This is a genomic window from [Bacteroides] pectinophilus (assembly GCA_025146925.1).
Taxonomy (GTDB): domain Bacteria; phylum Bacillota; class Clostridia; order Lachnospirales; family Lachnospiraceae; genus Bacteroides_F; species Bacteroides_F pectinophilus.
In genome coordinates, this window is the sequence record CP102260.1 from 1,226,101 (window position 1) to 1,456,786 (window position 230,686).

Here is a 230,686-nt window from a genome sequence, read left to right on the forward strand (position 1 = left end):
AACCGGACCTTAATAATCTGATAAAGTTCATCGGACCTCCGCTTGAAGTATCATTTAAGGAATATTACGGACTTAATGATGCTGATACTAAGGAAGCCGTAAAAAGATACAGAGAGCGCTATAAAGATGTAGGGATATTTGAAAACAGTATATATGACGGTGTTACGGATATGCTTGACGCACTTAAGAAACAGGGAGCGGAACTTGCACTTGCAACATCCAAGCCTGACATATTTGCCGAGAGAATTGTCGATGAATACGGAATGCGTCCTTATCTTGATGTGGTTGCCGGAGGTAAGATAAATGGGAGCTGCGTCAAAGCGGATGTTATCAGGGAAGCATTTGAAAAGCTTGGAATAGGCGAAGATGACAAAAAGAAAGTTATCATGGTCGGAGACCGTGAGCATGATATAATCGGCGCCAATGAATGCGGCATAGAATCTGTAGGAGTGTACTTTGGATATGCTGCGCCCGGAGAGCTTGAGGCCGCAGGCGCAACATATATAGTATCATCAATGGGGGAGCTTAAACAGCTTCTTTTGGAATTATCTTCTGAAGCACAGGAAGAAGAAGGGCAGCGATAATAAAGCCTGCAACACCCTGTACAATGTTTGCTGGAACACTTGCAAGTGCGCCTGCACCGTATATGAATGACTCAAATATGAGATATCCTGCTGCTACGATTACTGTAGAGAATATTCCGCATACTGCACATCTTACTGAGCAGAATAATGAAGCCGGGAGCTTTGAATATACAACGGCAACAACTGCTGCAATAACAGCTTTTATGATGAATGTTGCAGGAACATATAAGAAGTATCCTCCGAGAAGGTCTGACATGGCAGAACCAATGCCGGCAGCAAGAGCACCATACACAGGGCCTAATATGATTCCGCTTAATACTACGATTGCATCACCGGGATGAATGTATCCGCCGGTACCGGGAGTAGGAATCTTGATTATTGCTGTTGCTACATAAGTAAGGGCTGCAAACAGCGCAGTGAATGTTAATGTCTTTACGTCTAACTTTTTAGAACTGTTCATTGAAATACCTTCTTTCGTCTTGAATATTGATGTCTGGGTCTTACGTTTTTCTGACCTATGCATCATGATAATGTTATTATGGATATAATAAAATATCCAATTACCGAAAAAATAATAATACCAGTTTGCACAGGATGTGCAGAAACGGAGACATAATGATTGTCAGAAAACCACATTACTATGACGAATTCAGATGTACGGCATCAAAATGCAGCGATAACTGCTGCCGCGGCGGATGGCTTATAGAACTTGATAAGAAAACTGAGGATTATTACAGAAGCCTTGGCGGCAGTATAGGCAGAAGAATAACAGATTCGCTTATTACGGATGAGGACGGAGATACATGCTTCAGACTTGCAGACGGACAGTGTCCGCATCTTGATGCCGAGGGACTGTGCAGCATATGCGTCAGTCTTGGAGAAGAGCACATGGGAGTTGTGTGCAGGGAATTTCCGCGATACAGTCTTACATATGTACAGAATGGAACAGAGGTAACGGAGCATGGCGTGGGACTTGCCTGCGAGGCAGCAGAAGCACTTATACTTTTTGATGAAGGTAAGCTTTGTATAACAGATACCGGGACAGAAGAAACTGAAGAAGCCGGCGAACAAAATAATTGCGAAGAAGCAGATACATGTGAAAAAATAGGAGATTCAGAGGAAACCGATGCGGGAATGCTTTTGGCTGCAAGAGCTGACATTATTAACATCCTTGAGGACAGGACAAGACCGGTGAAGTCAAGAATTTCGGATGTGCTTGAGTATGCAGTCAGCCTTCAGGAGAAGATTAACGAAGAGCCTGAGGAATATGAGCTTGAGACAAGTGGGGATGCGGCTGACAATTGTATACTGCTTTTTGATATATATGACGGACTTGAACAGCTTAATTCTTCATGGGAGGAATGGTCATCGCTTGTAAGGCAGACAATATTTGAAGAAGACGGCTTCATGAAGCTGACGGATGAACTGTGCTCAATTATACCTGATTATGAGCTCCTTATGGAGAATCTTATGAAATATTTTATCTTCAGATATTATATGAAAGCCGTATGGGACTGCAACCAGCTTGATAAAGTTAAGTTTGCGGCGGCCTGCTGCCTTATAATCAGGCAGATGCTTGCGGCGCTTGCCGGGAAGCAGAACGGCGGTGTTACAAGGGAAGATATAATAAAGCTTGTGAGAGTATTTTCAAGGCAGGTCGAATATTCAGAGGATAATGTTGAGGCTGTCTGCGAAGAGTTCCTTTTTGGGGATGAGCTTAGTGCGGGCAATCTCAGAAATATGTTTTAAATACACTTTAAATCACTTTAAATTGAAAAAGTACTTGTTTTTTTTACAGATTTTTGTACAATAGAAGTGTTGTGTTTTTTTATTGATTGAATTTTTTGGAGGTTTACATGATCGCAGCCAGCAATATTACATTGCGCCTGGGCAAAAAGGCGCTCTTTGAGGATGTAAACATTAAGTTTACAGAAGGTAACTGCTATGGTCTTATTGGAGCAAACGGTGCCGGTAAGTCTACATTTCTTAAGATTCTTACAGGCCAGATTGAGCCGACCAAGGGAGATGTAATTATCACACCTGGACAGAGACTTTCTTTCCTCGAACAGGACCACTTTAAGTATGACGAATACCCGGTGCTTGACACTGTAATCATGGGTAATAAGCGTCTTTATGAGATAATGAAGGAAAAGGATGCAATCTATGCCAAGGAGGATTTCACTGAGGAAGACGGAATCAAGGCAAGTGAACTTGAGGCAGAGTTTGCAACAATGAACGGATGGGAAGCTGAGTCAGATGCAGCTACAATGCTTAACGGACTCGGAATTGATACAGAGTATCATTATACGCTCATGAAGGATCTTAACGGAAGTCTTAAGGTTAAGGTGCTTCTTGCACAGGCACTTTTTGGTAATCCTGACATACTTCTTCTTGATGAGCCTACTAACCACCTTGATCTTGATGCAATTGAGTGGCTTGAGGAATTCCTTATCAACTTCAATAATACCGTTATCGTTGTGTCACATGACAGATATTTCCTTAATAAGGTATGTACACATATTGCAGATATCGACTATGGTAAGATTCAGCTCTATGCAGGTAACTATGACTTCTGGTATGAGTCAAGCCAGCTGCTTATCCGTCAGATGAAGGAAGCTAACAAGAAGAAGGAAGAGAAGATAAAGGAGCTTCAGGACTTTATCCAGAGATTCTCAGCCAATGCTTCAAAGTCAAAGCAGGCTACATCAAGAAAGCGTGCTCTTGAGAAGATTGAGCTTGATGATATCCGTCCTTCAAGCCGCAAATATCCGTATATTGACTTCAGACCTAACAGAGAGATTGGTAATGACGTGCTCGTTGTTGACGGCATTTCTAAGACAATAGACGGGGTAAAGGTACTTGATAACATATCATTTATCGTAGGACATGATGATAAGATTGCGTTCGTTGGCTCCAACGAGGCTGCAACGACAACTCTTTTCAGAATACTTGTAGGTGAGATTGAGCCGGATGAGGGTTCATTCAAGTGGGGTGTTACAACTTCACAGGCATACTTCCCTAAGGACAGCGGTGCTGAATTCAACAGTGACAGTACTATTGTTGAGTGGCTTACACAGTATTCACCTGATCCGGATACAACATATGTAAGAGGCTTCCTTGGAAGAATGCTTTTTGCGGGTGATGACGGAATGAAGAAGGTAAAGGTTCTCTCCGGTGGTGAGAAGGTTCGCTGCCTGCTTTCAAAGATGATGATATCAGGTGCGAACATTCTTATATTTGATGACCCTACGAACCATCTTGATATGGAGTCAATTACAGCACTTAACAACGGACTCATTAAGTTCCCTGGAGTAACACTGTTTACATCACACGATCATCAGTTTATCCAGACAACAGCCAACAGAATTATGGAGATTATGCCTAACGGACAGCTTATCGACAAGATGACAACTTATGACGAATATCTTGCAAGTGATGAGATGGCTAAGAAGAGACAGGGTGTAGTCGATAATGTTGCTGAAGAGGATGAAGATTAATTAAATAAATATAAACGATTATAATACAAAAGCTTCCGAACGACTCTTAAGAGAAAGTACGGAAGCTTTTTTGTGTTATAAAAAATACGTGGCAGATACAGGGCTGAAGCCTGTTATATTATTGTTGTATCAGGCAAGCTCGTTGGGAAGTGTCCAATTGTCAAGAGCACTTTTGTACTGATCGCGTTCAGTACGATATGCCGCAATGAGTTCATAATCATAATCTCCATCGGAGGCTTCAAGTGTATTGATAATATTGTCATAGCACGATACCAGATGTGTAAGGGCAAGGTCACCGCCTGTGTGTATGTCAAGAATGCTGTCAGTCTCGGAATATGCATTTATAAACCATACTACAGCCTCATTATAATCCGCTGCGGCTTCGTAATAAAGACCTATCTCATAGCACATCTCGGAGCATGCCGATGTAACCATGTCTTTGAGGGCATACTTGAAAAAGAAATCAGGCTCATGCATAAGCCTGTAGGCATGCGCAAGCACACATGCATATTCCTTGCGGGCATCCTCCGATTCTGTGCATTCATAAAGCTGCAGGAACACGGGGAGGGCATCTTTAAAATCGTTCTCATCGCCGCCCTTAATAAGCTCCCGCGCATACATATTGCATATTCTTGGAGAGAGCATTCCGTCACGCTTATAAGCTTTGAGAAATATTGAAAAATCACGCTTGCTGTGCATGGACTGCGGCATGTGGAGAATCTCGATATCACTGTCATATACAACAGGCGATGTGCGCACCGTCTCATGTATCGGGTCAATCCATGTAAATGTGCGCAGGCGCCTGAAGAGCTTTGGACGATATTCTGTCTTTGAGTTGAGTACTGTATCAAATCCGGTAACAGTGTGGTACTTCATCTGGACAATCTCAACCTCGGGAAGGAGAGCAGCCTTAAGCTGTTCAAAACGCATACGGTTAATATCATCAAGAACTTCATCGGCATCAGGCGCATATATGTAGTCCATCGTAGCAAGCGAGAATGAAAAGTTCCTTGCCGCGGCAAAATCATCAGTCCATTCATAATCATAGACTTTATCCGTATAAAGTCCGGCAATATCCTTGGTTGAATCGGTCGAACCGGTATCGACTATGATAATCTCGTCCATAAGGCCGTTAAGGCTGTCAAGGCATCTTGCAAGAACAGCTTCTTCATTCTTGACAATCATACAAAGGCTTACAGTTGGCATGATAAATCAGCTCCATTCGTTAATATTGTAATCAGAAATATAATCAGAAGAAAATGTGGTCTGCAATCACAGTGCCTCCGGTCTCGCCCGGACGTACAACATGGAAAAATACGGCATTGATTGTTACACCGTTATTAAGTACATCAAGGGCTGCCTGTGTGCATGCTGCATTGGCACCTCTTGCGAGGACAATTGCAAAACGGCCGCTTCGTACCGGCGTGAACTGGTATGGCTGATAGAGAACCTCAGACATAGTGCCTGGCCACCTTGGGTTGTTCATGCGGTTGATGACAACACTTGCAACAGCGGTCTTACCTTCATATGGCTGATTGGCTGCCTCACATTCAACAATTGCGGCAAGCATTGCAAGGTCATTGTCTGTATAGTTAATCGTTGTTCCTGAGGTCTGCTGCTGTATAAGAGTCATTCCGTCTGGAATTGCAACCGTATCAACGGTTGTATTGGAATTACCGCCGTTATTACGGTTATTCTTTGCGGCTTCTTCGGCGGCTTTTCTGGCGGCCTCCTCAGCAGCCTTACGCGCGGCTTCTTCAGCAGCCTTGCGTTCGGCCTCCTGACGGGCTATAATCTCAGCTTCAATCTGCTTCTCGTATTCAAGAGCAAGAGCTTCAGCTTCTGCAATCTCGTCTGTTGAAGAATCAATCTTTGTCTGTGTATCGCTCACAAGCTGCTGGATGCTGTCCTGCTGTTTCTTTGCATTATCCTCAAGAGCAAGAAGCTTCTCTCTGTCTTCCTTAAGCTTCTCGCGTGATTCAACGAGAGTTGTATAATTATTGTGATATTCCTCAAGCATATGGCGGTCATAATCGCTTATCCTGGATATGTATTCGGCACGTGTGAGAAAATCTTCCATGTCACCTGATTCAAGAAGAAGTGCAATGGCAGTGGAAGATGAGCCGTTCTCATACATATATTTAATACGCAGCTTCATGGCATCATACTGCTCTTCTTCAAACTTAAGTGCAGTCTCAATATCCTTTTCAAGCTGTGTAATCTCTTTTTCTTTTTCGTCAATCTGAGATTGAATGTCGGTAAGTGAAGTGGATGCCGAATCAAGCTTGTCATTGAGGCCTGCCAGATCAGAGTTGAGTTCACTCTGGTTCTTACGCAGTTCATCAAGACGCTCATTGGTCTGGTCAAGCTTCTCCTGAGTGGATACGGCATAAGACATTACCGGGCTCTGCATTATGCCGGTAACAATCAGTGCTATACATAAAACGGATGCGAGCACGGGCTTAATTTTAATTTTTAATAAATAATTCATGACATCACCCTGTGTATCGTGTATAATAGTGTGCTATAATCATATGGCAATTATAACAGTTTTCAATATGAAAGTAAAATAAAAGATTAAGAGGCAGATATGACATTTAAGAAAATAGACGAAAATACAATCAGATGTGTCCTGACAGAAAGTGATATGGAAGAAAATGATATAGGACTTGCTGACTTTTTCTCAAGTAACAGAGATAAGATACATGATTTTCTCGAGAATATAATGGAACGTGCAAGGGAAGAGATTGGATATGAGAATGACGGCAACATGCTTTCAATGCAGCTTATGCCGCTTCCCAATAACGGACTTGCCATTACCATTACAGGCAGCAGGAACAGAGAATTTGATGACGTGCTCGGCAATATGCAGAATATGCTGAAGGAGCTTGCGAGCCCTGCAAGGCAGGCTGACGGCAGCGTGGATAACACAGAAGCACAGATACAGGATGATGATACGGGAGCTGTACGCGAGGTTGTACCGCCTACATGCCGTATATTCGGTTTTGACAGTCTTGACAGTGTTGTATGTTACTGTAATGCCGTAAGAGGATACGCAAAGAATATGAAGACTTCATTATATAAGAGCAATGACGGCACATATTATCTTGAGATATCCAAGGGCAGGGGGGCAAAGCAGAAGTTTCTCAGTGCATGTCTTGAGGCGAATGAATATGCGCGTGAGGTTGAATGCGGAGCACTGTTTGTTAATAATATGAGAGAACATTATGACTGCATAATGGCGAAGAAGGTAATCGAGAATACTAAATATCTGTAACATTGCAATATTGATATTTGCTTTTTTTTGGTATATCATTAAATAAATGTGTATTATAAATGCTTAAGCAGGAGGTAGATACAGTGATTGCAGAAAGAATGGTAGGACTTGTTAATAATAATTCAGTAATCCGTGAGATGTTTGAGGAAGGGAAGAGACTTGCGGGAATATACGGAGCAGAGAATGTATTTGATTTCAGCCTTGGCAATCCAAGTGTTCCGGCACCTGAAGAACTTAACCGGGCAGTTAAGGATATACTTGATGAAGAGCCTTCAATATTCGTACATGGTTATATGAGTAATGCAGGGTATGAAGATGTACGTGCAACAATAGCAGATTCCATTAACAGAAGATTCGGAACATCATTTAACCAGAGCAACATTATAATGACAGTAGGTGCTGCCGGTGGAATGAATGTTATATTTAAGACAATTCTTAATCCGGGAGACGAAGTACTTACATTTTCACCATATTTTGTAGAATACAACAGCTATGTATCTAATTATGACGGTAAGCTCGTTGCAATAGATCCTGACACAGAGACATTTCAGGCTAATATAGAAGATCTTGAAAGAAAGATAACACCTAAGACTAAGGCACTTATCATTAACAATCCGAATAATCCTACAGGTGTTGTATATTCAGAGGAGACAATCAAAAAAGTAGCTGCAATTCTTGATGCTAAGCAGAAGGAATATGGAACAGAGATATTCATTGTATCGGATGAGCCATACAGAGAACTCGCATATGACGGAGTCGAAGTACCTTACATTACAAAGTACTACAATAATACAATAGTAGGATATTCATTCAGCAAATCACTTTCACTTCCGGGTGAGAGAATCGGATATCTTGTAATCCCTGATGAAGTAGATGATGCAGAGCAGATGAAGACTGCTGCGGCAATCGCAACACGTGTGCTTGGCTTTGTCAATGCACCTTCCCTTATGCAGAGAGCGGTAGCAAGATGTATTGATGCCAAGTGTGACGTTGACAGTTATAACAGAAACCGTGAGGCACTCTATAACGGACTTGTTAAGCTCGGATTTGAGTGCATTAAGCCACAGGGTGCATTCTATCTGTTTGTAAAGTCGCCGGTTCCTGATGAAAAGGAATTCTGTAATGTTGCCAAGAAACATAATGTCCTGCTTGTTCCGGGAAGCTCCTTCAAATGTGCGGGATATGTAAGGATAGCATATTGCGTATCATATGACACAATAATCAACTCACTTCCAAGATTCGCTGAGATAGCACAGGAGATGGGACTTAGCAGATAATAGCCAAGCAGCTTGCAGAAATGGAGATTAAGATTAATGAGAGAATGGGAAAAAAACATAAGGCGTGTTGAACCGTATGTACCGGGTGAACAGCCTAAGATTGCTAACGTAATAAAGCTTAATACTAACGAGAACCCTTATCCGCCATCACCGGCAGCGGTTAAGGCAGCCAATGAATTTGACCTTGATACATTAAGACTGTATCCTGATCCATGTGTAACTGACCTTGTGGGAGCAATAGCAGATTATTATAAGGTAGGAAGCAATCAGGTATTTGTCGGAGTTGGTTCTGATGATGTTATTTCAATGGCATTTCTTACATTTTTTAATTCAGACAAGCCGGTCCTGTTTCCTGATATATCTTATTCCTTCTACAGCGTATGGGCGGATGTTTACCGTATTCCTTACAAGGCAGTGCCTGTTGATGAGAATTTTATCATTGTATCATCGGATTATTATGAGCCTAACGGCGGTGTAATATTCCCTAACCCTAATGCACCGACTGCACTGTATAAGGAACTGTCAGAGGTAGAGGATATAATAGCACATAACAGGGATGTTATTGTGATGGTTGATGAGGCATATATTGATTTTGGCGGCAAGTCTGCACTTGAGCTTATTGACAGATATGATAACCTGCTTGTTATACAGACATTTTCAAAGTCACGTTCAATGGCAGGCATGAGAATAGGCTATGCAATCGGTAATCCTGAACTTATTAAGGCTATGAATGATGTTAAGTTTTCAATTAATTCATACACAATAAACAGACCGTCAATTGTGTATGGAGCTGCGGCTGTCAATGATAAGCAGTATTTTGAAGAATGTACGGCTAAGATTATTGCAACAAGAGAGCGTTCAAAGGAGCGTCTGAAGAAGCTGGGCTTTGAATTCCCTGATTCCAAGGCTAACTTTATATTTGCAAAGCATAAGGAAGCAAAGGGAGCATATATATTTGAGGAGCTTAAGAAACGCAATATATATGTAAGGTATTTTAACAAGCCGCGGATTGATGATTATCTCAGAATCTCAATAGGAACGGATGAACAGATGGATGCATTGTTTGCTGCACTTGAAGATATTCTGTAAATTTGTTGACTACATAGACATAAACTAGTATATTTAATATATGTGGCTTTAATACGCATTAATTGTGTGATATTAAAAGATTAATTTTATTAAGGGAGATTAATACAATGGCTAAAGTTGGAATTGTAATGGGCAGTGACTCAGATATGCCAATCATGGCTAAGGCTGCTGATGTTCTTGAAGAGCTTGGAATTGATTATGAGATGACAATTATATCAGCACACAGAGAGCCGGATGTTTTCTTTAACTATGCTAAGACAGCAGAAGAGAAAGGATTTAAGGTAATAATAGCAGGAGCAGGAATGGCAGCACATCTGCCGGGCATGTGTGCAGCTATTTTCCCAATGCCTGTAATTGGTATCCCAATGCATACAACAAGCCTTGGTGGAAGGGATTCACTTTATTCAATAGTACAGATGCCATCAGGAATTCCGGTTGCAACGGTTGCTATAAATGGTGGCGCTAATGCAGGACTTCTTGCAGCAAAGATTCTTGCAACATCAGATGATAAGCTGTTGGAGAAGCTTAAGGCTTACTCACAGAAACTTAAGGAGAGCGTTCAGGCTAAGGATGCCAGACTTCAGGAAGTAGGCTATAAGGCATATATGAATAAATAATATCAATATATCATAAAGCAAAACAACAAACAGCGAAATAACAGTGCGGAACAACCGCGGAATGGAGAAGAAGATGGATTACAAGAAGGCAGGCGTTGATATTGAGGCCGGATATAAGTCAGTAGAGCTCATGAAGGAGCATGTTAAGAAGACAATGAGACCAGAGGTGCTTACTAATCTTGGAGGATTCTCAGGAGCATTTTCCATGGAGAAGTTCAAGGATATGGAGAAGCCTACACTTGTATCTGGAACAGATGGCGTAGGTACAAAGCTTAAGGTTGCATTTCTAATGGACAAGCATGATACAGTAGGTATCGACTGTGTTGCAATGTGTGTTAATGATATTGCATGTGCAGGCGGTGAACCGCTTTTCTTCCTTGATTACATAGCTTGCGGCAAGAATGAGCCGGAGAAGATTGCCAATATCGTTAAGGGTGTAGCAGAAGGATGTATCCAGTCTGATGCGGCGCTTATCGGTGGTGAGACAGCAGAGATGCCGGGATTCTATCCTGCTGATGAATATGACCTTGCAGGATTTGCGGTAGGTGTTGTTGATGAGAAGAATCTTATTACAGGGGCAGATATTAAGCCGGGAGATACACTTGTAGGTATCGCATCATCAGGCGTTCACAGTAATGGTTTCTCTCTTGTAAGAAGTGTATTTACAATGACAGAGGAATCACTTAACACATATTATGACAGCCTTGGTAAGACTCTTGGCGAGGCGCTTCTTGCTCCAACGAAGATATATGTTAAGACTCTTCGTGAGATTAAGGATGCGGGCGTAAGAGTTAAGGGATGCAGCCATATTACAGGCGGCGGTTTCTACGAGAATGTTCCTAGAATGCTTCATGACGGCGTACGCGCTGTTATTAAGAAGGACAGCTATGAGGTACCTGCTATATTCAGAATGCTTGCTACAGATGGCGATATCGAAGAAAAGATTATGTACAATACATTCAACATGGGTATCGGTATGGTACTTGCAGTTGATTCAAAGGATGTTGACACAGTGCTTGCAGCAGTTGAAAAGGCTGGCGAGAAGGGCTATGTTATCGGTCAGGTAGAAGCCGGCGAGAAGGGTGTAACTCTGATTTAATAATTGAATAGTGTGATAAATCTATGATTTTCACATGCAGGATTTGTGCCTGCGCACTAACTTGAGATGCGCAACTGGCTGCGCAGGAATGGGGATTAGTATGAGAATAGCAGTTATGGTGTCAGGAGGCGGAACTAACCTTCAGGCAATTATAGATGCAATTAATGCAGGAACTATCACCAATACGGAGATTGCTGTTGTAATAAGCAATAATGCCAATGCATATGCGCTTACAAGAGCACGTGAGAATGGTATAGAGGCTGTGTGTGTATCACCTAAGGACTATGAGAACCGCGATACATTCAACAGGGAGCTTCTTAATAAGGTTAATGCTTATAATGTGGATCTGGTTGTTCTTGCAGGATTCCTTGTAAAGATTCCTGAGGAGATGGTTCATCAGTACAATCACAGAATAATAAATATTCATCCGTCACTTATACCATCTTTTTGTGGTGTCGGATTTTACGGACTTAAGGTTCACGAGGCCGCACTGGAAAAGGGAGTTAAGGTTACGGGTGCAACAGTTCATTTTGTAGATGAAGGAATGGATACCGGACGAATAATTCTTCAGAAGGCTGTAGACGTATTGGAGAATGATACTCCACAGACTCTGCAGAGAAGAGTAATGGAACAGGCTGAGTGGAAGATACTTCCTCAGGCAATTGATATGATTGCCAATGGAAGAATACACTGATAAAGGAGAGTATAATGAAGGTACTTATTATTGGCAGCGGCGGACGTGAGCATGCAATAGCATGGAAGGTTGCTCAGAGCAGCCGTGTTGATAAGATATATTGTGCACCCGGCAATGCAGGAATAGCTGAGATTGCAGAGTGCGTTAATATTAAGGCAATGGAATTTGACAAGCTTGTAAAGTTTGCAAAAGATAATGCCATTGACCTGACAGTAGTCGGAATGGATGATCCGCTTGTTGGCGGAATTGTAGATGCATTTGAGGCAGAAGGGTTAAGAGTATTCGGACCTCGTAGGAATGCGGCAATACTTGAGGGTTCTAAGGCATTTTCAAAGGATCTTATGAAGAAGTATAACATCCCTACTGCTGCATATGAGACATTTACATCAGCAGAAGAGGCTAAGAAGTATCTCGAGACATCAGAGTATCCTATAGTTCTTAAGGCTGACGGACTTGCGCTCGGTAAGGGTGTTCTTATCTGCCAGACTAAGGAAGAAGCTATGGAAGGTGTTAATGAGCTTATGCTTGATAAGAAGTTTGGCTCAGCCGGTAATACCATCGTTATAGAGGAGTTTATGACAGGACGTGAGGTATCAGTCCTCTCATTTGTTGACGGCAGCACAATTAAGATTATGTCGTCCGCACAGGATCATAAGCGTGCCAAGGATGGAGACCAGGGGCTTAATACAGGCGGTATGGGTAACTTCTCTCCAAGTCCTTTCTATACTAAGGAAGTGGATGATTTCTGTAAGGCACATATCTATCAGGCAACTGTAGATGCCATGAAGGCAGAGGGAAGACCTTTCAAGGGTGTAATCTTCTTCGGTCTTATGCTTACTCCGAAGGGACCAAGAGTACTTGAATACAATGCAAGATTTGGTGACCCTGAGGCACAGGTTGTTCTTCCAAGAATGGAGAACGATATTATTGACGTGTTTGAGGCATGTATTGACGGAACACTAGATAAGATAGACCTTAAGTTCTCAGACAAAGCTGCTGTCTGCGTAGTACTTGCATCTGACGGATATCCTGTATCATATGAGAAAGGATTTGAGATTACCGGAATGGAGAACTTCAAAGGTAAGGATGGATATTATCTTTTCCATGCAGGCTCAGCTTTCAATGCTGAGGGCAAGGTCGTTACCAACGGAGGGCGTGTGCTCGGTGTAACAGCTCTGGGAGATACACTTAAGGAAGCACGTGCTAATGCTTACAAGGCAGTTGAATGGGTTGATTTTAAGAACAAATATATGAGACATGATATCGGCAAGGCTATAGACGAAGCATAGAGTCAGGGCTGATATGTATAATATGGACAGTGGCATGTATTGTTGTGCTGCTGTCCATTTGCATGTAATGGAGAAGATATGAGCAGCATAATTATGAATTTTTCAAATGTATATAGCGGACAGGATTTTATCCATGATGATAACAGCATATATATGGATATGTCTGATATTACGGGAACAGACTGTTATTGCGATGATGATGCGGCAGCTGAGATAAAGGGACGCATTGGGAATATGCCCGTAAAGGCAGTTCACTATATTGATTCAGGCAATTATCATTATGTCAGCAGTATATGGCTGGATAAGATAACAGAGCCGTTTATACTGGTGGTTTTTGACAATCACCCTGATATGCAGCCTCCGGCATTCGGAGATATATTATCATGCGGCGGATGGATAAAGAATGTACTTGATAATAACGGATATCTGGAAAAGGTTCTTATTATAGGCGTTAACAGAAAGCTTACGGATGAACTGGAGGATGAGCTTAAGATGTATACAGAGAGCGGAAAAGCCGCTTTCATAACAAGACAGGAAATTGCTGATATGCTTGACTGCAGTGCTGACGGCTGTGAGGAACTATATACAGATATGTATGCGGATGCAGCAGATAAGTATGTGGGGGAAGGACACAAGGTATATATATCACTTGATAAGGATGTGCTTGATGAGAGAATTGTAAGTACTAACTGGGATCAGGGAGATATGAGGCTGAATGAAGTTTCTTCTTATATTAATGCAATACTTAAGAACAATGAACTGGCAGGCATGGATGTGTGTGGGGAACCATCACTGGGGCAGGCACATGATGATGCTGTGATAAGAAGTAACGGGGTTAACAGATATTTTTCAAATATAATGAAAAATTTTTTGTTATAGGTGTTGACAAATGAATATCACAGTGATATCTTAATTGTATTGAAAATGTTAGCACTCCACAACAATGAGTGCTAACAAATAAAAAAGGAGTGGCTGCAATGGATGAACTGGATGAACGCAAGCTGAAGATATTACATGCAATAATTCAGAATTACCTTGAGACTGGTGAGCCCGTCGGTTCGAGAACAATTTCAAAGTATGCGGATCTTAATCTCAGTTCAGCAACTATTCGTAATGAGATGGCTGATCTTGAGGAACTCGGATATATTATCCAGCCGCATACATCAGCCGGAAGAATACCGACAGATAAGGGCTACAGATTGTATGTAGACAATATGCTTAAGGAGAAGGAAGAGGAGCTTGCCGGAAGAGAACAGGAAGTCGAGAAGATGAAAGATTTCCTTTCAGAGAAGGTGGACAGAGTTGAAGAGCTTTTGCAGAATGTGGCAAAGACACTTGCGGTTGATACCAATTATGCAACGATGGTTTCAACACCGCAGTATCATCATAACAAGCTCAAGTTTGTCCAGCTTTCACAGTTAGAACCGTATAAGATTCTTGCTGTAATAGTTATGGACGGCAACCTTATAAGGAATAAGGTAATTGACATCAAGAATGAGATTTCACCTGAGAATCTGCTGAAGCTTAATGTGCTTCTGAACAGCACTCTGAACGGGCTGACGCTCGAGGAAATCAATCTTGGAATAATAAGCCGTATGCAGAATCAGGCAGGCGAGCAGATTGAACTTGTCAAGTGCGTGATAGATGCAATAGCCGAGACAATCGGTAATGCTGATGATCTTCAGATATATACAAGCGGTGCAACGAATATTTTCAAGTACCCTGAACTGAGTGATTCAAGCAAGGCAAGTGAACTGATATGCACATTGGAAGAGAAAGAGAGATTGACAGATCTTATCACTGATTCACTTAGGAATGAAGATAATCAGGGAATACAGGTGTATATCGGAAGTGAGACGCCGGTGCAGACTATGAAGGACTGCAGCGTTGTTACAGCTAATTATGAATTGAGGGATGGCGTTAAGGGTACAATCGGTATCATAGGTCCTAAGAGAATGGATTATGAGAAGGTTGTTGAGACGCTTCAGACAATCAGGACACAGCTCGATACAGTGTTCAAGAAAACATAGAAAGGTTGGAATAAAAGTGGACGAAGAGAAGAAGAATTCAGGTAATGTTGATATCGGGGAAGAGATTGAAGATATCAAGAGCGCACCTGAAGATGTTAATGAAGCTTCTGATGAGGCAGCAGGTACAACGGATGGTGCTGATAAGGAAGATGATAAGTCTTCTGATAAGTCTGCCAAGAAGGATCCTAAGGACGAGGCTATTAAGGAACTTAAGGATAAGTTCACAAGACAGATGGCTGAGTTCGACAACTTCAGAAAGCGTACGGAAAAAGAAAAGTCAGCTATGTATGAGGTTGGCGCCAAGAGCGTTATAGAGAAGATTCTTCCTATAGTAGATAATTTTGAGAGAGGTCTTGGAAGTGTTACTGAAGAAGATAAAGGAAGTGCATTCGTAGAAGGAATGAACATGGTATACAGACAGCTTACCAAGGCACTTGAAGATATGGATGTCAAGCCGATTGAGGCTTTGGGCAAGGAATTCAATCCTGAATATCACAATGCGGTTATGCATGTTGATGACGAGGAGGCCGGCGATAATATAATCGTTGAAGAGTTCCAAAAGGGTTACACCTACCGCGACAGTGTTGTAAGACACAGCATGGTTAAGGTAGCTAATTAATATAGAATTTAAGAATAAGATTTTAATATGGAGGATAATACAATGGGTAAGATTATTGGTATTGACTTAGGTACAACAAATTCATGTGTAGCAGTAATGGAAGGCGGTAAGCCGGTAGTAATCGCTAATACAGAGGGTATCAGAACTACACCTTCAGTTGTGGCATTTACAAAGAACGGTGAGAGACTTGTAGGTGATCCTGCCAAGCGTCAGGCAGTAACTAATGCAGAGAAGACAATTTCTTCTATTAAGAGACATATGGGTACTGACTACAAGGTAACAATTGATGATAAGAAGTATACTCCACAGGAGATTTCAGCAATGATTCTTCAGAAGCTGAAGGCAGATGCTGAGAGCTACCTTGGTGAGAAGGTAACAGAGGCTGTTATCACAGTTCCTGCTTACTTCAATGATGCACAGAGACAGGCAACTAAGGATGCAGGTAAGATTGCAGGTCTTGATGTTAAGAGAATTATCAACGAGCCTACAGCAGCAGCACTTGCTTATGGTCTTGATAATGAGAGTGAGCAGAAGATTATGGTATATGACCTTGGTGGTGGTACATTCGATGTATCTATCATTGAGATTGGTGATGGTGTAATCGAGGTTCTCGCAACTAATGGTGATACACACCTTGGTGGTGATGATTTTGATAATGTAATTATCAACTATCTTGTTGATGAGTTCAAGAAGACAGAGGGAGTTGATCTTTCAGGTGATAAGATGGCTATGCAGAGACTTAAGGTTGAAGCAGAGAAGGCTAAGAAGGAGCTGTCAAGTGCTACAACAACTAATATTAACCTTCCATTCATCACAGCTACAGCAGAAGGCCCTAAGCATCTTGATATAACACTTACAAGAGCTAAGTTTGATGAACTTACACATGACCTTGTAGAGAGAACAGCAATTCCTGTTCAGAACGCACTTAAGGATGCAGGTCTTACAACAGCAGATATCACAAAGGTACTCCTTGTCGGTGGTTCAACACGTATTCCGGCAGTACAGGATAAGGTTCGCCAGCTTACAGGTAAGGAGCCTAATAAGAGCCTTAACCCTGATGAGTGTGTTGCAATCGGTGCATCTATCCAGGGTGGTAAGCTTGCAGGTGATGCCGGTGCAGGCGAGATTCTTCTTCTCGATGTTACACCACTTTCACTTTCAATCGAGACAATGGGCGGTATTGCAACAAGACTTATTGAGAGAAATACAACAATTCCTACAAAGAAGAGCCAGGTATTCTCAACAGCAGCAGATAACCAGAGCGCAGTTGATATCGTGGTAGTACAGGGCGAGAGACAGTTTGCTAAGGATAATAAGAAGCTTGGTGAATTCAGACTTGACGGTATTGCACCGGCTCCACGTGGAATCCCACAGATTGAGGTTACATTTGATATTGATGCCAACGGTATTGTTAATGTATCAGCTAAGGATCTTGGAACAGGCAAGGAGCAGCATATCACAATAACATCAGGATCTAACATGTCTGATGAGGATATCGATAAGGCTGTTAAGGAAGCTGCTGAGTTCGAGGCACAGGATAAGAAGCGTAAGGAAGGCATTGATGCACGTAATGAGGCTGATTCACTTGCATTCCAGACACAGAAGGCTCTTGATGAAGCAGGCGATAAGATTGATGCTAACGATAAGACAACTGTAGAGGCTGATCTTAAGGCTCTTAAGGATATAATTGACAGAACAACACCTGAGAATATGTCAGATTCAGACATAGATGAGATTAAGGCTGCCAAGGAGAAGCTGATGACAAGTGCACAGTCACTCTTCACAAAGATGTATGAGCAGGCAGCACAGGCTCAGCAGGCAGCAGGTGCAGCTCCTGGAGCAGATGCCGGTGCAGCAGATAATACAGGTGCGGCAGATGATAATGTTGTAGATGGTGATTTCAAGGAAGTATAATCATCCTGAACATGATTCGAGAATAACAGTAGGCCACAAGGCTTACTGTTATTCATGTTTAAATATATCAGATTGGAGACAGCACAACGATGGCGGACAAGAGAGATTATTATGAGGTGCTTGGTGTCCCTAGAGATGCCGATGAAGCAGCTCTCAAGAAGGCATACAGACAGCTCGCTAAGAAGTACCATCCTGACATAAATCCGGGGGATAAGGAAGCAGAGGCAAAGTTTAAAGAGGCATCAGAAGCATATGCAGTATTGAGCGACCCTGAGAAGAGAAGACAGTATGACCAGTTTGGTCATGCTGCATTCGATGGCGGTGCAGGTGGTGCCGGCGGCTTTGACTTTAACAACATGGGAGATATGGGAGATATCTTTGGAGACATCTTCGGAGACCTCTTTGGCGGCGGCTCACGCAGACGTGCAAGCAATGGCCCTATGCAGGGAGCTAATGTGCGTACAAGCGTCAGAATTACATTTGAGGAAGCATTCAGGGGCGTTGATAAGGAACTTGACCTCAATCTCAAGGAAGAGTGTGAGACCTGCCACGGAACAGGTGCAAAGCCGGGAACAGAAGCCACAACATGTCCTAAGTGTGGCGGTAAGGGTCAGGTAGTATATACACAGCAGTCATTGTTCGGCATGGTTCGTAATGTTACAACATGTCCTGACTGTAACGGAACAGGTAAGATAATAAAGGATAAGTGTCCTGACTGTTATGGTTCAGGCTATATAACAAAGCGTAAGAAGATTCAGGTATCAATACCTGCAGGTATTGATTCAGGCCAGAGTGTAAGAATAAGAGGCAAGGGTGAACCGGGAATCAATGGCGGACCTCGCGGAGATCTTCTTGTTGAAGTAATAGTTGCACAGCATCCTAAGTTCCAGCGTCAGGACATGAATGTATTCTCAACAGAGAGTATAAGCTTCCCTACGGCTGTTCTTGGCGGTGAAGTAAGAATACCTACTGTTGCAGGCGATGTAATGGTTGATGTTAAGCCGGGAACGCAGTCAGGAACCAAGATTCGTCTCAAAGGCAAGGGTATGCCGTCACTGCGCAGCCAGAGCCTGATGGGCGACCATTATGTAACGCTTGTTGTTGATGTACCTACTAAGCTTAATGAGGAACAGAAGGCTGCACTCTGCGCTTATGATCAGACTATGACAGGTAAGGAGCGTCCTAAGGATAAGAAACACAAGGGATTTTTTAAGTAAGCGATTTTAAGTAAGTTTTTTTGAATATTGTAAAATTGCCGTAATAAGGTTATACTATCCATATTGGCATTATTTGTGAATGCCGAAATGTGGAAAGGAACTTTATTATGGCATTTTTATTTAATAATATTAATAGTGAGCTTATGAGCAGATACGAGTTTGTACGCAGTGAACGTCTTGATGACCTCAATTCAGACGGAGTGTTATTGAGACATAAGAAGAGCGGTGCAAGGCTCGTACTTTTATCTAATGACGATGAAAACAAAGTATTTTCAATCGGGTTCCGTACACCGCCTTATAATGATACGGGACTTCAGCATATTATTGAGCATACCGTACTTTGCGGTTCAAGAAAGTATCCGGTGAAGGATCCGTTTGTTGAGTTATGCAAAGGCTCACTCAATACATTTCTTAATGCAATGACATATCCGGATAAGACAGTATATCCGGTTGCAAGCTGCAATATGGCTGATTTTAAGAATATCATGGATGTGTATATGGATGCTGTGTTCTATCCGAATATCTATAAGCGTGAAGAGATATTCATGCAGGAGGGCTGGCATTACGAGCTTGACAATGCGGAGGATGAGCTTAAGTATAATGGTGTTGTATACAACGAGATGAAGGGAGCATATTCATCACCGGATGAACTTCTCTCAAGATACACGTTCCAGTCGCTGTTTCCTGACACAACATACAGCTGCGAGTCAGGCGGAGACCCTGAGAAGATACCTGAGCTGACAAGAGAGGAATACCTTGAGTATCACAGGAACTTCTATCATCCTGCCAACAGCTATATATATCTGTATGGCGATATGGATATGGAAGAGAGACTCAGATATCTTGATGAGCAGTACCTTTCAGCATTTGACAAGGCAGATGTTCCGGGAATAGAAGATGAATCTGCCATAGGAATACAGAAGACATTCGAAAGACCCGCTTATGTTGAGCATGATTATGCTGTCACAGAGGACGAGCCGCTTGAAGATAATGCGTATCTTTCATATAACACAGTAGTCGGGACTTCACTTGATGCCAAGCTTTATCTCGCAATGCAGGTGCTTGATTATGCTCTTGTAATGGCACCTGGAGCCGGATTAAAGCAGGCGCTTCTCGATAATGGTATAGGAACTGATGTATACAGTTCTTATGAGAACTCAATCCTCCAGCCAGTATATTCGGTTATTGCAAGAGGAGCTTCGGCTGAACAGAAGGAAGAATTTGTAAGAATTATAAAGGATGTTCTTAAGCACATGGCAGAAGAAGGAATAGACAGGGATACTCTTCTTGCCGGAATTAATGTATACGAATTCAGATACCGTGAGGCTGATTTCGGACAGTTCCCTAAGGGACTTATGTACGGATTGCAGCTTATGGATAGCTGGCTTTATGATGATAATGAGCCATTTATGCATATTAATGCAGGAACAACCTTTGACGAGCTTAAGCGTGAAGTTAATTCGGGAAGCGGATATTTTGAGAATATCATCAGGGAATATCTGCTTGATAATAACCATGCATCGCTGCTTGTGCTTAATCCTAAGGCTAATCTTACACAGAGTCGGGAGAAGCAGGTCAGTGACAGGCTTGCTGCATATAAGGCATCACTTACGGATGAACAGATTGAGGACATTGTTAATAGTACGGCTGCACTTAAGAAATATCAGGAAGAGCCAAGCTCACAGGAAGAACTTAAGACGATACCTATGCTTTCAATATCAGATATTAAGAAGGAAGCAGCACCGCTGCATATTGATGAGAATGAGAGCAATGGTGTAAAGGTAATAAGGCACAATATATTTACCAACAGAATTTCATATATACTTCTGTCATTTGACTGCCGTAATGTCCGTCAGGAAGACATTCCTTATATAGGAATACTCTCAGGAGTGCTTGGTCTCATGGATACAGAGAATTACGGCTATGCAGACCTGAGTACGCAGATTAACCTTAAGACGGGCGGCATATATACAAGTGCGGCAGTATATTCGGATAAGAAGGATTTTGACATTGTCAATGTACGCTTTGAGACGAAGGCAAAAGTCCTCTATGAGAATGCAGCAGATGCATTCTCGCTTGTTAATGAAATGCTGTTCACGACAAAGTTTGGTGATTATAAGCGCCTTAAAGAGATTCTTGATATGGGCAAATCACGCATGGAATCAATGATGGCGGGAGCAGGACACAGTATCGCCATGCTGTGTGCGTCAAAGCAGTTTTCCAAAGCGGCATGGTATTCTGACAGTCTCCGCGGCTACAGCTATTATACAGAAGTGTGCAGAATACTTAAGAATTTTGACGAAGAGAAGGAAAAGGTTGCAGAAAAGCTTGAACAGCTTGTCAGGAAGATATTTATAAAAGAGAATCTGATTGTAAGCTTTACCGCTGATGATAAGGGATATGGAATGGCTCATGAGCCGCTTGACGCATTTACGAAGGGACTTTCGGATGTTCCATCAGTGCCTGAGGCAAGGGATTATAAGCCTGAGAAGGAAAGCCTTGGACTTACAAGCTCATCACAGGTGCAGTACGTTGCAAGATGCGGTAACTTCAGGACAGGCGGGTTTGATTACACAGGAGCACTCAGGGTTCTTAAGGTTATATTCTCATATGACTATTTGTGGACAAATGTGCGTGTTAAGGGTGGAGCATACGGCTGCATGAGTGGTTTTGGATTTGGAGGTGACAGTTATCTGCTGTCATACCGTGATCCTAATCTGGAAAAGACTAATGAGATATATGAGAAGGCTCCGGAGTTTGTAAGGAACTTTACGGTGAGTGAGCGTGATATGACTAAGTTTATAATAGGAACAATCGGTGAGATAGATACACCGATGACACCTGTAACTGTCGGAGCACGTTCATTCGGTGCATACCTTACGCATATGACGGTTGAGGATTACCAGAAGGAGAGAGATGAGATTATAAATGCAGATGAGCAGAGTATAAGAGCGCTTGCGGACCTTCTCCAGTGTGTTCTCGATCAGAACTATTTCTGTGTTGTAGGTAATGCAGGAAAGATACAGAATGCTTCAGCAATGTTTGACAGGATTGAAGCACTTACAAAATAACGAATCAGGGAAATTAACATGCGACAGGATTTAAAAGGTTTTTACCGTGCGGTCGCGACACTTGTGATTCCGCTTGCATTGCAGAATCTTATCAATGTCGGAGTGTCGGCGGCTGACGTATTCATGCTTGGCATGGTTGGAGAGAAGGCGCTTGCCGCCAGCTCTCTTGCCGGTCAGGTACAGTATATAATGACACTGATATTCTTCGGATTATCTTCAGGTGCATCGGTTCTTATAGCCCAGTACTGGGGCAAAGGTAATCTTGATGCCATTAAGAAGGTACTCGGAATATCGGTTAAGATAGGTCTTGTGGTATCAGTGCTTTTTACGGTAGTTACATATGCGTTTCCATGGCAGCTTATGCACCTGCTCACCAATGATGAGGAGGTCATGGCACTTGGAGTTAAGTATATGAGGATTGTGTGCTGGTCATATGTGATATCATCAATGACCATGGTATATCTCAATACTATGAGAAGTATTGAGCGGGTAGTGATATCAATGGGGACATATCTTGTATCACTCATAGTGAATATCGTATTTAATGCGATATTTATATTCGGACTGTGCGGACTGCCGGCGATGGGAATAGTCGGAGCTGCATGTGCAACATTACTTGCAAGAGTTGTTGAATTCGTAATAGTGGTAGTGTATGACAGAAAGTTCAACCCGGTATTCAGATTCAGTTTTTCTTTCTTTAAGAAGGATGAACTTCTCTTTAAGGACTATGTTAAGTTCTCTGTGCCGGTAGTATGTAATGAGCTTATGTGGGGTTCCGGGTGTGCAGTGATAACTGCAATAATCGGACATCTCGGGAGCAGTATGACGGCAGCCAATTCCGCTGCGCAGGTTGCAAGACAGCTTGCGGTAGTGCTCGCACTTGGAATTGCCAATGCAACGGCAATTATGATTGGAAAAGTAATAGGCGAAGGAAAGATGGAGCTTGCAAGAGAATACGGAACGAGATTTGTACGTCTTAGCCTTATTGTGGGAGCAATAGGTTCAATGGTTATTCTTATTGTAAGGCCGGTGCTTCTGGCAGTTATGTCACTTACACCTGAGGCATCAGAGTATCTGTCACTTATGATGTTTGTAATGACATATTTTGTGTTTTTCCAGTCATACAATACGGTGCTTGTTGTCGGTATATTCAGAGCAGGCGGTGACACAAAGTTTGGACTGCTTATAGATGTCGGTTTCATGTGGGGCTTTTCTATAACAGCAGGTGCCATTGCGGCATTTGTGCTGAAGGTGCCACCGATGCTCGTATATATACTTCTCTTAAGTGATGAAGTACTCAAGGTGCCATTCTCAACTTTAAGATATAAGCAGAGAAGATGGCTTAATAACGTAACAAGATAGATTAATAATTATAATATCTAATACAGAATCTGGCCGTTAATTGAGATTACCATGACACGCAGCGCTATATCCTTACCGCTTGCCTCGATTGCTCGTTTAACGGCATATTCTATGCCTCCGCAGCATGGAACTTCCATACGCGCAACAGTTATGCTGTTAATCTCATTGGATGAAAATATGGCAGCGAGCTTCTCACTGTAATCAACCATGTCGAGCTTAGGACAGCCGATAAGTGTTATGCGGTTTGCCATGAATGAATTGTGGAAGTTGGCATGTGCATAAGCAGTACAGTCAGCGGCGATTAACAGGTCAGCGTTGCTGAAGTAAGGCGCACTGATTGGAGCAAGCTTAATCTGGACAGGCCAGTTGCCAATCTTGGAACCGCCGCTGTGGCCGCCGGCAGCTTCGACAGCCTTGGCATCATAGCATGCAGCTTCTCTTTCAGTAAATGATATTGCATCGGCAGGACATGCAGGGAGGCAGTCTCCAAGACCGTCACAGTAGTCATCGCGCAGGAGCTTTGCTTTGCCGTTCACCATTCCTATTGCGCCTTCATGGCATGCATTGGCACATGCACCGCAGCCTGTGCACTTTTCTTCATCAATAGTTATAATCTTTCTTATCATAAAATTCTCCTTATTTCAATAATTTTTATCAACAGCATTGAGTATAATAGATTAATAATATAAAATATGTTGTTGCAACAACATAATAAGACTGTTTGCTGGAGGAAGGATAAATTTATGAGCATTAAGAAATTCAGCATTAAGAATTATGATATGAAGAAATATTACGGGCTTCTTGAAAAGACGGTACTTTTTCAAGGCTGTGACGATGAATCAATAGAGAATATGCTGGACTGCCTGAGTGCAGAGATACGCACGTATGATAAAGATGAAGTTGTATTCCATACGGGTGATGTAAATGTTCCGCTTGGTGTTGTTCTCTCCGGCAAAGTCCACATAGGGCAGAGCGATGTGTTCGGTAATTATAATATAATGTCAGATGCAAAGCCGGGAGAGTTTTTTGCAGAGAGCTTTGCGTGTGCAAGGAATATTCCCATGATACCTGAGGTCGTAGCGGATGAGAAGAGTGAGATATTATTCTTAGGAATCGAAAAGGTTCTTTCAACATGCCATGGTGCATGTCAGTTTCATACGAAGCTTGTGAGCAATCTGGTGACGGCGATTGCATCCAAGAATATAAGACTTATGCAGAAGATAACGGACACGGCTCCCAAATCAATCAGGGAGCGTGTCCTGTCATATCTGTCATATCAGTCAGAAATTAACGAATCTGATGAATTCGATATTGCATATAACCGGCAGCAGATGGCGGACTATCTTGGCGTAGACAGAAGCGCTCTGTCTGCTGAACTCGGCAGGATGAGGGATGATGGAATAATTGCTTTCAGGAAGAATCATTTTAGATTACTTACGTCCTGTTGAGCCGAATCCGCCTTCACCACGCTCAGTATCACCAAGTTCATCAGTCTCTTCAAATTGAGCTGTGAGGAACGGAGTGATTACGAGCTGTGCAATTCTTTCGCAGCTTTCAATAGTAACGGCCTCTGATGAGTGGTTATGAAGTGCTACCATAATCTCGCCACGGTAATCGGCATCGATAACACCAACCTTGTTGGCAGGAGCGATGCCTTTTTTGCATGCAAGACCGCTTCTTGCATATACGAGACCGGCAAAGCCTACCGGAATCTCTACCGAAAGACCTGTATGTATAAACTGTGTCTGGCCCGGCTCAATAGTTACGGACGAATCCATGCATGCGTACAGATCGGCACCTGCTGCAAATGGTGTTCCGTAAGTAGGTATAACTGCGTCCGGGTGTAATTTCTTTATTCTAACCTGCTGTGTCATAAATATAATCTCCGTTCTGCCGCATCAGACGGCTGTAAGTGTTCTTAAATTATTCTGGATTATTCTGATAGGTTATTGTTCAAGTGGCTCAAGAGTGTCCTTGGAAGGATCCCACAGAACAACACGGCCTTCTTTGAGTGAAGGCTGTACAAGGATTGTGCGCTGGTTAGAAGAGCCCTTGAAACGAAGCGTAAGATCCTTTAACTCTTCAACAAACTTTCCGTCTACAAGAACGTCAAGATATGAGAGGAGTTCCATAGTCTCCGGCCATTCTTTGCACATGTGTCCGAGAATGTCTTTCTCAAAATCATAACCGGTAAAGCACCAGATATCTTTGCCGGGATAAGTGCTGCGTACCTTACGTACAAGAGGAAGAAGCCCCTGCTGGTTGATATGCTCAAACGGTTCACCGCCAAGCAGCGTAAGACCTGATATATATGAAGGCTTCAGGTAATCAATAATCTTGTCAATAACTTCTTCAGTAAAAGGGCTGCCGTAGTTAAAATCCCAGGCAACCTCATTAAAACAATTCTTGCAGTGATGCGTGCATCCGCTTACAAAAACGGATACACGGACACCAAGACCATTGGCAACATCACAATATTTTATATCTGCGTAATTCATAATAATATAATACTCCAATCAGTTACTTTACAGATGCAGTACTCTTGAATTAATCTCTTTAGTCTTTCCGACATTCCAGAAGTTCTCACCAAGATAACCGCAGGTACGTCTTGTTACATTCATCTTGGAATGATCCTTGTTGTGGCACTGAGGACATTCCCACTCAAGGTCTTCATTAATAATAATCTCTCCGTCAAAGCCACATACATGACAATAATCGGACTTAGTGTTGAACTCGGCATACTGGATATTGTCATAGATGAACTTAACAAGCTCACGGAGTGCCGGAATATTATTCTTCATATTAGGAATCTCAACATATGAGATAGCACCGCCGCTTGATATGGTCTGGAACTGGCTCTCAAATGAGAACTTCTCAAATGCATCAATCTTCTCGCGCACATCAACATGATAGGAGTTGGTATAATAGCCCTTGTCAGTTACATCCTTAATAACGCCGAAGCGCTTGCGGTCAATCTCGGCAAAACGGTAGCAGAGACTCTCAGCAGGAGTGCCATAAAGACCGAAGCCAAGACCTGTTGTCTTTTTCCATGTCTCAGTGGCTTCTCTCATGCGGTTCATAACCTTAAGCGCAAATTCAGTACCCTTAGGATCAGTGTGGCTTACACCGGTCATGAGCCTGGTGAGCTCATACAGGCCTATATATCCGAGTGAGAGAGTGGAGTAGCCATTGTGAAGGAGCTTGTCAATCTTCTCACCTTTCTTAAGACGGGCAATTGCACCGTACTGCCAGTGAATAGGACTTACATCAGAAAGAGTTCCTTCAAGCGCACGGTGTCTGCACATAAGAGCTTCAAAGCAGAGTGCAAGACGTTCTTCCATAAGCTCCCAGAACTTCTCCTCATCACCTCTTGCAATCAGCCCCATCTGAGGAAGGTTAATCGACACAACGCCCTGATTAAAACGGCCTTCCCACTTGTAATTGCCATTCTCGTCCTTCCATGGGCTTAAGAAACTGCGGCAGCCCATGCAGCTGAATACGTTGCCTTCGTAGTTCTCGCGCATCTTCTTGGCAGAGATGTAATCAGGATACATTCTCTTTGCAGAACAACGTACGGCAAGCTCAGTAAGGTAATCATACCTGCCTCCGTTAAGACAGTTATGCTCATCAAGAACATATATAAGCTTTGGAAAGGCAGGTGTTATGTAGACACCATTCTCATTCTTAATACCTTCAAGACGCTGACGGAGTATCTCTTCGATAATCATTGCATTCTCTTCAATGTATGGGTCATCCTTATCCAGATTAAGGAAGAGAGTAACAAATGGAGACTGTCCGTTAGTTGTCATCAGTGTATTAATCTGATACTGGATTGTCTGTACGCCTGACTTAAGCTCATCGTAGAGCCTGTCAGCAATAAACTGCTGGATAATCTCAGGTGACATTATATCGGAATACTTTTCTTTGTAGTGCTTTTCATACTTAAGCCTGCTTTTACGCAGATACTTGCCAAGGTGGCGTATATCAACAGACTGTCCGCCATACTGGCTTGAAGCAACAGCGGCAATAATCTGTGTGACAACAGTACAGGCTACCTGAAAACTCTTAGGAGTCTCAATAAGCTTGCCGTTCATAACTGTTCCGTTGTCAAGCATATCACCGATATTGACAAGGCAGCAGTTGAATATAGACTGTACGAAATAGTCCGAATCATGAAAATGTAATACGCCTTCGTCATGTGCTTTTGATATATTCTCAGGGAGAAGAATACGTCTTGTAAGGTCTCTTGAGACCTCTCCGGCAATAAGGTCACGCTGTGTAGAAGCAATAGTGGCGTTCTTGTTGGAATTCTCCTCCATTACATCTTTGTTGCTGTTCTGGATAAGGCTCATGATAGATTCATCAGTTGTGTTAGCCTTACGGACAAGAGCACGTGTATAACGGTAGATGATATATGTCTTGGCAAGAATGAACTTGCGCTCAGCCATGAGCTTCTGCTCAATAATATCCTGAATATCTTCAACTTTAAGTGCGTCTACGTTGCGGTTCTCGATTGATGCAACGATATTTTCAATCTGACCCTCAGTAATCTTTTCTTTTTCGTCAACTTCATCGTTAGCTCTCTGGATTGCAACGATAATCTTATTGCGGTCGTATTCGACCTGCCGTCCATTCCTCTTGATAACCTTCATTGGACTGATTCTCCCTCTTACTTTACATTATTATATGATGTATCCGGCTGCCACCGGTGTGACAGCCGAGTTATATTATAGCACCAGAAACCTTATGTGTCTACCAAATATAGAAAGAATATTGTATACAAAAACAATATATTGTGCTTTGGCTTAAATACGTTCAAAGCAAGCAACCATGGGCGGTTGGAATGCTTTGATAAAAAAGTAACAATGAAAGTGTATATACATCGGAATTGCAGGAATATCTGACTGTGATTTGTAATGAGATAAAAAATCAGTAAAATACGCAAATTAAAAAAGTATATAGTAGAAAAATAACGAAAATGTGTTATTATAAATATACATTAAATGAATCAGGTCAGGAAGAGAGGTACGCAAGTATGGTCAAAGTATATTTCGACAAATTATATCGGTATCCGAGAAAGGCGGAACATGCATTTGTGGCAATCCCACTGAAAAAAGGTGAGCTTAAGGATATAGAAGGTGTATCAATTCTGCAGAACAAAGAGCCGGTTCCGATGCAGGGAAAGGTCACATCAAGATATGATGATGGTTCAGTCAGATATATGTTCTTAAGATTCATGGCAGATCTTCCTGCCAATAAGGGATGCGAATTAGAGTGTGAGTTCAATTCAGACAGATTCTCAGACTATAATGTTATGAATGTAAGCAGGACTGACAGCGGATTCATTGTAAATGCAGGTGAGTTATTATACGAGGTTAAGAATAACTCAGGTCATATTTTTGAAAATATTGAATGTGCAGGAATGAAGTATACTGCAAAGCAATTTGTCGGACCGGTGCTTAAGGACGGTAATGGGACAACATATGAAGCAAGAGTCGGAGAATGGAGAGTTGTGGAGCAGGGACCGCTTGTATCGATACTTGCAGCCAATGGAACTAATATAACGGATAACGATGATACACATGTCGACTTTGAACTCAGGATTACTGCATATGCAGGCAAACCATGGGTTGAAGTCTCTTACAGAATCATTAATACAACTTACGAACCATTAAGGCTTGCGTCGCTTGTTTTCTATATAAAAGCTGACGTATCAAAGCAGATGGATGCGTCACTTGAACAGATGAATTTTGATACCGATACAGATTCAACAGGCTGCGGAGACGGAGCGATAGACAATTCAGAGACAAAGGGACCGGTATATCACACAAGAGGCATACATGACCTTGCAATGCTTGAAGAGAGAACACCTGTAAGTAATATAAGGACATGTGCCGGAAGTTCTAATTATAAGACGGATTTTTATATTGGAACGGGAGGAGAACAGGTTAATAAGACAGTTACGGCACATTTCCTCCAGAAAGAGGCTAATGAGCATTTTGCAGAAGTAATATATGGAACATTCTTTGCAGACAGAACAGACAGTAATGGCGGTATATGTGCAACGATATTCCAGGCACAGCAGAATTATCCTAAGGCTGTCAAGGCTGACGCTAATGGAATAGCTGTAATGCTTGTGCCTGAGGAACTTGAAGATGTTGTCATGCAGTCCGGTATGGCAAGAGAGCAGAAGTTCCTGCTTCATCTGCATAGACCAGATGAGACACTTGCATCTTTGGACAACAGAAGCCTTATATACCAGATGCCTGACAGACCTCATATAGATCCTGAGGTATTCAAGAGAGCGCAGGTTTTCCCGGATATATTCTCAGATGTAGTTAATGAGAATTTTGAGATTGGAATGGCTGCGAGGGCAGATGCACATTCAAGATCATACGGAATGCTTAACTGGGGCGATTCACCTGATCCCGGCTATACGCAGCAGGGAAGAGGCAACGGAGAACAGGTATGGTCTAATAATGAATATGATTATCCGCATTCATGTGCGATGCAGTATGCCAGAACCGGTATAAGAAGATTCCTTGATTATAATTTTGTATCTGCAAGCCACTGGATGGATGTTGATGTATGCCACTACAGCAAAGATCCTCTGAGAATAGGTGGACAGTGGGAACACACGGCGGGACATGTCAGGAACGGAATTATGGTATGTTCACATGAATGGGTAGAAGGTCTCCTCGACTATTATCATTTTTCAGGTGATGAGAGAGGACTTGAGACAGCGATAGGAATTGGCAATAATGTCCTCAAGCTTCTTGATACGCCAATGTATGCTGTTCCGGGCGAAGCTAATGCACGAGAGACAGGATGGGCACTCAGGACACTCATGGCATTATATATAGAGACATCTGATGATAAATGGCTTGGCAAATGCCGCTGGATAGTTGACAGCTTCCATACATGGGAAGAGGAGTACGGCGGATGGCTTGCACCATATACTGATAATACTGCAATAAGAGTAGGATTTATGATTGGTGTCGCAGCAGGAAGCGTAATACGTTACTACAGAGTGTTCCCGGATGAGAAGGTAAAGCAGATGCTTATCGGGGCAATTGATGATGTGATAGAGAACTGTAAGCTTCCGAACGGACTCTTTGAGTACAAGGAACTTCCAAGCCTTGCACGTAATGGCAACAATCCACTGCTTCTTGAGCTGATGTCAATAGGATACGAGCTTACGGGCAATCTTGAATATCTTGCGCACGGAATGAGAACATTCAGATATATAATGCAGTCTAATGTTCCGGGAACCAATGGTAAGAAACAGGTAATAGGTGATGCAGTCATAGGATCGGGCGGAAGTCCTAAGTCATTCGGACAGAGCTTTATTCCTCTTACGACATATTATAATGCAACATCAAGACATTATCAGGAACTTGTGGATGCCGGATATGTGAAGATAAGAAGCGAATATGACAGATTTTTCATGTGATTCTGCGTTTTGTAGAGCATATTCTACGCTTTGTGGGTTGATTCTCCCTGATATAGTGTGTAGTATACAGTCATAAGATGCATGCAGCTTTAATCAAAATGACAATATCACAGTAACAGGGAGAATTAACAATGGATCAGGAAAAGATAGGAAGATTTATAGCAGAAACAAGAAATCAGGCAGGCATGACACAAAAAGAGCTTGCAGGTAAGATTGGTATAAGTGACAAAACCATATCTAAGTGGGAATGTGGCAAGAGCATGCCTGATATTACATATCTTGAGACATTGTGTGATTCTCTCGCAATAAGCATGAATGAACTGATATCCGGAGAGAGGCTTTCGGATACAGCTTATTCACCTAAAGCGGAGGAAAATATCATGAGTCTTATGAAAGAGAATCAGAAAGCTAAGAAGGGTGCAACTATTAATATAATAATCGGTGCGGTGCTTGCAATACTCGCATGTGTGCTTATGTTTGCAGTTAATCAGGATAGTGGGGGAACGGTTCTCTCGGTATTCACAGACGCTACATCAGTTATAATTCTGGCACTGATAAATGCAGCAGCAGTACTTCTGTCACGTGCAAAGACATTCCATGATGTGCTTGAAGTCCTTGCAAAAGTGTCAGTCCCGTCCGGTGCGCTCGTAACACTGTGCGCAATAGTTATAGTTATTGCACTTACAGGATGTGAAGACGCACAGGTTGTCGGAGTTAATATTGCCGTTGCACTTCTGGCACTTATATATTCGATTGTTGAATATCTGGTTGTTACAGTTATAAAGGGATGTCATACGGATAAAGAATGACATGCACATAAGGTTGACATTATGTTACAGGGCGTTTATATTAAAAAGCGGTCGCAAGGCGTATATTAATATAAGCGCCCCAATTTTATGTTTACGCGGGCATATAGCACATATGGCACGGAATACGATGCGCCAGACTTCAAAATGCGTAAATACCAGCATAAGGGAATGGAGACAATTATGAAAAAAACATTTAGAAAGTTATTATGCACAGCCATGGCTGCAATAATGTGTATGTCGGTCATGTCAGGATGCGGACAGAAAAACGCTCAGAGTAATGAGAACTCAGAGCAGCAGGGACAGCCGGATGCAGTACAGCAGACAGAAGCTTATACAAAGCAGGATATAACTGTTGCTGCACTTAAGGGACCTACAGCAATCGGAATGGCACAGATTATGAAGAATGCCAAAGAGGGAAAGGCAGAGAATAATTACACATTCAGAATAGCAGGGACGGCGGATGAGTTCACTGCAGACCTCATTAAAGGCGATGTGCAGATTGCAGCACTTCCTTGTAACGCCGCAGCAACTCTTGCCAATAAGACTAACGGCAAGATTCAGGTAATGGGTATAAATACCCTCGGTGTCCTCTATATTCTTGATACAGGCAACAGCGTCCAGAATATATGGGATCTTAAGGGCAGGAAGATATATGCAACCGGCAAGGGAACAACTCCTGAATATACATTGAGATATCTTCTTAAGTCAGCAGACATTGACCCTGACGTGGATGTAACTATTGAGTTCAAGTCAGAGCCTTCGGAGGTCGCAGCAATTATGGCATCAGGGGACAACGAGGTTATAGCGATGCTTCCACAGCCATACGTGACAACGGTTGTAACACAGAACACGAATACCAATGTAAGAATAGCCCTTGATGTAACAGAAGAGTGGGAGAAGCTTGCCGGTAAGGACAGTACGGTAGTCACGGGTGTTGTTGCCGTTAATGCTGAATTTGCAAAAAATAATCCGCAGGCAGTTGCAAAGTTCATGGAGGAATACAGGAAGTCAACTGATTATGTAAATTCCAATATTGACGGTGCCGCACAGATTATGGAAGATGAGGGGATCTTCAAGGCAGCAATAGCCAAAAAAGCAATACCTTACTGCAATATTACATTTATCACGGGCAAAGAGATGAAAACAAAGATAACAGGCTATCTCAGTGTGCTTAATTCACAGAATCCGGCATCAATAGGCGGGGCAATGCCTAATGATAATTTTTACTATATTACGGATTAGCATAATATTAATGCCGCTATGTAAAAAAATAGTTGATAAATTTGTATCTTTATATTAAAATATTAAAAGATGTGTACTTTTTGAAATTATTCAGAGAGAATATTCAAGAGACAATTCGCGCAATATGAATGGAGGAATTAGTTTTTATGGTAGTTGCAGGCGATTTTAAGAACGGCATTACAATTGAGTATGAGAACAATATCTGGCAGGTAATCGAATTCCAGCATGTTAAGCCTGGTAAGGGTTCACCTTTCGTAAGAACAAAGTTAAAGAACATCAAGAGTGGCGGTGTTATCGAGAAGTCATTCAGACCAACAGAGAAGTTCCCACAGGCTCATATCGAGAGAAAGGATTACCAGTACCTTTACGCTGATGGAGACCTTTACAACTTCATGGATGTTGAGACATATGATCAGATTGCTCTTTCTAAGGACAACGTAGGCGATTCACTTAAGTTCGTTAAAGAGAACGAGATGGTTAAGCTTGTATCACACGCAGGTGAAGTATTTGCAATCGAGCCACCTCTGTTCGTAGAGCTTGTTATAACAGAGTCAGAGCCGGGCGTTAAGGGTGATACAGCAACAGGTGCAACAAAGCCGGCTGTAGTTGAGACAGGTGCAACAGTTATGGTACCTCTCTTCGTTAACCAGGGCGATACAATCAAGATCGACACAAGAACTGGCGAGTACCTCTCAAGAGTTTAATTTTCAGACAGTTCTATAAGAGTTAAAATACAAGGCTGTACGCTGGAAGCCGCTTGAATGGCGGATGGAGCGTGCAGTCTTGTTTTTATGTGTGTTTGCAAAAAAAGTGGATTAATATGTGTGCGGTAACATACACATAACATACAAATCAATAGTACAATTTTTCAAGTTCGTCAACAGTGATATATTACATGGTATGTGGGAAAATCAAACAATCAGGGGAAAGAAGAACATAGAACTTGCAAAGTATCAAGGAATATGAGAGATTTAAGCCGGATTGTGCGATAGCCCAGATTTGACAGCGTCTTATTAATGGAAAAGATATCAAAAAACATGATAGAACATTTGCAAAGTACACGAATCAGCATCTGCGAAATATAATTATCCGAAAGAGGCAAGGAAATAATAATATCGTGAATTTGTATAAGACAGTCCGAGAGGCTGCCTTATTTTTTGTATTGGGGCTGACCTGGTAAAAAGTAAGTCCATTGAAATTTATCCAAAAAAGATATATGCTAATAAAGAGCGATTCAAAATACAGGGAGCCGGAGTGATGGCACTGACAGCTATTTGTCCTTACGCACAAACTTGAGATGCCATGATAAAAGGGCAGAAGTGGAGGTTAATATGGATAATAAGAAAAATGAATCAATGGAAGAAAGAGCTAAAAAGGAAGAGCTTGTGGTTATGCTTCATTCAATACGCAAGGTTGCGGAGGCACACAACGAATCACATACAATAAGCCATATAGACAGGCTGCTTAGTGAGATGAATGACAGGTGATGAGGTGTAGGATAAGATGAGATATCATAATTTAGGCGGATATTTTAAACATCTGTTAGTTCTTGCGCTGCTTTGCGCACTTCTTGCTGGATGCTCCAATGCACAACAGCAGACGGAGATCGATAATGCGTCATATTCAGGTGCGGCAGAGGCATCACAGACGGACGCAGGTGATGCACAACAGCAGGCGGCGGGAGATACGCTGTATGGCATACCAGTATATACAGGCAGACCTTATGTAGAACTTAATGGTAATATACCGGAATTTACTGACGCTGAGAAAAATACAAATGTATTTGAGACATATAGTGAACTTGACCCACTGGGAAGATGTCAGACTGCTTATGCTAATGTATGTCAGGAGATTATGCCTGCTGAAAAACGTGGACCGATAGGCAATGTAAAGCCTACAGGATGGCACACTGTCAACTATCATGAGCTGATTGACGGCAACTATCTTTACAACAGGTGCCATTTGATTGCATATGAGCTTGCAGGCGAGAATGCCAATGAAAAGAATCTGATAACAGGAACAAGATATCTTAATATAACAGGAATGCTTCCGTTTGAAAATAAGGTTGCTGCATTTGTAAAATCGACCGGATATCATGTACTTTACAGAGTGACACCGGTGTTTTATGGCAGCAATCTGGTTGCATCAGGCGTGCAGATGGAGGCGTGGTCGGTTGAAGATAACGGTCAGGGAATATGCTTTAACATATATGCGTACAACGTCCAGCCGGGGATATATATTGATTATGCGACAGGTGACAGCCATGTTGCAGATAACGGACAGGCGGCGGGCACACATACAAAAGCCGCTAACAAAGAACAGCATGAGTATATACTCAATACCAAAAATATGAAGTTCCACTCACCGGACTGCTCAAGTGTCTCAAAGATGTCTGATAAGAATAAGCAGACATTTACAGGAACAAGAGAGCAGGTTATAGAGATGGGGTACGAGGCCTGCGGCGTGTGCAAGCCATAAAACGGAAGCTGATAATAGAAAAATGCAGTATTATGTAATCAGATTTAACTCAAAAGGATTATCGGTATGACTAAGGAAGAATGGTACGGGCAGCTGTTTGAAAGACTTGGCAATTCAAGATTCCGCAGCAGTTTTCATTTGAAACAAAAAGATATAGATTATATTAATTCAAAGGGAATGGATACGATACGCGAGCATGCCAGGGACTTTATTGCAAAGCGGGAAGCTCCGGCAGTAATTCCAAACGATGGGAAGCAGACACCTATGAAGGGGCATCCTGTATTTGTCGCACAGCATGCAACGGCAACATGCTGCCGGGGCTGCATATGCAAATGGCATAAGATTCAGCCGGGGAGGGAGCTTAACGAAGCACAGCAGGAATATCTGGTTGATGTGATTATGACATGGATCCGTAATGAACTTGACAGGTATGGTTTAATTTAATAAAAGATATGAGAAGATAGAGAATGACGATGAATACAGATATTAAACAATACAACGATTGCTCCGGATGGCTTGACGGGCTTACGGAAGATATGCCTGATGAATTCCACAAGCTCGCGCAGGTATTTGAGCTGAATGTATTTGAGCCGGTTAATATTGAAGGCGAGAAAGATATTCATGCACCATATCTTATGAATGATGCGGTCGAGAGCTATTTTGCATTTGAAAAATCAGTTATAACCGGAGAATATAAGGAGCTTGAAGGCGAGCAGCTTGCAAGCATAGAGAGGCTTGATGGCGGATATATGCTAATAGTTAATCAGGGCGGAGAGAATGCATTTACAATAAGATTTACAAGGCTTCGTCTAAAAACCTTCTATTTTAATTACGGCTGCATGGGACATTTCTGGGTTAAAGGATATGAGTACTTAAGACAGCTCGAGTATCAGTTTGCAGATATAAGGGACAAATACAGATATCTTGGAGACGGTGCATGTACAAAGCAGGAGCTTATATTTGCAAAGCTTGCTGATTTTCCGCCTGTCAAGAAATACCGATCTGTTCCTGAACCATATTATGTGCCATATCCGGACTGCGTATATTCTGAAGCTGTAGCATACCTTATAGATATTGCAGACAGCACAGGTGATTCAGTTATGTCAGGAATGCTGAAAACATATCAGAAGAAACCGACATCGTTAAAAAGCAATATGATTTCTGCAATGTTTCATATGAAGTCTCATGGCAGGTTCATTAACCGCATTATAAGTGACATGAGAAATGCTGCGTCATGTTACGGCAGCAGGGTGTTTGGAAGAGAAGAGGAAGCTGTGCGCAACAGAGTGCACCGGATGGCAGAATCAGCGATGAATGCATTTGTAAACGAAGGCTTTGAGTGCCTTCTGTATAGAGAAGAACCTTTTATGTATTCTAAGGATTCTATGACATATAAGGAGCATGTTCTTGTCTTTAAAAATGGAATTATAAACAGAAAGTGCGATATATATACATACGAATGACATGCCTGATATACGGATTATACATAAATTATACTAAATTATAAGGGCATTTTCCTTGCAAATATCAATGTTTCATAGTATTCTAATGGTGTTTGTTACTAATGTGGATACACTGAAGTGAAGGATTTTTATGTATAAAAATATAAAGCTTGCTAATAGAATTATATATTATGTATTTCTTTTCGTATTTGTATTTTATATAGTATCGGGATTAATATTCAGCAGGGTAGATACCAATGCACTGCTGAATAATGGCGAAAGAACACCAATACTGCCGGAAAAAACAATTTTTGCAGACGATAATACGGTAGAATATTACATAAAGCTTGAAGCTGTTCGCAGTGATAATATGTCGTTAATATTTGTTACCAGACATCAGGAGGTAGAAGTATATTCAGGCAATGACCTGATATATTATCTTAAGGCACATAAGTCGGTCTATGGGACAACCACGGGGACAAACTATACGATGGTTGCCATACCTGAGAATACAACGGATGTCAAGGTAAGACTTACTAATGTTTATGCCGGAACTAAGGTACGGGAAACAACATTCGAGTATGGAGATGAGACCGATATGGTAAAAGGCATAGTATGTAGCTCGCTTCCATCGGCTGTTCTGAGTGCTTTTATTATACTGGTTGGTGCGGGAATGATTCTGTTATGGCTTGTATGCCGCAGGAAGATTGCAAAGACACAGTCATTGCTTTACTTTGGTACATTTGCAATGGTAATAGGTTTGTGGACTCTTAATGAGACAGATCTGGCGGCGTTATTTGTAAATGACAGAAAGATAGCTTCACTTGCCGGATATATACTGCTTATGATGATTCCTGTACCATTTGTCCAGGCGGAAAAGAACTTCTTTGAGATTAAGAAGTCCGGCATAAGTAATATAATGTGTCTTATATTTATGGTTATGGATATAGTACTGCTTAGCTGTCATGTGAGCGGAATTATGGAATTAAAAAACAGTGTTTTGTTTATACACATGATGCTTATTATGTCATTTTTCTATTTCTGCGGTGTTGTTGTAAGAAGGATAATGTTAAAAGGATTTGACAGAAAAGTCAAATCTAACATTATAGCAGTTATAGCATTGGGCGTATCTATGGTTGTAGATCTTTTTGCATACTACAGAGGCATGCAGCAGACAGATGTACTTGGTAATCTTGGAATACTTATCTTTATAGTCCTTCTCGGATATGAGAGTATCTCGGAAGTGTTTGAACAGATAAAGGAAGGCCAGAAGGCTGAGTTCTACAGGGAGATGGCAATAACCGACAGCATGACAGGCCTGTATAACAGGGCTGCGTTTGAAGAGTGGGAAAAGAGCACCACTGACTATGAAGGATATGCTATTGTTACATTTGACCTTAACAATCTTAAAATCTGTAATGACACAATCGGGCATGCAGCCGGTGATATGTACATAAAGGCAGCAGCGGCTATTATTAAAGATATATTTGGCAGGCATGGCGCATGTTACCGTATCGGCGGTGATGAGTTCTGTACGGTTATCAGTCAGCGGGAGAAGAAGTTTGATATCGGAAGGCACATAAAGCAGCTCAGGGAAAGAGAAAAGAATGAGAATAATGAAAATGCAATCAGTAACCTTGAGATTCATATAGCATGCGGATATGCGCAGTATGACAGCAGTGTTGACCGTGATTTTGAGGCCACAAGGAGCAGGGCGGACAAGAGAATGTACGAGAGCAAGCAGCAGCTTAAGAGTAATTAAAAAAGAGATTTAAAAGAGCCGGCAGTAGTTTCTGCCGGCTTTTCAAATATTCCAAGTTGTGGGGGCGCATAGGTAAATACGACAAATCCGGCAAACATTACTGCAACGGTAATTGTAAGGAGAACTGTGACGAGCGGTATGCATTTACCATTATAGGTGCATTTGCCAGTAAGCCTGTATATTACCGCAAACGCGGCAATTACACTGACGGTGAATGTTGCAATATCAAGAAACATATAATTTCTTCCCAGAATACCCGAATAGGTGTAGAATATAACAGGGATGAGAAATGTACCTGTAATAATTCCGCACATGAGAGAGCATCTTATACATGGATAGCTGTCTTTAAGCTTATGCGTCATGAATAATGAATATAACAGCAGGGGGAAGAATACGAGCTTCATATGCTCCCATGTTGATTCGCTGACAGGAAAGAACAGTCCGAGAAGACGATTGCAGCCTGACCATTCATACGCAAAATGTGCGAGAGTTCCGGTGATGAGCACGAATATTAGGCCTGCTATTGTATAACGCTTTAGGGAGGGATCTGATATTGACTGCATGATATATTTCTCCTTTTATATTTTTGCCCGACATTCTTTTATACTAATATATTCAACAATCTAAGGAGATATTCATGGCAGACAGAATAAAGATTTTCTTAAAAAATGAAACAGTTCTTATAATATCGTTGGTGCTTGCGGTTTTATCGTCATTTGCAGTCAGGCCTGATTCGGAATATGCAGAATATATAGACTTCCGTACACTTGCGCTTCTGTTGTCGCTGATGCTTGTTGTTGCCGGTGCCGCAAAGCTTGGAATATTCAGATGGATTGCAGTCAGGCTTGTAAATACAGCATCTGATATGAGGCAGCTTGCACTTATACTTGTCATGCTGTGTTTTGTGTTCAGTATGTTTATAACAAATGATGTCTCGCTCATAACATTTGTTCCGCTTGCAATAGAGGTTCTCACGATGGCGCATATGGAACAGTATATGATTAAGGTTATAGTGCTGCAGACGGTTGCAGCTAATCTGGGCAGTATGCTTACACCGATTGGCAATCCCCAGAATCTGTATCTGTACGGACTCAGCGGTATGGGTATGCAGGATTTCTGCCTGCTTATGCTTCCGTATACTCTGACAGCTCTGGTCATGCTTGTAGTGTCGGTATTCATTTTTATCAGAAAAGACAGAATGGCTGCAGATGGAATGCGCGGTACTCAGGAAGTCTGCACGGATACGGCCGATGCTGATAAGAATGTTGTATTATTGCATGTAAGATATGTGATGTATGCATTGCTTTTTGCATTGTGTCTCTTAACTGTTGCAAGAGTTATTTCTTATCAGGCGCTTCTTGTCATTATATTGGCAGCCGTGGCAATAATTGATAGAAATGTGCTTGGAAAGGCGGATTACAGCCTGCTGCTTACATTTGTTTTCCTGTTTGTTTTCATAGGTAATATAGGGAGAATAAAGGCGGTATCAGCATTTTTGGCAGAAATTATAACGGGACACGAGATTATTACGGGGATTATGGCAAGCCAGGTTATGAGTAATGTGCCTGCGGCGATTCTGTTGTCAGGCTTTGGAAGTAACATAAGAGGACTTATTGTGGGAGTGAATCTTGGAGGCCTGGGGACGATTATTGCATCAATGGCAAGCCTTATCTCATACAGATTTTATGCCGGCTGCAAAGCAGGTTCAGTTTCAAGGTATATGGTATTTTTTACATTAGTCAATGTGATATTTCTTGCGGTGCTCTATTGTGTGTCATTATTATAATGTGTTAAACTGATTATATATTCTGCGCAGATTTTGGCGTAGGGAATGGAGATTTATGAACAGGGAAGAATTACATTTTCGCTCAGCGGATAATATTAATATGATACATGCGGTGATATGGACACCGGATGAGGACAGGTTTGACAGACCTGTGGGAATTATTCAGATTTCACATGGGATGGTGGAATATATCGGCCGCTATGAACATGTGGCGCAGTATTTTACCGACAGAGGATTTGTTGTTGCGGGTAATGACCATCTGGGACACGGACAATCTGTCACTGACAGCGCAGAATGGGGATATATAACTAAGGAGGATGGAAGCAGATGCATAGTTCATGACCTGCACCATCTTACAAAGCTTGTTAAGGAGCGTTATTCTGAATATGGAAGACTGCCGTATTTTCTTATGGGACACAGTATGGGTTCATTCATGGCAAGAAGATATATGATGATGTTTGGCAGTGAGCTTGACGGTGCTGTCATACTCGGAACAGGTAATCAGCCTAAGGCAGCAATTATGACGGCACTTATATTATCTAAGGCGGCATCGGCAATGTTTGGCGGACATTACAGAAGCAGATTTATGAACAGGCTTATGTTTGGAAGGTACAACAGCCGCATTGTTGATGTGCAGACGCCTAATGACTGGATATGCTCACAGAGAGATGTAGTTGATAAGTATAATGCCACTCCTGAGTGCAGTTTTATATTTACTGCTGACGGAATACAGGCACTTATGAGAACTCTTAATTATATTGAAGATAAGGATAATATAAGGCATATTCCGAAGGACCTTCCGATATTCATTGCATCAGGCAGGGATGACCCGGTTGGAGACTATGGCAGGGCGGTAAGACAGGTGTATGACACATTTAAACATGAAGGTATCAGTGATGTAACGCTTAAGCTGTATGACGGATGCAGACATGAACTCCATAACGAGGTGGTTAAGGATGAACTGTTTGATGCAATCTACGGCTGGATGTGTGACAGAATGAACAGGTAACGGAACAGGCAGACAACAATGAAGTTTTTAAATGAACATATAAAGAATAACACATTTAAGCAGGTATACCTTATATATGGCGAAGAGACATATCTTGTATATCAGTATCGTGACAGGCTGAAGCAGGCTATTATCGGTGATGATACAATGAATTACAGCTGTTACGAAGGAGCTAAGATTGATATTAAGGAACTGCTTACAACTGCGGATACGCTGCCGTTTTTTGCGGATAGAAGGCTTATAGTAGTGCAGGACAGCGGATTTTTCAAGAGCTCTACGGAAGGGCTGGCTGAATATATCCGCAGCATGCCGGAATATCTGCATATGATATTTATTGAGAGTGAGGTTGACAAGCGTAACAGAGTATACAAGGCGGTGAGTGAAAAAGGCTATGTATCAGAGATGAAGTATCAGCCTGACTCAGTGCTGATACGCTGGGTGGAAGGCCTTGTAAAGGCTGAAGGCAGGACCATAACGCGTCCGGCGGTGCAGCATCTGCTTGATAAGACCGGTGTTCAGATGAGCAATATAAGAACAGAGGTTGAGAAGCTTATATGCTACACTCTTGATAAGCCTGAGATTACAGAAGCTGATATTGATGAGATATGCACTACGCAGATACAGAATAAGATATTTGATATGATAACTGCAATATCGATGAAACGCCAGAAGGAGGCACTTGATCTGTATTATGACCTGCTGATGCTGAGGGAACCTCCTATGAGAATTCTGTATCTTATAACAAGGCAGTTCAACATGATGCTCCAGGTCAAGGAGCTTGTGCTTCAGCGCTATGATCAGGCGGCGATTGCGAAGCAGCTCGGGATAGCGGGATTTCTTGTTAATAAGTATGTCAATCAGTCAAAGCATTTTGCGGCGGAGCAGATAAGGGAAGCACTTGAATACTTTGCGGAATCGGAGACTGCTGTTAAGACAGGAAGACTTGATGACAAGATGGCAGTTGAACTTATTATCGTAAAGTACAGTAAAAAGTAATGTGCCTGCGGAAGGGAGATTATTATGAAAAAAGGGATTATATGTCTGATTGCGGGAATTGTTATCGGAATAGCACTTGCGGTCGGAGCAATGTTATTTATAAGGAATATTAATGGCAGGAAAACAGATAAAGGTACGATGGGGACGATGACCCGTGGAACCGGGGATGCAGTCGAATGTACAGATGCAGAAGTGTACGCGGCATGGAGAACTCAGAATGCAGGAGACCGCCATGCAACGGTGCCGGATAATAAGGCGGAGACGCAGGGCACATTAGCAAGTGAGTCTGCACAGTCAACACAGCAGATACTTAAGCAACAGCAGAACGGCTCGAAGAACGCGTCAGGCAGGCTTCATGTATCCGGAACGGTTCTTTCGGATGAGTCAGGCAATACAGTGCAGCTTCGCGGTGTAAGTACGCATGGACTTGCATGGTTCCCGGAATACGTTAACAAAGAGGCATTCAGGACACTGAGAGATGACTGGAATGCCAATGTTGTAAGACTTGCACTTTATACGGAAGAATACGGCGGATATTGCAGCGGCGGTGACAGGACGAAGCTTAAGCAGACGGTAGCAGACGGAGTTGAGTATGCAACGGAGCTTGGAATGTATGTAATAATCGACTGGCATATATTAAGCGACAACAATCCTAACAGTCACAAGGCAGATGCCATTGAATTCTTCAGTGAGATGTCGGCAAGATATTCAGGATACACTAATGTAATATATGAGATATGTAATGAACCGCATTATGTGAATTGGAATAATGACATAAAGCCTTATGCGCAGGCTGTTATCGGTGCGATAAGAGCCAATGATAAGAATGCGGTAATAATTGTAGGAACCAATACATGGTCGCAGGATGTCGATGATGTCATAGGTAACAGAATTGATGATGATAATGTAATGTATGCATTACATTTTTATGCGGCAACACATAAGGATTACATAAGAGATAAGCTTAAGAAGGCAATTGATAACGGAATACCTGTATTTGTAAGTGAATCAAGCATATGCGATGCAAGTGGTAATGGCGGAATAGATTATGATTCTGCCAATACATGGCTGCGACTTATGAATGATAACAATGTAAGCTTTGTTGCATGGAGCCTGTGCAATAAAAATGAGACATCGGCGCTGATACGTCCGGATTGCAGTAAGAAGAGCGGATGGACGGCAGATGAACTGTCTGATGCGGGCAGATGGTATCGTGAGGCTGTCAGAGGCGGACACTGACAGCCTGCCAACGCAATCATACAAAAAATAATACAAAATAAAAATACCTCAATGCGAGTGGGTGTGAGCATTGAGGTATTTCTTATAGATTAATCAAGCGATTAATTAAGCCATTGCGTTAACAGCCTTAGTTAAACGAGAAACTTTTCTGGCTGCTGTATTCTTGTGGTAGATACCCTTAGAAGCAGCCTTGGAAATAACGCCGATAGCCTCTGTTAAAGCAGCCTGAGCAGCAGCCTTATCACCAGCAGCGATAGCGCTCTCTACGTTCTTTACATAAGTCTTAACCTTAGACTTAATAGCCTTGTTACGAGCTGTTCTTACCTCAGTAGTGAGGACTCTCTTCTTTGCAGATTTGATGTTAGCCAATGTTGTACACCTCCAAACCTATTAATTATCGAAATGATGTGTTATACATTAAACCCGGACACGGACGTTCTAATGTCAAACATACTATGATATTTTATTATAATGCTGCGTATATGTCAATAATAAAATTAAAATAAAGTGCAAATAATACTAAATATATTCTGAATCAGTATATACAGGAATTATGTTTATTGAAATGTGAAATAAAGGAGACTGCCATGTTGGAGGAGTATAAAAGCAGAACGGATCTTGCGCTTGAAGCAAATGAGCAGATTAAGGATGAAGGTAAGCAAAGTGGGATTATTGTACATGAGAATTATGATGAACTTTCAGGGCTTAAGATTACATGCATAGATATTACTGACAGCAATGGTGAAAAAGCACTCGGAAGAAAGATGGGAAGATATGTTACCGCCGAAAATATGGAGCTTGCAACAGCTGATTCAGATCAGCAGAATTACATGGCTGACAGGCTTGCAGGTATAATGTCAGGACTGATAAAATCGTCGGTAAATACGTCGGCAGCTCCGCATGACAGAATTAAGATACTTGTTGTAGGTCTCGGCAATAAAGAGGTAACTCCGGACAGCCTCGGACCGCTTGTAACTGAATATGTGTCAGTGCTTGATTATGGAGATGATGAGCCGGCAGGAGACGCACATATAAGAATGACTGCAATCGCTCCCGGTGTTATGGCACAGACAGGCATGGAGACGGCAGTGATAGTCCGCGGCATTGTTGCTTCGTCAAGACCAGATGTGGTTATTGCCATAGATGCACTTGCAGCAAGAAGCAGTGCAAGGCTTAACACTACAGTACAGCTATCGGACAGGGGGATTAATCCGGGGTCGGGAGTAGGTAACCACAGAATGGGACTTACCAGAGAAAGCGTAGGCGTACCTGTGATAGCGGTTGGAATACCGACAGTGATAGAGGCGGCTACTATAGTGCATGACGCAATTGTTAATTTTACAAAGGCATTTTCAGGGTCAGACATAATGGGCACGATGAATGATGTCATGGATTCAATGACAGAGAAGGAAAGACGCGCACTGATGCTTGAACTGATTGCACCTTCTATGAGTACAATGTATGTGACACCGAGAGATGTTGATGCAGCAGTCCAGCGCACGGCATATATAGTTGCAAGGGCGCTGGATCGCCTGCCGGATATAATGACCACTGTATAGTCATACATTCTGTCATGGAATCATATTATTAAATATAATGCATTCAGGCGGGATAGGGCATGACATGAAAAAGTATGGCAGATACAGGTTTTGGGTGTTTATTGTGATTACACTGGTAATTATATATGCAGTATGTAATGGCGTAATATCAGACTCAGGAACGGTGTTTGCCGGTTACAGTGTGAGGGTAATGGGGATGGAAGTCATGCCTCTGTATGGATATGTGAGCAGCATGGATTCGGAAGATACCGGTGCGGCATCAAAGATTGCGGATAATATAAATCCAATTAACGGATATGCAAGAGACCGGTATATAAAGAAAAGTGAGTTGTCCGGACAGCTTACAGAGCAGGAAACCGAAAGCCGGAACACGGATTTTTCACAATCTTTGGCAACGCAGGAATCTTCGGAATCAGCAGCTGATATGACAACAGCAGCCTCCGTCGAGGCAGCAGCTGTGCCTGAGAAAACATCGGTGTCAGATATAGCTGCAGCAGCCTCCGCCAATGTAATAACCGGAACACTTTATCCGAAGACAAGTCTTAGCAATTATAATTATGTATTAAGTAATTTTTATACAGTCACGGGAATAACAGAACTGGGAAGTGACAAACTGCGCCCGGCCGAATTCTTACAGAAAGACATGAAGATGTCGCAGGATTCGTCCAAGCCGCAGATACTTATATTCCACACACATTCGCAGGAAGCATTTGCTGATTCGGCAGAAGGAGATGAAGCGGACACAATAGTCGGGGTGGGGGATTATCTTACACGCCTGCTCAGTGAAAAATACGGCTATAACGTGATTCATGACAAGAGCGTATACGACCTGGTTAACGGTAAGCTCGACCGCAGTAAGGCATACACATATGCTGAACAGTCTGTGGCTTCGATTCTTGAAAAGAATCCGTCAATAGAGGTTGTTATAGATCTGCATCGTGATGGTGTGCCTGACACCACGAGGCTTGTGACAGAGGTAAATGGGAAAAAGACAGCGAAGATAATGTTCTTTAACGGTCTCAGTTACAGCCGAGTTAACGGTGACATATCATATCTTCCCAATCCATACAGGGATGACAACCTTGCACTAAGCCTTCAGATGCAGCTTATGGGCAATGCATATTATCCGGGGTATCTGCGCAGAATATATGTGAATGCATACCGTTATTGCCTTCATATGCGCGGCAAATCGATGCTGATAGAAGCAGGAGCACAGACCAACACCGTAGAGGAAGTGAAGAATGCAATGGAGCCGCTTGCAGACATACTTGACAAGACACTTTGCGGCGAGAAATGCTGGTAGAATCGGCAGTTTATTATCTGTAATTCCGGAAAAATAAAAAGCTGCCACATTGCCGGTGGCAGCCTTTCGGGCTTATGCCCATACATTTACTACTTGCATGTGAAGCTTGCACATATTGTCTGTCCCGCATTATTGGCAGAAGCACCCTGAATGTCGATTCTGTCAGCGGAGCATACAAAATCTTCATTGTAAATGCAGTTAGATGCCTCACAATGTACATAAAGTGACTCCTTTGGACCGCTTACTGAGTTCCTGCAGTCACATCCGCTGTCAAAGCTTCCGCAGCATGTGCAGTCCTTTTCCTCAGCCTTCGTTCCCATAACCTCAATCTCAGTACGGCAGCAGCAACGGTCTTCGTTGTATCCGCAGTTTGTTACGTTACATCCCAATGATGTCATAATTCTTACCTCCGTCAGTCTTATACGCGTTTTTGCGCAGTCGTAAACATGCATCATATGATAAATATTATCAGTTGATACAAGTATAGTATCTGCGGAGTAAGGTTAAAATATTCACTTCAGAATCTTAAATTCCTTATAGTACTTAAAAACAGCCTTGGCAAGAATCTTATCCCTTGCGATATACTTATTATCCCAGTAGCGGGAGTCAAGTGAACTGTTACGGTTATCGCCCATGGCAAAGTAATGGCCTTCGGGAACGATATAGCGCTGGTAATCAGATACGGCAGCCATAGGCTCCCTTATATATGGTTCATCAAGAATCTGGCCATTCACATATACATGAACAACGCCGTCACCATCAGGCATAATCTCAATCATGTCACCCGGAAGTCCGATTATTCGCTTAACATAAGTCTCTGTCTCATCGTCAGGAAATTTGAATATGATTATATCGCCACGCTGTGGGGCAGAGAACTTATAAGACAGACGGAAGCCGATAAGTCTGTCTTGCTCCATTATTGTATCACGCATCGAGCCGGTAGGAACTTCAGCGTTGACAATAATAAATGTGTTGCACAGAAATGCAATGACAGCAGCAAGAACAAGAATCTTAATATAGCTTAAGACTTCGCTCCAGAAGTGACCGCCGGATTTGCCGGTATCACCTGATGCATAAGCAGAAGGATCAGGGTCAAGCTCACTGGAGCGCATACGTTCACTCACGCGTCCATGCTTAAGCTCACGTTTTGGCTCATGCGCTGCTTCATTCGATGCTGCATGCGTTCTTCTGCTTATTGTATTATGCATGGCTTCGGTGTCTGCCGGATATTTATTAGAAGGTGTTGCCATTATCAATTCCTCATTTCAAAATCAAAAATAAATAGGTTGGAGTATTACTAACTCCAACCTATTCAGTATAAATTATTATTATGCAAATGACAAGAAATTATTTGGCAAGCATAGACAGAATCTCGTTGCTTCTTGTCACAAACTTAGTCATCTGCTCAGGAGCCAGCGGACCGTGACTTAACATTGCAAGGTCATAGAGTTGCTCACAGAACATATCAACATTGTCGGATTCCTTATGCTCGAAGATGTACTTAACAAGTGTATTATTGGCGTTAAGGATAAGAGTCTGACCCATCGTACCGAACATAGCCATATTATTGCCACCGCCCATGTTATACATTCTCATCATATCCTGCATACGGCGGCTTTCCTCTGAAAGTGTGACAACAGAAGAGATATTGGCATCTTTGAGCTTCTCAACCTTAACTTCAAGCTTGTCATCACCGAGAGCCTTGCGGAATATGCCTGTAAGAGTGTCAGTCTCTTCCTTGAGTTCATCTTCGGTAGTTTCTTCCTTGAAGCTGTCAGCAATATCAGCATCGACACGGGCGAACTTAAGACCTTCGTTCTTGTTCTCAAGAGTAGTAATGAATGCCTGGTCAATTGACTGGTTAAGTATTACAACATCTATTCCTTCCTCGCGGAACATGTTGATATACTGGCTCTGCTCAGTCTCATTGCTTGCATAGAAAATAGTATTCTCGTGCTTTTCTTTATTCTCCTCAAGGCATTCCTTAAGTGTAAGATATTTGCCGTCAATATTCTTGAATATGATATAGTCATTCATCTTCTCGGCGAACTTCTCATCTCTTAAACAGCCGAACTTGATAAACGGATTAATGTCATCCCAGTACTTCTCGTAGTTTTCCTTATCTGTCTTATACATTCCTGAGAGCTTGTCACTTACCTTCTTGGTAATGTAATCAGAAATCTTCTTGACAAAACCATCATTCTGAAGAGCACTCCTTGATACATTAAGAGGCAGGTCAGGGCAGTCAATTACGCCCTTAAGAAGCAGAAGGAATTCAGGGATAACTTCCTTGATGTTATCGGCAACGAATACCTGATTGTTATAAAGCTTTACAGTTCCCTCAATTGTCTCATATTCTGTATTGAGCTTAGGGAAGTAAAGGATACCCTTAAGGTTGAATGGATAATCCATGTTAAGGTGAATCCAGAACAGAGGCTCCTTGTAATCATGGAATACCTTTCTGTAGAATTCCTTATATTCTTCCTCTGTGCATTCATTAGGATGCTTATTCCAGAGTGGGGTAGTATCGTTAAGGGCAACAGGTCTCTTAAGAATCTTAGCTTTCTTCCTGGCAGGAACAGTCTCTACAGTCTCTGTAGTTCCGTCATCCTTCTCAACTTCCTCTGTCTTGGCTTCTTCAACAATGTGCTCGATAACAGTATCTGTATCCTTAACATCATCCTCGTCAATTGTCTCGTACTGAGGCTCGCCGTCTTCTTTCTCAAGGAAAATAGGTATCGGCATGAATGAGCAGTACTTCTCAATTACTTCACGCGCACGATACTCATTGGCAAATTCATAAGAATCTTCATTAAGATAAAGAGTCATCTCGGAACCGACAGTAGTCTTGCTGCCTTCCTTCATGTCATACTCAGTACCGCCGTCACATTCCCAGTGAACAGGCTTAGCACCGTCTGTATATGAGAGAGTATCAATCGTAACCTTGTCAGCAACCATGAATGCTGAGTAGAAACCGAGACCAAAATGTCCGATTATCTGGTCATCGTTAGCCTTGTCCTTGTACTTCTCAAGAAATGCTTCGGCACCTGAGAATGCTATCTGGTTGATGTACTGATTAACTTCATCGGCAGTCATGCCAAGACCGTTATCTATAATCTTGATTGTCTTGTCTGTTGAGTTAACCTTAACTACTACCTTGTAATCAGCATCATCAGGCTCATTGTACTCACCAATCATAGCAAGCTTCTTAAGCTTGGTGATTGCATCACAGCCGTTAGAAATTAATTCTCTGTAAAAAATATCATGGTCAGAATAAAGCCACTTTTTGATTATTGGGAATATATTCTGACTGTTAATAGAAAGACTTCCATGTTCGTTAGCCATTGTAAAACACACTCCTTAAAAATTATGATGTGATTATAATAATCCCCTTATAAGTGAATGTCAAGAAAAAATCAGCACTCATTATAAAAGAGTGCTAACAAAAGAATAAACTTTATATAAACTTGCAAAGATATTATTCACAGAATTGGAAAAACAGCCTGCGTACATAATTCTCAAATGCTTCGTCAAGAGTCTTATCCATGCTAAATGTCCTTAATGATGAACCTGTTGTTATGCTCAGACTGCCATCTTCGTAACGTATATTTATGAATAGTCCGTTAATGTCTTCAGGTACAAAAGGAGCAGCACTTTCTGAAAGAATATTCTCAACCATGGAACTGTTAAGCTGGAGAACAAGCTTCATATAAAGAGGTGTGCGGCTGCCTTTTATGATGCCAAAGCACAAAGGACGCAGAAGAGACCATGGGGAATATTCACAGGATGCAAGTTCGTCGGGAATAGTCTCACCATAGAAATCCTTATGCAGTCTGCCGTCTACCTGAAATGTATTGTGGGTGGTTATGGTGACTTCAGATACAAGCCATGAATCAAGAGTTTCTTTCATGAAAAGGTGTGACATGAAAGATTTGATTTCCTTAACAGATAATATAATCATATGATGCATTCTCCTAATTAATATGTTATTATTATAACGTAAATTTGTAATTCGTACAATGTTTTGGAGGGCATATGTCAGAGAATTATGGAATAACCAGGTTTTACACATGCCTTGCCCGCATGCAGAGGGAGTACGATAAGTACGCAAGGCAGGACGGCATGAATGCTGTCACAAGAGAAGAGTTCCTTGGATGGAAAGAGAAGACTAAGGCGATGCTTATAAGGCTTCTCGGACTCGACAGGATGGAGATGTGCAATATCAAGCCGATAGTTGCAGAGAAGGTGAGGCTTGACGGAGGCATTACAAGGGAGAAGGTGATAATCCAGACAGAAGAAGATGTCTGGATGCCTATGTACATTCTTATACCTGATGAATGTGCAGGCAACAGCAATGCCAAGTGTTACATAGCAATGTGTGGACATCAGGGCGGTGGCAAGTACAGCGTTGCCGGCTGTGCAGATATCCCGCAGGTAAAGGAAGCTATCGACAGATTCAATTATGATTACGGACTTGCACTGGCAAAGCAGGGGTGTGTTGCCATATGTCCTGACTGCCGTGGTTTCGGCGAGAGACGCGATATGGCAAAGCAGGGGGATGAATATTTTCTTGAGGGAACATGTTATAACCTTGCACATATGGCAGAACCGCTTGGAATGACAGTTGCAGGCATGAACACATGGGACGGATTCAGGCTCATAGACTATATCGAGGAGCGAGGCGAGTGGGACACGGATGATATAGCATGCGTTGGCTTCTCAGGGGGCGGAATGCAGGCTATGTGGCTTGGAGCACTTGATGAACGTGTGAAGAAGGTAATCATAAGCGGATATATGTATGGATTCAGGGATGCACACCTTTATCTTAACAACAACTGCAGCTGCAATTATGTTCCACACCTCTGGGAACACGTAGATATGGGAGATATTGCGGCGATGATTGCTCCGCGCAGGTTGATTATCCAGTCGGGGCTGGATGACCATCTTAACGGGCCGGGAGGAATTGATAATGTTAATAAGCAGGTAGATATAATCAAAAAAGCATACAGCCTGTTTGATGCCGGTGATAACATACGGCATGATGTCTTTCCGGGAGGCCATATGTGGCATAATGAGCATCTGTCTGAGTACATATCAATGTAAATTATAATACAAGGCGATTATTCTAACTCCAGCAATAAGAACAGGGAGCTTCTGCAATATGATATGCAGAGTCTCCCTGTTTTGCATAATATTGGTAAGATTTTATCAGTCATGCACGGTATTACTCCCGGGCAGTTTACACGATAAGGCAGACGAGACCTGAATTCTCGTTCATTACCTTTTCAAGAGTATCACTTATCTTTCCCATACTTTCGGCCGTTATGTTGCGGGTCTTTTCGGTAATTCCGTCATCCACAATCTGCTCAACTGTTTTGCCGAATATATTGGTATCCCATATTCCGTCGGGATTGCCGGCAGAATTGGCTTTTATATAATCTATAAGGTCATCAGCCTGCTGTTTTGAACCAACGATAGGAGCAATCTCAACCTGAATGCTTGTTTTAAGCAGGTTGATTGCCGGTGCAGAGGCTTTGATTTTGACACCGTATTTACTCCCATTTTTAATAACAACCGGCTCTTCAAGTGTAATCTCAGAACGCACAGGAGCAACAACACCAAAACCGGAGATTGCTACATCAGCCATGGCAGAGCCTACATTATCAAATTCACGGCGCCGCCTGCTTAAATCGCTGATTGTGCTGATCAGCTCATATTCATTATGTATAGATGTGCCTGTAAGTTCACTTACTGTATTGAAATATACATCAGGGCGCATTACGGCATCAAGTCTTATGCTTCCGTCGGAAGTATTTATATTGCTAATGCTGAGTTTTTCAATATAATCATCTGAAATGGAATACGGTGAATCTTTAAAATCCTTTATCCTTGAATAGCGTCCAAGCATGTCTTTGAGTGAAGCTATACAGGAGAGCTTCACAGGATGATTGTCGGAAAGCATTTCGAGCCATGAAGGTGCGTAGAGCCTGAACTCAGTTACCGGGAATTCATAAAGAACATTCTCAAGTATGCGTGTGACATCATCTTCTTTCAGCTGGTCACAATTAACAGGAAGAACAGTGACGCTGTATTTGGAAGAAAGTTCTTTGGCAAGGGCGGCTGTGGAATTATCATATGGATGTGAACTGTTAAGAAGGACAACAAATGGTTTGCCAATCCTGCGAAGCTCATTTATCGTGCGTTCTTCGGCAGGAACATAGCTTGAACGCGCAAGCTCTCCAAATGATCCGTCAGTGGTGACAACAATGCCTATTGTGGAGTGTTCCTGTATTACTTTGTCAGTCCCGATCTCAGCAGCTTTGGTAAAAGGAATCTCATTAGGAAACCAGGGAGTCTTTACCATACGCTCCTTTCCGTCCTCAATGTGCCCTGATGCACCTTCCACCATGAAACCGACACAGTCGATAAGGCGTACTTTCAGACTGATGTTGTCTGATACGGTGATGGCAGCAGCTTCATTAGGAATGAATTTTGGTTCGGTAGTCATAATTGTCTTACCGGCAGCGCTTTGAGGAAGCTCATCGGTAGCTCGTGTTCGTGCATTTGCATCAGTCATTGCCGGAAGAACGCAGATATCCATGAATCGTTTGATGAAAGTAGATTTGCCTGTTCGTACCGGTCCTACGATTCCAAGATAGATTTCACCGCCGGTTCGTGCGCTGATGTCACTGTATAGGTTGAATTCGTTCATGTTTGACCTCATTTCCACATATATTTTCATGCATGGGCAGTTCGTATGAACAGTTTAAATGAATACTTCATGTGAGCTGTTCATATGTGCATGTATTTCTATCGAAATAATATGCCTTGCTGATGAAAAAAATGCATGTTATTATAAACCGTATGTAAAATATATTCAGAATAATATTCAGAAGAAATATATGCAGAAGAGAGGACATGATGGAGAGTTTAAGAGAATATCTCAAAGGGCACAGGCTTATAACCGACGGCGCAATGGGAACGTATTATTCGGAGATTACCAACAATCCAGAGGCATTTGCTGAGTTTGCCAACATTGAGAGACCGGATATAATTGAGAGAATACATAATGAATATATAGATGCGGGTGCTAAGCTTATCAGAACCAATACATTTGCAGCGAACACCCAGATGCTTGGAATTGGCAGGGATGAACTTAAAAAGCTCATTGAAGATGCGTGCAGAATCGCCCAGAGATGTGCAGACGGCAGAGCTTATGTGGCAGGAGATATAGGACCAATCAAGGAAAATGCTGAATCAGAGGGAAGTGCCGTTGAAGAATACAAGATGATCTGCGATATATTCCTGGATATGAAAGTGGATGCAATCAGATTTGAGACTTTTGCTGATTTTGATGATATAAAAGAGGTGGCAGAGTATGTAAGAAGCAAATCTGACATGTTTATAATGGCGGATTTCTGCCTTAATAAGAATGGCTTTACGGCAGGCGGAATAAGTGCGGCAAGGATAATGCAGCAGGCAGGGCAGATGGACTGCATTGATTCATGCGGGTTTAACTGCGGCATTGGCTCGGGGCATATGAATAACATAATGCAGAAGCTTACATTTGCAAAGGATAAATACATGTCATGTCTTCCTAATGCAGGTTATCCGGAACAGATGAATAACCGCATGGTGTTTATGAATAATGCATCGTACTTTTGCGATAACATGCAGAAGATATCTGCATATGGAATGAATATCATTGGCGGATGCTGTGGAACAAAGCCGGCATACATCAGAGAACTTTGCAGACGTATCGGTGATGCGGTGCCTGCAGGAAGGACAGAAACTTCTGACGGGAATGAACCGGTGAATGGCAATAATCCGGCGGAAGCTGCTGATATAAGAGTGAATGAGAAAAGACCGAATGAATTCATGCAGCTGTTTAAAAGCGGTCACAAGGTTGTTGCTGTTGAGCTTGACCCTCCGTATGATGCAAAGTATGACAGGCTTATAGAACAGGCTCAGTACCTTAAGAGCATAGGAGTGGATATTCTCACATTTGCAGATTCCCCTATGGGAAGAAGCCGCGTTGACTCCGTGCTTATGAGCCTTAAGGTGACACAGGAGACAGGAATGATGGTAATGCCTCATGTATGCTGCAGGGATAAGAATGTGATTGCAATGCGTTCTACACTGCTTGGTGCCTACATAAACGGCATAAGGCAGCTTCTGCTTGTGACCGGAGATCCGGTACCGAGTGTATCAAGAGTGTCAACAACAGGTGTGTTTGATTATAATTCGATAAGACTTATGAATTTTGTAAAGGAGATGAATCAGGAACATTTTGCAGATGAACCGCTCTATTATGGTGGAGCGCTGAATGTGACGCTTGGCAGAATTGACAGGATTATGGAGCGTATGCAGAAGAAGATAGATAATGGAGCATCATACTTTATGACACAGCCGGTGTTCTCAAAGGAAGGGATTGAGAGACTTGCAATAATAAAAGAGAAGATGGATACAAAGATTCTCTGTGGAATAATGCCGCTTGTAAGTTACCGCAATGCTAACTTTATAAAGAATGAATTCATAGGAATTGATGTTCCTGATGAGATTGTGGCAAGATATTCACCGGATATGTCCAAGGAGGAAGGTGAAGCTGTCGGGGCACAGATAGCCAATGAACTTATTGGGCAGATGTATGATTATGTTGACGGATTCTATTTTATGCTTCCGTTCAACAGAGTTTCACTTATGGATAAGATTAATATTAACAACAGATGATTTTGCTACACTTTGTAGGAATTTTGTTAACCTGTCACAAAGTTTGAATAAAATTTTATGGCAGTTTTCCAGATTGACATTACGCATAACACAGCGTATAGTAGGGCATACAACGGCAGTCGCTATTGTATGCCTTCTTTTTCGGAAGGTTCTTTTAACTAACTGGCATTTCAGCCACATTTCCCGGGAAGAATAACAATTGACTTCAGTGCACGGAAGTTATGAATAATTGATGAAAGGGTTAATGAATGGAGTATAATGAATTTGTAGAAGAAATACGCTGCAATGTTGAAGCAAATCTCAACTGTGACGGAGAAGTCAGAATGCTTAAGATTATGCGTAATAACGGATGTGAACTTGACGGACTTACAATTGTAAGAAAGGGGTGTCCGGGTTCACCGACAATATACCTGAATGGGTATTATAATCAGTTTGAGGCGGGACGCAGCATTGTATCAATAACACGTGAAGTCCTGAACACATACGAATCGGGCAGGGAAAAGCTTGAGAGCATGGCAGGAATATTCAATGACTTTGAAGAGATAAAAAAGAGAGTGGCATATAAACTTGTGAATTACGAGAAAAACAAGGAACTACTGCAGGATGTACCGCATAAGAGGTTTATGAATCTTGCGGTTGTGTTCTACTGTCTTATAGAGCGTGAGAGTAATTATAATGCAACCGCACTTATTCATAATTCGCATCTGGGGCTGTGGGGAGTGAGTGAGAGTGAGATATACAGTCTTGCAAGAAAGAATACGCCTAATCTTCTTCCGTACAGAATTACAAGGATAGACGATGTTGTCGACATACCAAAAGACAGCTGCAGGGAAGATGATATGATGTACATACTCACGAATGACAGCGGAATTAATGGCGCAGCAAGTCTGCTGTATGATGGCGTGATTGATGAATTTGCAGAAAGATTTGCCGCGGATGTCATAGTAATTCCAAGCAGCGTGCATGAGGTACTTCTGGTTCCGCTTAAGGAAGAATATGATGTATCGGAATTGAATATGCTTGTAAAAGAGGTTAATAATACGATTGTTGATGAGGAAGAGACACTTGCGGATAATGTATATATATACAGAAGAAAGAATCGGATATTCACGCTGACATTGGATTGACTTAAAAACAGCCATTTGATATAATAACTTAATGCATAGCTGTCATAAGAATTATAATATAGGATGATTTGGCTGACAGCACTGCATTTTTGTCCGTGTAGCTCAGTGGATAGAGCACCGGCCTCCGGAGCCGGGTGTCGTGCGTTCGACTCGCATCACGGACATTTTGTTATTTGTGGGGATAGATTGTAAAAGTTAGGGAATAGAGAATATGGGAAGGAGTTTGCATTGCAGCGTTTCAGAGATTTTTTTGCAAAATTGCATATGGCAGACATATCAGCGTATATTTTGCTGATAGCAGCAGCAGCGGCAGTTGTTGTAGCGCTCCTGCCTGCTGTAAGTCCATATTCTTCAACGTCAGGCGCTGTTGTGTCAAAGCAGTATTCTCAGACTGCACTTCTTAAGCAGACAGGAAGTGAGGCAGCATCACATGATATGTCTGACAGAATTGACAATTCCAAGACTGACGGAAGAACAGATCCGTCAAAGACAGAAGCATTGAAGGCAGATTCATCAAAGCAGTTTGTACGCAATGGCAGCGAGACAGTTAATATTCTGATAGAGAACTACTGTGATGCGCTTAAGGAAGGCAATGAAGAGATGCTTGCCAAGTACACGGACAGCACGGCAGATATTGATGGTACATATAAGAGCATTTTTGCCAGATATGTGGAAGATGTTACTGATATCAACTGCTATACTATGAATGGTATGCTTAATAATACTTATATAGTATTTGTTACTTATAATGTCAGATATTATGGATATTCAACGATAATACCGGCAACTATGTACTGCTATGTATGTACGGATGCAAGCGGTAACCTGTATGTGTCCAATAAGGAGCCGGGGGATGATGTGTCTTCATATAATGAGATGATGTATAAGAGTACACAGATTACTGATATCGTTGCAAAGGTTGCAGAGGAACACGACAGGAAGCTTGATGAGGATAAGGAGCTGGCTGCATTTGTTGCAGGCTTTTCCCAGGAGTAGATGATGGAAGAGAGAATTAACAAATATCTGAGCGAAGCGGGATACTGTTCAAGAAGAGAAGCAGACAGGCTTGTTGAAGCCGGAAGAGTTACAATAGATGGTGTGGCTGCCGTATGCGGAAGCAAGGTTGCAGACGGGCAGAAAGTCTGTGTTGACGGTAAAGAAGTTTCAGGCAGGTCAAGGCATATTCTGCTTGCGTTTAACAAGCCGGCAGGAATTGTCTGCACAACAACGGACAAGCAGGGCAGTAATAATATAGTTGATTTTATTGGATATCCCGAAAGAATATACCCGGTTGGACGGCTTGATAAGGACTCAGAAGGTCTTATACTTATGACTAATGACGGTGCGATGATGGACAGAATACTGCGTTCCACCAATGGGCATGAGAAGGAATATATTGTCCGTGTCAATAAGCCGGTTACGGATGAATTTGTAAAGGGCATGTCTGATGGCGTGTATCTTAAGGAGCTTGACAGAACAACCAAGGTCTGTGTCGTTGAGAAGGTGACCAAGTTCTGCTTCAGAATAGTACTTACTCAGGGGCTTAACAGACAGATCCGCAGAATGTGCGAGAATTTTGGATACAAAGTCATGAAACTGAAGAGAATAAGAATAATGAATATTATGCTTGGAGACCTTAAGCAGGGCTGTTACAGGGATGTCACGGATGAAGAGTATGCCGAGCTTGTAAGACAGCTTGATAACAGGAATTGATTTTATCATTTTGAATGAGTTGAATGGAGAATACTATGAACAGGGACATTGACAGAATAAAAGAACTTGTTGATATTCTTAATAAAGCAGGCAGGGCATATTATGCGCAGGGACAGGAGATTATGTCAAACTACGAATATGATGCGCTGTATGATGAACTTGCTGAACTTGAGAAGAAGACCGGATGTGTTCTTGCATCAAGTCCTACAGTCAATGTCGGTTATGAAGTATTAAGTGAACTTCCCAAAGAACGTCATGAGAAGCCGATGTTAAGCCTTGGCAAGACTAAGAGCGTTGATGAGCTGGTATCATGGCTTGGAAGCCAGAAAGGTCTGCTGTCATGGAAGATGGACGGATTGACAATAGTCCTGACATACAATAACGGAGAGATGACTAAGGCAGTAACCAGAGGGAATGGTGAAGTAGGCGAAGTTATTACCGGTAATGCTAAGGTATTTGCCAATGTTCCTGTGACAATTCCGTACAAGGGAGAGCTTATACTCCGTGGTGAAGCGGTTATAAGATATTCGGATTTTGAGAAGATTAATGAGCTTATTCCGGAAGAGGGAGCTAAGTATAAGAATCCGCGTAATCTCTGCAGTGGATCTGTAAGACAGCTTAACAGCAGAATCACAAAGGAACGTAATGTTAATTTCTTTGCATTTACTTTAGTTAAGGCGGACGGCGTTGATTTTAAGAATTCACGCAGAGAACAGCTTGAGTGGCTTGCTTCACAGGGCTTTCAGACTGTCGAATACAAAGAGGTCACTGCAGATAATCTGAGAAGTACCGTATCATGGTTTGAGAATGCAATAAAGGATAATGATTTTCCATCGGATGGTCTTGTTATACTGTATGATGATATTGCATATGGAGACTCGCTTGGAATGACAGCAAAGTTCCCACGTAATTCCCTTGCATTCAAGTGGACGGACGAGACTGCGCAGACGAAGCTGCTTGAGATAGAGTGGAGTGCATCAAGGACGGGGCTTATTAATCCTGTTGCAGTATTTGAACCGGTCGAGCTTGAAGGAACAAGCGTAAGCCGTGCAAGTGTCCATAATATAAGTATTATGGAAGAGCTTGAGCTTGGAGTGGGCGATACAATAGAAGTATACAAAGCCAATATGATAATACCGCAGATCGCAAAGAATCTGACAAGAAGCGGAGTTAAGGATATACCGCAGATATGCCCGGTATGTGGCATGAAGACGGAGATCAGAAGCCTTAATGATGCTAAGTCACTGTATTGCACTAATCCGGACTGCCAGGCTAAACATGTTAAGAGCTTTGTGCATTTTGTAGCACGCGATGCGATGAATATAGACGGACTTTCGGAGGCAACTCTCGAGAAGTTTATACAGCATGGCATGCTTCATGAATTTGCGGATCTGTATCATCTTGATGATTATCGTGATACGATAATAGATATGGACGGATTGGGTGTTAAGTCTTATGATAATATGATGGCAGCGATAGACAGATCGAGACATACAACCCTTCCTAAGCTTATATACAGCCTTGGAATAGCCAATGTAGGCCTTTCCAATGCTAAGATGATTGTAAAGAATACAGGCACACTGGACAGAATACTGTCAGCAACAAGGGAAGAGCTGTGTGCCATAGACGGAGTCGGAGAGGTCATAGCAGATTCATTTGTATCATATTTTGCAGATGACAAGCACAGACAGGGACTCAACAGACTTGTTGCGGAACTTGATATTGAGGCAGAGGAGATGGCATCCGGCGAGAATGCTGTACTTGCCGATATGGTATTTGTCATAACAGGTTCACTTAACCATTATTCAAACAGGAACGAACTGAAGGAGCTTATTGAAAAGCTGGGTGGCAAGGTTACAGGTTCGGTTACGGGCAAGACAAGCTATCTTATTAATAATGACAGTACGTCGTCATCATCAAAGAATAAGACTGCTGCCAAGCTTGGAGTTCCTGTTATAACGGAAGATGAATTTATTAAGATGATTGAAGAATAATTATTGGAAAGGTAGTGTTAATAATGCCGGTAAAGATACAGAACGATCTGCCAGCTAAGGCAAGACTTGAACATGAAAATATATTTGTAATGGATGAGACAAGAGCGCAGACACAGAATATACGACCTCTGCAGATTCTTGTCCTTAATCTTATGCCGATTAAGGAGGAGACAGAGCTGCAGCTTCTTCGCTCTATGTCTAACACACCGCTTCAGATTGATGTTACATTCCTTCAGATGAAGTCACATGTGTCAAAGAATACATCAGAATCACATCTGCATAAGTTCTACAATGTAATTGATGATGTCCGCAATAATAATTATGATGGACTTATAATTACGGGTGCCCCTGTTGAACAGCTTGAGTTCAGTGAGGTCAATTACTGGGATGAACTTACGGAAGTCATGGACTGGTCAGATACACACTGTACATCAACACTGCACATATGTTGGGGAGCTCAGGCCGGACTTTATCACAGATACGGCATCCCAAAGCACCTTCTTGATGCCAAACTCTCAGGCATATATCAGTGCCATGTGCTTGACAGGAAGCATCCGCTTGTAAGAGGCTTTGACGATTATTTTATGGCACCTCATTCAAGATATACAACGGTTGACCGCGAAGAAGTTAAGAACTGTAAAGAGCTTGAGATACTTGCTGACTCTAAGGAGGCCGGAGTGTACATAGTAATGTCCCGCAACGGAAAGCATGTCTTTGTAATGGGACATCCTGAATATGATCGCATGACGCTTGATCAGGAGTATAAGCGTGACCTTGCCAAAGGTATCAATCCTGCAATCCCGGTCAACTATTATCCGGACAATGACCCATCACAGCGTCCTATCCTGTCTTGGAGAAGCCATGCTAACATACTTTACAGCAACTGGCTCAATTATTTTGTATATCAGACAACACCGTATGACCTTAACGGGACGCCGATAAAGTAATGGAAGAAGTATAAAAAACTTTTTGGAATCATAAAAATAGGGACAGCAGGACGAAGAGGTGCTCCTCAAAGTTTTGCTATCCCTATTTTATGCCATGGCTTTGCAGTAGTGACCATATTTATCGGATGTTATACGAATGGCCTGCTCATTCCTATCCCAATAGAGCTGGATTATGTCATTATCGTTCATACTATACCTCCTTTCACCTATATACACAACTTCCAGACAAAAATCTGACACTCATTAAAAAATGTTTTTCTCTCCCATAATACCATATTGCCACCATTCCCGCACACAGAAATAGGACTACCACTCATTTCTGAATGATAGTCCTGCTTCTGATTCATTAAGAGTGCTATCCCTCTTTTAAAGAATGTGCGAAATGTAATGATTACATATTTTCTATGGATTGACAGAACGCCTAAAAATAACCCATGTGCTTATGAAGTAACAAATCAATAAAATTGCCAAAATCCCCATTGTTGCCCCTATTTGTAACATCAATGCACCAAACCCGATATAGGCTGAAATTTCTGCTGATATGGTTTGGATAAAGTAAGCTATTACAACAGCAGCTACAATGATTGCTGTGATAATTGGAAGCCCAAACCAAACACTTAATTGTTGCAAGATAAGTTTTCCGATATGCTTTTCTTCCACCCCCAATTTTCGGAGTACAGAGAAACGATACTTATATTGTCCTGCGTCTAAAAGCTGTTGCAGGGAAAGTACCGTAAGACATATAACCATCAGTACGACAGCACCATAAATCATTGCAGTCTGTAAAATGAAGTTATTTGCTATGGAACTATTGATTTGCAGTGTGCTAAAACGCACGCCATAAATAGCCCCGGTTTCTGCCTGCTCGGGATATTTCTCTGTAAAAAGTTTTTCCAGTTTCCTTGCATTTTCATAGGAGATATTTTCCGTTGTTGTAATATATCGGTTTTTTATCACTGGCAACAGCTTTTCACAAATACTGTCTGGAAGTACATACAATACATTTGTATAGGAATTGTACGCTGTTTCTCCAATCGGATCCTCATAATAGGACTGCTCGGAAAGAGTCAATTCTCCTGCGTCTGTCATAATGCTGGTGTGTTCTTTCAAAAAGCTATTCCGTTCTTCCTCGGTGGCGATTGCTTTCCATTGTGTTGTAAATTCATTTTCCTCCAGAGAAATCTGTTCGTAACCCAGCATTTCCCGTATAGTGTTATAATCACTCAAAGAAACTGCTACAATCGGAAAATCATATTTCTGTCTGTTGTGAAAATCATCTTTCTCTGACAGATATAGATTGAACGTGCAATCATAAACTGTATCTATTTTGTGTTCTGTCAGAAACTCAGTAATAATTTCATAACTGTCTTGCGGCAGATTTTCTTCTTCATATACGTCATTATATCTTGAATATACCTGAACATCATACATAGAGCGCATATCCAAATAACCTGAAGCCCAGCCCGTCAAAATAGGGGCGGCAATAAACATGAAGATTGCAAGGACAAGGGTTATACAAATCAGTGTCATTGTTTTGCTGGTTGTATTTAGTTTTGATATAATTTGCCCGAAAAAGAACAGGTTTTCTCCCTTGTATCTATGTTCCGGCGATTTTACTTTCCATGCTACAATCAAACCACTGGTAAGATAAATGAAGGCACAAATGAAGAAAAGTAAGTCAATCACAACAAAAAGCAGATATTGATTGAGCGTTCCACCACCTAAAGACAGATAATATTTATTTGTTAATGCTGCAACGCTGGCTGCTGTAAAAGCATTCAATACAGAACATATCAGCAAATCAGCAATGAAACATTCTCTTTTTTTCTTTATAATTATGCAAAATATCGACCACAGCAAAGTAAGCAGCGGGAAAAGAATATTTCCCCAAAACATAAGCTGCACCGGAAACGCAAAGCGGGTGTCATAATAAAACCAGACCTTTTGTATTCCTGTAATCAATCCCCATACGGTAAATACTTCAAAGAGGACTACTACAACAGAAATGAAGCGGCTCTTTTTTAGCTCTGGTTCGTTCTCTTTCTCCGCGGAAAGCATATCAATAATTTTTGTTTTCTGAATGGTACGGGTATTGAAAATTCCTACCACAAAAAAACTTACCACAAAAAATATCACTGTCAGCAAAACGGTGTCCGGGAACAATGTCCATGAGATTTCATAAGGCTTTCCATAAGCAGTAAGGAGCATTGCGGTAATGAATTGAGAACAAAATACACCGCAAAAAATACCAATCAAAATGGAAAACATACCCATAATCAGTGTTTCTGCAAAGAAAATCCTGCCAATAGTTTTTTGTTCCATTCCCATAATGGACTGGACAGCAAATTCCTTTTGCTTCCGTCTTAGCATATAATGATTGACGAACCGTATCAAAAATAACAACAGCAATGTTATCATACAGATTGCAATTTTCATTCCGTCACTTAACAGCGTAAAATCATACTCGCTGCCTATATCCGGGCTATAATAACTACTGGAAATAGACAAGAACGCATAAAACAAGGTAACACAGATTGTCATTGTGACAATGTAGACCAGATAGTCTTTTACAGACCGTTTTGCATTTCTGAAAACAAGTTTAGCATACATGGCTCTGTCCCCCTCCGATCATGGTAAGGACATTCAGAATTTTATCAAAAAAAGCACTTCTGCTGTCGTTGCCCTTGCGCAGTTCCATAAAGATTTCTCCGTCTTTCAAAAAAAGAATACGGCTGGCATAGCTGGCGGTAAAAGCGTCATGAGTTACCATAAGAATTGTCGCCCTAAGCTGTTCATTGATACTTTGAATGGTAGACAGCAGCATTTGTGAGGAATGGCTGTCTAATGCTCCTGTTGGCTCATCTGCCAATAAGAGTTTCGGATTGTTGATAATTGCTCTTGCACAGGCACAACGCTGTTTTTGACCGCCCGATACCTGATAAGGATATTTGCTTAGAATATCGCTGATATTCAGCTTTCCGGCTATATCCAAAATGCGGGGTTCTACGCTCCCGGCAGGGACTTTGTTGATTGCTAATGCCAGTGCAATGTTTTCTGAAATTGTCAATGTATCCAGCAAATTGAAATCTTGAAATACAAAACCTAAATTCTCTCTGCGAAAGCGGGCAAGGGATTTTGGTTTGATTTCCGTTATGTCTGTTCCCTCTAAAAAAATATGCCCTGCACTTACGGTATCAATCGTAGAAATACAGTTGAGCAGCGTTGTCTTTCCAGAACCGGACGCACCCATAATTCCGAGAAATTCCCCAGCTTCCACAGAAAAGCTAATGTCTTTAATGGCTTTGGTAATATTCCCTTCATTGCCATAATATTTCTGGATATGTTCCAGTTTCAAAATCGTATTCATCTGATAAACCTCCTTAACTGTTCCATATCTTTATTGTAAATGGAGTATCTCATTTTTTGTATCAAGTTTTCTTACACAGTTCTTACAAAAATGTAAGAAGTGCAGAACCTATCAGCCCTGCACTCCGATAATAAAATCATTCATTTGAAAGATAAGTGAAATCGTTGTTCCTCTGTTTTCGGAATAAGCAGTAAGCCCTATTCCCAGTTTATCACATAGACGCTTGCAAAGATATAAGCCAATTCCAGTAGAATTTTTCCCGGTTCGCCCATTCTGACCTGTAAATCCTTTTTCAAAAATACGGGGTAAATCACTTTTAGGAATACCTATCCCATTATCGCTGATAGATAGCACAATCTTGTCATTCGTTTTTGTTGCCCCAAAGTGCAAAATAGGCTGCTCTGCATGGTATTTGATTGCATTACCGATAATCTGATTTAAGATGAACCGCACCCATTTTTCATCGGTGTAAACTTTTGTTTCTATATCGTCTATCTGAATTGATATATTGCTTTGACGCAAAAGATACTTATTATCTGCGATTGCACTATGCACAACATCGCATAAATTGACTTCACGGACAGAATAGTCTTTTTCAGTGTGTTCACTTATGGCATAGTAAAGCGCCTGTTCTGTATATTGATTGATATTCTCTAACTCTGCCAATACCTCTCTGGAAAAGGGAGAACGGTTATTCTCACACAGCAGCTTCATGGCTGTAATTGGTGTTTTTACTTCGTGTATCCATTGTTCAATGTATTCTTTATATTCCCTGCGTTCCCTCTGTACTTCGCCAATCCGTTCCAACATAGATTTTTCAGCCATTTTCATAATCTGGTAAAAAACCTGTTCATCAGCCCTTTCCGGCACTTTCATGATTTCTGGAAGTAAATATCGTTCGTCTAATTGCTCCGCCATACCAAGCAACTTATTCAGATACTTTTTTCGTGAGAAATAAAATGCCAGCAAAGATAAAACAAGGACAATCGACCAGACTGCAAGAATAAACAGGACTGTTTGGATAGGATTATCGCTTGCAATCAGGAACAAAGCAAGGGCAAGCATACCCAGCAAATTGATTAAAATAACGGGGAGTTGATTTTTCAAATATTGTTTTCCACTCATAATGTATATCCTTGCCTGTGTTTTGTTTTAATGAAATCTACAAGTCCGATTGCTGCCAGTTTGTCGCGAATACGGGTAATATTGACACTTAGGGCGTTATCATCAACATAAAGCTGATTGTCCCAAAGAAAATCCACAATATCATTTCTGGAACAGATTTTTCCGGCGTTCTTAAAAAGGTAGTAGAGGATTTTCAATTCATTCTTTGTCAATTCTGCTTTCTGTCCTTTGTACTCTATCATGCTACTCTCCAAATGCAGGGTAGCTTCTTTCCACATATAAATTTCTGTTTGAGGGGAACGGTAGGCTTTCTTTAACAATGCAGCAATTTTAGCAAGAAGAATAGCGGGATTATAAGGCTTTGTGATAAACGCATCTCCACCCAGCATAATGCTGTTCAGTTCGTCCATATCTGTATTGCTGCTTGTTACAAATACAATCGGAATATCTGAAAAGGTGCGAATTTGAGAGCATATTTCAAAACCGTTATTACCCGGAAGTTTTATATCCAGAATAACCAGATGTGGCGCAGCTTCTTTTAACTGCTCTATTGTTCGGGAAAAATCCGTAACTGCAAATACTTCATATCCATTCCCAGACAAAAGAGTTTTAAGCTGTGTTTGTATCGTAAAATCATCTTCAATGATTAGTATTTTTTCCTTCATAGAGATACCTCCCTGATACTTTATTATACTGTATCAGAGAGGTTTTCTCAAGGCACGATTCTAAATAACACCTAAGTCCAACATATGCTCCCTGCAAAAGTACAACCTCTGAGCATATGCAATCCTTCTTCGATTTGCTTTTCTTCGGGGGAGTTTATCCCAACGGAAAAGAGAGAAGCCTGTAAAGGGGGAGTTAGAGGAATAATTATATAAATTTCAGTTTTGATTTGACTTAATTCATAACATTTATTAACTGTTATATCTTATCCTCGTGAAGTCCGCAACCCCTTGAAAATGCTAAATTTGTAGCGAGTGAGTTTGCCCTTACGCTTTCCCTTGTGTTATATCCTTTTCCCTCATGTTACGAATGCTCACAAGGGCAAAATTAAGGGAAAGAAAATCCAGTAACAAATTATAACATGAAATGAAAATGGCAGGAAGAACGGATTGAAATGCTTTCAAAACTTTTAGAAAATTAAGGAAAGGACAGATAAGATATGAGATTGATTTATGCAAGATATAATCCGCAATGTAATAGCATAGATGTAACCACGTTTGAAAATGTAGTGCTTAGAATTGATTGCAATAAGGCAGAGGAAGGATTGAGAACTACTCCCGGCTCCCAGTGTTCGTTGAATGCTTTGGCTATTGATAATCCATTAGAATATGCAAGATTATACTTGGATGGAGAAATGCAAGTATGGGTTGATGCAGAGGATCGTTTAGATACGTGGTGATTTTGCTAATATAATATCATGATAGAGGTCTAGTACTAAAAATTCCAGAAAAATATATAGAACGTACGGTTATTCCATAATAAGAGGCAGGAATCTTAAGTTTCTAGATGTTTGAATTTTGCCTTAAGGTAAATAGAGAGGACACATTGATTTTTCAGTGTATCCCCTCTATTTAAAATTATTTTTAAATAGTTCTTGCACAAAAACAAATAGCATGCTAAAATCTATTTAAAGAAAGTTTTAAATAGGTAAAAGATATGGGAGAAACTAACATTTTTAAAGTATTGGCAGATAGCCAGCGAAGAGACATTCTTATTATGTTGAGAAATGAACGATTAAATGCCGGAGAGATTGCTGAAAAATTACAGATTACACCGGCTGCTCTTTCTTATCATTTAAAATTACTTAAAAACGCAGACTTGATATCTGAATATAAAGAGAAAAACTTTGTTTATTATGAAATCAACACTACGGTTTTCGATGAATTAATTATATGGGTTAACCAGTTTGGAGGAAAAAAAGTATGAAAAAAATAATGTGGATAGTAGCAATGATACCAGTTGTAGTTACAAGTGTTGTACTACAGTTTATGCCTGATATTATACCTATGCATCATGACTTGGAGGGAAACACTGACAGATGGGGAAGTAAAACAGAAAGCTTTATTTTTCCGGTAATTATTTTGTTTATTACACTGTTTTGGCACTTGCTAATCTATGTGTTTGAGAAAAAATCAAAAAATGCAAATACAGAAAAGGAACAGATGGAAGCAAAATCTTCTGCAAAGGTATTATGTGTTGTAGGAATTTCGCAAGCAATCATGTTCGGGATTATGCATTATTTTATTCTTTATTCTTCTTGGATACAGGCAAATGCAGGTGGTGAACATGCGGTTATTGACATTGCAAAAGTTTCATGTATTTTGTGTGGTATTATATTTATTGTATTAGGAAATTTTATGACAAAGGCAAAACGAAATGCAGTAGTGGGAGTTCGAACCGTTTGGAGTATGCACAATGATAATACATGGAGAAAGAGTAACCGCTTTGGTGCAATATGTATTATTATTACGGGGTTATTGACTATCATTACAACCGTATTTACAAGTGGGATGACTGGCACAATCTTTATGTTGATTTATTTATTATTAGCAACAATTGTAACTGTGGTATACTCAAAAAAGATATATGATAAGGAAATAAAAAAATAATTTGTATCTTTATGCGAGAGGGTGAAATTCCAGTCTTTTACGGAGAGATAACAAACGAAGGGAGGCAATTGCCTCCCTTCGTTTGTTATCTACTCCTTCCACGGTTTGGTGGAGAATATGGTCTTGTTAACTCTCGCTCCTTTATGTCCTGTTTCTTAGATATAAGCCTATCGTGTAGAGACTGTGGCTTTTCTCCATACCGTTGTTTCCAATTCTTAAGGCTGTCCTGATAATCCCCATAAGCTGTCTCTGACTTATGAAATGCTTTGTAGAAGGCTTCCGCATTCTGATACCCGTATTCCTTTACGATATGGGATAATCGGGCTTTCATTCGGGAAATACGTTCCTCCAATCCGGCTATCTCTGTTGAAAGTTCGGAACGCCTTTTTGCTTTGAAGATACCTTTGCTGTCGGACAGTTCAATTTCAAGGTCACTTCGCTGTTTCTCGAGTGCAAAAATTGCTTTATTCTGTTCTTGCAGCTTTTGATAAATTTCGCATAAGTGCTTGTAAGAAACTGCTTCCGGTGATGGCTGTGGTCTTGGCGGTATGGCAGGCTTTGGTGTATCTGTCTGCTGTCTGCTTTCTTCTGGTACAGCTTTCTGCTCTTTGAAATCTGTGTTCTCCGGTCTTGCTTCAAGCTCTTTGGAAATTACTTTATCTGCAAGCTCCAGAGTTTTGAGAAATACTTTGGAGATTAACAGTTCTAATACTGCAATGGCAGTACCGATAATGGAAGATAACAGATTCGGTCTGTTTCCGTAAAGCCATACGGATTCCACAATCTTGTCCGTTATCCGTTCCTTTTTTATCTGCATGATTTCTGACTTGGAAACACCCGTTACAATCGCTCTGTCAACAGTCTGATTCCACAAGGTGCGTTTACTGTTGTCTGCCTCAATCTCGGTGGCTTTCGGATTGTTCTTACCAATCTTTTTGGTGGCAAGATACATACCGCCACGCTCAAAAACTTCTAACCGCTGGCTTTTATCCCACACATACTGATTGATAAGATTGGTATAATCCTGCTTGACGGTATCAAGGAAATTTTCAGCCTTGAAGTGTTTATCCTTAATGGAGAAAATCTGTCTTTCGTATACCTCACCTTTGTGAATCACCTTACACCTTTTACGGATATTTCCTTCTTCATCAAGTATCTCTTTCTTGGTGCGTACATGATTTCCCTTTTCGTCATAGAACATATTGCGGGTGGCAACCTTTTCTATGGGCTGTTCCAAGAGTGTACGCTCCGAAAAAATGAGATGGATGTGATAGTTGGTTTTCCGCTTATTGTGATGCAGGGCTGCGATACAGTCCGTTCCGTAAGTCTGTCTGAAATGGTCTGTAAATATCTGCAACAGTCTGTCTGGAGGATACTCCGTAAAAGATTCCGGCAGGGCTATGATCAATTCCCTTGCCTCAATACATTTCCTCTCCGTACCGTTTTTTTTAAATTCTGCCTGATTATATTTTGCAAGGTCAGTCCAAAAATTACGGTCTGTGGTTTCATATACCGCATACAGATTTTCCTGCTTCTTTGGGCTTGAAATATAATAAATTCTTCCCCGGACATTGTGGAGCTTCGTCATCTGAATAAATGAATTTCTTGGCATGTGCTTCCTCCTTTCCGTATCTGCCAAGTACGAAGCTGCAAGAAATGAGGATGGGAAACTTTCTAATGTGAAAGTGAGTAGGCTACATAGGTAGCCTGTCTACGAACATATCCGCCTGTCGGCGAAAAGCTCCCAGCAGGGCGAAATACACAGAGTACAAATCGTAAGATTTGTGCGAGGGGTGTATTTCGCTCTCAAACGCCGAGGGCTTGTATAAAAAAGTTTCTTCCCCACTTCTTAAATTTCCGGTTGTATCTTAGAGGAAGCACATGGTATAATCTATTTGCGTGTAGGTATATCATGGCTTCGGTCAGATACATACCTTAGGGATGGTCTTAGGACTGTCCCTATTTAATTTGTCACATTTCTTGTGACAGCTCTGACATTTCCTTTGTCCCTTAAGTCCCTGCCTTCATTGGCGGTCATGAACTTTTCAAGCATATCCGTTTTGATAAGGACTTTCCGTCCTACCTTCAATACCGGAAGCTTTTTCCATTCTACCAGTTTCCGCAGGGTATTTCTGCCGATACCCGTATAGTCGGCAGCTTCCTCAATGGACAGTGCAATCTTCACTTCTGTCATTAAAACACCTCCTCTTGAATTGCATAATGCAATTTTGTAACTATGCCTACTATATAACTTTTATATCTTCTTGTCAAGCGTTACGAAATTTTAAAAGTAATTATTAACTTGCATATTGCAATTCTACTTTTACTGTGTTATACTTTAGCCATACCGAAAAAGGAGGCGTATCAGAATGAAAGATAAAGAATTACGCAAGTTAATCGGTAGCAGGGCAAAACAACGCAGACTGGAATTAGGTGTCAACCAGCCTTATATAGCAGAAAAGATGGGAGTTACCGCTTCCACCATACAGCGGTATGAGGCAGGAACGATTGACAACACCAAGAAGCTTGTTCTGGATGGTCTGTCGGAAGCACTTCATGTATCAGTGGAGTGGCTGAAGGGCGAGACGGAAGAAATGACAAGTGATGTTACGGATAAAAGGGAATTACAGATTCGTGATACCATGACTTCCATTCTCTCCAAACTGCCTTATGATATGAAGGCAGACGAAGCGGATTTTTCCAAAGATTTACTGCTGCTGATGTTGAAGGAATACGAATTATTCGTTGATTCCTTTCAATATGCCTGTAAGAATTTTAAAGGGAATACGGAAGATGCCACAATTGCAAAAGTAATGGGGTTTGAATCCAATCAGGAATATAATGAGATTATGTTCCTTAGGGAAATCACCCATACGGTAAATGCACTGAACGACATGGGCGACATTGTAAGGCTCTATTCCAAGAATCCCGAAACGGCAGCCGTAAGGCTTGCAAATCTTCTTTCAGAGAAAGACTCCGAACCGGTATAGATAGACAACCGGAGTTATGATATACTTACACGCAGAAAGCATTTCATCAGTTCCGATTGTCGGTATCGAAAGGAGTAACGATTATGGCAAAAGGTTCTGTAAGAAAGAAAGGCAAGAAATGGTACTACCGCTTTTATGTGGAAGATACAAGCGGTAATCTGGTGCAGAAGGAATTTGCAGGTACGGAAAGCAAAAGTGAGACGGAAAAGCTGTTAAGGCAGGCTATGGAGGATTATGAAGCCAAGCGGTTTATTGCAAAGGCTGGCAACATCACGCTCGGAGAACTGCTTGACCTGTGGGCTGAGGAAGAATTAAAGACAGGTACATTAAGTAATGGAACAGTTGGCAATTATCTTCAGGCAGTGGGAAGAATCAAACAGCATCCTATCAGTAAAAGGAAGCTGAAAACGGTGACTTCAGTACACCTGCAGGAGTTTATGGATTTGCTGTCATTTGGTGGTACTGTCGGAGATTTTATTTCCAAAGGCTATTCCATTGATTATGTAAGGTCGTTTTCAGCAGTATTGCAACAGTCATTCCGGTTTGCGGTATTTCCGAAACAGTTTATTACCTTCAATCCCATGCAGTATGTGGTGATGAGGCACAAAAAGGAAGAAACGGATTTGTTTGCGGATGAAACAGCCACAGACAGGGACAAGGTTAAACCGCTTTCCTTTGAAATGTACCGGAAACTGATTGAACAGCTTGGAAAACGAAGCAAGGATGCGATTCTTCCGGTTCAGATAGCATACTTTACAGGTCTCAGACTTGGAGAGGTAGCAGGTCTGACATGGCAGGATATCAACCTTGAAGAACAGTATCTCACTGTACGCAGGAGCATCCGCTACAATGGGGCTACCCATAAGCACGAAATCGGTCCGACAAAGTGGAAAAAGATCAGGGTTGTTGACTTTGGCGATACCCTCGCAGATATTTTGAGGAATGCAAAAAAGGAACAGCACAAAAACCGTTTTCAGTATGGGGAACTCTACCAGCGGAATTTTTACAGAGAAGTAATGGAAAAGAATCGGGTGCATTACGAGTATTATCATTTGGGAATGACAGAGAATGTGCCGGAAGATTACACCGAAATCTTCTTTGTATGCTTAAGGGAGGATGGCTGTCTGGAACTTCCGGCAACCATAGAAACAGCCTGCCGGACAGCAGGAAGAAAAGTACCGGAGCTTGAAGGTTTCCATTTCCACACACTGAGGCATACCTACACGACAAACCTCTTATCCAACGGGGCTCAGCCTAAGGATGTGCAGGAACTGTTAGGACACTCAGACGTGAGTACCACCATGAATGTCTATGCCCATGCTACAAGGGAAGCAAAGCGGACTTCCGCAAGACTTCTTGATAAAGTGGCAGGCAACGATTAAACAACTGAATAATGAATTTTCCCTTGTAATTATCCCATAAGGGCAAAAACAAGGGAAAAGGATACATATATAGAATTTTCAATGGCGGGAAGCCTTGAAAATAGGGGAAAGTTAAGAGAGTTAATAGATAAATTCCAGTTTATCGAGGTGACGGCATGAAACGCACTATGACCGCAAGCAGAGTTTCCGAGCGGTACTGGTAACCTACTCGCATTATCTTTCCATATATTTTAAAAACTGCAAGGATAAGGGTTGAAAACAAGCCCGGAAATCCCCTGCGGCGGCTTTTCGGAGGGCGGCCTTAATGTTTTCCACATTTCCATGACGCAGTTTTCTTTACCCAGCGATCAGGCGGTATGCGGTCAAGGGTACATAGCACACGGCCACGATCAGCCGCCATGCCAGGACGGAGCCGCCGATCACACCGCCCAGAATGAAGTTGAGGGCAAACAGGGCGATCCCTCCACCCAGGGAGCCGCCGCCCGGTATGATCCAGAGGCACATCCGATGGAGGCCGAAGGGCAGGCCGCAGAGTATCCAGAGCCATACATAGTCCAGCTTGCCGCCCTTCATGCAGGCGGATTTGAAAATGCAGTATAAGCATCAATATCTTTTGTCCTAAAAGATGTAAATTCCTGTTCCTGAGTAGAAGATATAAGCATCATTGCCTGGATAATAGTATCTCTATCTGTTCCATTTTTACGCTGCGTCTTTGACATGATTTTATCCATAAATGGATGATTAGCAAGAGAGTAAACTACATTACTAAACTCATTGGACTCTCAGTACAATCAGATAATCTATATATCTGAAGCTCTGAATTAAGAAGTTCGCTCTGTGTATCCTCGTCAAGTTTGTTGAATTTTAGACCTGATAAATATAAAAATAACAGGCTGAATAATGAGGCGTCACCTCAAAGTGTTGCTGTCCCTATTTTCTATACAATTAATAAATTTACATCTCCATTGAATTCCCATACACTCCATCACATATTTCTTCAACCCTATCTTTAATAGAATAATGTATTATAAAGTCAGGAGATATCTTTAGCAGGACTGCGAACGGAAGTTCCGACTTTTGTACTCAGAAGATAGGTGATAATATATAGAAAAACATCAGGAGGACTAATCAATGGTAAAGCATGTAATATTGTGGAAGCTTGATGAGAAGCTTACGGACAGTGAGAAGGATCAGGTTAAGGCAGGAATTAAAGAAGGACTTGAAGGGCTTGCAGGCCAGATACCGGGACTTGTAGACATAACAGTAAGAACAGAAGGTCTGCCCAGCTCTAATGTGGATGTGATGCTTGATTCAACATTTGTGGATGCAGAAAGCCTTAAGGGATACGCAACACATCCGAAGCACGTAGCGGTTGCGGACGGCAAAGTGAGACCGTACACGGTATTAAGGTCCTGTATGGATTACGAAATCTGATAATTCAGTGCTGTATCTGACTAATTCACGCACGTGATTAGGAATAACGTACTATCTGTGATATAATTTCTAAAAGTTTTATCTGCAACTGACAGAATATTGATTAAGTTGCAGGTTATACAGGCGCTAATTATTGCATAGCAGAGTGGGGATTATATGCAGAGCATGATACGAAAGCTTAGGCTTGAACGTAATATGAGCCAGAAGCAGCTCGCGAAGGTTGTAGGAACATCACAGCAGACTATAAGCAGGATAGAGAATGATGTAATGAGTTCTCCTGTTGACCTGCTTGTTAATATAGCGGATTTATTTGATGTTTCGGTTGATTATCTGCTTGGACGCAGAGTAAGGATACATAAAAGATAATCAGGATAATGGGACAAAGGATTACAGGATAACAGCAGGCATGCGTTGCAAGTGGACTTATACAATCATAAGCCATCATGCAAGGCATGCCTGCTGTAATTTTGTCAGTTAATGAAAATCCTCATCTCCGCCAAAAGGACGGTCATCATCATCAAAATCATCAGGTGTAAGTGCGGGACCATCATCATGATGCCCGGTATTATCTACGATATTCTCTCTGCTGACAACACGCTTTGACTCACGCTGTGTCTCAATAAGATCTGAGAGCAGAGCTTTGACTTCACGTGGCTTCTTAATATTAACAATATCAAAGTCGCCGAGGGTCTTGTCACCGGAACAGCAGTGAATGGTGCCGATTCCGAACATCTTCTGGAATAGATTGCGCTTAAGCGATATATCCATAATTCTGTAAAGACGAACCTCATCTTCGGTTGTTGAGAAAAATCCCTGCTTGATATAGAGAACTTCATTAGTTGCCGAATATGATGTAAATGTAAACGGAAGCCCAAAGAAAGTGATTCGCTTCCTGTCATGCCAGATTGGCTCAGTTGTATTTTTCATTGATATAACCATCCTTTTAAAATATTTGATACATCACCTTTATTATCCTTTTTTGAATATAATGTGTCAAGTGAAACTGCGATAAAATATAAACAGCAGTCCACAGTATATAAGAGCCGCAGCACAGGCACCGGCAATAAGGCAGAAAATGTACGGAACAGCCATTGATAGGGCAAGAATGCATGCAATGACGGAACCGCATAATGCAACTGCCAGTGACAGGACAGGAACAACGATTGCTCTCACAGGGCTGAAGCTGAAGTGGTATAATCTTAGAAGAAATATTACATATGCACCCGTAAGAAAGCACTGGCTTACAAGAAGTCCCCACATATATCCGGTTATTTTATATGACGGTATCAGAAAAATGATAAATGCAATCCGCATGAGTGTGGATATAATGCCGCACACGAATGTATATCCGGTTTTTCCGAGACCATTGAGTATTCCTGTGAGAGTTGTATTTATATAAAGAAACGGACAGAGCCATGCAAGGACTCTCATAAAATCAGCAACAAGATTATTGTGGAATATAAGCGCCCCAAATGGTGCACCATAAGTTATAAAACCGCCAATGCAGAAGATTCCCATCGCGAGCGCCATTTCAATTGATGTAGAGATTGTCCGGGAGATCATCCCGCTGTTGTCAGAAGACTGTGCTTTTGACACGGACGGGAGCAGCATCACTGCCGCTGACTGGGTTATTGTGGCAGGAAATGCTATGAATGACATTGCCATTCCGGTGAGCACTCCATATGCACTTAATGCATCAAAACTGCTCATTCCTGATACTGTAAGCTGTGCGGGAATTAATATTGCTTCTCCGCTTTGGAGAAGAGTCAGAAGAATCCTGTTACATGAAATGGGAAGAGCCATTCCTGTAATATCACGGATATGCGGTTTGATATTCCTGAATACAGGGCGGAAATGCTGTCCGACGGTGGCACACAGCAGGCAGAAAAGACCGGATGTAATCTCACCAGCGACAATTCCGGCAACTGCGATAACGGGCGTGACAGGAAGTGAATTCTTATTAAGAAAGAATGTAATTGCAAGAACACTGCCAACGCGTGCAAACTGTTCAAATAACTGCGAGACTGCAGGAACTTTTGCATCTCCGGTACCGTAATAATATCCGCATATGCACTGATGCAGACAGGCAAAAGGTATTGATACTGATATTACAAGAACGAGTGATCCGGCGTTCTCATTAAGCAGAAGACGTTTTGCTATAAAGGCTGCGTTGTGGTATATTATGTATGAAGTGACAAAAGCAAGCGACAGAGACATGATAAGACCGGCAGTAAGTATTCCGGCCTTATCTTTTTCTTTTGCACAGAAACGTGATATTGCATTCTCGATTCCCATAGAGCAGACGGCCATTGCAATACCGGTTATTGGAAATACAAGCTGGTAGAGCCCTATTCCTTCTGCACCAATGACGCCTGACAGGAATATTTTATAATAGAACCCCATCAGCTTACTTATTAGCCCGGCGATAGTAAGTATGAGAGTTCCCTTTACAACAGAATTTTTAAAAATGTGATTTAGAGGCATGGCAGGCGGTCTCCGCAGCAGAATTTGATTATTTGTAATCTATATGAAAATGACTAATAAAATATGCTTGACACATTGTGGCGCTCATAGTAGAGTGAGCACATGATTGTCATTCCAAGAAGGAGGAGTAATGGCAGATAGCAGAGTAGTTTATCTTGACAATGCAGCAACGACACCGGTAAGACCTGAGGTTGTTGAGGAGATGATACCGTATTTTACGGAGAATTATGGCAATCCGTCAGGAATATACAGGACAGCAGCAAAGGCAAAACAGGCAGTAGCACAGGCAAGGCAGACGATAGCATCAACAATCAATGCAAAGCCTGAGTGTATCTATTTTACAGCTGGCGGTTCGGAATCGGATAACTGGGCACTTAAGGGGATAGCTGAGAGCCTGGCATCCGTGGGAAAGCATATAATTACTACAAAGATTGAGCATCATGCGATACTTAATACATGCAGTTATCTTGAAAAACAGGGCTTTGATATAACATATCTTGATGTTAACGAGAATGGGCTTGTCAATCCTGATGTAATAGAAAGAACGATAAGACCTGATACGATTCTCATATCGGTTATGCTTGCTAATAATGAGATTGGTACAATCCAGCCGGTAGAGCAGATAGGAAAGATAGCAAGGGAAGCGGGTGTTCTGTTCCATACTGATGCGGTACAGGCATATACGCAGATCCCAATAGATGTTCAGGCCATGAATATAGATCTTATGAGTACGAGCGGACATAAGATTAATGGACCAAAGGGAATCGGATTCCTTTATATAAGAGAAGGTGTTAAGATTCATTCGTTTATTCATGGCGGAGCGCAGGAACGCAAGAGGAGAGCCGGAACTGAGAATGTTCCCGGTATAATCGGAATGGCAAAGGCTGCACAGATGGCAGCGGATGATATGGAAGAGCGTACAGCACGTGAGCGTAAGCTGCGCGATTACATGATAGAACGCATATTAAAAGAGATACCTTATACAAGGCTTAACGGAGATGCGGTTAAGAGGCTTCCGGGTAATGCCAACTTCAGCTTTCAATTCGTTGAGGGTGAGTCACTGCTTATAATGCTTGATATGGATGGAATATGTGCATCAGGAGGTTCTGCATGTGCATCAGGGTCGCTCGACCCGTCACATGTACTGCTTGCGTTAGGCCTGCCTGATGACATAGCAAGAGGCTCATTAAGACTGACTCTCGGAGCGCAGACAACGCGTGAGGATATAGATTATGCAATTGAGAGAATAAAGGCGAATGTCGGGCGCATCAGAAGTATGTCACCGGAATACGAATGCTTTACAAGTCACAGATAATAAAGGAGATAACAGTGAAAGAAAGAGTAGTGGTAGGTATGTCAGGAGGAGTTGATTCCTCTGTGGCTGCCTGCCTTCTGAAGGAACAGGGATATGATGTAATAGGTGTAACGATGCAGATCTGGCAGGACGAGGATTCGTGCTCCATGGAAGAAAACGGCGGCTGCTGCGGATGGAGTGCGGTTGAAGACGCAAGGCGTGTGGCACAGCAACTTGATATTCCGTATTACGTTATGAATTTTAAAAATGAATTCCGGGAAAATGTTATTGAATATTTTGTCAATGAATATAAAAACGGAAGAACGCCGAATCCATGTATAGCATGTAACAGATATGTGAAGTGGGAGTCACTGTTAAAGAGAAGCATGGAGATTGGTGCAGACTACATTGCAACGGGACATTATGCGAGGATTGAGCAGCTTTCCAACGGCAGATATGTTGTGCGTAATTCGGTAACGGCTGCAAAAGACCAGACATATGCGCTCTACAATCTTACGCAGGAGCAGCTTAGGCACACACTTATGCCTATAGGTGAGTATGACAAAGAACATATAAGACAGATAGCTGCACAGCGTGGACTTATGGTTGCCAACAAGCCTGACAGCCAGGATATATGCTTTGTCCCGGATGGAGATTATGCCGGATTTATCATGAATTCGGATTATGCGCAATCATGCAGCAAAGCGTGCGTACCGGGGAATTTTGTTAACCTTGCCGGAGAAGTCATAGGACGTCATAAGGGATATCTGCATTATACAATAGGACAGCGTAAGGGACTTGGCCTTGCAATGGGTCACCCTGTGTTTGTTGTTGATATAAGACCGGAGACAAATGAAGTTGTAATAGGAGATAATTCGGACTGCTTTTCGGACAGACTGGTGGCTGACAGACTTAATTTTATGGCTGTTGACAGACTGACAGAGCCGAAGCATCTTATGGCAAGAATCAGATACAGCCACAAGGGTGGAGAATGTACGGTAAGAATGATCGATGATGACAGGATAGAGTGTGTGTTTGACGAACCACAGCGGGCAGTTACCAAAGGACAGGCAGTTGTGCTGTACGAGGACGGACATGTATTCGGCGGTGGTACAATAATTGGCTGATACATGCGGATTACAAAAAGTAAATTGACAATATATGTATACAAAGCTTAAAATAACAGTGCTATTGATAATGATAATCAATAGCACTGTTTTACGTTGACCAGCCGGATAAAATTTTTAAGATAAAAAATATTGAAAGGTCGTAATGCATATGACGCTTGATAAACTTGAAGTAGGAATGGATGCCATAATAAAGTCAGTTGACTGCGATGAGGTATCACTGAGAAAACACATCCTTGACATGGGGCTTACACCGGGAACGGAAGTAACGCTTGTGAAGGTGGCTCCTATGGGAGACCCTCTGGAACTGAGGGTGCGCGGGTATGAGCTTACGCTGCGCAAAGACGATGCTGCGAGAATAGAACTTACCGATATACATGATGCACACGAATACAGACGTAACAACGAACGAAGAACGCAGGTTAACCATCCCGGAGTAGGAGAAGATGATGGAAAAAAGTATACAACATTGAAACGGGGAGAGGAGATACCGGAAGGAACAGTCATAAGATTTGCCCTTGCGGGTAACCAGAACTGCGGAAAGACAACACTTTTTAACCAGCTGACAGGCTCTAACCAGCATGTAGGCAATTTCCCGGGTGTGACGGTTGACCGCAAAGACGGAGCAATTAAAAATCATCCGGATACTATGGTTACAGACCTTCCGGGAATATATTCTCTTTCACCGTATACAAGTGAGGAGATTGTAACAAGAGAATTTATTCTGCGTGAACATCCTGATGCAATTATAAATATTCTTGATGCAACTAATATTGAACGCAACCTGTACCTTACAATGCAGCTTATAGAACTTGACATACCTATGGTACTTGCACTTAACATGATGGATGAGGTTACGGCTAACGGAGGAACGATACATGTAAATGAACTCGAGGCGCAGCTTGGAATTCCTGTAGTACCTATATCTGCAGCTAAGAATGAAGGAATAAGTGAACTTGTAGAGCATGCAATTCATGTAGCAAGATACAGGGAGCATCCGGGAAGGCTTGATTTTTGTGATGAGAACGGCAGAGATAATGGTGCTGTACATAGATGTATACACGCAACAATACATCTTATCGAAGACCATGCCAAAAGAGCGGGAATACCGGTAAGATTTGCGGCAACTAAGCTTATGGAGGGAGACAGCCTGATTCTCGGCCAGCTTGGACTTGATGAGAATGAGAAGGAAATGCTTGAGCATATTATAGTGCAGATGGAAGATGAGAGTGGCAGCGACAGGATGGCTGCACTTGCTGACATGCGGTTCAGGTTTATTGAAAATCTGTGCGATGAGACTGTTGTAAAGCCTAATGAGAGTAAAGAACATATAAGAAGTGAGAAGATTGACAGAATACTCACAGGCAGATATACGGCAATTCCTTCATTTATAGCAATTATGGGTCTTGTGTTCTGGCTTACATTCGGAGTGATAGGTGCATGGCTTTCAGATATTATGGAGCTGGGAATAGACTGGTTTACCAATGTGTGTGATGCAGGACTTACGAGCTACGGAATTAATCCTGTTGTACATTCTCTTGTGATTGACGGTGTATTTGCCGGAGTTGGAAGTGTACTGAGCTTCCTGCCTGTTATAGTGGTATTGTTCTTTTTCCTGTCAATACTTGAAGACAGTGGTTATATGGCAAGAGTGGCATTCGTTATGGATAAGCTTCTTCGTAAGATTGGCCTTTCGGGAAGAAGCTTTGTACCAATGCTTATCGGATTTGGATGTTCGGTGCCTGCAATTATGTCTACGAGGACACTTCCGTCAGACAGAGACCGCAAGATGACAATTATGCTTACACCATTTATGAGCTGTTCGGCAAAGCTGCCAATCTATGCACTCTTTACGGCTGCATTCTTCCCTGATAACGGGGCTGTTGTAATGCTTCTTCTGTATATTACCGGAATTGTTACGGGAATACTGTTTGCGCTTATCCTTAAAGCTACGGCATTCAGAGGTGAACCTGTACCATTCGTCATGGAGCTGCCTAATTACAGAATGCCAAGCCCTAAGAGCGTAGTACAGCTTATCGGAGAAAAAGCAAAGGATTTTGTCACGAAAGCATTTACGGTAATATTTGTTGCGGCTGTAATTATATGGTTTTTACAGAGCTTTGATACAAGACTTAATGTCGTTGCAGATTCAAAAGACAGTCTGCTTGCGCTTATAGGAAGCTTTATATCACCTATATTCAGGCCTCTCGGAATAGATGACTGGAGAATATCAACGGCACTTATAACCGGATTTACAGCCAAGGAAAGTGTTGTAAGTACACTCACGGTTCTTCTCGGTGGTTCTACAGAAGCACTTACGACAATATTTACCAGATTTACAGCAGTTGTATTTCTTGTATTCTCACTTCTGTACACACCTTGTGTTGCCGCAATAGCAGCTGTTAAGCGTGAGATGAATGGAAAAGGAGCCGTAATTATAGTATTCCTGCAGTGCGCTATTGCGTGGCTGGTTGCTGCGGCAGTACATCTTGCAGGAACACTGATCGGACTTGTCTGAATGGATTTTTGTATGACGGATATATATATAATATATGGACGGAGAGTTATAAATGGATATTTTGAGTATTATTATCCTTGTACTTCTTGCAATATGGTTTGTTGCTGCTGTAATATATATGATAAAGAATAAAGGCGGATGTTCATGCGGTGGCAGCAGCTGCGGAAGCAGTACGGATTGCAGGAATGGCTGTGGCGGCTGTAATGGGTGTAAGAGATGTAATCCGTCGGAAAGAGGCTGAGATATGTGGTTTGATGAATCGGTTTTCTATCAGATATATCCGCTGGGATTCTGTGATGTGCTTGTCAGTAATGACGGTCAGCATGCAAGCCCTGTCGGGGAGCATGCAAGAATAAAAAAGGTTGTTGACTGGATACCGCACATAAAGAAGCTTGGAGCTGATGCGATATACTTTTCCCCTGTGTTTGAAAGTGATTACCACGGATATGATACGAGAGACTACACTAAGATTGATAACAGGCTTGGAAGCAATGAGGATTTTGCCAATGTGGTAAGAACACTTCATGAGAATGGAATAAAGGTTGTTATTGACGGAGTGTTCAACCATGTCGGAAGAGGCTTCTTTGCGTTTCAGGATGTGCTTGCCAACAGAGAGAATTCCGGATATAAGGACTGGTTTTTTGTTAACTTTGGCGGTAATAATGATTATAATGACAGACTCTGGTATGAAGGATGGGAAGGCTATTATAATCTTGTGAAGCTTAATCTTCGCAACAATGACGTTGTTGAATATCTGCTGTCATGCGTTAAGCAGTGGATTGAAGAATTTGACATAGACGGAATAAGGCTTGATGTCGCATATTGTCTTGATCATGGCTTTATGAGAAGATTAAGAGCACATGTTGACAGCCTTAAGCCGGAGTTCTTCCTTCTCGGTGAGATGCTTCATGGCGATTATAATACGATAGTTAATGACGGAATGCTTAACAGCGCAACTAATTATGAGTGTTACAAGGGGCTTTACTCAAGCTTCAACTCAATGAATATGTTCGAGATATGCCACAGCCTCCAGAGGCAGTTTGGCAGTGAGCAGTGGTGCCTGTACAGAGGTAAGCATCTGTTTACATTTGTAGATAACCACGATGTCAACAGGATTGCAAGCACACTCGGAGATGCCAATCATATCCCGCTTATATATGCACTGGCAATGGGAATGCCGGGTATACCATGTGTGTATTACGGAAGTGAATGGGGCGCAGAAGGCGTTAAGTCCAACGGAAGCGATAATGATATCAGGAAGTCATATGACGGTCCTGTTGAGAATGAATTGTTTGATAAGATAAGTGCCATGGCACATGCGCATCACACAAGCAGGGCACTCTGCTATGGTGATTTTAATCAGGTTGTGCTTACAAACAGACAGTGTATATTCGCAAGAGACTGTGGTGATGAGAAGGTACTTGTGGCTGTTAATGCAGATTCACAGCCTTTTTATGCTAATTTTAACGCGGGAACAGACAAGGCAGCTGACCTTATCAGCGGTCAGGAATGTTGTATTGCAGGAGGCTTTGAACTTCCTCCGTATTCTGCTTATTATTGGAGAGTTAATTAATTATTGCACTATCAGATAGATGTGTGTATAATGGATAAAGTTATAAACAAAAAGGAGAAGTGACATGAAGGCATACAAGGACTTAAGTAAAGACGAGTTACTGAAGCTTAAAGACGAACTTACACAGCAGTATGAGGATAAGAAGGCTCTCGGATTGAGACTTAACATGGCAAGAGGAAAGCCGGCAGCAGCACAGCTTAATTTGACAATGGACATGCTTGACACTGTTAACAGTGCATCAGACATGCTTGCATCAGACGGAACAGATTCAAGAAACTATGGCTGTCTGGACGGACTTCCGGAAACCAAGAAGCTCATGGCCGATATGATGGGTACTAATCCGGAGAATGTAATCGTATTTGGTAATGCAAGCCTTACAATTATGTATGACAGTGTGTCACGTTCATATACACATGGTGTATGCGGTAATACACCATGGTGTAAGCTTGATAAGGTAAAGTGGCTGTGTCCTGTTCCGGGATATGACAGGCATTTTGCAATCACAGAGCATTTTGGAATTGAGATGATTAACATCCCAATGACACAGGACGGACCGGATATGGATCTTGTTGAGAAGTATGTCAACAATGATGAGAGTGTTAAGGGCATATGGTGTGTTCCGAAGTATTCTAACCCACAGGGTGTTGTTTACTCAGATGAGACGGTTAAGAGATTTGCCAATCTTAAGCCGGCAGCTAAGGATTTCAGAATATATTGGGATAATGCATATGTTATCCATCACCTTTATGATGACAATCAGGCAGAGCTTCTTGATATTGTAGGCGAGTGCGCCAAGGCCGGCAACCCTGATATGGTATATGAGTTCGCCTCAACATCCAAGGTAAGCTTCCCTGGAAGCGGTATTGCAGCAATGGCAACAAGTGCAGCCAATATTGCTGATGTTAAGAAGACAATGACAATACAGACAATCGGACATGATAAGATTAACCAGCTTCGTCATGTACGTTACTTTAAGGATATCAACGGACTTAAGGCTAAGATGAAAGCTCATGCTGAGATTATGAGACCTAAGTTTGAGGCTACTCTTAAGGTGCTTGAGGATGAACTTTCAGGACTTGAGGTAGGAACATGGGTTAAGCCTTATGGCGGATACTTTATATCATTTGATGCAATGGAAGGCTGTGCTAAGAGAATAGTTTCGCTGTGCAAGGAGGCAGGTCTCGTAATGACAGGTGCAGGTGCGACATTCCCTTATGGCAGGGATCCTAAGGACAGCAATATAAGAATTGCACCATCATTCCCTACACCTGATGAGATGGAGCAGGCTGCAGACCTGTTTGCACTTTGTGTAAAGCTTGCAAGTGTAGAGAAGCTTCTTGAGACAAAGTAATAATAAGTTATTTGAGACACAATGGCGTGTCGGTATTGTACCGGCACGCCATATTTTAAAATAGATGTCAATCGACAGAAAGAGTGGAGAGTAATGGCTAAGATAGGATTTATAGGAATGGGTAATATGGGATATGCGATGCTCAAGGGTGCGCTTAAGATATTTTCACCTGAAGATATAGTATTTACATGTCCGTCGGAATCGAGACGTGAGAGCATTAAGGCTGAAACAGGTGTTGATTATGCACAGAGTAATGCTGAGTGTGCTAACAGAGCAAAGTATATAGTGCTTGCAGTAAAGCCGCAGGTATACGATGTGGTTCTTAAGAATATCCATGATATTGTAACACAGGAGCATGTAATTATCTCACTTGCACCTAATAAGACTATAGAAGATGTAACAAAATCGCTTGGTACAGATAAGAGGGTGGTACGTGCGATGCCTAATACTCCTGCACTTGTCGGTGAGGGAATGACAGGCATAAGCTATGATGATAATGCATTTACATTTGAAGAGAAGGACATGATTAATGAGTTCTTCAATTCCTTCGGACGTGTAGTAAAGGTTAATGAGTCGCTTATGAGTGCTGTAGTATGCGCAAGCGGAAGCTCGCCTGCATATGTGTATATGTTTATTGAGGCACTTGCCGATGGCGTTGTGCAGTATGGAATACCGCGGAGCCAGGCGTATGAGCTTGTTGCGCAGACGGTTCTGGGGTCTGCAAAGATGGTGCTTGAGACAGGAGAACATCCGGGAATGCTTAAGGACAAGGTATGTTCACCGGGAGGAACGACAATCAGGGCTGTTGCTGCGCTTGAGGCTAATGGCTTCCGTAATGCACTTATCAAAGCATCTGATGAATGTTATAAGAAATGTACAGGAGAAAAGTAATGGATAATCCGGTAAGAACAGGAAGGAAACTGGTCTGCAAAGGCTCAAGAATATCATTTTACAAAGATACGATGAAGATTCCCAATGGCAATACGGCAGAGTGGGATTTTATCAAGCATAACGGCGCAGCAGCGGTTATACCGGTGAAGGAAGACGGAAAGATAGTTATGGTACGTCAGTATCGTAATTCGCTTGACAGAGAGACTTTGGAGATTCCGGCAGGAGGACTTAACTCACCGGATGAACCTACTCTTGATGCTGCTACAAGAGAGCTTACGGAGGAGACAGGTTATACATCGGCACATACACTTAAGAAGCTCATCTCGATTGCAACCGCAATAGCATTCTGTGACGAGGTTATTGATATATATGTTGCTGATAGTCTCAGCCGTGGTGAGCAGAATCTTGATGAGGATGAGTATATCAATGTTGAGGAGTATACACTTGATGAGCTTACGGACATGATATACATGGGTGAGATAATTGACTCCAAGACAGTAGCCGGAATACTGGCTTATAAGGATTCACTCAGACAGACATCTGCATAAATGAATTGCGCATGGCATATAATTTCAAGACAGAAAGGGGAGTGCCGATGCGTAAGAATTTATCAAAAAAATTAACTGCATATATTACAAAAAACAGGTATCTGCTGGTGCTCTTTATGGGGGTGCTTGCAGGTACTTTTTTTGCCAATTGTTACGGACAGGATAATATTGATGTGTGGGGGCTGTATAATAAGGATTATCTCGAGATGATGAGCATGGTGTCTCTCAATTACAGACAGCTGTGGTGGTATGTGGCGGCTAACAGAATAAAGCTTGTGGGCATACTTGCACTTTGTATGATGACAACAGTACGTGGAATACTAATGCTGGCTGTTACGTGCTTCGGTGGAGCTGAACTGGGAGTGATGGTAAGCATGTCAGTAATGCAGTATGGAATGGCGGGGGTGCTTCTGGTTGCAGCATCACTTCTTCCACAGTGGATATTCTATACGGCAGTAATGATGATGGCAATTAACGTCACACATGTCGCCAACAATAAAAAAGCACCGGCAGCTGCGGCAGCTCTTGTGCTTATTCTTGCAGGAATATGCACAGAGGTGCTGGTTAATCCGGTGCTTGTAAAAAATGTTATATATATGATTTATTAAAGCATATCAGCCATCTCAAGGAGGAGACGCTCCGACTCATCCCATCCGAGACATGGATCTGTGATTGACTTACCATATACACCTTCACCAATCTTCTGGCTGCCCGGCTCAATGTAACTTTCAATCATTACACCCTTGACAAGACCTGCAATGTCTGAAGAATGACGACGGCTGTGAAGAACTTCCTTAACAATTCTTATCTGCTCAGCGTACTTCTTGGCTGAATTGCTGTGGTTAGCATCAACGATAACAGCACGGTTGACAAGGTCACGCTTTGAATACAGATTGAATAATAACTGAAGGTCTTCGTAGTGATAGTTAGGTATGCACTGACCATGCTTGTTGACTGCACCACGGAGTATTGCATGTGCAAGAGGGTTGCCTGATGTGTTGACTTCCCATCCGCGGTAGATGAATGACTGCTCCTGCTGTGCTGCAATTATGGAATTGAGCATGACGGAGAGGTCACCGCTTGTCGGATTCTTCATTCCGGCAGGAACATCCATACCACTTACGGTGAAGCGGTGCTGCTGGTCTTCAACAGAACGGGCACCGACTGCAACATATGAAAGAATATCCGAAAGGTATCTGTAATTCTCAGGATAAAGCATCTCGTCAGCAGTGCTCAGACCTGTATTGGCAAGAACATCCATATGCATCTTGCGGATTGATATAAGACCCGCAAGCATATCAGGAGCCTTCTCCGGGTCAGGCTGATGAAGCATGCCTTTGTATCCTTCTCCTGTTGTACGTGGCTTGTTGGTATATACACGTGGAACAATAATTATCTTGTCTTTTATCTTTTCCTGAACCTTCGCAAGACGTGATGTGTAATCGAGAACAGCTTCCTCGTTGTCAGCCGAACATGGACCGATGATTGCAAGGAACTTGTCACTGTCACCAGTAAATACGTCTTTTATCATGGCATCGCGTTCTGCTTTAATCTTAGCACATGTATCCGATACGGGATACTGCTCACGAATCTCTGCAGGAATAGGGAGTTTCTTTACAAATTCAAAACTCATTGTGTACCTCCGGGTAAATATATAATAAGTATGTTATATTGCAACATCTTATTAATTATATTATGTGGGATAATAAGAATCAAGGTAAATATTCAAAACATTCACGGATTATGTTATTATAAAATTAATGGGAAACTTATATGAAACAGATTGCAGAACGGCAGGGAGGCAGATTGCAGATGAGTACAGATACAAATACAGTTCTTAAAAACGTAGATGCGCAGGCGGCACTTGTGACAGATGAATACAATATAAGATATATAAGCGGATTCACGGGAGGAGAGGCAACACTTTATATATCACCGGAACACAGGATACTTATAACTGATTCAAGATATACGGAAGCTGCGTCAAAGGAAAGTGACTTTGAGGTTATAGAGTGGAACAGACAGAGGCGGACTGAGGATATACTTGCAGAATATATACTTTCGGATTCTGTAAGATGCATCGCGTATGAAGATAAGTCAATGCTGTGCGGTGATTTTGCAAAGCTGGCAGAAAAGCTTGATATGATAGAGCGGTGGGTGCCCGCCGGCAGTGCATTCAATAATCTCAGAATGATTAAGAAGCCATGGGAGCTTGAATGCCTGCGTAAGGCAGAGAGCATAGGAGATGCAGCATTTGCTAATCTTCTTAAGATTATTAAAGAGGGAATGACAGAGCTGGATGTTGTTGCAGAACTTGAATACCAGATGAGAAAATGCGGCGGACAGGGTACAAGCTTTGATACAATAGCAGCATCGGGACTTAATTCATCAATGCCGCATGCTGTTCCGTCAGAAAAGAAGCTTCAGAACGGTGACTTTGTTACGATGGATTTTGGATGCAGATATAACGGTTACTGCTCTGATATGACAAGAACAATTGTTATCGGTAAGGCGGATGAGAAGCAGAAGGAGTTATATAACCTTGTACTCAGGGCTAACCTTGAGGCAGAGGCTGCGCTTCATGCGGGATTACGAGGCTGTGACGTTGATAAGGTGGCAAGAGACATTATAGATTCAAGCATCTACAAAGGCTGCTTCGGACATGGCCTTGGACACAGCGTAGGATTATTTATCCATGAGAATCCGAGATTATCTCCGGGTGATTCTACAGTGCTTCAGCCTGGTATGATAGAAACGGTAGAGCCGGGAATATATGTACCGGGGGTTGGTGGTGTGAGAATAGAGGATATGGTTATCGTGACGGAGAACGGTTTTGAAAATCTGGCACATTCACCGAAGGAGCTTATTGAGATATAGATAAGTATAATTCTGATGAGTATGGAGGTGTGTTGCATTATGAGAATGTATGATCTTATAGTTAAGAAAAGGGATGGCGGTGAGCTTACCAGAGAGGAGATTGATTATATAATCGAAGGCTATACGGATGGAGACATACCTGATTATCAGATGTCTGCGTGGCTTATGGCAGTGTTCTACAAGGGTATGAATGCAAGAGAGACGGCAGATATGACTATGGCTATGGTGAGAAGCGGTGATATGCTTGATTTGTCGGCGATTAATGGAATTAAGGCAGACAAGCACAGTACAGGCGGGGTCGGTGACAAGGTTACGCTTGTGCTTGCACCTATGGTAGCAGCTGCAGGTGTTCCTGTTGCCAAGATGTCAGGAAGAGGCCTCGGACACACCGGAGGTACAATTGACAAGCTTGAGAGCATACCTGGATTTAACACATCGCTTACAGAGGATACATTTGTTAAGCAGGTTAATTCGATTAAGATTGCACTTACGGGACAGACGGGCAATCTTACACCGGCAGACAAGAAGATATATGCACTCCGCGATGCTACAGGGATTGTTGACAGCATACCGCTGATTGCAAGCAGCATAATGAGCAAAAAGATTGCTGCCGGGGCGCAGGTTATAGTACTTGATGTTACCTGCGGAAGCGGTGCATTTATGCATAATATTGAGGATGCCAGAAAGCTTGCAAGGCTTATGGTCGATATAGGTGACAATGTCGGACGCAGAACAATTGCCGTGATTACGGATATGGATGAACCGCTTGGCAATACAGTCGGCAATGCAATGGAAGTTATTGAGGCAGTTGAGACACTTAAAGGCAGGGGGAGCAGAGATGTACTTGATGTGTGTCTTGAGCTTGGTGCATGGATGATTGCCGGAATTGAAGCTGATATGGCAGATACGGGGAAAGCTGCTGACAGACAGATGCTTGAACAGCTTCATGACAAGGCTTATGAACGTCTTGAAACCACAATTAAGGATGGCAGTGCACTTGATAAGTTCCGGGAATGGATTACTGCACAGAATGGCAATTCTGCCGTTATTGACGACTATTCGCTGTTTCCGTCATCAAAGTATATATATGATGTAAAGGCGGACAGAACCGGATATATCAGATATACAAGAGCTGACGAAGCAGGGATGGCTTCAATGGTACTCGGTGGCGGAAGAGCCAAAAAAGATGATGCGGTCAATCCGGCGGTAGGTGTTGAGATATGTGCCAAGACAGGAGATTATGTCCATCAGGGTGATGTTATTGCAAGAATACATTCAGATGATGAGAAGATGACTGCAGAATCGGAGAAAAGGCTTAAGAATGCATTTGTTATTGAGGATAATGAGGTTGAGAGGAACATGCTTATTAAGGAGATAGTGTTTTAAGCTGATATAAAAAGCATTAATATAATATAAACAATATAAATACATCTGACATAGTGCGAATATGGGCTTACTGAGGTAGTGCTTATGTACTAATAATCAATTGATTATAAGTGCATAGGCACTATTTTTTAACAATATATAATAATAGTGTTAAAAATGTGTGAATAAAATGTGAAAAATGCACAAAACAATGTACCGAAAGTTAGTGCAATTTTGCGCTTATGTTAATTCAGAAGATATGTTACTATCAGAATTGCGAAAACAAAACGAAAGGAAGGTATTTTATATCATGGAAATTCGCAAATCAAAAAAGCTGATGGCCTATCTGCTTGCATTTTTAATGGTAGCATCAGCAATGAGTCCGTTATTTGTAAAAGAGACGTTTGCAGCCTCTGCTAAGACGTTATCAATTACAGAAGCGGCGGGGTGGTTGGAAACTGCATATGCAGAATGGACTCCTGTGGATGGGGCCGCAGGTTACATGGCATATGTAAAAAAGGCATCAGAATCAGATGCGGCATTTGTTCAGCTCGACAGTGAGCTTATAAGACAGTATGCAGGTTACTGGCGTGCAGATGCACCGGGACTTGCAGCAGGAAGCTATGTCATGAACATTGTTGCGGTGATGAAGGATGGTTCCAGGATAAGCTGCAAGACAGGAACACTCGATGTCAAAGCACATGACAGAAGTGGTTTTGCATTCTCATCAAAGTCTCAGTATGGTACCGGCTCAGGTGCATACAATGATGACGGAACACTTAAGAGCAATGCACAGGTCGTATATGTCACAGCTGATACAGCCAAGACATGTAAGGCTGTTGTTGGGGGTAAAGAGATTACAGGATTCCAGTCAATTCTTGATGCAAAGCAGAAGGATACAACGGGAACACCTATAGATTTTCGTATTATCGGACGTGTGTCACTTAATGATCTTGATCATATATCAAGTTCGTCAGAAGGTATCCAGATTAAGGGAAAGAGTGCTTACGCACAGATGAACATTACTGTTGAAGGTATTGGAGAAGATGCAGCAGTTCATGGATTTGGATTCCTTGTACGTAATGCCGGTAATGTTGAATTCAGAAATTTTGCACTTATGGCATTTATGGATGATGGTATCTCACTTGATACTAAGAACTGTAATATCTGGGTTCATAACATGGACATTTTCTATGGCTCAACAGGCGGAGATGCTGACCAGGCAAAAGGTGATGGATCTGTAGATGTCAAGGGTGCATCAACAAATGTTACAATTTCTTATGTACATTTCTGGGATTCAGGCAAATGCTCACTCTGCGGAATGAGCGACAGTGCAGAATTCCTTGTAACATATCATCATAACTGGTTTGACCATTCTGATTCACGTCATGCAAGAATCAGAGTTGCATCAGTACATCTTTATAATAATTATTATGACGGCAATGCCAAGTATGGTGTTGGTACAACAAAGGGAAGTTCAGCTTTTGTGGAAGCTAACTACTTCAGAAACTGCAAGAATCCTATGATGAGTTCACTTCAGGGTTCAGATGCACGCGCTGACAAAGGTACATTCTCAGGTGAGAATGGCGGAATGATTAAAGCATACGGCAATGTTGTAGAGGGTGCATCAAACCTTGTATATGCTAACTCAGATGCAGGAACCATGTCTGCTGATTCAAAGAGCTTTGACGCATATCTTGCATCATCAAGAGATGAGCAGGTTCCTTCTTCATATACAACAGTAGCAGGAGGCACAAAGTATAACAATTTTGATACATCTTCATCATATGACATTGGTGTTAAGGCATCAGCTGTAGATAAAGCAGAAGATGTACCGGCAGTTGTTACTAAGTATGCGGGAAGAATGAATGGCGGAGACTTTAAATGGACATTCAGTGCAAGCGATGATACTAATTACAGCGTTGACACAGCACTTAAGTCAGCAGTTGTAAGTTACAAGTCATCAGTACGTGCAATTGGCGGATACAATGGCAAGGCAGAGATTCCTGCAGAGACAACAACGCAGGCACCAACAGTGAAGCCAACGGAGAAGGCAACAGAAAAGGCAACAGAGAAGGCAACACAGGCACCAACAGTGAAGCCTACTGAGAAGGCAACAGAGAAGGCAACTGAAAAGGAGACACAGGCACCGACAGTAAAGCCTACAGAAAAAGAAACACAGTCTTTGGCACCATCAGTAACAGAGACAAAAATACATAACTTTACAAAGAATGGTAAGACAAGTTCTTACTTCAAAATTACCGGAAATCTTTCAAAAAGCAAGGGAAAGGTAACGTATAACGGCCTCAAGCTTACAAAGTGCCTTAAGATTGAATCTTCAACAAAGATTACATTTAAGACTGATTCAGATTCAAAGCTTACGCTCGTGTTCAATGCATCAAACAGTTCTGCTATTAAGGTTGATGGCAGGGAGTATGCGCTTGATAATGGCATTTTAAATATAGAAATAAAAGCAGGAGAGCATTCAATTACAAAAGCAGACCCGGCAAATCTTTTCTATATAGAGGTGTCGTCAAAGAAATCTTCTTCAGAAGAGACTACAACAGAGCAGGCATCTGAGAGTACTACACAGGCACCGACAGAAAAGCCTTCAGATAGCAGACCGGAGACACCGGTTGAGAGCGATATCTATGTTTCTCCATCAGGTAAGGCATCTGCAGCAGGAAGCAAGAATGACCCAATGGATTTTGTTACGGCTATAAATAAAATCTCAGCAGGTAAGACAATCTACATGGCAGAAGGTACATATAAGTATACACAGACAATCCTTATTAATGAGAATAACAGTGGTAAGGAAGGTGCTTATAAGACAGTTAAGGCCCTCGGCGGCAAGAAGGTTACTATCGATTTTGACGGAATGGCAGAAGCAGGAGCTAACAGAGGAATTGTGCTTGACGGCTCATACTGGCATTTTTACGGAATTGATATCTGTAATGCAGGCGATAACGGAATGCTTCTTTCAGGTGACCACAATATTCTTGAACTTTGCCAGTTCTATGCAAATCATGATTCAGGTCTTCAGATAAGCAGATACAACACAAGCTATAATACTATTGACAAATGGCCTTCATATAACCAGATTCTCAATTGTACCGCCTTCAATAATAAAGATGAAGCAACAGCAGAGAATGCTGATGGATTCGCAGCTAAGCTTACATGCGGAGAAGGTAATGTATTTGACGGATGCATTTCATACTGCAACAGCGATGACGGATGGGATCTGTACGCCAAGCCGGCAACAGGTTCAATAGGAGTTATAACAATCAGAAACTGCGTTGCATTCGGTAATGGCAAATTAACAGATGGAACAGGCTCTGCTAATGGAGATATGAACGGATTCAAGCTTGGAGGCAGCAACGGAGCATGCCCTACACCACATATCGTAGAGAACTGCCTTGCATTCAACAATGGTGCAACAGGCTTTACTGATAACGGCAATGGCGGAGCAATAAGCATGAAGAACTGTACAGCAGTTAATAATGGCGTATTCAATTCAGCCAAAGCTAACTTTATGTGCTACAGGACTTCATCAGGTGCAAAATATACGAACCTTGTTTCGTATATGTCTGACAGCAGGACAGGCGCAACTGACCAGTTCCTTGGAACAGTAACTAACTCAATTTATAATTATAAGGGAGTTGGAACATACTGGGTAAACAGCTGGAAGGCTACCGGAGGCAAGACAAAGTATACCGGAAGTGAAGCAAATGATCATAAGATTACATCAAGTGATTTTGTAAGTACAACAATTCCGGGTTACAATGCATCTAAGGGTTCATATGCAACGGACTATCATACTACATTAAGAAATGCTGACGGAAGCATTAACATGAATGGTCTTTTCCAGCTCAGAAGTTCAAGCGATATCGCCAGAACAGGAGCAGGAGCAGGACTGTAATCAGATAATAAAAAACAGCCACACCTTGAGTTACCTCAAGGTATGGCTGCTTTTTTATGCATTATGCTAAAAGACTCTCAACGTAAGCTTTCATCTTATCGCACTTGCAGTTAGCAAAGAAGAGTTCTTTAAACTTCTCACCTGCAACAGCACCCTTTACAAGATCCTGATCAAGATTCTTGAGAATGTCGATAAGGCTGTCCTTGAATGCAACCTTTCTTACTTCGTTAAGAATCTTGGCATTACGCTGCTCAGGAACAACTCTTTCCTTAGGATATCCGCCACCCGGTTCACCCTCGAAAAGCTTCTCGAAGATATATGTAAGGTTAAGCTCTGCGCCCCATCCAAAGCCCTTGGCAAATGGAAGAGAGATTGCGTTACCGTTGTTAATCTGCATAAACATATATGCATCTGAAGGGTCAACTACATGTCCGCAGATAACGCCTGGAAATGAGTTAAGAGCAAGCATTGCGCCCTCGCCGGTTCCGCATCCTGTAACAACAAAATCAGCGGCACCGCTGTTAAGAAGGATAGCAGCAAGGATACCATTCTGTACATATGTAAGCTGTGCAGCATCGTCTGCAGCGTACATACCGTAGTTGTCTACTTCAAATCCCTTAGTATCAGCAACCTTCTTAAGAGTTGTGTAGATAAGGTCATTCTTTGCAGCCTGACTGTTCTCGTTAATTAATGCGATTCTCATTATTAATTATTCCTCTTTTCATGTTTCATATTTATATGCATCAAATGCCTGCATACATATTTAAAGTTTAAGCTATGAGTGTGGGTTTGTCAAGAAAGCGGACGGTTTATAATATCAGATAATATTACTTTACCCATACATTGAGAATGTGCTATTATAATACAGATTATATCAGCTATATTAGCCATACAGGCGGAAATGAGGAAGAAAGATAATAATGGAGCAGCAGCTTTTTATTGAAGCATTAGAGAATCTTAAAATATTTGCAAAATCTAACGGAGATAAAGTAACAAAAGCAGATGTACTTGACTGTATCGGTCATGATGCAGAACTTGATGATGCCAAATGGCAGATGGTTGCAGGGTATCTTAAAACCAATGGGATTGAACTGACGGATGTCAAACTGACAGATCATACATTTGAAAGACAGATTGAGGAGGCTGATAAGAGGCAGGCGGAGAAGGAACTCAACAAAGAGGAACAGAAGGATGAAGATTCTGATTCCGGCGAATCTGATAAGAAAGATTCAGAAAATGATGCAAAGACAGATGCGCAGGAAAAGCAGCTTCTCGATATGTATCTTGAGGATCTTAAGTCGATAGCACCGCTAAGCCGTACAACGCAGGCAGTTATCCTGCAGGATGTCTGTGATAAGGACGTGGAATCCAGGGGTGTCATAATTAATAATTATTTCCTTCAGGTTGTTGAGTGGGTCAAGGCTTATGCGGGAAAAGGTGTAGCAATGATGGATCTTATCCAGGAGGCTAATGTTATAGTCATGGATGAGCTTGGAAGACGCGACTGGATGAAACGGCTTGATGCATTTGATGTGATGGATTCTGATGATATTAATGCATGGACAGATCTTAGTGAGAGACTGGACGCATACCTTATAGACCGTGTTAAGGAAGGCATTGGGAAGCTTATTGAGGAGCAGACTGATGAGAAGATGGCAGGCAATAAGATACTGGCTAAGGTTAATGCAGTCAATGATGCAGCGGAGGCAGCACATAAGGAGTACGGACGCAAGGTTACGGTTGAAGAACTTGCGCAGTTTATGCACGTCCCGGCAGAGGATGTGTCAGAGGCTTTAAGGCTTTCCGCTAACAGAATTGAAAATGTTGTTGTGCCTGATTAAAAAAATTAAAAAAGGGATTGCAAAAAGTAAGTTAATCATTTACACTAATAGCAGTGATGCACGACTGGCGGAAGCAGACATCGGACAGATGTTCTGTGTAGGGCAACCTACAGGGAGTGTATTTTATACGGATTAGCCGACCGCCTGGGCAGCATTAATTAAAAGATGCGCTCAGGCGGTCTTTTTGTGCAGATATAATCAATGCGGACATCGCAAAACAAGGAGGCAAATTTCCTCTCCTCGCATGGAGCTCGGATTTTGCTTCGCAAAACAAGGAGGAAAATATGAGTTTATCACTTGAGCAGGAATTAAAAGGTAATGCGTATCCGGGACGCGGAATCGTAATCGGAAGAAGTGCTGACAACGCTAAGGCCGTTACGGCATATTTTATCATGGGCAGAAGCCAGAACAGCAGAAACCGTGTATTTGTTGAGGATGGCGAGGGTATCCGCACACAGGCATTTGACCCATCCAAGCTTGAAGATCCAAGTCTTATAATCTACGCGCCTGTAAGAGTTCTTGGTAACAGAACGATTGTTACTAATGGTGACCAGACAGATACTATCTATGATGGAATGGATAAGGAGCTTACATTTGAGCAGTCTTTAAGATGCCGTGAGTTTGAGCCGGATGGTCCTAACTATACACCAAGAATCTCAGGTGTAATGCACATTGAGGGTGGTGCATTTGACTATTCAATGTCAATCCTTAAGAGCAACAACGGCAATCCTGAGTGCTGCAACAGATATACATTCTCGTATGACAGACCTGTTGCCGGAGAAGGACATTTTATCCATACATATATGCATGACGGTAATCCGCTTCCAAGCTTCGCAGGAGAACCAAAGCTCGTTGAGATACCTGACGATATTGATGAATTTACAGATCTTGTATGGACAAGCCTTAACGAGGATAACAAGGTTTCACTGTTTGTAAGATTCATTGATATTGCAACAGGAAAGTATGAGACAAGAATTGTTAATAAGAATAAGTAAGTGCAATTAAGCAAAAGGAGAATCACCATGAAGGAATTAGAATTAAAATACGGCTGCAACCCTAATCAGAAGCCATCAAGAATATTTATGGAGGACGGAGAACTTCCTATAACAGTGCTTAACGGAAAGCCGGGATATATTAATTTTCTCGATGCTTTCAACGGCTGGCAGCTTGTGCGTGAGCTTAAGGCTGCAACTAATCTTCCTGCGGCTACATCATTTAAGCATGTATCACCTGCAGGTGCTGCCGTAGGTCTTCCGCTTACAGATGTTGAACGTAAGATATACTGGGTGGATGATGTGGATTATGAGCTTTCACCGCTTGCAAGTGCTTATGCAAGAGCAAGAGGCGCAGACAGAATGTCATCATTCGGTGATTTTATATCACTTTCCGATGTGTGTGATGTGAGCACTGCAAAGCTTATCAAGAGAGAGGTTTCTGACGGAGTTATTGCGCCGGGTTATGAGCCTGAGGCACTTGAGATTCTTAAGGCTAAGAAGAAAGGCAATTATAATGTAATCCAGATCGACCCTTCATATAAGCCGGCTCCGATTGAGCGTAAGCAGGTGTTTGGTGTCACATTTGAGCAGGGACGTAATGAGGTTGTTATTGACGAGAAGTTCCTTGGTGATATTGTAACAGATAATAAGGAGCTTCCTGAGTCAGCTAAGACTGATCTTATAATTGCTCTTATAACGCTTAAGTATACACAGTCTAATTCAGTATGTTATGCTAAGGGCGGACAGGCAATCGGTATCGGTGCAGGCCAGCAGTCAAGAATTCATTGTACACGTCTTGCGGGCAGCAAGGCTGATAACTGGTTCCTGCGTCAGGCTCCACAGGTTCTCAACCTTAAGTTTAAGAAGGGAATCGGACGCCCTGACAGAGACAATACAATTGATCTCTATATCAGTGATGATTACATGGATGTTCTTGCAGACGGCAAGTGGGAGAATATCTTTGAGGAGAAGCCTCCTGTATTTACAAGAGAGGAAAGACGTGCATGGCTCGATAAGAATACGGATGTAGCACTTGGTTCAGATGCATTCTTCCCATTCGGTGACAATATTGAGAGAGCATTCAAGAGCGGTGTTAAGTATGTTGCGCAGCCGGGCGGATCAGTGCGCGATGATAATGTTATTGAGGCATGTAACAACCATAATATGGTAATGTGCTTCTCAGGAATGAGACTGTTCCATCACTAATTGCCAATTCAAAAGTATACATATTATGCAGATTGCATGGAGCATATGCGCAAAATCCGGGAAACTGATGTATGTTGTCAGCTTCCCGGATTTTATATTTTTTATATGGACAAATTTTTCTCACAAATCAGCAGTATATTCATATACAAATGATGATACAGTGAGGGCTTGCGTATGCATTTGAAAAAAATATGGGCAGTGATATATGCAGTGATGCTTGCAGCGTTTTCCACATTTGTACTGCTGGATGCATTTGTGATTCCAAAGGACCGGATAAAGGCAGATGAACCGATACAGTCTCAGGAAATTACGGATGAGAGCATTGAAGCAAAGGCTGAGGCAGTAATAACTGAGAACAGCTATAAGGATGATAAGATATCAATAACGATAAGTGAATTAAGAGAATATGATACCAGCATTTATGTTGCTGATATACAGCTTGCGGATGCCTCATATCTGAGGGCAGGACTGGCAGATGGTACGTTCGGCCGCAATGTTACGGAGGTGACATCGCAGATAGCGCAGGACAGTAATGCCATACTTGCAATTAACGGTGATTTTTACGGTTTCAGGAACAAAGGTTATGTAATGCGTAACGGTTATCTGTACAGAGAAACTGCACAGCAGGGCAGGCAGGGGAACAGCCGTCAGGAAGACCTTGTGATATACGAGGATGGTCATATGGATGTTATAGAGGAAAACGAGGTTGCCGCACAGACACTTAAGGATAGCGGTGCATCCCAGATATTTTCATTTGGACCCGGACTTATAAAAAACGGAAACATAACTGTTGATGAAAACAGTGAGGTTGAACAGTCAATGCAGAGTAATCCAAGAACAGCAATAGGAATGATAACGCCGCTTCACTATATAATGGCTGTATCTGACGGAAGGACTGAGGCAAGTGAGGGACTTACGCTGTATCAGCTTGCACAGATTATGAAGGGGCAGGACTGTGTGACAGCGTATAATCTCGATGGTGGAGGTTCATCAACGATGTGGTTTAACGGTGAGGTTGTTAATAAGCCGACATCATATGGCAGTAAAATAAGTGAAAGGGCGGTGAGCGATATTGTATACATTGGAAGATAGCAAAAAAATTATGATGCCTGCCGCAATATATGCAGGTGTAACCCTGTTTTGCGCGGTGTTTTCAATTATATATAATATATTTGCACATGGTGTGCATTCGCCGTATATGACATGGCTTTTTGTGTGGCCGCTTGTATTGGGAGTGGCTGTGGAGATTGTGGCAGGCATTATAAGGCAAAAAACGGATGCCGGCAGGGTTGCGGATATTGCGGAATGCATATATAATTCAGGTGTCGCGGCGCTTACTGTAAGCAGCATGCTGCGTGGTATAATGGATATTGCGGGAACAGGTTCTGTGTATCAGGTGTGGATGCTGTATGCAGGAACTGTGATGGCGGCAGCCGGGGCGGTTATATTTGCTGTGGCAGTACTTGCCGGAAAAAGCAATGGCAGCCGTAAATATAATTAGAGATAAACAGAATTGATATGGAGATAAATTATGAACTGTAATCTTTGTCCGAGAAAGTGTAATGCTGATAGGAATCAGAAAAATGGGTATTGCGGTGCGCCTGAGAGACTGCGTGTTGCAAGAGCAGCACTGCATATGTGGGAGGAACCATGCATATCGGGAAATAACGGTTCCGGAGCAGTGTTTTTTTCGGGTTGTACGTTAAGGTGTGTTTTCTGTCAGAATCACGATATTGCAGCGGGGCTTAACGGAAAAGAGATAAGCACAGAGAGGCTTAGGGATATTTTTCTTGAGCTTCAGGATAAAAAAGCCAACAATATAAACCTTGTTACGCCATCACACTATGTTCCCCGGATAGCTGCAGCACTTGACATGGCAAAGCAACAGGGGCTGAAGATACCCATTGTATATAATACTTCTTCATATGAGAATGTTGATACGCTTAAGATGATGGACGGACTTACAGATGTATATCTTCCTGATATGAAATATACGGACAGCAGATTATCTATGAGGTATTCATACGCCAGAGATTATTTTGATGTTGCGGCAAAAGCACTTGAAGAGATGTACCGTCAGGTTGAAAATCCTGTATTTGCGGATAAAGATACAGCAAAGCAGCTTGGAATAGAAGAAGATATGATGATAAAAGGAATCATAGTGCGGCATCTCTGCCTGCCGGGACAGATTGAGGATTCAAAGCGTGTGCTGGATTATGTCTATGAGAATTATGGCGATGCAGTATATATAAGCATTATGAATCAATATACGCCGCTTGACAATGTAAAAGATATACCTGAACTTAACAGGCGTGTTACGGATGAAGAATATTCGGAGCTCATCGATTATGCCCAGAATCTGGGTATAGTCAATGGCTTCATACAGGAAGGCACAACCGCACTTGAAAGCTTCATTCCTGACTTCGGTTCATATGAAGGAGTCTGAATACAAAAACAGGATACGGATAATAAATCCTTTAGAATATGCCGAGATGTTCAAGAAGTATCTTGACACCTATAAGTATAAGAATAACACCGCCGGTAATCTCAGCTTTTTTCTTATAACGTGTACCAAAGAAGTTACCGATAACAACACCTGCAATTGAGAGAATGAATGTTGTGCATCCTATGATTGTTATGGCCTTTACGATAGGTACTTCAAGAAATGCAAATGTTATGCCGACAGCAAGGGCATCAATGCTTGTAGCAACAGCGAGCATAAGCATTTCTTTGTGGTCAAGCGGGAGGTCTTTCACGGTTACGGTATCTTCGTCTTTGTCATGAACTGCCTCGAAGACCATCTTACCGCCAATGAAAGCAAGAAGTATGAAAGCAATCCAGTGATCAATGGATGTTATATACTTCTGGAAGTTAATACCGAGAGCCCATCCGATTAATGGCATAAGAGCCTGAAAGCCGCCAAAGTACAGACCGATTATAAATGCCTGCTTTTTATTAACTTTCTCCATTCCAAGTCCCTTGCAGACAGATACTGCAAAAGCATCCATTGAAAGGCCTACGCCAATTATTAATAATTCAATAAACATGTGACATTCTCCTTTTGTAGTTAGTTGCGTCATCTGCCGGCAGCTTGTATGCATAATAATATGCATAATAAAAAAGAGACTCATATGCATTAATTCAATCCGTGCAAGCAGATTGAATTAATGCACATGAGTCTCATTCATTAAGGTTTGCCAGGCCGGTGACCAGTATGTTGACAAACCACACAGAAGCAATTAAATGTAATTAATCAGCCTGATACAAACCGGCATATCTGTGCGAATTACTCCCTCATACACAAAGTAATTGAATAACTGATGTAGACTATAACAAAACAATATGAAGTTAGTCAATACGAACTTTATTTGTGCTATGCAAAAAATTAAAAATGTGGTAAAATACTCATAATTAGGCGGTTTTCGTCTTTATGACAAGGAGTACTGAATTGGAAGCTGTATATGGAAATCCATTACAATTAGGGGTTACAAAGGTAAAAGACGGATATAATTTTGCTGTGCGTTCATTCACAGACGAATTGACACTTGAGATATATCCTGTTACAGCATCGGGAGATAAAAACGATAGTCCGCTTTTTACGGTAGACATGGATGAAGCCTACAGGTTCGGAGATGTTTTTGCCGTAGAGATTACAGGCGGTGACATAGACGGATGCAGCTACAGATATGTGCATAACGGCACAATGGTGCGTGATGACTATGCAGCTAACCTGTCAGGATGTTCTGAATTCGGGCATAACATCCGTGATATAAAATATATTACAAAGATACAGAGTGACATATACGACTGGGAGAATGACAGATTTCCGCGTATACCATATGACGAGTGCATATTTTACAAGCTTCATGTAAGAGGTTTTACAAAGAGCAGGACAAGCGGTGTTGAACTGTCCAAACGGGGGACATTTGCAGGTATTACCGATAAGATACCTTACCTCAGATCACTTGGGATAACAACTATAGAACTGATGCCGGCGTATGAATTTGATGAGGCAGGAAGATTCGCTTCCGATAAAGAAAAGCACTACAGTTCAAGTAAGCCTGAAAAGAGCGGCTGCGTTAATTACTGGGGTTATCTTGGAGGATTCCACTTTGCACCTAAGGCAGCATACTGTGCAGCATCATGCAGCGAAGGAAACTATAACGGGAGCTATACGGATGAATTCAGGGATATGGTCAAAGCTCTTCATGCTAATGGAATTGAAGTTGTTATGGAGATGTATTTTACGCATGAAGAATCATATCTGATTGAAGACTGCCTCAGATACTGGGTTATGAATTATCATGTTGACGGATTCCATATTTACTGCGATGAGTGCAGGCTTTCAGCGGCTGCGGATGATCCGGTGCTTGGCTCAACCAAGATAATAACTGTCTACTGGAATAACGGCAGACCGGGAATACACAATCAGGATGAATGCCGGATTAAGCGCACAAAACATATGGCAAATTATAATACCGGATTTGATGAGGCTGCCAAGAGGCTTCTCAAAGGCGATGAGAACCAGCTGCAGACATTTGCAAGGCTTCTCAGGGCCAATCCGGCGGATGCAGCTGACATTAATTATGTTACCAATCATAACGGATTCACAATGATGGATCTGGTGAGCTATGACAGAAAGCATAATGAGGCCAACGGCGAAGGCAACAGGGACGGTGAGAACTTCAATTACAGCTGGAACTGCGGCATAGAGGGTCCATCAAGAAAGAAGAAGATTAACGAGCTCAGGACAAGGCAGATAAAGAATGCATTTGCAATGCTTTTTACCGCACAGGGGACACCTCTGATACTTGCAGGTGATGAATTCGGTAATTCGCAGTCAGGCAATAACAACCCATACTGTATAGATAACGAGACAACATGGCTTGAATGGAAGGAATCTGTGCAGGCACGCTCAATAGCTGATTTTGTAAGAATTCTTATAGATTTCAGGAAGAGCCACAAGATTATGCATATGGATTCCGAACTGACGGCTGCAGACGGATTATCATGCGGATATCCGGATATATCATACCATGGTGATAATGCGTGGTATTCAAGAATGGAAAGCTATGACAGGCATATAGGAGTTATGTACTGCTCAAGATATGTAAAGAATGAACCGGCTGATGAAGTTATATATGTTGCATATAATCTGCATTGGGAACCGCATCATCTGGCACTTCCGGATCTTCCGGAGCCGAATGAATGGAAGATAATCCTCAGTACTGATGCTGATAACACAGCTAAGCTTGCGGGAAGACAGATTATTACACCGCCAAGATCGGTAACAATACTTACCGGAAGTCTTATAAGAACATCAACCATAAAAAGGAGAAAGCGCAGATCGTGAAAGACACACTGAACAGATATGCCAGAGGAGAGTTCATGTATGATAGCCCGGAGGTTACAATTGTATCGGATGACCTTGAGGCACAGATATGTGTTGGAAGCATACAGAACAGGGAATTGAAGATAGCCGGAAGCCACGATTATGTAAAGGGTATTGTGTATTCCGATAATCCGAGAGTTGTCCTTGAAAAGGACAGCTTCTTTGGCGTGGATTCAGTGCTGCACTATACGGTCAATGCGTCTGGACTTGAGGCCGGAGAACTGCTGGAAGGACACTTTGATATCGTAAGCAATGCGGGAGAGTGCTCCGCATCATTTGCATTCAGGATTACAAGTGTGACAATAGACTCTTCCATAGGACCTATTCATGATCTGTTCCATTTTGCTAATCTTGTGCAGGCATCACCGGATGAAGCATGTCATGTATTTGCAAGACCGGATTTTGAAAAAATATTTATCAAAGATGATATGGCAACTGCTGCAATATACAGGGCACTTCACAAGGGCAGCAATGTGAGGATGAGTATAGAGGAATTCCTTATTGCAATACGCAAGAAGCAGCCTGTGAGGCTTAAGGCAGTTGATGAGAATGGCGCTGAATGCAGTGATGATGTAATACATTACGGTCAGATAGATGCTGATTATAAGGATACTATAATCCTCCATAAGAATACATGGGGATATGTTGATGCGCCTGTTATATGTGATGCGCCTTTTGTGACTGCAGATCACCAGAATGTAACATCAGAAGATTTTGCAGGTAACACGTTTGAATTAGGATATATAATTAGAAAAGACCGGCTTCATGCGGGACGTAATTATGCAAAGATAACCGTAGGAACGGGAGAGAATGCAGTAGTCAGAAGAATAGAAGTTATAAGGAATAACGAAGCGGAAACTGATGGCGCTAATCAGGCTGCACAACAGAGCACAAGGTCACAGGATCACATAATAAAGCTTGAGACAGCAGTTGGAATAACACAGCTCTATATAGATTTCAGAACGCACAGGATAGATGTAAGAGAATGGGCAGAACAGTCAACAAAGCTCCTTGAAAGAGCAATGTCGCAATTTGCACACGATCCGTTGTACAAGCTGATGCAGGCGCAGATATACTGTGTAGAGGAGCGGGATGAAGATGCAGAGTGGCTGCTCGAAGCAGTGAGAGAAGATGTCCTTGCGGACACTTCTTCAATAGAATACTGTTATTTCCTGTATGTCAATTCAGTGCACAGGAGGAATGAGTCTTATACATCCGAGGTGCATGATATCCTTAAGAAAAAATATGACTATAATTCAGCAGACTGGCGTATTCTGTGGATGCTGTTCTATCTTGACAAGGATTATGAGCGTAATCAGAGCATAAAGCTTGCAAGAATCAAGGAGTTGTATCATGCGGGGTGTCACAGCCCGATAATGTATCTTGAGGCGTGTACTATAATAAACAGCCAGCCGGTATTCTTAAGAATTTTTGATGAATTTGAACGTCAGGTAATTAATTTTGGCTGCAAATACAACATTATAACAGAAAAGACAGCAAAGCACATATGTGATATAGGTCAGTCTGAGCGAAGTGTTTCAAAGACATATTTAAGAATACTCCAGGGACTGTATGACAGGTATGGAAGCGATGATATTCTTACGGTCCTGTGTGAACATCTTATCCGTAACCAGATGCGGGGAAGCAGATATTTTGGTATATATGAGACATGTATATTGCGCGAGCTGAGAATAACAAGATTGTATGAGTCCTATATGGACAGTATAGATTCCGGCTATGACAGGCTGTTGCCAAAAGTTGTACTCATGTACTTCAGCTACAATAACCAGCTTAATGATACGCAAAAAGCATTCCTGTATGCCAATATAATTAATTATCTGCCGGATACAGACCCTGTTAAGCTTACATATGCACCTCAGATGGAACAGTTTGCAGCTGAGCAGCTGCGGCTTGGACAGATAAGCAATAATCTTGTAATACTTTACAAATATATATGGAACGATGCACTTATTAATGAGGAGACAGCAGTACCTGTTGCGAGACTTCTTTTTGCATATAAGCTTACATGCAGTGACAGCAGTGTAAAGAATGCCATCGTACTGCATAAGGAACTTAATGAAGAAGTGGTTGTACCTTTTATTGATAATGTGGCGTGCGTAAGCATATATACCGAAAAGTGCTGTATTGCATTTGAATATGAGGACGGAAGCAGAAAATGTAAAAGTGTCGATTATGAGCTTGAACGGCTTATGAATATACCTGATTCTGTAGAAAGCGTATATTCCTTAATCCCTGATGATATATTCCTGTCAGTGTATTATTATGAGCAGAACCGTAAGTATCACAGAACAGGCATAGATGCTCCGGGACTTCGTGAAAAGCTCCTTGACAGCAGCAAGGTTACGGAGGCATTTGAAAAAGAAATCCTTGATGCACTTATTGAGTATTATCATGACAGATATACGGGGGACGAATTTGCAGATAAGGCGGCTGTGTTGGCAGGAAGAAAGCTGACTGAGCAGCAATCGGCATATTTTATCGAGATGTGTGTTGCTAATGCATTATACATTCAGGCATATGATACGGCACTGGCTTATGGAACGCGCAAAGTAAGTCCTAAGAGATTATACAGGCTGTGCAGACATATGCTTGAATACGGACTCGAAGCCGGAAGCCCGTTCCTTACACAGATATGCTGGCAGTCCTTTAAAGAAAAAAAGTATGACGCTCCAATGCTTACATATCTACAGAATACATATAACGGAACGTGTTCACAGATGCTTTCCTTATGGGATGCGTGCCGTGGATTCGACACGGAGTGCTATGAATTAGAGGAACGCATAACTGCACAGATGATTTTTGTCCGGAGTACATCTCCGAGACTTAAGGAAGTGTTTGCCGAGTATTACGAACAGGGAGCCAGAGAAAGAGTCATAGAGGCATATATAGGATATGAAGCATATGGCTGTTTTATGCAGAACCGTGAAGCAGATGAGAAGATATTCAGGATAATTGAAAGCAGGCTTGAGTATGACGATAATGTAAACGATCTTGCAAGGCTTGCACTGCTTAAGCATTATTCGCGGCTTGAACTTCCTGATGACGGGCAGAAGGAACGTATAATGAAACTTCTGGGATATTTCTGTACAAGAGATATTATGTTTCCGTTCTTTCTTGATTTTGCCGATAAGGTACTGCTTCCGTATAAGCTTGCAGATAAGACGATTGTGGAATACAGATGCAATCCTGACAGCAGGGTCACAATACATTATAAGCAGAATAACCGCGATGACAGTGAGGACGGAACAGATTATACAAGTGAGATAATGCAGGATGCATTTATGGGAATATTTGTTAAGACATTTACAATATTCCAGGGCGGCTCCATAAAGTACTATATAACACAGGAACTTAACGGAGAAAAGACCGATACCGGGCCACAGCTGCTTACATGCAGACAGGCAGATGTAGGCTATTCCCATAGCAGGTATGAATATCTGAATGATATGCTTAAGGCGGATGAAGCACATGATACGGCCTCTGTTGAGAGAATAATGCATGAATACTGCGTTGAGGATTATATAACAAAGGAGCTTTTTAAGCCTAAGTATTAATATTAACAGTTTTATGGTAACGGGAGAAGCATATGGATGGCTTAATACTTGGAATAGATATATGTAATGAATATTCACATCTGAGTTTCTACGACAAATCTAAGAATGTCCCTGAGTCAGTGCCGTTTGCGGGAGAGATGGCTCTTGCTAATCCTGATGTGCTAGACAGGATGACAGAACAGCCTGACAGGCTGGCCGGACATGTGGCGGAGATTATGCAGACAGCATACAGATATTGTGCATGTAATGAGACTGAGCGTGTGTGTGTTACGATTCCGCATTTTGAGAGGCATATAGTTGATGCTGTCAGGGATGCATTTATCAGTGCGGGAGTACCGGACACATCGCTGATGTTCATAAGCCATGAGGAATGTCTTGCATACTATGCATTTGGAATGCACAGGGATCTCTGGATAAACGGAGTCATACTGATTGACTATTCATATGACGGAATTACAGGATACAGGATGGATCGTGTAGCCATAGGTTCTAAGCAGGTAATTGCAGAATCGGATTATATGAAAGATGAGAACCGCGTTCTGACGGATGAATTCGCACAGAGCAAAGGAGCAGCTGATCTTGATATGTTAAGTGACATTCTTACGCAGGATGCCGACAAACTTATCGGGAAAAAGGCGGCGTCATCTGTATATCTGACAGGAAGGGGATTTGATACGACCAGGCTTCCGGATGCATTTTTAAAATGCATATGTAACAGGCACAGGGTATTTGCCGGGCAGAACCTGTATGTAAAGGGGGCGTGCATATGCGCATTTACGGAGGCGAATGCTCTTCAAAGGGATGTTATCGTGGCATGCCGCAACAGGCTTCCGTCTACGATAGATATGGACATTATCGAGCGCGGTAAAAAGAAGATATTCAGAATTGCATCGGCGGGTACGAACTGGTATCATGCAGGACGCAGTGTTGATTTTATAGCTGATGACTGCAGCAGCATTACACTTCATATACAGCCGGCTGGCGGACAGAAACCGTATGATGAGATTGTGGATTTCTCTGATTTTCCTTATCGTGCCGGTAAGACTACAAGAATTAATGTAAGGTTTGAATTTGAAGGTGATGACAGGTGCTCGGTTACAGTTACTGATAAAGGCTTTGGATGCTTTGTTCAGGCTTCGGGGAAAAGTGTTGTCAGGAGCATAGATTTGTGATTGCGGAGGACGTGTTATGAGCGGTCTTATATTATGCAGGACAAAAGAGGCAGTTAATCCATACTATATAAGCGGTATGGATATAAAAATATATTCGCTTGAGGAATTGTGTTACTATATTTATAATAATGTATACCTTATTGGTACAGATTTTATATGCCCGAAGCTCATCGAATTCATCCGCAGTGAGACTAAGGAGCCGAAGCTCGCGGACAGACTTGAGTATCTTGGAGAGAAAAAAGCCGGTCTCGCAGAGATGGTGCTTACTGTATTAAGGTATGTGGATTACTATACAGATGATGAGATTGAGAAGCTGAGAGGAATTCTTACAACGCTCAATACACAGAATGTTTATGAGAGACTCAAGACAAGAGCTGACCGTCTTATGCTTAATGAGTGTTATTATGCTGCAATACGCAGCTATTCGCAGATTATTAACGGAAAAAAAGATCCGTCGCTTTCTGTGGTATTTTACTCCGATGTATGCTATAACATGGGGGTTGCATATGCAAGGATGTTTTTGTTCAGGCAGGCACAGAATTGTTTTAATGAAGCATATTCACTCAGCAGACATGAGGATTGCAAAAAGGCGGCAATGGCAGCTGGAAGACTTGCATTCAACAGTGAAAGTTCCAACAGGGTTGAATTCCTTGATGAGCAGACGGATGAGGAATATGTTATCAGAAGAGAGATAGAGGCACTCATGGACAATGCGATGTACAGTGACGGGTACAGGCATATTGATGATATTTATAAGAACAAAGACGAAAAAAGTATCGGAGAACAGATTGAACGCTGGAAAGAGCAGTATGTAAGATATACGGGATGAGCAGCAGACCTGTAACTGTGTTCCGGGAATGGAGATTATATGGGAATTCTGGATTTTTTCAGACATATGATAGATGATGACGATGAGGAATACGAGCTTGAGGATGAATTAGATGATGAGCTCGAAGAAGAATATTACGATGACTCCGATGACGGGATAATTGACGGCGGAGATGATGAAGAGGACTATGAATACATAGAGAGATACAGCACCAAAGATACGGATGATTCTGACAGTGAATATTACAAAAGGCTTGAGAAGAATGCACCGGGACGTGTCGATATATCATCATTTGACGATAGTGACATACATTCATATATAAAGAGCCAGTGTGATATAATAAAGGATGCAGCTAATGAGATAGATATGGCGGACGAGGAATATGATACGGTCACATCATATTTTTCGGATATACAGCTTATAGATGCGGCACCTGATGATGTCAGGGATGATATAGAAAAGACCGCCGAACAGATTGCAGAGCTTACGGTTGACAGAAGAATATACAGGACTGGCGAGAACAGAATATCGCAGCATACATTTTTCAGAATGGAAAGACTTGAACCGCATATGCCGGATGCACTTATAGAATTTCAGAACAATGAAGCTTATTGTGAGACAGTACGTAAAGATATGCGAATGCTTGAAGGCGAGATGATGTCGCTGAGAGCAGATGCCAGAGACCTTATCAGAAAACAGAAAAGTGTTCTTTCGATGGCTAAGATGTCTGCCATAGGATTATTTTTTGTATTCTGTATATTTATTATAGCGAGTGTTGCGATGGGCGAGATTGCAGGTATCCTTTTTACAATAGTAATATCGCTGTCGGCGTTTATAGCAATAGGCCTTTTGTGGATGCTTCAGAATACGAAAAGGCAGTTCGCAATAACCCAGAAAAAGATTAACCGGGCGGAAGTACTGCTTAACAAGGTTAAGATAAAATATGTAAATATAGCATCAACAGTTGATTATCAATGCGAAAAATACGGCGTAAAGAATTCATATGAACTGAGCTCACAGTATGAATTATATCTTGATGTAAGAAAAGAGCAGCAGCGTATTGCAAGGATGACAGAACAGCTCAGCGATTCAGAGATACATCTTGAAGGCATTCTTAAGTCACTGAGTCTCTATGACCCGCACATATGGCTTGCACAGGTCAAGGCACTTATAGACCCTAAGGAGATGGTTGAAGTAAGGCATGGATTGTCGACAAGAAGGCAGAAGCTGCGTGCCAGAATAAAATATAACCAGAACAGGATAGATGAAGCCAGGGCTGATATTGCAGGAGCAGCGGCGGCTCATCCTGAATATAGTGATGAAGTGCAGATAATATTAGATCAGTATGCGCACAGATGATGGCGCGGATGGGAGGATGTATGGATTTACAACAGATATGTCAGATGCGTTACGGCAGGGAACTTAGAAATTGTTCTAATGAAGAGATATATTATGCTCTCCTGGATATGGTGCGAAGTCTTGCAGAGGGACGTAAAAAGAATGGCAATACGGACAGCAAGAGAAAACTGTATTATATATCAGCCGAATTTCTTATTGGCAAGCTGCTGTCGAATAATCTTATCAATCTCGGAATATATGATGAAATAAAACAGATGCTTGCAGCTAATGGCAAGGATATTAATGAGATTGAAGATGCAGAGCCGGAACCTTCACTTGGTAATGGAGGACTTGGACGGCTTGCTGCATGTTTCCTTGACTCGATTGCAACACTGGGACTTAATGGTGACGGAATAGGACTTAATTATCATCTTGGACTGTTCAGGCAGGAATTCAACAACAATTTCCAGAAAGAACTTCCGGACCCATGGATAGAATCACAGAGCTGGCTTAACGGGACGGGTACTTCATACGAGGTGCAGTTTGGCGGCGGCATAACTGTGCGCTCAAGGCTTTATGATATAGATGTTACCGGATATAACAACAGAACCAATACGCTTCATCTGTTTGACCTTGAGTCTGTATCAGAGGCAATAGTACACAACGAAAGTATTGATTTTGACAAGAACGATATTAAGCGCAATCTTACGCTGTTCCTTTATCCTGATGACAGCGATGAAGCAGGCAGGCTGCTCAGAATATATCAGCAGTATTTTATGGTAAGCAATGCGGCACAGCTGATTCTTGATGAGTGTACGGCACGGGGATGCAATCTGCATGATCTTCCGGAATATGCGGTTATACAGATTAATGATACACATCCGTCGATGATTATTCCGGAACTTATAAGAATACTCACGCAGCGCGGTATAAGCTTTGATGAGGCTGTGGGTATTGTGTCACATACATGCGCATATACCAATCACACAATTCTTGCAGAAGCATTGGAGACATGGCCGGCCGCATATCTTGAGAAGGCTGTTCCGCAGCTTGTGCCTATTATAAGAGAGCTTGACAGAAGAGTGCGGGAACGCTTCACAGATGAGAGCGTTTATATAATAGATTCAGATGAGCGTGTTCATATGGCACATATGGATATTCACTATGGATTCAGTGTTAACGGAGTTGCGTATCTGCATACCGAGATTCTTAAGAATAAAGAACTGAATAATTTTTATAAGATATATCCTGATAAGTTCAATAACAAGACCAACGGAATTACATTCAGAAGATGGCTGATACACTGTAATGAGCCGCTGACAGATATGATTACACAGCTTATAGGAGACGGCTTCAGACAGGATGCAATGCAGCTTGAAAAGCTTGCAGGGTATGCCGGTGATGAGAAGGTGCTTAACCGCCTGCTTGAGGTTAAGATGGCTAATAAGCGGCGCCTAAAAAAATACATTCTTGATACGCAGGGAATAGATATTGATGAGAATTCAATCTTTGATATTCAGGTAAAGCGTCTGCACGAATATAAGAGACAGCAGATGAATGCACTTTATGTAATATTCAAATATCTTGATATTAAAAGAGGCAATATTCCGTCAACTCCGGTAACTGTTATATTTGGCGCAAAGGCGGCACCTGCGTATACGATAGCGAAGGATATAATACATCTTATACTCTGCCTTCAGCAGCTTATTAATAACGACCCTGATGTGAGTCCGTACCTTAAGGTTGTAATGATAGAGAATTATAATGTTACAAAGGCTGAATATATTATTCCGGCGTGCGATGTCTCGGAGCAGATATCGCTTGCATCAAAGGAGGCATCAGGTACAGGTAATATGAAGTTTATGCTTAACGGTGCCGTAACGCTCGGAACCATGGATGGAGCCAACGTAGAGATAGCACAGCTTGTAGGTGAAGATAATATATATGTATTTGGTGAGAGCAGCGAACAGGTAATTGCACATTATGAGAAGAACGATTATAATTCATGTGACATATACATTAATGATGAAGTAATCAGATATCTTGTTGATTTTATCATAAGTCCGCAGATGTTAAGAATAGGCAGCAAATACAGTCTGTTAAGACTCCATGCAGAGCTTATACAGAAAGACTGGTTCATGACGCTTCTTGACCTGAATGATTATATTTTCAAGAAAGAGGAAGTGTTCAGGGATTATGAGAACAGAACTGAGTGGGCATCGAAGATGCTTATTAATATCAGCAAGGCCGGATATTTTTCATCTGACAGAACAATATCAGAGTATAATAAAGATATCTGGCATCTTCAGTAAGTTTTAATAAAATACAAAGAGGAAAATACAGTGGAAATAGTATCAAGAGTATATGATATACTAGGCGATGACGGAAGATTTATACGCAACAAGGTTTTTTGCGAAGAGCAGGGATTTGTTAATGAATTCGATGAGACGGATACTTTGGTTAAGGCCGCATGGCACCTCGTCCTGTATTGCAATAACAGTCCTGCTGCAACAGCAAGGTTAATCTGCATGAACCGCAAAGAGGGACGTTACCGCATAGGAAGAGTTGCAGTGTTGATGGAATACCGCAAGATGCATCTTGGCAGCAGGCTTATGCAGGAACTTGAAGATATTGCAAAGGCTAACGGAGCACGTATAATGGAGGTGTCCGCACAGTGCCGGGCACAGAAGTTCTATGAGAGCTGCGGTTACAATGCACACGGACAGACTTATGATGACGAGGGCTGTCCACACATCAGAATGGAAAAAAATGTATAAATATATCCTGAATTCACATTTTACGGATATTGAAACAGAAAGGATTGCACATGGCCGGATCAACATATGGCAATATATTCAGAATTACTACATGGGGGGAGTCACACGGAAAAGGAGTAGGAGTTGTAGTTGACGGATGCCCTGCCGGACTTGAACTTTGCGAAGCAGATATACAGAAGTTCCTTAACAGAAGAAAACCGGGGCAGTCTAAGTACACAACACCGAGAAAGGAAGATGATGCTGTTGAGATTCTCTCGGGAGTGTTTGAAGGGAAGACAACAGGTACTCCTATATCAATGGTTGTATTTAACAAGACACAGCGTTCGGCAGATTATTCAGAGATAGCTTCATATTACAGACCCGGGCATGCAGATTATACATTCGACATGAAGTATGGTTTCCGTGATTACAGAGGCGGAGGACGCTCATCCGGAAGAGAGACAATAGGAAGAGTTGCAGCAGGTGCGGTTGCAATCAGGATTCTTTCACAGCTTGGAATCAGAATCAATGCATATTCCAAATCCATAGGACCTGTTACAATTGATTATGACAGATTCAGCATGGATGATGCGGCAGGCAATCCGTTCTATATGCCTGACAGTAAAGCGGCACAGGAGGTTGCTGTGTTTGCGGAAAAGAAGATGGAAGAACACGACTCCGTAGGTGGAGTGATTGAATGTGTCATAAGCGGAGTTATGCCGGGAATAGGTGAGACGGTATTTGACAAACTTGATGCCAGTCTTTCCAAGGCTGTGATGTCGATAGGGGCTGTCAAAGGATTCGAGATTGGAGACGGATTTGGTGCGGCAGCTGCATTTGGAAGTACTAATAATGACGGATTCGCGTTCAAAAACGGCAGAATCATTAAGACAACCAATCATGCGGGAGGAACGCTTGGAGGAATGAGTGACGGGACAGATATTGTGTTCCGGGCAGCAGTTAAGCCGACACCTTCAATAGCTGCAATACAGCATACGGTCAACAAATCGGGAGAGAATATAGATGTATCCATAAAAGGACGTCATGATCCAATGATAGTCCCAAGAGCTGTTGTTGTGGTTGAGGCGATGGCAGCACTGACGCTTGTTGACCTGATATTTACAAATATGTCAGCAAGGATGGACAGAATACAGAAATTCTACGAAGAAGAAAGGTTTAATAATGAGTGAGTACAGATTACTTAAGACAGATGGTGCGGCAAAGCGTGGCGAGTTCCATACTGTCCATGGCGTGATACAGACACCGGTTTTTATGAATGTCGGAACGGCGGCTGCCATAAAAGGTGCTGTTGCAACAACGGATTTGCAGGAGATAGGAACGCAGGTAGAGCTGTCCAATACTTATCATCTTCATGTACGTCCGGGTGATGAGATAGTTAAGAAAATGGGCGGGCTTCATAAGTTTATGAACTGGGATAAGCCTATACTTACAGATTCCGGCGGATTTCAGGTGTTTTCACTTGCAGGTCTCCGTAAGATAAAGGAAGAGGGAGTTACATTCAACTCCCATATTGACGGACGGAAGATATTCATGGGTCCGGAAGAAAGCATGCAGATACAGTCCAATCTTGGTTCGACTATTGCCATGGCTTTTGATGAGTGTGCACCGAGCAAGTCGTCAAGGCAGTATATGCAGGATTCTGTTGACAGGACAACAAGATGGCTCAAACGCTGTGTCAAGGAGATGGACAGGCTTAATTCACTTCCTGATACCATTAACAAAGAGCAGATTCTCTTCGGAATTAACCAGGGGGCAACATATGCGGATATAAGAATAGAGCATGCCAAGAGAATAGCAGATCTTGACCTTGCAGGATATGCAATCGGAGGACTTGCTGTAGGTGAGACGCATGAGGAGATGTATGATATAATTGAACACGTAGTGCCATATCTTCCACAGAATAAGCCGACATATCTTATGGGTGTCGGTACACCGGCCAATATCCTTGAAGCTGTTGAGAGAGGTGTTGATTTCTTTGACTGTGTATATCCGTCACGTAACGGAAGACACGGACATGTGTATACAAAGTTTGGAAAGATTAATCTTTTCAATGCAAAGTATGAGTGTGACGCTGAGCCGATAGAGGAAGGATGCCGGTGTCCGGCATGCCGCAATTACAGCAGGTCTTATATAAGACATCTGCTTAAGGCTAAGGAGATGCTTGGAATGCGTCTGTGCGTTCTTCATAATCTTTATTTTTACAATCACCTTATGGAGGATATCCGTGGTGCGATAGATGAGGGAAGATATTCGGAATTTAAGAAAGAGAGAATTGAACTTCTTAAAACTTACGATAATTTAAACGGTAACTAAAAAAACAATAAAATAGGGCTAAAGCCTTGCACATTTATTGGTTTTTTGTTATATTTCTTGAAGAAAATATTCAATTAAAAGTCAGATGACGGAAAGAGGTAACAATTATGATTACACTTAATGCAGGTGCAGGAAGTACAGTTGGTATGATTCTTGTATATGTTGTATTCCTGGGTGCTTTGATGTATTTTATGGCAATTCGTCCACAGAAGAAGCAGCAGAAGAAGATGGACGAGCTTATCGCATCTCTTGAGATTGGCGATTATGTCCTTACAACAAGCGGCTTCTATGGCTCAATCATTGATATTACAGATGATACAGTAATTGTTGAGTTTGGTAATAATAAGAACTGCAGAATTCCTATGCAGAAGTCAGCTATCACACAGGTTGAGAAGCAGAATCAGTAATAGAGGAATCAGCTATGAAAAACAGAGACCGTGAGCGCATATGGGTAAGTAAAATTCTAAGAGTTGTAGGATGGGTTCTGGTAGCCCTGCTTATTCTTATCGTATTCCGTGCCTGGCGTGCAGGAGTTTTTACATCTCTTGATAAGATGGAGGCTTATATCGGCAGGTTCGGAATCTGGTCTCCGTTTGTCTTTATTATCTACCAGATAATGCAGATAGTTGTGATACCATTCATACCCGGCGGAGTAACAACAACGGCAGGCGTTGTGATGTTCGGACCTGTTGAAGGACTTATTCTTAATTATATAGGAATATGTCTTGGTTCAATCGCTGCATTTGCACTTGCCAAAAGGTACGGCAGGCATCTTGTGCTCAGATTCGTCGATAAGAAAAAGTATGACAGGTATGAAGAAAGACTTTCCCAGGGAAAGCAGTTCGAGATATTTTTTGCAATATGTATATTTCTTCCGTTTGCTCCGGATGATCTGCTTTGCTTTCTGGCAGGACTTACGGAGATGTCATATAAGAAATTCATAACGATAATATTACTTGGCAAACTGCCGGTGATTATTGGTTACAGTATAAGCCTTAACATGATTAGCAACTGGCTTACAGCGATAATCAGATAGGCGGAATCATACAGGAATGGGAGGATAATTATTGCAGTCGATTTTACTTATAATAGCTTTAATAATTTTATTATGTATAGTGGCAAACCGCTTTTCTAATAAGTTTGGTATGCCGGTTCTTTTGCTGTTCATGCTGCTTGGTATAGCTTTTGGCGTGGATGGCTTTTTTGGTTTTGAATTTGATAATTATGAGCTTACGGGCAGGGTCTGTTCGATAGCTCTTGCGTTTATAATGTTTTATGGCGGATTTGGAACAAAATGGTCGGCAGCAAAGCCGGTTGCAGTAAAATCAGTCATTCTCTCTACTGTGGGAGTTGTCCTTACAGCACTTCTTACGGCTGTGTTCTGCGTATATGCGCTTGGCTTCGGAAAGGTGGAAGGATTTATTGTCGGTGCGGTACTGAGTTCGACTGATGCTGCATCAGTATTTTCGATACTCAGGTCAAAGAAGCTTTCATTAAAGGATGGAACGGCATCGATGCTTGAGATTGAAAGCGGTAGTAATGACCCTATATCATATATGCTCACAGTTATTGGAATAAGCATGATGAATGGAATGGAGGGCTCTGTTGCGGGACTTGTGCTTTGCCAGATTGTAATTGGAGTTGCGGTGGGTGTTATCGTTGCTCTTGCAGCGCAGTTTATTATGCGTAAGACAGACATTCTTACAGAGGGAATGGATACGATATTCGTTATTGCAGTTGTGCTTGTATCATATGCGCTGCCAAGCATGTTTAATGGCAATGGCTATCTCAGTGTTTATCTTACCGGTATAATACTCGGCAATTCAAGAATTGCCAACAAGAATAATCTGGTTCATTTTTTTGACGGACTTACGAATCTTGCACAGATTACAATATTCTTTCTGCTTGGTCTTCTCGCAACGCCGCATATGATGCCTGAGATTATTCTGACATCTGTATTCATAGCATTATTCCTTACATTTATTGCAAGACCTGTGACTATTATGGCACTTCTGGCTCCTTTTGGTGCATCGTTTGGACAGATTGGGCTGGTGTCATGGGCAGGATTACGCGGAGCTTCATCAATAGTGTTTGCAATAGATGTTATGTCATCAGGCATGCTTCTTGGACATGATATATTTCATATAGTTTTTATGGTAGCACTGCTGTCGGTTGCAATACAGGGAACGCTGCTTCCGCTTGTATCAAAGAAATTCAATATGATTGATGAGGATGCTGATGTTCTCAAGACATTCAATGATTATCAGGAAGAGGAAGCTATGACTCTGATGAGAATGTATATTCCAAAGGGGCATAACTGGGAGAACAGGCTTATAAGTGATGTAACAATGCCAACAGGGTCACTTGCACTTATGATTAAGCGGGGAACAGATACGGTTATTCCCAAAGGGAGCACCAGAATATTAGCTGATGACAGTGTGATACTGAGTGTTCCGGCATATCATGGGGGGAATGACATACGGCTTGAAGAGATACATATTGACCGCAGACATGAATGGAATAATAAGAGCATAAGCGAACTTAATCTGCCGGAAAATGTGCTTATTGCAATGATAAAGAGGCAGGATCAGAGCATAATACCGAGTGGGCATACAGTTATTCACGAGAATGATACGGTAGTTATATATAGGTAAAAGTACTCATTGAATAAAAAGGTAAAAGAGAGTATCATATATCTTAGAATTATTAAGGGGGGACTGTTGTATGACAGAGAAGAGAAAGACTAAGAGGTTTCCTGTAAGCCTCAGCCTTAGAGTATCTACATTGTTTAAGCAGGATAATGTCAGAATTTCTGATATGAATTCGCCTATTTCTGTGAACAACGTATCAAAGGGTGGGATAGGCTTTGTATCAGATAGTGTACTCCCGGTTGGATATTATTTTAATGCGGCACTACATCTTGGTAATAAGGATGATACATTATACTGTGTTATTAAGATTATAAGAAGTATCCGTAAGGAGGACGGAAGCTATTCATATGGTGCAGAGTTCGTCGGAATGGCACCCGTACTTAATTATATATTTGATGAGATCTGATGGCCGGATACAGCAGCCGGACGTATATGACAGAATGTCACACATGCGATGACTTAGTAGAGATTCATTGCGTGTGTGACATTTTTGTTGGCGTATCTGCTGAGAATGGGCATATCAGATGTTAACTTAGATATTAGTTTAGCGGCGCTCAAGGCATACAATTGTCTCAATTCCCGATGTCCATGGGAACATATCAACAGGCTGGATAGCCGCTACACGGTATGCACGGCGCGCAAGCACTGCAAGGTCCCGTGCAAGTGTTTCGGGACAGCATGAGATGTAGATGACTTTTGAAGGCATAAGCTTCAGTATAGAGTTAAGAAATACCTTATCGCTTCCGGCACGTGGCGGATCCATAAATATAACATCGCAGGTCTCGTTATTATCTGCCATCCGTCTCATAAAGCGACCGGCGTCATCGGCGTAGATATCGATATTGCTGATATTATTGGCTTTGGCATTACGGCGTGCATCTTTTACTGCATCGGTATTGGTCTCAACGCTGATAACCTTCCGGACGTGTCCGGCAACGGTCATGCCTATAGTTCCGATTCCACTGTAAGCATCAATGACGGTCTCGCTGCCTGTAAGACGCGCAAGCTCAATGGCTTTTGTATAGAGAAGCTCTGTCTGTACGGCATTTACCTGATAAAATGACTTAGGCGATATGCGGTAGGTTATTCCGCAGAGCGTATCTTCTATATACCCGCTTCCGTATTCCGTATACTGTCTGTCGCCGAGAATCATGCTCGTACGCCTGTTATTAATATTTATGACAACAGATGTTATCTCAGGACATTCCCTGATGAGTTCACGTATAAAATTCTTCTTGGATGGGAAAAATGTCGATGCCATTACAAGAATAACAAGAATCTGACCGCTTTTGTGCCCTGTTCTTATGAGAACATGACGCAGAAGTCCCGTACCGTTACGTTCATCATATATCTTAAGGCCAAAATCGCCTGCCAGCCGGCGTATTACTTCTATTATTGCTTTGGCACGTGTATCTTCAATAAGGCAGGCAGTATTGTCTACAATCCTGTGGCTTGATTCCTCATAACTTCCGCATATTATATTGTTGTATCTGTCACGGCCGAATGCCGCATGAACCTTGTTACGGTAATGATATGGCTTGTCCATGCCGATTATACGTGATACACTGCCGTATGAGGAGAGAAGTTTCTGCTCGTATTCCTGCTTTTTATCAAGCTGCTCTTTATATGCAATTCCCTGATAGGCGCAGCCTCCGCAGCGTGCTGCATGCGGACATACTTCAGCCGGCTTTGCCTGCTTTCTGCCTCGGTTTTGTGCAGGGGAGTGTGCACGATTGCATGGGGAATTATGTGATGATGTCATGTTGTGTTCCTCTCAAAAGTATAAGTAATATAAGCTATAGGAAAAGCTATAAGAATATAATAGCATATTGATTTTGTGATGCAAATGTTTTATAATTTTTCTGTTTGACAAATGTATTAAGAAAGGATTAATCATAATATGAACGACAGATACCAGACACCACTTGCTGAGCGTTATGCAAGTAAAGAGATGCAGTACATTTTCTCACCTGACAAGAAGTTCAGAACATGGAGAAGACTCTGGATAGCACTTGCTGAATCAGAGAAGGAGCTTGGACTTAACATAACAGACGAGCAGATAGCTGAACTTAAGGCTCATCAGGATGATATCAACTATGAGGACGCTAAGAAGCGCGAGGCAGAAGTACGTCATGACGTTATGTCACATGTATATGCTTATGGACTCCAGTGCCCTAAGGCTAAGGGAATTATCCACCTTGGCGCAACTTCATGTTATGTTGGTGATAACACAGACATAATTATTATGACTGAAGGACTTCAGCTTGTAAGGAAGAAGCTTATCAATGTTATTGCTGAGCTTTCAAAGTTCGCAGGAAAGTACAGAGCACTTCCAACGCTTGCATTTACACATTTTCAGCCGGCACAGCCTACAACAGTAGGTAAGAGAGCAACACTCTGGATTAATGAGCTTATGCTTGATCTTGAAGATCTGGATCATGTTATCTCGACAATGAAGCTTCTCGGATCAAAGGGTACAACAGGTACACAGGCAAGTTTCCTTGAACTGTTTGAGGGTGACCATGCCAAGATCCGCAAGCTGGACAGCCTTATAGCTGAGAAGATGGGTTTCAGGGAGTGTTTCCCTGTATCTGGTCAGACATATTCCAGAAAAGTAGATACAAGAGTGCTTAATGTTCTCGCAGGCGTTGCCGCAAGTGCACATAAGTTCTCTAATGATATCAGACTTCTTCAGCACCTGAAGGAGATTGAGGAGCCATTTGAAAAGTCACAGATTGGTTCATCTGCAATGGCTTATAAGAGAAATCCTATGAGGAGTGAGAGAATCGCATCACTTGCCAATTATGTAATGGCAGATGTAATGAATCCTGCAATCACGTCAGCAACACAGTGGTTTGAGAGAACACTCGATGATTCGGCTAATAAGAGAATCTCTGTTCCGGAAGCATTCCTTGCTGTAGACGGAATCCTTGACCTTTATATGAATGTAGTAGACGGACTTGTTGTATATGACAAGGTAATTACTAAGCATCTTATGGCTGAGCTTCCATTCATGGCTACCGAGAATATCATGATGGATGCGGTTAAAGCCGGCGGAGACCGTCAGGAACTCCATGAGAGAATCAGAGAGCTTTCAATGAAGGCCGGAGCAAGAGTTAAGCAGGAGGGTCTTGATAATAACCTTCTTGAACTTATTGCAGCGGATCCGATGTTCGGTGTTACACTTGAAGAACTTCAGGCAAAGCTTGATCCTTCAAAGTATACAGGACGCGCAAAAGAGCAGGTTGATGAGTATCTTGCCGAGGTTGTACAGCCTGTGCTTGATTCCAATGCCGATGCACTTGGTATGACTGCTACAATTAACGTATAATTCAATTCATGTGCAATTAATTATTGCAATGTAGTAACATAAATAAAGATAATTAATAAAAGAGGCACTCTCAATACTGATGCCTGGCCGGTCTTACAGACCGCAGATATCGGTATGAGTGCCTCTTTTATTAATTGCGAAGCTTTTGTGTGATGCTGTCATATAACATATACAGGTGCTGCGTGCCATTCTCAAGTATGTAATAATGTCTTATGTACGGTACCAGAAGCACCATGAATAATATAAACAGAATCAGTACAGCAGTCATCTGTGTCATAGTGAAGAACCACAGAGACATAAGTGCAAGTATCGCAAATGTAACTGTTACTATCAGGTGGACTATGCGCTCATGCTGAAAGAAGCCTATCTGCACCGTAATGTCACTGTAAATGATGCTCATTGCGGAGGTATCATCAGAAGCAATCAGTGCTTCGAGATATGCTGTGTAATCTTTAAGTCTTTTTTCCATACTAATCTCCATTCTGCAGGCTGCCAAGGGTCTGCGGATGTAAATACTTTATTTTTTTCTATTTTAACTCCATAATTAACCTATTACAATGAAAAAATATATTGAAAATGAAGCACCTATGCGATATTATTTAATAATAGGCATAATTTTGTCATATTTTAGTTATAAATAAAACCAAAGGAGAGTATGCACTATGGGATTTAGCATTGCATTGATTCCCGGAGACGGAATCGGACCTGAGATAGTTGCTGAGGCAAGAAAGGTCCTTGACTGTGTGGGAAGCAGATACGGACATGAATTTAATTATACAGAGATATTAATGGGAGGATGTTCCATTGATGCATACGGCGTGCCACTTTCAGATGAGGCTCTTGCCGTTGCCAAGTCAAGTGATTCGGTTCTTCTTGGAGCTGTTGGCGGTAATGTAGGCAATTCAAGATGGTACGATGTGGCGCCTAATCTCAGACCTGAAGCTGGACTTCTTAAGATTCGTAAGGAACTCGGACTTTTTGCCAATATACGTCCTGCATATCTGTTCAATGAGCTTAAGGGTGCATGCCCTCTTAAGGAAGATATAATCGGTGACGGTTTTGATATGGTCATTATGAGAGAACTTACAGGCGGTCTTTACTTCGGAGAGAGACATACCGAGGAAGTTGATGGTGTGATGACTGCTACGGATACCCTTACATATAACGAGGAAGAGATCAGAAGAATTGCAGTTAAGGCATTCGATATAGCAATGAAGAGGAATAAGAAGGTAATCAGTGTTGATAAGGCCAATGTTCTCGATTCATCAAGATTGTGGCGCAAGGTAGTGGCAGAGGTTGCGAAGGATTATCCGGAGGTTGAGGTATCTAATATGCTTGTTGATAACTGCGCAATGCAGCTTGTCATGAATCCGGGACAGTTTGATGTGATTCTTACAGAGAACATGTTTGGTGATATCCTTTCTGATGAAGCAAGTATGATAACAGGTTCAATCGGAATGCTTTCATCAGCAAGCCTCGGAAGCAGTAAACTCGGACTGTATGAGCCTAGCCATGGATCGGCTCCTGATATTGCAGGTAAGAATATAGCTAACCCTATTGCAACAATCCTTTCAGCAGCAATGATGCTCAGATATTCATTTGATCTTGATAAGGAAGCAGATGCGGTCGAGGCGGCAGTTAAGAAGGTGCTTAAGGACGGATACCGCACAATAGATATTATGGACGAAGGCATGACACAGGTGTCTACTTCACAGATGGGCGATCTGATTGCGGACAACATCTGATATCATATATAATAGTTAGTTATAATAATCAGTTTAGATGGAGGAATGGTAGTAATGAAAAGTGATTCAGTAAGAGTAGGAACCCAGCAGGCTCCGCACAGATCTTTGTTCAATGCACTCGGCATGACAGAAGAAGAGATGAAGAAGCCGCTTGTCGGAATTGTAAGTTCATATAATGAGATAGTACCGGGACATATGAACATTGATAAGATTGTTGAAGCTGTCAAGCTTGGAGTTGCAATGGCAGGAGGCACTCCTGTAGTATTCCCTGCAATTGCAGTGTGCGATGGTATTGCAATGGGACATGTGGGAATGAAGTATTCACTTGTTACAAGAGATCTGATTGCAGATTCAACAGAGTGTATGGCAACAGCACATCAGTTTGATGCGCTTGTAATGGTTCCTAACTGTGATAAGAATGTGCCGGGTCTGCTTATGGCAGCTGCAAGAGTTAATGTTCCTACTGTATTTGTAAGTGGAGGACCGATGCTTGCAGGCCATGTTAAGGGATGTAAGACCAGCCTTTCAAGTATGTTTGAGGCTGTAGGCGCATATACTGCCGGTAAGATTAATGAAGATGATCTTAAAGAATATGAGGAAAAGACATGTCCTACATGCGGTTCATGTTCAGGCATGTATACTGCCAACAGTATGAACTGCCTTACAGAGGCTCTCGGAATGGGACTTAAGGGTAATGGTACAATTCCTGCCGTATATTCTGAGAGAATCAAGCTTGCCAAGCATGCAGGCATGCAGGTAATGGAACTTTACCGCAGGAATATAAGACCGAGAGATATCATGACTAAGGAAGCAATCCTCAACGCACTTACTGTAGATATGGCACTTGGATGTTCTACAAACAGCATGCTTCACCTCCCTGCGATTGCTCATGAAGTTGGATTTGATTTTGATATAGCATTTGCTAACCCGATAAGTGAGAAGACACCTAACCTGTGTCATCTTGCACCTGCAGGCCATACATATATGGAAGATCTTAATGAAGCAGGTGGTGTGTATGCGGTTATGAACGAGCTTCTTGAAGCGGGACTTCTTAATCCTGACTGCATGACAGTTACAGGTAAGACGATTGGTGAGAATGTCAAGGGGTGTGTCAATAAGAATCCTGAGGTTATCAGACCGATTGACAATCCTTACAGCAAGACAGGCGGACTTGCAGTTCTTAAGGGTAACCTTGCACCGGATGGTGGTGTTGTAAAGCGCTCAGCCGTTGCAGAAGAGATGATGGTCCATGAAGGTCCTGCAAGAGTATTTGACTGCGAAGAAGATGCAATTGCTGCTATTAAGGGCGGCAGGATTGTAGACGGTGATGTTGTGGTAATCAGATATGAAGGCCCTAAGGGCGGTCCTGGTATGAGAGAGATGCTTAATCCGACATCAGCAATTGCGGGAATGGGTCTCGGTTCAACAGTTGCACTTATTACTGACGGACGATTCAGCGGTGCTTCAAGAGGAGCTTCAATAGGTCATGTTTCACCTGAAGCTGCTGTTGGCGGTCCTATTGCGCTCGTAGAGGAAGGTGACATCATCTCAATTAATATTCCTGAGATGAAGCTTGACATAAAGGTTTCGGATGAGGAGATGGCAGCACGCCGTGCTAAGTGGCAGCCAAGACAGCCAAAGGTTACAACGGGATACCTCGCACGTTATGCATCTATGGTTACATCAGGTAACAGAGGAGCAATCCTTGAGGTTCCAAAGGAGGCAAGATAATGAAGTTAAATGGTTCAGAGATTATAATAGAGTGTCTTAAAGAGCAGGGCGTAGACACTGTATTCGGTTATCCGGGAGGAGCTATTCTGAATGTGTATGATGCCCTTTATAAGCATTCTGATGAGATAACACATATCCTTACATCACATGAGCAGGGAGCTTCACATGCTGCGGATGGTTATGCAAGAGCAACAGGCAAAGTCGGTGTATGTTTTGCAACATCAGGTCCGGGGGCAACTAACCTTGTTACAGGTATAGCAACTGCGGCAATGGATTCAATTCCGATAGTTGCAATCACATGTAATGTAACAGTACCGCTTCTTGGCAAGGACAGCTTCCAGGAGGTTGATATCGCCGGAATTACAATGCCTATCACAAAGCACAGCTTTATTGTAAAGGATGTTAATAAGCTTGCAGATACAATAAGGAGAGCATTTACAATTGCCAAAGAAGGAAGACCGGGACCGGTACTCGTTGATATCACAAAGGATGTAACTGCCAATGAGTGCGATTATGTGAAGACAACACCTAAGACAATTGAACGTGTTACTGACACAATCAAAGAAGAAGATATAGTTAAAGCTGTTAATATGATTAAGGAAGCAAAGAAACCTGTTGTGTTTGCAGGAGGCGGTGCAATTGCTTCTGATGCATCGGATGAGCTTAGAAGATTTGTTAACAAGGTAGATGCACCTGTTGTAGATTCACTTATGGGCAAGGGTGCATTCGACGGAACAGATCCAAGATATGCAGGAATGCTTGGAATGCACGGAACTAAGGCAGCTAACTACAGCGTTACGGAATGTGATCTGCTTATAGTTGTTGGTGCAAGATTCTCAGACCGTGTTACAGGTAATACCAGAAAATTTGCGAACAATGCAAAGATTCTTCAGTTTGATGTTGATGCTGCTGAGATTAATAAGAATATCAGGACAGATGCCAGTGTTATAGGAGATGCGCTTGAGATACTTAAGAGAATAAATGCTCTTCTTGACCAGTGCAATCATTCAGAATGGATTCAGCATGTTGAAGAACTCAAAGCGGATTATCCTATGAAGTATAATACAGACCGCCTTAACGGACCACTTATAATGGAGAAGATATTCGAGGTAACAGGCGGAGATGCAATCATATCAACAGATGTAGGACAGCATCAGATGTGGGCTGCACAGCATTATAATTACAAGAAGCCACGTACGCTTCTTACATCGGGCGGACTCGGAACCATGGGATACGGACTTGGAGCGGCTATCGGTGCCAAGGTGGGATGCCGTGATAAGGTCGTTATTAATATTGCAGGTGACGGATGCTTCAGAATGAACATGAACGAGCTTGCGACAGCAGCAAGATATAATATACCGGTTATCGAAGTTATATTTGATAACCATGTCCTTGGTATGGTGCGTCAGTGGCAGGATCTTTTCTATGGTAAGAGATATTCGGCTACGGTTCTTGATGATTCAGTGGATTATGTAAAGATTGCTGAAGCTATGGGAATTAAGGCATATACAATAACGAAGCCTGAGGAGATTGTTCCTGTATTTGAGGAAGCAATAAGCCTTAATATCCCTGTTCTTATTGAGTGCCAGCTTAACAGGGATGACAAAGTATTCCCTATGGTATCACCGGGAGCACCTATATCAGAAGCTTTTGACAGGGAAGACCTTGATAAAAAAGATAATCAATAAAATGACTTAATTTTTTTATGTTATGTAAAGATTATTTGACAATTGTGTATCATTGCCATAAAATGGCATTATATTTTTTATGAATTTCAGGAGGATGAAAAAGTGGGTAGAGTTTATAACTTTAGTGCAGGTCCGGCAGTATTGCCTGTAGAGGTGCTGCAGGAAGCAGCAGATGAGATGCTTGATTACAGAGGAACAGGTATGTCTGTAATGGAGATGAGCCATCGTTCCAAGGCTTATGACAACATTATCAAAGAGGCAGAGGCTGATCTTCGTGAACTGATGAATATACCTGACAATTACAAGGTATTGTTCCTTCAGGGCGGTGCATCACAGCAGTTTGCCATGATTCCTATGAACCTTATGAAGAATAAGAAGGCAGCTTATATTGTAACAGGACAGTGGGCTAAGAAGGCATATCAGGAAGCCCAGATGTATGGTGAGGCAGTCAAGGTTGCTTCTTCAGAGGATAAGACTTTCTCATATATTCCGGACTGTTCAGATCTTGATATTCCGGAAGATGCTGATTATGTATATATCTGTGAGAATAACACAATCTATGGCACTAAGTTTAAGACACTGCCTAACACAAAGGGACATACACTTGTTGCAGATGTTTCTTCATGTTTCCTTTCAGAGCCTGTAGATGTAACAAAGTATGGGGTAATCTATGGAGGAGTTCAGAAGAACATAGGACCTGCAGGTGTTGTTATTGTTATTATCCGTGAGGATCTTATTACTGAGGATGTATTACCGGGAACTCCTACAATGTTAAGATATAAGACACATGCAGATGCTAACTCTCTCTACAATACACCTCCTGCATACGGCATCTATATCTGTGGTAAGGTATTCAAGTGGCTTAAGAAGATGGGCGGTCTTGAGGAGATGAAGAAGATTAACGAGAAGAAGGCTAAGATTCTTTATGACTTCCTTGATGAGAGCAAGCTTTTCAAGGGAACAGTACGTAAGGAAGATCGTTCACTTATGAATGTACCGTTTGTAACAGGTGATGCAGATCTTGATGCTAAGTTTGTAGCCGAAGCCAAGGCAGCAGGTTTTGAGAATCTTAAGGGACACAGAACAGTTGGCGGTATGCGTGCAAGTATCTACAATGCAATGCCAATCGAAGGCGTAGAGAAGCTTGTAGAGTTCATGAAGAAGTTTGAAGCTGAGAATCTTAAGTAATTACCGGATTATCAGTGTTTAATTAACTGAATAATTAATGAGTCGGAGATAAGGAAGGAATACATACAATGTATAATATTAATTGTCTTAATAATATTGCAGGCATAGGTCTTGACCTGTTTACAACAGATTATAACAAGGATGCTTCATATGAAGAGGCTGATGCGGTGCTTGTAAGAAGTGCTAAGATGCATGACATGGAGCTTTCGGACAGACTTCTTGCCATAGCAAGAGCCGGTGCAGGTGTTAATAATATTCCTCTTGATAAGTGTGCAGAGAAGGGTATTGTAGTATTCAATACACCGGGTGCCAATGCCAACGCAGTTAAGGAGCAGGTAATACTTGCAATGCTTCTTGCATCACGCGATTATATCGGTGCGGTTGACTGGGTAAAGGCCAATGCGGATGATGCAGATATTGCAAAGTCAACAGAGAAGGCTAAGAAGGCATTTGCAGGTACAGAGATTCTTGGCAAGAAGCTTGGTGTCATCGGACTTGGCGCAATTGGTGCAATGGTTGCCAACTCTGCTGCAGCACTTGGCATGCAGGTATACGGATATGATCCTTATCTCTCTGTTAATGCTGCATGGAGCATTAACAGAGATGTTAAGCACATTGTTAATGTTGAAGATATTTACAGAGAATGTGATTATATCACAATTCATGTTCCTGCTCTTGACAGCACAAAGGGAATGATTAACAAGGCTGCTTTCAACATGATGAAGGATGGTGTTGTTGTAATTAACTGTGCAAGAGATATCCTTGTTGATGAGAATGCAATGGTAGATGCACTTGCGTCAGGCAAGGTTAAGAAGTATGTTACAGACTTCCCTAATACTCTTTCAGTTAAGCTTGAGAATACAATTGTTCTTCCTCATCTTGGCGCTTCAACTAAGGAAGCAGAAGATAACTGTGCAGTGATGGCAGTTAAGGAACTTCGTGATTATATTGAGAATGGCAATATCCGTAATTCAGTTAACTATCCTGCATGTGACATGGGCGTATGCACTAACACAGGACGTATTGCGGTATGCCACAAGAATATTCCGTCAGTAATCAGCAATATTACAGCTGTTCTTGGTGCAGCAGGCGTTAATATCTCAGATATGCTTAACAAGTCACGTAATGATTATGCATATTCATTATTTGATCTTGACGATGCGGTTAATGCAGATGTAATTAAGAAGCTTGAGGAAGTAGAAGGCGTTATTAAGGTTAGAGTGGTGAAGTAATGGCAATTATAAGACCGTTTCAGTGTGTAAGACCTAATGAGAGTGTGGCTGCGAGAGTAGCTGCACTCCCATATGATGTATATAACAGAGAAGAAGCCTGCGAGGAGGTTAAGCGCGAGCCGTTATCATTTCTTCGCATAGACAGACCTGAGACACAGTTCGACAGTTCTGTTGATATGTATGCGCCTGAAGTATACCAGAAGGCCAGGCAGATGCTGGATGAAGCTATGGCAGACGGTACATATATTGAGGATTCTGACAGAACGTATTATATATACGAACTTACAATGGATGGAAGAAGCCAGACAGGCATTGTAGCATGTGCTTCTATTGATGATTACAGTAATAATGTAATTAAGAAGCATGAGAATACAAGAGCTGAGAAGGAAGTTGACAGAATTACACATGTAGATACATGCAGTGCGCAGACGGGGCCTATATTCCTTGCCTACAGAGCTGACGGGGTTATTAATGCTGAGGTAGCTAAGGCGAAAGAGAATGACCCTCTTTATGATTTCACGTCTCCTGATGGAATAAGACATGCAGTATGGAAGATTGCATCAGAGGATTCTGTAGAAGCAATAGAAAGAGCATTTGCAGGCATAGATTCTATCTATATTGCGGATGGACATCACCGTGCGGCATCTGCTTACAAAGTAGGACTCAAGAGAAGGGCAGAACATCCGGGATTCACAGGTGATGAAGAATTCAATTATTTCCTTTCGGTACTGTTTCCTGACGAGCAGCTTATGATTATGCCGTATAACAGAGTTGTTAAGGATCTTAACGGATACAGTAAGGATGAGTTCATTGCAAAGATTTCAGATAAGTTTGATGTGGTTAAGTCAGACAAGCCGGTAGCGCCTGCCGTGAAGTATACATTTGGAATGTATCTTGAAGGACAGTGGTACACGCTTACGGCACATGAAGATATACGTCCGGATTCACCGGTTGACGGACTGGATGTTGCAATACTTCAGAATGAGCTGCTTGATCCTGTGCTTGGAATTAAGAATCCGAAGACAGATGCAAGAATTGATTTTGTTGGTGGAATAAGAGGGCTTGGCGAGCTTGAGCGCAGAACAGAGAATGATATGAAGATAGCATTTTCAATGTATCCTACATCCATTCAGGAGCTTTTTGCAGTTGCAGACGCAGGACTCCTGATGCCACCTAAGTCAACATGGTTTGAACCAAAGCTTAGAAGCGGAATATTTATTCACAGAATATAATTCACAGAATATGATGATATAACGGAGGATTAGCCGATGCTGCATGAAGATATAGAACTTAAGATTGACTATGAGACCCTTGGAATTAAGCATGATACATCGGTGCCTGTGCTTACAACATATATCCTTAAGAGACTTGTACAGATGCAGGGTGACCGTAAACGTCCGTGTATTCTGATATGTCCGGGTGGAGGATATGAGCACCTTGCGGAAAGAGAAGCAGAGCCTATAGCAATCCGCATGAACAGTATGGGGTTTAATGCATGCGTATTGAGATACAGCCTGATTCCTAACGAATACCCGGTTCCTTTATATGAAGCTGCGTATGCAGTGAAGTATATCCGTGACCATGCGGATGAGTGGGGGATTAATCCGGATAAGATTGTAATAGCGGGTTTTTCTGCCGGCGGACACGTGGCTGCAAGTCTTGGAACATTGTGGAATCAGCAGGAGCTGGATTCATATATAAGAGATTATCTCAGGTGTGAGCCTGAATATGTGCGACCGGACGGAATGCTTCTGGGATATCCTGTTATTACGTCAGGTGATAAAGCACATAGAATGTCGTTTGTGAGACTTCTGGGTGACAGATATGATGAACTGCATGATACGGTTTCACTTGAAAACCGTGTCAATAAGGGAACACCGGAAGCTTTTATATGGCATACGTTTGAGGATGGCTCGGTTCCTGTTGAGAACTCGCTTCTGTTTGCAGAGGCAATGAAAAAGCAGGAGGTTCCGTTTGAACTTCATATATTCCCTAAGGGAAGTCATGGACTTGGTCTTGGAACAAGGGAAACTGACATGAAGGATGGAAGTAAATATCAACCTGAGTGCAGCGTATGGCCTGATATGTTCAGAACATGGTTTGAGAGTACAATAGGACCAATATACGAATAACACAATTGGCTGCATAGCGGCACCTGTCATGTGGCAGGTGCCTGTGGTGCAGCCTTTTTGATTGTGATACATAAGTGCGTTAATGATGGGAGGCAGGTATGAATAATAAATTATATAATCTTATGAATTGGCCGGATATAGAGGGAATTGTATATTCGGATACGGATTCACCGCAGAAGCTGCTCGGAGGACATGTCTGTGAAGAAGGATTTCTTATACAGACATTCAACCCGCATGCAGTTGAGATGAAGGTAAAGATTGATGGTAAAAGCAAGATATATCCGATGCAAAAGGTAGATGAAGCCGGATATTATGCCGTACTCATTCCCGGAAAGAGAAAACAGAATTATACATTTATATCCGAAAATGTGGAAGGTGAGCAAAGGGAATACAAGGATGCATATGCATTTGATGTGAGTATTGACAATGCTGAGATAAGAAAGTTCCGCGCGGGGATTAATTATGAGATATACAGGATACTCGGAGCACATTGCGGAGTGATAAATGGCGTCAGAGGAACAAGATTTGCCATATGGATGCCTGATGTCAAGCGCGTAAGTGTTGTGGGTGACTTCTGCAAATGGGACGGAAGAGTGTTCCAGATGATGAAACACGATGGAAGCAGCGTGTATGAACTCTTTATTCCCGGTGTTGAGGCAGGCAGCATATACAAATACGAGGTGCGTAAAAAAGACGGAAGCTGTATGCTTATTACAGACCCATATGCGCGGGCTGTTGAAGATGAAGGGAATGCAGCTGTTGTATGTGGTGATGATGACTTCGTGTGGTCTGATGATAAATGGATGGCACTGCGTAAGATGGAAGATACACGAAGAACGCCTGCATCAATTTACCAGACAGCTTTTTCGGAAGATTCATGCAGCTATGTGGAGAATGCGGGGTATACGCATGTTGAACTTATGCCGGTTATGGAAGGAACACATTGCTGTTATGCCGTCTCGCCGAAGATTGGCGGACGCAATGAACTGAAAAAATATATTAACACAATGCATGATATGGGTATAGGTGTTATTCTTGACTGGGAATGCAGCAGGGATAACTTTAACGTACCTGAGATTTCCAATTACTATATTGCCAATATTATTATGCTGGCTGAAGAATTTCATGCAGACGGAATAAGATTTACAGAACTGGACAGGCTGCTTTATCTTGATTACGGAATGGCTCCGGGAGAATGGACGCCTAATATATACGGTGGTAAAGAAAATCTTGCAGCGGTGGAATTATTTAAGCACATTAATTCAATAATAAAAAAACGCGGACTTGACATTATGCTTATTGCCAGGGAATCGGCGGCGTGGCCGTGCGTTACCGGTAATGTAAGTACCGGACTTGGATTTGATTACAAATGGAATAACGGATGGCTTAAGGAACTGTTTGATTTTATGAAACTTGACCCGATATACCGAAAAGACCGTTATAACCAGCTTGTATTCAGCATGATATATAACTATAGTGAAAAGTTCATCCTGGCACTTCCGGAAGATGCGTTTGCTGACTATGGTTATTCTATGCTGAATATGATGCCGGGCAGCGATGAAGAGAAATTTGCAAGTGTAAAGGCAGCACTCGGATATACATTTTTACATCCGGGGAAAAAGCTTATATCAGACAGTGTATGCAATATGGATGATAATAATAAGCTTAATAATTATGTGAAAGAGCTTAATAACCTTTACAGAAGCAATCCTGAGCTGCACGAACTTGATTATGATCCTGACGGATTCGAGTGGATTAATAATTTTTCTGCTAATGAGACAGTTGTTATATTCTGCCGTAAGTCATCTGAAGGCGGACATCTTATTGCGGCGGTCAATTTTACGCCTGTTGTAAGAAAGAATTATAAAATAGGTGTGCCGTATGCAGGCAAATGCCGTGAGATATTTAACAGCGATTCACTCCAATTTGACGGAGAGGGCAATGTTAATCCTGATATAATCAGATCAGTTGAAAGTGAATGTGACGGACGGGATAATTCTGTAAGAATTACGCTTCCTCCTATGGGAATTGCCGTATTCAGATGTACTCCGTATACGGAAAATGAGCTTATTGAGATAGAGAATGCCCGCAAGGAAAAAGAGGCACGTCAGAAACGCGAAGAGGCACGTAAGCTGATTGAGGAAGCAAAGAGGCTTGAACGTGAGGCAGAGGATATAGAGAAAAAGAAACGTATGGTAATAAAAACCGGAGGAGCAAAGTCAGGCTCCAAGAAGCCGGTTACTGCAAAACGTAAGATGCCGTAATGAATGGAGATTAGTGTGTTGGTGTGCCTGCGGAATGGAGGTTAGTATATGAATAATATTTTAACAGCTTTTGCACAGACAGCAGAAGTGAAAGATGTCAAAGAAGTTGTTGAGGAGACACAGCGGTTCTTTACAATGAATGACATGAGGACAATCCTTGATAAATTTATTGAGTGGTGTGCAAGTACAGTAGGAACGATTGTATGGGCACTCATTGTATGGGTAATCGGAAAGAAGATACTTAAGGCACTTCTTAAGGTGCTTGGAAAGGCGCTTGACAGAAGCAGGCTGGATGAGGGTGTTACTAAATTCATGCTGTCATTATCCAGATTTGCCGGCAATGTAGTGCTTGTGATAATGATAATAGATATACTCGGCTTTGATACAACGTCATTTATCGCAGTACTTGGTTCAGCGGGTATCGCGCTTGGTATGTCATTGCAGGGAAGTCTCGCCAATGTGGCAGGCGGTATATTAATCCTGCTGTTCAAGCCGTTTGCAGTAGGAGATTATATTGTTGCAGGAGGATACGAAGGCAATGTTACAACAATAGACCTTCTTTATACAAAGCTTATTACTATTGACAACAAAATGGTAACTATCCCTAATGGAACGCTTTCTAATTCAAGTATTGTAAATGTTGCATCGCAGCCGCAGCGGCGTCTTGATATCCAGATTGGAATAGGATATTCATCAGATCTCAAGCTTGCCAAAAGGCTTCTGCTTGATGCCATGAATAAGCAGGCCGGCGTGCTTACAGACAAAGATATCATGGTGGTTGTCAAGTCACTTGATGACAGCTGTGTCACACTTGAGACAAGATGCTGGGTTATGACCTCTGATTATTGGAATGTGAGATTTGCCTTGCTGGAAGGTTATAAGGAAACGTTTGACGATAACGGAATTGAGATTCCGTTTAATCAGATGGATGTACACATAGTACAGTAAAAATAGCTGGATAAGATATAAAAAAATAGCAAGATAAGATTCAATGTAAAATACATAAACTTATTTTGCTATTTTTTATATTAAGAATATTAATGTTAAAATGCTTCTTGCATAAAACATCCTTATGCAAGTGATGATTCATAGCATGCACGTTCGCCGCCGATATACTTGGCACGTGTTCTTGCACATACAACATGCGCGTTTCCGATAGAAGAAACGGCAGTGCGGACAGGAACAGCCACGGGAGCGAGGTGCATCCCGATAAGTGTATCACCGATGTCAATTCCTGCCTGAGCCTGAATATATTCAACGGCAACCGGATTATCGAAACCATTATATGCAGCTGTTGAGAATGAACCGCCGGCCTTGAGCTGTGGACGTACATTCACACGCGTAAGGCGGTACAGCTTTGCACATTCCTTTTCAACGATGATAGCACGGTTAAGATGCTCACAGCACTGTGTGGCAAGAAAAATACCGTTAGCCTTGCATACATCATTAAGCGCGTTAAAAACAGTCTTTCCAATCTCTTCACTTGAAAAAGTGCCGATTCTATGCTTTGCTATTTCACTGGATGAACATCCGACAACAAGAATGTCATCCTTTTCAAGATGCGCAACGGCAAGAAGCTCGTTGGCAACAGCTGTTGTCTGCTGCCTCAAAGCTTCAAGATCCATTGTCATCTCAGTTGCAATTCCGCCATTAGGTAAATTAATCATAATTAATTACTTCTTATTCTCGAGTTCCTTGTGCTTCATGGCTCTAATCTTGCATGAAAGACCATACAGGTTAATGAAGCCTTCTGCATCATGGTGATCATACATGTCGCCTGTTGTAAATGAAGCAATTGACTCGTTATAAAGTGAATATGGAGAAGTTGTTCCGGCCTTAATGATGTTGCCCTTGTAAAGCTTGAACTTAACTTCACCTGTAACATACTGCTGTGTTGACTCAACGAAAGCCTGAAGAGCTTCACGAAGAGGAGTGAACCACTTACCTTCGTAAACTACATCTGCAAGCTTGTTGCCGATGTTCTTCTTAACTGCATATGTGTCACGGTCAAGAATAAGTTCCTCAAGCTGCTGATGAGCTTCCATAAGGATTGTTCCGCCAGGTGTCTCATATACACCACGAGACTTCATGCCAACAACACGGTTCTCTACGATATCAATGATGCCGATACCATGCTTGCCACCGAGCTTGTTAAGTGTACGGATGATATCAGCAACCTTCATCTTCTCGCCGTTAACTGATGTAGGAACACCCTTTTCAAATGTCATAGTAACATATTCGCCTTCATCAGGAGCTTCTTCAGGGCTGTTGCCAAGTACAAGCAGGTGCTTGTAGTTAGGCTCATTGGCAGGATCCTCAAGCTCAAGACCTTCGTGGCTGATATGCCATAAGTTACGGTCACGGCTGTAGCTGTTATCAGCTGAGAATGGAAGATTAATTCCATGCTGTCTGCAGTACTCAATCTCATCTTCACGTGACTTAAGAGTCCACTTATCATTTCTCCAAGGAGCGATAATCTTGATATCAGGAGCGAGAGCCTTAATTGCAAGCTCAAAACGAACCTGATCGTTACCCTTACCTGTTGCACCATGGCAGATGGCAGAAGCACCTTCCTTACGTGCAATCTCAACGAGTCTCTTGGCAATTGCAGGTCTTGCCATTGAAGTACCAAGAAGATACTTATCCTCATATACGGCATGTGCCTGAACACATGGAACTATGTAATCTTCTGCAAATGTGTCAGTAAGATCTTCAATGTAAAGCTTTGAAGCACCACAGCTCTTAGCTCTTTCATCAAGTCCGTTAAGTTCCTCTTCCTGTCCGCAGTCAGCGCAGACACAGATAACTTCGTAATCAAAATTTTCCTTAAGCCATGGAATGATGGCTGTGGTATCAAGACCACCTGAGTAAGCAAGAATAACTTTCTCTTTCATTATGATATCCTCCATATGTATGCTGCCTGTGGCAGCGTTGTTTAAAACTAGAATCTAATATACAACATTATTTTTGTAAATGCAACATATAAAAATGAATAATATGCAAAAAATATGAATAAATATAAAAATTATTGCAAAAACCTCTTTACAATAAGTAAAAAGAGTAGTATTGTATCTAAAGTACTTAATTTGAAAACCTTATATGAAAGGAACGATGAGACAATGATTAAAGTCGGAATTATCGGTGCTACAGGATATGCAGGCAATGAATTGGTAAGGCTGCTCCTCGGACATAGCGAAGCACAGATTGAATGGTTTGGTTCAAGAAGTTATATTGACCAGAAATATGCAGATATATACAGAAATGTATTTCAGCTTGTTGATGCTAAGTGCATGGACGACAATATGGAGGAACTTGCTGACAGAGTGGATGTGATATTTACTGCCACACCGCAGGGTCTTTGTGCATCACTCGTTAATGATAAGATTCTTTCTAAGGTGAAGATAGTCGACCTGAGTGCTGACTTCAGGCTCAAGAATGTAGATGTATATGAGCAGTGGTATAAGATAGAACATAAGAGTCCTCAGTACATAGATGAAGCTGTATACGGACTCTGTGAGATAAACAGGAATAAGATAACAAAGGATACAAGAATTGTTGCTAATCCGGGATGCTACACAACGTGTTCCATACTTACAATATATCCTTTAGTTAAGGAAGGAATAATTGACCCGGATTCAATTATAATAGATGCAAAGTCAGGAACGTCAGGGGCAGGAAGAGGTGCCAAGGTTGCCAATCTGTTCTGCGAGGTTAATGAGAGCATGAAGGCATACGGAGTAGGTACTCACAGACATACTCCTGAGATTGAGGAACAGCTTGGTTATGCAGCAGGCAAGGATATAAAGCTTATATTCACACCGCACCTTGTTCCTATGAACAGAGGAATACTTGTTACATCATATGCTGACCTTAAGAAGGATGTAACTTATGAAGATGTTAAGGCGGCATATGACAAGTACTATAAGGATGAGTATTTTGTGAGAGTGCTTGATAAGGATGTCTGCCCTGAGACAAGATGGGTAGAAGGCAGTAATTATGTTGATGTCAACTTTAAGATAGAGCCGAGAACAAACAGAATTATAATGATGGGCGCACTTGATAATCTTGTTAAGGGTGCAGCGGGTCAGGCAGTACAGAACATGAACCTCCTGTTTGGTCTTCCTGAGAATACGGGACTTAAGCAGGTTCCAATGTTCCCATAATAATTTTTATTTGTTTAATGTTTAAATGTTTAACGGAGGAATCAGACTATGGAGATTATAAATGGCGGAGTTACCGCAGCTAAGGGCTTTCTTGCAACGGGAATAAATGTAGGTATTAAAAATAATGTAAAAAAAGATATGGCAATGGTGTTCTCCAGGACAGCTTGCGTCACAGCGGGAACATTTACAACTAACAAGGTATATGCGGCACCGGTCAAGTGGGACCGCAGCGTTGTATATAATTCAGAATATGCTCAGGCAGTTGTCATTAACAGCGGTGTAGCCAATGCCTGTACAGGCGAGGAAGGACTTAATAACTGTAAGGCACTTGCTGCTAAGGCAGGACAGGAGCTTTCAATCCCGGCCGATTCAGTACTCATAGCATCCACAGGTGTAATCGGCAAGCAGCTTCCGATGGACATAATGCTTGGAGGAATAAGCAGGCTTAAGGGACTGCTTGGTGAAGAGCTTACAGACGGAGAGCTTGCAGCAGAGGCAATTATGACAACAGATACGGTTAAGAAGCAGGCTGCCGTTACATTTGACGTTGCCGGAACTAAAGTTACAATGGGTGGCATGTGCAAGGGCTCAGGAATGATTCATCCTAATATGGCAACAATGCTGGGATTTATCACTACAGACTTAAAGATTGAAAAAAGTGTTCTTCAGAAAGCACTTTCGGCAATTATCGCAGATACATTTAATATGATATCAGTTGACGGTGATACATCAACTAACGATACGGTTCTTGTCCTTGCTAATGGCGAGGCAGGCAATGCAGAGATTACTTCAGAGAACAGCGAAGGCTACAAGGAGTTCTACGAAGCGCTTCTTTACATCTGTACGGAGCTTGCCAAGAAGATTGCAGGCGATGGCGAAGGAGCAACGTGTCTGTTTGAGGTTAAGGTAATCAATGCATCGGACAAGGAGCAGGCGAAGATTCTCAGCAAGTCAATAGTTACATCAAGCCTTACAAAGGCAGCGATATTCGGACATGATGCCAACTGGGGAAGGATTCTCTGTGCAATGGGCTATTCTTCAGCTGACTTTGACCCTGAGAAGGTTGATATTTACTTTGAGAGCAGTGCAGGCAGGATTAAGATTGTTGAGAACGGAACTGCAACTGACTACAGCGAGGATGAGGCAACTAAGATTCTTTCGCAGAGTCCGGTGACAGCAATTGCAGATGTTAAGATGGGCAATGCGGCAGCAACAGCATGGGGCTGCGACCTTACGTTTGATTATGTTAAGATTAATGCAGATTACAGAAGTTAAGGAGAATAGAGATGCCGGTTAATATTGATGAAGAATTAAAAAAAGCAGAAGTGCTTATTGAGGCGCTTCCTTATATACAGAAGTTCAATCGTAAGATTATCGTTGTCAAGTACGGCGGAAGTGCCATGGTTGACGAGGAACTTAAAAGAAAGGTTATTGAGGATGTAGTACTTCTTAAGCTTGTTGGTTTCAAGCCGATAATAGTTCATGGCGGCGGCAAGGAGATAAGCAGCTGGGTTAAAAAATCAGGAATGGAGCCAAAGTTCGTGAACGGGCTGCGCGTTACTGACGAACCTACAATGGAGATTGCAGAGATGGTTCTCAATAAGGTGAATAAAAGCCTTGTATCAATGATTCAGGATCTTGGCGTTAAGGCATGCGGTATAAGCGGCAAGGACGGCGGCATGCTTCATGTTAAGAAAAAGCTTTCGGCAGGAGAAGATATCGGATATGTAGGCGATGTAGACGATGTTAATCCTGAGATAATTCATGCACTCCTTAAGGATGATTTCCTTCCTGTCATATGCCCGATAGGATTCGGCAGTGACCATCACGCATACAATATCAATGCTGATGATGCAGCGTGTGCAATCGCAAGAGCCGTAGATGCGGAAAAGCTTGCATTCCTTACGGATACAGAGGGTGTATTCAGGGATTTCGAGGATAAGAACTCACTTATATCTGAACTTACAACAGCGGAGGCAAGAAAACTTCTTGCGGGCGGAACAATCGGCGGCGGAATGCTTCCTAAGCTCAATAACTGTATTGATGCAGTTGAAAATGGCGTATCAAGGGTGCATATTCTTGACGGCAGAATACCTCACTGTCTGCTCCTTGAAATATTTACCAATAAGGGTGTTGGTACTGCAATTCTCGGAGAAGATGCAGAACACTTTTACAACACAAATATCTGATATAATAGCCATGCGATGCATGACAGAACGGAGATGACAGATGAATACACAGGAAATAATCACAACAGCAGAGGAACACCTTTTCCATACATATAACAGGTATCAGATTTCTCTCGACAGAGGAGAGGGAGTGCATCTGTATGATGCTGATGGTAAGGAATATGTTGATTTTGGTGCCGGAATAGCAGTATTTGCTCTTGGATATAATAACAAGGAATATAACGATGCACTTAAGGCACAGATAGATAAGCTTATCCATACATCAAACTATTTCTATAACGAGCCGGCAGCTAAGGCAGCTAAGGCTATAACCGAAGTATCGGGAATGGACAGGGTATTCTTCACAAACAGCGGTACTGAGGCAATTGAAGGTGCAATTAAGCTCGCTAAGAAGTATGCATATCTCAAGGATGACTCAACAGACCATGAGATTATTGCAATGCAGCATTCATTCCACGGAAGAAGTATGGGCGCTCTTGCCGTAACAGGCAACAGGCATTATCAGGAAGCATTCGGACCGATGATTCCGGGAATAAAGTTTGCGCAGTACAATAACCTTGCCAGCGTTGAAGAACTCGTTAATGATAAGACATGTGCAATCATCTTTGAGACAGTTCAGGGTGAGGGCGGTATATATCCTGCAAAGCCTGAATTTATTAAGGGTGTAAGAAAGCTCTGCGATGAGAAGGGAATACTGCTTATCCTTGATGAGATTCAGTGTGGTATGGGACGTACAGGTACAATGTTTGCATATGAGCAGTATGGCGTTAAGCCGGATATCCTTACGGTTGCCAAGGCTCTTGGCTGTGGTGTGCCTGTAGGCGCATTCCTTGCCAGGGAAGAGGTTGCCAAGGCGCTTGTTCCGGGTGACCACGGAACTACATACGGAGGCAATCCGCTGGCATGTGCCGCAGCAGTTAAGGCCCTTGAGCTTTTCAAGAAGCAGAATGTGCTCGATAATGTTAAGAAGGTATCAGCTTATCTTGAGAAAAAGCTTGATGAGATAGTTGCTGAATATGATTATGTTGTTGAGAGGCGGGGACTTGGACTTATGCAGGGACTTGAGATTAATACGGATGTTAAGGATCTCAAGAAAGTAATTGCAGCATGTCTTGATAACGGTCTGATTCTATTTACCGCAGGGACTAATGTAATACGTTTTGTTCCGCCGCTTGTAATATCAGAGGCTGATGTTGACGAGATGATAACAAAGCTTAAGAAAGCATTAGCATAAATATGATGAGGATTTGTATGACTTTAAAAAAATATTTTAAGAAATTTGCAGCATTGGGACTTGCAGTCTCAATGCTTGCTTCGGTTACGGCATGCTCGGGTAATTCAGATAAGACAACACCTGAGGTTGAACTTGAGGAGGATGTTAATGTTAATCTCTGGTACTCAGATGACAGGTATACGGGTTATTTTGAGGAATGTGCCAGAAGATATCATGAGTCCAATGCACATGTTACGGTTATGCTTAATCTTGTTGAAGATGAGAATTACCTCGATGATGTATATAATTCATGTATAAAGTCAGATGATGGTGCGGACATATTCATGATGTCATCGGATGACGTGCAGAAAGCCTATCTGATGGGACTTATGAGTGCCAATACTCTGTACCCTGAGACATTTAATGAAGATGTATACGGCAGGGCGGCGATAGCAGCTTCAACATACAGTGGCAGGCTTCTTGGATATCCGCTGACATTTGAGACAAGCGTTATGGTATATAACAAAAAGTTTGCAACGCCATTTAAGACATTTGAGGAGATAACAGGCTTCAGTGATAATTTCCAGCATACGGACGAGAATGAAGCCGTAACACAGATTATCGGATGGGATGTGTCGGATGTAAGTCTTAACTATGCATTCCTTGGTGAATATATGAATGTCGGAGGCGATAATGCTGATGATGTTACAAAGACATATCTTCAGGATGACAACATTAAAGCAGCAGCGCAGGCATATCTTCAGTTCAAGGATTCTTACGGAATTGTAAGAGACAACCCTAAGTACAGTGATTATATCAGGAAGTTTACGGAAGGGTCACTTCTTTATACAATTGTCAATACAAGTGATCTTTCATCGATAGCTGCATCAGGAATTGATTACGGAATTATGCAGATTCCTGATTATAATTCTACACTTAAGACAAGAGCAATGTCTAAGACATATATGCTTGCGGTTACGCCATATGCGTCTAATTCAAGAATTGCGGCAAGTGTTGCCAGGATGTTTACATACGATTATGCAGATGAGCTTATCAGCCTGTCATCTATGCCGGCGGCAAGAGGTGACATACCTGACCACCCTGAACAGTATAATGCACTGCATTCCGTGTATGCGGGTACAGCTCTTAAGGCAAGATACATGGAAGCAGGCGACTATTATCTCAAGCTTGAGATAATGCTTCATCAGATATGGGACAAGACGGCATCGGTTGGTGACGCATATATACAGTTCAAAGATTATGTGACTACAACAATGAATCTTACCAATAAGACGCAGACAGCAAAGTAGCGTATGAATGAATAAAACCTGTCATGGCGGGCATCCTTAATGTATAAATTAAAGTTTATACCGGGAGGCGGCTATGACAGGTTTTTTGATTGCAATGATATCAGGTGCGCTCATGAGTATTCAGGGCGTTTTTAATACGGATGTTACTAAGAGCAGCAGCATATGGGTTGCGGCGGGTTTTGTCCAGCTTACGGCACTTGCAATGTGCGTAGTGATGTGGTTCGTGACCGGGCGTCCGGACGTGATGGCACTTTTTTCAGTAGAGCGTAAATATGCGCTCCTCGGTGGTGTTATAGGTGCGTTTATCACATATACAGTTGTCAGGAGCATGTCATCACTCGGAACTGCCAAGGCATCCCTTACCATTGTTGTCACACAGGTGGCGGCAGCCTATTTAATAGAGCTTTTCGGACTGTTCGGAAGCGAAAAGTCGGATTTCTCATGGGGAAAGTTCATCGGGCTTGCAATTGCCATTGTGGGGCTTGTGGTGTTCAACATGGTAGGACAGGATGCGTGAATGGGGAAGTGGGATTGATGCTGTAAAAAAATTACGGCATCCTATTGAAAAAATATATGTCAGCAAGTATACTATTTATATATATGAAGAATCTTGAAAGGGGGAAATCTTCGTGTTAAAAAAATTCTGTTTAAAGAATTATAAGACATTTAAAAATGAAATAGTTATAGATTTCTCTAATATTGCAGGATATCAGTTCAGCACAGATTGTATCAGTAATGGCTTGATAAGCAAGATGCTTATATACGGGCGTAATGCAACCGGCAAAACTAATCTTGGACGTGCAATTACTGACATATGTGGGACTGTATTTGGCTCAGTACGGTTTGAGAGAGAGGGGATATTTCTGAATGCTGATTCTGATGAGGAAGCGGCAGAGTTTATATATGAATTTATCTTTGGCGAAGATGATGTTATATATAAATATAAAAGGAAATCGCCTCAGGAGCTTAAAGATGAAGAATTAATAGTTAATGGCAACAGCATTTTTAGATGTGACTTTAAAAATGATACATACAACTTTGATAATTTACTCTATATCAATGCTGAGACTGCCAGGGTAGACAGATATATGCAGATGCTCCGTACAGAAGATGCAGATGATGAGTTACATGACTCACAGCTGCCGTTTTTCAGATGGCTTGCCAATAATAGTGCATTTGATAATGACTCACCGCTTATTAAGCTATTGTCATATGTACGAAGAATGAACATGGTAACAGTAAGCAATGCGATAATGGCAAAACCGAGACAGTATAATGAGAACTTTTTTGATTCTTTGGATAATGAAAAGAAGTTACAGGATTTTGAAGATTTTCTTAATATAATGGGAATTGAATGCCGGCTTGTAATAAAGAGGCTTCCGGATGGACAGAGACAGTTATATTTTAGACATCACAGGCTTGTACCATTCTATGAAACGGCATCAAGCGGAACACTTGCACTTGTACATTTGTACAGGAGGCTTATTCCGAGAGATTGGGAACCGTCATTTATATATCTTGATGAGTTTGATGCATTTTACCATTACGAGATGGCTGAAAATGTCATGAAATTTTTAAAAAGCAGATATCCTGAAAGTCAGATAATCATGACATCACACAACACTAATCTTATGACAAACAGGCTTATGAGACCGGACTGCCTTTTTATTCTGTCAAGAAGCGGTTCACTGACATCATTATGCAATGCAACACCGAGGGAATTAAGAGAAGGTCACAATCTTGAGAAGATGTACATAAGTGGGGAATTTGAAAAGTATGAATGATTATGAAGAGGGGCGTAAAAGGGGTAGGAGCCTTTTGGTTGTAGAAGGGGAACATGAAAAAGACAGGCTTTTCTGGCTGATTCTAAGATGCTTTCCTGAAATTGAAATCGATGAAGGTAACATATGGGTATATCATACGAATATTTATATTTTGTATGATGACATAGTAAGGGAATATGGAGAAGACTGGTTTGAATATCGTGAAGATATCGACCTGCCATTTGTTATTAGTAAAAAACAGGAAATAGAGAATGTCTGCTATAAGTCGGATTTTACCAATATAGTCCTTGTGTTTGATTATGAGCGCCATGACCCTAATTTTACAGAGGCTAAGATTATGAGTATGCAACAGACGTTTACAGATTCAACAGATATGGGAATGCTTTATATAAATTATCCAATGATTGAATCATATCAGCATCTGAAAAACCTGCCGGATTCAGAATATATTAACAGGACTGTAAGTGCATCAATTAATGCCGGGGCAATATATAAAAATACAGTAAAGAAAAACAGCGTTATAGCTCCTATGGTGGATTATCCGCACAGACTTGAGGATTTACTCAGTAACAGATTCGTGATAGATAATCCGGTAATAAGAATGAAATGCTGTGAAAGAATACTTGCATTAAACTCTGTTGGAGATATAGAAACAGAGGTCGAATGTATAATAAATAATATTATGGATAGCAAAAAAGCACTGACAGCAAAATATCAGCTTATTGATTGGATTCACAAGCAGCACTATGCAGAACATGGATTAACATATTGGCAATATATGAGAAATGTGCTTAGGAAGATAGCTGTTTACAATATATTAAAAGCGGATTATATACAAAATGAAACTAAAAATACAGATGAAGATGATAACAGTTACCGTAGGCATTATGAAAATATAGACTTTTTGAACATTCTCAATATACAGAATGAACTAAGCAGAGACAGGCAGAATGGCTATATATGGGTGCTTAATACATGCATAATGTATATTGCAGAGTATAATTTCAGATTAATAGAACAGGAAAAAGGAGACAACCAATGACAGACGCATACATAACACTTAAAAAAGGCGGCGGAAGGACACTTAAGGCCGGCGGAGCATGGATATACGATAATGAGATTGATTCGGTTACGGGAGATGTAGCTGACGGAGAGCTGGTTCATGTACATGATTTCGACGGATATTATATGGGAATCGGATTCATCAACCGCAAATCTAAGATTACAGTGAGGATGATGTCCAGAGTAAAGGGAACGCAGATTGATGATGCATTTATAAAAATGCGCGTAAAGAATGCGATTGATTACAGAATGGCGGTCATTAAGGAAGAGGACAGGTCAGCGTTCAGGGTTATATTCGGTGAGGCAGACTGGCTTCCGGGAATAGTGATTGACAAGTTCGCTGATATACTTGTTGTTCAGTCACTTGCGCTCGGAATTGACAAATTTAAGCTTAAGATTGTGGAATTCGCCAGAGAAATACTCGGTGAGTACGGCTATAATATCAGGGGCGTGTATGAGCGAAGTGATGCCAAGGTCAGAGATCTTGAGGGAATGCCAAGGATAAAGGGCTTTATCGGGGATGAATTCGAGACTAAGGTTCAGATTGAGGAAAATGGTGTCAGATACATAGTGGATGTTCAGGACGGGCAGAAGACGGGATTTTTCCTTGACCAGAAGTACAACAGGGCCTCAATCAGACCTATATGCAAGGGCGCGCGAGTTCTTGACTGCTTTACGCATACAGGCTCATTTGCACTTAATGCGGGAATGGCAGGAGCACGCGAGGTAACAGGCGTTGATGCGTCTGAGCTTGCAGTTAACCAGGCAGCTGAGAATGCGAGACTTAACGGAATAGATGATATAGTTAAGTTTGAGTGCAGGGATGTATTTGAACTTCTCCCTGAGCTTGAGAAGAAGGGGGAGAAGTTCGATGTCGTAATCCTTGACCCTCCTGCATTTACAAAGTCGCGTGAATCAGTCAAGAAGGCAGTAAGAGGATACCGTGAGATTAATCTTCGTGCAATGAAGCTTGTAAAGGACGGCGGCTTCCTTGCTACATGTTCATGCTCACATTTTATGGAGCCTGAGCTTTTCACAAAGACGATAGGAGAAGCTGCGCATGACGTACATAAGCGTCTGCGTCAGGTTGAATACAGAACTCAGTGCAGTGACCACCCGATACTGTGGGCGGCTGATGAGTCGCTGTATCTTAAATTTTACATCTTCCAGGTTGTAGACGAAAAGTAATTACTTTTTTGAGTCAGGAGGATAGATATGGCTGACACAATTATTTATTTGGTAATCTCATTATTGGTTTCACTCATTTTTGTCATACTTGGAATAGGGCAGTATAGGGCTGAAAAACCAGTAGTAATAAACACGGGAGAAAAACCACCTCGTGAAGATGAGCTGATAAGTGTTACTGAATGGAACCATAGACATGGCAGGAATTTTATTATTTTGGGTTGTGCGCTTTTTATTACGTTATCAATTGTGACATGTTGAGAGAAAGCTAATGAGAATGATGCTAGAAAAAAAGAAATCAATTGCATTAATTATTATAATGGTTACAATTGTTGTTATTATTTTTGGTGGTCGATATTATTTTGCACACAATAAAAGTTATAAAAATGAGGCAATTCAAAAAGGAGATTGTATATATCTTAATGGAGTAAAATATTATCACACATCTGAACTGGAAAATTATCAAATATCAAATGTGGTAATTTGTATATCTGATAGTGGGAGAAAGTTATATGAGATAGAAGAATATCCTGATTATGAATATATTGCCGGATATTCTGCATGGAATGGTGAAATATATAAAAAACATGAAACAGACTGATTGGAGCAGATTACATTCCTTGATGTTTATAAAGCAGTGGAATGTGTACCAGATGAAGAACTGTTTCATTTTCATGAGAATTCCAATCAAAACGTCAGTCCCAAATTTTGATCGGGTAGATGACATTATTTGTGAGTTGTCTTACTTTTGGTTAAAGGACTAATGAATCTTCAACATCAATTTACGAAAAAGGATATTGATGAACTATAGCTAAAAACTATACCAAACACAATATTTTACATATTTTACAATAACGCTGTAATGACCCTATAATTAATCCACACTCGCAGAACAACAAAACGGTAGAGATAAGGAGATAATTATATGAGTACATTACACGAACCATTCCGCTATGATTATGTAGGAAGCTTTCTCCGCCCGGAGAAGCTTAAGAAAGCAAGAGCAGAATTTGATAAAGGGACTATAACAAGAGAAGAGCTTACTAATGTTGAGGATGAATGCATCAGGGAGCTTGTCGCAAAGCAGAAGAAGGCAGGATATCATGTGATTACTGACGGTGAGTTCCGCCGTGCCACATGGCATCTGGATTTTATGTGGGGACTTAACGGAATTGAACATAAGAAGACAGTTGCCGGCAATACGACATTTGACGGTGAGGCAGCAATGATAGATGATACATTCATGACAGGAAGAATATCAGTTGACAGACACCCGTTTGTTGAGCATTTCAGATTCGTAAAGGCACTTGAGGATGAGAATACGGTTGCAAAGCAGACAATGCCTTCACCGGGACAGGTGTATGCATTCTTTTCTGGAGCAGAGCTTAAAGAAAAGACATTGGAATTCTATGATTCGCTTGAGCAGTTTGCTGATGATATTGTAAATGTTTACGTCAGGATTATACATGACCTTTATGAAGCAGGCTGCCGCAATGTGCAGCTTGATGATTGTGTATGGGGCGGACTCGTTAATAAAGAGATGGCGCTTTCACTCACGGGCGAGAAGGAGGAAGACCTCCCGAAGCTTATGGATCTGCTTGTAGACATCAATAACAGGGTAATAGCTTCAAAGCCTTCAGATATGACAATAACAAGCCATGTGTGCCGCGGTAATTATCATTCAACGTATTTTTCGTCGGGAGCATATGATACGGTTGCCGAACCGCTTTTTGGAAGAGAGAACATCGATGCATATTATCTTGAATATGATGATGAGCGTTCAGGTGGTTTTGAACCGTTAAAATATGTAACAGGCAATAAGAAAGTTGTGCTCGGGCTTATCACAACCAAATTCCCTCAGCTTGAGGATAAGGAGGCTGTTAAGGCACGTATATATGAGGCAGCACAATATGTTCCGCTTGACCGTCTGTATCTCAGCCCACAATGTGGTTTCGCATCATGTGAGATTGGTAATAAGATTACTGAGGATGAGCAGTGGGCTAAGCTTGCACTTGTTAAAGAGATTGCAGAGGAAGTCTGGGGGTAACATCCTGCTGTAAGTTCTCAATCTGCACATTTGGTACAATTAAACCGCTTGACATTTTGCCATTGCAAATGCACAATAAATGTATCGGCCGGGGTCAGAAGGACTGTGAAAAGCCTGTGACCCCGGCATTATTATTTGCACACTAACCTGTGGTGCCCCGATGAACGGGCGGGAATGGAGTTTAATATGAATCTTGATGAGATGCTTGCACAGAGCGGTATAAGTGATGGCAGATCCGGAGATATCAAATCCGGATTTGCTGCTATAATAGGAAGACCTAATGTAGGTAAGTCAACACTGATGAACAGAATTATAGGGCAGAAGATAGCGATTACGTCGAATAAGCCACAGACCACACGTAACAGAATACAGACTGTCTATACAGATGACAGGGGACAGATAGTATTTCTTGATACGCCGGGTATACACAAGGCTAAGAATAAGCTCGGCGAATATATGGTGGGCGCGGCAGAAAAGACGATTGACGAGGTCGACCTTGTGCTCTGGCTTGTTGAACCAAGCTCATTTATCGGTGCGGGAGATGAGCATATACTTGAGAAGCTTTCCAAGGTAAAGTCACCGGTTGTACTCGTTATTAATAAGATAGATACAATTAAGAAGGAAGAAGTGCTTCCGGTAATTGCAGAATATAAGAATAAGATGGATTTTGCCGAGATAGTTCCGATATCTGCGTACGACGGAACAGGAACAGACGACCTCGTTGATGTCATTTTCAAATACATGCCTTACGGTCCTATGTTCTATGACGAGGATACGGTTACAGACCAGCCTATGCGCCAGATTGTAGCTGAGATTGTCAGGGAGAAGGCACTTCATGCATTGGATGAGGAGGTTCCTCACGGAATTGCGGTTGTGATAGACAGCATGAAGAAGCGTAAGGGTAAGAAAATTACTGATATTGATGCGACTATCATATGTGAGAGAGAGTCACATAAGGGCATTATAATAGGTAAGGGAGGCTCAATGCTTAAGAAGATAGGAACCAATGCGAGGTTCGAGATTGAGAAGCTCCTTGAGCAGAAGGTCAACCTTAAACTGTTTGTAAAGGTTAAGAAGGAGTGGCGCGACAGTGATTTCCTTCTTAAGAATTTTGGCTATGATGCCAAGAATGATTTTAAATAATACCGGTATCTGATATGGGAAATATTATAATGGCATCGGGGATGGTACTTTCCTCGATGCCTGTTGGTGAATTTGACAGAAGAATAGTGCTGCTTACAAAAGAAAGAGGCAAGATTGCGGCATTTGCCAAGGGGGCAAGGAGGATGAATTCTCCGCTGATGGGAGTTACACAGCCGTTTGCATTCGGTAAGTTTGAGCTTTATGAGGGAAGAACGTCATATGATATAAGAAGGGCTGACATATCGAATTATTTTACGGAAGTGTCATCTGACCTTGATGCAATATGTTATGCGTGTTATTTTGCTGAGCTTGCCGATTATTACGGCAGGGAGAATCTTGATGCATCGCAGATTCTCAATCTTTTGTATATGACGCTCAGGGCGCTGGCTAATGATAATATACCTGACGAGCTTATCAGATATATATATGAGATAAAGCTTATCAGCATTAATGGGGAATGTCCTAATATGTTTGAATGTGCGGAATGCAGAAAAAGTGAGGGGCTGCACTATTTTTCAATGAGCAGGTTCGGCATAGTATGTGACAGCTGTGTCCGTAATACCGCCGGGGAATGCCTTGAGATAACTGAATCCGCAATGTATACGTTACAGTATATTGTGTCATCGGGAATAGAAAAATTATATACATTTACAGTAAGAGAAGATGTCTTGCGGGAGCTTGCCATGGTTGCGGGGCGTATAAGGTCAAGGGTAATTGACAAAAAGATGAAGTCGCTTGAGATGCTTGAGATGACAAACAGCGTAAATAACAGTGCTGTTGGGATGCATTAAGGGTTGCAATTTGCTTTTTTTATAAGTATAATAATTCATTATAAATCTGAAAGCAAGATGGTGATTACATGACGGAGAATAATGTTATTAAAGTTGACAGTAATGAGAATATTATAAGCGATCCGGCACAGATGCCGCATCATCATGAAGAAGATGAGATATCGCTTGATGCACCGGCGGATTTTACAAGTCCGGATGTGTTGTATGCACAGCTTGTAGACACTATTAAGAAGTATCATCCGTCAACGGACATGTCACAGATTGAAAAAGCATATAAGATTGCCACCAAAGCACATGAGGGGCAGTTCCGTAAGTCGGGTGAACCATATATAATTCACCCTATTTGTGTTGCCATTATTCTTGCTGAGCTTGAACTTGATAAGGAATCAATTATTGCCGGACTGCTGCATGATGTTGTCGAAGATACGGTTATGACAACAGATGATATCACAAGAGAGTTCGGAGCGGAAGTCGCATTGCTTGTTGACGGCGTAACTAAGCTGACTCAGCTCAATTACGAGCATGATAAGATAGAGATTCAGGCTGAGAATCTCCGTAAGATGTTTCTTGCAATGGCTAAGGATATCAGAGTAATCATGATAAAGCTTGCCGACAGGCTTCACAATATGAGAACAATGCAGTATCAGTCACCTGCGAAGCAGATAGAGAAGTCCCGTGAGACTATGGAGATATATGCGCCTATAGCACACAGGCTTGGTATATCCAAGATTAAGGTAGAGCTTGATGACCTCTCAATGCAGTATCTTATGCCGGATGTTTATAATGATCTTGTTAAGCAGATTAACATGAACAAAGAGAACCGTGAAGCATTTATCAAGAGCATCATTAAGGAAGTTAAGATGCATATAGAGAATGCCGGTATTGAGGCGGAGATTGACGGACGTGTTAAGCATTTCTTCAGTATATACCGTAAGATGGTCAATCAGAATAAGACGCTTGACCAGATATATGACCTGTTTGCAGTAAGAATCAAGGTTGAGACGGTTAAGGACTGTTATGCGGCGCTCGGTGTTATTCATGAGATGTATAAGCCTATACCGGGACGTTTTAAGGATTATATCGCAATGCCTAAGGAGAACATGTATCAGTCACTCCATACAACGCTGATTGCATCCAACGGACGTCCGTTTGAGATTCAGATAAGAACATATGAGATGCACCGCACGGCTGAATATGGTATTGCGGCACATTGGAAGTATAAGGAAGGTAAGACAGGAGAGACCGGCAACCAGAATGAGGAGGCTAAGCTTAGCTGGCTTCGCCAGATTCTTGAATGGCAGCGTGATATGTCAGATAATAAGGAGTTCCTTTCTTCTATTAAGAATGACCTTAATCTGTTCTCTGACAGTGTATACTGCTTTACTCCGACAGGCGATGTCAAGAATCTTCCGACAGGCTCAACACCGATAGATTTTGCGTACAGCATTCATACTGCCGTAGGTAATAAGATGGTAGGCGCCAGAGTTAATGGAAAGCTTGTTACGATAGATTACCAGATTAAGAATGGCGACAGAATAGAGATTATCACATCACAGAATTCCAAAGGACCGAGCCGTGACTGGCTTAAGATTGTCAAGAGCACGCAGGCGCGTAATAAGATTAATCAGTGGTTCAAGCAGGAACTCAAGGAAGATAATATATTGCGCGGTAAGGAGCTCATTGACAAATATGTAAAGTCAAAGGGGCTTGTGCTTGCCGACTATACTAAGCCGGAATTTGTAGACAAGTGTCTTGCCAAGTATGGATTTAAAGACTGGGATTCCATGATGGCGTCTGTGGGGCATGGCGCTCTTAAGGAAGGCCAGGTTGTTAATAAGCTTATAGATGAATATGAGAAGAAGCGTAAGTCAGAGATAACAGACAGCGATATAATTAAGTCAATACCTGATGATACGAAGGGAAAGGCATCCAAAGGCAATGCAAGGAATCCGATTGTAGTTAAGGGCGTTCATGATGTTGCCGTGCGTTTTTCAAAGTGCTGCAGTCCTGTGCCGGGTGATGAGATTGTCGGCTTTGTTACGAGAGGACGTGGCATATCGATTCACAGAACTGACTGCATCAATGTAATTAATCTTCCAGAGCATGAGCGGGCAAGGCTTATAGATGCCGAATGGCAGGAGGAAGCTGCATCAAAGGATACCTACAGTGCAGAGATTAATCTCTATGCCATGAACAGGACGGGGCTTCTTGTTGATGTATCTAGAGTTCTTACGGAAGCCAATATTGACGTTAAGAACCTTAACTGCCGCGTTAATAAGCATGACAAGGCAACGCTCAGCATAGGATTTGACATTCATGGACGCGAGGAACTTCAGAGAATAGTTGATAAGCTCCGCAATATTCCGGGCGTTGATGATATTGAAAGGACAACAGGCTGATATGGCAGGCAATCTGACAGTGAAGAGTAATGTGGTTGGAATGATTGGAACCAACAGTTATCTTCTTATTAACAATACAACAAAGGAAGCAATTATAGTAGATCCCGGAGCTGAGGCAGGCAGAATTGAAAAGTCTGTTAAGGATAACGAAGTTACTCCGGCTGCAATATTGCTTACACACGGACACTTTGACCATATACTTGCGGCTAATGAGCTGCGGGAATTGTATGGCATACCTGTATGTGCAGGCAGAGAGGAAGAACAGCTCCTTGCAAGCAGCATGCTTAATCTTTCGACAGATTATGGCTGCACATGCACGGTTAAGCCGGACAGGCTTTTTGAAGATGGTGAGCATGTAATGCTTGCCGGTTTTGATATAGAAGTTATCGCAACTCCGGGACATACAGGAGGATGTGTATGCTATTATTTTGAGCAGGAGAGCGTTCTTATAAGCGGTGATACGTTATTCCATAACGCCGTGGGAAGAACTGACCTTGCGACAGGAAGCTCCAAGGCAATAATACAGTCCGTACACAGACTTATTAAGCAGTTACCTGCTGATACAAAGGTATATCCGGGGCACGGAGCTCCTACAGATATTGGATGGGAGGAAGAGAATAACCCATATTGCTATGATATATCTTAATATAGACGACAGAGAATTTTATGATGATGCAGTTGTGCTTGTAAGGTCATTCTATCCCCGCACTGAGGTAGGAGAATATGACGGACAGAATGTAACTCCTGAGGATATTATAATCAGGCCTGACATACCTGAGAAGGAAGGCAGAAGCAGAAGTGAACTGCATGAAGAATTTAAAACAGATTTATACAAAAAGCTTGAGAAAATGACCGGACGCACGTTACCGTGGGGCAAGCTTACAGGAGTAAGGCCAAGTAAGATTGCTGTTAATCTTATAGAGAACAAAACGTCTGATGAAGATATAATAAAGCTTTTTATGGATAAGCATTACGCATCTGAGGCTAAGGCTAAGCTTGCACTTGGTGTTGCACACAAGGAACTCGGACTTCTCGGACAGAGAGATTATATTAACGGATACAGTCTTTATATAGGAATACCATTCTGTCCGACTACATGCCTGTACTGCTCATTTACATCATATTCAATTGATAAATGGCATGACAGGGTTGAAGAGTATCTGTCAGCACTGTTTTGTGAGATGGAATTTGTTGCCGCGAAGCTTAAGAACAGAAGGCTTGATACCATATATTTCGGAGGAGGAACACCGACAACCCTTAGCGCCGACCAATTGGACAGGCTTCTCGGACACATGGAGAAGTGTTTTGATATGTCAGACATTGTAGAGCTTACGGTAGAGGCAGGAAGACCTGACAGTCTTACCATAGACAAGCTGAAGGTGCTTAAGGCACATAATGTGGGACGTATCTCGATTAATCCTCAGACGATGAATCAGGCTACGCTTGACATAATCGGCAGAAAACATACGGTTGAGCAGGTTAAGGAAGCATTTGCAATGGCACACGAATGTGGGCTTGATAATATTAATGTTGACCTTATCATGGGGCTTCCGGGTGAGGATGAAGCGATGATCCATCATACGCTGGATGAAGTTAAGAAACTTGCACCTACAAGCCTGACCGTACATTCTCTTGCAATTAAGAGGGCTGCAGCTCTTAATATATGGCGTGATAAGTATCAGGCATATGCACTTAATAATACAGATGAGATAATTGATGCAGCAGCGGCTTGTGCAGCAGATATGGGCATGGAGCCGTATTATATGTACCGCCAGAAGAATATGGCAGGGAATTTTGAGAATGTCGGATATTCAGTTCCGGGGCTTGAATGCATTTACAATATCCTGATAATGGAGGAAAAACAGTCAATAGTCGCACTTGGAGCAGGCGCTTCGACCAAGATTGTTATGCCACAGGATGACGGTTCTGTGCGTATCGAAAGAATCGAGAATGTTAAGAGCGTAAAGGACTATATCGAAAGAATAGACGAGATGATTGAACGTAAGAATGGAGATGTGTTCAATTACCTTGTTAATAATTAGGATGCTAAGATATTTCAGATATAATATTAGCTAATAATGATGCCGCATATGCGGCAGAATGGAGGATATTACAAAATGGCAGAATCAATGCAGGGACTTAAGAGAACTAACCGTTGTGCTGAGGTAGGCACTGCTGATATAGGCAGGGAAGTAACGGTTATGGGATGGGTCCAGAAAAGAAGAAATCTCGGAAGTCTTATATTTGTTGACTTAAGAGACAGAAGCGGATTACTTCAGATTCTCTTTGATGAGAATAATATTGGAACGGAAGGATTTGAAAAAGCATCTTCATTAAGAAGTGAATATGTTATCGCTGTAACAGGTAAGATTGCTAAGCGTTCAGGCGCTGTTAATGAGAATCTTAAGACAGGTGATATTGAAGTAATTGCTACAGACCTTCGTATTCTTTCAGAGGCACAGACACCTCCATTTCCTATTGAGGCTGATTCCAATACTAAGGAAGACTTAAGGCTTAAGTACAGATATCTTGATCTTAGAAGACCTGACATTCAGGCTAATATCATGATGAGAAGCCGTGTGGCAACTCTTACAAGGGCATTCCTTGCCAATGAGGGATTCCTGGAGATAGAGACTCCTATGCTTTGTAAGAGTACACCTGAGGGTGCGAGAGATTACCTTGTACCAAGCCGTGTACATCCGGGACATTTTTACGCACTTCCGCAGTCACCACAGCTTTACAAGCAGCTCCTTATGTGCTCAGGATATGACCGTTATATGCAGATTGCAAGATGTTTCCGTGATGAGGACCTCCGTGCAGACAGACAGCCTGAGTTCACACAGATAGATATGGAGCTTTCATTTGTTGATATTGATGATGTAATCGATGTTAACGAGAGACTTCTTGCGTACCTTTTCAAGGAAGTACTTAATGTTGATGTACAGCTTCCGATTCAGAGAATGACGTGGCAGGAAGCTATGGACAGATTCGGTTCGGATAAGCCGGATCTCAGATTCGGAATGGAACTGCACGATGTATCTGATGTAGTTAAGGGATGCGGTTTTGGCGTATTCACAGGAGCAATCGAAAATGGCGGTTCAGTGAGAGGTATTAATGCCAAGGGACAGGGTGCAATGCCTCGTAAGAAGATAGATGCACTGGTGGATTTTGCCAAGGGCTACGGAGCAAAGGGTCTTGCATATATTGCAATCAATGAGGATGGCACATATAAGTCATCATTTGCCAAGTTCATGACTGATGATGAGATGAAGGCACTTGTAACAGCAATGGAAGGTGAGCCGGGAGATCTTCTCTTATTTGCAGCAGATCGCAATAAGATTGTATGGAATGTACTCGGTGCACTCAGAATAGAGCTTGCCGGACAGATGGGACTTCTTGACAAGAATGAATATAAGTTCCTCTGGGTAACAGAGTTCCCTCAGTTTGAGTGGTCGGATGAAGAGAACAGATACGTTGCAATGCATCATCCGTTTACAATGCCTATGGAAGAGGATCTTGATAAGCTTGATACAGATCTTGGTGCAGTACGCGCCAAGGCTTATGATATAGTCCTCAACGGAACAGAGATAGGCGGAGGAAGTGTCAGAATCCATCAGGAGGATGTTCAGGAGAGAATGTTCAGGGCACTCGGATTCACTAATGAAGAGGCTCATGAGAAGTTCGGATTCCTTCTTGATGCATTCAAGTATGGTGTTCCGCCGCATGCAGGACTTGCATATGGTCTTGACCGTCTTGTAATGCTTATGGCTAAATGCGACAGCATCAGGGATGTAATTGCATTCCCTAAGGTTAAGGATGCATCATGTCTTATGACAGAAGCACCGGGAACTGTAGATGCAAAGCAGCTTGAGGAACTTTCACTCGATATAGCTGCTGCGGAGCAGGACGATAAGTAATATATAATTATACAACAAAACATAAAATAACAAAATAACATTGCCTATAGCAGAAAGGGGGAATTATTATGAAAAAACTGCAGTCTATACGTTATAAGCTTATAGCCGGTTTTATTCTGCCTGTTGTGCTGATTATTATACTTGGAGTTATGTCATATACAACCGCTTCCAAGGCTGTGACATCAAGCTTTGAGGCTTCAGCGCAATCTGCAATTCAAAAAACTGCAGAGTACTATGACCTTATGTTCTCCGGAATCAAAGCATCCGCCAATGAACTGGTCAATGACTCTGTTGTTCAGGGGTATTATTCAGGGAGTTATGAGACAAACAGTGTTGAGGAGGCCAATGCGTATTCTGACATACGTGCCAAGGTAACATCGGTATCTACAACCAACACGCAGATAAAAGGTATGTACATATTCGGCAAGAGCGGCAAGGATATATACCTTAGTGCCAATTCAATGTCAGGTTCTGAGTATTCCAATATTAATAAGACTGATGAGGCAAAGAAGATAGACAGCGACCGCTCGGTATGGCTTTCAAGCCACAGCTATATTGATTCACAGACCAATATTGACTATGGTGTTTCGTATGGCAGACAGGTAATCGGCTCATCGAAGAGAGGTGTCGGTTACATGTTTGTTGATATTGATAAGGAATACATTGTTAATCCGATATCAAGCGTTGATATCGGTAATAAGAGCATGGTTGCACTTATTGCACCTGATGGCGGTGAGAATGTAGTGATTAAGGATTCTGAGGCTGAAGATGGCAGAGTGTATTTTGCTGATAAGGATTTTTATACACAGGCGCTTGAATCAGAGAATGAATCAGGGTATTCATATGTAAAGTATGACGGCAAGTCACAGCTTTTCATATATTCAAAGACCGGCAGTGAAGGCTTCATGGTATGTGCACTTGTACCGAGAAGTGTAATTGTTGCACAGGCCGGTGGAATTAAGTTCATAACAATTACAATGATTATCATTGCACTCATAGGTGCAATTATAATCGGCGGAATAATGGCAGCTGATATTGGTAACGTCATTAAGAAGGTTATTGGCGGAACTGACAAGGCAGCCAACGGAGATCTTACGGCGACTGTTAATGTCCACAGAAAAGATGAGTTCGGAGCTCTTGCCGGAGGTATCAATAATATGATTGGCAATATGAAGCAGCTTATTAATGATACTAAGTCGGTATCGGGCAGGGTTGATGAGTCGGCGGCTGTTGTTACGGACAGTGTACATACAATGCTTAGTGCAACAAGAGAGATTACTGATGCCATAAGCGGAATTGAGAAGGGAATAGTCCAGCAGGCAGAAGATTCAGAAAGCTGCATGAAGCAGATGGACGAACTCTCAGATAAGATTAATGTGGTATCTGATAATTCAGAAAAGATAGCAAGAATAGCTGAATCAGCACGTGACATAGTAAAGTCGGGACTTGATACAATTGACGTGCTTAATACTAATGTGCATGATACAGTAGGAATTACGACTGAAGTAATCAGCGGTATAGAGCAGCTTGAGACAGCGACAAAGTCTATCGGCAAGATTGTTAATGCAATCAATGATATCGCAGACCAGACCAATCTGCTTTCACTTAATGCATCTATTGAGGCAGCAAGAGCAGGCGAGGCAGGCAGAGGATTTGCTGTGGTTGCGGATGAGATTCGCAAGCTTGCAGACCAGTCGGTTGAATCTGTTAACCAGATAAGGGAGATTGTTGAAGATATCACATCCGGAACAAGACAGACAGTTAACGTTGCAAGAAGAGCTGAGGATGTAGTTGCTGTTCAGGAGAATTCACTTAAGGATACTGTTACTGTATTTAATGACATTCAGAGCCATGTAGGGGAGCTTATACAGAGCCTTGAGTATATAACAAGCGGAATAACTGATATTGCAACGACAAAGGCTGATTCAATCATGTCAATACAGAATATTTCGGCAGTATCCCAGGAGACAGCAGCAACAGCAGAAGAAGTTACACAGAACGCTGATAAGCAGATGAAAGCAGTTGAGGCACTTAATGCAGCAGCTGAGAAGCTTGACAGGGATGCACATGAACTTGAAGAGGCAATAGGGCTCTTTAAAGTAGAGTAACATTTGTTAATTGCATTTATCCAATGATGAATGTATATTATATATAATTTAATTTATGGAGGTTATAGGATGTATTCATTTGATGAAGTATCAGGGTTTGATCCTGAACTTGCGAAAGCAATGGATGACGAGCTTAATCGTCAGAGAACACACATCGAGCTTATTGCTTCAGAGAATCTTGTAAGCAAGGCAGTTATGGCAGCAATGGGAAGCCCGCTTACCAACAAGTATGCAGAAGGATATCCGGGAAGACGTTATTATGGCGGATGTGAGTATGTAGATGTTGTTGAGACACTTGCAATCGAGAGAGCTAAGAAGCTGTTCGGATGCGAATATGCCAATGTTCAGCCACATTCAGGTGCACAGGCTAACTTAGCAGCATTTTTCGCACTTGTAAACCCTGGGGACACTGTAATGGGAATGAGCCTTGATGCAGGCGGACACCTTTCACACGGCTCACCGGTTAATATTTCAGGAAAGTACTTTAATATTGTTCCTTATGGTGTTAATGAGGAAGGCTTCATCGACTATGACGAGGCAATGAGAATTGCAAAAGAGTGCAGACCAAAGCTTATTGTAGCCGGCGCAAGCGCATATGCAAGAACAATTGATTTCAAGAAATTCAGAGAGATTGCAGATGAAGTTGGCGCATATCTTATGGTAGATATGGCTCATATTGCAGGTCTTGTTGCAGGTGGACAGCATCCAAGCCCAATCCCATATGCAGATGTAGTTACAACAACTACACATAAGACATTAAGAGGCCCTCGTGGCGGTATGATTCTTTGCAAGAGTGCTGAATTTGCCAAGGAGATTAACTTCAATAAGGCGGTATTCCCAGGTATCCAGGGCGGTCCTCTTATGCATGTAATCGCAGCTAAGGCAGTATGCCTCAAGGAAGCATTGGATGACAGCTTCAAGGATTATGCAAAGGGAATCGTTGATAATGCACAGGCACTTGCCAACGGACTTATGAGCAGAGGATTTGACCTTGTATCAGGCGGTACAGACAATCATCTTATGCTTGTTGACCTGAGAAGTAAGAATGTAACAGGTAAGGAAGTTGAGAAGCTTCTTGATGCAGCTAACATTACATGTAATAAGAATGCAATTCCTAATGACCCTGCAAAGCCTAATGTAACAAGCGGTATCCGTCTCGGAACAGCAGCAGTAACAACAAGAGGTTTCAATACAGCAGACATGGATGTCGTTGCTCAGGCAATTGCACTCCTTGTTGATGATGTAGAGAAGAATCGTGACGAGGCTATGGCACTTGTTAAGACTCTTACAGATAAGTATCCTCTTTACGAGTAATACATAATTATTAATATCGCAGCCGTGCTGATTATATATGGCATTGGCTGCGGTATTTTTTATTATAATACTTTGAATATCAAAATAGTATTGACAAATGATAATCTGATGGCTATAATACAAAACATAATATTTTGAATATCAAAATATATGAAAATTCAGACGCAGACCAATGCGTCTAAGGATTGGAGACTGATGAAATCCAGAATAATAGGAACAGGGAGCAGCTGTCCCGAATATGTCATGACAAATGACATGCTCTCACAGCTGGTTGATACGAATGATGAATGGATACAGACAAGAACCGGAATATGCAGACGGCATATTGCAGACAGGAATGATGATGCTGCATGTCTTAAGCTTGCTGCCGAAGCTTCACAGAAGGCATTGATACGAGCAGGGACGAATGCAGAGGATATAGACATGATACTGTTTGCAACATCAACGCCGGATTCTGTATATCCCAATATGGCATCACTTCTGCAGAGGAAACTCGGTGCAGTTAACGCAGCCGGTTATGACATTAACGCGGCGTGCTCGGGCTTTATATATGCCCTGTCGGCTGCAGATGCATTTATAAGGGCAGGCATGGCTGAGAAGATACTTCTGGTTGGAGCCGAGATTATGTCAAGGCATGTAGACTGGAATGACAGAAGCACATGTGTGTTGTTTGGTGATGGGGCAGGAGCAGTGGTCATTGCACCGGATGATAAGTATGGGATTGAGGCACTGTCACTTCATAATGATGGTAATGCCGGTGATGCATTAAGCTGCAGCACATCAGGGCATATAGCAATGAATGGACAGGAAGTGTTCAGATTCGCGGTAAGACGGGTGCCTGAGGTTATAGAAGAGGTGCTTGGCAAATGTGGCTGGTCAAAAGAAGATGCAGATTTATATGTACTTCATCAGGCCAACATAAGAATAATCCAGTCAGCAGCCAGAAGGCTTGACATAGATATTGACAGATTTGCGGTTAATCTTGATGAGTATGGCAATACATCAGCAGCCAGCATACCGCTTCTGCTTGCACAGCTTGACGAGGAAGGCAGGCTTGAACAGGGAAAAAGAATCGTCTGTTCGGGATTTGGAGCAGGACTGTCATGGGGAGCCGCAGCGCTGACATGGTAACAGAACCAAAATTTAAAATTATGAAATGCAGGAAGAATATATAGCCTGCGGAATGGAGAAAAAGATATGTTAGAGAAAATGAAAGAAATTATTGCACAGCAGCTTGGAGTAGACGAGGAAGAAGTAAAGGCAGAGAGCAGATTCAAGGAAGACCTCAAAGCAGATTCACTTGACCTTTTTGAACTTGTAATGGCACTTGAGGATGAGTACGGGATTGAGATTCCATCAGATGACCTTCAGAATCTTCTTACAGTCCAGAATGTAATGGATTACCTTAAGTCTAAGGGAGTTGAAGCGTAATGAAGACACAGATTACGGAACTGCTTGGAATTGAATATCCTGTAATTCAGGGTGGCATGGCGTGGGTTGCGGATGCGCAGCTTGCAGCCAATGTATCAAAGGCAGGCGGTATTGGATTTATCGGTGCAGCCAATGCACCGGCTGAATGGGTAAGAGAACAGATACATATTGCGAGACAGATAACAGATAAACCGTTTGGAGTAAATGTAATGCTGTTAAGCCCACATGCTGACGAGGTTGCGGCAGTAGTTTCCGAAGAAAAGGTTGCGGCAGTTACTACGGGAGCCGGCAATCCGGCAAAATATATGGAAATGTGGAAGAACAGCGGTATCAGGGTTATCCCGGTAGTTGCATCAGTCGCACTTGCCAGAATGATGGAAAAATGCGGAGCAGATGCAGTGGTTGCTGAAGGAATGGAGTCAGGTGGACATATAGGCGAACAGACAACAATGTCACTTGTACCACAGGTCGTTGATGCGGTTTCTATCCCGGTCATAGCAGCCGGAGGAATAGGTGACGGAAGAGGAATGGCTGCAGCATTTATGCTTGGAGCGCAGGCCGTACAGATAGGAACAAGATTTATTGTAGCCAAAGAATGTAATGTCCATCAGGCATACAAGGACAGAGTGATTCAGGCAAGAGACATAGATTCGGAAGTCACGGGAAGAAGCACCGGACATCCGGTAAGGTCACTGCGCAATCAGATGACAAGAAAATATCAGGCACTTGAAAAGGAAGGTGCAGGCTTTGAAGAGCTTGAACTGCTTACACTCGGAGCACTCCGCAAGGCTGTAGTTGACGGTGATGTGAAGAACGGAACAGTAATGGCAGGACAGATAGCAGGACTAATCAAAAAAGAACAGACATGCAGTGAGATTATAAAAGAGCTCATGGATGGCATGAGTAATGTAATAGAGCATGTCAGAGGTGAAATATGAAAATAGCATTTATGTTCCCGGGGCAGGGAGCACAGTATGTCGGCATGGGAAGAGATTTTTATGAGAACTATCCCGAGGCAGGAGCTGTTTTTGATATGGCAGGACAGGCGGCAGGATTTGATGTACGTCGTGTATGCTTTGAAGAAAATGATGATATAAACAGAACAGAATACACGCAGGCAGCCATGCTTGCAACAGAATGTGCAATCCTTGAAGTGGTACAGAATATGGGGATTAAAGCAGATACTGCGCTCGGACTCAGTCTTGGGGAGTATGGTGCGCTTGTTGCGGCAGGCGTACTGAACGCATATGATGCAATCAGTATAGTCAGACAGCGAGGAATACTTATGGAACAGGCAGTACCGGCAGGACAGGGAACAATGGCGGCAGTGCTCGGTGCGGATTCAGAGCTTGTTGAGAATGTTCTTGCAGAATGTTCAGGAACAGTAACCATAGCTAATTACAACTGTCCGGGGCAGCTTGTCATCTCAGGAGAGACATATGCGGTACGTGCTGCATCAGAGGCACTCAAATCTGCAGGAATAAAAAGGGTTGTGGAGCTTAATGTAAGCGGACCGTTCCATTCACCACTTCTTGAACAGGCAGGAGAAAAGCTTGGCAGCGTGCTTGATAATTACACATTTAACAGGCCGGCAATACCATATGTGGCCAATGTAACGGCTGATTATGTGACGGATGAGCCAAAGGTAAAAGAACTCCTTATGAAGCAGGTCAGCTCATCAGTACGCTTTGAGCAGTCTGTGAGAAGACTTATCGGAGATGGCACAGATACATTTATTGAGATAGGTCCGGGACATACGCTGTCATCATTTGTTAAAAAGACAGACCGCAGTGTCAATATCATTAATATTGAAAAGACGGAGGATCTTAAGAAGCTGGAGGTGCTTAATGCTTAATAAAAAAGTTGCGCTTGTCACAGGTGCCGGAAGAGGCATCGGAAGGGAGACGGCATTACAGCTTGCCAGACAGAATGCAACAGTCATTGTTAATTACAATGGCAATAAGGCTGCGGCAGAAGAGACGGTGCGTATTATAACCGAAGCCGGAGGAACGGCAGAATGTATGCAGTGTTCGGTGGCTGATTATACAGCTGTTGAGCAGATGGTTAAGACAATTATTGAAAAATACGGTTCTATAGATATCCTTGTAAATAATGCCGGAATAACTAAAGACAATCTGTTAATTGGCATGAGTGAGAAAGATTTTGATGATGTATTGGATACCAACCTGAAAGGAGCCTTCAACTGTATCCGCCATGCTGCAAGACAGATGATAAAGCAAAGAAACGGACGAATTATAAATATTACGTCTGTGGTTGGATTGTCAGGCAACGCAGGTCAGGCCAATTATGCGGCAAGTAAGGCAGGCATAATAGGGCTTACGAAGTCGGTGGCAAGAGAACTGGCAACACGCGGAATAACTGTAAATGCGGTAGCACCGGGATATGTTGATACTGATATGACAAAAGTGCTTAAAGAACCGGTCAAGGAGGCTGTCATGCAGCAGATACCAATGAAGCGGATGGGAAGACCGGAGGATATTGCTGATGCTGTAATATTTCTTGCATCAGACCGGGCTTCATATATAACAGGACAGGTACTGTCAGTTGATGGCGGAATGCATATGTAATGATTGGAGAGGCAATGAAAAGAAGAGTTGTAATTACCGGAATGGGTGCAATAACGCCTATAGGCAACAGCGTTGATGAATTCTGGGCCGGAGTTAGGCAGCAGAAGGTTGGAATAGATTTTATAACCAGATTTGATGCATCGGATTATAAAGCGAAGCTTGCAGCAGAGGTTAAGAACTTTGATGCAAAGAATTATATGGATTTTAAGATGGCAAAGCGCATGGAGACATTTTCACAGTATGCGGTTGCAGCAGCAGGAGAAGCCATTGCGGATGCCGGACTTGACATGGCTGATGAAGATGCATACATGGCAGGTACTTCTGTGTCATCCGGAATAGGAAGCCTTGATGCAATGGAGAGGGAGCACAAGAAGCTTCTTGAGAAAGGTCCGTCAAGAATTAATCCGCTGCTTGTGCCGCTTATGATTACCAATATGGCAGCAGGTAATGTTGCGATTGCCTTCGGTCTTAAGGGCAAGAGCCTTAATGTTGTGACGGCGTGTGCATCAGGAACCAATGCAGTCGGGGAAGGCTACAGAAGCATTCAGTCGGGCGAGGCAGATATTATGGTATCAGGTGGAACGGAAAGTGCTGTTACACCTATAGGAATTGGCGGCTTTGCAGCACTTACGGCGCTGTCTGCGTCAACTGACCCTAAGAGGGCATCAATACCGTTTGACAGGGACAGAAGCGGCTTTGTAATGGGAGAAGGTGCCGGAATCCTCGTGCTTGAGGAACTTGAACATGCGAAGAAAAGAGGAGCACATATATATGCGGAGATTACCGGATACGGCTGCTCTAATGATGCATTTCACATAACATCACCTGCAGAGGATGGAAGCGGTGCGGCGAGAGCCATGACTAATGCCATGAATGAAGCGGGTGTAAGACCGGCGGATATTGATTATATAAATGCTCACGGAACTTCAACACATCATAACGACCTGTTTGAGACAAGAGCAATAAAGCTTGCATTCGGAGAGGACGCATACGGCGTAAAGATAAGCTCAACAAAATCAATGGTAGGACATATGCTCGGTGCTGCCGGTGCGGTAGAGTGCATCGCATGTGTAAAGACGATTCAGGACGGATATATTCATCCTAATGTAGGACTGGAGAACACGGAAGATGAACTTGATCTTGATTATGTAAAGGGCAAAGGGATTGAGAGTGATGTTACATACGTTATGAGTAACTCACTGGGATTCGGCGGACATAATGCAAGCATAATCCTGAAAAAATATGAAGCGTAGAAGGACAGAGAGGTAGTGTATGGAACTTGATAATATTCTGAAACTGATAGACCATGTCTCTAAGTCAGAGCTTTCAAGCTTTTCTCTTGATGAGGACGGAACCTCAATCAAGATGGAGGCAGGAAGAATATCAGTGACTGCTTCGCCTGACAATATGGCGGTTATGGCATCGGATGTTGAGATAAAACCGGCAAAGACAGAACAGCAGCACGGCAGTAATGCGGCAGATACGCAGATACAGGGTAATGTAGTCAGCTCTCCGCTTGTCGGAGTGTTCTATGAGGCATCATCACCTGATGCGGATGCATTTGTGGCAGTCGGAGACAAAGTGGTAAAAGGACAGACGCTTGGAATAATCGAGGCAATGAAGCTTATGAACGAGATAGAAAGTGAATATGAGGGAACTGTCCTTGAGGTACTTGTAAAGGATAAAGATACGGTTGAATATGGTCAGCCGCTGTTTGTAATTGGTTAAGGAGTTGATACCGGTATGCTTAATACAAGACAGATTATGGATATAATTCCACACAGACACCCGTTTCTGCTTGTGGACAGAATAGAAGAGCTAAAGCCCGGCATCCGTGCCGTCGGTGTTAAGGCTGTTACATATGATGAGCCTTATTTTTCGGGACATTTTCCTGATGAACCCGTTATGCCGGGGGTGCTTCAGATTGAGGCATGTGCGCAGGTCGGAGCAGTAGCGATACTTTCGCTGGATGAGAATAAAGGTAAGACAGCGTATTTCGGAGGAATAAGTTCTGCAAGGTTCAAGAGGAAGGTTGTTCCGGGGGATGTGCTTACAATGGAGTGCGAGATTATAAAGAGAAAAGGACCTGTCGGAGTGGGAAAGGCAACCGCAAAGGTTGGTGACGAGATTGCACTTACGGCGGAGCTTACATTTGTAATAAATTAATGGAGAATTGGTAATGTTTAATAAGATTCTTATAGCCAACAGAGGAGAGATAGCTGTACGTATAATCCGTGCATGCCGCGAGATGGGAATTAAGACCGTTGCAGTATATTCTGAGGCAGACCGTGATGCGCTTCATACACAGCTTGCGGATGAGGCAGTCTGCATAGGTCCGGCGCAGGCAGCAGACAGCTATCTTGATATGGAAAAGATAATAAGCGCAACAATAATCACCAAAGCAGAAGCAATTCATCCCGGATTTGGATTCCTTTCGGAAAACAGCAGATTTGCAACATTATGTGAAAAATGCAATATAAAGTTCATAGGTCCTGACGCAGCACTTATCGAAAGTCTCGGCAATAAGTCTGAGGCAAAGAATACAATGCAGGCGGCAGGAGTCCCTGTAATTCCCGGTACAAAAAAGCCTGTATATGACTGGCAGGAAGGGCTGAAATTTGCGGATGAGGCAGGTTATCCGGTTATAGTAAAAGCAGCACTCGGCGGTGGAGGCAAGGGCATGCGCGTTGTCAGCAGCCATGATGAATTTGAACATGAATTTCTTACGGCACAAAGAGAGTCTGAGAGTGCGTTCGGTGATGGCACGATGTATATTGAAAAATATATTGTCAATCCGAGACATATTGAATTCCAGATACTTGCGGATGAGCATGGCAATGTTATTCATCTTGGTGAACGTGACTGTTCAATACAGAGAAGGCATCAGAAGCTTATAGAGGAATCACCGTCAGTTGCGGTGGATGCCGGGCTGAGAAAGAGAATGGGAGAGACGGCGGTCCGTGCGGCAAAGACAGTAGGTTATAAGAATGCGGGGACAATAGAATTTCTCCTTGATAAAGACAATAACTTTTACTTTATGGAAATGAATACGAGAATTCAGGTAGAACACGGCGTGACAGAGATGGTCACGGGAACTGATATCGTGAAAGAACAGATACGAATCGCAGCAGGCCTTGAGCTGTCATACAGGCAGGAGGATATAGTAATCAGGGGGCATGCGATTGAATGCAGGATAAATGCCGAAGACGCGGCACACAATTTCCGCCCGTGTCCGGGAACAATCGGTGATATTCACATACCGGGAGGCAATGGAATAAGAATCGATACCGCTGTCTATCCGGGATGCACGATTCCGCCGTACTACGATTCAATGATTATGAAGGTGGTGGTCTGTGACAGAGACAGACAATCCGCAATTAATAAGATGATAAGTACTCTTGGAGAGGTAGTAATAGACGGACTTACTACTAACCTTGACTTTATGTATGAATTACTGCATGAAGCTGATTACCGGAATGGACGGATTGATACCGGATATATAGAGAGGCATAACCTATAACAGGTTCGTTTATTGCAGAAAGGAATTTATTATCATGCTTTTAAAAGGCGTTTTTAAAAAGACAAATTATATTCCGATTGACGGTGCAGACCGTGACGGTAAGGATATGCCCAATATCCCGGACGGACTTTTTACGCAGTGCCCTGAATGCGCAGGCTCTGTATTTACAGATGAGCTTGAAAATAATATGATGGTATGTCCAAAATGCGGGCACCATATGAGAATGAAAGCATCAGATCGCATAGCCATGATTGCTGACGAGGGAAGTTTTGAGGAGTGGGATAAAAACATGCCGGTATCTGACCCGCTGCAATATGAAGGATATCCTGATAAGATAAGTTCGGTAAGGAAATCAACGGGACTTGATGAAGCAGTAGTTACAGGCAGATGCCTTATTAGCGGACATGAGTGTGTTATATGTGTATGTGATTCACATTTTCTTATGGGGAGCATGGGCGAGAATGTCGGTGAGAAGATAACACGCGCAGCAGAAAAAGCCACAAGACTCAGGCTTCCGATTATTATATTCACCTGCTCGGGCGGAGCAAGAATGCAGGAGGGAATTGTGTCACTTATGCAGATGGCAAAGACCTCCGCAGCGCTCAAGCAGCATGATGAGGCAGGGCTTCTGTATATAACGGTGCTTACGGACCCGACAACAGGTGGTGTGACAGCAAGCTTTGCAATGCTGGGAGATATAATACTTGCAGAGCCGGGAGCACTTGTAGGCTTTGCCGGCCCGCGTGTCATAAGGCAGACGATAAGACAGGAGTTACCGGAAGGCTTTCAGCGTGCGGAATTCCTGCTTGAACACGGACTGATTGACAATATCGTGCGTAGGAAAGATATGAAGGAAACTCTTGCACATATTCTTGCAATGCACGACATGCCGGATGATACACATATGCCGGAATACAAGGAATACCTTAAAAATATTTATACGAAAAATACAAAGAATACAATGAATGCGGAAAATTCAGACAATGAGCTGCCGCTTAAGAGTGCGTGGACACGCGTACAGACTGCAAGAGACAAGAAACGTCCGACAGCACTCGATTACATTGAAAATGTTACAAAAGGCTTCTATGAGCTGCACGGTGACAGAACCTACAGGGACGATCAGGCTATAGTAGGCGGCATTGCAATGTTTGGCAAAATGCCGGTGACAGTTATCGGACAGCAGAAGGGGCGCAATACCAAGGAGAATATGAAGCATAACTTCGGCATGCCATATCCGGAAGGTTACAGAAAAGCTCTGCGTCTTATGAAGCAGGCAGAGAAGTTCGGACGCCCCGTAATCTGCTTTGTTGATACGCCGGGTGCATACTGCGGAATTGAGGCGGAAGAGCGGGGACAGGGCGAAGCAATTGCCCGTAACCTGTTTGAAATGTCGGCACTCAAAGTCCCGGTTCTTTCGATTGTCATAGGCGAAGGCGGAAGCGGCGGCGCACTTGCAATGGCTGTAGGCAACGAGGTATGGATGCTTGAAAATGCAGTGTATTCCGTGCTTTCACCGGAGGGCTTTGCATCAATCCTCTGGAAAGATGCCAAGAAAGCTCCTGAGGCGGCAGAGGCAATGAAGATAACCGCCGCTGACTTAAAAAAGCTCGGCATAATAGAGCGCATACTTCCGGAATTCCCGGCAGCAACTCAGAAGAATCTCAGGCAGATTACATGCTACATGAAATACTGTATAACGGATTTTATGATAAAGTATTGCGGAATGACGCAGGATGAGATAGTAGCTCAGAGGGGCAAGAGGTTTAGGGAGATGTAAAACTTCAAGAGGAATTGGAGTATTACGGAAATTGTAAATTGAGCGGACGTGGGAGAAATCCTGCGTCCTTTTTTTAGGTGCGGATAAATATTATAGATGTTATAATAAAAAAGATTGGAGGATTAATCATGCTGACTACACCATTGGGAGATATAGAAATATACATAGATAATAAAAAAATAGAATATGTCGAAAGGAATATTAGCACATCAGATAAACTATGTCCTGATGTAGATGGCAGATATAGTATAGAAGTTAATTTTATCCCAGATGGTAAATTCCATGTTATTTCTTGCAAAATCAAGGATTATATTTCATCCAAAGAAGACGGAATAGAATCAGGTGAACGATTGGAGATGAAGTCATTTTACAGAGATAATACTAAATTGTCGATAGGTATGGAAGGTGATGCTGGATATTATCCTGATGGAACACGTGCATCAGATGTGTATGATTATGATAATGATTATATGGAAGATGGCGTTTCGTATCTGATTTTGGAAGAAACGAAGACAACAAGGTATGTGTTTGGGGTGGCTTGGATTGAGAATGTAACGGCAGAAAATGATGTACAGACATGGTTTGGAGCAGATCCAACACTATTTTAGGAGATGATGTAATAAAATGTTTGGAAAAAAGAATGAGTTACAAGTGCAAGTAGAGCAATTGCCGGATATATTTGAAGACAATGGACTGGCACTTGTTGAAATAGAAGATGATAAAGTAATCAACAGAATTATAAGTGCTGTTCCACAGTTGGCACAGGCAGGAGTAAATGTAGGTGCAGTAGCAGAAGGAATGCAATTGGCAAATCAAGGTGTATATCAGGCAATACTACCGGCAGGAGCAAAATTGGTAAATTCTAAGGATATGGAAGGTGCTGTAAGAGGTTTCTTTAGAAATAAAAAAGAAATTGCAGGGCAAGCAAATTGGATGAATGCTGATAGTACTGTAAATAAAATTGCAGCAGCAAATATTGCTAATGCTGCTATGGGAGCGGCAGCTCTTGTAGTGGGACAATATTATATGAAACAAATCAATGATGAATTAGCAGATATGAATAGTAATATCTCTAAATTAGCGAATTTTCAGATGGCAGAGTACAAAGGCAAAGTACTAACCCTTATGACGCAGGTAAAAAGAGCATCTGAGTTTCAGACGGAGATACTTGAAGATAATAATTTACGGAATGAAGAAATCCAAAGACTTCAAGGATTGGAGACAACATGCATGGATTTACTTAATCAGGCAAATGTAACTATTTCAGAGTTAAGCAGTAAAGAGGGAGAGTCTTTTGAAAAATATGATAAGTTGATGAGCGAAGTGGCTATTTGGCAAAAGTATCAAGGAGCATTAACAGAAGTGCTATACATGATTGCAGATTTGAACTATACATTACATTTAGGAGCCATATCAAAGAAACAATGCTATGCCGCTTATTCTGATATGTATGCTATGGAAAATAACTTAATTGATAAGCTAAGAAAATGGCACGAATTTCATAAAAAGAAGTTTAAAATAGATGTCGATCAGGCACGTATGGAAAGACAGGGAATAGATGCAGCAATACATAAGCCACTAGAGCTGATTAGTGAAAAATGGAAATATAGGAATATAGGAAAAGAAGCGGTTACAAATATCCGAGTGCAAAGAAACATTCAAATTAATGATAGAACTTTGGATATGAGAGACCTGTACAACGAAGATGTAAGGCTTATAGCAAAAGAGGGAAAACTGTATTATAGCACGATATGAGTTATAGAGGACACAAGTGGTCCTCTATTTTTTATTCATCATCGTCTTCAAAAGTAAAGATGTCTTCTACTGTAGTATCAAAGACTTTGGCAATATCCATAGCAAGTTTTAAGGAAGGATTGTATCTGCCATTTTCGAGATTACCAATAGTTTCACGCCGGACGCCTACAAGTTTGGCGAGTTCGGCTTGCTGCATATTGCGTTCTTTGCGAAGTTCATGAAGTCGGGTTTTTAGTATTGGCATTAGCAGCCCTCCTTTTCATACTTCAGAAAGAGCAATCCGGGAAGTATCTGTGATGCAGCAACGAAAAATCCGTATGCTTTGTAAAAAGGAAATGAAATAAAGCCAGATATAATTCCTACTGTCATCATAGAACAAAGCAGTATCTCAAGGCTCATACTTTTAGCTGCCCAGATATGCTGTATACTCATTTCATCATCGGATTCCTGTCTGACTAATAGGGTGTAAAAAGAGCAGATTGCACTTACAAATAAAAGTACAGCTCCTATTATTCTAATTGGTTTAAAAGGAACCAAGTTTGAAATTGAGTATAGAAGCCATAGACAGCCATTGATTATATAGCGGATTGTATATTTTTGAGTTACTGACAAAGTCTCTTTTTCTTTATCCATAATATTAGCCTCCAATGTGGTATATTTCTAACATATGTTGCAAATATATCACATTAATAGTAAAATGTAAAGAAAAATGTGCGAAATAAATCACATCACTTAGATATCCTTTTTATGGAGCACATAGTATAATAGAATTATACTGAAAAAAAGGATTTATAAATAAATTTAAAAAGATATTCAATATTTGAAAAAAGATATGTAATATTCGCAAATGCAAATTGTACAAGCAGTTTGCTTGTGGTAAAATAATCCTAATAGTGATTGCACATTATACGGAGGAAAAGAGGATGGCAATTAGTTATAACGGATTATGGAAACAGTTAATCGACCATGGAATGAAAAAAGGAGATTTGTGTGCCAGGACTGGTCTTAGTTCCAGTACAATGGCAAAGATGACAAACTGCGAGTCGGTGAAACTATCAGTACTGGAAAAAATCTGCCAAGAGTTGGATTGTAACTTTGGAGATTTGATTGACTATGTACCGGATGACAAAGAAAAGTAAATTACCTTAGTTGAGGAATTGCTATGGAGAAAATAGATGTTATTGAGCAGGCAGCAAATAGGCTTCTGCAACATAATGTTGCAGAAGCCAGAATAGCGATAGAAACAGGATATCCATTTCATAAGATGACTGCACAAGGGCGTAATTATACAGATAAAGAGAAGATGGCTCAATTTGTACGTGATGGATTTATTGACAGATATAGTGGACAGAAACTTGTGAATCCAGGAATATTAAAGGTACTATCTTATTACATGCCTGAGACATTTCCATATCATGCGCATTGGAAAATGGAAGAATGTCATAATGCTTACTGGGAGTTTGTACCAACTGTAGATCACATATATCCTGTAGCATTAGGTGGGGCTGATTCTATGGATAACTGGGCGACAACGTCTATGCTGCACAATTCAATTAAGAGTAACTGGACATTAGAACAACTTAATTGGAAACTGTATGATGCCGGTGATTTTGATAAATATGATGGATTAACAGGACTGTTTACTAAATTGGTGGAAGCAGACAAGAAATTGTTAAGTGATTCTTATATTAAACGATGGTACCGATTGTCGGTTGCTGTTGCAAGCAAATAGAGGTGACGTGTGTATTATGGGAAACGAATCAGGTGAATGGATTATGCATGGCATGAAGTGGGACAACCCGGATTGCATCCATTCTGTAGATGAAGCAATCAAGTATATAAATGAACTTGGCTTTTTACCATTATTTAAGAATGACATAGATGGTTTTTCACTTGAAGAAAGAACTGTTCCAGAGTACTGGTGGAGTGATGATCCGGAGATTGATCCATGGATGTGGCGGGCTATTATAGCAAGGCGGCATGATATCGTCTATGGAAAGTTCTTTGATAAGAAGGCAGGATTTATATCAAAAAAGTGGCTTCCTGTATTTGCTAATTATCGCCGGGATGGATATGATTTTGATGCATTATATGATGATGGGAAAGCACCTAATAAGCATAAAAAGATAATGGCCAATTTTATGGAAAACAATGCTGATTCAGAGATTTATTCCAATGAATTGAAAAAACAGGCTGGATTTGGTAAGGATGGAGAAAAGGGATTTGATGGTGCAATAACGAATCTTATGATGCAGACCTATCTGTGCAACTGTGATTTTAAGAAGAGAGTGAATAAGAGAGGCATTGAATATGGATGGGATGTTGCAGTGTATTCATCTATTGAGCATATCTATGGATACGATTATGTGACTTCCTGTTATAAGGATAATCCGCAGGATTCATGGAAGCAGATTGTAGATTATATGCATGAGATGTATCCGGAGGCAACGGATAACCAGATAAGAAAGATATTAAAGTAATACAGGCATGGATAAGGAGGTGCCACAATGCCATTTAAGATTGTCCGCAACGATATAACAAAGGTAAAAGCAGATGCAATCGTGAATACTGCCAATCCAAATCCGATATGTGCAAGTGGCACGGACTTAGCAATATATGAGGCAGCAGGCAAAGAAAAGCTTCTCGCAGAAAGAGCGAACATCGGCAAAATTGCAAGAGGTGATATTGCTGTTACCGGTGCATATAACCTAAATGCAAAATATATTATTCATACAGTAGGACCGGTATGGACAGATGGACTTCACCATGAATTCGAAATTCTGGAGGATTGCTATCGTAAATCATTGCAAAAAGCATTGGAACTTAAGTGCGAGAGCATTGCATTTCCATTAATTTCGACAGGAGTATATGGATTTCCGAAGGATAAGGCATTACAGATTGCTGTGTCAGTATTCAGCCAGTTTCTTACAGAAAATGAAATTGAAATCATACTTGTAGTGTTTGATAAAAGGTCTTTTCAGCTATCGGCTCAGATTGTAGGTGATATTGATTCTTACATATGTGCTAATTATGTCAGGGAAAGTTATAAAAAAGAGTATCCTGTGCAAAGAAGAAGCAGCGCCCGCATGAGAGAATTGTCAGATGAAGTGTTCTATGAGGAGATGCTTCAAAGAGAGGCAGATGATAACGGTCCATTTGAGGAAGATACAGATGCAGGGCTGCCGCAGCCTGCTATGCTGTCAGCAGACACTTCTTTGGAAGACCAGCTTGCAAATATTGGCGTTTCATTTCATGACAAATTATTTGAGCTAATCGACGAAGCACATATTGATAATAAGGATGTGTGGAAACGGGCAAACCTTGATAGAAAACATTTTTCAAAGATTCAGTGTGACCGGAATTATCATCCAAAGAAGAAGACGGTAATGGCACTTTGTATTGCACTGCAGCTTGATCTGGAACAGTCAAAAGATTTACTTGCCAGAGCAGACTGGGCATTCAGCCCAAGCAGTAAGGTAGATCTGATCGTGCAGAAGGCTATAATAGATAAGCAGTATGATATTATGCAGCTGAATGTGACATTATTTAAGTATACGAATGAAATTCTTGGAGTATAGGAGCAAGATTGATATGTGGGATGACATATATAAACCGAATTCTATTGGCAGTGAGGGTGGCACGATTATTGCAGATGAGGAATATAAAGAATCGTGTAGGATAACCTTGGAAAGATGCGAAAGATATGATGCAATTACATGTGGTGTATATGGATGTATGGTGCATACGGCTTTTTGTGATAAAAGTCATAGTCAGGAAGTATTTGATAATATGAAAAATGACTTGCAGGAATTCATAGATAAGGATACAACAGCGGATGAAGAATATATTTTCTATGAAGAGTTTACAAGTAAATATTGATTTGTTCAAATTTTTACGTCGGTACTCACATAGTATCGGCGTTTGTTTTTTATCTTAAAAGTGTCGCCCAAACAGCGACCATATGAAGATGTCCTTCAATTATACTCATATTGTAACAAAGAAAGAGAGGTGCCGGAGTAATCCGGGGATTGGAGGCATTAATGCCGGATGTTCTTGATGAATTTGATCATGTACTTGACAGGAAGGAAGAGCAGGGATGATGAGAGCAATTAAAGTTACGGGAAAAGGAAAAATAGCAGTAAAGCCGGATATGATCCGGTTATATGTAAACAAGGAAGAGCTTTGCAAAGAATATGAAGATACTCTTCGCAGGTCAGCAGAAGATACAGAACTGCTCAAGGATTTATTTGAAGAACTTGGATTTCAGAGAAGAGACCTTAAAACAGTATATTTTAATGTTGATACAGAATATGAAAGCTATCAGGACATGTATAAGAGCTGGAAGCGTAGATTTGAGGGGTATAAGTATAAGCACCATATGAAAATTGAGTTTGCAGCTGACAACAAAAAGCTGGGGCAGGTGCTGTATGCTTTGGCACATAGTTCATTAAAACCGGAATTTTCTATTGAATATACTGTAGCTGATGTAGAAAAATGTAAGAATGAACTGTTACATAAAGCGATTGAGGATTCCATCCAAAAGGCACAGGTACTTACAACAGCAGCAAATGTGAAAATGGGTGAAATACAAACAATTGATTATTCCTGGGGAGAGATAGATTTTGCAACAAAGCCATTGAATGAAATGAAATTAATGGAGTGCACTGAATGTGAAATGAGTGCACCGGGGACATATGATATAGATATTGAGGCAGACGACATAGATGTTACAGATACAGTAACTGTAGTCTGGACAATATTTTAGATTAGATAATTTCTATCATTACATGGCGATTTGTGTATACGGAATCGTTGTATAAGAAACCTCCGGATGCGGTTAAGAAATGTATTGCCCAAATGAAGGAAGAAACTTATAATAAAATGATATAAATAAACTTCATTAATCTTCTGCATACGGTGATAAGCCTTATGGCAGGGGAGATAAAGGCATATCGGGATATTATGATTAGAACAATAGCACACATACACAATGATTTTACAGCCAAATTCGGTATACCCAGACAGAGCGGACTTACAAGCGCGGAGTCGGTTATAGTATTTGAACCTGAGTACAGGGATATCAATGCATTCAGAGGACTTGAGGAGTATTCATATATCTGGCTGCTGTGGAAATTCTCGAAGCTGCCCGCAGGTAACGGCGCAGATAATAACAGCACATGGTCTCCGATGGTTCATCCGCCAAGACTTGGCGGCAATAAGCGGATGGGAGTGTTTGCAACGAGGTCACCGGTAAGGCCAAGCCCGATAGGATTATCGAGTGTAAAGCTGCTGGAAATTGAGACTGATAAAAGATACGGACCTGTCCTGCGTGTTCAGGGTGCTGACCTTCTTGACGGAACACCGATATATGATATAAAGCCGTATATTACCTATACGGACAGCCATCCGGATGCTGTATGCGGATTTGCGGACAGAGTAAGCGGCTACAGCCTTGAAGTGGTATTCCCGGATGAACTTATGGAACTGCTGCCGGTAAGGCTGAGACAGGCTGTCACGGAGCTTCTTAAGCAGGATCCGAGACCGCAGTACCAGAACGATGAGACAAGGCGCTATGGAATGGAATATGGCGGATATGACATAAGATTCCACGTTAGGGAAGGCGTACTTACGGTATGTGAGGTGGTAAAACTTGAATAATTACAGACTGACGATACAGTATGACGGCAGCAGATATAATGGCTGGCAGAGACTTAATGACACAGACAATACAATTGAACAGATACTCACGGATGCAATAATAAAGAGCACCGGTGAGAAGACAAAGCTTATCGGTTCGGGGCGGACAGATGCGGGAGTACATGCACTGGCGCAGACGGCTAATTTCAGATGCAGACAGAGGCTTGATGAGATGCACTTTACAGAGGAGCTTAACAGCATGCTTCCCGAAGATATAAGGGTTAATCTTACTAAGAGAGTACCGCCTGACTTTCATTCAAGACATTCTGCAACAGGTAAATACTACGTCTACAGAATTGAGATATCAGAGCCTGCCAATCCGTTCAGGCGCAGATATTCATGGAAGCCTGACGGAATACCTGATGTGAAGCTTATGTGTGAGGCGGCACAGCGGATGATTGGAGAACATGATTTTAAAGCATTTTGTACAGATGCGAAGCTTATGCCATATACAGTAAAGACAGTATATGATATAAATATACATAAGGATTATTCATGCCTGTGGAATCGTGAAGAGCCGGGAATAATTGAACTGGAATTTCACGGAAGCGGTTTTTTGTATAACATGGTAAGAATCATGGCAGGCACGATAGTTGATGCAGGACTTGGCAGATTCAGCCCGGCAGACATAGATGCCATGCTTAACGGCGGCACAAGAAGCATGAGCGGACAGCTTGCCCCTGCAAGAGGGCTTTTCCTTAAAAAAGCTGAGTATTCATATTAATAAAAAGGAGTAATACAATGATTAAAGAACAGGTGATTCAGGATTTCTTAGACGTACTTTCATCAAAGGAGCCGGTTCCGGGCGGCGGAGGTGCATCTGCACTGTGCGGTGCTGTCGGCAACGCACTCGGGCAGATGGTAGCCAATCTTACTGTAGGTAAGAAAAAATATGCTGAGGCTGAGCCGGAGGTTAAGGAACATCTTGAGAAGATGGTGAAGCTTCAGGCTGAATTTACAGCACTTGCAGATGACGATGCAAAGGTATTTGCACCGCTTGCAAAAGCATATTCACTTCCATCTGAGACTGAGGAACAGAAAGCATACAAGGCTGAGGTCATGGAGACAAATCTTCTTGCGGCAAGCGCAGTTCCTCTTCAGATTATGGAAAAATCAATGCAGATGCTTACAATTCTTGACAGACTTGCAGATATTGGAAGCAGAATGGCTGTAAGCGATGTGGGAGTGGCAGTACAGAGCACAAGAGCCGCACTTCTCGGAGCAGCAATGAATGTGTATATTAACACAAAGTCAATGAAAGACCGCAATAAAGCAGAGGAACTCAATAACAGCGCCAATAAGATGATTGAGGAAGGAAGCAGACAGGCAGACAGAATCTACGATAAGGTCCTTAAGGCGTTGATATAATCAAATATTAGATGGAGAGAGGTACAACTATGGAAGCATTAAAGGGAGCAGCAGTTTCAGCAGCAATAAAGGAGCAGGTACAGAACCGGCTTGCAGAGCTTGACGGATACATACCGACACTTGCAATCATACGTGTCGGCGAGAAGCCGGATGATATATCTTATGAAAAAGGTGCAATGAAGAAGATGGCTTCATTCGGACTTAACGTGCAGTCGTATACATTTCCGGAGGATATAAGTGATGCTCTGTTTAAAGAGGAATTCGCAAAGATAAATGCAGACAAAGCAATAGATGGCATTCTTATGCTGCGTCCGCTGCCTAAGCACATCTGTGAGAAGGACATTGAGAAGATGATTGACCCGGCGAAGGATCTTGACGGAATATCACCTGAGAATATTGCAAAGGTATTTGCAGGTGACAGCACAGGCTTTGCTCCATGTACGGCTGAGGCTGTAATCGAGGTGCTCAAGGCATACAATATTCCGATGCAGGGTAAGCGTGTTACGGTAGTCGGCCGGAGCATGGTAGTCGGTAAGCCCCTTTCGATGCTTTTTGTCAAAGAAAATGCAACAGTTACAATATGCCATACAAGGACAGCAGACCTTAAGGCAGAGTGCAGCCGTGCTGAGATTCTTGTGGCAGCAGCAGGACGTGCCAGGATGCTTGACAGTGCATATGCCGGTAAGGATGCTGTTGTTATCGATGTTGGAATAAATGTTGACGAGAATGGCAGGCTTTGCGGAGATGTTGATTATGAATCACTTGAGGGCATTGCATCAATGGCAACTCCTGTTCCGGGAGGTGTCGGAGCGGTTACTACGGCAGTTCTTGCAAAGCACCTTGTGCAGGCAGCAGCAAGAGCAAGAGGTTAAGTGCCTGTATTGAGATTAGGCATTTGAATTATTGTCGAAATAGTGAGAAATTTGTCGATGTATAGGATGTTGCCATTTTATGGAGTGGCATTGTATAATCATACCATAGTACACAGGAACCTGGAGTAAACATATGAATTACATATTTGAAGCGGGAGCTGACATACTGGAAGCATTTATTGTTATGCAGTTTCTGTTCAGATACTTTGGACTTAGAGATGCAAGACACAACAGAATAAAGTTTACGGTTATGTTATTAATATACGCCATTGGTATGCAGATAATGAATCTTGCCGGCGTAAGAATGATATATCAGGAATATATAGCGGCTGTAATTATATATGCACTTGCCGTGTTATTCCTTAAGGGCAGGAGGTTTGAACATGCTCTGGTGGCGCAGATGTCGGCAATGATATTTGCAACAGCAATAATACTGACATATGGCGTGCTGCTGTCATGGACACAATGGCATTTTGGATTGTCAGGTTCCGTAATAATAAGTATGGCCGCAGAACTTATCAAAGACGGTATATATGTTGCAGTGACAGAAACCATTATACGCCATCAGGTCAGGGACAAGCAGTATGTAAGCGATAAGACATATATAGAAGTCAACATAGTAATGCTTGCCATGATATTTGCAAGTGTATTCATAGCTAACATAATATATGCCAATTCCGACAATATGAAGCTTGCCGGGGAAGGATATTTAATAATAATACTGCTGCTTGCTGTCGGAATGCTGATATACGCACTTTTTATTGAGCTTACGAATAACGGAATTAAGCTTATTAAGGAGCAGATTAAGAATTCAGCATATGAAAGTGAGAAAAAAGAGATAGGTGCGATGCATGAACAGCATGTTCGTACAATGCAGATACGCAATGACTTGTATAACCAGCTTATGTATATACTGCTTAAGCTCAAGGAAGGCAATGTTGATGATGCAAAGAAGTATCTCAAAGATAATCTTGATGTCCGTCTTGCAGGTGTCAGCTATGTGTCAACACAGAACAGAATGGCAGATGCTATTATTAATAAGCATATTGAATATGCAGCACAGCATGGAATACTATTTGACATAGACATAGAATGCAATCTTGACAGTATTGACGAAGTCGATGCTGCGATAATTCTGTCGAACCTTCTCGATAATGCCTTTGAGGCGGCAGCCAAATGCCAGTCTCCTGAGGCAGGACTTAAGATTATATATGCCGGAACAAGGTATCATTTTACTGTAACTAATTCGTGCAGTGAAGCTCCGGAACTGGAAGACGGAGAACCGGTAACAACTAAGGATGACAGATTTATTCATGGATACGGACTTCTTAATGTTAAGAATATTACAGAAAAGTATGACGGAATGTATGGATTTGATTATAAAGACGGAATCTATACCGCAGATGTTGTGCTCAATGTAACTGATGAGGTGGATGAATGATCAGACGGCTTGCGGAATGTACAGCTTCATATTTTGTGAGAAACGGTATAGTTGATTCTTCTGAAGAAGATGTATACAGATACGGAATAGAAGTCATGCTCTGCGATGTCGTTGATTATATGATTGTTCTGCTGTCGGGAATTATTTTCGGCAGACTGATTGAAGCAATCTGGTTTTACAGTAATTTTCTGATTATAAGAAGCGTGACAGAGGGCTATCATGCAAGAACATTCATATCCTGCAAATGCATGATGGCAGCGATGATGCTTCTTGTTCTTACAGCATATACGCTGCTTCCGGCAAGAGCCTGGTATATATGGATTGGACTGGCAGCTCTTATTATAACTGATTATAAGCTTGAAACAATTTATAAAAGAATCTTATTCATATCAGTGTATTTTACAGCTGAATGTCTGATGATGAGATATTATAGCAACTTAGCTGTGCTGATGGTGTTTGCGTGCATCATCGTATGTGTGGCTTCGAATATAAAAAGAAAGGAGAAAACAGTATGAGAGACATTAAGAGCATGGTACTCAAGAAAGCAGCAAAGGCTGTTAAGTCTGTTGCGGAGAAGACAGATAAGGAAATGGCTTTCACATTAAGGGGCTACTACAGACCTGAATCACCTAAGAAAAGATAAATATTTTAAACGGTATGATTTATAGAACGTGATGGCGGCAGGATAATATCTGCCGCTAATTTTATGCGCTATATCATTATAGAAAATATAAGATTTGATAATTCTGTCTAGTGTATGTATAATATTATAGTTATTGTATAGAAAGCAGAGTAGAATTTATGAGTGATATATTTGAATTATGTGCTAATGTTATTGAAGCTTTTTTAATTGCACAATTTTTTATAAGATATTTTAAATTTAAAAATGAGAATTACAAAATATTAAAAATTTTTATGTTTACAATGGCTGTTATGTTTGTTGTAACTATGTCTAATATATGGGCTTATTTTAGTGTGCATGAGGAGTATATAGTAGATGTTACACTTTTAGTTATTATGGTCGTATTCTTAAAAGGCCGTATGCTCGAAAAGATACTTCTGATATTCATGAATTCAATCATATTATCGACAACAGGCATACTTCTGACAGGCGTGTTTGGCAACTTCATATTATATGATGCCAACGGATATCCTGAATTTGGTGTGCTCCGAGTTGCGCTTGTTGTACTTGCAAAGGTTACCTATATAATCTGCACGGAGCTGATTATACGCAATAAGATTGAGGACTCGCAATATGTAAGCAATACCGTATATCTCAAGCTTAATGCTGCAATGATAATAACAGCGGTTGCAGAGCTTTTCCTTATGGATATTGTCTACATGAGCGCCAAGAGTTCATCAATTGTGTCGGTTTATTTTGTAATTGTGGCACTCGTAGCGGTTGATGCAATACTTTACACACTGTTTGTTAATCTTACCAATACCAGCATTAATCTTATAAAGGAAGAAGTCAAAAATGCGGCGTATGAAAGCGAAAAGAAGATAATAGAGAACATGCATGAGATTAATAAGCAGACGATGATTGTAAGGCATGACATGAAAAGCAAGCTCACATACATTATGTTTAAGCTTGATGAAGGTGATATTAAAGGAGCTGAAAAGTTCCTTTCGGAGGAGCTGGATGTAGAGCTGTCTGATGTGAATATAATATCAACCGGCAACCGGATTGCGGATGCCATCCTTAATATGCATGCTGAGACAGCAAGAAAGCAGGGAATACCATTCAGGATGAATATAACAGGTAATCTGGGAATGGTTAACGAGGTGGATATAACAATAATATTATCCAACCTGCTTGACTATGCACTTGAACTTGCAGGCACATCGGATGTGCCGTATGCCGGAGTTGATGTGAAGGATACTGATAACGGAATTATGATAAGGGCATACAGCTCATACGGTGAACTGAAACTTAACAATGGAATGCTGAATGTCAGAAATATAGCTGACAGATATAATGGAACATTTGAATTTGAACACAGGGACGGACGCTGTACAGTAGTGGTCTGTCTTAAGAATGGAGAGACAGATAATGTTATACAGAATAGAAAAGCTTGCACCATCGCAGATTAGGGAAATATATACGGGACCGGCAGTAAGACACTTCCCGGCTGACGAGCGTAAGCCGGTTGCTGCAATAGAAAAACTTCTTGAGGACGGGATGTACATTGGGCTTGGAATGTTTGAAGCCGGCAGAAGTACTGATGAATCAGAGGAAGGTCCGCTTATGGCATATGCACTGTTTACAAAAGCAGCCGACGATTATGTGCTGCTTGATTATTATGCAGTGTTGGAAGAATATAGAAGTGATGGTGTGGGAAGCATATTTATAAAAGAGATGGATAAGCATCTTGAAGGAGTACATGGCATGCTTCTTGAGACAGAGGATATCGACAGCGCGGCAGACGAAGAAGAGTATAACACACGCAGAAGGCGCAATGCATTCTACAGTCGTAATGATGTAATTATGTCCGATATAATGTCAGAAGCAGCCGGTGTCAGGTACAATATATGGTACAAACCATTCACAGGCGATATACCTGAGAGTGATAAACTGAGAAATATATTATCGGATTTGTACAACGTAATGTTCAAAAGATGTGAAGATGCTGATATTACGTGGAATATATTTTGATGATGCTCTTGACAATATTTCCCTTGACATAACGTGCGTATAATTATAAAATATCAATAGTTGAATATTTTAGAAAAGCTATGAAGAGAAAGAGTAGCAGACACAAGAACTTACAGAGAGCAGCCGGTTGGTGTAAGGCTGCAGGGGCGGTGGCTGTGAATACATCTTGGAGCTGCGCACCGAACGACTGCATATCTGATATATATTATTTAAGATACATTTTAGTAGGCTGTGACGGGGGTGACGCACCGTAATAAGGCGTCAGGGTATCATCAGATAATTAATCCGGACATATTACAGGATTAATTGCTTATCGTACCTGCTAAGGCATGAAGCGTGAGTTTTATGTGAATTAAGGTGGTAACACGGGATTGCTGGTCTCGTCCTTTGAACAAGGACGGGACTTTTTTATTGCACAGACAATTGGTTTAAATCTGTGATGAACCGTGCAATGTTTTCGTAAGCATTCTAAAATCTTCAATAAAGATAAGATTGTGGAGGATATGAAGTTATGAACATGGAATTTGTAAGAAAGCTGCCATCACCTGAGGAACTTAAGGCGGAATTCCCTATAAGTGAGAAGGCTAAGAAGATTAAGGCGGAAAGAGACGAAGAGATCAGGGCTGTATTTGAGGGAAAGTCAGATAAGCTTATACTTGTAATAGGCCCTTGCTCAGCAGATCATGAGGATTCTGTACTTGATTATATATCAAGGCTTCGTAATGTTCAGGATAAGGTTGCGGATAAGATTCTTATGATTCCGAGAATCTATACCAATAAACCAAGAACTGTAGGAACGGGCTATAAGGGAATGCTTCATCAGCCTGATCCGGAGAAAGCTTCTGATATGGTCAAGGGAATTATTGCAATCCGTCATATGCACAGAAGAGCTGTTGAAGAGACAGGCTTTACATGCGCTGATGAGATGCTTTACCCGGAGAACCACAGATATCTCTCAGACATTTTATCTTATGTTGCAGTAGGTGCGAGATCTGTTGAAAATCAGAATCACAGACTTACGGCAAGTGGTCTTAATATTCCTGTGGGGATGAAGAATCCGACAGGCGGTGATATATCAGTAATGCTTAATTCAATAGTTGCTGCACAGAACTCACATACATTTGCATATGCAGACTGGGAAGTCAAGACACATGGCAATCCGCTTACACATGCAATCTTAAGAGGTTATGTGGACAAATTCGGCAGAAGCATACCGAACTACCATTATGAGGATATCCGTCATCTCTATGAAGAGTATCAGGAGAGAAATCTTGACAATATGGGCGTGGTAATCGATACAAACCATTCTAATTCCGGCAAGAAGTTTGAAGAACAGATACGAATAAGTAAGGATGTAATGCACAGCTGCCACGTATCACCTGATATTCATAAGTTCGTTAAGGGACTTATGATTGAAAGCTATATTGAGGACGGTAATCAGAAGGTTGATGAGCACTGTTACGGTAAGTCAATAACCGACCCATGCCTCGGATGGGAAAAGACTGAGAGACTTATATATGACCTGGCGGAGCTCTGGTAATGAATAAGTGCGGAAAATGCGTATAAATGCGTTAATTAAGGCTTGAAGTTGGCTGCAAATTCATTTACAATAAGATAGCATACATGAAAGATACGGTTATTAACATGTACCGTATCTTTTAGTTTGTGTGAATTTGGAGTTTTATATAATGGGCAGAAAAGATATTGATGTTATAGATTTTTCACATTCATCAGGTGCTTCAAAAAGAACACCGCGTTCAAAGAGTGAGAGGATAGATGTACCCGGTTTTGTGGATAGCGCGCACTCTAAGAAGGATTACGGCAGACATGCACATGAAGCTGATTTTGTACTGCCGCTTATCTCATCACCGGAAGAATCTGCATGGGAGGATAACGATGATGGATATGCAGACGGTTATGATGACAGATACGGACATGGTGATGCAAGATATGAGCGCAGCCACAGGGATTATAGGCGCAGCAATACGGACAGAGCCAAAAGCAAAGCAAAGAAGAATAAAAAACAGGTGCATTTCAGATGGGACAAGCTTGTTCTTCTGATTCTTGTGCTTTTTATTGCATACTGCGGATGGACGATATACCATGATTACCATGGGGATAACTTCGATGCAAAAGCAGCGGTTGCCCCATCATATGAGGAAGGACTTGGAAGCGATGAGCAGACGGCGCAGACGCAGGCGGCCGCAGCAGGATATCATAAGAATAATAAAGTCGTATGTATAGATCCGGGACACGGAGGAAGCGATTCGGGTGCTGAATATAAGAAGAACTATGAGAAGACACAGGTGCTTGAGATGGCGAAGCTTGTCAAGGCACAGCTTGAGGCTGACGGATTTACAGTAGTCCTTACAAGAGATTCGGATAAGACACTTACTCTTGATGAACGTGTTAAGATTGCTGAGGAAGCCAATGCCGGAGTGCTTGTATCAATACATCGCAATTTTTATCAGGATGCATCCAAAGGCGGAGCCTCGCAGGCAGGCGGAGTTGAGTGCTGGATAAGCAACACCAGGCCTTCGGATGCTACGCAGCTTTCCAATATGATACTTGTGGAGCTTAACAAGCTGTCGCTGACGAAGAACAGGGGCGTTAAGTGCGGTACTATCAATAATGCCAACCGTAATTACAGGATTAATACAAGCAGATGCACAAGCTGTATAGTGGAGCTTGGATTTATAACCAATTCCAGGGACGATGCCCTTGTGACAACTAAGAAGACTGAATGTGCAAAGGCAATTGCAGACGGAATAGAAGGATATCTTAAGTCATTATAATTTACAGGAAATGGAGACAGGAATGGGACACATTGACCAGAAACACATAAGGAATTTTTGCATTATTGCTCATATCGACCATGGCAAGTCAACGCTTGCAGACAGAATAATTGAGAAGACGGGCCTCCTTACACAGAGGGAGATGCAGGACCAGGTTCTCGATAATATGGAGCTTGAACGTGAGCGTGGAATCACTATTAAGGCCCAGACGGTCAGAATTGTGTATCATGCGAATGATGGAGAAGAATACATTTTCAATCTTATTGATACTCCGGGACATGTAGATTTTAATTATGAGGTATCAAGAAGTCTTGCTGCATGTGACGGTGCAGTCCTTGTTGTTGATGCGGCACAGGGAATAGAAGCACAGACACTTGCTAACGTATATATGGCGCTTGACCATGATCTTGAAGTATTCCCTGTTATTAATAAGATAGACCTCCCGAGTGCTGATCCTCAGAGAGTTATAGATGAGATTGAGGATGTTATCGGAATTGAGGCACAGGATGCTCCGAGAATATCAGCAAAGAACGGAATTAATATTGAAGAAGTACTTGAACAGATAGTGCAGAAGATACCTGCTCCGGCCGGTGATGTCAATGCACCGCTTAAGGCGCTTATATTTGACTCACTTTATGACGCGTATAAGGGTGTTATCGTATTCTGCCGCATAAAGGAGGGAAAGGTACGCAAGGGAACACGCATAAGAATGATGGCAACAGGTGCGGTTGTTGATGTTGTGGAAGTAGGATATTTTGGACCGGGACAGTTTATTCCATGTGATGAACTCTCGGCAGGCATGGTTGGATATATCACTGCAAGTATCAAGAATGTAAAGGATACTGCTGTAGGTGATACGATTACTGATGACGAGAATCCCTGCGATGAGCCGTTACCGGGTTACAAGAAGGTTAATCCTATGGTTTACTGCGGCCTGTATCCGGCAGATGGTGCCAAGTATGGGGATTTGAGAGATGCACTTGAAAAGCTTCAGCTTAATGATGCAGCTTTGCAGTTTGAGCCGGAGACATCAATTGCACTTGGATTTGGCTTCAGATGCGGTTTTCTCGGGCTGCTTCATCTTGATGTAATTCAGGAAAGACTTGAGAGAGAATATAATCTTGATCTTGTAACAACAGCTCCGGGCGTTGTATACAGGGTATATAAGACGAATGGTGAGATGATTGAACTTACCAACCCGTCTAACCTTCCAAGCCCGTCAGAGATTGATTATATGGAAGAACCTGTTGTCAGTGCGGAGATTATGGTCACAACAGAATTCGTCGGCCCGATAATGAAGCTCTGTCAGGAGAGACGAGGCATATATCTTGGAATGGAATACATGGAAGAGACAAGAGCACTGCTTAAGTATGAGCTTCCGCTTAATGAGATTATATATGATTTCTTTGATGCCCTCAAATCACGTTCAAGGGGATATGCTTCATTTGACTATGAGATGAAGGGCTATGTGCGTTCTAAGCTGGTTAAGCTTGATATCCTTATTAACAAGGAGGAGGTTGACGCTCTTTCTTTCATTGTATTTGAGGACAGCGCTGCGGAGCGTGGACGTAAGATGTGTGAGAAGCTTAAGGAAGAGATTCCGAGACAGCTCTTTGAGATACCTATTCAGGCGGCAATCGGAAGCAAGGTAATTGCAAGGGAGACAGTCAAGGCACTCCGTAAGGATGTACTTGCCAAGTGCTATGGCGGTGATATATCAAGAAAGAAGAAGCTTCTTGAGAAGCAGAAGGAAGGCAAGAAGAGGATGCGCCAGGTTGGCAATGTAGAGATTCCTCAGAAGGCATTCATGAGCGTTTTGAAGCTTGATGATGAATGATGAATACAGATAAAAACAAACAGATAGGGATGTACATACACATCCCTTTTTGTATAAGAAAATGTAAATACTGCGATTTTGTATCGGAGGCAGCTTCTGACTTCGTGCATGAGAACTATATAAATGCACTTATAGATGAGATTAACGGATATGACGCCGGACAGCTGGAGGGATACGGGCTTCGGTCTGTATTTATCGGAGGCGGTACTCCGTCTGCGGTTAAGGCGGAATATATTTCAAGAATAATGACTGCTGTCAAAGAACATTTTGCGGATATATGCGGACATTTGACGGAGATTACAATCGAATGCAACCCCGGTACTGTTACGGCTGAGAATCTGAGAATCTACAGGGATGCCGGAATTAACAGATTAAGCTTCGGCTTACAGTCTGCGATAGACAGTGAACTTGAGTGCATAGGCAGAATCCATACCTGGGATGATTTTAAGAACAGCTACAGGCTGGCGCATGAGGCCGGTTTTGAAAATGTTAATGTTGACCTTATGTTTGACCTTCCGGACCAGACGATGGATACATGGAAGAGGACACTTGCAGATGTATGTGCACTTGAACCGAAACCATCACATATATCTGCGTACAGTCTTATTCTCGAAGAAGGTACACCTCTTGCGGCACAGATAGAGTCGGAACGGGAGCAGGGGATAGACAGAATGGCAGATGAAGATACCGACCGCGCAATGTATCATTATGCGCAGAGCTATCTTGCGGGTGAGGGATATCATCAGTATGAGATATCCAATTTTGCAATGCCTTCAATGGAGAGCATACATAATCTTTCGTATTGGGAATGTAAGGAATATATAGGATTTGGCGTCGCTGCTGCCTCTAATAAAGGAGACCTGCGCTGCCGTAATACATACGATATAGACAGATATATAGCGGGAGCATGGCAGGACAAGGAGGATATCGAACATCTTACAGAGAGAGACCGAATGTCTGAATTTGTATTTCTGGGACTCCGCATGACATCGGCAGGAGTAGACACAGAAGAGTTCAAAAAAAGGTTTGCTGTATCATTTGATGAGGTGTTCGGTGATGTAACTGCCGGATATATTGAGAAAGGGCTGCTTAGCATGAATGACGGCAGGCTTACACTTACGCCACATGGAATAGATGTAAGCAATGTAATAATGGCGGATTACATCCTTTAAATTTTACATAAAATTTACATTTATTTGATTTTGCTTTTTCATATATGATTTAATATATAATTAACAATCATGATAAGAATAAGAGAACAGGAGATGACTGGGATGGCATCATTGATATATGTGGTGGAAGATGATCAGAATATAAGGGAGATAGAGAGCTTTGCACTAAAAAACAGCGGATATATTGTTGAGTCTTTTGACTGCGGTAAAACATTTTTTAACAAAGTGCATAACAAGGTTCCGGATCTTGTATTGCTGGATATAATGCTTCCTGATATTGACGGTCTTGAGATTCTCAAGAGAATGAAAAGTGATTTTGAGCTGTGTAATATTCCGGTAATTATGGTAACTGCCAAGTCGTCTGAGATTGATAAGGTAAAGGGACTTGACCAGGGTGCGGATGACTATATGACGAAGCCGTTCGGCGTTATGGAGCTTATCTCAAGGGTCAAGGCGATACTTAGAAGAAGCAGGAATACATCTGATGAAAAAATCTTTAAGGCAGGCGACATAATTATAAATGAAGAAAGACATGCAGTATATGTCAATGATGAACCTGTGGAACTGACATTCAAGGAGTACAACCTTCTGAAGCTGCTTATTTCCAATTACGGGATTGTAATGTCAAGAGAAGTGATTATGGACAGGATATGGGGTACATCATTTGAGGGTGAGTCAAGAACTCTTGACATGCATATAAAGACACTCAGAAAAAAGCTTGGAGAATCAGGTTCGATGATTAAGACGGTACGTAATGTCGGTTATGCAATCGGCCTGGATTAAGGAACGATTATGAAAAAGAAGATAAATCTTAATCTTGCATTAGTATCACTGCTTACGATATTTGCAACGGTTGTGGTAAGTATTTCAATGTTTTATCAGTTATTCAAGTCAGAGATTGGCGATAATCTAAGGGATATTGCATATGCAATCTCAGATAAAGATGTTATTAATGAGATGAAGTCCGGTCAATATAAACCGTTGATGGATGACATAAGAATTACACTTATAGACAGTAATGGAAAAGTCCTGTATGACAGTGAAGTTGATCCGGCAGTACTTGATAACCATCTGGCACGTCCGGAGGTTGAGAGCGCAATAAAGAACGGAAGCGGTAAGTCGGTAAGACGTTCCGATACAATTATGAAAAATGTTTTCTACTATGCAATGCGCCTTGATACTTCAGATGTCTTACGTGTATCGCGTGAGAGTGGAAGCATGTGGAATATGTTTGGAACGATAATACCGTTCCTGCTGCTTATGATAGGAGTTATCTATGTGGTATGTAATGCTGTCGGATATTATCTTGTAAGGCAGATTATTGAGCCTATAGAGAATCTGTCGAAGAACATGGATGCTGTGTCTGAGGCAGGAGTTTATAGTGAGCTTCAGCCATTTGTCGAGACAATTAAAAAACAGCATGAAGACATTATAAAAGGCTCAAAAATGCGTCAGGAATTCACGGCAAATGTGTCACATGAGCTTAAGACACCGCTTACGTCAATATCCGGTTATGCAGAGCTTATAGAGAATGGAATTGCGTCTAAGGACGATATACCACATTTTGCTGAGGAGATACACCGCAATGCAAAGCGGCTTCTTACGCTTATCAATGATATTATAAGACTGTCGGAGCTTGATGCTTCGGATCTTGTTCCTGCTAATGGAATAGACTGCATAGTGACGGATGGCACCGCATTTGTACAGGCATCTAATAATGATAAGAATAAGGGACGTGACGGCTATGAGCTTGTCGAGCTTCATGAGCTTGCAAAGAATTGTGTAAATATGCTCGAGCTGAATGCAAAGAACCGTGACATCACTCTCAGGCTTAGTGGGAATGAATGCAGAATATATGCCAATCGCGGGCAGATTGAAGAAGTTTTGTATAATCTGTGTGATAATGCAATAAGATATACTAATGCCGGCGGTGTGGTTGATGTGTCTGTGTACCATGATGATACTAACTACAATGATAATGTTGTGCTTGAGGTGAAGGACAATGGAATAGGCATATCCAAGGAGCATCAGAAGAGAATATTTGAGAGGTTTTACAGAGTAGACAAAAGCCGCTCAAAACTCACCGGAGGAACAGGTCTCGGACTTGCGATAGTAAAGCATATTATATCACAGCATCACGCTAAGCTCGAACTCCATAGTGAAGAGGGAAGAGGAACCGATATCAAAATCATCTTTTAAAAGTGGATGTAATATGATATTATATATGACATGTTGCATGTAAATATTAAACAGGAGTAAATCATGATTGAAATTATTAAAGCCATAATATTCGGTATTGTGGAAGGCATTACAGAATGGCTGCCTATAAGCAGTACAGGACATCTTATTCTCTTTGAAAAGATATTTGCGTTTAAGAATGTTTCGGAAGGATTCTGGAGCATGTTTGAAGTTGTTATCCAGCTTGGAGCGATACTTGCGGTTGTAGTTCTGTTCTGGAACAGCATTTTCCCTTTTACCAATAAGAATGGACGAGGTTTTAAGGAGAGTGGAATATTAAGCCATCTTGACAAAGAGATTACGACACTCTGGTTTAAGATTATTGTTGCGTGCATTCCTGCAGTTATATTTGTTGTACTTGGACTTGATGATGTATGTGAAGCAATGTTCTATAATTATTTTTGTGTTGCAATAGCGCTTATTGTATTCGGCGTTGCATTTATAGTTGTTGAGAACTGGAATAAGAACCGCACTTCAAAGATTAACTCACTTGGAGAAATTACATATCAGACAGCACTTATGATAGGTCTCTTCCAGCTTATAGCTGCAGTCTTCCCGGGAACATCAAGGTCAGGCGCAACAATCGTAGGTGCACTTCTCATAGGCGTATCAAGAACTGTTGCTGCTGAGTATACATTTTTCCTTGCTATACCTGTTATGTTCGGAGCAAGCCTTCTTAAGATAGTAAAGTTCGGATTTAACTTTACGGCGATGGAAGCGGCACTCCTTATAATAGGAATGGCTGCAGCGTTTGTTGTATCACTTTTTGTAATCCGGTTCCTTATGGGATATATAAAGAAACATGACTTCAAGGTGTTTGGATGGTACAGAATAATTCTTGGAGCAATAGTTCTTCTGCTAAGACCTTAACAGAAGATGTGACACAGGCTGCAATGCTGCAATGGCGTTGTACGGCCTGTGTTTTTAGTTTCTGAATATGCATAAAAAATATCCGGTGTGGGACAATATCTTCGTATGGCTCTTTGTGCCTGCAGAATGGAGATTGGCATGGCGGATAATAAGGAATTTACAAGTGTTAATAAGATAGAGAAGACAGGACAGGTGATACTTGATAACAATAAAGACGGTGCAAAGATACAGCTGATAACAATTATAGGGGAAGTTGAAGGGCATGATGTACTGCCGGCGACGAGCAAGTCTACAAAATATGAGCACATTCTTCCACAACTTGCTGCGGTCGAGGATAACAGCGATATTGACGGTGTGCTTTTTCTGCTCAATACTGTGGGTGGAGACGTAAGTGCTGGCCTTGCGCTGGCAGAGATGATATCATCACTGTCGAAGCCTACGGTATCACTTGTGCTTGGGGATTCACATTCGATAGGTGTACCGCTTGCGGTTGCGTGTGACTATTCGTTTATAACACCGACGGGAACGATGATTATACATCCGGTAAGAATGAGCGGGACTGTTATAGGTGCGCCTCAGACATATGATTATTTTAAGCTTATTCAGGATCGTATAGCAGGATTTATCGAAAGGCATACGGAATGCAGCAGGGAACAGATCGAACAGATGATGATGAATACAGGAATACTTACAAAAGACCTGGGAACTATACTTGTGGGGGAAGAGGCTGTTGATAAAAAGCTTATCTGTGAAGTCGGAGGAATAAGCAATGCAATCATAAAGCTCAGGAGTATGTGCGGTAAGGCATGAACAGCCGGATGTAACAGCCGCATAAAATAACATTTGCACACATTATCAGTTCATAGTATAATTATAGGGTTAATTTGAAGTAATAATTAAGGAGGAATTGATAATGGCTTCACCAAAGGCTGCAAAGAGCGGCAACAGGAAGACATCTTCAAAACCGGCTTCTGGAGGAAAGTCGCAGACTGGCACGAGAAGAAGCAAAAAGAGTACAAAAAAGAACGGAATAGATACAGCACTTCAGGATGAGATTTTTCTGCTTGTGGTAATTGCTTTTGCAGCGATACTTATATTGAGCAGTTTCAACCTTGCGGGGAGCTTCGGAGAGATAGTCAATGGATTTATGTTCGGTATGGTAGGCGTTGTTGAGTATGTTCTCCCTATAGTAATAGTAGCAGTAATATTTGTCATTATGGCCAACAGGCAGCTTGCAGTAGTCAGAATTAAGTCGGCGGCAGCATTTGTGCTCCTTATGCTGATATCAGCATTTGCACAGAAGATATCAGGCAGGCCTCAGATATCGTCACCGGCTGGTGAGTTCTATAGCTATAGTGCACAGTATAAGAGCGGCGGAGGAATTATTGGCGGTCTTATATGCAAAGCGCTTTCTCCGCTTGGAACGGCTGGAACGGTAGTAGTCCTGCTTATTATGATGATTATATGCATTGTGGTTATTACTGAACGCTCATTTATCAGTGCAGTAAGAAGGAAGGGCGGAAGAGCCCTTATGACTGCGAAGGATGATTATGAGTACTATCGTGAACATTCAAGAGATTACAGGCAGCGTCATGAAGAGGATATTGAACGCGAGGATGAAGAGTACCGCGAGCGTACACAAAAAAAGCGTCAGGAACGTGAGCTGAAGGCTCAGGAGCGCCGCGAAGCAGCCAAGGCAGCCCAGGAGGAAGCACAGAAGAAAAAGCGTACCAATAATAAGGTAAGCGGTGTTGTCCTCAATAATGAGCTGTTTAACCCGCAACAGACACATGAGATGCCGGAACAGCTTCCTGACCTTGAAGAGATAACTCTTGAGCCTAACAATGAATCCGGCATGTTTGATATACAGGATGAATATTCTAAGGATATATTTGATCCGTCTGACAAACACGATACACAGACAGCATCCGGTAATGATATACCGAGGACTCCGGCATCAGACATTAATGAGATAAATGCCGATATAATGCCAAGACCATCCCAAAAGGATGAAGATATACATAGTGCAAAGACAGCGGACGCTGTTAATGGCTGCAATGACGCAGCAGCGCATGTCAATACGGACAGAACCGGCCGTGATGTAAAAAAAGCACAGCCAAAGCAGGGAGAGCCGGGAGAATCAAAAGGATACAGATTCCCGCCTATAGAGCTCCTTAATAAAAATACATCCAGGGCAAACAGTAATATAGCGCAGGAGAATAAAAAGACTGCAATGAAGCTTCAGCAGACTCTTCAGAACTTCGGCGTGAGAGTTACCATTACCGATATAAGCTGCGGGCCTTCGGTAACGCGCTATGAGCTGCAGCCGGAGCAGGGAACCAAGGTAGCCAAGATAGTGTCACTGTCTGACGATATCAAGCTCAATCTCGCAGCGGCAGACATAAGAATAGAGGCGCCTATCCCCGGCAAAGCTGCGATCGGAATAGAGGTTCCCAATAAGGAGACCACAGGCGTTACGCTGCGCGAACTGCTTGAATCACCGGAATTTAAGAATCATCCTTCATCAATTGCATTTGCGGCAGGCAAGGACATAGGTGGTAAGACAATAGTTGCGGATATAGCAAAAATGCCGCATCTTCTTATTGCCGGTGCCACAGGCTCAGGTAAATCAGTCTGCATTAATACGATAATCATGAGTATATTATATAAAGCGGCACCTGATGAGGTTAAGCTTATAATGGTTGATCCGAAGGTGGTAGAGCTTAGCGTATATAATGGAATACCGCATCTTATGATTCCGGTTGTTACAGATCCTAAGAAGGCATCATCTGCACTCAACTGGGCTGTTGCTGAGATGACAACAAGATATAAGAAGTTTGCAGACTTTAATGTAAGGGATCTTAAGGGCTATAATGAAAAGCTGGAGTCGATGGAAGTTCCTGAGGACGGCGTGAAACCTGACAAGATGCCACAGATAGTTATCATCATAGATGAGCTTGCAGACCTTATGATGGTAGCACCGGGAGAGGTTGAGGATGCAATATGCCGTCTTGCACAGCTTGCAAGAGCCGCAGGCATTCATCTTGTTATAGCAACGCAGAGACCTTCCGTTAATGTAATTACAGGCCTTATTAAGGCCAATGTTCCGTCACGAATTGCATTTTCAGTGTCATCCGGTGTTGATTCAAGAACTATTATAGACATGAACGGAGCGGAGAAGCTTCTCGGCAAAGGTGATATGCTTTTCTATCCGTCAGGATATCCGAAGCCTGTCAGAGTTCAGGGTGCATTTGTGTCTGATAAGGAAGTCAGCGCGGTCGTAGATTTCCTGAAAGATAACTGCACAGCTCCTTCGGCATACGACGAGGAGGTTACCAATCAGATTAATACCGGAAGTGTAAATCTGAATGCATCTGCTTCTGATGATGACAGAGATGAATATTTTGTGGAAGCAGGTAAGTTTATAATAGATAAAGAAAAAGCTTCTATTGGAATGCTTCAGAGATATTTTAAGATTGGATTCAACAGGGCTGCAAGGATAATGGATCAGCTCTGTGATGCCGGTGTGGTAGGCCCTGAGGAAGGTACCAAGCCACGCAAGATTCTTATGAAGACTGAAGAATTTGAAGAATACCTTAAAAAACAACAATAAAGGAGAAATCAATCATGAAAACAGATATTCAAATTGCACAGGAAGCTTGCATGCTGCCTATCAAAGAGGTGGCAGCGAAGATAGGAATGACTGAAGATGACCTTGAACTCTACGGTAAGTATAAGGCTAAGATATCAGATGATTTTATTGACAAATGTAAAGATAACAAAGATGCAAAGCTTGTTCTGGTAACCGCAATCAACCCTACACCTGCCGGAGAAGGCAAGACTACTGTAAGCATAGGGCTTACACAGGGGCTTTGCAGGCTTGGAAGGAAAGCTATTGTAGCACTCAGAGAGCCTTCTTTGGGACCCTGCTTTGGTATAAAAGGCGGTGCCGCAGGAGGCGGATATTCACAGGTTGTTCCGATGGAGGACCTTAACCTGCATTTTACGGGAGATTTTCATGCAATAACTTCAGCTAATAATCTCCTTGCAGCTATGCTTGACAACCATATGCATCAGGGTAATGCGCTACATATAGATCCTAAGAGAATTGTATGGAAAAGATGCATAGATATGAATGACAGAGCACTCCGCAATATAGTAATCGGTATGGGTGCCAGGGCGGACGGAGTTGTACGCGAAGATCATTTTATAATTACTGTTGCGTCAGAGATTATGGCAATTCTCTGTCTTGCTGATGATATGGCAGACTTAAAGGACAGACTTGGCAAGATTATTGTTGCATATGATTATGACAATAATCCTGTTACAGCCGATGATCTTCATGCTACAGGCGCAATGGCAGCACTTCTTAAAGATGCAATTAAGCCGAATCTTGTGCAGACACTTGAGAATACTCCTGCAATAGTACATGGCGGGCCGTTTGCCAATATTGCACACGGCTGCAACAGCGTAAGAGCAACCAAGACAGCAATGAAGATGGCGGATATTGTAGTTACAGAGGCAGGCTTTGGAGCTGACCTCGGAGCTGAGAAGTTTCTTGACATAAAGTGCAGGCTTGCAGGACTTAAGCCGGATGCAATTGTTATCGTTGCGACTGTAAGGGCACTTAAGTATAACGGAGGAGTCCCAAAGGATCAGCTTTCAGAGGAGAATATGGAGGCACTCCGTAAGGGTATTGCCAATCTTGATAAGCACATTGAGAATATGCATAAGTATAACGTGCCGGTTGTAGTTACACTTAATTCATTTATTACCGACACGGAAGAAGAATACGATTTCATCAGAAAACACTGTGAGGAGCTTGGATGTGAATTCGCACTCTCCAAGGTATGGGCTGAAGGCGGCAGAGGAGGAGAGGAGCTTGCACAGAAAGTCCTTTCTACACTTGAGAATAAGCCTTCGGAATATAAGCCTCTCTACGAGGATGAACTGTCACTTGAAGAAAAAATTGAGAAGGTCGCAAAGGAAATATACGGTGCCGGAAGTGTAAGCTATTCGGCAGCCGCAAAGAAGCAGCTTGCAAGAATTACAGAGCTTGGCTTCGGAAGCTTTCCTGTATGTATGGCAAAGACACAGTATTCACTGTCTGATAATGCCAGACTCCTCGGAAGACCGGAAGGTTTTGAGGTTAATGTAAGAGAGGTATATGTGAATGCCGGAGCAGGCTTTGTTGTTGTACTTCTCGGTACAGTGCTTACAATGCCGGGACTTCCAAGAGTTCCTGCAGCCGAGAATGTAGATTATGACATTGAAGCAGGCAGGATTACGGGGTTGTTCTGATACAGCGCTGAGCCTGGCAGTTTTGGATATGTAATACAGATTTTCTATCAGGGATGGGAGAAGCCATGAAGATTTCAAATATCATAGAAAAGATAAATGCATCGGTTATCAGCGGAAGCTGTGACGCGGACGTAACAGGCCTTACATCGGATTCGCGTAAGGTAACGGCCGGAGGTGCATTTGTATGTATAATGGGTGCCGTAAGCAACGGACATACATATATTCAGGATGTAATCGGCAGGGGTGCCGGACTTATAGTAGTAAGCAGTAAGTATGATTATATGCAGCATTTTTCAGATGCAAAGATACCGGAGAATGTTACGGTTGTTGAGACGGACGACACACGCCTTGCATATGCGCTTATGTCGGCAGCATGGTTCGGATATCCGGCAGAAAAGCTGTTTACAATTGGAATTACAGGTACAAAAGGCAAGACAACCACAACGTATATGATACGCAATGTGCTTGAAAGCTGTGGACACAAGACGGGACTTATCGGTACGATAGAGACAATCATTGGTGATGAGCATAAGCCGGCACATAATACTACACCTGAGTCGTATGAGATTCAGGAAAGCTTTGCAAAGATGGTGGAAGCAGGCTGTGAGGCAGTTGTAATGGAAGTGTCATCACAGGGACTTATGCTTAACCGGACAGCGGGAATACAGTTCAATATAGGCGTTTTTACTAATATTGAGCCTGATCATATCGGCCCTAATGAACACTCATCATTTGAAGATTATCTTTCATGCAAGGCTAAGCTGTTCAGACAGTGTGACATAGGAATAGTTAATGCGGATGATGAGCATGTTGACCGGATTCTTGCCAATGCAACATGCAGGGTTGAAAAATACGGTTTTAGTGAGACGGCGGATATAAGGGCTGCTGATAAGGAACTTTTGTATGAACATGGTAAGCTTGGAACAAAGTATCATGTCAGTGGACTGGTTAATCTTGATATTGAATTATGCATGCCGGGCAATTTTTCAATATATAATTCACTTTGTGCGATAGCAGTAACAAGACATTTTAATGTTGATGAACAACGGCTCAAGAAAGCACTTTATGATGTAAGGGTTCGCGGAAGAATAGATATCGTTGACCTTGCCGAAGTTAATGCATCGCGCAGAGATTTTACAATAATGGTGGACTATGCCCACAATGCCATGGCACTTGAGAGTCTCCTTAAGACGCTTAAGGAGTATAATCCTAAGAGAATCGTCACTGTATTCGGATGCGGAGGCAACAGGGACAGAGACAGAAGATTTGAGATGGGCGAAGTCTCCGGAAGATTATCCGATTTTACGATAATCACATCGGATAACCCACGTAATGAGGAGCCGGAGGCAATCATTGCCGATATAGTTACCGGCATAAGCAGGACATCGGGCAGACATGTTGAGATTGCAGACAGGCGTGAGGCAATAAAATACGCTGTTGATAATGCACAGCCGGGTGATGTCATAGTTGTCGCAGGTAAGGGGCATGAAGATTATCAGGAGATAAAGGGCGTAAAGCATCATATGGATGACAGAGAGCTTATAATTGAAGCTGTACGTTAGAGTAAGGGGATAATCAATGAAATATGCTGATGTGATAATAGATATTTCACATGAAAAACTTGATAAAACATTTCAGTATATAATACCGGCCGCAATGGAGGAGACTCTTGTGGTCGGTATGTTAGTACATGTGCCGTTTGGCAGGGGTAATACACTGCGTGACGCATACGTGGTCGGTATAAGCCAAAGTCCGTCATTTGACATATCTAAGATGAAATACATAGCGTCAATACCTGAGTCCAGGCTTCCGGTTGAGGGAAGGCTTATACAGCTTGCTGCGTGGATGAAGACCAACTTTGGCGCAACTATGAGTCAGGCACTTAAGACGGTACTTCCGGTTAAGGAGACTGTGAATGGCAGAACCAGAAAGTATGTATGCCTTAATGTCAGTCAGAATGAGCTTTCGGATTATCTGGCAAAGATCAGCGGCAACCGGACACTGGCTGCAAGAGCGAGGCTTCTTGAGGCTCTTATGGATAATCCGAGGATTGAACAGGATATGGCCGCTGCCAAGCTGTCAGTGTCAGCCCAGACTATAAAGTCACTCGAAAAGACAGGAAAGATAAGAGTGGAAGAAGAAATGAAGTTTCGTAATCCGGTGCCGCAGGGAGTAAGGAAGGACGACAGAAAGCTTCTTAATGAGAAACAGAAGTATATTGTTGATTCATTTTGTGAAGACTATGCACATGGAATACGTAAAACATATCTTATACACGGGGTCACCGGAAGCGGCAAGACTGAGGTGTATATGAATATGATTGAAAATGTTGTTAATCAGGGAAGACAGGTTATTATGCTGATTCCCGAGATTGCACTTACTTATCAGACTGTCATGCGCTTCTATCAGAGATTCGGGGATACTGTTTCAATTCTTAATTCCAGAATGTCAAAGGGAGAACGGTACGACCAGTTCGTCAGGGCAAAGCGCGGCGACATAAGCATAATGATAGGTCCCAGGTCAGCACTGTTTACGCCATTTGCAGATATAGGACTTATTGTTATTGATGAGGAACATGAAGCTGCTTACAAAAGTGAGACATCGCCAAGGTACAATGCCATAGATACGGCAATCCACATGGCCGGACTTGCAGATGCTTCTGTTGTACTGGGTTCAGCAACTCCGTCCGTTGTATCTTACGCAAGGTGCATGGATGGAAGATACAGGCTTTTTACATTGTCTGACAGGGCTGCGGGTGCTTCAATGACGAAGGTCCATACGATTGATTTAAGAGATGAACTGAAGTCCGGCAACAGATCGATATTCAGCCGCAAGCTGCAGGAGCTTATAGCGGACAGGCTTAATAAGGGTGAACAGAGCATGCTCTTCATTAACAAACGCGGCTATGCAGGCTTTGTGTCCTGCAGATCATGCGGACATGTAATGAGATGCCCTCACTGCGATATTTCATTGACAGAGCATACTAACGGTAAGCTTGTATGCCACTATTGCGGTTATGAGACGCCGATGGTAAAACGATGCCCGGAGTGCGGCTCTCCATATATATCAGGTTTCAGGGCAGGAACAGAACAGATAGAGCAGCTTGTTAAGCGGATGTATCCGCAGGCAAGAGTTCTGAGAATGGATATGGATACCACGGGTGGCAAGGATGGGCATACCAGAATCCTTGAAAAGTTTGCAGGCCATGAGGCAGACATACTTGTAGGAACACAGATGATAGTAAAGGGACATGATTTTCCTGACGTAACGCTTGTAGGAGTGCTTGCAGCAGACATGTCGCTGTATGCGGGCAGCTATATGGCATCAGAGAGGACATTCCAGCTCCTTGTACAGGCAGTAGGAAGAGCCGGAAGGGGAAAACGCACGGGTGAGGCAGTAATACAGACATATACGCCGGAACATTACAGTATACAGGCAGCATCAAAGCAGGATTATGAAGAGTTCTACAATCAGGAGATTCAGTACAGGACACTGCTTAATTATCCTCCGGTATGTAATCTGCTGCTCGTAAGATTTTCGTCAGTTGATGAGGATGCACTTAACCGTGCTGTAAAGACGCTGCCAAAGCCTGATGAAAGTTCACAGGTCATAGGGCCGGCTAATGCTTCGCTTTACAAGGCAAATGACATTTATAACAAGGTACTGTATATAAAGAATCCGGATTACGCAATACTGACGGGATATGCACAGCGCATGGAGATGCTTGCACGGACGGACAGTTCGTACCGCAAGGTTAATGTACAGTTTGATTTTAACCCTGTTAATATATGATTTTTCTATGAAATTTGTTTCAGGAATGTATACAATAACAATAAAAACATTTATAATCAGAAATATCGGGAGGGAATACTAATGGCATTAAGAAACATAAGAGTACTCGGACAGGATGGAGACGAGATACTTCGTAAGACAGCAAAAGAAGTTACAGAGATGACACCTAAGATTAGGGAGTTGATTGACGATATGTTTGATACTATGTATGAGGCTAACGGATGCGGACTCGCAGCTCCACAGGTAGGAATACGCAAGAGAATAGTTGTTATTGACTGCGGCGATGATCCGATAGTACTTATCAATCCGGTAATACTTGAGACAAGCGGAGAACAGACAGGCTCAGAAGGATGCTTAAGCGTTCCGGGTAAGTGCGGCACGGTTACAAGACCTAATTATGCTAAGGTTAAGGCATTTGACGAGGATATGAATGAATATATTGTTGAGGGTGAAGAACTCCTTGCAAGATGCCTCTGCCATGAGATTGACCATCTTGATGGAATTATGTATGTTGACAAGGTTGAGGGTGACCTGTCTGAGGTGTCAGACGAGGAGGAATAAGGCAGGAATGGAGGTTGGCATGAGAGTTGTATTTATGGGAACACCTGATTTTGCCGTTGCAACACTTGAAGATATAATAAATGCCGGACATATTGTAGAAGCTGTTGTTACACAGCCTGACAAGCCTAAGGGAAGAGGCGGAGCTGTCGCAATGTCACCTGTAAAGGAGACGGCACTGGAGCATGGAATAGAAGTACTGCAGCCGGTTAAGGTTAAGAATGATAATGAGTTTTATGAGAGAATGAAACAGATAGATCCTGATGTAATTGTTGTTGTTGCATTCGGGCAGATTCTTCCGGATTCGATTCTTGAACTTCCAAAGTATGGATGTATCAATGTCCATGCCTCACTGCTTCCGGCATACAGAGGAGCAGCACCTATACAGTGGGCTGTTATTGACGGGCTCGAAGAGACAGGTGTTACAACAATGCAGATGGATCATGGGCTTGATACCGGTGACATAATAATGCAGAGCAGAATCAGACTTGACGCAAAGGAGACGGGTGGCAGCCTGTTCGACAGATTAAGCAGCGAAGGCGGCAGGCTTCTTGTTAAGACACTGGAGGCTGTTGAGAATGGAACCGCTACAAGAACAAAGCAGGATGACAGTCTTTCCAATTATGCTAAGATGCTTACAAAGTCACTCGGCAACATTGACTTTAATGAAGGAGCTGTCAATATTGAAAGGCTTATAAGAGGTCTTAATCCGTGGCCGAGTGCATATACACATCTTAATGGCAAAACTCTTAAAATCTGGGAAGCGGATGTGTGTGAGTGCAATGATGACAACATGAAGCCCGGCACGGTATTCAACGTAACAAAGGACGGATTCTGCGTAAAATGCGGCAAAGATGCGCTCAGCATAGGCGAAGTCCAGCTTGAGGGCAAGAAAAGGATGGCAAGTGATGCTTTCTTAAGAGGATTTAAGCTTGAGAGCGGTACAGTACTTGGCTGATTCTTTGAAGACTGTCCGGCTTGAGAACATAAAAGGAGGTATCTGTTATGGGTTACTATTATTACTATGGCTTTGATCCATTGTATTTTCTGATTCTTATATCAGTCGTTATTGCAATGGTGGCACAGTACAAAGTTAAATCAACATACTCAAAGTATTCAAGGGTAAGATCAGACCTGGGGCTTACGGGCGCACAGGCAGCACAGAAGATTCTCAATATGAATGGGATCTATGACGTGTCGATACAGCATATTGCTGGAGACCTTACGGATAATTATAATCCGCGCAATAAGGTACTCAGTCTCTCGGATGCTGTATATAATTCAACATCAATAGCGGCAATCGGAGTCGCAGCTCATGAATGCGGGCATGCGATACAGCATGATGTCGGATATGCACCGCTTCTTATACGTAATACAATAGCACCGGTTGTCAATATTGCTTCAAGTCTTTCGTGGATATTTATTGCTGCAGGACTGTTTTTTGGAATGAGTCCTACACTGATTGATGTTGGTATTATAATGTTCTCGCTGGCAGTTCTTTTTGAACTTATTACACTGCCTGTTGAGTTCAATGCATCGGGAAGGGCACTTACCATATTGTCTGACTCAGGAATGCTATATCCTGATGAGACGGCAGGGGCTAAGAAGGTTCTTTCTGCAGCAGCCATGACATATGTAGCTTCAGCTCTTACCGCAGTTCTTCAGCTGCTCAGGCTGATTATGCTTTTCGGACGCAGGAGTGATGACCGCTAATGAATAATACTATGGACAATGTTAATCTGCGGGCGGTAGTGCTTGACATACTGCTCGAGAATGATAAGAATCCCGGACACAGTAATCTGATTACCGGACAGGCGTTAAGCAAGTTCCAGTATCTGCCTAAGTCACAGAGAGCATTTATATCAAGGCTGGCAGAGGGAACGATTGAACGAAGTATAGAGGAAGACTGGCTTATAGACCATGTGTCATCTGTCAGTACTAAGAAGATGAAGCCGGTCATCCGTAATATTATGAGAATGTCTGCATATCAGCTTAAGTACATGGACAGCGTTCCTGTATCGGCTGTATGTAACGAGGCGGTAAAGCTTGCAAGAAAGCGGGGATTTTCGTCGCTGACAGGATTTGTCAACGGAGTGTTGCGCTCACTAGCAAGAGATATTAACAACATACAGTATCCTGATAAAAGTGATTTCATCAGATATTGCATGATACGTTATTCCATGCCTGAATATGTCGTGCGTATTCTTATGGACGAATGCGGTAGTTGTACGGAAGATGTTCTCAAAGGATTTGAAAAGGAACACAGGCTGTATATAAGGTGCAATACCGGACTGATAACTCCCGGCGGGCTGAAAAAGAAGCTTACTGATGAGGGTGTAACAGTCGAAGATACATGTGTTCCGTATGCATTTGCAATAAGTGGATATGATTATCTTGCAGACCTTACCTCGTTTGAAGAAGGTCTTTTTCAGGTTCAGGACTTAAGTTCAATACTTGCGGGACTTGCTGTTAATCCCAATCCGGGGGATTATGTCGTTGATGTATGCGCGGCACCCGGAGGCAAATGCCTGCACGCTGCACAAAGAGGCAGTGACATAACTGTAGAAGCAAGAGATGTGAGTGAGGCCAAGGTCGGGCTGATACGTGATAATATTGAAAGACTGCACATGGATAATGTAACCGCAAAAGTATGGGATGCAACGGTGAAGGATGAATCACTCATTGGAAAAGCCGATATACTTATATGTGATGTACCGTGTTCCGGACTGGGAATTCTTGGACGTAAAGCTGATATCAGATATAATGCATCTGCGGAAAAGACAGAGGCACTGGTTGAACTGCAAAGAAAAATTCTGTCTGTATGCTCGGAATATGTAAGACCGGGCGGATACATTATATACAGCACATGTACAATTAATTCTGCCGAAAATGAGGACAATGTTGACTGGTTTACTGCTAACTACCCATTTGAGACAGACAGTATTGAAAAAGACTATCCTATGCTGGAAAAAGACAGCCTTGCCAAAGGTTATGTACAGCTGCTTCCGGGAATAGATAATACAGATGGCTTTTTTATAGCCAGATTAAAAAAGAAAGATGTTGAATAAATAATGGAAAATACAGAATATGATATAAAGTCCATGACACCTTCAGAGGTGTCTGAACTGATAGTATCACTTGGTGATAAGAAGTTCAGGGCAAAGCAGATATATCAGTGGATGCATCAGAAACTTGTTGCATCATACGATGAGATGACGAATGTGCCTGCTGCATTGAGGCAGAAACTTGCTGCAGAGTATCCTCTTACGGTACTTGAGCCTGTACGTGTGCAGATATCACAGATAGATGGCACAAGGAAGTATCTGTTCAGACTGTCTGACGGCAATCTTATCGAGAGCGTCCTCATGAAATATCATCATGGCAATTCTGTCTGCATATCTTCGCAGGTTGGGTGCAGAATGGGCTGCCGCTTCTGTGCGTCAACCATAGACGGACTTGTCAGGGGACTTCTTCCTTCAGAGATGCTTGAGCAGATATACAGAATTCAGAAGGATATCGGCGAACGTGTCGATAATGTTGTTGTTATGGGCTCCGGGGAACCATTCGACAATTTTGATAATCTGCTTCGATTTATTGAGCTTCTCAATAATGAAGAAGGGCTTAACATCAGCGCGCGTAACCTTACGGTATCGACATGCGGAATCGTACCTAAGATATATGAACTTGCGGATATGCAGCCACAGATAACGCTTGCAATATCACTGCATTCACCTAATGATGAACTGAGACGTTCCATAATGCCTGTGGCTAACAAATATTCCATTGATGAGATAATGAAAGCCTGCAGATATTATGTGGAGAAGACCGGACGCAGGATTACATTTGAGTACAGTCTTGTAAAAGACGTTAATGATACAGATGAATGTGCAATGCAGCTGGTTCATCTTGTAAAAGGAATTAAGTGCCATGTTAACCTGATTCCTGTTAATCCCATTAAGGAAAGAGATTACAAACAGACAGCACAGGCAGGCGTCAGTCACTTCAGGAGCAGACTTGAAAAATGCGGGGTCAATGCTACTGTCAGAAGAGAGATGGGGCGTGATATTGACGGAGCGTGCGGGCAGCTGCGCAGAAGTTATATGGAAAGCACTGATTCGAATGCGGGCGCACCTGACGGCATAAAACAGGAATAATGAAAATGCGCACAATGTTGCACAATAGACTGTGTTGTGCTATTATGAAATAATGTGTAAATAAGTTGTTACATTAGGAGGTTGAAACATGAGGGCATGCTCTCTGACTGATGTAGGTAAGACAAGATTAATGAATCAGGATTACGTCTATTACTCTACAAAACCGGTTGGCAATCTGCCTAATCTGTTTATCCTTGCAGATGGCATGGGCGGTCATAAGGCCGGCGATATGGCATCAAGATATACAGTTGAGACGATGGTAAAATTAGTGTCAGATTCAGATGAAAATGATCCTATAAGTATTCTCAATTCTGCAATACAGCAGGTGAATACGGATATTTTGCGCAAAGCGCAGGAGTCTGAGGATTATAATGGTATGGGTACAACACTTGTTGTATCATGTATAAGAGATTCTATTCTGCATGTTGCCAATGTAGGTGACAGCAGACTTTATATACTGGGGGAGGATCTTAAGCAGGTAACAAGAGATCATTCACTGGTCGAAGAGATGGTTACACGGGGAGCTCTGGACCGTAACGCAGCCAGATATCATGAACAGAAAAATATGATAACAAGGGCAATAGGCGGAGATACAACAGTACTTCCAGATTTTTTTCCGATAGATATAAAGCCGGGCAATCGTGTCCTTATGTGTTCTGACGGCCTCACCAATATGGTAGAGGATAATGTTATTGAACGTATACTTAAGACAACAGCAGATATAGATGAAGCTGCAACAAAGCTGGTAGAGCTTGCTAATGAGAATGGTGGACGTGATAATGTGTCAGTTATAATTATCGAATACTGATACGGGGAATAATCGTAATATTTACAGAACGTGGAGGAGTTTATGTTAAGAAAAGGAATGTTTCTTGCAGACAGGTACGAGATAATAGAGCAGATAGGCACGGGCGGAATGTCAGATGTATATAAGGCAAAGTGCCATAAGCTCAACCGCTATGTTGCCATTAAGGTCATGAAAGAGGAATTCAGCCATGACAAGAATTTTGTATCTAAGTTTATCATAGAAGCCCAGTCAGCAGCCGGACTTACGCATCCTAATGTAGTAAGTGTGTATGATGTAGGTGATGAGAATGGTATTTATTATATTGTAATGGAGCTCGTTGAGGGTATAACGCTTAAGCAGTATATAGAGAAGAAGGGCAGGCTTTCAAGCAAGGAAGCGGTAAGTATTGCAATTCAGGTGGCACAGGGTATGGAGGCTGCACACAGTCATCATATAGTTCACAGGGATATTAAGCCGCAGAATATCATAATTTCAAAAGAAGGCAAAGTTAAGGTTACTGATTTTGGTATAGCAAGGGCTGCAACATCACAGACAATCAGTTCGTCTGCGATGGGGTCAGTACACTATATCTCACCGGAGCAGGCAAGAGGCGGATACAGTGATGAGAAGAGTGACATCTATTCATTTGGTATAACTTTGTATGAGATGCTTACCGGAACAGTTCCGTTCGATGGGGATTCAACTGTATCGGTTGCCGTGCAGCATATCCAGGATGAGATTCTTCCGCCTTCACATGTGGTTAATGATATACCGATAAGTGTAGACCAGATTGTTATGAAGTGTACACAGAAAAAGACTGACAGAAGATATCAGAGTGCAACTGAGCTTATAGCTGATCTTAAAAAATCACTGGTCATGCCGGATGTTAATTTTGTCAAGCTTGCGCCTTCTTATGAGACAGCAAGACAGCAGTCGCTGCAGGAGGATCTTATAGACCGGAGGCAGGCTTCTTCAACAGGAATGTCATCGCAGCATCAGAATAATCAGAATGATGAAGATTTTGATGATGAGGACTTCGATGAAGATTTTGACGACGATGATGACATTATAGACGATATAGATGACGACGATGATGATTACAACTCTAAGAAGAGTAAGAAAAAGGCTAAGCCACAGCCTGTGAAGCCTAAGAGTAAGTCTAATCAGGCACCTGTAAGAATTCAGGATGAAGACGATGACGATGATTACGATGATGCCGAGGAAAAAGCCGGCGAGAAGATGGATGCAGTCATGAAATGGCTTGGAATCGGAATTGCAGCGGTAATTATCATCATTACGATATTTGTAGTAGTCAAGCTTGCAGCCGTTATGGGTGGTTCATCGGGAACTGATTCTAATCATACAGCTTCTGAGCAGGTACAGACAACAACTGTTGATCCTTCAACGCTCGTAGCTGTGCCGAGCGTAACAGGACTTACGGAAGAGGATGCCAAGAAGGCACTTAATGATGTTAACCTCGGATGCAAGGTCAGCCGTCAGCCGTCAGATACTGTAGCTGAAGGATATGTAATATCACAGAGCCAGAAGGCCAATTCAAAGATAGCCAAGAATTCTACGGTAACTATTTCGGTAAGTTCCGGTGCAGGTAAGTCAACAATGGTTAATGTTGTTGGTAAGACTGAGGATGAGGCTATAGCAGCAATCAAGTCAGCCGGATTCGGTTCGCCGGCTGTTGACTACGATTACAGTGATACGGTTGAGCAGGGACTTGTTATCAGCCAGACACCTAGAGCTAATGCAAGTGCCAAGTCAAGTGATGCGGTTAAGATTGTTGTAAGCCGTGGTAAGGAATCCAAGATGATTACGGTTCCTAATGTTATAAATATGTCTGAGACTCAGGCAAGACAGACGCTTGATGCACTTGGACTTAATGTTACACTTTCAGCTACACAGGTAATGAATGATAAGATTCCTTATGGCTATGTAGCTGCACAGAGCTATTCGGCAGGCAAGGAAGTACCGGCAGGAACAACTATAGAACTTACTATGAGTATAGGCCTCGGAGCACCTACAGTTACACTCCCGGCAGGAACAACAGCAGCAACGCCTGCTGCACAGACACCTTCAGTAGCTGCGACAACAGGGAATTAACGCATGAATGGTAAGATAATCAAGGGTATCGCAGGATTTTATTACGTGCATGTAATAGGCCGCGGCGTATATGAATGCAAAGCAAAAGGAATTCTGCGCAACCGTAAGATAAAGCCTCTCGTTGGTGATAATGTAGATATTGACATACTTGACGATGAGAAGTTCCTTGGCAACATTAATGATGTGCTGCCAAGGAAGAATTCTCTTATACGGCCGGCGGTAGCTAATGTCGATCAGGCACTTGTTGTATTTGCAGTTCACAGGCCGGCACCTAATTATAACCTGCTGGACAGATTTATTGTCATGATGGAAAAACATGATATTGAGACTGTAATCTGTTTCAGTAAAAAAGATCTTGCAAAAGACAGCCAGCTTGCACAGATGGCAGATATATATGCAGGATGCGGATGCAGAGTCCATTTTATAAGTACTGTCAACAAAGAAGGTATTGATGATATCATCCGACCGATAATCGCCGGTAAGACAACCGTTTTTGCGGGTCCTTCAGGCGTAGGCAAGTCTTCACTTACTAATGAGCTGTTATCGCAGAGCAGAATGGAGACGGGGGCAGTAAGCGAGAAGATTGGAAGAGGGCGGCATACAACACGTCATTCAGAGATAATCAATATCGGTGGTGATACATATATAATGGACACACCGGGCTTTACGTCATTTTATGTGAGTGATATAGAGGCACAGGACTTAAGATTCTATTTTGAAGAGTTTGCACCATATGAAGGCAGATGCAGGTTTAATGGATGCGTTCATGTCAATGAGCCTGACTGTGCCGTTAAGCAGGCTATTGATGATGGCATTATCAGCCGCATAAGATATGAGAACTACGTTGAAATATATAATGAGTTGAAAGATCAGAGGAAATATTAATGAACATTTTAGCACCATCTATTTTATCTGCAGATTTTAATGTGCTCGGAGAGCAGATTCAGACAGTTGCAAAGGCGGGAGCACAATATATTCATGTTGATGTGATGGACGGAATATTCGTACCAAGCATATCATACGGAATGCCTGTGATAAAGTCAGTCAGAAAGTCAACAGATGCGGTCTTTGATGTGCATCTTATGATAACAGAGCCTGTAAGATATATCAGAGATTTTGTTGATTCGGGTGCGGATATTATTACAGTACATGTTGAAGCCTGCAAAGACATTGATGAGACTATCAGAGATATAAAGGCCTGTGGTGTCAAGGCGGCTGTAGCGATTAATCCTGAGACACCGGTAGATAAGATTATGCCTTACCTTGACGATATTGATATGGCACTTGTTATGAGTGTTCATCCGGGATTCGGAGGACAGAAGTTTATACCGGATGTCCTTGATAAAGTAAGAATTATCAGATCTTATTACCGTGATAATAATATGGATAAAGATATAGAGATTGATGGCGGAATTAATTTTGACAATCTGCCGGAGGTCCTTGAAGCCGGTGCTAATGTAATAGTAGCCGGATCATCTGTATACAGAGGGGATGCCGCAGCTAATACTAAGAAATTCCTTGAGCTCATGCGTTAATGCATGAGCTTTTTTCTTACGGACATAAGCGGCATATCATATCACATCTGCAGATAATTCTTCATGGAACGAAGCGCATTCTTTTCAAGACGGCTGACCTGCGCCTGTGAGATGCCGACATCTCTGGCAACTTCCATCTGTGTCCTGCCATCGAAAAAACGCAGGCGGATTATGTTGCGTTCACGCTCCGGAAGCCTCGAGACTGCTTCGCGCAGCGCAATATCTTCGACCCAGTTATCTTCGCGGTTTTTCTTGTCACTTATCTGGTCCATTACATACAGTGTGTCACCGCCCTCGGAGAATACCGGTTCATACAAAGAAAGCGGCGTCTGCATTGCGTCAAGTGCCATGACAATCTCTTCTTTTGGAAGTCCGACTTCGGCAGCAATCTCCATAACGGTCGGCTCATGCTGGTTCTTTTTTGTCAGCATGTCTCTTGCGTGAATGGCTTTGTAAGCAGTGTCACGAAGCGACCTGCTTACGCGTATTGAATTATAGTCACGCATGTAGCGACGGACTTCTCCCATGATCATCGGAACAGCATAAGTAGAGAAACGTACGTTCTGGGTGACATCAAAGTTGTCAATGGCTTTCATAAGACCGATACATCCAATCTGGAAGAGATCGTCCGCATTCTCTCCGTTGCCGGCAAAACGCTGGATTACGCTGAGAACAAGGCGCAGATTACCTTTTATATATTTTTCTCTTGCTTTGGAATCACCGTCAATGGCTTTGCGTAAAAGTTCATCTTTCTCCTCATTTTTTAACAATGGCAGGGATGATGTGTTTACTCCACATAGTTCTACTTTATAGACGGCCATACTAATCTCCTTTTCTGCCCGCTTTTCTTACTAATCTTCATGCTGATTCTCAATTCAGGCATAATATTCTTTACAGAATAAATCATATCCACGCCGGTAAGATTTATTCAGTATGGTATCAGTTTCCATATTGAATATTGATTATGTGAAGAATTTGCGCTAAAATAAAGTAATAAATTATTTGGAATGGAGAACGACATGTCAGACAAATATGTAGCATATGTGGGGACATATACACATGAAAAGAGCAGAGGCATCCATATATATGATATGGATGTTGAAAAAGGACTTATTACAGAGAGAAAAGAAGTCGAGATAGATAATCCGTCATATATAACATTGTCGCATGACGGAAAATATCTGTATTCAATATGTGATGCCGGAGTTTCAGCGTTTCGTGTTATGCCCGATGGTGACATTGAACTTATTAATGTTAAGTCAATCAATGGTATGAGAGGGTGTCATCTGTCAGTAACGAAGGACAATACATTCATTTTTGTGTCAGGATATCATGATGGCAAGCTTACTGTAATGCATCTTAATGAAGATGGCAGCGTAGGTACAATTGCCGATGAGGTATTCCATAAGGGAATAGGAAGTATTGCCGAGCGTAATTTCAGACCGCATATAAGCAATGCGACACTTACACCGGATGAGAAGCTTTTGTGTGTTTGTGATCTGGGAATTGATCAGATTAAGGTGTATGAATTTGATAAGAAGACAGGCAGGCTTGATCTGTATGATATTATAAGAACACAGCTCGAATCTGCACCAAGGGAGATCCTTTTCTCAGCAGACGGAAGATTCGCCTATGTAATGTGTGAGCTTAAGAATTATATTGATGTCTACGAGTGCGGCGTGGGTGAAGACGGCCGCAGGACATTCGAGTTTATACAGAATATATTTACTCTTAGAAGAGATCATCGCGTGAACAGTGCAGCAACGGATATTATGCTCACAAAGGACGGAGAACATCTTCTCTGCTCCAATGCGGGAGATAACAGCGTAACAATATATAAGATTGACAAGGATAACGGAACACTGTCAATTCTTTCATCACTTCCGATAAGCGGTGACTATCCTAAGTATATTAATCTTTTCCCTGACGAGAAGCATCTTATGTCAATGAATCACGACGGCAATTCGATAACATTCTTTACCGTCCACTGGGATAAAGGTCTTATAGTAATGAGTGGCAGGGAAGTCAGGATATCCAAGCCTAATAACATGGTTATAAGGAAACTGTAATATAATGAATAGCATGGCCGGTAATAGAGTGAAGCTGTATGCGGCACCAATGGAAGGTGTTACGGGATATATTTACCGTAATATTATTGATGACTGCTTTGGAGGTGCTGACAGATACTTTACTCCGTTTATTTCAACTAACACTAATAAGACATTTACTGAACAGGAGCGGCGTGATATAGATTCCGGGAATAACAGGCCCAGAGACGTAATACCGCAGATACTTTCCAATAATTCATGTGACTGTATAAAAGTCATACGTGCACTTCATGATGAATACGGATACGATGAAGTCAATCTTAATCTCGGGTGTCCGTCACCTACAGTGGTTACAAAGCATAAGGGTGCAGGTTTTCTGGCGTTCCCTGACAAACTTGATTCGTTCCTCAATGATGTCTTTGTGGCTGCCGGTAAGGATGGGGTCAGGGTTTCGGTAAAGACCAGAACCGGCGTGGAATCACATGACGAATTTATAAAGATACTTGATATCTATAATCAATATCCGCTAAGTGAGCTTATTGTTCATCCGAGAGTACAGAAGGATTTGTATAAAAACAGTCCTGACTACGATATTTTTGAATATGCATATACCAATTCAAAGGCACCTGTGTGCTATAATGGTGATATCTGTTCGGTGGATGACTACCAAAGGATTACATCGCGGTTCAATGGACTTAATGCAGTCATGTGCGGCAGGGGAATGATTACCAACCCGGCAATATTTGCCACGATAAACGGTGGTGACAAGCTTAGCAGCAGGGCGCTCAGAACATTTCACAATGCCGTATTTAAAGAATATTGTGCAGTTATGGGAGAACGCAATGCATTGTTCAAGATGAAGGAACTATGGTATTATATGATACGGAATTTTGATGGTGCAGACAGATATTATAAGTCTATACGCAAAGCTCAGAGAAGATGTGATTATGAGGCAGCTGTCAATGAACTTTTTGCCAACTGCGCAATATAATATATAATGACAGACTGCGTTGGAGCGTGAGACTGAATGCGCATATGTGAACTGCATGACAAAGAGGTTGTCAATGTTAAGGATGGCTGTATACTCGGCTGTGTGGTTGATATTGATTTTGACTGTAAGACAGGGTGTATCTGTGCACTTATAGTGCCGGGGCCGACAAGGTTCTGTGGCCTGTTCGGACGTGATATAGAATATATTATTCCATATAAGTGTGTTATGAATATAGGAGAAGATGCAATTCTTGTTGATGTTGTGCTTGAAAAGGTGTCTTTCAGATGTACATAGTACACAGAATAAAAGGGGAGGTATACACATGAAATGCCCATATTGTGGTAAGGAAGATTCCAGAGTAATGGATTCAAGACCTACGGATGACGGATCTATAAGGAGAAGAAGACAGTGTGATTCATGTGGCAAGAGGTTTACAACATATGAGAAAGTTGAGACTGTTCCGCTTATGGTCATCAAGAAGGACAGTAAGAGGGAGCCTTATGACCGCAAGAAGCTTCTTGCGGGAATTGTAAGAGCATGCTACAAACGTCCAATCTCAATTGACAGGATGAATGAGATGGTTGACGAGATTGAGACAGAGATATTCAACAGTGGCGAAAAAGAGATTCCAACAACCAGAATAGGAGAGGTTGTAATGGACAAGCTCAAAGACCTTGATGCGGTTGCTTATGTCCGCTTTGCATCAGTATACAGGGAATTCAAGGATGTAAATACATTCATGGATGAACTGAAGAAGTTTTTAGTGTGAAGCAGGATGAAGATTATTAATAATAGGAATGCAGATTGATATGGCTTTTTTAGAGAGATTTTATCCCGGAGATTATGTGGATTCAACTTATGATATAGATTATGAGGTGTTGTACTCGCAAGGGTTCCGCGGAATAATTTTCGATATTGACAATACACTTGTAGAGCATGGCATGCCTGCAACCGGGCGTGCTGTTGAACTGTTTGAGAGACTTCGAAGGACAGGCTTTGATACATGTGTAATATCTAACAACAAAGAACCGAGGGTGGCTCCATTTGCCAATGAAGTAGGAACAAAATATATATACGATGCCAAAAAGCCTTCAACAAAGAATTACATAAAAGCTATGCAGCTTATGGGAACGGACAGGTCTGATACAATATTTGTCGGAGACCAGCTGTTTACGGATGTCTGGGGTGCCAACAGGGCAGGAATCCGGACATATCTTGTTAAGCCGATAGACAGACATGAAGAGATACAGATTATTCTCAAGAGATATCTTGAGAAGATAGTGCTGTGGTTTTATGCGAGAAGTAAAAAGGACAGGAGAAGCTAGACAGACATGAAAGATGTAAAGGGAACAACCAGGGTATGCGGGATAATAGGTAACCCGGTTGGACATTCAGTATCACCGGTACTTCAGAATACACTTGCTGATATTACCGGTACGGAACTTGTATATGTTCCGTTTAAAGTCGAAGATAACATAAAGGCTGCAATAGAAGGTGCATATGCATTGAATGTGTTTGGACTTAATGTTACAGTTCCACACAAAAGCGCAGTTATAGAATGTCTTGCGGATATAGATCCGATTGCAGCAAGCATTGGTGCAGTTAATACACTTGTGAGAACTGACAGAGGTTACAAAGGATATAATACAGATATACTCGGACTAAAAAGAGAACTTGAGGAAGCAGGTATTGCTCTTGGCGGACGCAGGGTAATAATTCTTGGTGCCGGCGGTGCAGCAAGGGCGATAGCTTTTTTATGTGCAAAGGAGAACGCTTCCGCAATATACATACTCAACCGCACTGTAAGTAAAGCAGAGAATATTGCCGCTTCCGTTAATGAATATTTTGAGGCTGATATTGCAAAAGCCATGGATATAGCAGATTATGCAGGACTTGAAGGTGGGGGATATGTCTGTATACAGACGACAAGTGTCGGACTGTATCCTGACACAGACAAAGCACCTGTTGAAGATGAAGCATTTTACAAGAAGATAGATGCTGCCGTAGATATTATATATAATCCTGCAGTGACAAAGTTCATGAAACTTGTGAAAGCTTCGGGAAAAGCCTCTGACGGCACTGATAAAAAGGCATATAACGGGCTTAAAATGCTGCTTTACCAGGGAGTCAGCGCATATGAACTCTGGAATAATGTACAGATAAGCACACAGCAGTCTGAGGAAGTCTATAAAGCTATGTGCAGGGAGATGGGAATAGATGAATAATAAGGGTAATATAGTTCTTATCGGATTCATGGGTGCAGGTAAGACTACGGTCGGAAGATGGATATCCCAGAATGTCAATATGAAGTATATTGATACGGACGACTATATTGAAGCCGGACAGAATATGACAATAAAAGACATATTTGCAAATTACGGAGAAGAGTTTTTCAGAGACCTTGAGACCAAAGCATTAGAGGAGCTTTGTGAGGGCTGCAGCCAGACTGTTATATCAGTCGGCGGCGGAATGCCTGTGCGTGATATTAACAGAAAACTTATGAAAAAGCTGGGAACTGTTGTATATCTAAAAGCTGCTGAGGAAGAACTTGCAAGAAGACTTGATGGAGATGACAAACGCCCGATGCTGGCAGGGCAGGATCTGCGCAAAAGGATCCACGAACTTATTATGCAGCGGGAGGACGCTTATCTTGATGCTTCAGACGTTGTTATTAACACGATGGGCATGAGCATGAATGGCATATATAATGCAATAGAAGATTACATTAATGACGGAGGCAGATAATGAAGATACTGGTTATAAACGGACCTAATATTAATTTCCTTGGCATAAGAGAAAAAGGAATATATGGGACTAAGGATTATAATGCACTTGTAGATATGATTAATGATAAGGCGAAGGAACTCGGAGTTGATGTTGAAGTATTCCAGAGCAACGGTGAGGGCCCTGTGATTGACAGAATACAGCAGGCATATCTTGATAAAGTTGATGGAATCATAATTAATCCGGGTGCTTATACGCATTACAGCTATGCAATACGTGATGCTCTTGCATCAGTAGAGGATATACCTAAGATTGAGGTACATATTTCCAATGTGCATAAAAGAGAAGAATTCCGGCATGTATCTGTTACTGCACCATCATGTACAGGACAGGTTGTAGGACTTGGACTTAACGGATATCTGCTCGCAATGGAGGCGATTGTAAATGGACTTTAAATTTTCAGATAAGGCGCTGAGTTTCAGACCGAATATATTTAACATACTTAATGATAAAAAGAACGAGCTGCTTGATGCAGGACGCAAGGTATATAATTTCTCAGTCGGAACGCCTGATTTTAAGCCTGATGAACATGTTATGAAGGCTGTGAGTGAGGCAGCCCTTAATGCGGATAATTACAAATATTCACTTGTTGATACAGATGAGATGCTTGATGCTGTTGTTGGCTGGTATGGCCGCAGATATGGTGTAGAGCTTAAGCATGATGAGATAATGAGCGTTGCCGGTACCCAGGAAGGTATGGGCCATATTGCTCTTACTATGTGTAATGAGGGAGATATAGTCCTTGTCCCGAATCCGGGATACCCTATATTCGAGGTGGGACCATATCTTAACGGCGCGAAGATAGTTCATTATGATCTTCATAAAGATAACGGATATCTGCCTGACCTGAATGCAATTGATGGCAGGATAGCAGATAAAGCAAAGATGATGGTAGTATCATACCCGCTTAATCCTGTCTGCAAATGTGCACCCAAAAGCTTTTATGAGGAGCTTGTAACATTTGCCAAGGCTCACGACCTGCTTATTGTTAATGATAATGCATATTCTGAGATTGTATATGATGGACGTGAAGGATTTTCTTTTCTGTCTATTCCGGGAGCGAAGGATGTCGGAGTTGAATTCAATTCTCTTTCAAAGACATATAATCTTACAGGACTTAGAATATCATATCTTATAGGCAATTCTGAGATAATTAAAAAATACCGCACGATACGTTCACAGTATGATTATGGAATGAGCTATCTTGCACAGAAAGCGGCTGTTGAAGCTCTTAACGGGCCGCAGGACAGCGTGTATGAGAACCGCAGAAGATATCAGGAGAGAAGAGATGCACTGTGCGGCGGTCTGCGCTCTATAGGCTGGAATGTACCTGATTCGGAGGGAACAATGTTTGTATGGGCTCCTCTTCCGGCAGGTTATACAGACTCAGAGAAGTTCTGCATGGACTTTCTTGAGAATACAGGTATAATATGCACACCGGGCAGTTCGTTTGGAAGCCTTGGAGAAGGACATGTGAGATTCGCACTTGTACATCCGGTTGATGTTATTAACGAAGCCGTTGGTGTTGCCGGACAGTGGTTGACAACGAAGCAGTGATGTGTTAATGTAATTAAGCATTGCAATGTATAATTAATTTAATATTGAAGATGAAGTTTACTCCACCTTCAGGGCAAAGTGAGAATCTGTTAATATTACGGAATGAACGGCAGATTCAATTCTTGACCGGCGGTATAGTCCGCGAACCTCGTATAAGAGGCCGATTGGGTTTGACTCCCAAACCGACAGTATAGTCTGGATGAAAGAAGTGTAGGCTCAGGCTGCATTTTGCAGATATGCCCTGTAACAGGTGTAATATATGTCGGCTAAGACATATTACCGGTTACAGGGCTTTTTTGTAAAGTTGTGCCGGATGCCTGCATGCCGCACAGCGCGGCGGAAAGGAGAGTCTGATATGACAGATTATGGTAAGCTGCTTGAAGCAGTAAAGAGTAATGTCACATTTATACTTGTGTCAATACTTATAGTAGTATGTGTTTATTTTATCGCAAAGGGACTGGAGAAATTAATTGAAGCAAAGTGCGGAATGCATTTTAATTCAGAAAAGACCAAGGTTAACAGACTTGTAGTAATTGCCATGTTTTCGGCAATCTCTGCGATACTTATGTTTTTTGAATTCCCACTGTGGTTTGCTCCGGCATTTTATGAGCTTGATTTCAGTGAAGTGCCTGCGCTTGTAGGCGCATTTATGTTCGGCCCTACAGCAGGGGTTGCCATAGAAGGACTTAAGGTTCTTATAAAGATTGCACTTAAGGGTACAACAACAATGTTCGTGGGAGATCTTGCCAACTTTATTGTAGGATGTGCGATGGTTGTACCGGCATCAGCTTTTTACTTTACAAAAAAAACAAGGAAATCAGCACTTATCGGACTCATAACAGGCGGACTTTGTATGGTTATTGCCGGAAGTCTCATGAATGGATTCTATCTTCTTCCAAAATTTGCCGAGCTTTATGGAATGCCTATAGAAGCGCTTGTTGCGATGGGAACAAAAGTTAATGCATCAATCAACAGTGTATTTACGCTTGTTGCGCTGGCAGTTGTTCCGTTCAATATACTTAAGTCGATTGTTGTAGGCGCAATAACGCTTATTCTTTACAAATATATCAGCAACCTTATAAAAGGCCAGCATGCCGTGAATAAATAGTCATAATATGGTCATAATACCTCTATGAATAAAAATGGAGGACATGACAATGAAAAAGATGATAATTATTACATTGGCTGCTGTTGTGGCGGCTGCATCACTTGTTGCATGCGGGAATACCAATGCAACGGGTAATAACGGCACTACCCGGGGCAATAATGGGAGTACCTCAGGCAATAACAATCCGATTGAAGAGATTGTTACCGGCGCATTTGACGGAGTCGGTGAAGCAGCTAGCGGCATCGGCAACGGCATCAGTAAGGCAGCTGGTGGTATTAATGACATGTTTGATGACAATCATACGAATGATAGCACAGCAACACGATAATACTTTTTGATAAAGACTGTCAGAATAATTCAACTGTCAGAACCGATTAACTTTAAAAAGAATGAGGACTGCCATATGTATGCGGCGGTCCTTTTTATTTGTGCAGATTGCCGCGATATATTTGTAATGTCATTGATTTGACGCATTAATTGGAGTGTGATAACATCATATTTATATCAATTATGAATTGGAGATTATATACATGAAAGACGGATATGTAAGAGTAGAAGTTGTAACGCCGGATATAAAAGTTGCTGACTGCATTTTCAATACCGAACAGATATGCAGCCGGATAGACAAGGCATATGATGCGCAGGTTTCGGTAATCGTTTTTCCGGAGATGTGCATAACGGGATATACATGCAATGACCTGTTTCTGCAGGATACACTGCTCAGTGATGCGCAGAAGTCGCTTGCTACGATAACAGAATATACCAAAGGTAAAAACATGTTAACTGTTGTCGGGCTCCCGTTTGAATATTGTAATAAGCTATACAATGTCGCGGCAGTTATTAAGGATGGTGTAATTCTCGGACTTGTACCCAAAAAATATATTCCTAATTATAACGAATTCTATGAAAGACGTCAGTTTACAGAGGGCTTTGACAAGGCTGTAAAGGTATGTGTTGCGGGACAGCAGACATATATGGGAAGCAGGATTCTTTTCAGATGCTCTGATTTTGAAAAGCTCGTTGTCGGTGTCGAGATATGCGAAGATTTATGGACACCGCTGCCTCCAAGTGTAAGTCATGCCATGAATGGGGCAACTCTGATAGTTAATCCGTCTGCAAGTAACGAGACTGTTGGCAAAGAAGATTACAGAAGGAGTCTTGTAACCGGTCAGTCGGCGAGACTTGTGTGCGCATATGCCTATGCCTCGTCAGGAGATGGTGAGTCAACTCAGGATATTGTATTTGGCGGACATGATATAATTGCGGAGAATGGAACACTTCTTGCAGAAACATCGCTTTTTGCTAATAACAGTGTAATAAATGATATCGATTTTGACAGACTTAATTCTGAACGCCGCAGGATGAGTACATTTACATCGGCAACCGATAATGACGAGTACACCGTTGTGGACTTCAGTCTTGCAGGAACAGAGTATACAAGCCTTGTGAGATTTATAGATCCGCATCCGTTCGTGCCTGAGAATGAGGCAACACGCAATAAAAGATGCGAGGCAATTCTTTCAATTCAGGCAATGGGGCTTAAGAAGCGTCTTGCACATATCGGCTGTAAGAATGTAGTTATAGGAATATCCGGAGGACTTGACTCGACACTTGCTCTGCTTGTTGCTGTCAGGGCATATGGATTGCTGGGACTTGATATGTCAGGAATACATGCAGTGACAATGCCGGGCTTTGGAACTACCGACAGGACATATGATAATGCCGTTAAGATGATAAAGAGTCTTGGCTGTACCTTCCACGAAATCAGCATACGTGAATCTGTGACAAGGCATTTTGAAGACATAGGACATGATATTAATGTCCATGATGTTACTTATGAGAATGGACAGGCAAGAGAGAGAACACAGATTCTTATGGATATTGCCAATAAAGTTAACGGTATTGTAATCGGAACAGGTGATATGTCAGAGCTTGCACTTGGATGGGCAACATATAATGGTGACCATATGTCAATGTATGGAGTTAATGCCTCAGTGCCTAAGACGCTTGTAAGACATCTTGTCAGATATTATGCAGAGGTGCTGGCTGACAGTACGCTTGCAAAAGTGCTTTATGATGTACTTGATACTCCTGTAAGCCCGGAGCTTCTGCCACCTGATGAGAACGGACAGATAGAGCAGAAGACAGAGGATCTCGTAGGTCCATATGAACTTCATGATTTCTTTATGTATTATATATTGAGATTCGGCATACATCCTGCCAAGCTGTATCGTATAGCATGTGCAGCATTCAGGCCGGATTACAGCGAGGAGACAATACTGAAATGGCTTAAAACATTTTACAGAAGATTCTTTGCACAGCATTTTAAGAGGTCATGCCTTCCTGACGGACCAAAGGTCGGAACAGTCGCAGTTTCTCCGCGCGGTGATTTGAGAATGCCTAGTGATGCCTGCGCAAGAATATGGCTTAAAGAGCTTGATGAGCTTGGGTAGATTATCAATGCATGCTTAATGCTGCCGGAATATAATATAAAGCCCTGCACTCGATAGATTCACCAAAATCTTACTCTTTGGGAACCTATGGAACACAGGGCTTTTGTAATGTATGTTTGTGATGAACTATTACAGCATTGTCAGTATATATCAGTCCCGGCTTGAAGACTCTTTTGCAAGTGCCCATCTGTCAAGATGTCCATACCTGTCTCGTGGAAGCGGTGCATTGACAATTATATAATGATTGATATGGCGCGAGACACACTTGGTCTTATTGTAAGAATCGACCATACGTTGAGCCTGCTCATCACCGAACTTCTCATCGGTTGTTGATATCCAGATTGTACATGAACCGTGAAGAATTCCGATTGCAGATTCATCAATTGAATCATTGGCATTGAAAAATTCTTCAACCTCAAGGCAGTTAATCTTTTCACCGTTAGGAAGTGCAAGAATATTCTTCTTACTTCCGGTTATGATAAGATGACCTTCATCGTCAAGATAGCCGAGGTCTCCTGAATGGAGGAACCCATTGGAGATGACTTCTTTGGTCTGCGCCTCGTCATTATCGTAGCACTGCATTATTCCTGCACTCTTGATGAAAATCTCATCATCGTCCGCAATAGATATTGTAATCCCGTCATATGGTACAAGCTTATGGCCTGTTGCTTTGGATGATACGGCAATTCCGCCTGAAGCGGCTGTGAGACCGTATACTGAATATACGTTATATCCATCGTCTTCAAGTTCACTGATTATCCTGTCGGAACATTTGCTCTCACCTACAATTATAGTCTTAAGTTCCGCGTTCATGGAGTTGAAGCGTATATATCCTTCAAGGAGAGCAGGAAATACCGGGAGAATTGAAGGATTATAATAAATTGTGTCAAAGCTGATGTGCTTAATTCCACGGCTTATGCATACACATGCACCGCATGAGAGCGGCCAGAGTATACTGTATATAAGACCGAATACATGGTTCGGAGGAAGTACTGAGAGCACTCTGTCAGAACTTGAGCAGGCAATCTTCGATGATACAAGTGAAGTGCTGAAATTAAGATTAGCTGATGTAAGAACAACTGCTTTGGCTAATTCACTTGTTCCTGATGTGAAGAACAGGATATTACCTTCACTTACAGAGGCATCAAAATCAGATTCGTCACAATTCTCTTCATCATGTGATACATTCTCAATTGTTAAGCCGTCAGAATCTGCAAGTATATACTGCATAGTGTATGAAAGTATATAGTCCGGTCTGACTTTGTCAAGAAGAATGTGTCTCTCGGCACTTGCCAGAAACGAATCAAGAAGCACAACATCTTTGCCTGCCATTATCGCTCCGAAAAAATTGACAATCCAGCGGTACGATGCGGGACCTATGAGAGCTATCCGCTTCCTGTCAAATTGTCTGAAATAGATTGCTTTTTTGCAGCAGTCCCTGAAAAGTCCGGCATAAGTAATAGCATATGTATCATACAGGATGGCGGTGCTGTCCGGGTATGATTCAGCACTTTTCTTAAGCAGACTGTAAAATGTATTCTCTGACATGATATTGAATCTCCAAACATTATTGCTTAATTATATTGCATATAATAGCAGAAAAAGTTGCAAAATACAAATATATTTGTGCTTGTATTTTTTGTATATTTATATTAGAATACATAGTGAGTTTAAGAGAAGGAACGTGATAGATATGTTAGATAACAATACCAGATTTTTTAAGACACAGCCTGACAAGACTATTTCTGTTGAGGAGATTCTTGAGCAGGTATATCTTGCACTTAAGGAGAAGGGATATAATCCGGTTAATCAGATCGTCGGATATATTATGTCAGGTGACCCGACATACATAACAAGTCATAACAACGCAAGAAGCCTTATTATGAAGGTTGAGAGAGATGAACTTGTGGAAGAAGTTATCCGTTATTTTATAGAAGGTAAGGGATTATAATTACACATGCGTATTCTTGGACTTGATTATGGAACTAAGACAGTCGGTGTGGCGGTTACGGATCCTTTGGGAATGACAGTACAGCCGCTTGAGACGATTACCAGAGATTCGGACAGTAAGATACGTCCTACACTTCGAAGAATAGAAGAGATTATTAAAGAACTGGATGTAGAGCAGATTGTTCTTGGACTACCGCTTAACATGGATGGCACGGAAGGAGAACGTGCAGCGTGTTCGAGGGAGTTTGGCGATATGCTTGAGAGAAGGACAGGACTTCAGGTTGTTATGACTGACGAGAGACTTACAACTGTAGAAGCAGAAGAGATACTGGAAACATGCAAAGTTGCGAGAAAAGATTATAAGAAGTATGTTGACAGTGTTGCAGCTGTTCTTATTTTGGAAGATTATGTGAGGAATTGTTGTTAATGGAGAAGATTACGTGCTTGACCGACAATAATGAGCCGGTTGTTTTTTTTGTATTGGAACAAACCAGAATTAATGGTAAGAATTATCTGTTGGTTACAGATGTTGAAGATGAGAATGTGGATGCAGATGCATACATACTTAAGGATGAATCACAGGATTCTGATTCTGAGGCATCTTATGTCATCGTAGACGATGATGATGAACTCGAATATGTTTCTCAGATATTTGCAGAGCTTCTGGATGATGTGGATATAGAGAAGTAGATTTAATAATATTATATTGCTGCCGCTGCGTATGTAATGTCATAGGCAGGTTTTTTCTTTATGCGTTATATGGCAGGCAGTACAGAAAGGAAACGGTATTTATTTTGAAAAAAGAAAAAGATGGAACTGTTAAAGTAATCCCATTGGGAGGTCTTGAGCAGATTGGAATGAACATGACTGCCTTTGAATCCGAAGACAGTATTATTGTCGTGGATTGCGGACTTGCATTTCCTGATGATGACATGCTTGGTATTGATCTTGTAATACCTGATGTATCGTATCTTAAGGAGAATATCAGCAAGGTAAAGGGATTTGTTATCACACACGGACATGAGGACCATATTGGTGCACTCCCATACGTACTCAAGGATGTTAATGTGCCTGTATATGCTACTAAGCTTACAACTGCAATTATTGAATCAAAGTTAAAAGAGCACAATATGCTCCATGAGACGAAGCGCAAGGTTGTTAAGTACGGACAGTCTATTAACCTTGGATGCTTCAGAATCGAATTCATCAGGACTAATCACAGTATTGCTGATGCCTCGGCACTTGCAATATATACACCTGCCGGAGTAATAGTACACACAGGTGACTTCAAAGTCGATTATACACCTGTATTCGGAGATCCTATAGATCTTCAGAGATTTGGTGAGATAGGCAAGAAGGGTGTCCTTGCACTTATGTGCGACAGCACGAATGTCTTAAGACCCGGATTCACTATGTCAGAGAGAACGGTCGGCAAGACATTTGATAATATTTTTAATGACAATAAGCAGAGCAGACTTATTATTGCTACATTTGCATCTAATGTTGACCGAGTACAGCAGATAATTAACTGTGCCATCAAGTACGGACGCAAGGTGTGTGTTGAGGGACGAAGCATGGTTAACATTATTAATGTTGCAAGTGAGCTCGGATACCTTGATATACCGGACGGAACACTTATTGAGACTGAGCAGATGAAGAATTACGCTAATGAGCAGATTGTTCTTATAACAACCGGAAGCCAGGGTGAGTCTATGGCAGCTCTTTCAAGAATGGCAGCGAACCTTCACCGTAAGGTAACGATTGAGCCGGGAGATACTGTTATATTCAGTTCTACACCTATTCCGGGCAATGAGAAGTCTGTTGCAAGAGTAATCAATGAGCTCGGAATGAAGGGAGCCAAGGTTATCTTCCAGGATACACATGTATCAGGACATGCATGTGAGGAAGAGATTAAGCTGATATATTCACTTGTAAAGCCTAAGTATGCAGTTCCAGTACATGGCGAGTACAGACATCTTATGGCTCAGAAGGAGCTTGCTGAAGGCTTGGGAATTGACAAGGATGATATATTTGTACTTCACTCAGGTGATGTGCTTGAGATGAGTCAGGAGAAGGCAGAGGTAGTTGATAAGGTACAGACCGGAGCTGTACTTGTTGACGGACTTGGTGTCGGAGATGTAGGTAATATTGTCTTAAGAGACAGACAGAATCTTGCTGAGAACGGAATTATCGTTGTCGTACTTACGCTTGAGAAGTACAGCAACCAGCTCCTTGCAGGTCCTGATATTGTTTCAAGAGGATTTGTATATGTAAGAGAGTCAGAGGGCCTCATGGAAGAAGCCAGGGCTGTTATTGAGCAGGCTGTACTTGACTGCCTCGACCGTAACGTAACTGACTGGGGTAAGATTAAGGGCACAATTAAGGATACATTAAGTGATTTTCTCTGGAAGAAGATGAAGAGAAATCCTGTAATACTTCCAATCATTATGGAGGTTGATGATTAAGGGGGCATTGGCATGAGTGAGGTTGAGAGGCTTACAGATGAACTGTGCAGGGCTATAAGGACAAGCAGGGAGTATGCAGAATACAAAGAAGCATATAAGATACTTGAACAGTATCCCGGTCTTTTGAGAGAGACTAATGAACTCCGCAGACAGAATTTTGAACTTCAGAATTCGGAGGATTCAGACGGAATGTTTGACCGTGTTGAGACGTTCCGTAAGAATTATGCTGAGTTAAGAAAGCATCAGGAAGTAAGTGATTTTCTTCAGGCGGAGCTTTGTCTTGCCAGGATGGTGCAGTCTATAGGTAATGCAGTTACCGGATGCCTTGATATGAATGTGGATTTTCTTGATTGAGTTAATTAATTTTTGAATGGTGGTTTGAATGGAAGATAAGAATGTCAGATTTGGAATTGGCGTTATAGTGAACATTATAGTAGTAATAATAGCTGTTGTGCTTATATATTTTATAGGTGCAAAAGGATTTGCATTTGGCGCAAAAGTATTTGATGAACAGTCTGTTGATACCCAGGAGAATGCAAGACAGGTAGAGGTGACTATTCCGGTTAATATAACAGACTCCAGACTTACGGATATCCTGTATGACAGAGGACTTATCGAAGACAAGCTTATATTCAAAGCACAGCTTGCACTGTCTGAATACAAAGGCAAGTGCAAAGCAGGAACATATACAGTTGATACATCCATGAAGCCTACGCAGATACTTGCGGTACTCTGTGGCGGCAGTACGGATACAGAAGGTACTGATGGTGGTACACAATGATAGTTAATGAAAGAATAGTATCATATATTAATTCCCTTAATGCAGATAACGAAGGAGTGCTTGCTGAGATTGAGAATGAGGCAAAGGCGGCAGGCGTTCCGGTTATACGCAAAGAGATGGAGAATTTCCTTAAAGTAATGCTTGCGGTCAAAAAGCCCGCAGGCATTCTTGAGGTAGGGGCAGCTGTCGGATATTCATCAATACTTATGAGTATGAATGTAGACAGTGACTGCCATATAACAACGATAGAGAACTATGACATCCGCATAGAGCAGGCAAGACACAATATTGCGAGAGCCGGTAAAGAAAGTCAGATTACGCTTCTTGAGGGCGACGCAATGAATATACTGAAAGATCTGCCTTCGCAGGAGTATGACTTTGTCTTTATGGATGCAGCCAAAGCTCAGTATATTAATTTTCTGCCAGAAGTGTTAAGGGTAATGAAAACGTCAGCAGTGCTGATATCGGATAATGTACTGCAGGAAGGCAGCATAGCTGAGTCAAGATATGCGGTGACGAGGCGTGACAGAACAATTCATGCAAGGATGCGTGAGTATATGTATGAACTTACGCATATGAACGAACTGATAACATCGATAGTTCCTATCGGAGATGGAATTACAATGTCTGTAAAAAGAATGGAGGATAATAATGCCTGATCATATTCACAATGGCCGTAATATAGAACTTCTTATACCGGCAAGCAGCCTTGAAGTGCTCAAGGTTGCAGTCATGTTCGGCGCTGACGCTGTCTATATCGGAGGTGAAGCTTTCGGTCTCAGAGCAAAAGCAAAGAACTTTTCACTTGAAGAGATGAAGGAGGGCGTGGAATTCGCACATGCACATGATGTAAAGGTCTATGTCACTGCCAATATTCTCGCCCATAACAAAGACCTTGATGGTGCAAGGGAATATTTTGAAGAACTTAAGCAGGTAGGTATGGATGCCCTGATTATATCTGATCCGGGAATGTTCACAATTGCAAAGGAAGTGCTTCCTGATGTTGACATTCATATCAGTACACAGGCAAACAATACCAATTATGCGACATTTAATTTCTGGTATAAGATGGGTGCGAGAAGAGTTGTTACTGCAAGAGAACTTTCACTTGAAGAGATTAAGACGATAAGAAAGAATATTCCTGATGACCTTGAGATAGAGACATTTATACATGGAGCAATGTGTATATCATATTCAGGAAGATGTCTTCTGAGCAGCTTTATGGCAGGAAGGGATGCCAATCAGGGAGCCTGCACACATCCATGCAGATGGAAGTATTCTGTTGTAGAGGAATCAAGACCGGGCGAGTATATGCCTGTATATGAGAATGAACGCGGAACATTTATCTTCAATTCAAAAGACCTGTGCATGATTGAACATATTCCTGAGCTTGTTGAGGCGGGAATTGACAGTTTTAAGATTGAAGGAAGAATGAAGACTGCACTGTATGTTGCAACTGTTGCAAGGACATACAGACTCGCAATTGATGATTACCTCAGGGATCCTGAATATTACAGAAGCAGGATTCCGTTCTACAAATCAGAGATTTCAAAGTGTACTTACAGACAGTATACAACGGGATTTTTCTTTGGAAAACCTGATAAAGATACGCAGATTTATGACAGCAATACATATGAGCATGAATACACATATCTCGGCATAGTAGGTGACTGTAACGGGGATGGATTGTATTCTGTTGAACAGCGAAACAAGTTCTCTGTAGGAGAAACTATAGAAGTCATGAAGCCGGATGGCACTAACATTGAATGCAGTGTTATTGAGATTAAGGATGATGAAGGTAATTCGATGGAATGCGCACCTCATCCTAAGCAGAAGCTCTGGATTAATCTCGGAACAAAGCTTGACAGATATGATATTCTTAGAAGACATGACTAATCACTCTTAACAAACTCTGAATCGGAAAAGCAACATACGGCACTTTACCACATATTATATATTAATGGATGTGGTGGGGTGCCTTTCTTTTGAAAATTTTTGATAAGCCGTTATCTAGCGAAGAAGAGAAGATATATCTGAAAAAATGCAGGGAAGGTGACCTGGAGGCCAGAAATAAACTTATCGAAAAGAATATGCGGCTCGTTGCACATATAGTGAAAAAATATGCCTGCGCAGACCGCGATACGGAAGATCTCCTGTCAGTAGGAACGATAGGACTTATAAAGGCCGTTAATACATTTGACATGAACAAAAGTATCAGACTCGCAACATATGCTGCCAAATGCATTGATAATGAACTTCTTATGCTGCTAAGAAGCGACCGGCGAAAAAGCCGGGAGATTTCAATATATGAGCCGGTAGGTAAGGACAAAGAAGGCAATGAGATAAATCTTATAGAAATAATAGGAACAAGTGAAGATACGGTTGTTGAGGATTACGAGCTTAGACAGGATGTAAAGAAACTGTATAGTGCAGTTGAAAAAAAACTTACAGACAGAGAGCGGGAGATTATAATTATGAGATATGGCCTATACGGGACACAGGAGATTACACAGCGCGAAATCGCGCAGAAAATGAATATCAGCAGAAGCTATGTAAGCAGAATAGAAAAAAGAGCTCTTGAAAAAATGAAAGAGGACTTTGCTTTTAAAGCGCCGGTTTAGTGGTAGTTTAGTGAAATTTAATTTGCTATTAAAGTTTTTATGGTATATAATACCAATTGATTAGAACTTGTATACAAACAGTATGAATAATTCAAAAAGGAATGGTGGTTATTAATGGAAAGTAAGACAACTAAGGCAGTTAATACAAAGGCAGAAGCGAAGACAGCTAAGACAGAGACTAAGGCAGTTAAGCCGGCTGAAACCAAGACAGAGGCAGCTAAAGAGGCTGCCGGCTCAGTTAAGGCATCTGTTGTGAATGCAGTTAAGGAGACTAAGGCAGAAGCAGTTAAGGAAGCCGAAGTAGTTAAGGCCGCAGCCAAGGAGGCTCCAAAGAAAGCCAGAACAGCTAAGACAGCAGCTAAGGCTGAAGTTAAGAAGGCAGTAAAGACAGCTAAGGCAACAGTAGCTAAGAAGACTGCAGATGCAACAGCTAAGGCAGCAGACAAGAAGATTAACATGTTCCTGCAGTATGCCGGACGTGAATATAATGCTGATGATATAGTTGCTAAGGTTAAGGAAGCTGCTGCTGCTGATACAGGTAAGAAGACATTCAAGTCATTGGATATTTATGTTAAGCCGGAAGAGAATGTTGCTTATTATGTTGTTAACGGCAAGCCGGGCAGCGTACGTCTTTAATAAATAATACATATTTCTGTTACAGATATTTAAAACAATTGTAATCAGCAGATGCAGCCGTTACCTTGCGTGGCGGCTGCATTTTTGCTATAATTTTAATCAATATGGATGGTAAAAAAGAACATAAAAATATAAATGCAAAGGTACTGCTGCTTACGATAGGAGTACTCATTGCCATAACGGCTGTGCTTCTTTTTGTCTTTATGGACAGGGGGCGCGGACAGATTAATATGTCTGATTATATTAACGTAAGCTTTGGCGGAGCTGACGGTGCCGGAACTGTCAGCTGCTCGGTCGATACCAAGAAGCTTTATGAAAGACTTGCCGGTAATGAGAAGAACGCAGTTATTATCCGCAATATTGACACGTTTGTTGATGGCATTAGTGCCAGCGCTGATGCAGCTGATAAGCTTTCTAACGGTGATAAAGTGACAATAAGCGTTCTCTACGACAGATCTCTTGCAGACAAGATAGGATGCCGTGTTGCCGGAGCAAAGTTTGCTGCTGAGGTAAGCGGACTCGGGGATGGAAGCGTAATTGACATATTTGCCAATGTTGAAGTGGTTGTTGCGGGAATAAGCCCTGATGCATATGCTAATGTCCTCAACAAATGGCAGGATGACAGGCTTAAGAATATTGCCTTTACTCTGGATAAAGCTACAGGGATAAAAGCCGGGGATGTCATAACCGTGACATGTGAAGCATCTGCGGAAGAGCTTGCAGAACAAGGAATATCAATAGCTGAAAGCCGGAAACAGTTCCATGTAGACAGGGTTGCATGTTATGCGGATTCTGTACAGGCATTGGATATGAATGTAATTGATAATATTATCGGTGAATGCAAAGATGCTATAAAGACAGAGACGGAAGATCTCACATTCCGTATGCTTTATAAAGCGTCCAAAGACAGCTCGTATCTGTTCCAGTAT

Annotated in this window: 214 protein-coding genes, 1 tRNA gene, 1 pseudogene, 2 riboswitches and 1 other annotated feature (2 of these 219 running past the window's edge); of the genes and pseudogenes, 181 read left to right on the plus strand and 35 right to left on the minus strand. The window is 42.0% G+C overall.

From position 1 onward, the window contains the following. On the plus strand, window positions 1–584 hold the 3' portion of the coding sequence (locus NQ488_05740; protein UWN96798.1) for an HAD hydrolase-like protein. 103 nt of this gene lie to the left of the window's left edge; 584 of the gene's 687 nt are visible here — the last part of the coding sequence; the start codon falls outside the window, past its left edge; it ends in the stop codon at window positions 582–584. Here NQ488_05740 and NQ488_05745 read toward each other — a convergent pair. Beyond that, a complete protein-coding gene (locus NQ488_05745; GenBank protein UWN96799.1) occupies window positions 526–1,044 on the minus strand; it encodes an ECF transporter S component in 519 nt (172 codons plus the stop codon). The two genes, NQ488_05740 and NQ488_05745, sit on opposite strands and share 59 nt — an antisense overlap. Before the next feature lie 155 nt (window positions 1,045–1,199). On the opposite strand from NQ488_05745, the gene fliB reads away from it, so the two are divergent. Together fliB and NQ488_05755 are read left to right on the plus strand one after the other, a co-directional pair. Then, a complete protein-coding gene (gene fliB / locus NQ488_05750) occupies window positions 1,200–2,333 on the plus strand; it encodes a flagellin lysine-N-methylase (GenBank protein ID UWN96800.1) in 1,134 nt (377 codons plus the stop codon). A gap of 107 nt (window positions 2,334–2,440) precedes the next feature. Then, window positions 2,441–4,081, plus strand: a complete 1,641-nt coding sequence (locus NQ488_05755; protein UWN96801.1) for an ATP-binding cassette domain-containing protein — start codon at window positions 2,441–2,443, stop codon at window positions 4,079–4,081. A gap of 129 nt (window positions 4,082–4,210) precedes the next feature. On the opposite strand, the gene NQ488_05760 is transcribed toward NQ488_05755, so the two are convergent. Next, window positions 4,211–5,287 carry a glycosyltransferase family 2 protein gene (locus NQ488_05760; GenBank protein ID UWN96802.1) on the minus strand — a complete coding sequence of 359 codons (1,077 nt, stop codon included), beginning with the start codon at window positions 5,285–5,287 and terminating at the stop codon, window positions 4,211–4,213. Window positions 5,288–5,330: 43 nt separating this feature from the next. Further along, window positions 5,331–6,572, minus strand: a complete 1,242-nt coding sequence (locus tag NQ488_05765; protein UWN96803.1) for a cell wall hydrolase — start codon at window positions 6,570–6,572, stop codon at window positions 5,331–5,333. Window positions 6,573–6,671: 99 nt separating this feature from the next. On the opposite strand from NQ488_05765, the gene NQ488_05770 reads away from it, so the two are divergent. The 14 genes from NQ488_05770 (at window position 6,672) to NQ488_05835 (ending at window position 23,636) form a co-directional block, all read left to right on the plus strand. Further along, window positions 6,672–7,358, plus strand: a complete 687-nt coding sequence (locus NQ488_05770) for an adaptor protein MecA (protein UWN96804.1) — start codon at window positions 6,672–6,674, stop codon at window positions 7,356–7,358. A gap of 83 nt (window positions 7,359–7,441) precedes the next feature. Next, on the plus strand, window positions 7,442–8,635 hold the full coding sequence (locus NQ488_05775) for a pyridoxal phosphate-dependent aminotransferase (GenBank protein UWN96805.1): 1,194 nt from the start codon (window positions 7,442–7,444) through the stop codon (window positions 8,633–8,635). A 36-nt stretch (window positions 8,636–8,671) separates the two neighbouring features. Then, window positions 8,672–9,724: a histidinol-phosphate transaminase gene (gene hisC, locus NQ488_05780; protein UWN96806.1), complete on the plus strand. Its 1,053-nt coding sequence runs from the start codon at window positions 8,672–8,674 to the stop codon at window positions 9,722–9,724. A gap of 107 nt (window positions 9,725–9,831) precedes the next feature. Further along, window positions 9,832–10,341, plus strand: coding sequence for a 5-(carboxyamino)imidazole ribonucleotide mutase (gene purE / locus NQ488_05785; GenBank protein UWN96807.1), 510 nt, complete (start codon window positions 9,832–9,834; stop codon window positions 10,339–10,341). 73 nt (window positions 10,342–10,414) lie between these two features. Then, window positions 10,415–11,440, plus strand: coding sequence for a phosphoribosylformylglycinamidine cyclo-ligase (purM, locus tag NQ488_05790; protein ID UWN96808.1), 1,026 nt, complete (start codon window positions 10,415–10,417; stop codon window positions 11,438–11,440). Window positions 11,441–11,540: 100 nt separating this feature from the next. Continuing rightward, window positions 11,541–12,134 (plus strand): phosphoribosylglycinamide formyltransferase, encoded by a 594-nt coding sequence (purN, locus tag NQ488_05795; GenBank protein ID UWN96809.1) that lies wholly within the window; start codon window positions 11,541–11,543, stop codon window positions 12,132–12,134. Window positions 12,135–12,148: 14 nt separating this feature from the next. Then, window positions 12,149–13,423 carry a phosphoribosylamine--glycine ligase gene (gene purD, locus NQ488_05800; GenBank protein ID UWN96810.1) on the plus strand — a complete coding sequence of 425 codons (1,275 nt, stop codon included), beginning with the start codon at window positions 12,149–12,151 and terminating at the stop codon, window positions 13,421–13,423. Between the two features lie 78 nt (window positions 13,424–13,501). Further along, the gene (locus NQ488_05805) at window positions 13,502–14,302 is read left to right on the plus strand and encodes an arginase family protein (GenBank protein UWN96811.1); all 801 of its coding nucleotides are present in this window, start codon (window positions 13,502–13,504) and stop codon (window positions 14,300–14,302) included. 98 nt (window positions 14,303–14,400) lie between these two features. Then, complete coding sequence (gene hrcA, locus NQ488_05810; protein UWN96812.1) at window positions 14,401–15,453, plus strand: heat-inducible transcriptional repressor HrcA; 1,053 nt, start codon at window positions 14,401–14,403, stop codon at window positions 15,451–15,453. Continuing rightward, complete coding sequence (gene grpE / locus NQ488_05815; protein UWN96813.1) at window positions 15,386–16,072, plus strand: nucleotide exchange factor GrpE; 687 nt, start codon at window positions 15,386–15,388, stop codon at window positions 16,070–16,072. Before hrcA ends, grpE begins: the two co-directional genes overlap by 68 nt. A 42-nt stretch (window positions 16,073–16,114) precedes the next feature. Next, window positions 16,115–17,986, plus strand: a complete 1,872-nt coding sequence (gene dnaK, locus NQ488_05820) for a molecular chaperone DnaK (GenBank protein ID UWN96814.1) — start codon at window positions 16,115–16,117, stop codon at window positions 17,984–17,986. An 89-nt stretch (window positions 17,987–18,075) separates the two neighbouring features. Continuing rightward, entirely contained in the window at window positions 18,076–19,203 is a 1,128-nt protein-coding gene (gene dnaJ / locus NQ488_05825; GenBank protein UWN96815.1) for a molecular chaperone DnaJ, read from the plus strand. 107 nt (window positions 19,204–19,310) lie between these two features. Beyond that, a complete protein-coding gene (locus NQ488_05830) occupies window positions 19,311–22,274 on the plus strand; it encodes a peptidase M16 (protein ID UWN96816.1) in 2,964 nt (987 codons plus the stop codon). Window positions 22,275–22,292: 18 nt separating this feature from the next. After that, window positions 22,293–23,636, plus strand: a complete 1,344-nt coding sequence (locus tag NQ488_05835) for an MATE family efflux transporter (GenBank protein UWN96817.1) — start codon at window positions 22,293–22,295, stop codon at window positions 23,634–23,636. A 17-nt stretch (window positions 23,637–23,653) separates the two neighbouring features. Here the strand turns inward: NQ488_05835 and NQ488_05840 are convergent, their stop codons facing one another. Continuing rightward, window positions 23,654–24,262 (minus strand): 4Fe-4S binding protein, encoded by a 609-nt coding sequence (locus tag NQ488_05840; protein UWN96818.1) that lies wholly within the window; start codon window positions 24,260–24,262, stop codon window positions 23,654–23,656. A gap of 117 nt (window positions 24,263–24,379) precedes the next feature. Between NQ488_05840 and NQ488_05845 the strand changes: the two genes are divergently transcribed. Next, window positions 24,380–25,084 carry a Crp/Fnr family transcriptional regulator gene (locus NQ488_05845; GenBank protein UWN96819.1) on the plus strand — a complete coding sequence of 235 codons (705 nt, stop codon included), beginning with the start codon at window positions 24,380–24,382 and terminating at the stop codon, window positions 25,082–25,084. On the opposite strand, the gene dut is transcribed toward NQ488_05845, so the two are convergent. From dut to nrdD, 3 genes are all read right to left on the minus strand, one after another. Next, on the minus strand, window positions 25,067–25,510 hold the full coding sequence (dut, locus tag NQ488_05850; protein ID UWN96820.1) for a dUTP diphosphatase: 444 nt from the start codon (window positions 25,508–25,510) through the stop codon (window positions 25,067–25,069). The genes NQ488_05845 and dut overlap by 18 nt on opposite strands. Before the next feature lie 72 nt (window positions 25,511–25,582). Continuing rightward, on the minus strand, window positions 25,583–26,134 hold the full coding sequence (nrdG, locus tag NQ488_05855) for an anaerobic ribonucleoside-triphosphate reductase activating protein (GenBank protein UWN96821.1): 552 nt from the start codon (window positions 26,132–26,134) through the stop codon (window positions 25,583–25,585). 27 nt (window positions 26,135–26,161) lie between these two features. Then, window positions 26,162–28,288: an anaerobic ribonucleoside-triphosphate reductase gene (nrdD, locus tag NQ488_05860; protein UWN96822.1), complete on the minus strand. Its 2,127-nt coding sequence runs from the start codon at window positions 28,286–28,288 to the stop codon at window positions 26,162–26,164. Window positions 28,289–28,671: 383 nt separating this feature from the next. Between nrdD and NQ488_05865 the strand changes: the two genes are divergently transcribed. The 9 genes from NQ488_05865 to NQ488_05905 all read left to right on the plus strand — a co-directional run bounded on the left by NQ488_05865 (window position 28,672) and on the right by NQ488_05905 (window position 38,822). Next, complete coding sequence (locus tag NQ488_05865) at window positions 28,672–31,089, plus strand: hypothetical protein (protein UWN96823.1); 2,418 nt, start codon at window positions 28,672–28,674, stop codon at window positions 31,087–31,089. Window positions 31,090–31,220: 131 nt separating this feature from the next. Further along, entirely contained in the window at window positions 31,221–31,898 is a 678-nt protein-coding gene (locus NQ488_05870) for a helix-turn-helix domain-containing protein (protein ID UWN96824.1), read from the plus strand. Window positions 31,899–32,078: 180 nt separating this feature from the next. Further along, window positions 32,079–33,140 (plus strand): ABC transporter substrate-binding protein, encoded by a 1,062-nt coding sequence (locus NQ488_05875; protein ID UWN96825.1) that lies wholly within the window; start codon window positions 32,079–32,081, stop codon window positions 33,138–33,140. A gap of 146 nt (window positions 33,141–33,286) precedes the next feature. Next, on the plus strand, window positions 33,287–33,844 hold the full coding sequence (gene efp / locus NQ488_05880; GenBank protein ID UWN96826.1) for an elongation factor P: 558 nt from the start codon (window positions 33,287–33,289) through the stop codon (window positions 33,842–33,844). A 627-nt stretch (window positions 33,845–34,471) separates the two neighbouring features. After that, window positions 34,472–34,627, plus strand: a complete 156-nt coding sequence (locus tag NQ488_05885) for a hypothetical protein (protein ID UWN96827.1) — start codon at window positions 34,472–34,474, stop codon at window positions 34,625–34,627. Between the two features lie 16 nt (window positions 34,628–34,643). After that, complete coding sequence (locus NQ488_05890; protein ID UWN96828.1) at window positions 34,644–35,618, plus strand: DNA/RNA non-specific endonuclease; 975 nt, start codon at window positions 34,644–34,646, stop codon at window positions 35,616–35,618. Window positions 35,619–35,684: 66 nt separating this feature from the next. After that, window positions 35,685–36,062 carry a DUF4186 domain-containing protein gene (locus NQ488_05895; protein UWN96829.1) on the plus strand — a complete coding sequence of 126 codons (378 nt, stop codon included), beginning with the start codon at window positions 35,685–35,687 and terminating at the stop codon, window positions 36,060–36,062. A gap of 23 nt (window positions 36,063–36,085) precedes the next feature. Next, window positions 36,086–37,081, plus strand: coding sequence for a DUF3878 family protein (locus NQ488_05900; protein UWN96830.1), 996 nt, complete (start codon window positions 36,086–36,088; stop codon window positions 37,079–37,081). Between the two features lie 130 nt (window positions 37,082–37,211). Then, on the plus strand, window positions 37,212–38,822 hold the full coding sequence (locus NQ488_05905; protein ID UWN96831.1) for a GGDEF domain-containing protein: 1,611 nt from the start codon (window positions 37,212–37,214) through the stop codon (window positions 38,820–38,822). On the opposite strand, the gene NQ488_05910 is transcribed toward NQ488_05905, so the two are convergent. Then, on the minus strand, window positions 38,819–39,385 hold the full coding sequence (locus NQ488_05910; GenBank protein UWN96832.1) for a DUF6512 family protein: 567 nt from the start codon (window positions 39,383–39,385) through the stop codon (window positions 38,819–38,821). The genes NQ488_05905 and NQ488_05910 overlap by 4 nt on opposite strands. Window positions 39,386–39,459: 74 nt before the next feature. Here NQ488_05910 and NQ488_05915 point away from each other — a divergent pair, with 74 nt between their 5' ends. The 4 genes from NQ488_05915 to NQ488_05930 are packed head-to-tail and all read left to right on the plus strand — an operon-like array spanning window position 39,460 to window position 43,852. After that, window positions 39,460–40,608: an SLC13 family permease gene (locus NQ488_05915; GenBank protein UWN96833.1), complete on the plus strand. Its 1,149-nt coding sequence runs from the start codon at window positions 39,460–39,462 to the stop codon at window positions 40,606–40,608. 55 nt (window positions 40,609–40,663) lie between these two features. Further along, a complete protein-coding gene (locus NQ488_05920; GenBank protein UWN96834.1) occupies window positions 40,664–41,617 on the plus strand; it encodes an alpha/beta hydrolase in 954 nt (317 codons plus the stop codon). Between the two features lie 18 nt (window positions 41,618–41,635). Continuing rightward, entirely contained in the window at window positions 41,636–42,613 is a 978-nt protein-coding gene (gene holA / locus NQ488_05925; GenBank protein UWN96835.1) for a DNA polymerase III subunit delta, read from the plus strand. Between the two features lie 24 nt (window positions 42,614–42,637). After that, the gene (locus tag NQ488_05930) at window positions 42,638–43,852 is read left to right on the plus strand and encodes a glycoside hydrolase family 5 protein (protein UWN96836.1); all 1,215 of its coding nucleotides are present in this window, start codon (window positions 42,638–42,640) and stop codon (window positions 43,850–43,852) included. 105 nt (window positions 43,853–43,957) lie between these two features. On the opposite strand, the gene rpsT is transcribed toward NQ488_05930, so the two are convergent. Beyond that, window positions 43,958–44,221, minus strand: coding sequence for a 30S ribosomal protein S20 (gene rpsT / locus NQ488_05935; GenBank protein UWN96837.1), 264 nt, complete (start codon window positions 44,219–44,221; stop codon window positions 43,958–43,960). Window positions 44,222–44,439: 218 nt separating this feature from the next. On the opposite strand from rpsT, the gene gpr reads away from it, so the two are divergent. Together gpr and NQ488_05945 are read left to right on the plus strand one after the other, a co-directional pair. Further along, the gene (gene gpr, locus NQ488_05940; GenBank protein UWN96838.1) at window positions 44,440–45,411 is read left to right on the plus strand and encodes a GPR endopeptidase; all 972 of its coding nucleotides are present in this window, start codon (window positions 44,440–44,442) and stop codon (window positions 45,409–45,411) included. Window positions 45,412–45,475: 64 nt separating this feature from the next. Then, window positions 45,476–46,714 (plus strand): stage II sporulation protein P, encoded by a 1,239-nt coding sequence (locus NQ488_05945; GenBank protein UWN96839.1) that lies wholly within the window; start codon window positions 45,476–45,478, stop codon window positions 46,712–46,714. A gap of 89 nt (window positions 46,715–46,803) precedes the next feature. Here NQ488_05945 and NQ488_05950 read toward each other — a convergent pair whose 3' ends face one another. From NQ488_05950 to NQ488_05965, 4 genes are all read right to left on the minus strand, one after another. Next, a complete protein-coding gene (locus tag NQ488_05950) occupies window positions 46,804–47,112 on the minus strand; it encodes a DUF1540 domain-containing protein (GenBank protein UWN96840.1) in 309 nt (102 codons plus the stop codon). Window positions 47,113–47,226: 114 nt separating this feature from the next. Further along, complete coding sequence (lepB, locus tag NQ488_05955; protein UWN97113.1) at window positions 47,227–47,826, minus strand: signal peptidase I; 600 nt, start codon at window positions 47,824–47,826, stop codon at window positions 47,227–47,229. A 235-nt stretch (window positions 47,827–48,061) separates the two neighbouring features. Further along, window positions 48,062–50,059 carry a molecular chaperone HtpG gene (htpG, locus tag NQ488_05960; GenBank protein ID UWN96841.1) on the minus strand — a complete coding sequence of 666 codons (1,998 nt, stop codon included), beginning with the start codon at window positions 50,057–50,059 and terminating at the stop codon, window positions 48,062–48,064. Between the two features lie 133 nt (window positions 50,060–50,192). Continuing rightward, window positions 50,193–50,675, minus strand: coding sequence for a DUF5721 family protein (locus NQ488_05965; GenBank protein ID UWN96842.1), 483 nt, complete (start codon window positions 50,673–50,675; stop codon window positions 50,193–50,195). Between the two features lie 74 nt (window positions 50,676–50,749). Here NQ488_05965 and NQ488_05970 point away from each other — a divergent pair, with 74 nt between their 5' ends. Beyond that, window positions 50,750–51,817 (plus strand): alpha/beta hydrolase family protein, encoded by a 1,068-nt coding sequence (locus tag NQ488_05970; GenBank protein ID UWN96843.1) that lies wholly within the window; start codon window positions 50,750–50,752, stop codon window positions 51,815–51,817. 136 nt (window positions 51,818–51,953) lie between these two features. Here NQ488_05970 and spoIVA read toward each other — a convergent pair whose 3' ends face one another. Next, window positions 51,954–53,426: a stage IV sporulation protein A gene (spoIVA, locus tag NQ488_05975; protein UWN96844.1), complete on the minus strand. Its 1,473-nt coding sequence runs from the start codon at window positions 53,424–53,426 to the stop codon at window positions 51,954–51,956. Between the two features lie 206 nt (window positions 53,427–53,632). On the opposite strand from spoIVA, the gene NQ488_05980 reads away from it, so the two are divergent. From NQ488_05980 to metA, 7 genes are all read left to right on the plus strand, one after another. After that, window positions 53,633–55,444 (plus strand): bifunctional homocysteine S-methyltransferase/methylenetetrahydrofolate reductase, encoded by a 1,812-nt coding sequence (locus NQ488_05980; protein UWN96845.1) that lies wholly within the window; start codon window positions 53,633–53,635, stop codon window positions 55,442–55,444. Window positions 55,445–55,692: 248 nt separating this feature from the next. Further along, window positions 55,693–56,571 carry a DUF5688 family protein gene (locus NQ488_05985; protein ID UWN96846.1) on the plus strand — a complete coding sequence of 293 codons (879 nt, stop codon included), beginning with the start codon at window positions 55,693–55,695 and terminating at the stop codon, window positions 56,569–56,571. A gap of 91 nt (window positions 56,572–56,662) precedes the next feature. Next, window positions 56,663–56,735: transfer RNA gene (locus NQ488_05990), tRNA-Arg, on the plus strand. Window positions 56,736–56,835: 100 nt separating this feature from the next. Then, on the plus strand, window positions 56,836–57,567 hold the full coding sequence (locus tag NQ488_05995; protein ID UWN96847.1) for a hypothetical protein: 732 nt from the start codon (window positions 56,836–56,838) through the stop codon (window positions 57,565–57,567). A 3-nt stretch (window positions 57,568–57,570) separates the two neighbouring features. Further along, on the plus strand, window positions 57,571–58,284 hold the full coding sequence (locus NQ488_06000; protein ID UWN97114.1) for a pseudouridine synthase: 714 nt from the start codon (window positions 57,571–57,573) through the stop codon (window positions 58,282–58,284). 35 nt (window positions 58,285–58,319) lie between these two features. Next, a complete protein-coding gene (gene ligA, locus NQ488_06005) occupies window positions 58,320–60,278 on the plus strand; it encodes an NAD-dependent DNA ligase LigA (protein ID UWN96848.1) in 1,959 nt (652 codons plus the stop codon). A 23-nt stretch (window positions 60,279–60,301) separates the two neighbouring features. Next, window positions 60,302–61,225, plus strand: coding sequence for a homoserine O-succinyltransferase (metA, locus tag NQ488_06010; protein ID UWN96849.1), 924 nt, complete (start codon window positions 60,302–60,304; stop codon window positions 61,223–61,225). 402 nt (window positions 61,226–61,627) lie between these two features. On the opposite strand, the gene NQ488_06015 is transcribed toward metA, so the two are convergent. From NQ488_06015 to NQ488_06030, 4 genes are all read right to left on the minus strand, one after another. Further along, window positions 61,628–63,835, minus strand: coding sequence for an FtsX-like permease family protein (locus tag NQ488_06015; protein UWN96850.1), 2,208 nt, complete (start codon window positions 63,833–63,835; stop codon window positions 61,628–61,630). Continuing rightward, window positions 63,825–64,592: an ABC transporter ATP-binding protein gene (locus NQ488_06020; protein ID UWN96851.1), complete on the minus strand. Its 768-nt coding sequence runs from the start codon at window positions 64,590–64,592 to the stop codon at window positions 63,825–63,827. The genes NQ488_06015 and NQ488_06020 overlap by 11 nt, the downstream gene beginning before the upstream one ends. A gap of 111 nt (window positions 64,593–64,703) precedes the next feature. Beyond that, window positions 64,704–65,717 carry a sensor histidine kinase gene (locus NQ488_06025; GenBank protein UWN96852.1) on the minus strand — a complete coding sequence of 338 codons (1,014 nt, stop codon included), beginning with the start codon at window positions 65,715–65,717 and terminating at the stop codon, window positions 64,704–64,706. Then, a complete protein-coding gene (locus NQ488_06030; protein ID UWN96853.1) occupies window positions 65,714–66,382 on the minus strand; it encodes a response regulator transcription factor in 669 nt (222 codons plus the stop codon). The genes NQ488_06025 and NQ488_06030 overlap by 4 nt, the downstream gene beginning before the upstream one ends. 497 nt (window positions 66,383–66,879) lie before the next feature. Here NQ488_06030 and NQ488_06035 point away from each other — a divergent pair, with 497 nt between their 5' ends. From NQ488_06035 to NQ488_06045, 3 genes are all read left to right on the plus strand, one after another. Continuing rightward, on the plus strand, window positions 66,880–67,119 hold the full coding sequence (locus NQ488_06035) for a DUF6061 family protein (protein UWN96854.1): 240 nt from the start codon (window positions 66,880–66,882) through the stop codon (window positions 67,117–67,119). A 257-nt stretch (window positions 67,120–67,376) separates the two neighbouring features. Further along, a complete protein-coding gene (locus tag NQ488_06040; protein UWN96855.1) occupies window positions 67,377–67,646 on the plus strand; it encodes an autorepressor SdpR family transcription factor in 270 nt (89 codons plus the stop codon). Then, entirely contained in the window at window positions 67,643–68,329 is a 687-nt protein-coding gene (locus NQ488_06045) for an SdpI family protein (protein UWN96856.1), read from the plus strand. Before NQ488_06040 ends, NQ488_06045 begins: the two co-directional genes overlap by 4 nt. A gap of 85 nt (window positions 68,330–68,414) precedes the next feature. Here the strand turns inward: NQ488_06045 and NQ488_06050 are convergent, their stop codons facing one another. Together NQ488_06050 and NQ488_06055 are read right to left on the minus strand one after the other, a co-directional pair. Further along, window positions 68,415–69,941: a MobA/MobL family protein gene (locus NQ488_06050; GenBank protein UWN96857.1), complete on the minus strand. Its 1,527-nt coding sequence runs from the start codon at window positions 69,939–69,941 to the stop codon at window positions 68,415–68,417. Between the two features lie 351 nt (window positions 69,942–70,292). Further along, window positions 70,293–70,523, minus strand: a complete 231-nt coding sequence (locus tag NQ488_06055) for a helix-turn-helix domain-containing protein (protein ID UWN96858.1) — start codon at window positions 70,521–70,523, stop codon at window positions 70,293–70,295. 175 nt (window positions 70,524–70,698) lie between these two features. On the opposite strand from NQ488_06055, the gene NQ488_06060 reads away from it, so the two are divergent. Both NQ488_06060 and NQ488_06065 read left to right on the plus strand, forming a co-directional pair. Next, on the plus strand, window positions 70,699–71,319 hold the full coding sequence (locus NQ488_06060; protein ID UWN96859.1) for a helix-turn-helix domain-containing protein: 621 nt from the start codon (window positions 70,699–70,701) through the stop codon (window positions 71,317–71,319). 83 nt (window positions 71,320–71,402) lie between these two features. Continuing rightward, window positions 71,403–72,701: a site-specific integrase gene (locus NQ488_06065; GenBank protein ID UWN96860.1), complete on the plus strand. Its 1,299-nt coding sequence runs from the start codon at window positions 71,403–71,405 to the stop codon at window positions 72,699–72,701. Window positions 72,702–73,037: 336 nt separating this feature from the next. On the opposite strand, the gene NQ488_06070 is transcribed toward NQ488_06065, so the two are convergent. Both NQ488_06070 and NQ488_06075 read right to left on the minus strand, forming a co-directional pair. After that, on the minus strand, window positions 73,038–73,274 hold the full coding sequence (locus NQ488_06070; protein ID UWN96861.1) for a DUF6050 family protein: 237 nt from the start codon (window positions 73,272–73,274) through the stop codon (window positions 73,038–73,040). Then, window positions 73,271–73,420 carry a hypothetical protein gene (locus NQ488_06075; protein ID UWN96862.1) on the minus strand — a complete coding sequence of 50 codons (150 nt, stop codon included), beginning with the start codon at window positions 73,418–73,420 and terminating at the stop codon, window positions 73,271–73,273. The genes NQ488_06070 and NQ488_06075 overlap by 4 nt, the downstream gene beginning before the upstream one ends. 412 nt (window positions 73,421–73,832) lie before the next feature. Here NQ488_06075 and NQ488_06080 point away from each other — a divergent pair, with 412 nt between their 5' ends. Continuing rightward, entirely contained in the window at window positions 73,833–74,135 is a 303-nt protein-coding gene (locus tag NQ488_06080; GenBank protein ID UWN96863.1) for a Dabb family protein, read from the plus strand. 156 nt (window positions 74,136–74,291) lie between these two features. Then, a complete protein-coding gene (locus tag NQ488_06085) occupies window positions 74,292–74,501 on the plus strand; it encodes a helix-turn-helix domain-containing protein (GenBank protein ID UWN96864.1) in 210 nt (69 codons plus the stop codon). A gap of 108 nt (window positions 74,502–74,609) precedes the next feature. Here NQ488_06085 and NQ488_06090 read toward each other — a convergent pair whose 3' ends face one another. After that, entirely contained in the window at window positions 74,610–75,062 is a 453-nt protein-coding gene (locus NQ488_06090; GenBank protein ID UWN96865.1) for a PH domain-containing protein, read from the minus strand. 66 nt (window positions 75,063–75,128) lie between these two features. Continuing rightward, window positions 75,129–76,619 (minus strand): oligosaccharide flippase family protein, encoded by a 1,491-nt coding sequence (locus tag NQ488_06095; GenBank protein UWN96866.1) that lies wholly within the window; start codon window positions 76,617–76,619, stop codon window positions 75,129–75,131. Between the two features lie 130 nt (window positions 76,620–76,749). On the opposite strand from NQ488_06095, the gene nifS reads away from it, so the two are divergent. The 9 genes from nifS to NQ488_06140 all read left to right on the plus strand — a co-directional run bounded on the left by nifS (window position 76,750) and on the right by NQ488_06140 (window position 86,529). Next, window positions 76,750–77,934: a cysteine desulfurase NifS gene (gene nifS, locus NQ488_06100; GenBank protein ID UWN96867.1), complete on the plus strand. Its 1,185-nt coding sequence runs from the start codon at window positions 76,750–76,752 to the stop codon at window positions 77,932–77,934. Continuing rightward, window positions 77,913–79,040, plus strand: coding sequence for a tRNA 2-thiouridine(34) synthase MnmA (gene mnmA, locus NQ488_06105; protein ID UWN96868.1), 1,128 nt, complete (start codon window positions 77,913–77,915; stop codon window positions 79,038–79,040). The genes nifS and mnmA overlap by 22 nt, the downstream gene beginning before the upstream one ends. Window positions 79,041–79,191: 151 nt before the next feature. Then, complete coding sequence (feoB, locus tag NQ488_06110) at window positions 79,192–81,558, plus strand: ferrous iron transport protein B (GenBank protein UWN96869.1); 2,367 nt, start codon at window positions 79,192–79,194, stop codon at window positions 81,556–81,558. A 52-nt stretch (window positions 81,559–81,610) separates the two neighbouring features. Beyond that, window positions 81,611–81,799 carry a FeoB-associated Cys-rich membrane protein gene (locus NQ488_06115; protein ID UWN96870.1) on the plus strand — a complete coding sequence of 63 codons (189 nt, stop codon included), beginning with the start codon at window positions 81,611–81,613 and terminating at the stop codon, window positions 81,797–81,799. A 3-nt stretch (window positions 81,800–81,802) separates the two neighbouring features. Continuing rightward, complete coding sequence (locus NQ488_06120) at window positions 81,803–83,131, plus strand: alpha-amylase family glycosyl hydrolase (protein UWN96871.1); 1,329 nt, start codon at window positions 81,803–81,805, stop codon at window positions 83,129–83,131. A 64-nt stretch (window positions 83,132–83,195) separates the two neighbouring features. After that, the gene (locus tag NQ488_06125) at window positions 83,196–84,482 is read left to right on the plus strand and encodes an aminotransferase class I/II-fold pyridoxal phosphate-dependent enzyme (protein UWN96872.1); all 1,287 of its coding nucleotides are present in this window, start codon (window positions 83,196–83,198) and stop codon (window positions 84,480–84,482) included. 93 nt (window positions 84,483–84,575) lie between these two features. Then, window positions 84,576–85,373, plus strand: coding sequence for a pyrroline-5-carboxylate reductase (gene proC / locus NQ488_06130; GenBank protein UWN96873.1), 798 nt, complete (start codon window positions 84,576–84,578; stop codon window positions 85,371–85,373). After that, the gene (locus NQ488_06135) at window positions 85,373–85,921 is read left to right on the plus strand and encodes an NUDIX hydrolase (GenBank protein ID UWN96874.1); all 549 of its coding nucleotides are present in this window, start codon (window positions 85,373–85,375) and stop codon (window positions 85,919–85,921) included. The genes proC and NQ488_06135 overlap by 1 nt, the downstream gene beginning before the upstream one ends. A 47-nt stretch (window positions 85,922–85,968) precedes the next feature. Next, window positions 85,969–86,529 carry a hypothetical protein gene (locus NQ488_06140; protein UWN96875.1) on the plus strand — a complete coding sequence of 187 codons (561 nt, stop codon included), beginning with the start codon at window positions 85,969–85,971 and terminating at the stop codon, window positions 86,527–86,529. On the opposite strand, the gene NQ488_06145 is transcribed toward NQ488_06140, so the two are convergent. After that, the gene (locus NQ488_06145; GenBank protein UWN96876.1) at window positions 86,526–87,554 is read right to left on the minus strand and encodes a 3-deoxy-7-phosphoheptulonate synthase; all 1,029 of its coding nucleotides are present in this window, start codon (window positions 87,552–87,554) and stop codon (window positions 86,526–86,528) included. The genes NQ488_06140 and NQ488_06145 overlap by 4 nt on opposite strands. Window positions 87,555–87,733: 179 nt before the next feature. Between NQ488_06145 and NQ488_06150 the strand changes: the two genes are divergently transcribed. From NQ488_06150 to NQ488_06160, 3 genes are all read left to right on the plus strand, one after another. After that, on the plus strand, window positions 87,734–88,798 hold the full coding sequence (locus NQ488_06150) for an aminopeptidase P family protein (protein ID UWN96877.1): 1,065 nt from the start codon (window positions 87,734–87,736) through the stop codon (window positions 88,796–88,798). 39 nt (window positions 88,799–88,837) lie between these two features. After that, on the plus strand, window positions 88,838–90,184 hold the full coding sequence (locus tag NQ488_06155; protein ID UWN96878.1) for a pyrimidine-nucleoside phosphorylase: 1,347 nt from the start codon (window positions 88,838–88,840) through the stop codon (window positions 90,182–90,184). A 289-nt stretch (window positions 90,185–90,473) separates the two neighbouring features. After that, on the plus strand, window positions 90,474–94,082 hold the full coding sequence (locus NQ488_06160) for a right-handed parallel beta-helix repeat-containing protein (GenBank protein UWN96879.1): 3,609 nt from the start codon (window positions 90,474–90,476) through the stop codon (window positions 94,080–94,082). A gap of 61 nt (window positions 94,083–94,143) precedes the next feature. Here the strand turns inward: NQ488_06160 and NQ488_06165 are convergent, their stop codons facing one another. Further along, a complete protein-coding gene (locus NQ488_06165) occupies window positions 94,144–94,785 on the minus strand; it encodes an RpiB/LacA/LacB family sugar-phosphate isomerase (GenBank protein UWN96880.1) in 642 nt (213 codons plus the stop codon). Window positions 94,786–95,002: 217 nt separating this feature from the next. Between NQ488_06165 and NQ488_06170 the strand changes: the two genes are divergently transcribed. From NQ488_06170 to NQ488_06195, 6 genes are all read left to right on the plus strand, one after another. Further along, window positions 95,003–95,923 carry a hypothetical protein gene (locus NQ488_06170; protein UWN96881.1) on the plus strand — a complete coding sequence of 307 codons (921 nt, stop codon included), beginning with the start codon at window positions 95,003–95,005 and terminating at the stop codon, window positions 95,921–95,923. Window positions 95,924–95,973: 50 nt separating this feature from the next. Beyond that, window positions 95,974–96,080, plus strand: a riboswitch (ZMP/ZTP riboswitch). Between the two features lie 127 nt (window positions 96,081–96,207). Next, window positions 96,208–96,918 carry an IMP cyclohydrolase gene (locus NQ488_06175; protein UWN96882.1) on the plus strand — a complete coding sequence of 237 codons (711 nt, stop codon included), beginning with the start codon at window positions 96,208–96,210 and terminating at the stop codon, window positions 96,916–96,918. 27 nt (window positions 96,919–96,945) lie between these two features. Next, the gene (locus NQ488_06180; GenBank protein UWN96883.1) at window positions 96,946–98,124 is read left to right on the plus strand and encodes a phosphoribosylaminoimidazolecarboxamide formyltransferase; all 1,179 of its coding nucleotides are present in this window, start codon (window positions 96,946–96,948) and stop codon (window positions 98,122–98,124) included. Between the two features lie 174 nt (window positions 98,125–98,298). Further along, on the plus strand, window positions 98,299–99,216 hold the full coding sequence (locus NQ488_06185; GenBank protein UWN96884.1) for a phosphodiester glycosidase family protein: 918 nt from the start codon (window positions 98,299–98,301) through the stop codon (window positions 99,214–99,216). A 106-nt stretch (window positions 99,217–99,322) separates the two neighbouring features. Continuing rightward, complete coding sequence (locus NQ488_06190) at window positions 99,323–99,625, plus strand: hypothetical protein (GenBank protein UWN96885.1); 303 nt, start codon at window positions 99,323–99,325, stop codon at window positions 99,623–99,625. Window positions 99,626–99,655: 30 nt separating this feature from the next. Then, window positions 99,656–100,570 (plus strand): radical SAM protein, encoded by a 915-nt coding sequence (locus tag NQ488_06195; protein UWN96886.1) that lies wholly within the window; start codon window positions 99,656–99,658, stop codon window positions 100,568–100,570. A gap of 31 nt (window positions 100,571–100,601) precedes the next feature. Here NQ488_06195 and NQ488_06200 read toward each other — a convergent pair whose 3' ends face one another. Next, the gene (locus NQ488_06200) at window positions 100,602–101,171 is read right to left on the minus strand and encodes a manganese efflux pump MntP family protein (GenBank protein ID UWN96887.1); all 570 of its coding nucleotides are present in this window, start codon (window positions 101,169–101,171) and stop codon (window positions 100,602–100,604) included. A 383-nt stretch (window positions 101,172–101,554) separates the two neighbouring features. Here NQ488_06200 and NQ488_06205 point away from each other — a divergent pair, with 383 nt between their 5' ends. The 13 genes from NQ488_06205 (at window position 101,555) to NQ488_06265 (ending at window position 118,577) form a co-directional block, all read left to right on the plus strand. Then, window positions 101,555–103,477 carry an alpha-amylase gene (locus NQ488_06205; GenBank protein UWN96888.1) on the plus strand — a complete coding sequence of 641 codons (1,923 nt, stop codon included), beginning with the start codon at window positions 101,555–101,557 and terminating at the stop codon, window positions 103,475–103,477. After that, window positions 103,474–107,091, plus strand: coding sequence for a DUF5717 family protein (locus NQ488_06210; protein UWN96889.1), 3,618 nt, complete (start codon window positions 103,474–103,476; stop codon window positions 107,089–107,091). Before NQ488_06205 ends, NQ488_06210 begins: the two co-directional genes overlap by 4 nt. 32 nt (window positions 107,092–107,123) lie before the next feature. Next, the gene (locus NQ488_06215; GenBank protein UWN96890.1) at window positions 107,124–108,263 is read left to right on the plus strand and encodes a DUF5716 family protein; all 1,140 of its coding nucleotides are present in this window, start codon (window positions 107,124–107,126) and stop codon (window positions 108,261–108,263) included. Window positions 108,264–108,279: 16 nt separating this feature from the next. Then, window positions 108,280–109,092: a hypothetical protein gene (locus NQ488_06220; GenBank protein ID UWN96891.1), complete on the plus strand. Its 813-nt coding sequence runs from the start codon at window positions 108,280–108,282 to the stop codon at window positions 109,090–109,092. A gap of 39 nt (window positions 109,093–109,131) precedes the next feature. Further along, entirely contained in the window at window positions 109,132–110,451 is a 1,320-nt protein-coding gene (locus NQ488_06225; GenBank protein UWN96892.1) for a hypothetical protein, read from the plus strand. A 20-nt stretch (window positions 110,452–110,471) separates the two neighbouring features. Next, entirely contained in the window at window positions 110,472–112,742 is a 2,271-nt protein-coding gene (gene glgP, locus NQ488_06230) for a glycogen/starch/alpha-glucan family phosphorylase (protein ID UWN96893.1), read from the plus strand. A 30-nt stretch (window positions 112,743–112,772) separates the two neighbouring features. Then, complete coding sequence (locus NQ488_06235) at window positions 112,773–113,207, plus strand: GNAT family N-acetyltransferase (GenBank protein UWN96894.1); 435 nt, start codon at window positions 112,773–112,775, stop codon at window positions 113,205–113,207. A 50-nt stretch (window positions 113,208–113,257) separates the two neighbouring features. After that, window positions 113,258–114,376, plus strand: coding sequence for a chorismate synthase (gene aroC, locus NQ488_06240; GenBank protein ID UWN96895.1), 1,119 nt, complete (start codon window positions 113,258–113,260; stop codon window positions 114,374–114,376). After that, window positions 114,369–115,520, plus strand: coding sequence for a tRNA guanosine(34) transglycosylase Tgt (gene tgt, locus NQ488_06245; protein UWN96896.1), 1,152 nt, complete (start codon window positions 114,369–114,371; stop codon window positions 115,518–115,520). Before aroC ends, tgt begins: the two co-directional genes overlap by 8 nt. Before the next feature lie 107 nt (window positions 115,521–115,627). After that, window positions 115,628–115,927 carry a preprotein translocase subunit YajC gene (yajC, locus tag NQ488_06250; protein ID UWN96897.1) on the plus strand — a complete coding sequence of 100 codons (300 nt, stop codon included), beginning with the start codon at window positions 115,628–115,630 and terminating at the stop codon, window positions 115,925–115,927. Window positions 115,928–115,941: 14 nt separating this feature from the next. Next, window positions 115,942–116,556, plus strand: coding sequence for a TVP38/TMEM64 family protein (locus NQ488_06255; protein ID UWN96898.1), 615 nt, complete (start codon window positions 115,942–115,944; stop codon window positions 116,554–116,556). 31 nt (window positions 116,557–116,587) lie between these two features. Beyond that, complete coding sequence (locus tag NQ488_06260) at window positions 116,588–118,174, plus strand: potassium/proton antiporter (GenBank protein ID UWN96899.1); 1,587 nt, start codon at window positions 116,588–116,590, stop codon at window positions 118,172–118,174. A 70-nt stretch (window positions 118,175–118,244) separates the two neighbouring features. Beyond that, window positions 118,245–118,577, plus strand: coding sequence for a PilZ domain-containing protein (locus NQ488_06265; protein ID UWN96900.1), 333 nt, complete (start codon window positions 118,245–118,247; stop codon window positions 118,575–118,577). A 138-nt stretch (window positions 118,578–118,715) separates the two neighbouring features. Here the strand turns inward: NQ488_06265 and rlmD are convergent, their stop codons facing one another. Next, entirely contained in the window at window positions 118,716–119,933 is a 1,218-nt protein-coding gene (gene rlmD / locus NQ488_06270; GenBank protein UWN96901.1) for a 23S rRNA (uracil(1939)-C(5))-methyltransferase RlmD, read from the minus strand. Window positions 119,934–120,071: 138 nt separating this feature from the next. On the opposite strand from rlmD, the gene purB reads away from it, so the two are divergent. Next, on the plus strand, window positions 120,072–121,502 hold the full coding sequence (purB, locus tag NQ488_06275) for an adenylosuccinate lyase (protein ID UWN96902.1): 1,431 nt from the start codon (window positions 120,072–120,074) through the stop codon (window positions 121,500–121,502). A gap of 130 nt (window positions 121,503–121,632) precedes the next feature. Here the strand turns inward: purB and NQ488_06280 are convergent, their stop codons facing one another. Continuing rightward, the gene (locus tag NQ488_06280) at window positions 121,633–121,971 is read right to left on the minus strand and encodes a hypothetical protein (protein UWN96903.1); all 339 of its coding nucleotides are present in this window, start codon (window positions 121,969–121,971) and stop codon (window positions 121,633–121,635) included. 193 nt (window positions 121,972–122,164) lie between these two features. On the opposite strand from NQ488_06280, the gene leuB reads away from it, so the two are divergent. The 9 genes from leuB (at window position 122,165) to NQ488_06325 (ending at window position 134,430) form a co-directional block, all read left to right on the plus strand. Further along, on the plus strand, window positions 122,165–123,247 hold the full coding sequence (gene leuB, locus NQ488_06285; GenBank protein ID UWN96904.1) for a 3-isopropylmalate dehydrogenase: 1,083 nt from the start codon (window positions 122,165–122,167) through the stop codon (window positions 123,245–123,247). Between the two features lie 54 nt (window positions 123,248–123,301). Beyond that, window positions 123,302–124,978, plus strand: a complete 1,677-nt coding sequence (gene ilvD / locus NQ488_06290; GenBank protein ID UWN96905.1) for a dihydroxy-acid dehydratase — start codon at window positions 123,302–123,304, stop codon at window positions 124,976–124,978. Further along, the gene (gene ilvB, locus NQ488_06295; protein UWN97115.1) at window positions 124,975–126,666 is read left to right on the plus strand and encodes a biosynthetic-type acetolactate synthase large subunit; all 1,692 of its coding nucleotides are present in this window, start codon (window positions 124,975–124,977) and stop codon (window positions 126,664–126,666) included. The genes ilvD and ilvB overlap by 4 nt, the downstream gene beginning before the upstream one ends. Window positions 126,667–126,768: 102 nt before the next feature. Beyond that, window positions 126,769–127,854: a 3-phosphoserine/phosphohydroxythreonine transaminase gene (gene serC, locus NQ488_06300; GenBank protein ID UWN96906.1), complete on the plus strand. Its 1,086-nt coding sequence runs from the start codon at window positions 126,769–126,771 to the stop codon at window positions 127,852–127,854. 68 nt (window positions 127,855–127,922) lie between these two features. After that, entirely contained in the window at window positions 127,923–129,086 is a 1,164-nt protein-coding gene (locus tag NQ488_06305) for a phosphoglycerate dehydrogenase (protein UWN96907.1), read from the plus strand. Then, window positions 129,086–130,318 (plus strand): DUF1015 family protein, encoded by a 1,233-nt coding sequence (locus NQ488_06310; GenBank protein ID UWN96908.1) that lies wholly within the window; start codon window positions 129,086–129,088, stop codon window positions 130,316–130,318. Before NQ488_06305 ends, NQ488_06310 begins: the two co-directional genes overlap by 1 nt. Window positions 130,319–130,354: 36 nt before the next feature. Then, complete coding sequence (locus NQ488_06315; protein UWN96909.1) at window positions 130,355–131,218, plus strand: alpha/beta hydrolase; 864 nt, start codon at window positions 130,355–130,357, stop codon at window positions 131,216–131,218. Window positions 131,219–131,316: 98 nt separating this feature from the next. Continuing rightward, entirely contained in the window at window positions 131,317–133,482 is a 2,166-nt protein-coding gene (locus tag NQ488_06320; GenBank protein UWN96910.1) for an alpha amylase C-terminal domain-containing protein, read from the plus strand. A 48-nt stretch (window positions 133,483–133,530) separates the two neighbouring features. Further along, on the plus strand, window positions 133,531–134,430 hold the full coding sequence (locus NQ488_06325; protein ID UWN96911.1) for a mechanosensitive ion channel: 900 nt from the start codon (window positions 133,531–133,533) through the stop codon (window positions 134,428–134,430). Window positions 134,431–134,552: 122 nt separating this feature from the next. On the opposite strand, the gene NQ488_06330 is transcribed toward NQ488_06325, so the two are convergent. Next, complete coding sequence (locus NQ488_06330) at window positions 134,553–135,149, minus strand: TIGR01440 family protein (protein ID UWN96912.1); 597 nt, start codon at window positions 135,147–135,149, stop codon at window positions 134,553–134,555. Window positions 135,150–135,155: 6 nt separating this feature from the next. Further along, entirely contained in the window at window positions 135,156–136,376 is a 1,221-nt protein-coding gene (locus NQ488_06335) for an argininosuccinate synthase (GenBank protein ID UWN96913.1), read from the minus strand. Between the two features lie 225 nt (window positions 136,377–136,601). Here NQ488_06335 and argC point away from each other — a divergent pair, with 225 nt between their 5' ends. The 33 genes and pseudogenes from argC (at window position 136,602) to NQ488_06500 (ending at window position 171,178) form a co-directional block, all read left to right on the plus strand. Next, window positions 136,602–137,645 carry an N-acetyl-gamma-glutamyl-phosphate reductase gene (gene argC, locus NQ488_06340; GenBank protein UWN96914.1) on the plus strand — a complete coding sequence of 348 codons (1,044 nt, stop codon included), beginning with the start codon at window positions 136,602–136,604 and terminating at the stop codon, window positions 137,643–137,645. A 48-nt stretch (window positions 137,646–137,693) separates the two neighbouring features. Then, window positions 137,694–138,920, plus strand: coding sequence for a bifunctional glutamate N-acetyltransferase/amino-acid acetyltransferase ArgJ (gene argJ / locus NQ488_06345; protein UWN96915.1), 1,227 nt, complete (start codon window positions 137,694–137,696; stop codon window positions 138,918–138,920). 11 nt (window positions 138,921–138,931) lie between these two features. Next, the gene (gene argB, locus NQ488_06350; protein ID UWN96916.1) at window positions 138,932–139,834 is read left to right on the plus strand and encodes an acetylglutamate kinase; all 903 of its coding nucleotides are present in this window, start codon (window positions 138,932–138,934) and stop codon (window positions 139,832–139,834) included. Window positions 139,835–139,874: 40 nt separating this feature from the next. After that, the gene (locus NQ488_06355) at window positions 139,875–141,068 is read left to right on the plus strand and encodes an aspartate aminotransferase family protein (GenBank protein UWN96917.1); all 1,194 of its coding nucleotides are present in this window, start codon (window positions 139,875–139,877) and stop codon (window positions 141,066–141,068) included. Between the two features lie 17 nt (window positions 141,069–141,085). Continuing rightward, entirely contained in the window at window positions 141,086–142,357 is a 1,272-nt protein-coding gene (locus NQ488_06360) for an extracellular solute-binding protein (protein ID UWN96918.1), read from the plus strand. 73 nt (window positions 142,358–142,430) lie between these two features. Continuing rightward, entirely contained in the window at window positions 142,431–142,874 is a 444-nt protein-coding gene (locus tag NQ488_06365) for a DMT family transporter (protein UWN96919.1), read from the plus strand. 112 nt (window positions 142,875–142,986) lie between these two features. Next, complete coding sequence (locus NQ488_06370) at window positions 142,987–144,141, plus strand: ATP-binding protein (protein UWN96920.1); 1,155 nt, start codon at window positions 142,987–142,989, stop codon at window positions 144,139–144,141. After that, window positions 144,134–145,183 (plus strand): hypothetical protein, encoded by a 1,050-nt coding sequence (locus NQ488_06375; GenBank protein UWN96921.1) that lies wholly within the window; start codon window positions 144,134–144,136, stop codon window positions 145,181–145,183. Before NQ488_06370 ends, NQ488_06375 begins: the two co-directional genes overlap by 8 nt. Further along, window positions 145,180–146,391, plus strand: a complete 1,212-nt coding sequence (locus NQ488_06380) for a class I SAM-dependent rRNA methyltransferase (GenBank protein ID UWN96922.1) — start codon at window positions 145,180–145,182, stop codon at window positions 146,389–146,391. The genes NQ488_06375 and NQ488_06380 overlap by 4 nt, the downstream gene beginning before the upstream one ends. A gap of 27 nt (window positions 146,392–146,418) precedes the next feature. Then, window positions 146,419–146,649 carry a hypothetical protein gene (locus tag NQ488_06385; protein UWN96923.1) on the plus strand — a complete coding sequence of 77 codons (231 nt, stop codon included), beginning with the start codon at window positions 146,419–146,421 and terminating at the stop codon, window positions 146,647–146,649. Window positions 146,650–146,659: 10 nt separating this feature from the next. Continuing rightward, entirely contained in the window at window positions 146,660–146,989 is a 330-nt protein-coding gene (locus NQ488_06390) for a hypothetical protein (protein ID UWN96924.1), read from the plus strand. Beyond that, window positions 146,990–147,079, plus strand: a pseudogene (locus tag NQ488_06395) (transcriptional regulator). Window positions 147,080–147,313: 234 nt separating this feature from the next. Beyond that, on the plus strand, window positions 147,314–148,435 hold the full coding sequence (locus NQ488_06400) for a 5-methyltetrahydropteroyltriglutamate--homocysteine S-methyltransferase (protein UWN96925.1): 1,122 nt from the start codon (window positions 147,314–147,316) through the stop codon (window positions 148,433–148,435). A 186-nt stretch (window positions 148,436–148,621) separates the two neighbouring features. Beyond that, window positions 148,622–149,578, plus strand: a complete 957-nt coding sequence (gene era, locus NQ488_06405; protein ID UWN96926.1) for a GTPase Era — start codon at window positions 148,622–148,624, stop codon at window positions 149,576–149,578. Between the two features lie 14 nt (window positions 149,579–149,592). Next, window positions 149,593–150,369: a DNA repair protein RecO gene (recO, locus tag NQ488_06410; GenBank protein ID UWN96927.1), complete on the plus strand. Its 777-nt coding sequence runs from the start codon at window positions 149,593–149,595 to the stop codon at window positions 150,367–150,369. Window positions 150,370–150,500: 131 nt separating this feature from the next. Next, a complete protein-coding gene (locus NQ488_06415; protein UWN97116.1) occupies window positions 150,501–152,768 on the plus strand; it encodes a bifunctional (p)ppGpp synthetase/guanosine-3',5'-bis(diphosphate) 3'-pyrophosphohydrolase in 2,268 nt (755 codons plus the stop codon). Then, window positions 152,749–153,414: an MBL fold metallo-hydrolase gene (locus tag NQ488_06420; protein UWN96928.1), complete on the plus strand. Its 666-nt coding sequence runs from the start codon at window positions 152,749–152,751 to the stop codon at window positions 153,412–153,414. Before NQ488_06415 ends, NQ488_06420 begins: the two co-directional genes overlap by 20 nt. Continuing rightward, window positions 153,401–154,810, plus strand: a complete 1,410-nt coding sequence (hemZ, locus tag NQ488_06425) for a coproporphyrinogen dehydrogenase HemZ (GenBank protein ID UWN97117.1) — start codon at window positions 153,401–153,403, stop codon at window positions 154,808–154,810. Before NQ488_06420 ends, hemZ begins: the two co-directional genes overlap by 14 nt. A 75-nt stretch (window positions 154,811–154,885) precedes the next feature. Continuing rightward, the gene (gene aspS, locus NQ488_06430) at window positions 154,886–156,685 is read left to right on the plus strand and encodes an aspartate--tRNA ligase (protein UWN96929.1); all 1,800 of its coding nucleotides are present in this window, start codon (window positions 154,886–154,888) and stop codon (window positions 156,683–156,685) included. A gap of 68 nt (window positions 156,686–156,753) precedes the next feature. Continuing rightward, on the plus strand, window positions 156,754–158,793 hold the full coding sequence (locus tag NQ488_06435; protein ID UWN96930.1) for a methyl-accepting chemotaxis protein: 2,040 nt from the start codon (window positions 156,754–156,756) through the stop codon (window positions 158,791–158,793). Window positions 158,794–158,862: 69 nt separating this feature from the next. Continuing rightward, window positions 158,863–160,107, plus strand: coding sequence for a serine hydroxymethyltransferase (locus NQ488_06440; protein ID UWN96931.1), 1,245 nt, complete (start codon window positions 158,863–158,865; stop codon window positions 160,105–160,107). 150 nt (window positions 160,108–160,257) lie between these two features. Next, the gene (locus NQ488_06445) at window positions 160,258–161,238 is read left to right on the plus strand and encodes a ketoacyl-ACP synthase III (protein UWN96932.1); all 981 of its coding nucleotides are present in this window, start codon (window positions 160,258–160,260) and stop codon (window positions 161,236–161,238) included. 66 nt (window positions 161,239–161,304) lie between these two features. Continuing rightward, window positions 161,305–161,538 carry an acyl carrier protein gene (gene acpP / locus NQ488_06450; GenBank protein ID UWN96933.1) on the plus strand — a complete coding sequence of 78 codons (234 nt, stop codon included), beginning with the start codon at window positions 161,305–161,307 and terminating at the stop codon, window positions 161,536–161,538. Next, window positions 161,538–162,476 carry an enoyl-[acyl-carrier-protein] reductase FabK gene (fabK, locus tag NQ488_06455; protein UWN96934.1) on the plus strand — a complete coding sequence of 313 codons (939 nt, stop codon included), beginning with the start codon at window positions 161,538–161,540 and terminating at the stop codon, window positions 162,474–162,476. Before acpP ends, fabK begins: the two co-directional genes overlap by 1 nt. Then, window positions 162,473–163,393, plus strand: a complete 921-nt coding sequence (gene fabD, locus NQ488_06460) for an ACP S-malonyltransferase (protein ID UWN96935.1) — start codon at window positions 162,473–162,475, stop codon at window positions 163,391–163,393. The genes fabK and fabD overlap by 4 nt, the downstream gene beginning before the upstream one ends. Beyond that, complete coding sequence (fabG, locus tag NQ488_06465; GenBank protein UWN96936.1) at window positions 163,386–164,126, plus strand: 3-oxoacyl-[acyl-carrier-protein] reductase; 741 nt, start codon at window positions 163,386–163,388, stop codon at window positions 164,124–164,126. The genes fabD and fabG overlap by 8 nt, the downstream gene beginning before the upstream one ends. Before the next feature lie 14 nt (window positions 164,127–164,140). Further along, window positions 164,141–165,379: a beta-ketoacyl-ACP synthase II gene (fabF, locus tag NQ488_06470; GenBank protein UWN96937.1), complete on the plus strand. Its 1,239-nt coding sequence runs from the start codon at window positions 164,141–164,143 to the stop codon at window positions 165,377–165,379. Between the two features lie 19 nt (window positions 165,380–165,398). Continuing rightward, window positions 165,399–165,854 (plus strand): acetyl-CoA carboxylase biotin carboxyl carrier protein, encoded by a 456-nt coding sequence (gene accB, locus NQ488_06475; GenBank protein ID UWN96938.1) that lies wholly within the window; start codon window positions 165,399–165,401, stop codon window positions 165,852–165,854. Between the two features lie 15 nt (window positions 165,855–165,869). After that, complete coding sequence (gene fabZ / locus NQ488_06480) at window positions 165,870–166,292, plus strand: 3-hydroxyacyl-ACP dehydratase FabZ (GenBank protein ID UWN96939.1); 423 nt, start codon at window positions 165,870–165,872, stop codon at window positions 166,290–166,292. A gap of 13 nt (window positions 166,293–166,305) precedes the next feature. Next, on the plus strand, window positions 166,306–167,646 hold the full coding sequence (locus NQ488_06485) for an acetyl-CoA carboxylase biotin carboxylase subunit (protein UWN96940.1): 1,341 nt from the start codon (window positions 166,306–166,308) through the stop codon (window positions 167,644–167,646). 34 nt (window positions 167,647–167,680) lie between these two features. Next, window positions 167,681–169,423 (plus strand): acetyl-CoA carboxylase carboxyltransferase subunit alpha, encoded by a 1,743-nt coding sequence (locus NQ488_06490; GenBank protein ID UWN96941.1) that lies wholly within the window; start codon window positions 167,681–167,683, stop codon window positions 169,421–169,423. A 128-nt stretch (window positions 169,424–169,551) separates the two neighbouring features. Beyond that, window positions 169,552–170,031, plus strand: coding sequence for a hypothetical protein (locus tag NQ488_06495; GenBank protein ID UWN96942.1), 480 nt, complete (start codon window positions 169,552–169,554; stop codon window positions 170,029–170,031). A gap of 16 nt (window positions 170,032–170,047) precedes the next feature. Continuing rightward, window positions 170,048–171,178, plus strand: a complete 1,131-nt coding sequence (locus NQ488_06500) for a hypothetical protein (protein UWN96943.1) — start codon at window positions 170,048–170,050, stop codon at window positions 171,176–171,178. 31 nt (window positions 171,179–171,209) lie between these two features. Here NQ488_06500 and NQ488_06505 read toward each other — a convergent pair whose 3' ends face one another. Together NQ488_06505 and NQ488_06510 are read right to left on the minus strand one after the other, a co-directional pair. After that, window positions 171,210–171,422 (minus strand): helix-turn-helix transcriptional regulator, encoded by a 213-nt coding sequence (locus NQ488_06505; protein UWN96944.1) that lies wholly within the window; start codon window positions 171,420–171,422, stop codon window positions 171,210–171,212. Next, window positions 171,422–171,811 (minus strand): hypothetical protein, encoded by a 390-nt coding sequence (locus tag NQ488_06510; GenBank protein UWN96945.1) that lies wholly within the window; start codon window positions 171,809–171,811, stop codon window positions 171,422–171,424. The genes NQ488_06505 and NQ488_06510 overlap by 1 nt, the downstream gene beginning before the upstream one ends. Window positions 171,812–172,101: 290 nt before the next feature. On the opposite strand from NQ488_06510, the gene NQ488_06515 reads away from it, so the two are divergent. From NQ488_06515 to rpe, 36 genes are all read left to right on the plus strand, one after another. Then, complete coding sequence (locus NQ488_06515; protein UWN96946.1) at window positions 172,102–172,317, plus strand: helix-turn-helix transcriptional regulator; 216 nt, start codon at window positions 172,102–172,104, stop codon at window positions 172,315–172,317. Window positions 172,318–172,340: 23 nt separating this feature from the next. Next, window positions 172,341–172,910, plus strand: coding sequence for an HNH endonuclease (locus NQ488_06520; GenBank protein ID UWN96947.1), 570 nt, complete (start codon window positions 172,341–172,343; stop codon window positions 172,908–172,910). Window positions 172,911–172,926: 16 nt separating this feature from the next. Then, complete coding sequence (locus NQ488_06525; GenBank protein ID UWN96948.1) at window positions 172,927–173,658, plus strand: hypothetical protein; 732 nt, start codon at window positions 172,927–172,929, stop codon at window positions 173,656–173,658. 27 nt (window positions 173,659–173,685) lie between these two features. Beyond that, on the plus strand, window positions 173,686–174,756 hold the full coding sequence (locus tag NQ488_06530) for a macro domain-containing protein (protein ID UWN96949.1): 1,071 nt from the start codon (window positions 173,686–173,688) through the stop codon (window positions 174,754–174,756). A 13-nt stretch (window positions 174,757–174,769) separates the two neighbouring features. Next, window positions 174,770–175,057, plus strand: coding sequence for a hypothetical protein (locus NQ488_06535; protein UWN96950.1), 288 nt, complete (start codon window positions 174,770–174,772; stop codon window positions 175,055–175,057). A 217-nt stretch (window positions 175,058–175,274) separates the two neighbouring features. Further along, a complete protein-coding gene (locus tag NQ488_06540) occupies window positions 175,275–175,943 on the plus strand; it encodes an SIMPL domain-containing protein (GenBank protein ID UWN96951.1) in 669 nt (222 codons plus the stop codon). Between the two features lie 164 nt (window positions 175,944–176,107). Beyond that, window positions 176,108–176,836, plus strand: coding sequence for a tRNA (N6-threonylcarbamoyladenosine(37)-N6)-methyltransferase TrmO (tsaA, locus tag NQ488_06545; GenBank protein ID UWN96952.1), 729 nt, complete (start codon window positions 176,108–176,110; stop codon window positions 176,834–176,836). After that, complete coding sequence (gene truA / locus NQ488_06550) at window positions 176,829–177,599, plus strand: tRNA pseudouridine(38-40) synthase TruA (GenBank protein ID UWN96953.1); 771 nt, start codon at window positions 176,829–176,831, stop codon at window positions 177,597–177,599. Before tsaA ends, truA begins: the two co-directional genes overlap by 8 nt. A gap of 17 nt (window positions 177,600–177,616) precedes the next feature. Then, window positions 177,617–178,243, plus strand: coding sequence for a cyclodeaminase/cyclohydrolase family protein (locus NQ488_06555; GenBank protein ID UWN96954.1), 627 nt, complete (start codon window positions 177,617–177,619; stop codon window positions 178,241–178,243). Between the two features lie 29 nt (window positions 178,244–178,272). Further along, window positions 178,273–179,115: a bifunctional 5,10-methylenetetrahydrofolate dehydrogenase/5,10-methenyltetrahydrofolate cyclohydrolase gene (locus NQ488_06560; GenBank protein ID UWN96955.1), complete on the plus strand. Its 843-nt coding sequence runs from the start codon at window positions 178,273–178,275 to the stop codon at window positions 179,113–179,115. Between the two features lie 133 nt (window positions 179,116–179,248). Further along, window positions 179,249–180,556 carry a GHKL domain-containing protein gene (locus NQ488_06565; GenBank protein UWN96956.1) on the plus strand — a complete coding sequence of 436 codons (1,308 nt, stop codon included), beginning with the start codon at window positions 179,249–179,251 and terminating at the stop codon, window positions 180,554–180,556. Further along, on the plus strand, window positions 180,553–181,071 hold the full coding sequence (locus NQ488_06570) for an accessory gene regulator B family protein (protein ID UWN96957.1): 519 nt from the start codon (window positions 180,553–180,555) through the stop codon (window positions 181,069–181,071). Before NQ488_06565 ends, NQ488_06570 begins: the two co-directional genes overlap by 4 nt. Continuing rightward, window positions 181,068–181,199 carry a hypothetical protein gene (locus NQ488_06575; GenBank protein ID UWN96958.1) on the plus strand — a complete coding sequence of 44 codons (132 nt, stop codon included), beginning with the start codon at window positions 181,068–181,070 and terminating at the stop codon, window positions 181,197–181,199. The genes NQ488_06570 and NQ488_06575 overlap by 4 nt, the downstream gene beginning before the upstream one ends. 158 nt (window positions 181,200–181,357) lie before the next feature. Further along, window positions 181,358–182,650, plus strand: coding sequence for a hypothetical protein (locus tag NQ488_06580; protein UWN96959.1), 1,293 nt, complete (start codon window positions 181,358–181,360; stop codon window positions 182,648–182,650). Then, a complete protein-coding gene (locus NQ488_06585) occupies window positions 182,610–183,212 on the plus strand; it encodes a hypothetical protein (protein ID UWN96960.1) in 603 nt (200 codons plus the stop codon). The genes NQ488_06580 and NQ488_06585 overlap by 41 nt, the downstream gene beginning before the upstream one ends. Before the next feature lie 71 nt (window positions 183,213–183,283). Next, window positions 183,284–183,603 (plus strand) — a binding site (T-box leader). Between the two features lie 120 nt (window positions 183,604–183,723). Continuing rightward, the gene (locus tag NQ488_06590; protein UWN96961.1) at window positions 183,724–184,752 is read left to right on the plus strand and encodes a 3-deoxy-7-phosphoheptulonate synthase; all 1,029 of its coding nucleotides are present in this window, start codon (window positions 183,724–183,726) and stop codon (window positions 184,750–184,752) included. A gap of 148 nt (window positions 184,753–184,900) precedes the next feature. Then, window positions 184,901–186,007 (plus strand): N-acetylmuramoyl-L-alanine amidase, encoded by a 1,107-nt coding sequence (locus NQ488_06595; protein UWN96962.1) that lies wholly within the window; start codon window positions 184,901–184,903, stop codon window positions 186,005–186,007. 22 nt (window positions 186,008–186,029) lie between these two features. Continuing rightward, window positions 186,030–187,844: a translation elongation factor 4 gene (lepA, locus tag NQ488_06600; protein ID UWN96963.1), complete on the plus strand. Its 1,815-nt coding sequence runs from the start codon at window positions 186,030–186,032 to the stop codon at window positions 187,842–187,844. After that, window positions 187,841–189,016, plus strand: a complete 1,176-nt coding sequence (gene hemW, locus NQ488_06605; protein UWN96964.1) for a radical SAM family heme chaperone HemW — start codon at window positions 187,841–187,843, stop codon at window positions 189,014–189,016. Before lepA ends, hemW begins: the two co-directional genes overlap by 4 nt. A 102-nt stretch (window positions 189,017–189,118) precedes the next feature. Further along, complete coding sequence (locus tag NQ488_06610; protein UWN96965.1) at window positions 189,119–189,799, plus strand: response regulator transcription factor; 681 nt, start codon at window positions 189,119–189,121, stop codon at window positions 189,797–189,799. 9 nt (window positions 189,800–189,808) lie between these two features. Further along, window positions 189,809–191,215, plus strand: a complete 1,407-nt coding sequence (locus NQ488_06615) for an ATP-binding protein (GenBank protein ID UWN96966.1) — start codon at window positions 189,809–189,811, stop codon at window positions 191,213–191,215. A gap of 63 nt (window positions 191,216–191,278) precedes the next feature. Further along, window positions 191,279–192,124, plus strand: a complete 846-nt coding sequence (locus NQ488_06620; protein ID UWN96967.1) for an undecaprenyl-diphosphate phosphatase — start codon at window positions 191,279–191,281, stop codon at window positions 192,122–192,124. 138 nt (window positions 192,125–192,262) lie between these two features. Then, entirely contained in the window at window positions 192,263–192,934 is a 672-nt protein-coding gene (locus tag NQ488_06625; protein ID UWN96968.1) for an ATP-dependent Clp protease proteolytic subunit, read from the plus strand. A gap of 103 nt (window positions 192,935–193,037) precedes the next feature. Then, the gene (locus tag NQ488_06630; GenBank protein ID UWN96969.1) at window positions 193,038–195,737 is read left to right on the plus strand and encodes a DNA translocase FtsK; all 2,700 of its coding nucleotides are present in this window, start codon (window positions 193,038–193,040) and stop codon (window positions 195,735–195,737) included. 14 nt (window positions 195,738–195,751) lie between these two features. Next, on the plus strand, window positions 195,752–197,425 hold the full coding sequence (locus tag NQ488_06635; GenBank protein UWN96970.1) for a formate--tetrahydrofolate ligase: 1,674 nt from the start codon (window positions 195,752–195,754) through the stop codon (window positions 197,423–197,425). Between the two features lie 65 nt (window positions 197,426–197,490). After that, entirely contained in the window at window positions 197,491–198,987 is a 1,497-nt protein-coding gene (locus NQ488_06640) for a UDP-N-acetylmuramoyl-L-alanyl-D-glutamate--2,6-diaminopimelate ligase (protein UWN96971.1), read from the plus strand. A 16-nt stretch (window positions 198,988–199,003) separates the two neighbouring features. Further along, window positions 199,004–201,217, plus strand: a complete 2,214-nt coding sequence (gene priA / locus NQ488_06645; protein ID UWN96972.1) for a primosomal protein N' — start codon at window positions 199,004–199,006, stop codon at window positions 201,215–201,217. A gap of 81 nt (window positions 201,218–201,298) precedes the next feature. After that, window positions 201,299–201,778, plus strand: a complete 480-nt coding sequence (gene def, locus NQ488_06650) for a peptide deformylase (GenBank protein UWN96973.1) — start codon at window positions 201,299–201,301, stop codon at window positions 201,776–201,778. 19 nt (window positions 201,779–201,797) lie between these two features. Beyond that, window positions 201,798–202,733 (plus strand): methionyl-tRNA formyltransferase, encoded by a 936-nt coding sequence (gene fmt, locus NQ488_06655; GenBank protein UWN96974.1) that lies wholly within the window; start codon window positions 201,798–201,800, stop codon window positions 202,731–202,733. Window positions 202,734–202,780: 47 nt separating this feature from the next. After that, window positions 202,781–203,488: a zinc metallopeptidase gene (locus tag NQ488_06660; GenBank protein UWN96975.1), complete on the plus strand. Its 708-nt coding sequence runs from the start codon at window positions 202,781–202,783 to the stop codon at window positions 203,486–203,488. Then, window positions 203,488–204,843, plus strand: a complete 1,356-nt coding sequence (rsmB, locus tag NQ488_06665) for a 16S rRNA (cytosine(967)-C(5))-methyltransferase RsmB (GenBank protein ID UWN96976.1) — start codon at window positions 203,488–203,490, stop codon at window positions 204,841–204,843. The genes NQ488_06660 and rsmB overlap by 1 nt, the downstream gene beginning before the upstream one ends. A 3-nt stretch (window positions 204,844–204,846) precedes the next feature. Beyond that, a complete protein-coding gene (gene rlmN / locus NQ488_06670) occupies window positions 204,847–205,929 on the plus strand; it encodes a 23S rRNA (adenine(2503)-C(2))-methyltransferase RlmN (protein UWN96977.1) in 1,083 nt (360 codons plus the stop codon). A gap of 88 nt (window positions 205,930–206,017) precedes the next feature. Beyond that, window positions 206,018–206,737 (plus strand): Stp1/IreP family PP2C-type Ser/Thr phosphatase, encoded by a 720-nt coding sequence (locus tag NQ488_06675; GenBank protein UWN96978.1) that lies wholly within the window; start codon window positions 206,018–206,020, stop codon window positions 206,735–206,737. Window positions 206,738–206,779: 42 nt separating this feature from the next. After that, window positions 206,780–208,828, plus strand: coding sequence for a Stk1 family PASTA domain-containing Ser/Thr kinase (pknB, locus tag NQ488_06680; protein UWN96979.1), 2,049 nt, complete (start codon window positions 206,780–206,782; stop codon window positions 208,826–208,828). 3 nt (window positions 208,829–208,831) lie between these two features. After that, window positions 208,832–209,713: a ribosome small subunit-dependent GTPase A gene (rsgA, locus tag NQ488_06685; protein UWN96980.1), complete on the plus strand. Its 882-nt coding sequence runs from the start codon at window positions 208,832–208,834 to the stop codon at window positions 209,711–209,713. Further along, window positions 209,713–210,363, plus strand: a complete 651-nt coding sequence (rpe, locus tag NQ488_06690) for a ribulose-phosphate 3-epimerase (GenBank protein UWN96981.1) — start codon at window positions 209,713–209,715, stop codon at window positions 210,361–210,363. Before rsgA ends, rpe begins: the two co-directional genes overlap by 1 nt. 41 nt (window positions 210,364–210,404) lie before the next feature. Here the strand turns inward: rpe and sigG are convergent, their stop codons facing one another. Then, window positions 210,405–211,184: an RNA polymerase sporulation sigma factor SigG gene (sigG, locus tag NQ488_06695; GenBank protein ID UWN96982.1), complete on the minus strand. Its 780-nt coding sequence runs from the start codon at window positions 211,182–211,184 to the stop codon at window positions 210,405–210,407. Window positions 211,185–211,382: 198 nt separating this feature from the next. Here sigG and NQ488_06700 point away from each other — a divergent pair, with 198 nt between their 5' ends. The 12 genes from NQ488_06700 (at window position 211,383) to NQ488_06755 (ending at window position 221,304) form a co-directional block, all read left to right on the plus strand. Next, window positions 211,383–212,432 carry a lactonase family protein gene (locus NQ488_06700; GenBank protein UWN96983.1) on the plus strand — a complete coding sequence of 350 codons (1,050 nt, stop codon included), beginning with the start codon at window positions 211,383–211,385 and terminating at the stop codon, window positions 212,430–212,432. A gap of 4 nt (window positions 212,433–212,436) precedes the next feature. After that, window positions 212,437–213,402 (plus strand): tRNA-dihydrouridine synthase family protein, encoded by a 966-nt coding sequence (locus NQ488_06705; GenBank protein ID UWN96984.1) that lies wholly within the window; start codon window positions 212,437–212,439, stop codon window positions 213,400–213,402. Between the two features lie 36 nt (window positions 213,403–213,438). After that, the gene (locus NQ488_06710) at window positions 213,439–213,696 is read left to right on the plus strand and encodes a YlmC/YmxH family sporulation protein (protein ID UWN96985.1); all 258 of its coding nucleotides are present in this window, start codon (window positions 213,439–213,441) and stop codon (window positions 213,694–213,696) included. Window positions 213,697–213,724: 28 nt separating this feature from the next. Further along, window positions 213,725–214,171 carry a transcriptional regulator NrdR gene (nrdR, locus tag NQ488_06715; protein ID UWN96986.1) on the plus strand — a complete coding sequence of 149 codons (447 nt, stop codon included), beginning with the start codon at window positions 213,725–213,727 and terminating at the stop codon, window positions 214,169–214,171. Between the two features lie 40 nt (window positions 214,172–214,211). Further along, window positions 214,212–214,727, plus strand: a complete 516-nt coding sequence (locus NQ488_06720) for a YqeG family HAD IIIA-type phosphatase (GenBank protein UWN96987.1) — start codon at window positions 214,212–214,214, stop codon at window positions 214,725–214,727. Between the two features lie 6 nt (window positions 214,728–214,733). Further along, window positions 214,734–215,627: a shikimate dehydrogenase gene (aroE, locus tag NQ488_06725; GenBank protein ID UWN96988.1), complete on the plus strand. Its 894-nt coding sequence runs from the start codon at window positions 214,734–214,736 to the stop codon at window positions 215,625–215,627. Beyond that, a complete protein-coding gene (locus tag NQ488_06730) occupies window positions 215,620–216,147 on the plus strand; it encodes a shikimate kinase (protein UWN96989.1) in 528 nt (175 codons plus the stop codon). The genes aroE and NQ488_06730 overlap by 8 nt, the downstream gene beginning before the upstream one ends. Continuing rightward, the gene (aroQ, locus tag NQ488_06735) at window positions 216,147–216,581 is read left to right on the plus strand and encodes a type II 3-dehydroquinate dehydratase (protein ID UWN96990.1); all 435 of its coding nucleotides are present in this window, start codon (window positions 216,147–216,149) and stop codon (window positions 216,579–216,581) included. Before NQ488_06730 ends, aroQ begins: the two co-directional genes overlap by 1 nt. Continuing rightward, window positions 216,571–217,743 (plus strand): aminotransferase class I/II-fold pyridoxal phosphate-dependent enzyme, encoded by a 1,173-nt coding sequence (locus tag NQ488_06740; GenBank protein UWN96991.1) that lies wholly within the window; start codon window positions 216,571–216,573, stop codon window positions 217,741–217,743. Before aroQ ends, NQ488_06740 begins: the two co-directional genes overlap by 11 nt. Before the next feature lie 60 nt (window positions 217,744–217,803). Further along, a riboswitch (FMN riboswitch) is annotated at window positions 217,804–217,959 on the plus strand. A 139-nt stretch (window positions 217,960–218,098) separates the two neighbouring features. Beyond that, window positions 218,099–218,851 (plus strand): ECF transporter S component, encoded by a 753-nt coding sequence (locus NQ488_06745; protein UWN96992.1) that lies wholly within the window; start codon window positions 218,099–218,101, stop codon window positions 218,849–218,851. A 49-nt stretch (window positions 218,852–218,900) separates the two neighbouring features. After that, a complete protein-coding gene (locus NQ488_06750) occupies window positions 218,901–219,179 on the plus strand; it encodes a hypothetical protein (GenBank protein ID UWN96993.1) in 279 nt (92 codons plus the stop codon). 202 nt (window positions 219,180–219,381) lie between these two features. After that, complete coding sequence (locus NQ488_06755; protein UWN96994.1) at window positions 219,382–221,304, plus strand: NAD(+) synthase; 1,923 nt, start codon at window positions 219,382–219,384, stop codon at window positions 221,302–221,304. 150 nt (window positions 221,305–221,454) lie between these two features. Here NQ488_06755 and NQ488_06760 read toward each other — a convergent pair whose 3' ends face one another. Beyond that, window positions 221,455–222,852 (minus strand): acyl--CoA ligase, encoded by a 1,398-nt coding sequence (locus tag NQ488_06760; protein UWN96995.1) that lies wholly within the window; start codon window positions 222,850–222,852, stop codon window positions 221,455–221,457. A 145-nt stretch (window positions 222,853–222,997) separates the two neighbouring features. Between NQ488_06760 and NQ488_06765 the strand changes: the two genes are divergently transcribed. The 11 genes from NQ488_06765 to NQ488_06815 form a co-directional block, all read left to right on the plus strand. Further along, on the plus strand, window positions 222,998–223,255 hold the full coding sequence (locus NQ488_06765) for an IreB family regulatory phosphoprotein (GenBank protein ID UWN96996.1): 258 nt from the start codon (window positions 222,998–223,000) through the stop codon (window positions 223,253–223,255). 6 nt (window positions 223,256–223,261) lie between these two features. Then, entirely contained in the window at window positions 223,262–223,681 is a 420-nt protein-coding gene (gene ruvX, locus NQ488_06770) for a Holliday junction resolvase RuvX (protein UWN96997.1), read from the plus strand. Further along, a complete protein-coding gene (locus NQ488_06775; GenBank protein ID UWN96998.1) occupies window positions 223,681–223,944 on the plus strand; it encodes a DUF1292 domain-containing protein in 264 nt (87 codons plus the stop codon). Before ruvX ends, NQ488_06775 begins: the two co-directional genes overlap by 1 nt. A gap of 104 nt (window positions 223,945–224,048) precedes the next feature. Continuing rightward, complete coding sequence (locus NQ488_06780; GenBank protein ID UWN96999.1) at window positions 224,049–225,719, plus strand: ribonuclease J; 1,671 nt, start codon at window positions 224,049–224,051, stop codon at window positions 225,717–225,719. A gap of 12 nt (window positions 225,720–225,731) precedes the next feature. Beyond that, on the plus strand, window positions 225,732–226,073 hold the full coding sequence (locus tag NQ488_06785; protein UWN97000.1) for a YlbF family regulator: 342 nt from the start codon (window positions 225,732–225,734) through the stop codon (window positions 226,071–226,073). A 28-nt stretch (window positions 226,074–226,101) separates the two neighbouring features. Beyond that, window positions 226,102–226,500: an endolytic transglycosylase MltG gene (locus tag NQ488_06790; GenBank protein ID UWN97001.1), complete on the plus strand. Its 399-nt coding sequence runs from the start codon at window positions 226,102–226,104 to the stop codon at window positions 226,498–226,500. Next, the gene (locus NQ488_06795) at window positions 226,497–227,159 is read left to right on the plus strand and encodes an O-methyltransferase (GenBank protein ID UWN97002.1); all 663 of its coding nucleotides are present in this window, start codon (window positions 226,497–226,499) and stop codon (window positions 227,157–227,159) included. The genes NQ488_06790 and NQ488_06795 overlap by 4 nt, the downstream gene beginning before the upstream one ends. Then, entirely contained in the window at window positions 227,152–228,396 is a 1,245-nt protein-coding gene (locus tag NQ488_06800) for a U32 family peptidase (GenBank protein UWN97003.1), read from the plus strand. Before NQ488_06795 ends, NQ488_06800 begins: the two co-directional genes overlap by 8 nt. An 89-nt stretch (window positions 228,397–228,485) precedes the next feature. Next, complete coding sequence (gene sigK / locus NQ488_06805) at window positions 228,486–229,121, plus strand: RNA polymerase sporulation sigma factor SigK (GenBank protein ID UWN97004.1); 636 nt, start codon at window positions 228,486–228,488, stop codon at window positions 229,119–229,121. A 114-nt stretch (window positions 229,122–229,235) separates the two neighbouring features. Then, a complete protein-coding gene (locus NQ488_06810) occupies window positions 229,236–229,757 on the plus strand; it encodes a DUF6465 family protein (GenBank protein ID UWN97005.1) in 522 nt (173 codons plus the stop codon). A gap of 104 nt (window positions 229,758–229,861) precedes the next feature. After that, window positions 229,862–230,686 carry the 5' portion of a hypothetical protein gene (locus NQ488_06815; GenBank protein UWN97006.1) on the plus strand. 315 nt of this gene lie beyond the right edge of the window, so 825 of the gene's 1,140 nt are visible here — the first part of the coding sequence; its start codon is at window positions 229,862–229,864; the stop codon falls past the right edge of the window.

What these genes read in the sequence shown, in the direction of transcription:
- NQ488_05745 (UWN96799.1), bottom strand. Translation starts at nt 1,044, where the DNA reads ATGAACAGTTCTAAAAAGTTAGACGTAAAGACATTAACATTCACTGCG.
- fliB (UWN96800.1), top strand. Translation starts at nt 1,200, where the DNA reads ATGATTGTCAGAAAACCACATTACTATGACGAATTCAGATGTACGGCA.
- NQ488_05755 (UWN96801.1), top strand. Translation starts at nt 2,441, where the DNA reads ATGATCGCAGCCAGCAATATTACATTGCGCCTGGGCAAAAAGGCGCTC.
- NQ488_05760 (UWN96802.1), bottom strand. Translation starts at nt 5,287, where the DNA reads ATGCCAACTGTAAGCCTTTGTATGATTGTCAAGAATGAAGAAGCTGTT.
- NQ488_05765 (UWN96803.1), bottom strand. Translation starts at nt 6,572, where the DNA reads ATGAATTATTTATTAAAAATTAAAATTAAGCCCGTGCTCGCATCCGTT.
- NQ488_05770 (UWN96804.1), top strand. Translation starts at nt 6,672, where the DNA reads ATGACATTTAAGAAAATAGACGAAAATACAATCAGATGTGTCCTGACA.
- hisC (UWN96806.1), top strand. Translation starts at nt 8,672, where the DNA reads ATGAGAGAATGGGAAAAAAACATAAGGCGTGTTGAACCGTATGTACCG.
- purE (UWN96807.1), top strand. Translation starts at nt 9,832, where the DNA reads ATGGCTAAAGTTGGAATTGTAATGGGCAGTGACTCAGATATGCCAATC.
- purM (UWN96808.1), top strand. Translation starts at nt 10,415, where the DNA reads ATGGATTACAAGAAGGCAGGCGTTGATATTGAGGCCGGATATAAGTCA.
- purN (UWN96809.1), top strand. Translation starts at nt 11,541, where the DNA reads ATGAGAATAGCAGTTATGGTGTCAGGAGGCGGAACTAACCTTCAGGCA.
- purD (UWN96810.1), top strand. Translation starts at nt 12,149, where the DNA reads ATGAAGGTACTTATTATTGGCAGCGGCGGACGTGAGCATGCAATAGCA.
- NQ488_05805 (UWN96811.1), top strand. Translation starts at nt 13,502, where the DNA reads ATGAGCAGCATAATTATGAATTTTTCAAATGTATATAGCGGACAGGAT.
- hrcA (UWN96812.1), top strand. Translation starts at nt 14,401, where the DNA reads ATGGATGAACTGGATGAACGCAAGCTGAAGATATTACATGCAATAATT.
- grpE (UWN96813.1), top strand. Translation starts at nt 15,386, where the DNA reads ATGAGAAGGTTGTTGAGACGCTTCAGACAATCAGGACACAGCTCGATA.
- dnaK (UWN96814.1), top strand. Translation starts at nt 16,115, where the DNA reads ATGGGTAAGATTATTGGTATTGACTTAGGTACAACAAATTCATGTGTA.
- dnaJ (UWN96815.1), top strand. Translation starts at nt 18,076, where the DNA reads ATGGCGGACAAGAGAGATTATTATGAGGTGCTTGGTGTCCCTAGAGAT.
- NQ488_05830 (UWN96816.1), top strand. Translation starts at nt 19,311, where the DNA reads ATGGCATTTTTATTTAATAATATTAATAGTGAGCTTATGAGCAGATAC.
- NQ488_05835 (UWN96817.1), top strand. Translation starts at nt 22,293, where the DNA reads ATGCGACAGGATTTAAAAGGTTTTTACCGTGCGGTCGCGACACTTGTG.
- NQ488_05840 (UWN96818.1), bottom strand. Translation starts at nt 24,262, where the DNA reads ATGATAAGAAAGATTATAACTATTGATGAAGAAAAGTGCACAGGCTGC.
- NQ488_05845 (UWN96819.1), top strand. Translation starts at nt 24,380, where the DNA reads ATGAGCATTAAGAAATTCAGCATTAAGAATTATGATATGAAGAAATAT.
- dut (UWN96820.1), bottom strand. Translation starts at nt 25,510, where the DNA reads ATGACACAGCAGGTTAGAATAAAGAAATTACACCCGGACGCAGTTATA.
- nrdG (UWN96821.1), bottom strand. Translation starts at nt 26,134, where the DNA reads ATGAATTACGCAGATATAAAATATTGTGATGTTGCCAATGGTCTTGGT.
- nrdD (UWN96822.1), bottom strand. Translation starts at nt 28,288, where the DNA reads ATGAAGGTTATCAAGAGGAATGGACGGCAGGTCGAATACGACCGCAAT.
- NQ488_05865 (UWN96823.1), top strand. Translation starts at nt 28,672, where the DNA reads ATGGTCAAAGTATATTTCGACAAATTATATCGGTATCCGAGAAAGGCG.
- NQ488_05870 (UWN96824.1), top strand. Translation starts at nt 31,221, where the DNA reads ATGGATCAGGAAAAGATAGGAAGATTTATAGCAGAAACAAGAAATCAG.
- NQ488_05875 (UWN96825.1), top strand. Translation starts at nt 32,079, where the DNA reads ATGAAAAAAACATTTAGAAAGTTATTATGCACAGCCATGGCTGCAATA.
- efp (UWN96826.1), top strand. Translation starts at nt 33,287, where the DNA reads ATGGTAGTTGCAGGCGATTTTAAGAACGGCATTACAATTGAGTATGAG.
- NQ488_05885 (UWN96827.1), top strand. Translation starts at nt 34,472, where the DNA reads ATGGATAATAAGAAAAATGAATCAATGGAAGAAAGAGCTAAAAAGGAA.
- NQ488_05890 (UWN96828.1), top strand. Translation starts at nt 34,644, where the DNA reads ATGAGATATCATAATTTAGGCGGATATTTTAAACATCTGTTAGTTCTT.
- NQ488_05895 (UWN96829.1), top strand. Translation starts at nt 35,685, where the DNA reads ATGACTAAGGAAGAATGGTACGGGCAGCTGTTTGAAAGACTTGGCAAT.
- NQ488_05900 (UWN96830.1), top strand. Translation starts at nt 36,086, where the DNA reads ATGACGATGAATACAGATATTAAACAATACAACGATTGCTCCGGATGG.
- NQ488_05905 (UWN96831.1), top strand. Translation starts at nt 37,212, where the DNA reads ATGTATAAAAATATAAAGCTTGCTAATAGAATTATATATTATGTATTT.
- NQ488_05910 (UWN96832.1), bottom strand. Translation starts at nt 39,385, where the DNA reads ATGCAGTCAATATCAGATCCCTCCCTAAAGCGTTATACAATAGCAGGC.
- NQ488_05915 (UWN96833.1), top strand. Translation starts at nt 39,460, where the DNA reads ATGGCAGACAGAATAAAGATTTTCTTAAAAAATGAAACAGTTCTTATA.
- NQ488_05920 (UWN96834.1), top strand. Translation starts at nt 40,664, where the DNA reads ATGAACAGGGAAGAATTACATTTTCGCTCAGCGGATAATATTAATATG.
- holA (UWN96835.1), top strand. Translation starts at nt 41,636, where the DNA reads ATGAAGTTTTTAAATGAACATATAAAGAATAACACATTTAAGCAGGTA.
- NQ488_05930 (UWN96836.1), top strand. Translation starts at nt 42,638, where the DNA reads ATGAAAAAAGGGATTATATGTCTGATTGCGGGAATTGTTATCGGAATA.
- gpr (UWN96838.1), top strand. Translation starts at nt 44,440, where the DNA reads ATGTTGGAGGAGTATAAAAGCAGAACGGATCTTGCGCTTGAAGCAAAT.
- NQ488_05945 (UWN96839.1), top strand. Translation starts at nt 45,476, where the DNA reads ATGAAAAAGTATGGCAGATACAGGTTTTGGGTGTTTATTGTGATTACA.
- NQ488_05950 (UWN96840.1), bottom strand. Translation starts at nt 47,112, where the DNA reads ATGACATCATTGGGATGTAACGTAACAAACTGCGGATACAACGAAGAC.
- lepB (UWN97113.1), bottom strand. Translation starts at nt 47,826, where the DNA reads ATGCGCTCCAGTGAGCTTGACCCTGATCCTTCTGCTTATGCATCAGGT.
- htpG (UWN96841.1), bottom strand. Translation starts at nt 50,059, where the DNA reads ATGGCTAACGAACATGGAAGTCTTTCTATTAACAGTCAGAATATATTC.
- NQ488_05965 (UWN96842.1), bottom strand. Translation starts at nt 50,675, where the DNA reads ATGATTATATTATCTGTTAAGGAAATCAAATCTTTCATGTCACACCTT.
- NQ488_05970 (UWN96843.1), top strand. Translation starts at nt 50,750, where the DNA reads ATGTCAGAGAATTATGGAATAACCAGGTTTTACACATGCCTTGCCCGC.
- spoIVA (UWN96844.1), bottom strand. Translation starts at nt 53,426, where the DNA reads ATGAACGAATTCAACCTATACAGTGACATCAGCGCACGAACCGGCGGT.
- NQ488_05980 (UWN96845.1), top strand. Translation starts at nt 53,633, where the DNA reads ATGATGGAGAGTTTAAGAGAATATCTCAAAGGGCACAGGCTTATAACC.
- NQ488_05985 (UWN96846.1), top strand. Translation starts at nt 55,693, where the DNA reads ATGGAGTATAATGAATTTGTAGAAGAAATACGCTGCAATGTTGAAGCA.
- NQ488_05995 (UWN96847.1), top strand. Translation starts at nt 56,836, where the DNA reads ATGGCAGACATATCAGCGTATATTTTGCTGATAGCAGCAGCAGCGGCA.
- NQ488_06000 (UWN97114.1), top strand. Translation starts at nt 57,571, where the DNA reads ATGGAAGAGAGAATTAACAAATATCTGAGCGAAGCGGGATACTGTTCA.
- ligA (UWN96848.1), top strand. Translation starts at nt 58,320, where the DNA reads ATGAACAGGGACATTGACAGAATAAAAGAACTTGTTGATATTCTTAAT.
- metA (UWN96849.1), top strand. Translation starts at nt 60,302, where the DNA reads ATGCCGGTAAAGATACAGAACGATCTGCCAGCTAAGGCAAGACTTGAA.
- NQ488_06015 (UWN96850.1), bottom strand. Translation starts at nt 63,835, where the DNA reads ATGTATGCTAAACTTGTTTTCAGAAATGCAAAACGGTCTGTAAAAGAC.
- NQ488_06020 (UWN96851.1), bottom strand. Translation starts at nt 64,592, where the DNA reads ATGAATACGATTTTGAAACTGGAACATATCCAGAAATATTATGGCAAT.
- NQ488_06025 (UWN96852.1), bottom strand. Translation starts at nt 65,717, where the DNA reads ATGAGTGGAAAACAATATTTGAAAAATCAACTCCCCGTTATTTTAATC.
- NQ488_06030 (UWN96853.1), bottom strand. Translation starts at nt 66,382, where the DNA reads ATGAAGGAAAAAATACTAATCATTGAAGATGATTTTACGATACAAACA.
- NQ488_06035 (UWN96854.1), top strand. Translation starts at nt 66,880, where the DNA reads ATGAGATTGATTTATGCAAGATATAATCCGCAATGTAATAGCATAGAT.
- NQ488_06040 (UWN96855.1), top strand. Translation starts at nt 67,377, where the DNA reads ATGGGAGAAACTAACATTTTTAAAGTATTGGCAGATAGCCAGCGAAGA.
- NQ488_06045 (UWN96856.1), top strand. Translation starts at nt 67,643, where the DNA reads ATGAAAAAAATAATGTGGATAGTAGCAATGATACCAGTTGTAGTTACA.
- NQ488_06050 (UWN96857.1), bottom strand. Translation starts at nt 69,941, where the DNA reads ATGCCAAGAAATTCATTTATTCAGATGACGAAGCTCCACAATGTCCGG.
- NQ488_06055 (UWN96858.1), bottom strand. Translation starts at nt 70,523, where the DNA reads ATGACAGAAGTGAAGATTGCACTGTCCATTGAGGAAGCTGCCGACTAT.
- NQ488_06060 (UWN96859.1), top strand. Translation starts at nt 70,699, where the DNA reads ATGAAAGATAAAGAATTACGCAAGTTAATCGGTAGCAGGGCAAAACAA.
- NQ488_06065 (UWN96860.1), top strand. Translation starts at nt 71,403, where the DNA reads ATGGCAAAAGGTTCTGTAAGAAAGAAAGGCAAGAAATGGTACTACCGC.
- NQ488_06070 (UWN96861.1), bottom strand. Translation starts at nt 73,274, where the DNA reads ATGAAGGGCGGCAAGCTGGACTATGTATGGCTCTGGATACTCTGCGGC.
- NQ488_06075 (UWN96862.1), bottom strand. Translation starts at nt 73,420, where the DNA reads ATGTCAAAGACGCAGCGTAAAAATGGAACAGATAGAGATACTATTATC.
- NQ488_06080 (UWN96863.1), top strand. Translation starts at nt 73,833, where the DNA reads ATGGTAAAGCATGTAATATTGTGGAAGCTTGATGAGAAGCTTACGGAC.
- NQ488_06085 (UWN96864.1), top strand. Translation starts at nt 74,292, where the DNA reads ATGCAGAGCATGATACGAAAGCTTAGGCTTGAACGTAATATGAGCCAG.
- NQ488_06090 (UWN96865.1), bottom strand. Translation starts at nt 75,062, where the DNA reads ATGAAAAATACAACTGAGCCAATCTGGCATGACAGGAAGCGAATCACT.
- NQ488_06095 (UWN96866.1), bottom strand. Translation starts at nt 76,619, where the DNA reads ATGCCTCTAAATCACATTTTTAAAAATTCTGTTGTAAAGGGAACTCTC.
- nifS (UWN96867.1), top strand. Translation starts at nt 76,750, where the DNA reads ATGGCAGATAGCAGAGTAGTTTATCTTGACAATGCAGCAACGACACCG.
- mnmA (UWN96868.1), top strand. Translation starts at nt 77,913, where the DNA reads ATGCTTTACAAGTCACAGATAATAAAGGAGATAACAGTGAAAGAAAGA.
- feoB (UWN96869.1), top strand. Translation starts at nt 79,192, where the DNA reads ATGACGCTTGATAAACTTGAAGTAGGAATGGATGCCATAATAAAGTCA.
- NQ488_06115 (UWN96870.1), top strand. Translation starts at nt 81,611, where the DNA reads ATGGATATTTTGAGTATTATTATCCTTGTACTTCTTGCAATATGGTTT.
- NQ488_06120 (UWN96871.1), top strand. Translation starts at nt 81,803, where the DNA reads ATGTGGTTTGATGAATCGGTTTTCTATCAGATATATCCGCTGGGATTC.
- NQ488_06125 (UWN96872.1), top strand. Translation starts at nt 83,196, where the DNA reads ATGAAGGCATACAAGGACTTAAGTAAAGACGAGTTACTGAAGCTTAAA.
- proC (UWN96873.1), top strand. Translation starts at nt 84,576, where the DNA reads ATGGCTAAGATAGGATTTATAGGAATGGGTAATATGGGATATGCGATG.
- NQ488_06135 (UWN96874.1), top strand. Translation starts at nt 85,373, where the DNA reads ATGGATAATCCGGTAAGAACAGGAAGGAAACTGGTCTGCAAAGGCTCA.
- NQ488_06140 (UWN96875.1), top strand. Translation starts at nt 85,969, where the DNA reads ATGCGTAAGAATTTATCAAAAAAATTAACTGCATATATTACAAAAAAC.
- NQ488_06145 (UWN96876.1), bottom strand. Translation starts at nt 87,554, where the DNA reads ATGAGTTTTGAATTTGTAAAGAAACTCCCTATTCCTGCAGAGATTCGT.
- NQ488_06150 (UWN96877.1), top strand. Translation starts at nt 87,734, where the DNA reads ATGAGTACAGATACAAATACAGTTCTTAAAAACGTAGATGCGCAGGCG.
- NQ488_06155 (UWN96878.1), top strand. Translation starts at nt 88,838, where the DNA reads ATGAGAATGTATGATCTTATAGTTAAGAAAAGGGATGGCGGTGAGCTT.
- NQ488_06160 (UWN96879.1), top strand. Translation starts at nt 90,474, where the DNA reads ATGGAAATTCGCAAATCAAAAAAGCTGATGGCCTATCTGCTTGCATTT.
- NQ488_06165 (UWN96880.1), bottom strand. Translation starts at nt 94,785, where the DNA reads ATGAGAATCGCATTAATTAACGAGAACAGTCAGGCTGCAAAGAATGAC.
- NQ488_06170 (UWN96881.1), top strand. Translation starts at nt 95,003, where the DNA reads ATGGAGCAGCAGCTTTTTATTGAAGCATTAGAGAATCTTAAAATATTT.
- NQ488_06175 (UWN96882.1), top strand. Translation starts at nt 96,208, where the DNA reads ATGAGTTTATCACTTGAGCAGGAATTAAAAGGTAATGCGTATCCGGGA.
- NQ488_06180 (UWN96883.1), top strand. Translation starts at nt 96,946, where the DNA reads ATGAAGGAATTAGAATTAAAATACGGCTGCAACCCTAATCAGAAGCCA.
- NQ488_06185 (UWN96884.1), top strand. Translation starts at nt 98,299, where the DNA reads ATGCATTTGAAAAAAATATGGGCAGTGATATATGCAGTGATGCTTGCA.
- NQ488_06190 (UWN96885.1), top strand. Translation starts at nt 99,323, where the DNA reads ATGACATGGCTTTTTGTGTGGCCGCTTGTATTGGGAGTGGCTGTGGAG.
- NQ488_06195 (UWN96886.1), top strand. Translation starts at nt 99,656, where the DNA reads ATGAACTGTAATCTTTGTCCGAGAAAGTGTAATGCTGATAGGAATCAG.
- NQ488_06200 (UWN96887.1), bottom strand. Translation starts at nt 101,171, where the DNA reads ATGTTTATTGAATTATTAATAATTGGCGTAGGCCTTTCAATGGATGCT.
- NQ488_06205 (UWN96888.1), top strand. Translation starts at nt 101,555, where the DNA reads ATGACAAGGAGTACTGAATTGGAAGCTGTATATGGAAATCCATTACAA.
- NQ488_06215 (UWN96890.1), top strand. Translation starts at nt 107,124, where the DNA reads ATGGATGGCTTAATACTTGGAATAGATATATGTAATGAATATTCACAT.
- NQ488_06220 (UWN96891.1), top strand. Translation starts at nt 108,280, where the DNA reads ATGAGCGGTCTTATATTATGCAGGACAAAAGAGGCAGTTAATCCATAC.
- NQ488_06225 (UWN96892.1), top strand. Translation starts at nt 109,132, where the DNA reads ATGGGAATTCTGGATTTTTTCAGACATATGATAGATGATGACGATGAG.
- glgP (UWN96893.1), top strand. Translation starts at nt 110,472, where the DNA reads ATGGATTTACAACAGATATGTCAGATGCGTTACGGCAGGGAACTTAGA.
- aroC (UWN96895.1), top strand. Translation starts at nt 113,258, where the DNA reads ATGGCCGGATCAACATATGGCAATATATTCAGAATTACTACATGGGGG.
- tgt (UWN96896.1), top strand. Translation starts at nt 114,369, where the DNA reads ATGAGTGAGTACAGATTACTTAAGACAGATGGTGCGGCAAAGCGTGGC.
- yajC (UWN96897.1), top strand. Translation starts at nt 115,628, where the DNA reads ATGATTACACTTAATGCAGGTGCAGGAAGTACAGTTGGTATGATTCTT.
- NQ488_06255 (UWN96898.1), top strand. Translation starts at nt 115,942, where the DNA reads ATGAAAAACAGAGACCGTGAGCGCATATGGGTAAGTAAAATTCTAAGA.
- NQ488_06265 (UWN96900.1), top strand. Translation starts at nt 118,245, where the DNA reads ATGACAGAGAAGAGAAAGACTAAGAGGTTTCCTGTAAGCCTCAGCCTT.
- rlmD (UWN96901.1), bottom strand. Translation starts at nt 119,933, where the DNA reads ATGACATCATCACATAATTCCCCATGCAATCGTGCACACTCCCCTGCA.
- purB (UWN96902.1), top strand. Translation starts at nt 120,072, where the DNA reads ATGAACGACAGATACCAGACACCACTTGCTGAGCGTTATGCAAGTAAA.
- NQ488_06280 (UWN96903.1), bottom strand. Translation starts at nt 121,971, where the DNA reads ATGGAAAAAAGACTTAAAGATTACACAGCATATCTCGAAGCACTGATT.
- leuB (UWN96904.1), top strand. Translation starts at nt 122,165, where the DNA reads ATGGGATTTAGCATTGCATTGATTCCCGGAGACGGAATCGGACCTGAG.
- ilvD (UWN96905.1), top strand. Translation starts at nt 123,302, where the DNA reads ATGAAAAGTGATTCAGTAAGAGTAGGAACCCAGCAGGCTCCGCACAGA.
- NQ488_06305 (UWN96907.1), top strand. Translation starts at nt 127,923, where the DNA reads ATGTATAATATTAATTGTCTTAATAATATTGCAGGCATAGGTCTTGAC.
- NQ488_06310 (UWN96908.1), top strand. Translation starts at nt 129,086, where the DNA reads ATGGCAATTATAAGACCGTTTCAGTGTGTAAGACCTAATGAGAGTGTG.
- NQ488_06315 (UWN96909.1), top strand. Translation starts at nt 130,355, where the DNA reads ATGCTGCATGAAGATATAGAACTTAAGATTGACTATGAGACCCTTGGA.
- NQ488_06320 (UWN96910.1), top strand. Translation starts at nt 131,317, where the DNA reads ATGAATAATAAATTATATAATCTTATGAATTGGCCGGATATAGAGGGA.
- NQ488_06325 (UWN96911.1), top strand. Translation starts at nt 133,531, where the DNA reads ATGAATAATATTTTAACAGCTTTTGCACAGACAGCAGAAGTGAAAGAT.
- NQ488_06330 (UWN96912.1), bottom strand. Translation starts at nt 135,149, where the DNA reads ATGATTAATTTACCTAATGGCGGAATTGCAACTGAGATGACAATGGAT.
- NQ488_06335 (UWN96913.1), bottom strand. Translation starts at nt 136,376, where the DNA reads ATGAAAGAGAAAGTTATTCTTGCTTACTCAGGTGGTCTTGATACCACA.
- argC (UWN96914.1), top strand. Translation starts at nt 136,602, where the DNA reads ATGATTAAAGTCGGAATTATCGGTGCTACAGGATATGCAGGCAATGAA.
- argJ (UWN96915.1), top strand. Translation starts at nt 137,694, where the DNA reads ATGGAGATTATAAATGGCGGAGTTACCGCAGCTAAGGGCTTTCTTGCA.
- argB (UWN96916.1), top strand. Translation starts at nt 138,932, where the DNA reads ATGCCGGTTAATATTGATGAAGAATTAAAAAAAGCAGAAGTGCTTATT.
- NQ488_06355 (UWN96917.1), top strand. Translation starts at nt 139,875, where the DNA reads ATGAATACACAGGAAATAATCACAACAGCAGAGGAACACCTTTTCCAT.
- NQ488_06360 (UWN96918.1), top strand. Translation starts at nt 141,086, where the DNA reads ATGACTTTAAAAAAATATTTTAAGAAATTTGCAGCATTGGGACTTGCA.
- NQ488_06365 (UWN96919.1), top strand. Translation starts at nt 142,431, where the DNA reads ATGACAGGTTTTTTGATTGCAATGATATCAGGTGCGCTCATGAGTATT.
- NQ488_06375 (UWN96921.1), top strand. Translation starts at nt 144,134, where the DNA reads ATGAATGATTATGAAGAGGGGCGTAAAAGGGGTAGGAGCCTTTTGGTT.
- NQ488_06380 (UWN96922.1), top strand. Translation starts at nt 145,180, where the DNA reads ATGACAGACGCATACATAACACTTAAAAAAGGCGGCGGAAGGACACTT.
- NQ488_06385 (UWN96923.1), top strand. Translation starts at nt 146,419, where the DNA reads ATGGCTGACACAATTATTTATTTGGTAATCTCATTATTGGTTTCACTC.
- NQ488_06390 (UWN96924.1), top strand. Translation starts at nt 146,660, where the DNA reads ATGAGAATGATGCTAGAAAAAAAGAAATCAATTGCATTAATTATTATA.
- NQ488_06400 (UWN96925.1), top strand. Translation starts at nt 147,314, where the DNA reads ATGAGTACATTACACGAACCATTCCGCTATGATTATGTAGGAAGCTTT.
- era (UWN96926.1), top strand. Translation starts at nt 148,622, where the DNA reads ATGAATCTTGATGAGATGCTTGCACAGAGCGGTATAAGTGATGGCAGA.
- recO (UWN96927.1), top strand. Translation starts at nt 149,593, where the DNA reads ATGGGAAATATTATAATGGCATCGGGGATGGTACTTTCCTCGATGCCT.
- NQ488_06415 (UWN97116.1), top strand. Translation starts at nt 150,501, where the DNA reads ATGCCGCATCATCATGAAGAAGATGAGATATCGCTTGATGCACCGGCG.
- hemZ (UWN97117.1), top strand. Translation starts at nt 153,401, where the DNA reads ATGATATATCTTAATATAGACGACAGAGAATTTTATGATGATGCAGTT.
- aspS (UWN96929.1), top strand. Translation starts at nt 154,886, where the DNA reads ATGGCAGAATCAATGCAGGGACTTAAGAGAACTAACCGTTGTGCTGAG.
- NQ488_06435 (UWN96930.1), top strand. Translation starts at nt 156,754, where the DNA reads ATGAAAAAACTGCAGTCTATACGTTATAAGCTTATAGCCGGTTTTATT.
- NQ488_06440 (UWN96931.1), top strand. Translation starts at nt 158,863, where the DNA reads ATGTATTCATTTGATGAAGTATCAGGGTTTGATCCTGAACTTGCGAAA.
- NQ488_06445 (UWN96932.1), top strand. Translation starts at nt 160,258, where the DNA reads ATGAAAATTCAGACGCAGACCAATGCGTCTAAGGATTGGAGACTGATG.
- acpP (UWN96933.1), top strand. Translation starts at nt 161,305, where the DNA reads ATGTTAGAGAAAATGAAAGAAATTATTGCACAGCAGCTTGGAGTAGAC.
- fabK (UWN96934.1), top strand. Translation starts at nt 161,538, where the DNA reads ATGAAGACACAGATTACGGAACTGCTTGGAATTGAATATCCTGTAATT.
- fabD (UWN96935.1), top strand. Translation starts at nt 162,473, where the DNA reads ATGAAAATAGCATTTATGTTCCCGGGGCAGGGAGCACAGTATGTCGGC.
- fabG (UWN96936.1), top strand. Translation starts at nt 163,386, where the DNA reads ATGCTTAATAAAAAAGTTGCGCTTGTCACAGGTGCCGGAAGAGGCATC.
- fabF (UWN96937.1), top strand. Translation starts at nt 164,141, where the DNA reads ATGAAAAGAAGAGTTGTAATTACCGGAATGGGTGCAATAACGCCTATA.
- accB (UWN96938.1), top strand. Translation starts at nt 165,399, where the DNA reads ATGGAACTTGATAATATTCTGAAACTGATAGACCATGTCTCTAAGTCA.
- fabZ (UWN96939.1), top strand. Translation starts at nt 165,870, where the DNA reads ATGCTTAATACAAGACAGATTATGGATATAATTCCACACAGACACCCG.
- NQ488_06485 (UWN96940.1), top strand. Translation starts at nt 166,306, where the DNA reads ATGTTTAATAAGATTCTTATAGCCAACAGAGGAGAGATAGCTGTACGT.
- NQ488_06490 (UWN96941.1), top strand. Translation starts at nt 167,681, where the DNA reads ATGCTTTTAAAAGGCGTTTTTAAAAAGACAAATTATATTCCGATTGAC.
- NQ488_06495 (UWN96942.1), top strand. Translation starts at nt 169,552, where the DNA reads ATGCTGACTACACCATTGGGAGATATAGAAATATACATAGATAATAAA.
- NQ488_06500 (UWN96943.1), top strand. Translation starts at nt 170,048, where the DNA reads ATGTTTGGAAAAAAGAATGAGTTACAAGTGCAAGTAGAGCAATTGCCG.
- NQ488_06505 (UWN96944.1), bottom strand. Translation starts at nt 171,422, where the DNA reads ATGCCAATACTAAAAACCCGACTTCATGAACTTCGCAAAGAACGCAAT.
- NQ488_06510 (UWN96945.1), bottom strand. Translation starts at nt 171,811, where the DNA reads ATGGATAAAGAAAAAGAGACTTTGTCAGTAACTCAAAAATATACAATC.
- NQ488_06515 (UWN96946.1), top strand. Translation starts at nt 172,102, where the DNA reads ATGGCAATTAGTTATAACGGATTATGGAAACAGTTAATCGACCATGGA.
- NQ488_06520 (UWN96947.1), top strand. Translation starts at nt 172,341, where the DNA reads ATGGAGAAAATAGATGTTATTGAGCAGGCAGCAAATAGGCTTCTGCAA.
- NQ488_06525 (UWN96948.1), top strand. Translation starts at nt 172,927, where the DNA reads ATGGGAAACGAATCAGGTGAATGGATTATGCATGGCATGAAGTGGGAC.
- NQ488_06530 (UWN96949.1), top strand. Translation starts at nt 173,686, where the DNA reads ATGCCATTTAAGATTGTCCGCAACGATATAACAAAGGTAAAAGCAGAT.
- NQ488_06535 (UWN96950.1), top strand. Translation starts at nt 174,770, where the DNA reads ATGTGGGATGACATATATAAACCGAATTCTATTGGCAGTGAGGGTGGC.
- NQ488_06540 (UWN96951.1), top strand. Translation starts at nt 175,275, where the DNA reads ATGATGAGAGCAATTAAAGTTACGGGAAAAGGAAAAATAGCAGTAAAG.
- tsaA (UWN96952.1), top strand. Translation starts at nt 176,108, where the DNA reads ATGGCAGGGGAGATAAAGGCATATCGGGATATTATGATTAGAACAATA.
- NQ488_06555 (UWN96954.1), top strand. Translation starts at nt 177,617, where the DNA reads ATGATTAAAGAACAGGTGATTCAGGATTTCTTAGACGTACTTTCATCA.
- NQ488_06560 (UWN96955.1), top strand. Translation starts at nt 178,273, where the DNA reads ATGGAAGCATTAAAGGGAGCAGCAGTTTCAGCAGCAATAAAGGAGCAG.
- NQ488_06565 (UWN96956.1), top strand. Translation starts at nt 179,249, where the DNA reads ATGAATTACATATTTGAAGCGGGAGCTGACATACTGGAAGCATTTATT.
- NQ488_06570 (UWN96957.1), top strand. Translation starts at nt 180,553, where the DNA reads ATGATCAGACGGCTTGCGGAATGTACAGCTTCATATTTTGTGAGAAAC.
- NQ488_06575 (UWN96958.1), top strand. Translation starts at nt 181,068, where the DNA reads ATGAGAGACATTAAGAGCATGGTACTCAAGAAAGCAGCAAAGGCTGTT.
- NQ488_06580 (UWN96959.1), top strand. Translation starts at nt 181,358, where the DNA reads ATGAGTGATATATTTGAATTATGTGCTAATGTTATTGAAGCTTTTTTA.
- NQ488_06585 (UWN96960.1), top strand. Translation starts at nt 182,610, where the DNA reads ATGTTATACAGAATAGAAAAGCTTGCACCATCGCAGATTAGGGAAATA.
- NQ488_06590 (UWN96961.1), top strand. Translation starts at nt 183,724, where the DNA reads ATGAACATGGAATTTGTAAGAAAGCTGCCATCACCTGAGGAACTTAAG.
- NQ488_06595 (UWN96962.1), top strand. Translation starts at nt 184,901, where the DNA reads ATGGGCAGAAAAGATATTGATGTTATAGATTTTTCACATTCATCAGGT.
- lepA (UWN96963.1), top strand. Translation starts at nt 186,030, where the DNA reads ATGGGACACATTGACCAGAAACACATAAGGAATTTTTGCATTATTGCT.
- hemW (UWN96964.1), top strand. Translation starts at nt 187,841, where the DNA reads ATGATGAATACAGATAAAAACAAACAGATAGGGATGTACATACACATC.
- NQ488_06610 (UWN96965.1), top strand. Translation starts at nt 189,119, where the DNA reads ATGGCATCATTGATATATGTGGTGGAAGATGATCAGAATATAAGGGAG.
- NQ488_06615 (UWN96966.1), top strand. Translation starts at nt 189,809, where the DNA reads ATGAAAAAGAAGATAAATCTTAATCTTGCATTAGTATCACTGCTTACG.
- NQ488_06620 (UWN96967.1), top strand. Translation starts at nt 191,279, where the DNA reads ATGATTGAAATTATTAAAGCCATAATATTCGGTATTGTGGAAGGCATT.
- NQ488_06625 (UWN96968.1), top strand. Translation starts at nt 192,263, where the DNA reads ATGGCGGATAATAAGGAATTTACAAGTGTTAATAAGATAGAGAAGACA.
- NQ488_06630 (UWN96969.1), top strand. Translation starts at nt 193,038, where the DNA reads ATGGCTTCACCAAAGGCTGCAAAGAGCGGCAACAGGAAGACATCTTCA.
- NQ488_06635 (UWN96970.1), top strand. Translation starts at nt 195,752, where the DNA reads ATGAAAACAGATATTCAAATTGCACAGGAAGCTTGCATGCTGCCTATC.
- NQ488_06640 (UWN96971.1), top strand. Translation starts at nt 197,491, where the DNA reads ATGAAGATTTCAAATATCATAGAAAAGATAAATGCATCGGTTATCAGC.
- priA (UWN96972.1), top strand. Translation starts at nt 199,004, where the DNA reads ATGAAATATGCTGATGTGATAATAGATATTTCACATGAAAAACTTGAT.
- def (UWN96973.1), top strand. Translation starts at nt 201,299, where the DNA reads ATGGCATTAAGAAACATAAGAGTACTCGGACAGGATGGAGACGAGATA.
- fmt (UWN96974.1), top strand. Translation starts at nt 201,798, where the DNA reads ATGAGAGTTGTATTTATGGGAACACCTGATTTTGCCGTTGCAACACTT.
- NQ488_06660 (UWN96975.1), top strand. Translation starts at nt 202,781, where the DNA reads ATGGGTTACTATTATTACTATGGCTTTGATCCATTGTATTTTCTGATT.
- rsmB (UWN96976.1), top strand. Translation starts at nt 203,488, where the DNA reads ATGAATAATACTATGGACAATGTTAATCTGCGGGCGGTAGTGCTTGAC.
- rlmN (UWN96977.1), top strand. Translation starts at nt 204,847, where the DNA reads ATGGAAAATACAGAATATGATATAAAGTCCATGACACCTTCAGAGGTG.
- NQ488_06675 (UWN96978.1), top strand. Translation starts at nt 206,018, where the DNA reads ATGAGGGCATGCTCTCTGACTGATGTAGGTAAGACAAGATTAATGAAT.
- pknB (UWN96979.1), top strand. Translation starts at nt 206,780, where the DNA reads ATGTTAAGAAAAGGAATGTTTCTTGCAGACAGGTACGAGATAATAGAG.
- rsgA (UWN96980.1), top strand. Translation starts at nt 208,832, where the DNA reads ATGAATGGTAAGATAATCAAGGGTATCGCAGGATTTTATTACGTGCAT.
- rpe (UWN96981.1), top strand. Translation starts at nt 209,713, where the DNA reads ATGAACATTTTAGCACCATCTATTTTATCTGCAGATTTTAATGTGCTC.
- sigG (UWN96982.1), bottom strand. Translation starts at nt 211,184, where the DNA reads ATGGCCGTCTATAAAGTAGAACTATGTGGAGTAAACACATCATCCCTG.
- NQ488_06700 (UWN96983.1), top strand. Translation starts at nt 211,383, where the DNA reads ATGTCAGACAAATATGTAGCATATGTGGGGACATATACACATGAAAAG.
- NQ488_06705 (UWN96984.1), top strand. Translation starts at nt 212,437, where the DNA reads ATGAATAGCATGGCCGGTAATAGAGTGAAGCTGTATGCGGCACCAATG.
- NQ488_06710 (UWN96985.1), top strand. Translation starts at nt 213,439, where the DNA reads ATGCGCATATGTGAACTGCATGACAAAGAGGTTGTCAATGTTAAGGAT.
- nrdR (UWN96986.1), top strand. Translation starts at nt 213,725, where the DNA reads ATGAAATGCCCATATTGTGGTAAGGAAGATTCCAGAGTAATGGATTCA.
- NQ488_06720 (UWN96987.1), top strand. Translation starts at nt 214,212, where the DNA reads ATGGCTTTTTTAGAGAGATTTTATCCCGGAGATTATGTGGATTCAACT.
- aroE (UWN96988.1), top strand. Translation starts at nt 214,734, where the DNA reads ATGAAAGATGTAAAGGGAACAACCAGGGTATGCGGGATAATAGGTAAC.
- NQ488_06730 (UWN96989.1), top strand. Translation starts at nt 215,620, where the DNA reads ATGAATAATAAGGGTAATATAGTTCTTATCGGATTCATGGGTGCAGGT.
- aroQ (UWN96990.1), top strand. Translation starts at nt 216,147, where the DNA reads ATGAAGATACTGGTTATAAACGGACCTAATATTAATTTCCTTGGCATA.
- NQ488_06740 (UWN96991.1), top strand. Translation starts at nt 216,571, where the DNA reads ATGGACTTTAAATTTTCAGATAAGGCGCTGAGTTTCAGACCGAATATA.
- NQ488_06745 (UWN96992.1), top strand. Translation starts at nt 218,099, where the DNA reads ATGACAGATTATGGTAAGCTGCTTGAAGCAGTAAAGAGTAATGTCACA.
- NQ488_06750 (UWN96993.1), top strand. Translation starts at nt 218,901, where the DNA reads ATGAAAAAGATGATAATTATTACATTGGCTGCTGTTGTGGCGGCTGCA.
- NQ488_06755 (UWN96994.1), top strand. Translation starts at nt 219,382, where the DNA reads ATGAAAGACGGATATGTAAGAGTAGAAGTTGTAACGCCGGATATAAAA.
- NQ488_06760 (UWN96995.1), bottom strand. Translation starts at nt 222,852, where the DNA reads ATGTCAGAGAATACATTTTACAGTCTGCTTAAGAAAAGTGCTGAATCA.
- NQ488_06765 (UWN96996.1), top strand. Translation starts at nt 222,998, where the DNA reads ATGTTAGATAACAATACCAGATTTTTTAAGACACAGCCTGACAAGACT.
- ruvX (UWN96997.1), top strand. Translation starts at nt 223,262, where the DNA reads ATGCGTATTCTTGGACTTGATTATGGAACTAAGACAGTCGGTGTGGCG.
- NQ488_06775 (UWN96998.1), top strand. Translation starts at nt 223,681, where the DNA reads ATGGAGAAGATTACGTGCTTGACCGACAATAATGAGCCGGTTGTTTTT.
- NQ488_06785 (UWN97000.1), top strand. Translation starts at nt 225,732, where the DNA reads ATGAGTGAGGTTGAGAGGCTTACAGATGAACTGTGCAGGGCTATAAGG.
- NQ488_06790 (UWN97001.1), top strand. Translation starts at nt 226,102, where the DNA reads ATGGAAGATAAGAATGTCAGATTTGGAATTGGCGTTATAGTGAACATT.
- NQ488_06795 (UWN97002.1), top strand. Translation starts at nt 226,497, where the DNA reads ATGATAGTTAATGAAAGAATAGTATCATATATTAATTCCCTTAATGCA.
- NQ488_06800 (UWN97003.1), top strand. Translation starts at nt 227,152, where the DNA reads ATGCCTGATCATATTCACAATGGCCGTAATATAGAACTTCTTATACCG.
- NQ488_06810 (UWN97005.1), top strand. Translation starts at nt 229,236, where the DNA reads ATGGAAAGTAAGACAACTAAGGCAGTTAATACAAAGGCAGAAGCGAAG.